The sequence below is a fragment of the Micromonospora sp. NBC_00858 genome, from assembly GCF_045207365.1.
In the GTDB taxonomy this organism is placed as follows: domain Bacteria; phylum Actinomycetota; class Actinomycetes; order Mycobacteriales; family Micromonosporaceae; genus Micromonospora.
Map to the genome: position 1 here is coordinate 6,062,419 of NZ_CP108828.1, position 228,043 is coordinate 6,290,461.

The 228,043-nt window shown below is 71.8% G+C and carries 217 protein-coding genes, 5 tRNA genes, 1 pseudogene and 1 riboswitch (2 of these 224 running past the window's edge); of the genes and pseudogenes, 102 read left to right on the forward strand and 121 right to left on the reverse strand.

Annotated elements, in window-relative coordinates:
* The 5 genes in view from OG990_RS28315 to OG990_RS28335 are tightly spaced (at most 14 nt apart) and all read left to right on the forward strand, a layout consistent with a single transcriptional unit that may run on beyond the window.
* Positions 1-193, forward strand: partial view of a hypothetical protein gene (locus OG990_RS28315; RefSeq protein WP_386985877.1) — the 3' portion only. Its footprint begins 11 nt before the window's first position; 193 of the gene's 204 nt are visible here — the last part of the coding sequence; its start codon lies off the left edge, out of view; it ends in the stop codon at positions 191-193.
* Positions 194-198: 5 nt separating this feature from the next.
* Entirely contained in the window at positions 199-642 is a 444-nt protein-coding gene (locus tag OG990_RS28320) for a TadE/TadG family type IV pilus assembly protein (RefSeq protein WP_386985879.1), read from the forward strand.
* Positions 639-1,106: a TadE/TadG family type IV pilus assembly protein gene (locus OG990_RS28325; protein ID WP_406077711.1), complete on the forward strand. Its 468-nt coding sequence runs from the start codon at positions 639-641 to the stop codon at positions 1,104-1,106. Before OG990_RS28320 ends, OG990_RS28325 begins: the two co-directional genes overlap by 4 nt.
* Positions 1,103-1,552, forward strand: a complete 450-nt coding sequence (locus OG990_RS28330; protein ID WP_406077713.1) for a pilus assembly protein TadG-related protein — start codon at positions 1,103-1,105, stop codon at positions 1,550-1,552. The genes OG990_RS28325 and OG990_RS28330 overlap by 4 nt, the downstream gene beginning before the upstream one ends.
* A 14-nt stretch (positions 1,553-1,566) precedes the next feature.
* Positions 1,567-2,988 carry a LysM peptidoglycan-binding domain-containing protein gene (locus tag OG990_RS28335; RefSeq protein WP_406077714.1) on the forward strand — a complete coding sequence of 474 codons (1,422 nt, stop codon included), beginning with the start codon at positions 1,567-1,569 and terminating at the stop codon, positions 2,986-2,988.
* 344 nt (positions 2,989-3,332) lie between these two features.
* Here OG990_RS28335 and OG990_RS28340 read toward each other — a convergent pair whose 3' ends face one another.
* The gene (locus OG990_RS28340) at positions 3,333-4,184 is read right to left on the reverse strand and encodes a Rieske 2Fe-2S domain-containing protein (protein WP_328422426.1); all 852 of its coding nucleotides are present in this window, start codon (positions 4,182-4,184) and stop codon (positions 3,333-3,335) included.
* 118 nt (positions 4,185-4,302) lie between these two features.
* Between OG990_RS28340 and OG990_RS28345 the strand changes: the two genes are divergently transcribed.
* Positions 4,303-5,118 carry a crotonase/enoyl-CoA hydratase family protein gene (locus tag OG990_RS28345; protein ID WP_406077715.1) on the forward strand — a complete coding sequence of 272 codons (816 nt, stop codon included), beginning with the start codon at positions 4,303-4,305 and terminating at the stop codon, positions 5,116-5,118.
* On the opposite strand, the gene OG990_RS28350 is transcribed toward OG990_RS28345, so the two are convergent.
* From OG990_RS28350 to OG990_RS28385, 8 genes are all read right to left on the reverse strand, one after another.
* Entirely contained in the window at positions 5,105-8,803 is a 3,699-nt protein-coding gene (locus OG990_RS28350) for a discoidin domain-containing protein (protein WP_406077716.1), read from the reverse strand. The genes OG990_RS28345 and OG990_RS28350 overlap by 14 nt on opposite strands.
* 196 nt (positions 8,804-8,999) lie before the next feature.
* A complete protein-coding gene (locus tag OG990_RS28355) occupies positions 9,000-9,902 on the reverse strand; it encodes a hypothetical protein (RefSeq protein ID WP_406077717.1) in 903 nt (300 codons plus the stop codon).
* 166 nt (positions 9,903-10,068) lie between these two features.
* Positions 10,069-11,703, reverse strand: coding sequence for a glycoside hydrolase family 13 protein (locus OG990_RS28360; protein ID WP_406077718.1), 1,635 nt, complete (start codon positions 11,701-11,703; stop codon positions 10,069-10,071).
* 99 nt (positions 11,704-11,802) lie between these two features.
* Positions 11,803-12,690 carry a carbohydrate ABC transporter permease gene (locus tag OG990_RS28365; protein ID WP_328422416.1) on the reverse strand — a complete coding sequence of 296 codons (888 nt, stop codon included), beginning with the start codon at positions 12,688-12,690 and terminating at the stop codon, positions 11,803-11,805.
* A 13-nt stretch (positions 12,691-12,703) separates the two neighbouring features.
* Positions 12,704-13,654 (reverse strand): sugar ABC transporter permease, encoded by a 951-nt coding sequence (locus OG990_RS28370; RefSeq protein WP_355600830.1) that lies wholly within the window; start codon positions 13,652-13,654, stop codon positions 12,704-12,706.
* An 82-nt stretch (positions 13,655-13,736) separates the two neighbouring features.
* On the reverse strand, positions 13,737-15,116 hold the full coding sequence (locus OG990_RS28375) for an ABC transporter substrate-binding protein (RefSeq protein WP_386985899.1): 1,380 nt from the start codon (positions 15,114-15,116) through the stop codon (positions 13,737-13,739).
* Positions 15,117-15,499: 383 nt separating this feature from the next.
* Complete coding sequence (locus OG990_RS28380; protein WP_355600834.1) at positions 15,500-16,501, reverse strand: LacI family DNA-binding transcriptional regulator; 1,002 nt, start codon at positions 16,499-16,501, stop codon at positions 15,500-15,502.
* Positions 16,502-16,619: 118 nt separating this feature from the next.
* The gene (locus tag OG990_RS28385; protein WP_406077719.1) at positions 16,620-18,095 is read right to left on the reverse strand and encodes a dihydrolipoyl dehydrogenase family protein; all 1,476 of its coding nucleotides are present in this window, start codon (positions 18,093-18,095) and stop codon (positions 16,620-16,622) included.
* Between the two features lie 91 nt (positions 18,096-18,186).
* Between OG990_RS28385 and OG990_RS28390 the strand changes: the two genes are divergently transcribed.
* The gene (locus OG990_RS28390; protein WP_406077720.1) at positions 18,187-19,275 is read left to right on the forward strand and encodes a serine hydrolase domain-containing protein; all 1,089 of its coding nucleotides are present in this window, start codon (positions 18,187-18,189) and stop codon (positions 19,273-19,275) included.
* A 19-nt stretch (positions 19,276-19,294) separates the two neighbouring features.
* Here OG990_RS28390 and OG990_RS28395 read toward each other — a convergent pair whose 3' ends face one another.
* The gene (locus OG990_RS28395) at positions 19,295-20,218 is read right to left on the reverse strand and encodes a phytoene/squalene synthase family protein (protein ID WP_406077721.1); all 924 of its coding nucleotides are present in this window, start codon (positions 20,216-20,218) and stop codon (positions 19,295-19,297) included.
* A 64-nt stretch (positions 20,219-20,282) separates the two neighbouring features.
* On the opposite strand from OG990_RS28395, the gene OG990_RS28400 reads away from it, so the two are divergent.
* From OG990_RS28400 to OG990_RS28440, 9 genes are all read left to right on the forward strand, one after another.
* Entirely contained in the window at positions 20,283-21,425 is a 1,143-nt protein-coding gene (locus tag OG990_RS28400; RefSeq protein ID WP_406077722.1) for a polyprenyl synthetase family protein, read from the forward strand.
* A gap of 28 nt (positions 21,426-21,453) precedes the next feature.
* The gene (gene crtI / locus OG990_RS28405; RefSeq protein WP_406077723.1) at positions 21,454-22,935 is read left to right on the forward strand and encodes a phytoene desaturase family protein; all 1,482 of its coding nucleotides are present in this window, start codon (positions 21,454-21,456) and stop codon (positions 22,933-22,935) included.
* Positions 22,932-23,552 (forward strand): isopentenyl-diphosphate Delta-isomerase, encoded by a 621-nt coding sequence (gene idi, locus OG990_RS28410; protein ID WP_406077724.1) that lies wholly within the window; start codon positions 22,932-22,934, stop codon positions 23,550-23,552. The genes crtI and idi overlap by 4 nt, the downstream gene beginning before the upstream one ends.
* On the forward strand, positions 23,542-24,522 hold the full coding sequence (locus tag OG990_RS28415; RefSeq protein WP_406077725.1) for a MerR family transcriptional regulator: 981 nt from the start codon (positions 23,542-23,544) through the stop codon (positions 24,520-24,522). The genes idi and OG990_RS28415 overlap by 11 nt, the downstream gene beginning before the upstream one ends.
* 42 nt (positions 24,523-24,564) lie before the next feature.
* On the forward strand, positions 24,565-25,353 hold the full coding sequence (locus tag OG990_RS28420) for a polysaccharide deacetylase family protein (RefSeq protein WP_406077726.1): 789 nt from the start codon (positions 24,565-24,567) through the stop codon (positions 25,351-25,353).
* A 154-nt stretch (positions 25,354-25,507) separates the two neighbouring features.
* Positions 25,508-25,580: transfer RNA gene (locus OG990_RS28425), tRNA-Glu, on the forward strand.
* Between the two features lie 31 nt (positions 25,581-25,611).
* Positions 25,612-25,685, forward strand: a tRNA-Asp gene (locus OG990_RS28430).
* Positions 25,686-25,784: 99 nt separating this feature from the next.
* Positions 25,785-25,858: transfer RNA gene (locus OG990_RS28435), tRNA-Phe, on the forward strand.
* Positions 25,859-26,325: 467 nt separating this feature from the next.
* The gene (locus tag OG990_RS28440; protein WP_406077727.1) at positions 26,326-26,634 is read left to right on the forward strand and encodes a thioredoxin family protein; all 309 of its coding nucleotides are present in this window, start codon (positions 26,326-26,328) and stop codon (positions 26,632-26,634) included.
* Between the two features lies 1 nt (position 26,635).
* Here OG990_RS28440 and OG990_RS28445 read toward each other — a convergent pair whose 3' ends face one another.
* Together OG990_RS28445 and OG990_RS28450 are read right to left on the reverse strand one after the other, a co-directional pair.
* The gene (locus OG990_RS28445) at positions 26,636-26,794 is read right to left on the reverse strand and encodes a hypothetical protein (protein WP_406077728.1); all 159 of its coding nucleotides are present in this window, start codon (positions 26,792-26,794) and stop codon (positions 26,636-26,638) included.
* 533 nt (positions 26,795-27,327) lie between these two features.
* Positions 27,328-28,212: a hypothetical protein gene (locus OG990_RS28450; RefSeq protein WP_406077729.1), complete on the reverse strand. Its 885-nt coding sequence runs from the start codon at positions 28,210-28,212 to the stop codon at positions 27,328-27,330.
* Positions 28,213-28,377: 165 nt separating this feature from the next.
* Here OG990_RS28450 and OG990_RS28455 point away from each other — a divergent pair, with 165 nt between their 5' ends.
* The gene (locus OG990_RS28455; RefSeq protein ID WP_355600859.1) at positions 28,378-28,899 is read left to right on the forward strand and encodes an SRPBCC family protein; all 522 of its coding nucleotides are present in this window, start codon (positions 28,378-28,380) and stop codon (positions 28,897-28,899) included.
* 115 nt (positions 28,900-29,014) lie between these two features.
* On the opposite strand, the gene OG990_RS28460 is transcribed toward OG990_RS28455, so the two are convergent.
* Together OG990_RS28460 and OG990_RS28465 are read right to left on the reverse strand one after the other, a co-directional pair.
* The gene (locus OG990_RS28460; RefSeq protein ID WP_406077730.1) at positions 29,015-29,722 is read right to left on the reverse strand and encodes a DUF2786 domain-containing protein; all 708 of its coding nucleotides are present in this window, start codon (positions 29,720-29,722) and stop codon (positions 29,015-29,017) included.
* Between the two features lie 201 nt (positions 29,723-29,923).
* Complete coding sequence (locus OG990_RS28465) at positions 29,924-30,313, reverse strand: hypothetical protein (protein WP_328422382.1); 390 nt, start codon at positions 30,311-30,313, stop codon at positions 29,924-29,926.
* Between the two features lie 155 nt (positions 30,314-30,468).
* On the opposite strand from OG990_RS28465, the gene OG990_RS28470 reads away from it, so the two are divergent.
* Positions 30,469-31,812: an ABC transporter substrate-binding protein gene (locus OG990_RS28470; RefSeq protein ID WP_386985926.1), complete on the forward strand. Its 1,344-nt coding sequence runs from the start codon at positions 30,469-30,471 to the stop codon at positions 31,810-31,812.
* Positions 31,813-31,877: 65 nt separating this feature from the next.
* Here OG990_RS28470 and OG990_RS28475 read toward each other — a convergent pair whose 3' ends face one another.
* Together OG990_RS28475 and OG990_RS28480 are read right to left on the reverse strand one after the other, a co-directional pair.
* Positions 31,878-32,621, reverse strand: coding sequence for an enoyl-CoA hydratase/isomerase family protein (locus OG990_RS28475; protein WP_406077731.1), 744 nt, complete (start codon positions 32,619-32,621; stop codon positions 31,878-31,880).
* On the reverse strand, positions 32,618-33,475 hold the full coding sequence (locus OG990_RS28480; RefSeq protein ID WP_386985929.1) for a 3-hydroxyacyl-CoA dehydrogenase family protein: 858 nt from the start codon (positions 33,473-33,475) through the stop codon (positions 32,618-32,620). The genes OG990_RS28475 and OG990_RS28480 overlap by 4 nt, the downstream gene beginning before the upstream one ends.
* Before the next feature lie 176 nt (positions 33,476-33,651).
* On the opposite strand from OG990_RS28480, the gene OG990_RS28485 reads away from it, so the two are divergent.
* Entirely contained in the window at positions 33,652-33,954 is a 303-nt protein-coding gene (locus tag OG990_RS28485) for a hypothetical protein (protein WP_406077732.1), read from the forward strand.
* A 51-nt stretch (positions 33,955-34,005) separates the two neighbouring features.
* Here OG990_RS28485 and OG990_RS28490 read toward each other — a convergent pair whose 3' ends face one another.
* Complete coding sequence (locus tag OG990_RS28490; RefSeq protein WP_328422373.1) at positions 34,006-34,785, reverse strand: class I SAM-dependent methyltransferase; 780 nt, start codon at positions 34,783-34,785, stop codon at positions 34,006-34,008.
* Positions 34,786-34,839: 54 nt separating this feature from the next.
* On the opposite strand from OG990_RS28490, the gene OG990_RS28495 reads away from it, so the two are divergent.
* Positions 34,840-35,229, forward strand: a complete 390-nt coding sequence (locus OG990_RS28495; protein ID WP_406077734.1) for a PPOX class F420-dependent oxidoreductase — start codon at positions 34,840-34,842, stop codon at positions 35,227-35,229.
* Between the two features lie 78 nt (positions 35,230-35,307).
* Here OG990_RS28495 and OG990_RS28500 read toward each other — a convergent pair whose 3' ends face one another.
* Positions 35,308-35,517, reverse strand: coding sequence for a BldC family transcriptional regulator (locus tag OG990_RS28500; RefSeq protein ID WP_007073996.1), 210 nt, complete (start codon positions 35,515-35,517; stop codon positions 35,308-35,310).
* 250 nt (positions 35,518-35,767) lie between these two features.
* The gene (locus OG990_RS28505; protein WP_355600871.1) at positions 35,768-36,607 is read right to left on the reverse strand and encodes a hypothetical protein; all 840 of its coding nucleotides are present in this window, start codon (positions 36,605-36,607) and stop codon (positions 35,768-35,770) included.
* Positions 36,608-36,799: 192 nt separating this feature from the next.
* On the opposite strand from OG990_RS28505, the gene OG990_RS28510 reads away from it, so the two are divergent.
* Together OG990_RS28510 and OG990_RS28515 are read left to right on the forward strand one after the other, a co-directional pair.
* Complete coding sequence (locus OG990_RS28510; RefSeq protein ID WP_328422367.1) at positions 36,800-37,882, forward strand: Glu/Leu/Phe/Val dehydrogenase dimerization domain-containing protein; 1,083 nt, start codon at positions 36,800-36,802, stop codon at positions 37,880-37,882.
* 299 nt (positions 37,883-38,181) lie between these two features.
* Positions 38,182-38,397 carry a DUF3073 domain-containing protein gene (locus tag OG990_RS28515; RefSeq protein ID WP_328422365.1) on the forward strand — a complete coding sequence of 72 codons (216 nt, stop codon included), beginning with the start codon at positions 38,182-38,184 and terminating at the stop codon, positions 38,395-38,397.
* A 143-nt stretch (positions 38,398-38,540) separates the two neighbouring features.
* On the opposite strand, the gene amcA is transcribed toward OG990_RS28515, so the two are convergent.
* From amcA to OG990_RS28540, 5 genes are all read right to left on the reverse strand, one after another.
* Positions 38,541-38,777 carry a multiple cyclophane-containing RiPP AmcA gene (gene amcA, locus OG990_RS28520; protein ID WP_355600875.1) on the reverse strand — a complete coding sequence of 79 codons (237 nt, stop codon included), beginning with the start codon at positions 38,775-38,777 and terminating at the stop codon, positions 38,541-38,543.
* The gene (amcB, locus tag OG990_RS28525; protein WP_406081920.1) at positions 38,746-39,849 is read right to left on the reverse strand and encodes a cyclophane-forming radical SAM peptide maturase AmcB; all 1,104 of its coding nucleotides are present in this window, start codon (positions 39,847-39,849) and stop codon (positions 38,746-38,748) included. The genes amcA and amcB overlap by 32 nt, the downstream gene beginning before the upstream one ends.
* A gap of 130 nt (positions 39,850-39,979) precedes the next feature.
* Complete coding sequence (purM, locus tag OG990_RS28530) at positions 39,980-41,134, reverse strand: phosphoribosylformylglycinamidine cyclo-ligase (protein ID WP_406077735.1); 1,155 nt, start codon at positions 41,132-41,134, stop codon at positions 39,980-39,982.
* A 61-nt stretch (positions 41,135-41,195) separates the two neighbouring features.
* A complete protein-coding gene (purF, locus tag OG990_RS28535; protein WP_328422359.1) occupies positions 41,196-42,734 on the reverse strand; it encodes an amidophosphoribosyltransferase in 1,539 nt (512 codons plus the stop codon).
* 168 nt (positions 42,735-42,902) lie between these two features.
* Positions 42,903-43,256, reverse strand: coding sequence for a sterol carrier family protein (locus tag OG990_RS28540; RefSeq protein ID WP_406077736.1), 354 nt, complete (start codon positions 43,254-43,256; stop codon positions 42,903-42,905).
* A gap of 160 nt (positions 43,257-43,416) precedes the next feature.
* Between OG990_RS28540 and OG990_RS28545 the strand changes: the two genes are divergently transcribed.
* Complete coding sequence (locus tag OG990_RS28545; protein WP_406077738.1) at positions 43,417-45,456, forward strand: carboxypeptidase regulatory-like domain-containing protein; 2,040 nt, start codon at positions 43,417-43,419, stop codon at positions 45,454-45,456.
* Between the two features lie 92 nt (positions 45,457-45,548).
* Here OG990_RS28545 and OG990_RS28550 read toward each other — a convergent pair whose 3' ends face one another.
* The 4 genes from OG990_RS28550 to purS all read right to left on the reverse strand — a co-directional run bounded on the left by OG990_RS28550 (position 45,549) and on the right by purS (position 50,046).
* Positions 45,549-46,304, reverse strand: a complete 756-nt coding sequence (locus OG990_RS28550) for a 2-phosphosulfolactate phosphatase (RefSeq protein WP_386986758.1) — start codon at positions 46,302-46,304, stop codon at positions 45,549-45,551.
* A gap of 4 nt (positions 46,305-46,308) precedes the next feature.
* The gene (gene purL / locus OG990_RS28555; RefSeq protein WP_406077739.1) at positions 46,309-49,035 is read right to left on the reverse strand and encodes a phosphoribosylformylglycinamidine synthase subunit PurL; all 2,727 of its coding nucleotides are present in this window, start codon (positions 49,033-49,035) and stop codon (positions 46,309-46,311) included.
* Positions 49,036-49,102: 67 nt separating this feature from the next.
* Entirely contained in the window at positions 49,103-49,786 is a 684-nt protein-coding gene (gene purQ, locus OG990_RS28560; RefSeq protein ID WP_328422353.1) for a phosphoribosylformylglycinamidine synthase subunit PurQ, read from the reverse strand.
* A complete protein-coding gene (gene purS, locus OG990_RS28565) occupies positions 49,783-50,046 on the reverse strand; it encodes a phosphoribosylformylglycinamidine synthase subunit PurS (RefSeq protein ID WP_328422351.1) in 264 nt (87 codons plus the stop codon). The genes purQ and purS overlap by 4 nt, the downstream gene beginning before the upstream one ends.
* Positions 50,047-50,400: 354 nt before the next feature.
* Between purS and OG990_RS28570 the strand changes: the two are divergent.
* Positions 50,401-51,085 (forward strand): annotated as a pseudogene (locus tag OG990_RS28570) (S1 family peptidase).
* 24 nt (positions 51,086-51,109) lie between these two features.
* Positions 51,110-51,673 carry a YbjQ family protein gene (locus OG990_RS28575; protein ID WP_328426218.1) on the forward strand — a complete coding sequence of 188 codons (564 nt, stop codon included), beginning with the start codon at positions 51,110-51,112 and terminating at the stop codon, positions 51,671-51,673.
* 107 nt (positions 51,674-51,780) lie between these two features.
* Here the strand turns inward: OG990_RS28575 and purB are convergent, their stop codons facing one another.
* From purB to OG990_RS28590, 3 genes are all read right to left on the reverse strand, one after another.
* On the reverse strand, positions 51,781-53,202 hold the full coding sequence (gene purB, locus OG990_RS28580; protein ID WP_406077740.1) for an adenylosuccinate lyase: 1,422 nt from the start codon (positions 53,200-53,202) through the stop codon (positions 51,781-51,783).
* A 197-nt stretch (positions 53,203-53,399) separates the two neighbouring features.
* Entirely contained in the window at positions 53,400-55,106 is a 1,707-nt protein-coding gene (locus OG990_RS28585) for a sugar ABC transporter permease (protein ID WP_406077741.1), read from the reverse strand.
* A 148-nt stretch (positions 55,107-55,254) separates the two neighbouring features.
* Entirely contained in the window at positions 55,255-56,547 is a 1,293-nt protein-coding gene (locus OG990_RS28590; RefSeq protein ID WP_406077742.1) for an acetyl-CoA C-acetyltransferase, read from the reverse strand.
* A 55-nt stretch (positions 56,548-56,602) separates the two neighbouring features.
* On the opposite strand from OG990_RS28590, the gene OG990_RS28595 reads away from it, so the two are divergent.
* From OG990_RS28595 to OG990_RS28625, 7 genes are all read left to right on the forward strand, one after another.
* Positions 56,603-58,021 (forward strand): 3-oxoacyl-ACP reductase, encoded by a 1,419-nt coding sequence (locus OG990_RS28595; protein WP_406077743.1) that lies wholly within the window; start codon positions 56,603-56,605, stop codon positions 58,019-58,021.
* A gap of 152 nt (positions 58,022-58,173) precedes the next feature.
* Positions 58,174-58,998: a MaoC/PaaZ C-terminal domain-containing protein gene (locus OG990_RS28600; RefSeq protein WP_386986765.1), complete on the forward strand. Its 825-nt coding sequence runs from the start codon at positions 58,174-58,176 to the stop codon at positions 58,996-58,998.
* 92 nt (positions 58,999-59,090) lie between these two features.
* Complete coding sequence (locus tag OG990_RS28605; protein WP_406077744.1) at positions 59,091-59,846, forward strand: NUDIX hydrolase; 756 nt, start codon at positions 59,091-59,093, stop codon at positions 59,844-59,846.
* Positions 59,843-60,814 carry a serine/threonine protein kinase gene (locus tag OG990_RS28610; RefSeq protein ID WP_328422337.1) on the forward strand — a complete coding sequence of 324 codons (972 nt, stop codon included), beginning with the start codon at positions 59,843-59,845 and terminating at the stop codon, positions 60,812-60,814. The genes OG990_RS28605 and OG990_RS28610 overlap by 4 nt, the downstream gene beginning before the upstream one ends.
* 9 nt (positions 60,815-60,823) lie before the next feature.
* Entirely contained in the window at positions 60,824-61,783 is a 960-nt protein-coding gene (locus tag OG990_RS28615; protein ID WP_406077746.1) for a hypothetical protein, read from the forward strand.
* Positions 61,780-63,042 (forward strand): adenylosuccinate synthetase, encoded by a 1,263-nt coding sequence (locus OG990_RS28620; protein ID WP_406077747.1) that lies wholly within the window; start codon positions 61,780-61,782, stop codon positions 63,040-63,042. The genes OG990_RS28615 and OG990_RS28620 overlap by 4 nt, the downstream gene beginning before the upstream one ends.
* 71 nt (positions 63,043-63,113) lie before the next feature.
* Positions 63,114-63,734, forward strand: coding sequence for a DedA family protein (locus tag OG990_RS28625; RefSeq protein ID WP_386985955.1), 621 nt, complete (start codon positions 63,114-63,116; stop codon positions 63,732-63,734).
* A gap of 19 nt (positions 63,735-63,753) precedes the next feature.
* Here the strand turns inward: OG990_RS28625 and OG990_RS28630 are convergent, their stop codons facing one another.
* The gene (locus tag OG990_RS28630; protein WP_328422329.1) at positions 63,754-64,395 is read right to left on the reverse strand and encodes a response regulator transcription factor; all 642 of its coding nucleotides are present in this window, start codon (positions 64,393-64,395) and stop codon (positions 63,754-63,756) included.
* A complete protein-coding gene (locus OG990_RS28635) occupies positions 64,392-65,543 on the reverse strand; it encodes a sensor histidine kinase (RefSeq protein WP_406077748.1) in 1,152 nt (383 codons plus the stop codon). Before OG990_RS28635 ends, OG990_RS28630 begins: the two co-directional genes overlap by 4 nt.
* 167 nt (positions 65,544-65,710) lie before the next feature.
* Between OG990_RS28635 and OG990_RS28640 the strand changes: the two genes are divergently transcribed.
* Positions 65,711-66,358: a DedA family protein gene (locus OG990_RS28640; protein WP_406081922.1), complete on the forward strand. Its 648-nt coding sequence runs from the start codon at positions 65,711-65,713 to the stop codon at positions 66,356-66,358.
* Positions 66,359-66,374: 16 nt separating this feature from the next.
* Here OG990_RS28640 and OG990_RS28645 read toward each other — a convergent pair whose 3' ends face one another.
* Entirely contained in the window at positions 66,375-67,013 is a 639-nt protein-coding gene (locus OG990_RS28645) for a TetR/AcrR family transcriptional regulator (RefSeq protein WP_328422326.1), read from the reverse strand.
* 76 nt (positions 67,014-67,089) lie between these two features.
* Between OG990_RS28645 and OG990_RS28650 the strand changes: the two genes are divergently transcribed.
* The 3 genes from OG990_RS28650 (at position 67,090) to OG990_RS28660 (ending at position 70,537) form a co-directional block, all read left to right on the forward strand.
* The gene (locus OG990_RS28650; RefSeq protein ID WP_328422324.1) at positions 67,090-67,542 is read left to right on the forward strand and encodes an SCP2 sterol-binding domain-containing protein; all 453 of its coding nucleotides are present in this window, start codon (positions 67,090-67,092) and stop codon (positions 67,540-67,542) included.
* Between the two features lies 1 nt (position 67,543).
* Positions 67,544-68,758, forward strand: a complete 1,215-nt coding sequence (locus tag OG990_RS28655; RefSeq protein WP_406077749.1) for an acyl-CoA dehydrogenase family protein — start codon at positions 67,544-67,546, stop codon at positions 68,756-68,758.
* 216 nt (positions 68,759-68,974) lie between these two features.
* Positions 68,975-70,537, forward strand: coding sequence for an AMP-binding protein (locus OG990_RS28660; RefSeq protein ID WP_406077750.1), 1,563 nt, complete (start codon positions 68,975-68,977; stop codon positions 70,535-70,537).
* A gap of 58 nt (positions 70,538-70,595) precedes the next feature.
* Here the strand turns inward: OG990_RS28660 and OG990_RS28665 are convergent, their stop codons facing one another.
* Positions 70,596-71,450 (reverse strand): helix-turn-helix domain-containing protein, encoded by an 855-nt coding sequence (locus tag OG990_RS28665; RefSeq protein WP_406077751.1) that lies wholly within the window; start codon positions 71,448-71,450, stop codon positions 70,596-70,598.
* Between the two features lie 102 nt (positions 71,451-71,552).
* Here OG990_RS28665 and OG990_RS28670 point away from each other — a divergent pair, with 102 nt between their 5' ends.
* From OG990_RS28670 to OG990_RS28690, 5 genes are read left to right on the forward strand one after another with little or no spacing between them, the layout of a single operon-like run.
* Positions 71,553-72,560 carry an ABC transporter substrate-binding protein gene (locus tag OG990_RS28670; protein WP_406077752.1) on the forward strand — a complete coding sequence of 336 codons (1,008 nt, stop codon included), beginning with the start codon at positions 71,553-71,555 and terminating at the stop codon, positions 72,558-72,560.
* Positions 72,557-73,372, forward strand: coding sequence for a siderophore-interacting protein (locus OG990_RS28675; RefSeq protein WP_406077753.1), 816 nt, complete (start codon positions 72,557-72,559; stop codon positions 73,370-73,372). Before OG990_RS28670 ends, OG990_RS28675 begins: the two co-directional genes overlap by 4 nt.
* Complete coding sequence (locus OG990_RS28680; protein WP_406077754.1) at positions 73,362-74,351, forward strand: FecCD family ABC transporter permease; 990 nt, start codon at positions 73,362-73,364, stop codon at positions 74,349-74,351. The genes OG990_RS28675 and OG990_RS28680 overlap by 11 nt, the downstream gene beginning before the upstream one ends.
* Positions 74,348-75,367 carry a FecCD family ABC transporter permease gene (locus OG990_RS28685; protein ID WP_406077755.1) on the forward strand — a complete coding sequence of 340 codons (1,020 nt, stop codon included), beginning with the start codon at positions 74,348-74,350 and terminating at the stop codon, positions 75,365-75,367. The genes OG990_RS28680 and OG990_RS28685 overlap by 4 nt, the downstream gene beginning before the upstream one ends.
* Entirely contained in the window at positions 75,364-76,140 is a 777-nt protein-coding gene (locus OG990_RS28690; RefSeq protein WP_406077756.1) for an ABC transporter ATP-binding protein, read from the forward strand. The genes OG990_RS28685 and OG990_RS28690 overlap by 4 nt, the downstream gene beginning before the upstream one ends.
* Before the next feature lie 62 nt (positions 76,141-76,202).
* Here the strand turns inward: OG990_RS28690 and purD are convergent, their stop codons facing one another.
* The 3 genes from purD to OG990_RS28705 all read right to left on the reverse strand — a co-directional run bounded on the left by purD (position 76,203) and on the right by OG990_RS28705 (position 79,929).
* Positions 76,203-77,453 carry a phosphoribosylamine--glycine ligase gene (purD, locus tag OG990_RS28695; protein ID WP_406077757.1) on the reverse strand — a complete coding sequence of 417 codons (1,251 nt, stop codon included), beginning with the start codon at positions 77,451-77,453 and terminating at the stop codon, positions 76,203-76,205.
* A 95-nt stretch (positions 77,454-77,548) separates the two neighbouring features.
* The gene (locus OG990_RS28700) at positions 77,549-78,484 is read right to left on the reverse strand and encodes a hypothetical protein (protein WP_406077758.1); all 936 of its coding nucleotides are present in this window, start codon (positions 78,482-78,484) and stop codon (positions 77,549-77,551) included.
* Positions 78,485-78,639: 155 nt separating this feature from the next.
* Entirely contained in the window at positions 78,640-79,929 is a 1,290-nt protein-coding gene (locus OG990_RS28705) for an adenylosuccinate synthase (protein WP_355600920.1), read from the reverse strand.
* Between the two features lie 124 nt (positions 79,930-80,053).
* On the opposite strand from OG990_RS28705, the gene OG990_RS28710 reads away from it, so the two are divergent.
* Positions 80,054-81,109: a hypothetical protein gene (locus tag OG990_RS28710; protein WP_406077759.1), complete on the forward strand. Its 1,056-nt coding sequence runs from the start codon at positions 80,054-80,056 to the stop codon at positions 81,107-81,109.
* 338 nt (positions 81,110-81,447) lie between these two features.
* Here OG990_RS28710 and OG990_RS28715 read toward each other — a convergent pair whose 3' ends face one another.
* Positions 81,448-81,879 (reverse strand): hypothetical protein, encoded by a 432-nt coding sequence (locus OG990_RS28715; RefSeq protein ID WP_406077761.1) that lies wholly within the window; start codon positions 81,877-81,879, stop codon positions 81,448-81,450.
* A 28-nt stretch (positions 81,880-81,907) separates the two neighbouring features.
* On the opposite strand from OG990_RS28715, the gene OG990_RS28720 reads away from it, so the two are divergent.
* Positions 81,908-83,617, forward strand: coding sequence for a chromosome partitioning protein (locus OG990_RS28720; protein ID WP_406077762.1), 1,710 nt, complete (start codon positions 81,908-81,910; stop codon positions 83,615-83,617).
* A 51-nt stretch (positions 83,618-83,668) separates the two neighbouring features.
* On the opposite strand, the gene OG990_RS28725 is transcribed toward OG990_RS28720, so the two are convergent.
* Complete coding sequence (locus tag OG990_RS28725) at positions 83,669-84,097, reverse strand: DUF3151 domain-containing protein (protein WP_406077763.1); 429 nt, start codon at positions 84,095-84,097, stop codon at positions 83,669-83,671.
* Positions 84,098-84,346: 249 nt separating this feature from the next.
* On the opposite strand from OG990_RS28725, the gene OG990_RS28730 reads away from it, so the two are divergent.
* On the forward strand, positions 84,347-85,546 hold the full coding sequence (locus OG990_RS28730) for an LOG family protein (protein WP_406077764.1): 1,200 nt from the start codon (positions 84,347-84,349) through the stop codon (positions 85,544-85,546).
* A 53-nt stretch (positions 85,547-85,599) separates the two neighbouring features.
* Here OG990_RS28730 and fbaA read toward each other — a convergent pair whose 3' ends face one another.
* The gene (gene fbaA, locus OG990_RS28735; protein ID WP_328422303.1) at positions 85,600-86,625 is read right to left on the reverse strand and encodes a class II fructose-bisphosphate aldolase; all 1,026 of its coding nucleotides are present in this window, start codon (positions 86,623-86,625) and stop codon (positions 85,600-85,602) included.
* A 143-nt stretch (positions 86,626-86,768) separates the two neighbouring features.
* The gene (locus OG990_RS28740; protein ID WP_328426210.1) at positions 86,769-87,152 is read right to left on the reverse strand and encodes a phage holin family protein; all 384 of its coding nucleotides are present in this window, start codon (positions 87,150-87,152) and stop codon (positions 86,769-86,771) included.
* A gap of 124 nt (positions 87,153-87,276) precedes the next feature.
* Here OG990_RS28740 and OG990_RS28745 point away from each other — a divergent pair, with 124 nt between their 5' ends.
* Positions 87,277-87,489 carry a hypothetical protein gene (locus OG990_RS28745; RefSeq protein ID WP_328422301.1) on the forward strand — a complete coding sequence of 71 codons (213 nt, stop codon included), beginning with the start codon at positions 87,277-87,279 and terminating at the stop codon, positions 87,487-87,489.
* Between the two features lie 18 nt (positions 87,490-87,507).
* Here OG990_RS28745 and OG990_RS28750 read toward each other — a convergent pair whose 3' ends face one another.
* Together OG990_RS28750 and OG990_RS28755 are read right to left on the reverse strand one after the other, a co-directional pair.
* Positions 87,508-88,566, reverse strand: a complete 1,059-nt coding sequence (locus OG990_RS28750) for an LCP family protein (RefSeq protein ID WP_406077766.1) — start codon at positions 88,564-88,566, stop codon at positions 87,508-87,510.
* Complete coding sequence (locus OG990_RS28755) at positions 88,563-89,048, reverse strand: SigE family RNA polymerase sigma factor (RefSeq protein WP_328422297.1); 486 nt, start codon at positions 89,046-89,048, stop codon at positions 88,563-88,565. Before OG990_RS28755 ends, OG990_RS28750 begins: the two co-directional genes overlap by 4 nt.
* A gap of 177 nt (positions 89,049-89,225) precedes the next feature.
* Between OG990_RS28755 and OG990_RS28760 the strand changes: the two genes are divergently transcribed.
* Positions 89,226-90,821: an LPXTG cell wall anchor domain-containing protein gene (locus tag OG990_RS28760; protein ID WP_406077767.1), complete on the forward strand. Its 1,596-nt coding sequence runs from the start codon at positions 89,226-89,228 to the stop codon at positions 90,819-90,821.
* 130 nt (positions 90,822-90,951) lie between these two features.
* Positions 90,952-91,773 (forward strand): DedA family protein, encoded by an 822-nt coding sequence (locus OG990_RS28765; protein ID WP_328422293.1) that lies wholly within the window; start codon positions 90,952-90,954, stop codon positions 91,771-91,773.
* A gap of 169 nt (positions 91,774-91,942) precedes the next feature.
* Here the strand turns inward: OG990_RS28765 and OG990_RS28770 are convergent, their stop codons facing one another.
* The 9 genes from OG990_RS28770 to OG990_RS28810 all read right to left on the reverse strand — a co-directional run bounded on the left by OG990_RS28770 (position 91,943) and on the right by OG990_RS28810 (position 100,140).
* Positions 91,943-92,320 carry a helix-turn-helix transcriptional regulator gene (locus OG990_RS28770; protein ID WP_007454255.1) on the reverse strand — a complete coding sequence of 126 codons (378 nt, stop codon included), beginning with the start codon at positions 92,318-92,320 and terminating at the stop codon, positions 91,943-91,945.
* A gap of 57 nt (positions 92,321-92,377) precedes the next feature.
* A complete protein-coding gene (gene pyrE, locus OG990_RS28775; protein WP_328422292.1) occupies positions 92,378-92,917 on the reverse strand; it encodes an orotate phosphoribosyltransferase in 540 nt (179 codons plus the stop codon).
* Between the two features lie 169 nt (positions 92,918-93,086).
* A complete protein-coding gene (locus OG990_RS28780; protein WP_406077768.1) occupies positions 93,087-93,896 on the reverse strand; it encodes an SDR family NAD(P)-dependent oxidoreductase in 810 nt (269 codons plus the stop codon).
* Positions 93,897-93,906: 10 nt separating this feature from the next.
* Positions 93,907-94,572: a hypothetical protein gene (locus tag OG990_RS28785; RefSeq protein ID WP_386985988.1), complete on the reverse strand. Its 666-nt coding sequence runs from the start codon at positions 94,570-94,572 to the stop codon at positions 93,907-93,909.
* A 71-nt stretch (positions 94,573-94,643) separates the two neighbouring features.
* On the reverse strand, positions 94,644-95,468 hold the full coding sequence (locus tag OG990_RS28790) for a hypothetical protein (protein WP_406077769.1): 825 nt from the start codon (positions 95,466-95,468) through the stop codon (positions 94,644-94,646).
* Positions 95,469-95,560: 92 nt separating this feature from the next.
* Entirely contained in the window at positions 95,561-96,181 is a 621-nt protein-coding gene (locus OG990_RS28795) for a DUF4178 domain-containing protein (RefSeq protein ID WP_406077770.1), read from the reverse strand.
* A gap of 142 nt (positions 96,182-96,323) precedes the next feature.
* On the reverse strand, positions 96,324-96,704 hold the full coding sequence (locus tag OG990_RS28800; RefSeq protein WP_386985994.1) for a hypothetical protein: 381 nt from the start codon (positions 96,702-96,704) through the stop codon (positions 96,324-96,326).
* Between the two features lie 104 nt (positions 96,705-96,808).
* A complete protein-coding gene (gene clpB / locus OG990_RS28805; protein ID WP_328422281.1) occupies positions 96,809-99,400 on the reverse strand; it encodes an ATP-dependent chaperone ClpB in 2,592 nt (863 codons plus the stop codon).
* 86 nt (positions 99,401-99,486) lie between these two features.
* Positions 99,487-100,140 (reverse strand): TetR/AcrR family transcriptional regulator, encoded by a 654-nt coding sequence (locus OG990_RS28810; RefSeq protein ID WP_406077771.1) that lies wholly within the window; start codon positions 100,138-100,140, stop codon positions 99,487-99,489.
* 85 nt (positions 100,141-100,225) lie between these two features.
* Here OG990_RS28810 and OG990_RS28815 point away from each other — a divergent pair, with 85 nt between their 5' ends.
* On the forward strand, positions 100,226-101,362 hold the full coding sequence (locus tag OG990_RS28815) for an epoxide hydrolase family protein (RefSeq protein WP_406077772.1): 1,137 nt from the start codon (positions 100,226-100,228) through the stop codon (positions 101,360-101,362).
* A gap of 74 nt (positions 101,363-101,436) precedes the next feature.
* On the opposite strand, the gene OG990_RS28820 is transcribed toward OG990_RS28815, so the two are convergent.
* A complete protein-coding gene (locus tag OG990_RS28820) occupies positions 101,437-101,700 on the reverse strand; it encodes a hypothetical protein (RefSeq protein WP_406077773.1) in 264 nt (87 codons plus the stop codon).
* 241 nt (positions 101,701-101,941) lie between these two features.
* On the opposite strand from OG990_RS28820, the gene OG990_RS28825 reads away from it, so the two are divergent.
* From OG990_RS28825 to OG990_RS28840, 4 genes are all read left to right on the forward strand, one after another.
* Positions 101,942-102,160 (forward strand): winged helix-turn-helix domain-containing protein, encoded by a 219-nt coding sequence (locus OG990_RS28825; RefSeq protein WP_406077774.1) that lies wholly within the window; start codon positions 101,942-101,944, stop codon positions 102,158-102,160.
* 80 nt (positions 102,161-102,240) lie between these two features.
* A complete protein-coding gene (locus OG990_RS28830) occupies positions 102,241-102,741 on the forward strand; it encodes a cation:proton antiporter regulatory subunit (protein WP_328422271.1) in 501 nt (166 codons plus the stop codon).
* A gap of 5 nt (positions 102,742-102,746) precedes the next feature.
* Positions 102,747-103,952, forward strand: coding sequence for a cation:proton antiporter (locus OG990_RS28835; protein WP_355600950.1), 1,206 nt, complete (start codon positions 102,747-102,749; stop codon positions 103,950-103,952).
* A gap of 210 nt (positions 103,953-104,162) precedes the next feature.
* Entirely contained in the window at positions 104,163-104,594 is a 432-nt protein-coding gene (locus OG990_RS28840; RefSeq protein WP_328422267.1) for a hypothetical protein, read from the forward strand.
* Between the two features lie 53 nt (positions 104,595-104,647).
* Here OG990_RS28840 and OG990_RS28845 read toward each other — a convergent pair whose 3' ends face one another.
* The 5 genes from OG990_RS28845 to dnaK form a co-directional block, all read right to left on the reverse strand.
* Positions 104,648-104,842, reverse strand: coding sequence for a hypothetical protein (locus OG990_RS28845; protein WP_328422265.1), 195 nt, complete (start codon positions 104,840-104,842; stop codon positions 104,648-104,650).
* A gap of 132 nt (positions 104,843-104,974) precedes the next feature.
* Complete coding sequence (locus tag OG990_RS28850; protein WP_328426208.1) at positions 104,975-105,415, reverse strand: heat shock protein transcriptional repressor HspR; 441 nt, start codon at positions 105,413-105,415, stop codon at positions 104,975-104,977.
* Between the two features lie 30 nt (positions 105,416-105,445).
* Positions 105,446-106,627 (reverse strand): molecular chaperone DnaJ, encoded by a 1,182-nt coding sequence (dnaJ, locus tag OG990_RS28855; RefSeq protein ID WP_328422263.1) that lies wholly within the window; start codon positions 106,625-106,627, stop codon positions 105,446-105,448.
* Between the two features lie 85 nt (positions 106,628-106,712).
* Positions 106,713-107,471 (reverse strand): nucleotide exchange factor GrpE, encoded by a 759-nt coding sequence (locus OG990_RS28860; RefSeq protein ID WP_406077775.1) that lies wholly within the window; start codon positions 107,469-107,471, stop codon positions 106,713-106,715.
* 48 nt (positions 107,472-107,519) lie between these two features.
* On the reverse strand, positions 107,520-109,400 hold the full coding sequence (gene dnaK, locus OG990_RS28865) for a molecular chaperone DnaK (RefSeq protein WP_355600957.1): 1,881 nt from the start codon (positions 109,398-109,400) through the stop codon (positions 107,520-107,522).
* A 220-nt stretch (positions 109,401-109,620) separates the two neighbouring features.
* On the opposite strand from dnaK, the gene OG990_RS28870 reads away from it, so the two are divergent.
* The 3 genes from OG990_RS28870 to OG990_RS28880 are packed head-to-tail and all read left to right on the forward strand — an operon-like array spanning position 109,621 to position 114,428.
* The gene (locus OG990_RS28870; protein ID WP_406077776.1) at positions 109,621-111,465 is read left to right on the forward strand and encodes an ABC transporter; all 1,845 of its coding nucleotides are present in this window, start codon (positions 109,621-109,623) and stop codon (positions 111,463-111,465) included.
* On the forward strand, positions 111,462-113,147 hold the full coding sequence (locus OG990_RS28875; RefSeq protein WP_406077777.1) for a GTPase: 1,686 nt from the start codon (positions 111,462-111,464) through the stop codon (positions 113,145-113,147). Before OG990_RS28870 ends, OG990_RS28875 begins: the two co-directional genes overlap by 4 nt.
* A gap of 57 nt (positions 113,148-113,204) precedes the next feature.
* Complete coding sequence (locus OG990_RS28880; protein WP_406077778.1) at positions 113,205-114,428, forward strand: hypothetical protein; 1,224 nt, start codon at positions 113,205-113,207, stop codon at positions 114,426-114,428.
* A 93-nt stretch (positions 114,429-114,521) separates the two neighbouring features.
* Here OG990_RS28880 and OG990_RS28885 read toward each other — a convergent pair whose 3' ends face one another.
* Positions 114,522-115,145, reverse strand: coding sequence for a phosphatase PAP2 family protein (locus OG990_RS28885; RefSeq protein WP_328422251.1), 624 nt, complete (start codon positions 115,143-115,145; stop codon positions 114,522-114,524).
* An 87-nt stretch (positions 115,146-115,232) separates the two neighbouring features.
* Between OG990_RS28885 and OG990_RS28890 the strand changes: the two genes are divergently transcribed.
* The 8 genes from OG990_RS28890 (at position 115,233) to OG990_RS28925 (ending at position 125,567) form a co-directional block, all read left to right on the forward strand.
* Positions 115,233-115,559, forward strand: a complete 327-nt coding sequence (locus OG990_RS28890) for a hypothetical protein (RefSeq protein WP_386986015.1) — start codon at positions 115,233-115,235, stop codon at positions 115,557-115,559.
* A gap of 84 nt (positions 115,560-115,643) precedes the next feature.
* Entirely contained in the window at positions 115,644-115,862 is a 219-nt protein-coding gene (locus OG990_RS28895) for a hypothetical protein (protein ID WP_328422247.1), read from the forward strand.
* Between the two features lie 643 nt (positions 115,863-116,505).
* On the forward strand, positions 116,506-117,681 hold the full coding sequence (gene pdhA, locus OG990_RS28900; protein WP_355600969.1) for a pyruvate dehydrogenase (acetyl-transferring) E1 component subunit alpha: 1,176 nt from the start codon (positions 116,506-116,508) through the stop codon (positions 117,679-117,681).
* Positions 117,681-118,670 (forward strand): alpha-ketoacid dehydrogenase subunit beta, encoded by a 990-nt coding sequence (locus OG990_RS28905; protein WP_328422243.1) that lies wholly within the window; start codon positions 117,681-117,683, stop codon positions 118,668-118,670. Before pdhA ends, OG990_RS28905 begins: the two co-directional genes overlap by 1 nt.
* 5 nt (positions 118,671-118,675) lie before the next feature.
* On the forward strand, positions 118,676-120,151 hold the full coding sequence (locus OG990_RS28910; RefSeq protein ID WP_406081925.1) for a dihydrolipoamide acetyltransferase family protein: 1,476 nt from the start codon (positions 118,676-118,678) through the stop codon (positions 120,149-120,151).
* A 219-nt stretch (positions 120,152-120,370) separates the two neighbouring features.
* Positions 120,371-120,508: a hypothetical protein gene (locus OG990_RS28915; protein ID WP_328422241.1), complete on the forward strand. Its 138-nt coding sequence runs from the start codon at positions 120,371-120,373 to the stop codon at positions 120,506-120,508.
* 343 nt (positions 120,509-120,851) lie between these two features.
* On the forward strand, positions 120,852-123,611 hold the full coding sequence (locus OG990_RS28920; RefSeq protein WP_406077779.1) for a hypothetical protein: 2,760 nt from the start codon (positions 120,852-120,854) through the stop codon (positions 123,609-123,611).
* Positions 123,612-123,734: 123 nt separating this feature from the next.
* A complete protein-coding gene (locus OG990_RS28925) occupies positions 123,735-125,567 on the forward strand; it encodes an NHL domain-containing thioredoxin family protein (RefSeq protein ID WP_406077780.1) in 1,833 nt (610 codons plus the stop codon).
* Positions 125,568-125,622: 55 nt separating this feature from the next.
* Here OG990_RS28925 and OG990_RS28930 read toward each other — a convergent pair whose 3' ends face one another.
* Genes OG990_RS28930 through OG990_RS28940 form a run of 3 tightly spaced genes read right to left on the reverse strand, consistent with a single transcriptional unit; the run spans position 125,623 to position 127,902 of the window.
* A complete protein-coding gene (locus OG990_RS28930; RefSeq protein ID WP_386986022.1) occupies positions 125,623-126,372 on the reverse strand; it encodes a LamB/YcsF family protein in 750 nt (249 codons plus the stop codon).
* Positions 126,356-127,219 (reverse strand): biotin-dependent carboxyltransferase family protein, encoded by an 864-nt coding sequence (locus tag OG990_RS28935; protein ID WP_406077782.1) that lies wholly within the window; start codon positions 127,217-127,219, stop codon positions 126,356-126,358. Before OG990_RS28935 ends, OG990_RS28930 begins: the two co-directional genes overlap by 17 nt.
* Complete coding sequence (locus OG990_RS28940; RefSeq protein WP_406077783.1) at positions 127,216-127,902, reverse strand: allophanate hydrolase subunit 1; 687 nt, start codon at positions 127,900-127,902, stop codon at positions 127,216-127,218. Before OG990_RS28940 ends, OG990_RS28935 begins: the two co-directional genes overlap by 4 nt.
* Positions 127,903-128,009: 107 nt before the next feature.
* Here OG990_RS28940 and OG990_RS28945 point away from each other — a divergent pair, with 107 nt between their 5' ends.
* Positions 128,010-128,687: a hemolysin III family protein gene (locus tag OG990_RS28945; RefSeq protein ID WP_355600983.1), complete on the forward strand. Its 678-nt coding sequence runs from the start codon at positions 128,010-128,012 to the stop codon at positions 128,685-128,687.
* A gap of 106 nt (positions 128,688-128,793) precedes the next feature.
* On the opposite strand, the gene OG990_RS28950 is transcribed toward OG990_RS28945, so the two are convergent.
* Positions 128,794-129,081 carry a DUF6458 family protein gene (locus tag OG990_RS28950; RefSeq protein ID WP_355600985.1) on the reverse strand — a complete coding sequence of 96 codons (288 nt, stop codon included), beginning with the start codon at positions 129,079-129,081 and terminating at the stop codon, positions 128,794-128,796.
* Between the two features lie 112 nt (positions 129,082-129,193).
* On the opposite strand from OG990_RS28950, the gene OG990_RS28955 reads away from it, so the two are divergent.
* Entirely contained in the window at positions 129,194-129,733 is a 540-nt protein-coding gene (locus OG990_RS28955) for a SixA phosphatase family protein (protein ID WP_386986028.1), read from the forward strand.
* 42 nt (positions 129,734-129,775) lie between these two features.
* Here the strand turns inward: OG990_RS28955 and OG990_RS28960 are convergent, their stop codons facing one another.
* The 4 genes from OG990_RS28960 to OG990_RS28975 form a co-directional block, all read right to left on the reverse strand.
* Positions 129,776-130,045 (reverse strand): DUF6458 family protein, encoded by a 270-nt coding sequence (locus OG990_RS28960; protein ID WP_074315731.1) that lies wholly within the window; start codon positions 130,043-130,045, stop codon positions 129,776-129,778.
* 316 nt (positions 130,046-130,361) lie between these two features.
* The gene (locus OG990_RS28965; RefSeq protein ID WP_386986030.1) at positions 130,362-132,218 is read right to left on the reverse strand and encodes an acyl-CoA dehydrogenase; all 1,857 of its coding nucleotides are present in this window, start codon (positions 132,216-132,218) and stop codon (positions 130,362-130,364) included.
* A 140-nt stretch (positions 132,219-132,358) separates the two neighbouring features.
* Complete coding sequence (locus OG990_RS28970; RefSeq protein ID WP_355600989.1) at positions 132,359-133,486, reverse strand: PP2C family protein-serine/threonine phosphatase; 1,128 nt, start codon at positions 133,484-133,486, stop codon at positions 132,359-132,361.
* Between the two features lie 101 nt (positions 133,487-133,587).
* On the reverse strand, positions 133,588-134,220 hold the full coding sequence (locus OG990_RS28975) for a septal ring lytic transglycosylase RlpA family protein (protein ID WP_406077784.1): 633 nt from the start codon (positions 134,218-134,220) through the stop codon (positions 133,588-133,590).
* A 187-nt stretch (positions 134,221-134,407) separates the two neighbouring features.
* Between OG990_RS28975 and OG990_RS28980 the strand changes: the two genes are divergently transcribed.
* The 3 genes from OG990_RS28980 to OG990_RS28990 are packed head-to-tail and all read left to right on the forward strand — an operon-like array spanning position 134,408 to position 136,529.
* The gene (locus OG990_RS28980; protein WP_406077785.1) at positions 134,408-134,959 is read left to right on the forward strand and encodes a phosphoribosyltransferase family protein; all 552 of its coding nucleotides are present in this window, start codon (positions 134,408-134,410) and stop codon (positions 134,957-134,959) included.
* Positions 134,960-134,992: 33 nt separating this feature from the next.
* Positions 134,993-136,045, forward strand: coding sequence for a questin oxidase family protein (locus OG990_RS28985; protein ID WP_406077786.1), 1,053 nt, complete (start codon positions 134,993-134,995; stop codon positions 136,043-136,045).
* A 55-nt stretch (positions 136,046-136,100) separates the two neighbouring features.
* Positions 136,101-136,529, forward strand: coding sequence for an ASCH domain-containing protein (locus tag OG990_RS28990; RefSeq protein ID WP_406077787.1), 429 nt, complete (start codon positions 136,101-136,103; stop codon positions 136,527-136,529).
* Positions 136,530-136,596: 67 nt separating this feature from the next.
* On the opposite strand, the gene OG990_RS28995 is transcribed toward OG990_RS28990, so the two are convergent.
* Both OG990_RS28995 and OG990_RS29000 read right to left on the reverse strand, forming a co-directional pair.
* Positions 136,597-137,475, reverse strand: a complete 879-nt coding sequence (locus tag OG990_RS28995) for an LLM class flavin-dependent oxidoreductase (protein ID WP_406077788.1) — start codon at positions 137,473-137,475, stop codon at positions 136,597-136,599.
* Between the two features lie 95 nt (positions 137,476-137,570).
* Positions 137,571-137,924 (reverse strand): hypothetical protein, encoded by a 354-nt coding sequence (locus OG990_RS29000; RefSeq protein ID WP_406077789.1) that lies wholly within the window; start codon positions 137,922-137,924, stop codon positions 137,571-137,573.
* A 156-nt stretch (positions 137,925-138,080) separates the two neighbouring features.
* Here OG990_RS29000 and OG990_RS29005 point away from each other — a divergent pair, with 156 nt between their 5' ends.
* From OG990_RS29005 to OG990_RS29015, 3 genes are all read left to right on the forward strand, one after another.
* Positions 138,081-138,275, forward strand: a complete 195-nt coding sequence (locus tag OG990_RS29005) for a hypothetical protein (protein WP_355601001.1) — start codon at positions 138,081-138,083, stop codon at positions 138,273-138,275.
* A 35-nt stretch (positions 138,276-138,310) separates the two neighbouring features.
* Positions 138,311-138,742: a hypothetical protein gene (locus OG990_RS29010; protein ID WP_406077790.1), complete on the forward strand. Its 432-nt coding sequence runs from the start codon at positions 138,311-138,313 to the stop codon at positions 138,740-138,742.
* A gap of 241 nt (positions 138,743-138,983) precedes the next feature.
* Positions 138,984-139,685 carry a dihydrofolate reductase family protein gene (locus OG990_RS29015; protein ID WP_406077791.1) on the forward strand — a complete coding sequence of 234 codons (702 nt, stop codon included), beginning with the start codon at positions 138,984-138,986 and terminating at the stop codon, positions 139,683-139,685.
* Between the two features lie 17 nt (positions 139,686-139,702).
* On the opposite strand, the gene OG990_RS29020 is transcribed toward OG990_RS29015, so the two are convergent.
* Both OG990_RS29020 and OG990_RS29025 read right to left on the reverse strand, forming a co-directional pair.
* Positions 139,703-140,044 carry a VOC family protein gene (locus tag OG990_RS29020; protein WP_406077792.1) on the reverse strand — a complete coding sequence of 114 codons (342 nt, stop codon included), beginning with the start codon at positions 140,042-140,044 and terminating at the stop codon, positions 139,703-139,705.
* A 119-nt stretch (positions 140,045-140,163) separates the two neighbouring features.
* Positions 140,164-140,346, reverse strand: coding sequence for a hypothetical protein (locus tag OG990_RS29025; RefSeq protein WP_406077793.1), 183 nt, complete (start codon positions 140,344-140,346; stop codon positions 140,164-140,166).
* 110 nt (positions 140,347-140,456) lie between these two features.
* Here OG990_RS29025 and OG990_RS29030 point away from each other — a divergent pair, with 110 nt between their 5' ends.
* Both OG990_RS29030 and OG990_RS29035 read left to right on the forward strand, forming a co-directional pair.
* Positions 140,457-140,597: a hypothetical protein gene (locus OG990_RS29030; protein ID WP_406077794.1), complete on the forward strand. Its 141-nt coding sequence runs from the start codon at positions 140,457-140,459 to the stop codon at positions 140,595-140,597.
* A gap of 94 nt (positions 140,598-140,691) precedes the next feature.
* Entirely contained in the window at positions 140,692-141,183 is a 492-nt protein-coding gene (locus OG990_RS29035; protein ID WP_406077795.1) for a hypothetical protein, read from the forward strand.
* A 913-nt stretch (positions 141,184-142,096) separates the two neighbouring features.
* Here the strand turns inward: OG990_RS29035 and OG990_RS29040 are convergent.
* The gene (locus OG990_RS29040) at positions 142,097-142,651 is read right to left on the reverse strand and encodes a DUF3592 domain-containing protein (protein WP_406077797.1); all 555 of its coding nucleotides are present in this window, start codon (positions 142,649-142,651) and stop codon (positions 142,097-142,099) included.
* A 773-nt stretch (positions 142,652-143,424) separates the two neighbouring features.
* Between OG990_RS29040 and OG990_RS29045 the strand changes: the two genes are divergently transcribed.
* Together OG990_RS29045 and OG990_RS29050 are read left to right on the forward strand one after the other, a co-directional pair.
* Positions 143,425-145,503: a multicopper oxidase family protein gene (locus OG990_RS29045; protein ID WP_406081927.1), complete on the forward strand. Its 2,079-nt coding sequence runs from the start codon at positions 143,425-143,427 to the stop codon at positions 145,501-145,503.
* A gap of 662 nt (positions 145,504-146,165) precedes the next feature.
* Positions 146,166-146,918 (forward strand): tyrosine-type recombinase/integrase, encoded by a 753-nt coding sequence (locus OG990_RS29050; RefSeq protein ID WP_406077798.1) that lies wholly within the window; start codon positions 146,166-146,168, stop codon positions 146,916-146,918.
* 53 nt (positions 146,919-146,971) lie between these two features.
* Here OG990_RS29050 and OG990_RS29055 read toward each other — a convergent pair.
* Positions 146,972-147,045 (reverse strand) — tRNA-Gly (locus tag OG990_RS29055).
* Between the two features lie 213 nt (positions 147,046-147,258).
* The gene (locus OG990_RS29060) at positions 147,259-147,816 is read right to left on the reverse strand and encodes a pyridoxamine 5'-phosphate oxidase family protein (RefSeq protein ID WP_406077799.1); all 558 of its coding nucleotides are present in this window, start codon (positions 147,814-147,816) and stop codon (positions 147,259-147,261) included.
* 99 nt (positions 147,817-147,915) lie between these two features.
* Here OG990_RS29060 and dcd point away from each other — a divergent pair, with 99 nt between their 5' ends.
* Entirely contained in the window at positions 147,916-148,494 is a 579-nt protein-coding gene (gene dcd / locus OG990_RS29065; RefSeq protein ID WP_328422181.1) for a dCTP deaminase, read from the forward strand.
* A 73-nt stretch (positions 148,495-148,567) separates the two neighbouring features.
* Here the strand turns inward: dcd and OG990_RS29070 are convergent, their stop codons facing one another.
* Positions 148,568-149,608, reverse strand: a complete 1,041-nt coding sequence (locus tag OG990_RS29070) for an NlpC/P60 family protein (RefSeq protein WP_355601018.1) — start codon at positions 149,606-149,608, stop codon at positions 148,568-148,570.
* A 12-nt stretch (positions 149,609-149,620) separates the two neighbouring features.
* A riboswitch (cyclic di-AMP (ydaO/yuaA leader) is annotated at positions 149,621-149,757 on the reverse strand.
* Between the two features lie 1,022 nt (positions 149,758-150,779).
* Between OG990_RS29070 and OG990_RS29075 the strand changes: the two genes are divergently transcribed.
* Complete coding sequence (locus OG990_RS29075) at positions 150,780-151,970, forward strand: N-acetylmuramoyl-L-alanine amidase (protein WP_406077800.1); 1,191 nt, start codon at positions 150,780-150,782, stop codon at positions 151,968-151,970.
* Positions 151,971-152,025: 55 nt separating this feature from the next.
* Here the strand turns inward: OG990_RS29075 and OG990_RS29080 are convergent, their stop codons facing one another.
* The 5 genes from OG990_RS29080 to OG990_RS29100 all read right to left on the reverse strand — a co-directional run bounded on the left by OG990_RS29080 (position 152,026) and on the right by OG990_RS29100 (position 158,383).
* Positions 152,026-153,036 (reverse strand): NlpC/P60 family protein, encoded by a 1,011-nt coding sequence (locus OG990_RS29080; protein ID WP_386986060.1) that lies wholly within the window; start codon positions 153,034-153,036, stop codon positions 152,026-152,028.
* Between the two features lie 168 nt (positions 153,037-153,204).
* On the reverse strand, positions 153,205-154,206 hold the full coding sequence (locus OG990_RS29085; RefSeq protein WP_406077801.1) for a hemolysin family protein: 1,002 nt from the start codon (positions 154,204-154,206) through the stop codon (positions 153,205-153,207).
* Positions 154,199-155,524 (reverse strand): hemolysin family protein, encoded by a 1,326-nt coding sequence (locus OG990_RS29090; protein WP_406077802.1) that lies wholly within the window; start codon positions 155,522-155,524, stop codon positions 154,199-154,201. The genes OG990_RS29085 and OG990_RS29090 overlap by 8 nt, the downstream gene beginning before the upstream one ends.
* A gap of 108 nt (positions 155,525-155,632) precedes the next feature.
* On the reverse strand, positions 155,633-157,831 hold the full coding sequence (locus OG990_RS29095; RefSeq protein WP_328422167.1) for a (Fe-S)-binding protein: 2,199 nt from the start codon (positions 157,829-157,831) through the stop codon (positions 155,633-155,635).
* Positions 157,832-158,119: 288 nt separating this feature from the next.
* Positions 158,120-158,383 (reverse strand): cell division protein CrgA, encoded by a 264-nt coding sequence (locus tag OG990_RS29100; protein WP_355601029.1) that lies wholly within the window; start codon positions 158,381-158,383, stop codon positions 158,120-158,122.
* 221 nt (positions 158,384-158,604) lie between these two features.
* On the opposite strand from OG990_RS29100, the gene OG990_RS29105 reads away from it, so the two are divergent.
* The 4 genes from OG990_RS29105 to OG990_RS29120 are packed head-to-tail and all read left to right on the forward strand — an operon-like array spanning position 158,605 to position 161,971.
* The gene (locus tag OG990_RS29105) at positions 158,605-159,408 is read left to right on the forward strand and encodes a DUF881 domain-containing protein (protein WP_355601031.1); all 804 of its coding nucleotides are present in this window, start codon (positions 158,605-158,607) and stop codon (positions 159,406-159,408) included.
* Positions 159,405-161,021, forward strand: a complete 1,617-nt coding sequence (locus OG990_RS29110; RefSeq protein ID WP_386986071.1) for a class E sortase — start codon at positions 159,405-159,407, stop codon at positions 161,019-161,021. The genes OG990_RS29105 and OG990_RS29110 overlap by 4 nt, the downstream gene beginning before the upstream one ends.
* A 3-nt stretch (positions 161,022-161,024) precedes the next feature.
* Positions 161,025-161,318: a hypothetical protein gene (locus tag OG990_RS29115; RefSeq protein ID WP_355601035.1), complete on the forward strand. Its 294-nt coding sequence runs from the start codon at positions 161,025-161,027 to the stop codon at positions 161,316-161,318.
* A gap of 2 nt (positions 161,319-161,320) precedes the next feature.
* Entirely contained in the window at positions 161,321-161,971 is a 651-nt protein-coding gene (locus OG990_RS29120) for an aminodeoxychorismate/anthranilate synthase component II (protein WP_406081929.1), read from the forward strand.
* A gap of 39 nt (positions 161,972-162,010) precedes the next feature.
* Here the strand turns inward: OG990_RS29120 and OG990_RS29125 are convergent, their stop codons facing one another.
* Genes OG990_RS29125 through OG990_RS29160 form a run of 8 tightly spaced genes read right to left on the reverse strand, consistent with a single transcriptional unit; the run spans position 162,011 to position 171,724 of the window.
* Positions 162,011-162,706, reverse strand: coding sequence for a vancomycin high temperature exclusion protein (locus OG990_RS29125; protein WP_406077803.1), 696 nt, complete (start codon positions 162,704-162,706; stop codon positions 162,011-162,013).
* A 25-nt stretch (positions 162,707-162,731) separates the two neighbouring features.
* A complete protein-coding gene (gene pknB / locus OG990_RS29130; protein ID WP_406077804.1) occupies positions 162,732-164,546 on the reverse strand; it encodes a Stk1 family PASTA domain-containing Ser/Thr kinase in 1,815 nt (604 codons plus the stop codon).
* Entirely contained in the window at positions 164,543-165,949 is a 1,407-nt protein-coding gene (locus OG990_RS29135) for a protein kinase domain-containing protein (protein WP_406077805.1), read from the reverse strand. The genes pknB and OG990_RS29135 overlap by 4 nt, the downstream gene beginning before the upstream one ends.
* A gap of 1 nt (position 165,950) precedes the next feature.
* On the reverse strand, positions 165,951-167,456 hold the full coding sequence (locus tag OG990_RS29140) for a peptidoglycan D,D-transpeptidase FtsI family protein (protein ID WP_386986084.1): 1,506 nt from the start codon (positions 167,454-167,456) through the stop codon (positions 165,951-165,953).
* Positions 167,453-168,943: an FtsW/RodA/SpoVE family cell cycle protein gene (locus tag OG990_RS29145; protein WP_355601045.1), complete on the reverse strand. Its 1,491-nt coding sequence runs from the start codon at positions 168,941-168,943 to the stop codon at positions 167,453-167,455. The genes OG990_RS29140 and OG990_RS29145 overlap by 4 nt, the downstream gene beginning before the upstream one ends.
* 31 nt (positions 168,944-168,974) lie before the next feature.
* Positions 168,975-170,447 carry a protein phosphatase 2C domain-containing protein gene (locus OG990_RS29150; RefSeq protein WP_386986087.1) on the reverse strand — a complete coding sequence of 491 codons (1,473 nt, stop codon included), beginning with the start codon at positions 170,445-170,447 and terminating at the stop codon, positions 168,975-168,977.
* Positions 170,444-170,929 (reverse strand): FHA domain-containing protein, encoded by a 486-nt coding sequence (locus OG990_RS29155; protein WP_074315675.1) that lies wholly within the window; start codon positions 170,927-170,929, stop codon positions 170,444-170,446. The genes OG990_RS29150 and OG990_RS29155 overlap by 4 nt, the downstream gene beginning before the upstream one ends.
* A gap of 6 nt (positions 170,930-170,935) precedes the next feature.
* A complete protein-coding gene (locus OG990_RS29160; RefSeq protein WP_328422143.1) occupies positions 170,936-171,724 on the reverse strand; it encodes a DUF3662 and FHA domain-containing protein in 789 nt (262 codons plus the stop codon).
* 207 nt (positions 171,725-171,931) lie between these two features.
* On the opposite strand from OG990_RS29160, the gene OG990_RS29165 reads away from it, so the two are divergent.
* The 3 genes from OG990_RS29165 (at position 171,932) to OG990_RS29175 (ending at position 174,000) form a co-directional block, all read left to right on the forward strand.
* Positions 171,932-172,017 (forward strand) — tRNA-Leu (locus OG990_RS29165).
* 64 nt (positions 172,018-172,081) lie between these two features.
* Positions 172,082-173,197 (forward strand): NAD-dependent epimerase/dehydratase family protein, encoded by a 1,116-nt coding sequence (locus OG990_RS29170; protein ID WP_355601049.1) that lies wholly within the window; start codon positions 172,082-172,084, stop codon positions 173,195-173,197.
* A complete protein-coding gene (locus tag OG990_RS29175) occupies positions 173,194-174,000 on the forward strand; it encodes a WecB/TagA/CpsF family glycosyltransferase (RefSeq protein WP_355601051.1) in 807 nt (268 codons plus the stop codon). The genes OG990_RS29170 and OG990_RS29175 overlap by 4 nt, the downstream gene beginning before the upstream one ends.
* A 66-nt stretch (positions 174,001-174,066) precedes the next feature.
* Here OG990_RS29175 and OG990_RS29180 read toward each other — a convergent pair whose 3' ends face one another.
* A complete protein-coding gene (locus tag OG990_RS29180) occupies positions 174,067-175,935 on the reverse strand; it encodes a S8 family peptidase (RefSeq protein WP_406077806.1) in 1,869 nt (622 codons plus the stop codon).
* A gap of 214 nt (positions 175,936-176,149) precedes the next feature.
* Here OG990_RS29180 and OG990_RS29185 point away from each other — a divergent pair, with 214 nt between their 5' ends.
* Complete coding sequence (locus OG990_RS29185; RefSeq protein WP_406077808.1) at positions 176,150-176,749, forward strand: hypothetical protein; 600 nt, start codon at positions 176,150-176,152, stop codon at positions 176,747-176,749.
* On the opposite strand, the gene OG990_RS29190 is transcribed toward OG990_RS29185, so the two are convergent.
* The 3 genes from OG990_RS29190 to OG990_RS29200 all read right to left on the reverse strand — a co-directional run bounded on the left by OG990_RS29190 (position 176,717) and on the right by OG990_RS29200 (position 178,406).
* Complete coding sequence (locus OG990_RS29190) at positions 176,717-177,118, reverse strand: hypothetical protein (protein WP_328422133.1); 402 nt, start codon at positions 177,116-177,118, stop codon at positions 176,717-176,719. The two genes, OG990_RS29185 and OG990_RS29190, sit on opposite strands and share 33 nt — an antisense overlap.
* Positions 177,119-177,333: 215 nt before the next feature.
* The gene (locus OG990_RS29195) at positions 177,334-177,555 is read right to left on the reverse strand and encodes a DUF397 domain-containing protein (protein WP_355601059.1); all 222 of its coding nucleotides are present in this window, start codon (positions 177,553-177,555) and stop codon (positions 177,334-177,336) included.
* Entirely contained in the window at positions 177,525-178,406 is an 882-nt protein-coding gene (locus OG990_RS29200; protein WP_030487606.1) for a helix-turn-helix transcriptional regulator, read from the reverse strand. Before OG990_RS29200 ends, OG990_RS29195 begins: the two co-directional genes overlap by 31 nt.
* Before the next feature lie 628 nt (positions 178,407-179,034).
* Here OG990_RS29200 and OG990_RS29205 point away from each other — a divergent pair.
* Complete coding sequence (locus OG990_RS29205) at positions 179,035-179,319, forward strand: hypothetical protein (protein ID WP_406077809.1); 285 nt, start codon at positions 179,035-179,037, stop codon at positions 179,317-179,319.
* Positions 179,320-179,417: 98 nt separating this feature from the next.
* Positions 179,418-179,849 carry a hypothetical protein gene (locus tag OG990_RS29210; RefSeq protein WP_406077810.1) on the forward strand — a complete coding sequence of 144 codons (432 nt, stop codon included), beginning with the start codon at positions 179,418-179,420 and terminating at the stop codon, positions 179,847-179,849.
* A gap of 7 nt (positions 179,850-179,856) precedes the next feature.
* Here the strand turns inward: OG990_RS29210 and OG990_RS29215 are convergent, their stop codons facing one another.
* Together OG990_RS29215 and OG990_RS29220 are read right to left on the reverse strand one after the other, a co-directional pair.
* Positions 179,857-180,846 carry a PASTA domain-containing protein gene (locus OG990_RS29215; protein WP_406077811.1) on the reverse strand — a complete coding sequence of 330 codons (990 nt, stop codon included), beginning with the start codon at positions 180,844-180,846 and terminating at the stop codon, positions 179,857-179,859.
* A 186-nt stretch (positions 180,847-181,032) separates the two neighbouring features.
* Positions 181,033-181,734, reverse strand: a complete 702-nt coding sequence (locus tag OG990_RS29220) for a PASTA domain-containing protein (RefSeq protein ID WP_406077813.1) — start codon at positions 181,732-181,734, stop codon at positions 181,033-181,035.
* Positions 181,735-181,856: 122 nt separating this feature from the next.
* Here OG990_RS29220 and OG990_RS29225 point away from each other — a divergent pair, with 122 nt between their 5' ends.
* A complete protein-coding gene (locus OG990_RS29225; protein ID WP_406077814.1) occupies positions 181,857-183,272 on the forward strand; it encodes a hypothetical protein in 1,416 nt (471 codons plus the stop codon).
* A 54-nt stretch (positions 183,273-183,326) separates the two neighbouring features.
* Here the strand turns inward: OG990_RS29225 and OG990_RS29230 are convergent, their stop codons facing one another.
* Both OG990_RS29230 and OG990_RS29235 read right to left on the reverse strand, forming a co-directional pair.
* Complete coding sequence (locus OG990_RS29230) at positions 183,327-184,805, reverse strand: glutamate--cysteine ligase (protein WP_328422115.1); 1,479 nt, start codon at positions 184,803-184,805, stop codon at positions 183,327-183,329.
* Positions 184,806-185,091: 286 nt separating this feature from the next.
* Complete coding sequence (locus OG990_RS29235; RefSeq protein WP_328422113.1) at positions 185,092-185,673, reverse strand: YceI family protein; 582 nt, start codon at positions 185,671-185,673, stop codon at positions 185,092-185,094.
* Between the two features lie 98 nt (positions 185,674-185,771).
* Between OG990_RS29235 and OG990_RS29240 the strand changes: the two genes are divergently transcribed.
* Positions 185,772-186,275 (forward strand): MarR family transcriptional regulator, encoded by a 504-nt coding sequence (locus tag OG990_RS29240; RefSeq protein ID WP_328422112.1) that lies wholly within the window; start codon positions 185,772-185,774, stop codon positions 186,273-186,275.
* 252 nt (positions 186,276-186,527) lie between these two features.
* Here OG990_RS29240 and OG990_RS29245 read toward each other — a convergent pair whose 3' ends face one another.
* From OG990_RS29245 to OG990_RS29255, 3 genes are all read right to left on the reverse strand, one after another.
* Positions 186,528-189,218, reverse strand: a complete 2,691-nt coding sequence (locus tag OG990_RS29245) for an ATP-binding protein (protein ID WP_406077815.1) — start codon at positions 189,216-189,218, stop codon at positions 186,528-186,530.
* Positions 189,219-189,362: 144 nt separating this feature from the next.
* A complete protein-coding gene (locus OG990_RS29250) occupies positions 189,363-190,511 on the reverse strand; it encodes an acyl-CoA dehydrogenase family protein (RefSeq protein WP_406077816.1) in 1,149 nt (382 codons plus the stop codon).
* An 81-nt stretch (positions 190,512-190,592) separates the two neighbouring features.
* Positions 190,593-192,125 carry an acyl-CoA carboxylase subunit beta gene (locus OG990_RS29255; protein ID WP_328422107.1) on the reverse strand — a complete coding sequence of 511 codons (1,533 nt, stop codon included), beginning with the start codon at positions 192,123-192,125 and terminating at the stop codon, positions 190,593-190,595.
* Between the two features lie 187 nt (positions 192,126-192,312).
* On the opposite strand from OG990_RS29255, the gene OG990_RS29260 reads away from it, so the two are divergent.
* On the forward strand, positions 192,313-192,885 hold the full coding sequence (locus OG990_RS29260) for a snapalysin family zinc-dependent metalloprotease (protein WP_386986122.1): 573 nt from the start codon (positions 192,313-192,315) through the stop codon (positions 192,883-192,885).
* Between the two features lie 60 nt (positions 192,886-192,945).
* Here the strand turns inward: OG990_RS29260 and OG990_RS29265 are convergent, their stop codons facing one another.
* From OG990_RS29265 to OG990_RS29285, 5 genes are all read right to left on the reverse strand, one after another.
* Entirely contained in the window at positions 192,946-193,866 is a 921-nt protein-coding gene (locus OG990_RS29265) for a hydroxymethylglutaryl-CoA lyase (protein WP_386986125.1), read from the reverse strand.
* A gap of 142 nt (positions 193,867-194,008) precedes the next feature.
* Positions 194,009-195,376 carry an acetyl/propionyl/methylcrotonyl-CoA carboxylase subunit alpha gene (locus OG990_RS29270; protein ID WP_406077817.1) on the reverse strand — a complete coding sequence of 456 codons (1,368 nt, stop codon included), beginning with the start codon at positions 195,374-195,376 and terminating at the stop codon, positions 194,009-194,011.
* A gap of 72 nt (positions 195,377-195,448) precedes the next feature.
* A complete protein-coding gene (locus OG990_RS29275; protein WP_328422099.1) occupies positions 195,449-196,048 on the reverse strand; it encodes a TetR/AcrR family transcriptional regulator in 600 nt (199 codons plus the stop codon).
* Positions 196,049-196,168: 120 nt separating this feature from the next.
* Positions 196,169-199,081, reverse strand: coding sequence for a hypothetical protein (locus tag OG990_RS29280; RefSeq protein ID WP_406077818.1), 2,913 nt, complete (start codon positions 199,079-199,081; stop codon positions 196,169-196,171).
* 2 nt (positions 199,082-199,083) lie between these two features.
* The gene (locus OG990_RS29285; protein WP_406081931.1) at positions 199,084-200,871 is read right to left on the reverse strand and encodes an HSP90 family protein; all 1,788 of its coding nucleotides are present in this window, start codon (positions 200,869-200,871) and stop codon (positions 199,084-199,086) included.
* A gap of 120 nt (positions 200,872-200,991) precedes the next feature.
* Between OG990_RS29285 and OG990_RS29290 the strand changes: the two genes are divergently transcribed.
* Complete coding sequence (locus OG990_RS29290; RefSeq protein WP_406077819.1) at positions 200,992-202,251, forward strand: MFS transporter; 1,260 nt, start codon at positions 200,992-200,994, stop codon at positions 202,249-202,251.
* Here the strand turns inward: OG990_RS29290 and OG990_RS29295 are convergent.
* Together OG990_RS29295 and OG990_RS29300 are read right to left on the reverse strand one after the other, a co-directional pair.
* The gene (locus tag OG990_RS29295; protein WP_406077820.1) at positions 202,151-202,708 is read right to left on the reverse strand and encodes a VanZ family protein; all 558 of its coding nucleotides are present in this window, start codon (positions 202,706-202,708) and stop codon (positions 202,151-202,153) included. The genes OG990_RS29290 and OG990_RS29295 overlap by 101 nt on opposite strands.
* A 9-nt stretch (positions 202,709-202,717) precedes the next feature.
* Complete coding sequence (locus tag OG990_RS29300; RefSeq protein ID WP_406077821.1) at positions 202,718-203,902, reverse strand: FAD-dependent oxidoreductase; 1,185 nt, start codon at positions 203,900-203,902, stop codon at positions 202,718-202,720.
* Positions 203,903-203,982: 80 nt separating this feature from the next.
* Between OG990_RS29300 and OG990_RS29305 the strand changes: the two genes are divergently transcribed.
* The 3 genes from OG990_RS29305 to OG990_RS29315 all read left to right on the forward strand — a co-directional run bounded on the left by OG990_RS29305 (position 203,983) and on the right by OG990_RS29315 (position 206,372).
* Positions 203,983-204,564: a TetR family transcriptional regulator gene (locus tag OG990_RS29305; RefSeq protein ID WP_406077823.1), complete on the forward strand. Its 582-nt coding sequence runs from the start codon at positions 203,983-203,985 to the stop codon at positions 204,562-204,564.
* 69 nt (positions 204,565-204,633) lie between these two features.
* Positions 204,634-205,191 (forward strand): SigE family RNA polymerase sigma factor, encoded by a 558-nt coding sequence (locus OG990_RS29310; protein ID WP_328422086.1) that lies wholly within the window; start codon positions 204,634-204,636, stop codon positions 205,189-205,191.
* Positions 205,188-206,372 (forward strand): hypothetical protein, encoded by a 1,185-nt coding sequence (locus OG990_RS29315; RefSeq protein WP_406077824.1) that lies wholly within the window; start codon positions 205,188-205,190, stop codon positions 206,370-206,372. Before OG990_RS29310 ends, OG990_RS29315 begins: the two co-directional genes overlap by 4 nt.
* Positions 206,373-206,439: 67 nt before the next feature.
* Here OG990_RS29315 and OG990_RS29320 read toward each other — a convergent pair whose 3' ends face one another.
* The 3 genes from OG990_RS29320 to OG990_RS29330 form a co-directional block, all read right to left on the reverse strand.
* Entirely contained in the window at positions 206,440-207,342 is a 903-nt protein-coding gene (locus tag OG990_RS29320; RefSeq protein WP_406077825.1) for a sulfurtransferase, read from the reverse strand.
* An 87-nt stretch (positions 207,343-207,429) separates the two neighbouring features.
* Complete coding sequence (locus tag OG990_RS29325) at positions 207,430-207,876, reverse strand: hypothetical protein (RefSeq protein WP_406077826.1); 447 nt, start codon at positions 207,874-207,876, stop codon at positions 207,430-207,432.
* 2 nt (positions 207,877-207,878) lie between these two features.
* Positions 207,879-208,646, reverse strand: coding sequence for an SGNH/GDSL hydrolase family protein (locus tag OG990_RS29330; protein WP_328422078.1), 768 nt, complete (start codon positions 208,644-208,646; stop codon positions 207,879-207,881).
* 288 nt (positions 208,647-208,934) lie between these two features.
* Between OG990_RS29330 and OG990_RS29335 the strand changes: the two genes are divergently transcribed.
* The 4 genes from OG990_RS29335 (at position 208,935) to OG990_RS29350 (ending at position 212,352) form a co-directional block, all read left to right on the forward strand.
* On the forward strand, positions 208,935-210,704 hold the full coding sequence (locus OG990_RS29335; protein ID WP_406077827.1) for a proline--tRNA ligase: 1,770 nt from the start codon (positions 208,935-208,937) through the stop codon (positions 210,702-210,704).
* Positions 210,705-210,760: 56 nt separating this feature from the next.
* Complete coding sequence (locus OG990_RS29340; RefSeq protein WP_328422074.1) at positions 210,761-211,186, forward strand: CBS domain-containing protein; 426 nt, start codon at positions 210,761-210,763, stop codon at positions 211,184-211,186.
* 75 nt (positions 211,187-211,261) lie between these two features.
* A complete protein-coding gene (locus OG990_RS29345) occupies positions 211,262-211,690 on the forward strand; it encodes a SufE family protein (RefSeq protein WP_355601099.1) in 429 nt (142 codons plus the stop codon).
* A 20-nt stretch (positions 211,691-211,710) separates the two neighbouring features.
* The gene (locus OG990_RS29350; protein WP_406077828.1) at positions 211,711-212,352 is read left to right on the forward strand and encodes a DsbA family protein; all 642 of its coding nucleotides are present in this window, start codon (positions 211,711-211,713) and stop codon (positions 212,350-212,352) included.
* 80 nt (positions 212,353-212,432) lie between these two features.
* On the opposite strand, the gene OG990_RS29355 is transcribed toward OG990_RS29350, so the two are convergent.
* The 5 genes from OG990_RS29355 to OG990_RS29375 form a co-directional block, all read right to left on the reverse strand.
* On the reverse strand, positions 212,433-212,981 hold the full coding sequence (locus OG990_RS29355; protein WP_328426197.1) for a YbaK/EbsC family protein: 549 nt from the start codon (positions 212,979-212,981) through the stop codon (positions 212,433-212,435).
* A gap of 95 nt (positions 212,982-213,076) precedes the next feature.
* Complete coding sequence (locus OG990_RS29360) at positions 213,077-213,271, reverse strand: hypothetical protein (protein ID WP_328422068.1); 195 nt, start codon at positions 213,269-213,271, stop codon at positions 213,077-213,079.
* Between the two features lie 37 nt (positions 213,272-213,308).
* Positions 213,309-214,091 (reverse strand): SDR family oxidoreductase, encoded by a 783-nt coding sequence (locus tag OG990_RS29365; protein ID WP_406077829.1) that lies wholly within the window; start codon positions 214,089-214,091, stop codon positions 213,309-213,311.
* Positions 214,092-214,226: 135 nt separating this feature from the next.
* Positions 214,227-214,880, reverse strand: a complete 654-nt coding sequence (locus OG990_RS29370; RefSeq protein WP_406077830.1) for a GAP family protein — start codon at positions 214,878-214,880, stop codon at positions 214,227-214,229.
* 51 nt (positions 214,881-214,931) lie between these two features.
* Positions 214,932-216,320, reverse strand: coding sequence for an MFS transporter (locus tag OG990_RS29375; protein WP_406077831.1), 1,389 nt, complete (start codon positions 216,318-216,320; stop codon positions 214,932-214,934).
* 249 nt (positions 216,321-216,569) lie between these two features.
* Between OG990_RS29375 and OG990_RS29380 the strand changes: the two genes are divergently transcribed.
* On the forward strand, positions 216,570-221,057 hold the full coding sequence (locus tag OG990_RS29380) for an HAD-IC family P-type ATPase (protein ID WP_406077832.1): 4,488 nt from the start codon (positions 216,570-216,572) through the stop codon (positions 221,055-221,057).
* Positions 221,058-221,136: 79 nt separating this feature from the next.
* On the opposite strand, the gene OG990_RS29385 is transcribed toward OG990_RS29380, so the two are convergent.
* Positions 221,137-222,534, reverse strand: a complete 1,398-nt coding sequence (locus tag OG990_RS29385; protein ID WP_406077293.1) for an IS30 family transposase — start codon at positions 222,532-222,534, stop codon at positions 221,137-221,139.
* 82 nt (positions 222,535-222,616) lie between these two features.
* Positions 222,617-222,949, reverse strand: a complete 333-nt coding sequence (locus OG990_RS29390; RefSeq protein ID WP_406077833.1) for a hypothetical protein — start codon at positions 222,947-222,949, stop codon at positions 222,617-222,619.
* A gap of 178 nt (positions 222,950-223,127) precedes the next feature.
* Here OG990_RS29390 and OG990_RS29395 point away from each other — a divergent pair, with 178 nt between their 5' ends.
* Together OG990_RS29395 and OG990_RS29400 are read left to right on the forward strand one after the other, a co-directional pair.
* Positions 223,128-224,120, forward strand: coding sequence for an IS481 family transposase (locus tag OG990_RS29395; RefSeq protein ID WP_406077834.1), 993 nt, complete (start codon positions 223,128-223,130; stop codon positions 224,118-224,120).
* Between the two features lie 10 nt (positions 224,121-224,130).
* Positions 224,131-224,775, forward strand: a complete 645-nt coding sequence (locus OG990_RS29400; RefSeq protein ID WP_406077835.1) for a class I SAM-dependent DNA methyltransferase — start codon at positions 224,131-224,133, stop codon at positions 224,773-224,775.
* A 58-nt stretch (positions 224,776-224,833) separates the two neighbouring features.
* On the opposite strand, the gene OG990_RS29405 is transcribed toward OG990_RS29400, so the two are convergent.
* On the reverse strand, positions 224,834-225,628 hold the full coding sequence (locus OG990_RS29405; RefSeq protein ID WP_406077836.1) for an SDR family NAD(P)-dependent oxidoreductase: 795 nt from the start codon (positions 225,626-225,628) through the stop codon (positions 224,834-224,836).
* Positions 225,629-225,704: 76 nt separating this feature from the next.
* Between OG990_RS29405 and OG990_RS29410 the strand changes: the two genes are divergently transcribed.
* On the forward strand, positions 225,705-226,109 hold the full coding sequence (locus OG990_RS29410; protein WP_328422054.1) for a helix-turn-helix domain-containing protein: 405 nt from the start codon (positions 225,705-225,707) through the stop codon (positions 226,107-226,109).
* Positions 226,110-226,257: 148 nt separating this feature from the next.
* Here OG990_RS29410 and OG990_RS29415 read toward each other — a convergent pair whose 3' ends face one another.
* From OG990_RS29415 to OG990_RS29425, 3 genes are all read right to left on the reverse strand, one after another.
* A complete protein-coding gene (locus OG990_RS29415; protein ID WP_406077837.1) occupies positions 226,258-226,803 on the reverse strand; it encodes a hypothetical protein in 546 nt (181 codons plus the stop codon).
* A gap of 192 nt (positions 226,804-226,995) precedes the next feature.
* Positions 226,996-227,463: a nuclear transport factor 2 family protein gene (locus tag OG990_RS29420; RefSeq protein ID WP_406077838.1), complete on the reverse strand. Its 468-nt coding sequence runs from the start codon at positions 227,461-227,463 to the stop codon at positions 226,996-226,998.
* A 282-nt stretch (positions 227,464-227,745) separates the two neighbouring features.
* Positions 227,746-228,043, reverse strand: the 3' end of a protein-coding gene (locus OG990_RS29425; protein WP_406077839.1) for a hypothetical protein. 554 nt of this gene lie beyond the right edge of the window; only the last 298 of its 852 coding nucleotides appear in the window; its start codon lies off the right edge, out of view — the gene reads right to left on this strand; the stop codon is at positions 227,746-227,748.

Here is a 228,043-nt window from a genome sequence, read left to right on the forward strand (position 1 = left end):
CAGCTACCTGCACGTCGTGGTGACGACGCGGCTGGCCGAGCTGCGCCGTGACGGAGAGCGCGGTGACAGCCCGGTGCCGACCGCTGTGATCATCTTCGGTCTGGTCTTCGTGGCGACGATCGTCACCGGCCTGGCCCTGGGCAAGGCCAACGACTGGATGAAGGCCATCCCGGCCCACACCAACCCGAAGTAGCCGGCATGTGCCGAGCCGCGTTCCCGAGCTGGCGCCGGGCGGTCACCGCCGCCCGGCGCCGACTCGCGGCCGGCGACCGGGAGCGGGGAGCCAACCCGGTGGAGCTGGCCGTGGTGATGCCGCTGATCCTGGTGCTGCTCTTCGCGTCGCTCCAGGTCGCGGCCGTCTTCCTGGCCCGCTCCACAGCGTTGAACGCCGCCCAGAGCGGAGTCAACGCCGAGCGGCTGTACGAGGCCAGGGACGGTGCCGGGTCGGCCAGCGCCACGAGGTTCCTGAACGCCACCGGCGGCTGGCTGAAGGGCTGGGACAAGACCGGCCCGAGCTGCGTGACCACCGATACCGAGGTGACGTGCACGGTGCAGGGCCGGTCCCTGTCGGTCGTGCCCGGCGTGGACTTCCCGGTGCGGCAGACCGCCCACGGGACGGTGGAACGGGTGACCAACCCGTGAGCCGCAGCACCGAGCGGGGCTCGGTCTCCATCGAGGTGGCGGTGCTCGCACCCGCGTTCATCGCGCTGATGGTGCTCGCGGGCGTGGCCGGGCGCAGCGCGGTGGCGGCGGAGGCGATCGACGCCGCCGCGCACGACGCGGCCCGCGCCGCCTCGATCTCCCGGAACTCCGGCACCGCCCGGGCCGAGGCGCGGGCGGCCGCCCGCAAGCAACTGGACTGGCACGGCCTGGCCTGCACCAATGCCCTGAACCCGACGTTCTCCGGCTCGGTGGCCGGCAAGCCCACCAGCTTCGACGCAGCCTTCCGTAGCGCGGTCGGTCAGGACGCCACGGTCACCGTCGAGATCGCCTGTGTGGTGTCCTTCCGGGACATCTCGCTCGACGCGGTCCCCGGGATGCCGATCGAGAACCGGATAACGGCGCGCTTCACCTCCCCGCTCGACCGCTACCGGAGCCGGCAATGACCGCCAACGCACCGGCACCCCGACGGCCACCCACGGGCGAGCATGGCCGGGTCAGCATCTTCCTGGCCGTGGCGATGATCGGCGTCCTGGCCATCGTGGGCCTCTCCTTCGACGGCGCCGGGCAGCTGCGCACCCTGCAACGCGCCGACAATCTGGCCGCCGAGGCGGCCCGGGCCGGCGGGCAGGCCATCGACCGGGCCACCGCGATCGAGGGCGGACCGAAGCGGATCGACCAGCCGCAGGCCCGCATCGCTGTCCGCAACTACCTGGCCACCGCCGGCACCACGGGGCACGACGTGCGCTTCCCGCAGGTCGCCGGGCAAACCCTGATCCGGGTACGCGTCACGATCACCTACCGCCGCTCGATGCTCGGGCTGTTCGGCTTCACCGACCGGGTCACCGTCACCGGCGAGGCGACCGCCCGGGCCATCACGGCAGGACCGTAGGAAGGAAGGCAGCCATGCCCGTATCGGGTCGGTCCGTCGTACGGCGGACCGGACGCATCCTCACCGGCGTCGGCGCACTGATCGTGCTCTGCGCGCTGCTGGCCGGCGCACCCGTCGCGCTCATCGCCTTCGCCGGCAACCCCCTGCCCGACCACCTGCCCACCATCACCGAGGTGGGCACCGCGCTGACCAGCCGGGACGATGGTCAACTCTTCCTGCGGGCGCTGGCTGTGGCGGGCTGGTTCGGATGGGCCACGTTCGCCTTCTCCGTCCTGGTCGAACTGGGAGCGCAGAGCCTGCGCCGGCCTGCGCCGAAGCTGCCCGGGATGGGCCGCCAGCAGAAGGCGGCCGCCGCGCTGGTCGGCTCGGTCGCGCTGATCCTCGCCGCCAGCCCGGCCGCCGCCAGCGCCGCGGCGGTCTACGCCGCTCCGACGTACGCGCCGGCCGTCACCACCCAGGCCGGTCCCGCGTCGACATCGACGATGGGTACGGCCCATGCGGTGGCCGCCCCGCGCGTCGCAGGGCCGCTCGGGCTGGTCGCGCCCGCCGGGCCCGCTGCCAGCGATGAGGCGGCGCCGGTGTACCGGGTCGCACGCGGCGACTATCTCGGCGAGGTGGCCGAGCGTTACCTGGACGAGTTCGCCGACTACCGACGACTTGCCGAGCTGAACCGGTTGGACGACCCGGACCGGATCCACCCCGGCCAACTCCTCCGGCTGCCGGCCGAGGCCGCCGACCAGGGCGCCCGGCCGCACGCCACCGGCCGACTGGCCGGCAGGCCCGCCGCGCCCAAGCCGCCGCCGCCCCGGTCGGCGCCCGAACGGACCGCACCGGAGCGGGTGGCCCCGGCGCCCCCCAGCGGTACGGAGTCAGCCGGTCAACCGCCCGCCATGACCGTCGGCGCGGCCCGGGCCGGCACCAGTGACCGGGTGAACCGTCCGCTGGCGGTCTCCGCCGTGCTGGCCGTGGCAAGCATCGTCGGCGCCCAGATCGGCGCGGTGCTCGGGCTGCGTCGCCGGCCGGCCACCGCCGGTGCGGCTCCCCGGCTGGCCGCATCCACCCGCACGCCCCGCGGCGGTGCGGGCCGGAGCATCGACAGCACGAGCCGAACCACCGGCGACAGGACCCCGACCGGCGGCACCCCCACTCGGCAGCTCGGCGACGGCCCGGCCGGGAGCGGCGCCACCTGGCCCCCCGTCCGGACGGCACCGGCCATCGAAGCCACGGCACCGACCGCCGGTGGGACGGCACCTGCCGGCGCGCCGGCTTGGGGTGCCGACGAAGGTTGGGGTGGCGACGAGGGTTCGGGTGGCGACGAGGGTTGGGGCAGTGACGAGGGTTGGGGCACTGACGCAGGCGATGGCCTGCTGGCCGGCGGGCCTGGCCTGGATTCCGTGCCGGACGGACCTTCGGTCGGTCGGCACCGGCGCAGCTGACCCGGTGCCTGCCCGTCCCGACCCAGGTCGCACAACGGGCTAGCCGCGATGTGCGCGCCACCGCCGCTGCCGGGCCTTCCCCAGCCCGCACCGGAATCAGCGGCTCGATCGATCTCATCGTGTCGACGGCCGGCTCCCGACTCCCGGCTGCTGCTGTGGCAATGACGTCGCATTCGCCGGGCCTGCCGGCGGCGTCGCACTAAAGAGCGCGATACCTCAGAGGTATAAATATGCCTCTGAGGTATCAACGCCGGAAGCAACATGTCCTAGCGGCATAGAGCCTCAGCGACGCGGGCGTCGGTGGTGGGGCGCGCTCCAGCCAGGGCGACCGGGCGGACAGCCGTTCAGGGCAGTCGGGTCTGCAACACGCCGTTCTGGATCCGGGTGGGCAGGATCTGCTGGTCGCTGCCGGACGGCCCCTGCACGACCTCGCCGCCGTTGAGCCGGAACGCGCTGCCGTGCCACGGGCAGACCACGCAGGCGTGGCCGTCGATCTCCTGGACGTCGCCCTCGCCGAGCGGCCCGCTCTGGTGCGGGCAGCGCTCCAGCATCACGGTGACCTCCTCACCGTGCCGGTAGAGGATCACCGAGACGTCGTCCACCTCCCGGGTGACCAGCGTGCGTTGCGGCAGCGCCGCCATCTCGGTCAGCGAATGCCAGCCTTCGCTCATCCGATGCAGCTCGGAGATGCTCTGGTTGACCTGCGCCCCCTGCTTGTACGCCAGGTGACCGCCGACGTACGCGCCGAGGCTCACGGCGGAGAGCCCGAGATAGCCGAGGGCACGGCCGACGCCGTGCCGGCCGGCGAGCCGCGCGGCCAGCGAGCCGGCGTAGAGCGTCACGCCGACAGTGTTCGCCGCTGCATGCACCAGGCCGACCCGGCGCTGGTCCCGGGAGAGCGCCGCCCAGTCGTTCAGCCCGGCGACCGCAGCCGGCAACGCGCTGACGGTGCCCAGGCCGACGAGCATGGTGGCAGGCCGGTGCTGCCCGGGCATCAGGTCCAGCACCGCGGCGCTCGTCCAGGAACCCAGCGGCACCTGCACCATCGCCGGATGCAGCGGGTGCCCCAGCGTCACCCCGTGCAGCAGGTCCCGCAGCCGCCGCGGACGCAGCGTGCCGAGGACCACCCGCTGCAGGCGGTCACCTGCCCGGTCCAGCCGGGATGCCTGCTCAACTTTCGTCAATAGCGCTCGCACCTGTACCGACTTCCCGGCGAACGCGGTCGCAAACCGGTCGACGGTGACTAAACCCGTAGCGAAACGTGCAAGATCGACGAGGATTGTCCCGGCGGAGCGCGGCGGGCATGCTGGGCCGATGGGTGTACGGGTGGAGCGCGCCGGGCCGGTGACCACGGTGGTGCTGGATCGGCCGGCGGCCAGGAACGCGGTCGACGGGCCGACCGCTCGGGCGTTGGCCGACGCCTTTCGGGCCTTCGACGCCGACCCGGACGCGGCGGTGGCCGTGCTCTGGGGAGCCGGCGGCACGTTCTGCGCCGGTGCCGATCTCAAGGCGATCGGCACCCCGAGCGGCAACCGGGTCGAGCCGGAGGGGGACGGCCCGATGGGTCCGACCCGGATGACGTTGGGCAAGCCGGTGATCGCGGCGATCTCCGGGTACGCGGTGGCCGGCGGGCTGGAGTTGGCGCTCTGGTGCGACCTGCGGGTCGCCGAGTCCGACGCGACGCTCGGGGTGTTCTGCCGCCGCTGGGGGGTGCCGCTGATCGACGGTGGCACGGTCCGGCTGCCCCGACTGATCGGTGAGAGCCGCGCACTGGACCTGATCCTCACCGGCCGGCCGGTGCCGGCGGATGAGGCGTACACGATGGGGTTGGTCAACCGGCTGGTGCCGCCCAGCCAGGCGCGGGCCGCGGCCGAGGAACTGGCCGCGGAGATCGCCCGGCACCCACAGACCTGCCTGCGCAACGACCGGGCGGCGCTGCTGGCCGGCGCGGGCCGGCCCGAGCCGGAGGCCCTGGCGATCGAGTTGGCGTACGGGATGGACTCGCTGGCTGCCGACGCGGCCGCCGGTGCGGCCCGGTTCGCTGGCGGCGAGGGCCGGCACGGCGCGATGCCGCCGGGAGGGGTGAGCCTCCCGGCGGCATCGGCTACCGGCGAGATCAGTTGCGGTTGATGGTGAAGGTCGACGTGGTGTTGCGGATGTCCTGGTAGTTGTTGGTCAGTCGCAGGTTGTTGAAGGTGACCGAGCCGACCGCCGGGCCCTGACCGGGTTCCGGCATCTCGTTGGCCCAGATCGCGTAGCCCGACTTCGCGTCGAACGCGTCACCGCTCTTGCGGACGCCGCTGATCGAGACGTTGGTGAAGACCGTGTCCGTGATCGGGTTCTCCGGCTGCGACCCGTTGTACTTGGTCTGGAACATGATCCCGGTGTACGTCGGATCGACGATGTCCACGTCGGACACCCGGATACCGCGGAACTCCTTCGAGGCGGAGAAGACCCAGATCGCGGGGAACGTCTGCGATCCCCAGAAGTGCCCACCGGCCCGGATCAGCGAGATGTTCTGGAACTGGGTCGGCGGGCTGGCCCCGAACCCGATGAACGGGTAGCCGAAGTCCAGCGAGCTGATGGTGACCCCCGAGTACGTCAACATGTCCGCGATGTACAGGTTGCGGAAGATGTTGTTGTAGCCGCCGTAGACCGCCAGCCCGGCCGCCCGCCAGGTCAGCGTGGCCGAGAGGTTCTCGAACACGTTGCCGTTGTTGGAGGTCGACGCACCCTGGTCGGTGGCCGAGAAGAGGGCGAAGGCGTCATCGCCGTTCGACCGCCCCTCGGTGTTGGTGATCAGGTTGTTGGTGCTGCCGTTGGTCAGGTTCACACCATCGGCGAAGGTGTTGCGGAAGCGGCTGTTGCGGATGGTCAGCCCGCTGACGCTCACCCCCCAGTACGCACAGACGGTGTGCTCGACCCAGACGCTGTCCAGGGTCATGTTGTCGACGTCCTTCAACTCACCCCAGACCTTGCCCGGCCCGTCGATGCGGTTGGTGTAGTTGCCGAAGAAGGCCAGGTGCGAGAAGGACGACCCGCTGGCCGAGGATTCCACCCGGAAGCCCGCGTCGGTGTTCTGCTGGCCGGTCGGCGTCTGGAAGCGGGTGTACCACATGCCCGCGCCGACCACCGTGATCGGCTTGCCGTACACCTGGAGCTTCTGCGCGGTCTCGTAGGTGCCGGCCGGCAGGTAGACGCCGATCAGGTTGCCGGTGGTGTCCATCCGGACCGCGTCCAGCGCGTTCTGGACGTCCTGGTGGCTGAAGCCGGTCGGCGGCCGGTACCGGGCCGGGTCCGGGTTGGCCCGGGGTGCGACCAGCTCCAGGTTGATGAAGTCGATCGCGTACGTGGTGGTGTTGGCCGGGTCCTTCTGCAACCGGATCCTGCTGCCGGCCGGGATGGTCGAGTTCAACATGACGTTCGCTTCGTCGTACAGGTGCCGGGGCGGGCCGGCGCTCGGCGAGTCACTCGGGCTGGCCTCGGCTCCGTAGAGCCAGATGTGCTTGGAGGTCAGGTTGATCGGCTTGTGCAGGGTGCCGTTGACGTAGATGTTCAGCGTCGAGTCGATGCCTCCGCCGCCGGCCGAGTCCGGGATCGAGAAGCGCGTGACCAGGGTGTTGGTCGCCGCCCGGGTGGTCCACTCGACGTACGAGCCGGTGCTGTTCAGGGTCACCGCCCGCCGTCCGGACGCCTCACCGCCGAGGTTGCCGATGTCCCGGTTCGGCCCGACCTGCCCGGCCCCGCCGCCGGTCGTGCCGTCCTCGGCCTCGTACATGTCGTAGCCGAGGTTGGCGCCGCGCCCCACGAAGAGCGGGCGGTCACTGGTGTTGTTGGTCTGCTTGACCGGCAGTTCGTTGCCGTCGACGGCGAGCACCACCCGGACGGTGTACTTCCCGTTCGCGGCGGTCCAGGTGCCCAGGTTGATCGGGCCGACCGTCGCGCCGGCGTTGATCACGCCGGAGTGGGAGCCGGTCAGGGTACGGACCACGGTGCCGGATTCGTTGAGCACGGTCAGGGTGATGCCGTGCGCGCCGGACGCCGAGGCGACGTTGCCGGCGTTGCGGATCGATACGGAGAAGGTCACCGTGCTGCCGGGCGGCGGGTTGCCCGGCGACCAGTCGACCGCGGAGGCGACCAGGTCGGAGCTGGCGACCGCGCCGACCACCAGCGGGCTGGGGTTGGTGTAGCTGTTGTTGGTGTCGTCCTGCTCGACGACGGTGTTCGACTCGTCGACCTTCGCGCTGAGCGGGTAGCTGCCCGAGTCACGCGTGCCGATGTTGGCGTTGACGGTGGTCGAGGCGCCGGCCGCGAGGCCGCCGACCGACGCGGTGCCGATCCGGGTGGAGCCCAGGTAGAAGTTGACGTTGGTCGCACCGGAGGCCGCCGAGCCGGCGTTACGCACGGTCGCCGAGAGCGTGATGGTGCTCGTCTCGACCGGCGCGGACGGGCTGAACGACATGCCGGTGACGGTCAGGTCCGGGTTCGGCGCCGGGGTGCCGAAGACCTGGAACTCGGCCACCTGCCCGGCCGGGGCGCCGGTGTTCGAGGCGATCGAGAGCCGTACGTCGGCCGCCGCACCGGTGACCGGGATGGTCACCGTGTTGCCGCTGGCCGGGCTGAAGCTGTAGTTCGCGGCACCGACCAGCGTGGTGAAGGTCGAGGAGCCCTGGTCCCGGCCGAGCACGGTGATGTTCTGGGTACGCGCACCCCAGGCCGAGTCCGGGTTCAGCTTCAGCACGATCTGGCTGAGGCTGGCGTTCGCGCCGAGCTGCACGGTCAGCGTGCTCGGGTTGCCGTTGCCCTCCCAGTAGGTGGCCACGTTGTTGTCGTTGGCGTTGGTGGCCACGAACGTGTGCACGTACCCGGAGGCGGTGATCGGCTTGCCGATCGCCAGGTTGGTGCCGGTCGGCGGGTTGCCGGTGCCGGTCCGGGTCACGGTGTTGCTGTTCGCCGACTGGTTGCCGGCCGCGTCCTTGGCCCGGACGTAGTACGAGACGGTGGCGCTGTCCGGCTGGCTGTCGGTGTACGTCAGCGTCGAGCCGTTGACGCTGCCGCGCAGTCCGCCGTTGGCGTAGACGTCGTACCCGGTCACGCCGACGTTGTCGGTGGACGCGGACCAGGTGAGCCGGATCTGCCCGCTGGCGGGCTGGGTGTACGCCAGGTTGCCGGGGACGCTGGGGGCCTGGGTGTCGGGGCTGCCGACGGCGCCGTAGACCTCGACCTCGGAGAACTGGGCGGCCGGCCAGCCGGTGTTGCCGGTGACCTGCACCCGCACGTAGCGGGTGCTGGCCGCGGTGAAGCTGACGGTGGCGGTGTTGCCGGTGGCCGGGTTGAAGGTGTAGCCGGCGGACGCCTTCAGGGTGGTGAACGACGAGCCGTTGGTGGAGCCGAGCACGGACAGCGTTTGGGTGCGGGTCTGCCAGGCCGACGGCGGCGGCAGCTTGAGCACCACCCGGTCCACGCTGACCGTGGCGCCCAGGTCGGCCTGGATCCACTGCGGGAACGCGTTGTTGGCGCTCTCCCAGTAGGTGTCGGCGTTGCCGTCGTTGGCGTTGCTCGCCACGTAGTTCTGGTTGTGGCTGCTGGCGGTCATGGTGGCGGAGAGCCCGGCGAGCAGGGCGGCGCGGGCGGCGGACGCGGAGGGGTCCGCCGCCGGTGCGGCGGTCGCGGGGGTCACGGCCGGCACGGCGGTCAGGAGCAGCCCGGCGAGTACGCCGGCGAGGAGCCGCCGGTGGCCGGTACGGGTGGTTCGGCGAGTGGGATCGGGAGCGCCGGTCGGCGGGGTGCCTCGTCTGGTACCGAATCTGGACATGGCGTCGCTACACCTCTTTCGGGGGTGGGGTGTGGGTGCGTTGCCCGGCGACGGGTGCAGGGGTACGCCCGTCGTACCGCGACAGGTGGGGGACGGTGCGGTGGACAAGACGGGGGATCAGACCGGCCCGGGGCTGCGCTGCGCCGGGCCGCCCGACCGGGTGGCCCCCGCCGCGGACGGGCGGGGGCTGCCCGGCCTAGCTGGAATAGACCTCGAGCTCGCTGAGCTGACCGGCGGGCCAGCCGCTGTTGCCGGTGACGGTCAGCCGCAGGTACCGCTGGCTGGTCGCCGCGAACGTCACGGTGGCGGTCCAGACCACCCGGCCCTGGGCCTTACCGGCGTCGACCGCCGTCTGGAACTTCGCGGTCGAGTCGGTCGCGCCGCTCGGGTCGGCGCCGAAGTCGGTGACCACGTCGAGCGCACCGGCGGGCTTGTCGATCGGCCCGCCGACCAGCTCGAAGTCGGCCAGGTCGATGGTGAAGGTTGGCGACTGGGCGGTCGAGGAGACCTGCAACCGGACCTTCGTACCGGCCGGGTAGGTGCTGCCGAACATCGCCCGGGTCTCGTCGTAGAAGTGGTGCGGGTTGGTGTCGCCCGGGTTGTTGTTGAACGGGTAGCCGCCGTAGTACCAGCCGTACCTCGAGGTCACCGGGACCGACTTCAGCAGCGTTCCGTTGGCCCGCAGGTCGATGGTGGCGTCCCGGCCCGTGCCGGCCGGGCTGTCGGGCAGGCTGTGCCGGAAGGTGACCGCGTTGGCTGGGGCGGTGAGGGTGAACTCGACGTACTCGCCGACGGAGTCGAGGGTGACCGCCTCCCGGCCGGACGCCTCGGACGGCAGCGTGCCGTAGCGCCGGTCCGGACCGATCTTCGTGCCGTTGTGGGCGGCCTTCTCCGCCTCCTGCTCGACGAACGGGACGGTGGCGCCCCGGCCGGGAATGTCGAAGGGGGACAGCCCGGCCGCCGAGGCTGGGGTTGCGGTGCCGGTGACCGCGAGGGCGGTCACCGAGGTCGCGACGAGCAGGGTGGCGGCGATGGCGGCCAACCCTGCCCGGGTCGGGTGTCGGAGGTGGTGCGCGGTGCCGGTGGTGTGGTTGGCCATGAGCTGCGCTCTCCCTTTCGTCAGGCAGGCCAGATCCCCCCGTATCCGTGCGGCGTGGCGGGTCCCCCCTCTTTCCTCCTTCCTCCGACGGCCCACGCTGGGCCGGGGTGGGTGCTCGGTGCCGGCGACCGGGACGGGCCGCCGGCACCACGGCGATCAGGTCAGGTCAGGCCGCCGGCTCTGGGGTACGTAGCCAGACGGCGGTGTCCGGTGGCAGCAGACCGTCATCGAGCGGCCCGCTGGCCAGCAGCAACTCCCCCTCGGCGGGCAGCGGGACCGACGAGTCGGCGAGGTTGACGAGGCAGCGGAACCCACCGCCGCGGCTGAAGGCGAGCACCCCGTCCGGGGCGGGCAGCCAGCTCAGGTCGCCGTCGCCGAGCGCCGGTTCGGCCCGCCGGATCGCGATCGCCGCCCGGTACAGCTCCAGCATCGAGGCCGCGTCGCCGGTCTGCGCCCGGGCCGTCCGGTCCTTCCAGTCGGCCGGCTGGGGCAGCCAGGGCGCTGCGGCGCCGGCGGGGCTGAACCCGAACGGCGGCTCGTCACCGGCCCAGGGCAGCGGCACCCGGCAGCCGTCGCGACCGGGGTCGACCCGGCCGGAGCGTTCCCACATCGGGTCCTGGCGCAGCGCGAACGGAATGTCCTCGACCTCGTAGAGGCCCAGCTCCTCGCCCTGGTAGACGTAGGCGGCGCCGGGCAGTGACAGCGAGAGCAGCGCGGCGGCCCGGGCCCGGCGGGTGCCCAACTCCAGGTCGGTGGGGGTCCCCTCGCGCTTGGCGGCGAAGCTGAACGTGGTGTCCGCGCGGCCGTAGCGGGTGACGTGCCGGGTGACGTCGTGGTTGGAGAGCACCCAGGTGGCCGGCGCGCCGACCGGCGCGTGCGCGCTCAGCGTCCCGTCGATGCTCTCCCGCAGGGCGGAGGCGTCCCAGGCGCAGCCGAGGAAGTCGAAGTTGAACGCCGCGTGCAGTTCGTCCGGGCGCAGGTAGTTGGCGAACCGCTGCCGGTCCGGCATCCACACCTCGCCGATCAGTGCCCGGTCGCCGGGATACTCGTCGGCGACCCGCCGCCACGCACGGTAGATGTCGTGCACCCCGTCGAGGTCGCGGAACGGGTGCGGCCGGCCCGGCACGGTCTCGGGCAGCGTCCCGTCCTTGACCAGCAGCCCGGCCGAGTCGATCCGGATGCCGTCCACCCCCCGGTCGAACCAGAACCGCAGAATGTCCTCGAATTCGGCCCGCACCGTGGGGTGGTCCCAGTTGAAGTCCGGCTGTTCGGGGGCGAACAGGTGCAGGTACCAGTCGCCGGGCGTGCCGTCCGGGTTGGTGGTCCGGGTCCAGGTCTCGCCGCCGAACTCGCCGACCCAGTCGGTGGGCCGCTGGTCGCCGTTCGGGCCCCGGCCGGGCCGGAACCAGAACAGGTCCCGCTCGGGCGCGCCGGGCCCGCCGGCGAGTGCCGCCTGGAACCAGGGGTGCGCGTCGGAGCAGTGGTTCGGCACCACGTCGACGATGGTCCGGATGCCGAGCACGTGTGCCTCCGCGATCAACGCCTCCGCCTCGGCGAGAGTGCCGAAGACCGGGTCGATGTCGCGGTAGTCGGACACGTCGTAGCCAGCGTCGGCCATCGGCGAGGGGTACCAGGGGCTGAACCAGATCGCGTCGACGCCGAGCGCGGACAGGTGATTCAGCCGGGACCGGATGCCGGCGATGTCGCCGATGCCGTCGCCATTGCCGTCGGCGAAGCTACGTGGGTACACCTGGTAGATCACCGCTCCACGCCACCACGGACCGCTGTCTGCTGTGGACACGAGCACCTGCTTTCTGCGTCAGTACGTCGGCGGGTTCGCCGGACCTAGATATGTGTCGGGCGAACAGTCGTTGTTCGCCGCGGGAGGTTACGCTGCCGGCTATCCCTTGAGGCTGCCCGAGGTCAGACCGGACATGATGTTCCGCTGGAAGATCAGGAAGATGATGACGGTCGGGATCGCGGCGATGACCGACGCGGCGATCACCACGTTCATGGGCGTACCACCCGAGAAGGCGTAGATGCCGACGCTGACCGTCCGGGTCTCGGGCGACGGCATGACCAGCTTCGGCCAGAGGAAGTCCTTCCAGACCGCCGTCACGGCGAAGATCGAGACGACGCCGAGGATCGGACGCGACAGCGGCAGGATGATCGACCACAGCGTGCGCAGTGACGTCGCCCCGTCCATCAGGGCTGCGGCCATCAACTCCTCGGGAATCGAGTCGAAGAACCGTTTCAGCAGGAAGATGTTGAACGCATTCGCGACCAGCGGCAGCCAGATCGCAAACGGTGAGTCGAGCAGGTTGATGTGCAGGATCGGCAGGTCGATCACGGTCACGTACTGCGGGACGATGAGGACCATCGCCGGAATCATCAGCGTGCCCAGCATCAGGGCGAGGATCACGTTGCCGAACATCGGTCGAAGCTTGGACAGCGAGTACGCGGCAGCGGTGTCGAAGACGAGTTGGAACAGCACCGCGCCCGTCGCGTAGTAGAACGTGTTGAACAGCAGTTTGGCGAGGTCCAGGTTGTTCCACGCATCGATGTAGTTCTGCGGCTCGGGATCCTGCGGGAACAGCGAGGGTGGGGTCTGCGCGATCTCCTGGCCGGACTTGAGCGCGCCGGTGACCATCCAGTAGAGCGGCCCGAGGAAGACGAGTGTGAAGCCCGCGACGACGACGGCGAGCAGCGTCCAGTAGATGACCTTGCCGCGCCCGCGGCTGAGCTGGGCGTGCGAGATAAGGGTCCGGGTCCCGGAGTCCTGTGCCATTCCTCGTCCCGTCCTAGTCCTGTTTCGCGCTCAGGCGCAGGTAGGCGGCGGAGAAGCCGGCCAGCACCACGAGCATGATCACGCCGAGCGCCGCAGCGCCGTTGAGGTCGTTCTGGAAGAATCCGTGCTGGTAGATGAGGTACGCCACCGAGGTCGCGGAGTCCTCCGCGCCCGCACCATTGGCGAGGATCAGCGGTTCGATGAAGAGCTGCATCGTGGCGACGATCTGCAGCATCGCCAGGAGCGCGAGGATCAGCCGGGTCTGCGGGATCGTCACGTTGACGATCCGCCGCCAGATGCCGGCACCGTCGAGCTCGGCCGCCTCGTAGAGCTCGCCGGGGATGTTCTGCAGCGCCGCCAGGTAGATGAGCACGGCGCCGCCCATGTTCATCCAGGTCGACGCGATCACCATCGCCGGCATCGTCATCTCGGGGGACTGCATCCACTGCGAGGTGGGCAGGTGCAGTGCCTTGAGGATGGCGTTGAAGAGGCCCGCCTCGCTGGGGTCGTACGCGTAGAACTTGAAGAGGAAGAGCGCCGAGGCTGGTGGCAGCATCACCGGCAGGTAGACCAGGATTCGCAGGTACCCCTTGGCGTGCCGGAACTCGTTGAGCAGGATCGCCACGAAGAACGGCACCGCGTACCCGAGTACGAGTGCGAGCACCGTGAAGTAGAGCGTGTTCTGCCAGGCGGGCCAGAAGCTGGGGTCGGCGATGATGCGGGAGTAGTTGTCCCAGCCCACCCAGGTGGTCTCGCCCCGTCGGGTGCGCTGGAAGCTCATCACGATGCCGCGGATCATCGGATACCAGGAGAAGACAACGAAGCAGAGCACCGCCCCGATCAGGAACGCGTGACCGGTGAGGTTGTCCCGTACCTTGCGGCCGAGGCTCGTACGCTGCGGCCCCGGGTACGAGGACGTGGGGCGCCCCGGTTTTCTGGCGGCCGGGACGGTGGTGATCGCCAAGGCAACTCCTGGGTGATTCAGTGACCGGACGATGCGGCGCGAATGGTGTGGGGGCCGGCGCACCGGCCCCCACAGCATCGGATCAGCTCTCGGCAGCGAGGAGCTGGTTGACCTTCTCTTCGGCCGTCTTGAGCAGCGCGTCGATGTTCGCGTTCGGGTTCGTCAGCACACCGGACATCGCGGCGTCGAGCACCGCGTAGACCGCCTGCGCGTTGCGCGGCTCACCCTTGATCGTTACCGGGGTCGCCTCGAAGAGCGCGAAGTTCGCGGTGTCGACGTTCGCGTTCGCCTTACGCAGCTCGAGCTCCTGCTTCTGCGCCGCACTGCCGTTGGCGAAGAGCAGCGGCTGGGGCAGACCGACCGGGTAGTTCTGCGGCTTGGCCCGGACGTAGTCGAACTGACCCTTGCCCGGCGTCAGCTTCTGGTACGCGATCCACTTCAGACCAGCCTTGACCTGCTCGGGAGAGAGGTCCTTCTTGAAGAAGTAACCCTCGCCACCACCGAGCGTGCCCTTCGCCGCGCCGTCCTGGCCGGGCAGCGGGCTCATCGCCCAGTCCTGGAACTTGCCCTGGAACTGGCTGACGATCGCCTGGGTGGAGTCGGGCGCGCCGATGAACATGCCGACCTTGCCCGCACCCGCGTTGGTCAGCAGGTCGCCCCACTGCAGCAGTTGCCGGGCACCCATGCTGTTGTCGCCGTACCGCATGTCCTTGAGGTTCTGCAGGACCTGCTTGCCCGCCGCGTTGTTGAAGTCGGCCTTCTTGCCGTCGGGGGTCAGCACCTGGCCGCCCTGCGAGTAGAGCAGGGAGGTGAAGTGCCAGCCGCCGGTGTTGCCGGCGCTGTACTCGGAGTAGCCGGCGATGCCGTTGCCGAGCGCGGAGATCTTCTTGGCGGCGGCCCGGACCTCGGCCCAGGTCTTGGGCGGGTTGTTCACGTCGAGCCCGGCCTGCTGGAACAGGACCTTGTTGTAGACCAGGCCCATCGAGTAGTTCTTCACCGGGACGGCGTAGAGCTTGCCGCCGTCGGTGAAGACCTCCTTGAGCGCCGGGTCGACGCTGTCCCAGGTGGGGATCGTGTCCTTGTTGACGAACGAGGAGATGTCCATCGCCTGACCGGAGTCGAGCACCTGCTGGAGATCGGTCATGTACCCGTAGAACACGTCGGTCACGGTGCCGCCGGCGAGGCGGGCGGTGAAGTCCGGCGGGTTGTTGCACTGCTCGCCGACGCTCACGCTCTTGACGACGATGTCGGGGTTCTGCCGCTGGAACTCGGCGACGTCGTCGTTCCAGTTCTTCAACAGCTCTTTCTGAGCGCCGACCGGCTGGCAGTCCACTGTGATGGTGACCTTGCCGCCTGCGTTGGTGTCCTTGTCGTCGCTCTTCGTGGAGCACGCCGTGAGGCTGAACCCCAGGCCGGCCACGAGCGCTAACGCCGCAGCCTTTCGGTATTGCGGTACGGACATCTGTCCATCCCTTCGGGAACGGGTGTCTCCATGACGTTCGTGATCTGCGGTGATACGACCTGACGCCCAGTAGCTGCGTCGGAGCCAGGTGTGAGTGGAGTCACTGTAACGAGGTCGACTCATTTCGGCAAGGTATCGATGCTGTTGTGAAAGGACACGACTTCCTAACGGCAAATGACGACAAGATCGTGAAACAGGCCCGGGATGTTGGCTTTTCAGCCCTTATGGACCGACGGCGGATCAGGCCGGCGTTGCGCGGTTCCGGCAACGACGAAAAGGCCGCCGACCGCGCGAGGCGGTCGACGGCCGAAGCGTCGTTTCAGCGGAACCTACGGAGGCGATCCTCCGGGGCCAGGACGGTCAGTCGGTGTCCAGCTCGCTGGTCAGCGGCCGGGGGCGGGCGCGGTGGAACCACGCACCACCAGCTCGGGCTCGAACAGCAACTCGTCGTGCAGCACGCCGGCCCCCTCGATCTGAGTGACCAGCAGGTCCACCGCGGCCTGCCCCATCGTCTCGATCGGCTGCCGCACGGTGGTCAACGGCGGGTCGGTGCAGGTCATGAACGCGGAGTCGTCGAAGCCCACCACGGACACATCGGTCGGCACCGCACGACCCAGCCGCCGGGCGGCCCGGATGGTGCCCAGGGCCAGCACATCGCTGGCGCAGATGATGCCGGTGACGCCCCGCTCGACCAACTTGGTCGCGGCGACCCGCGCCCCTTCCATGGAGAAGCTGGAGCGCTCGACGTACTCCGTGTCGTCGCCCCAGCCCGCGGCCTGGACCATCGCGTCCAGCTTGCGCCGGGACGGCACGTGCCCCTCCGGGCCGAGCACCATCCCGATCCGGTCGTGCCCGAGCGAGCGCAGGTGCCCGTACGCCTGCTCCACCGCCACCGCGTCGTCCGTGGAGACCCGGGGGAAGCCCAACTCGTCCACACCCGCGTTGACCAGCACCACCGGCAGGCCCCGGTCGGTCAGCCGGCGGTAGTGGTCGTGCCGGGCGTCGGCCAGCGCGTACGAGCCACCGGCGAAGATGACCCCGGAGACCCGGTGGTCGAGGAGCATCTCCACGTAATCCATCTCGGAGACGCCACCGATGGTGCGGGCGCAGAGCGCCGGGGTGAACCCACGTTGGGCGAGGGAGCCGGTGACCACCTCGGCGAGCGCCGGGAAGATCGGGTTCTGCAACTCGGGCAGCACCAGCCCGACCAGCCGGGCACGCTCGCCGCGCAGCTTGGTCGGTCGCTCGTAGCCGAGCACGTCCAGCGCGGTCAGCACGGCCGTCCGGGTCGCCTCGGAGACTCCGTCCCGACCGTTGAGCACCCGGCTGACGGTGGCCTCGCTGACGCCCGCCTTCTTGGCAACTTCAGTCAACCGCTTGGTCACGGCCGCAATCGTACGTCATCAGAATGAAAGAAATGAACAGCCACCTGCCGACCGTTTGCTTCATCCTTGCCGTGCGCTGTCCGCCGCCGGCCGCCCCGACGACGGTCGACCGGCACCGTCAGGACAGGTCGCGCAGCGCGTCCTCGATGGCCCGGTGGAAGGTCGGATAGGCGTAGATCATGTGCCGGAGCTGGCTCAGTGGCACGGCGGCGTGCACCGCCACCACCAGCGCGGAGAGCACCTCGCCGCCGGCCGGGCCGACCGACGTCGCGCCGATCAGCACACCCTGGTCGGCGTCCGCGATCAGCTTGATGAACCCCTCGTCGCCGACCCGGTGGATCCAGCCCCGCGTCGAGCTGCCGAGCTTGGTGAAACCGACCTGCACGTTGATGCCGCGCTCCCGGGCCTGCCCCTCGGTCAGCCCGACCGCGCCGACCTCGGGGTCGGTGAAGGTCACCCGGGGCAGCGCGCGGTAGTCGGCGCGCGGGACGCTGCCGGCCGATCCGCTAGACCCGCTGGCACCCAACGAGCTGGCCGCGCCCATCGCGCCGCCGACCACGCTCGCGGTCCCGCTGGCGTCCGGCCCCGCCTTCGCCTGCCGGGCGTTGGCGAGCACGTCGGCGATCACGATGCCCGCCTGGTACATGGCGATGTGGGTGAAGGCGCCTTCGCCGGTCACGTCACCGACCGCCCAGATGCCATCGGAGACATGCAACCGGTCGTCCACCGGCAGGTAGCGCTGGGCGGCGTCCAGGCCCACCGTGTCCAGCCCCAGCTCGTCGAGGTGGGCCCGCCGCCCGGTCACCACCAGCAGCCGGTCGGCGGTGAACTCCGCCCCACCGGCGCCGTGCAGGGTGAACCGGCTGCCGTCGTGCTCGACCCGCTCAGCGCGTACCCCGGTGTGGATCTCCACGCCGTCGGCGCGCAGCGCCGCGGCGGCCACCTCGGACGCCTCCGGCTCTTCGAGGGCCAGCACCCGGTCCAGCGCCTCCACCACGGTGATCCGGACCCCGAACCGGGCGAAGACCTGGGCCAGCTCCAACCCGATCGCGCCGCCGCCGAGCACCAGCAGCGACTCCGGCAGCTGCTCGACCTCGATCGCCTGGTGGTTCGTCCAGTACGGAGTGTCGGCCAGCCCGGCGATCGGCGGCGCCGAGGGCCGGGTGCCGGTGCCCAGGACGATCCCGTGTCGGGCCTGGAACACCTGGTCGCCGACCCGGACCCGACCCGGACCGTCGAGCCGGCCGCTGCCCCGGACGAACCGGCCGCCCCGGTCGGTGAACCGGCGCACCGCGACCGTGTCGTCCCAGGTGTCGGTGGCCTCCTCGCGGATCCGCTTCGCGACCGGCGCCCAGTCCGGCTGGACCTGTGCCGTCCCGGCCAGCCCGTCGACCCGACGCGCCTCGGCGAGCGCGTTGGCCGCCCTGATCATCATCTTGCTCGGAATGCAGCCCCAGTACGGGCACTCCCCGCCGACCAGGTCCCGCTCAATGCCGACGACGCTCAGGCCGGCCTCGGCGAGCCGCCCGGCCACCTCCTCGCCGCCAACGCCGAGCCCGACCACGACCACATCCACCAGCTCCGGCTCCGCCACCTGGACAGCATCCCCCAGCAGCCCCGCACCGACCACCGGGGTCCGGCGAAAAGTCGACGCGCTCCCGGACCGTTCCACCTACGGTGACCGGATGCACGCACGCTTCGCCCCGGTCCGGGACTGCTTCCACGACCTGCTCGCCACCGGCCGGGAGACCGGTGCCAGCCTGACCATCTGGTACGACGGACACCCGGTGGTCGACCTGATCGGCGGCTCGCGCACCAACGCCGGATCCGGCGCACCGACCGGCGACGGCGCGTGGCGGCCGGACACGCTGGTCAACGTCTACTCGGTCGGCAAGCCGGTGGCGGCACTCTGCCTGCTCATGCTGGTGGACCGGGGTCGGGTCGACCTCGACGCGCCGGTCACCCGGTACTGGCCGGAGTTCCAGACCCCGGCCACCGTGCGGCAGGTGTTGTCGCACACCGCCGGGCTGCCGGCCTTCCCGGTGCCCCGGCCGGCCACCGCGATCGCCGACTGGGCGCTGCTCACCGGTGACCTGGCCGCCGCCGATCCCGAGTGGGTGCCGGGTTCGGTGGCCGGGGAGCACGCCTGGACGTACGGGCATCTGGTGGGCGAGCTGGTCCGCCGGGTGGACGGCCGGTCGGTGGGCCGGTTCCTGGCCGAGGAGATCGCCGGCCGGTGGCGGCTCGACCTCGGCTTCGGGCTGTCGGAGGCGGACCAACGGCGCTGCGCGGACCTGCGGTACGGCGACCCGCAGTGGCCCACCCGCGTACTCGGCGAGCCGGGCTCACTCCGGGCCCGGGCCATGGGCAACCCGGCCGGCGGACAGGACCTGGCCGTACTGAACAGTCCGCTCTGGCGAGGCGCCGAAATGCCGGCGGTCAACCTGCACGCCACCGCGTCCGGCCTGGCCCGGCTCTACGCCGGCCTGCTGGCCGGTGGTGTCCTGGACGGCGTCCGGCTGTTCAGCCAGGAGTTGGTGGCGGAGGCGACCCGGGTCCAGTACGACGGGCCGGATCTGTTGCTGGACCGTCAGACCCGGTGGACGCTGGGCATGCAGTGGGAGCCGGACGGCAGCTGGGGCATGGGCGGCCTCGGCGGCAGCAGCGCGTGGGCCGACCCGGAGCGGGGCTACACCTTCGCGTACGCGACCGGCCGGCTGGCCGAGCACGACCGGGTGGACGAGCTGGTGGAGGCGCTGCACTCGGTGCTCTGACCCGCCGCGGTGCTCGCGGTCACCGGGCCGCGGCGTGGAGCCTCGGTCCGGGGATGGTGACCGGGGTACCGGTCGAGGTGAGCAGGGCGCGGGCGGCCACCGCCATCCGTCGCCGCTGCGGCACCAGGGCCCGCCGGGCGAAGACGTCGTAGTCCTGCGCCGCCACCTCGTCCAGGATGCCGCCGTAGAGCGCGTACGCCGTGCGCATGCAGGCCTGTGAGGCTGGCGCGAGCATGGTGATGCCCGGCGCGGCGGCGGCGTAGTGCGCCTGTGCCCGGGTCACCTCGTACTCGATCAGCTCGCGGGTCCCGGGCGTGCCACGCCCCCGGGCACGGGCCTTGGCCAGCTCGTCGCGGGTGACGCCGAACTTCGCCAGGTCCTCGTCCGGCAGGTAGGTGCGGCCCCGGTCGAGATCCTCGGCGACGTCCCGGATGAAGTTGGTGAGCTGGAAGGCGAAGCCGAGCTGCCGGGCGGGTTCCCGGGCCGCCGCCGGGTCGGAGCTGCCCAGGATCGGCAGCATCATGGTGCCGATGACCGCCGCCGAGCCCTCCATGTAGTCGAGCAGGTGGTCGTACGTCGGGTAGGCCGTGACGGTCAGGTCCATCGCCATGCTCTTCAGAAACGACGCAAAGTCGTCCCGGTCGAGATCGAAGATGGCAATCGTGTGCAGCACGGCCGGCAGCAGCGGGTCGTCGACCGGCGCGCCGTGCAGACCGGCCATGAACCGGCTGGCCCAGTCGTCGAGCCGGGCGGCCCGCTCGGCCGGCGGCAGGGCCTCGGTGCGATCGACGATCTCGTCGGCGTACCGGGTGAACCCGTAGAGGGCGTGTACGTGTCGCCGTTTCCACGCGGGGAGCAGCCTGGTGGCGAGATAGTAGGTGCGGCCGTGACGTCTGTGTACCTCACGGCACCGGTCATAGGCGGCTGTGAGATCAGTGTCCACCGGGCCTCCTCAGTTATCGACGCACCAATCGACGCAACTCGTAGCCTAGGGTACGCTCGGCCGCATGGCCAACGACGCAGTTGCGGGGAACGCGATCCGCCTGGCGCCGACCCGGCCGGGCGACAGGGACGATCCGGTCCGCGCCGTGCTGGCCGCGTACACCCAGGAACTGACCATTGCGGTGAACGACACCCTGACCACCTTCCTCGCCGCCGAGGTCGACTCGCTCGCCGAGATCGACGCAGCGATGGGCGGCTTCGCGGCCGCCGCGCGGGAGGCCGTCCTGGCCGGCGGCAAGCGGATCCGGCCCACCTTCGCCTACTGGGGCTGGCGCGGGGCGGTCGGCGGCACCGAACCGCTGCCACCGGTGCTGCCCGCGTTGGCCGCGCTGGAGTTGCTGCACACCTTCGCGCTCGTGCACGACGACGTGATGGACGCCTCCACCACCCGCCGCGGCCGGCCCACCGTGCACGTCGCGGTGGCCGCGCAGCACGTCGCCGCCGGCCACCGGGGTGACCCCGACCGGTTCGGTGAGGCCGTCGCCATCCTCATCGGCGACCTCTGCCTGGTCTGGGCCGACCGGCTGCTGGCACAGGCCGCCGTGCCGCCGACCCGGCTGTTCGAGGTCCGCCGCTGCTACGACCAGATGCGGGTGGAGACGGTCGCCGGGCAGTACCTCGACGTGCTCGGCGAGAACGACGCCGCCAACTGGTCGGTCGACCGGGCGCTGCGGGTGGCCCGCTACAAGACGGCGAGCTACACCGTCCAGCGACCGCTGCTCTTCGGCGCCTGTCTGGCCGGCGTTCCCGCCGACGCCCCGCTGATCGCCGCGTACACCCGCTACGGCCTGGCCGTCGGCGAGGCGTTCCAGCTCCGCGACGACCTGCTCGGCGTCTACGGCGATCCGGCCGCCACCGGCAAGCCGGCCGGTGACGACCTGCGCGCCGGCAAGCCGACCACGCTGCTCATGCTGGCCCGGCAGTTGGCCACGCCGGCCCAGCTCAACGCGCTGGAGCGGGCCGGTGCGGAGCCGGTCGACCGACTCGCCGAACTGGTCGCCGACACCGGCGCCGTGGCCCGGGTGGAGCGGATGATCGCCGAACGGGTGGGCGACGCGCTGGCCGCGCTCGACGCCGCACCCGTGGACCGGACGGCGCGGACGGCGCTGACCGGTCTGGCCGTCGCCGCCACCGACCGGCGGGCCTGATGAGCAACTTTTTCGAGGAGGTGGTCACGTGCGGACGGTGACGGGACGGACTGACCGGGTGGTGGTCGTCGGCGCCGGGCTGGGTGGGCTGGCCTGCGCGCTGCACCTGGCCGGCAGCGGTCGGCAGGTGACCGTGCTGGAACGCGAGCCGGTGCCCGGCGGGCGGGCCGGCCGGCTCGCCGTGGACGGCTACGAGTTCGACACCGGCCCGACCGTGCTCACCATGCCCGACCTGATCGCCGAGGCACTCGGCGCGGTCGGCGAGGAGTTGCGCGACTGGCTCGACCTGACGCCACTCGACCCGGCGTACCGGGCGTACTACCCGGACGGCTCGACCCTCGACGTGCTCACCGACACCACCCGGATGGCGGCCGAGATCTCCCGCGTGTGCGGGCCGCGTGAGGCCGACGGCTACCTGCGCTTCGTCGACTACGCGCGGGAGCTGTGGCGGCTGGAGCGGACCGACTTCATCGAGCGCAACCTGGACGCGCCGACCGACCTGATCACCGGCAACCTGCTCAAGCTGCTCACCGGCGGAGCCTTCCGCCGCCTCCAGACGAAGATCAACCAGTTCTTTCGGGACCCGCGCACCCAGCGGATCTTCTCCTTCCAGGCGATGTACGCCGGGCTCGCCCCGCACGACGCGCTGGCGATCTACGCGGTCATCGCGTACCTGGACTCGGTGGCGGGGGTCTACTTCCCGCGCGGCGGAATCCACGCGGTCTCCCGGGCGATGGCCGGCGCCGCCGAGAAGCACGGCGTGCAGATCCGGTACGACACCACGGTGACCCGGGTGGAGACCGCGAACGGCCGGGCCACCGGCGTGCTGACCGCCGACGGCGAGCTGGTGCCAGCGGACGTGGTGGTGCTCAACCCCGACCTGCCGGTCGCCTACCGGGACCTGCTCCCGGCGGCTCCCAAACGCCGGCTCACCTACTCGCCGTCCTGCGTCGTCCTGCACGTCGGCTCCCGCCAGGGATATGCGAAGATCGCCCACCACAACATCCACTTCGGACGCGCGTGGAAGGGCACCTTCGATGAGGTCATCCGCCGGGGTGAGCTGATGACCGACCCGTCGCTGCTGGTGACCAACCCGAGCCGGACCGACCCGTCGGTCGCCCCACCGGGCCGGCACACCTACTACGTGCTCGCGCCGGTGCCCAACCTCGACCGGGCGCCGTTCGAGTGGCGCGGCGACCTGACCCGCCGCTACGGCGACCAGCTGATCGGCACCCTGGAGGAGCGCGGCTACGTCGGCTTCGGCGCCGGAGTGGAGGTGCTGCAGGCCATCACCCCCGCCGAGTGGGCGGAGCAGGGGATGGCCGCCGGCACCCCGTTCGCCGCCGCGCACACCCTCTTCCAGACCGGCCCGTTCCGCCCGTCGAACCTGCACCGCGACCTGTCGAACGTGGTCTTCGTCGGCTCCGGTACCCAGCCCGGGGTCGGTGTGCCGATGGTGCTGATATCCGGCAAGCTGGCCGCCGGCCGGATCACCGGGGAGGGTCGGTGAGCAGCCGCGAGGAGCACCTCGTCGAGCTGGTCGACGACGCCGGCCGAGCCCTCGGCCAGACCACCGTCGCGGCCGCCCACCAGCCGCCGGGGCGGCTGCACCGGGCCTTCTCGGTGCTGCTCGTGGACCCGGACGGCCAGGTGCTGCTCCAGCGGCGGGCCGCGGTCAAGACCCGGTTCCCGCTGCGCTGGGCCAACTCCTGCTGCGGCCACCCCCGGCCGGGCGAACCGCTCGCCGACGCGGCCAACCAGCGGCTACGCGAGGAGTTGGGCACTGGCCCGGTCGAGCTGACCGAGGTGGGCGTCTACGTCTACTACGCCGAGGACCCGGCCACCGGACGGGTCGAGTTCGAGTACGACCATGTGCTGAAGGGCGAGTTCCGCCCCGGCGCCCCGCTGCTGCCCGACCCGGACGAGGTGGCCGAGCTGCGTTGGGCCGAGCCCGCCGCACTGGAGGCCGACCTCGACCTGGACCCCCGGTCGTACGCACCCTGGCTGGGCGGGGTGGTGAACCGGCTGCTGCGCCCCTCGGGGCCGACTTCCGACGCACCCGGCCAGGCCGTGACCCCGTCCGGATCGTCGGCGGATGATGCGGCGGAGCGGTCAGGTGGCCGATGAGCCGCTGAGCGCGGGCGCCGTGGCGCGCAGGCTGGGGGTCGCGGTCACCACCCTGCGCACCTGGCACCAGCGCTACGGACTCGGGCCCAGCGAACACGTCCCAGGCCACCATCGCCGGTACACGCCGGCCGACCTGGCGCGCCTCGAGATCATGCGACGGCTCACCGCCGACGGCGTGAGCCCCGCCGACGCGGCCCGCTGGGCCCGCCAGGCACCGGATTCGACACCCACCGATGTCGTCATCCGCAGTCGCATCGGCACGCCCGGCCGGGACGGCGGCGGCGGAACCATCCCGGTGGGCCGCGCCGGCCCCGCCGCCCGCGGGCTGGCCCGGGCCGCCATGCGGCTGGACGGTGCGGCGATCAGCGAGACGATCGCGCACGCTCTGGCCGCCAGCGGGGTCGTCGCCACCTGGGACGGCCTGCTACGCCCGGTGCTCGTTGGCATCGGCGACCGGCACGCCGCCACCGGCGCCCTGATCGAGGTGGAACACCTGATCTCCCGCTGCGTGTCCGAGGCGTTCGCGGCGGCCAGCCGGGCCACCGTGCCCACCGGGCCGGCCCGGATCCTGCTCTCCTGCGCCGACGAGGAGCAGCACAGCCTGCCACTGGAGGCGATGGCCGCCGCGCTCGCCGAGACCGGGGTCAGCTACCGGATGCTCGGCGCCCGGGTGCCGGTGGCCGCCCTCGTCGAGGCGGTCAACCGAACCGGGCCGGCCGCCGTGGTGCTCTGGTCACATACCCCGGCCACCGCCGACCCCGCCCAGCTCAGCGCGCTGCTCGCCGCGCCACGCCGCCCGCTGCTGGTACTCGCTGCCGGCCCCGGCTGGCGGGCCGACACGCTGCCCGCCGGGGTGGTGCGGCCGGTCGGCCTGGCCGAGGCGGTCTCGCTCGCCGTCGCGGTCCGTGACTCACTGGACCAGTCGAAGGAGGGCCTCACCGGACTGTCGGCCCTCGGCGACGTCCGTTAGCGTCGGGGAGTCCGCCTACCCCGACCCCCCCGGGAGCGACAGATGCAAGCCCGCGCCGCCCTGGCGTCCGTCCTCGCCATGGTGCTGGCCCTGTCCGGCTGCGCCCAACCGGACGGCACCATCGCACCCGCCGGCGCGCCGCAGCCGGCGGAGTCGACCACGCCGCCGAAACCCACCACGTCGCCGCGCCCGACCCGCACCAAGCCCCCGAAGCCTCCGCTGCGGCCGCTGCCGGCCAAGCTCCCGGACGGCCTGCGCCGCAACACCGGCGTCGGCCCGGTGGCGCTGACCTTCGACGACGGGCCCAGTCCGGCCTGGACGCCCAAGGTGCTCGACCAACTGCGGGCGGCCCGGGTGACCGCCACCTTCTGCCTGGTTGGCCATGAGGTGCAACGCCACCCGGAGCTGGTGCGGCGGATCGTCCGGGAGGGGCACCAGCTCTGCAACCACAGCTGGCGGCACGATCTCGACCTCGCCCGGCGGCCGATCGCCGAGATCCGGGCCGACCTGGCCCGGACCAACAAGGCCATCCAGGCGGCGACCCCGGGCGCGCCGGTGCCCTTCTACCGGCAACCGGGCGGTCGCTGGACGAAGGAAGTACTCGCGGTGGCGAAGGAACTCGGCATGCGTCCGCTGCACTGGAACGTCGACCCGCAGGACTGGGGCAAGCCGACCGCCGCCACGATCGCTCACCGGATCCACTCCGCCGCCCGGCCCGGGGCCATCGTTCTGCTGCACGACGGCGGCGGCGACCGGGCCGCGACGCTCGCCGCCTGCCCGCGCCTGATCGCCGACCTGAAGCGCCGCTACGGCATCGCCCGACTCCGCTAGACCGGGCCTGACCTGCGGTTATGCGCTGATCCAAGACTTCGGCCATACCGGTTTTGTCGACCGACCGAGCATCACGTATGCTTTCCAAGCCTCCGGCGGGGCCGGATGGGAGCAAGTCCGCTAGAAGTTGCGAATGTGCAATGATGGCGGGGCCGCCCTCATCGTCTAGCGGCCCAGGACGCCGCCCTTTCAAGGCGGTAGCACGGGTTCGAATCCCGTTGGGGGCACGACCGGCGCAAGCCGGAGCAACACAAGCTAGGTCCTGTGGAGCAGTTGGAGTGCTCGCCGCCCTGTCAAGGCGGAGGTCGCGGGTTCAAGTCCCGTCAGGACCGCAGCGCCGACGCCGCGCCCAGCGCGGCGTTCTGCGTATCGGAGCGTGTGACCCTGCCAGCGGTTCATCCGGTTGGCGGGTAGCATGAGCCGAGCGACACGGCCAGGTAGCTCAGTTGGTACGAGCGTCCGACTGAAAATCGGAAGGTCGGCGGTTCGACCCCGCCCCTGGCCACATAGCCTTTCGCCGGGCTACAGGAGCGCCGACCAGCGGAAACGCCGGTCGGCGTTCTGCTTTGCGCCCCGCCAGCCCCTCTATCCGGTCTGACCCTCGTTGACCCCGGATTCCCCTGGTGGCCGCACCCTATCGCACGTGGATCGCACGGACCGAGCTTCCTCCACCTGAAGAATTCGGCGTGGTCGGCCTCACACCGCGGCTGTGGGATTGGGTGAGCGCATAGCCGCCAGACTGGAGATCGCACAGGCTACCTAGCACATCCGGTACGGCGTGCGTCAACCTTCCTGGTCTACCCTCCATAGATGAAGCGCAGCGTCCTGGCTCGGCTGCGCAATCCACACGGCTACCCGTGTGCCTGTCTGTCCTCGTGCTGGTGCCAGCGCACGCGGCTGGGCTCGGCGTTTCGCTGGTACGTGCCGGCGCGGTTCCACCGACTTCCTCCTCACCCCTGAGATGGGCGGCGCGTGATGATCGAGGTTCTCTACTTCGACGGCTGCCCCAACCATGAGGGCCTTGAAGAGCACCTCCGCTCGTTGCTGGCTGCCGCCGGCAAGGAGGAAATGCCGATCGTGTCGCGGCGCATCGAATCCGATGACCAGGCCGAGGCCGAGCGGTTCCTGGGCTCGCCCACCGTCAGGATCAACCGGGTAGACGTCGATCCCAGCGCCGACGACCGACACGACTATGGGCTCATGTGCCGGGTGTACGCCACCGAGGAAGGACTACGTGGCACCCCGCCCGACGCCTGGATCCTCGCCACCCTCAACTCCTGAGCTAGCGACGGAGCAGCGAAAACGCTCCCGCCGCCGCCGTCAGCAGCAACAGCAGTGACACCGCGAACAGGGTGCGTCCAAGCGGAAGGGGCATGGAGATGAAGAACGGTGCCTGCTGGACCAGCAAGCTCGTACCGATCACGGCCTGGGCGATGCCCACCGCACGGGCTGGGACCGATCTCCCGGCTTCAGGCGTGCAAGCCGAACCCAGGCTGCGGGAAACCGTCGTGACACGGCCACACGCACCCCGAGTACAACCGAGCCCAGGCTGAGGACCACGACCCCCACCCGCAATGCGAACGTGACTGGGTCCTCGTCATACAGGCTCATGCGCCCATCATCGAAGGGGCGTCAAGGTCGCAATCGCATGACAGATCGCACGGCGGCCTCCGCCGACTCCCTGACTGCGGGAATGCGGGTGCCTGAAAATCGGAAGGTCGACGGCTCGACCCCGCCCCTGGCCACATAGCCTTTCGCCGGGCTACAGGAGCGCCGATCAGCGGAAACGCCGATCGGCGTTCTGCTTTTCCGCTCCCCGGCCTCGTCCGGCGACTTGATCAACTCGGTTTCCCGGACGTCGGCGCATCCGGAGGATCGGGATACCGCGACATCACGAACACCGAGTGGATCACCACGCGCCTCGACGTCGGGGCCAGCCGCCCACGTCGCGTCCAGTCGTCGGCTCCGCCGCCGTCACTGGTCCCGACGCCCCTGCTGGCGGTGCTGCGCCACGCCGCCCTGGATCGCCTCCCACACGCTGCGCCCGGCCTGCCGGAGGGTCTCCCCCGCCTGCTCGGCGAGCTGAGCCGCGCTCTGGGCTGCGGCGTGGGCCCCACCTGACACGCCACCGCCGTCCTGGCCGCCGTCAGGCTGACGCTGACTCTCGGGTCCCTGCGCCTCCGGCCGCCGACCTTCCGTAGCGGCGGGCTTCGGTCGTTCCTGCTCGCCGGCCCCCGGGCCACCGGCCCCCTGGCCGGGACCACCAACATCCGGCCCACCAACACCCGGGCCAGGACCACCGACACGCGGCCCAGGACCGCCAGCACCGGGCCCGGGGCCACCAGCACCCGGCCGGAGCCGATCGGCGACCGGGCTGGCCGTGCCCACCCGCCGGCCCAGTTCGCCGGGTACGCCGCCGGGGCGTTGCGCCGAGCCGGTGGCCTCCACGGCTCCCGCGGCCAACTTCTGGGCGCTGCGGTTGACGTCGTTGATCGCGATGCCGGCCGTCCGGCCAAGGGTCTCGATGATCTGCGGGTTGCTGTCGATCGTGTCCAGCGCCCGGCCCAGGATGGTCGCCAACTGCTCCAGCCGCACCCGCAGCTGCGCCTCGGCCTGCACGCCGTTGATGTCCAGCTCGACGCTGTGCAGATGCACCCGTACGCCGGCGTCGATCTCCAGCAGGTTGGCCAGTCGAGCCCGCAGCGAGAGGTCGGCGTCCAGCCCGTCCACCGCCAGCCTGATCGACTCGACGGTGACCCTCGGAATGTCGAGCAGGATGTCCGGATCCCCACCGTCGTCGACCCGGCCCGGCCGGTCGAGGTCCTGGTCCGGCTCCCGCTGCTGCGCGCTCTCGCTCATGCTCTCCCGCTCCGCCGTACACCCGCCCGGTCGTCCGGGTTGTCCGGCGCGGTTACCCGCTTTCCGGCGGGGCATCCCGTCCGTGACGGTCCGACAACCCACTGTCCGGAACCGGGCACCCATCGAAGCTGCGCACCCGGGCATCAGCCGGTATGGTCCGGGCCTATGGGACAGGGGATGACTGATCCGGCCGACATCCGGCAGGACCTGGAACGGTTCTCCTTACGGTGCAGCCTCCTCGTCCCGGGCGCCGCCGAGCACGCGTTCGCGGTTTTCACCGACGATCTGACTGACTGGTGGGTCACCGAGTACACCTGGTCCGGCCCCGAGGCCCTCGCCGAGCTGGGCATGGAGCCGCGGGCCGGCGGGATGCTCTACGAGATCGGCCCGTACGGCTTCCGCGCCGACTGGGGCCGGGTGCTCACCTGGGACCCGCCGCGGCGGCTGGTCTTCGCCTGGCAGCTCGGTCCCGACCGGGTGCCGGTGCCGGACCCGGCCCGGGCCAGCGAGGTCGAGGTGCTGTTCCTCCCCGACGGCCCCGAACGCACCCGCGTCGAGTTGGAGCACCGGCACTTCGACCGGCACGGTGAGGCGGCCGAGGGGTACCGCAAGGCGCTCACCGCCGGCTGGCACGACCTGCTCACCCGCTACCTCGCCACGGTCTCGCGCCGCCGCCCCATCACGTGACCAACGCCGCCACCGGCGGCCCGTGACCAACGCCGCCACCGGCGACCCGTGGACCGACGCCGCCACCGGCGACCCGTGGACCGACGCCGCCACCGGCGGCCCCGCAGCCATTGGCTCAGCCGTCGAGCTGTCGTTCCCTGGCTGCGCCGCCGCCGAGGTCCCGGCCGCCCAGGTCCGCGCGGCGGCCGGCCTCCGCCCCGGAGCCGAATCCGGTGCCGGCCAGCCGGCGCGGCGGTGCGGTGCGCAGCCGCGGGTACTGCTCGGCCAGCCGGCGCTGCACCCGGTCGGAGCGGTCGGCCAGCACCAGCGCCACCGACGGCGTACCCGGTTCGCTGGCCGCCGCGGTCTCAGCCGCCCAGAGCCGGCCCCCGATCACCTGCGCGAAGCCGGCGAGCCAGGACCGACGGAAGGCGGCCGGATGCTCGCCGGCCGGCACCGCCGTGCCGGCCAGGCCGTGCGCCGCCTGCACGAGCAGTGAGGTGAAGAGCAGATCGACCCGCTCCAGGTCGCTGGCGAAGCCGAACAGGTGCAGCGCGAACCCGCTGCCCTGCCGGCGCCGTACGCAGCGGCAGCGCAGTGGTTCGGCGACCGCGGCGAGCAGGCCGACCTTGTCGCGGGCGTACGGAGCGACGATGTCGACCACCCGATCGCCGACCGGGTCGGTGGCCGGGTCCCGGGCCGCGAGCAGCGCCCGATCCACGCCGTAACGGGCGATCAACTCGGTGGCCTTGGCGGTGAACGCGGCCGCCTCGGCAGGCGTGCAGGCCGGATCCTCGGCCTGGGCCAGCAGCTTGCGCACCTTGCTGAGCATGGCCTCGGACATGCCCCCAGAGCTATCACATCCACCGGCCGGCGCGGGGCCGAGCCTGCACTGATCAACCGGTGTCGGCGTCCTGACCGGTCTCACCGTCCTATGCGGACGGTCAGGTCGACAAGCTGCGTGACGAGCACGACGGTCGCGGGTAACGCGTCCTGAGCAACCCACCCGGGCGCGGCGGCCGCCCCCGACGGGCGCCCGGCATCATCAGCCCGACCGACTGCGTAGGGTGGCGATCGTCGAGCCGGCGAGGGTGAGCAGGCAGTCGGGGAGCAGCCCGTCGGCCACCGCCGCACCGAAGAGCGCCTCCCCGGTCGGTACGTCCCGGTTGGCGTACGCGCTGACGAACCGGGCCACCCAGCGGGTATCGTAGTCAGCCTGGTCGATCCCCGGGAAGTCGAGGGCACACCCGCTGCCCGACGGTGCGTCACCGACCATCGTCGCGGCCAGGCACCAGGCGACCCCGTACGCGCCGTTCAGGCCGGCACGGTCGACGACCGCGTCGAACGTCCCCACCACCGCGTCTCCATCCCCGGCCAGCGCCGAGCGGAGCACGGAAGCCGCGTCGTCGATCGTTTGCTGTGGTAGGTCCGTCACCCAGCGCACAGTAGGACGGCCGGTCAAGGCCCACCCCGACCGTCACTATCCGTGTTCGAGGCGAGCGACCTGCGCATTAGGCCACCTCCACGGTCCCGCCGCTGGCCCCGGCACGCTAATGTGCGCAGCGGACCTTCGCCGGAGGAAGGACGACCATGTTCGTATCACGCCGCTCGCGGGCAGCCTCATTGGCCGCCTGCGCGACGATCCTGCTCGCCACAAGCGCTTGCGGGGATGACAAGGCCGAGGAGGGAAGCGCTCAACAAGTGCGCCTCTACGGCACGGACGGCAACATGCTCAACTCCTATCCTGCGGAGTTGAAGGAACGTGCCAATCTCGTGGACGGGATGAAGGGAACCACGCCGCTCACCCCGCTGCCGGATGACTTCAAGAGCCGGCTACGGTCCGTCGACCCGGCGCTGACGGACTACCTCTACGCCGCCGAGACGTACGACGCGGTGGTGATCGGAGTGCTCGCCGCCCAACTGGCCGGGAGCACGGACCCGGCGGCCATCGCCAAGCAGATCGTCGGCGTGACCAACGGCGGCCAGCGCTGCGAGGACCCGGCGACCTGCCTGACGCTGGCCCGCGCCGGGCAGGACATCGAGTACCGCAGCGTGTCGCTGACCCGGGCGGGCTTCACCGACAAGGGCGAGCCGGCCACCGCGAGCTACGCCACGCTGACGTTCGACGGCCAGCAGATCAACGACGGCAAGACCGAGTTCGTCGGGGCGGGCACCGAGTCGGCGGCGAGCACCAAGGCGCCGCCGAAGCCGAGGAAGCAGCCCGCCGGCGGAGACGCCGACCAGGAGCCGCTGATCCTGGGCGGCCTGCTGCCGAAGACCGGTGACCTGGCGATCGCCTACCCGCCGATGGCCGCTGGCGCGGCGCTGGCGATCCGGGAGATCAACGCCGGTGGCGGCGCGCTGGGCAAGCCGGTGACCTGGGTGGACGGCGACGACGGCACCAGCCCGGCGGTGGCCAAGGCGACCGTGGCCAAGCACGTGGCGGACGGCGTCAGCCTGATCATCGGCGCTGGCGGCTCGGGTATCTCCCGCGAGGTGCTGCCGGACGTGGTGGCGGCCGGGAAGATCCTCTTCTCGCCGTCCAACACCGACAGCGGCCTGACTGACGTGGAGGACAAGGGCCTCTACTTCCGCACCGCGCCGCCGGACAGCCTGCAGGGCCGGGCGCTGGCCGACGTGATCCTCCGCGACGGGTCGCAGAAGATCGTCATCGTCGCCCGCAAGGACTCCTACGGCGAGGGCCTTCAGGCCACCGTCCGTGACGAGCTGGAGAAGGCCGGGATCACCGGCGACCGGCTCAAGCTGCTCACCTACGAGCCGCCGGCCGACGCCAAGGCCCCGCCGGTGGACTTCACCGACGGCGCCAAGGAGATCAAGGACTTCGGCGCGGACGCCGTGCTGGTCATCGGCTTCGGCGAGTCCGCACAGGTGATCCGGGCGCTCGCCGACAGCGGGGTGCAGATCCGGCACTGAGCACCGACCACGGACCACGACGGCCGCACCGGCATTCCGCCGGTGCGGCCGTTTCCGTCCCCGCGTCAACGGGTCCGGCGGCGCTCCAGGAACTCGGTCATCCGCCGGTGCTTCTCCTCGTCCTCGAAGAGCACCGCCTGGCTGACCAGGTCGAGCTGCGGGTGCGCGGCGGCCGGTGCGTCCACCGCCAACTTGGTGAGCCGCAGCGCCAGCGGCGAGCCCTGGGCCATCTCGTCCAGCAGCCCGTGCGCCACCGTCAGCAGCTCACCGGGCTCGTCCACGACCCGGTTCACCAGGCCGATCCGCAGCGCCTCCGCGGCGTCCACCCGCCGGCCGGTGAAGAGCAGCTCCTTGGCCCGGGCCTCACCGATCAATGCGGGCAGCCGGTGGGTCGCGCCGGCGCCGGCCAGGATGCCCAACCGCACCTCCGGCTGGCCGAAGAACGCCCGCGCCGTACACACCCGCAGATCGCAGGCGTACGCCAGCTCCGCGCCACCGCCCAACGCCGGGCCGTCGACGGCGGCCACACTCGGCATCGGCAGCGCCCGGATCCGGGCGAAGGCGGCCGAGTTGATCGCGGCCAGGGCGTCCGTGCGGCCCCGCTCGCGGAGCTGGCCGATGTCAGCGCCACCGGCGAAGATGCCCTCCGCGCCACCGGTGAGCAGCAGCAGCCGGGGGCGCGCCTCCAGCTCGGCGCAGACCTCGTGCAGCTCGGCGATCAGGTCGGCGTCGATGGCGTTGCGCTTCTCCGGCCGGTCCAGGGTGACCACCACCCGGTCCGGTCGTTCCTCGATCCGCAGCCCGCTCACCGCTTCACCCCGCCGTCCCACCGGTAGAAGCCGTGCCCGGACTTCTTGCCCAGCCGCCCGGCGGCCACCATCTCCACCAGCAACGGCGGCGGCGCGAAGCGGTCCCCGTACGCGGCCTGGAGGGTACGGGCGATGTCCAGCCGCACGTCCAGGCCGACCAGATCGGTCAGCTCCAGCGGCCCGATCGGGTGCCGGTAGCCCAGCACCATTGCCTTGTCGATGTCGGCCGGGCTGGCCACCTCGTCGGCGACCATCCGGATCGCCTCCAGGCCGAGGGTGACCCCGAGCCGAGAGGTGGCGAAGCCGGGCAGGTCGCGTACCACGACGGGGTCCTTGCCCAGCCGGCCGGCGAGCGCGACAGCCGCGGCGGTGGTCTCCTCGGCGGTGGCCGGGCCGACCACGACCTCCAGCAGCGCCATCGCCCAGACCGGGTTGAAGAAGTGCAGGCCGAGGAAGCCCTCGGGCCGGTCCAGACCGGCGGCCAGCTCGCCGATGGCGATGCTGGAGGTGTTGCTGCCCAGCAGCGCCGGGTGCAGCGCGGCGGCGTCACGTAGCACCGCCCGCTTCAGGTCGAGCCGCTCCGGCACCGCCTCCACGATCACCTCCGGGGCGGGGGCGACCTCGGCGAGGGTCGGGCGCAGCGTCACCCGCAGCCGGTTGGTGGCGGCCTCGTCGGCGCTCAGCTTTCCGCGCTGCACCGCCCGCTCCCACAGGTCGGCGAGCCGGTTCAGTGCGGTCGCGCCCCGGCCGGAGTCCACCTCGACCAACTCGACGGCGTACCCGGCCCCAGCCGCCACGTACGCGATGCCGAGCCCCATCGTGCCGGCTCCGACGACCACGAAACGATCGCTCATCACGCCTCCCTGTCCCGCCCGGCGGCGCGCGGGGTCCCCGCCACGCCGGCTCGGGTGTTCCGCCCACTCCGCTCGCTCATGGTGCGACCCTATGCAGCACGGCGACCCGGCCCATGCGTGGGGGAGCGCGGGATCGGGTACAGACGGCCCGTCAACCGAGGGAAGGACCAGTCGAGATGAGCCAGGCACCGGAGAGCGTCACCGACCCGGGTAGCATTGACGGGGAGATCGTGGAGACCCGAGGGGACGAGCGGGTCGACCTGCTGCGCGCCGACACCAACAACGACGGCCGCACCGACGTGTGGGTGGTGGACACCGACGGCGACGGCAAGGCCGACCTGTTCCAGTTCGACACCAACGGTGACGGCAAGGTGGACATCACCATGGTCGACATCGACGAGGACGGCACCCCGGACGAGGTGGTCGACGGCGACGGCGGGCTTCCGCCCGAGCAACTCCCCCCGACCGTCCAGGTCTGAGAGGTAGGGAAGGGCCCCGCCTTGTCGCGGGGCCCTTCCCTACCCGGGTGCTCAGTCGGCGAGGCGCAGGGTAGCCAGGTAGTACGGGGCGTCGCGGTCGTCCACATCGGTCAGCCGCCAGCCGCTGCCGTGCACCAGGCTGGCGAACTCGTCCGCCGAACAGACCAGGTAGTCGAACCACTCGGTGCCCAACTCCCGGTAGCGCAGCCGGAGCCGTAGCTGGCCGCCCAGCCGACCCCGGCTGCGGTTGCGCTCGTGGTAGCCGGTGTGCAGCGGGTCACGGGTGCCGTACGGGTCGGTGCCGTGCGCGATGATCTGCGCCCCCGGCCGGGCCAGCGCGGCGAGCGCGGCCAGGAACCCGGGTGCCCGCTCCCGCCCCTCGAACAGCCCCAGGTTGTTGCCGAGCAGCAGGAACGTGTCGTACCGCTGGCCGTCGGCGACGTGCGTGTCCACGGTGCCGTGGACCAGCCGCCGGACCCCGCGCCGCCGGCTCACCGCCAGCGCGCCCGCCGAGGTGTCCAGCCCGGTGACCGGTACGCCGCGCTCCTGGAGCAGCAGCGCGATGCGGCCGGCACCGGTGCCGATGTCCAGCGTCTCGCCCTCGGCCCGGTCCACGGCCCGGTGGTCGTACGGCTGCCAGTCCGCCGGCGCGTCCAGGTAGTGCGCGGCCGGCGCGCCGTTGATCAATCCGTCGTCCCGCTCGATGATCTCGATGACCGGCCGGGGCAGTCGCCCGCCGACCAGCGGTCGGGGACCCACCCCGGAGGCCACGGCGAGCGTGTCCCTGAGCAGTTCGCCGACAACGTCACCGATTAGAGGATCCCCCGTCACGACGTTCACGCTATCCCGCCACTCAGCGGCCCGCAGCGGCCGTATCCTGGCGGCGTGACCACGCTGGACAGGCTGTCGGCCGAGAAGTACATCCTGCTCACGACCTTCCGCAAGGACGGTCGGGCGGTGCCGACGCCGGTCTGGGCGGTACGCGACGGCGAGGCGTTGGCGGTCTGGACCCGGGCCGACTCGGGCAAGGTGAAGCGGATCCGCCGCAACGGCGAGGTGACCGTGGCGCCGTGCGACGTGCGAGGCCGGCCGCACGGTGCGGAGGTGCCCGCCCACGCGACGATCTACGGTGGCGGCGACACGGGTCGGGTACGCGACCTGCTCAAGCACAAGTACCGGCTGCTCGGTCGACTGAGCCTGCTCGGCGGCCGGCTGCGCCGTGGCGAGGGCGGCACGGTCAGCATCCGGGTGACGCTGGCCGACGGGCGCGACTGAGGCCGGGCGCGCCTGCGGGCGGACATGGAAAGGGGCGGCGGATCGAGATCCACCGCCCCTGACCGGAAAAACTGGCGCTCAGTCACCCTGCCGCTGCTGCGGGATCTGGCCCTGCAACAGCGCCCTGACCTCCGACTCGCGGTAGCGACGGTGGCCACCCAGGGTGCGGATGGCGCTGAGCTTGCCCGCCTTGGCCCACCGGGTCACCGTCTTCGGGTCGACACGGAACATCGACGCCACCTCGGCCGGCGTGAGTAGCGGCTCTGGTTCATGCGTTCGCGATGCCATCGGTCACTCCTCCACATGTATAGACATCGGCCGGGGTCCCGCCGGCCGACGCGTCTCCCATGGTCCGGCTAGTCCCCGATGTCCGACATGGGCCGAACGGATGAAGGTCCCTAGACGGACGGATGAACCATGCCCGATTTTTACTACTTTTACATGTCAGAAAGTGCCTTATTCGGACTCATGATCACGGTTCGTGATGCGTCAACTACGAGCACACCTCACCTTGAGAGCGCTCCTTGGGCGATTTGCCTTAGTTGCACCGCTCCAGCAACTGCACGGCGCGCCACCGGGCCACCAGCTTGTCGTACGCGGCTGACGCTTCCTCGGCCTCACCGCGGGACAGCCCGGCGAGACCGCCGGCGACCAACTCGGGCGAGTCGTCCGCGGCCAGCGTCTCGTCGGAGAGCAGATCGACCAGGCCGCCGTAGTCCAACTCCACCACCGAGCGCGGGTGGAACTCCTCCAGCCAGCGGGCCGCCTCCTCCACCGCGTCGGTGATCGGCGCCTCGCCCACCGACTTACGCAGCACCGACAGCGCCCGTGACGAGCGGCGGCGGGCCTTGGAGATCTCGGTCCGGTAGCGCAGCGCCCGTCTGCCCGGCTGGGCGACCAGGTCCCGCTCGGAGGGGTCGAAGAGCACGAACCACCGCAGCGGCACACCCCACGTGGCGATCTGCTCGTGCACCCGGGGCACCCCGTGCTCCAGCACCCGGGCTCCACTGCGCCAGTCGTCCACCACCGCCCGGGCCTGCCCGGCGAGCACCGGCGGCACGAAGGCGTCGGCGAGCACCGAGGGCACCCCGTCCCGGGCGCTGAGGGCCGCCTCAGCGACTCGGATCCGCAGGTTCCAGGGGCAGACCAGCAGGCTGTCGTCCGTCTCCAGGACGTACGCCTCCTCCGGCAGGTCCGGTAGCCGGGTCCAGCCCGCGCCCAGCGCCTCGATCACCGCCGTCCGCTGCCGGCCAGGCCCCTCCACCGGGGCCACGGCCCGCCCCTCCGACACGTAGCGGCGCCAGTAGCTCTGGCGGTCCCGGTCGAAGGCGGTCAGCGGTTCGTACACGCGCAGGTAAGAAGCGAAGAGCGACGGCACGGCGCGATCCTCCCACGAACCGCACCCGGACGCGGTCAGCGGCCGGACCACGCGCGCCGCAACGTGGGACGCCGGCAGCGCGTCGGGCACCCCCACGGCGGCCGATACTAGGCTCGACGGCACCGGCAGCATCCCCGCCGGGGTCCACCAGGTCCGCGTCCCACAAGGACGCCACCATTCCAGGAGCCAGTCATGGGCGTATTCGCGAGCACCGACGACCCGGTATCGACCGGACACGAACAGGTCGTGTTCTGCCAGGACAAGCAGAGCGGCCTGAAGGCGATCATCGGGATCTACTCCACCGCGCTGGGGCCCGCGCTGGGCGGCACCCGCTTCTACCCGTACGCCAGCGAGGATGACGCGCTCGCCGACGTGCTCGACCTGTCCCGCGGCATGGCGTACAAGAACGCGCTCGCCGGGCTGGACCTGGGCGGTGGCAAGGCGGTCATCTGGGGCGACCCGGAGCAGATCAAGAGCGAGGCGCTGCTGCGCGCGTACGGCCGCTTCGTGGAGTCGCTGGCCGGCCGCTACTACACCGCCTGCGACGTCGGCACCTACGTGGCGGACATGGACGTCATCGCCCGGGAGACCCGCTACGTGACCGGCCGCAGCGTCGAGCACGGCGGCGCCGGTGATTCCTCGATCCTGACCGCCTGGGGCGTCTTCCAGGGCATGCGGGCCTCCGCCGAGCATGTCTGGGGCACCCCGAGCCTGCGCGGCCGCCGGGTCGGCGTGGTCGGCCTCGGCAAGGTCGGCAAGTACCTGACCGGGCACCTGCTGGAGGACGGCGCCGAGGTGGTGGCCACCGACGTCAACCCGAAGGCGCTGACCTGGGTGCGCACCAACCACCCGGAGGTCACCCTGGTGGACGACCCCACCGCGCTGGTCGCCGCGGACATCGACGTGTACGCCCCGTGCGCGCTGGGCGGCGCGTTGAACGACGACACCGTGCCGGTGCTGCGGGCCAAGGTGGTGACCGGGGCGGCGAACAACCAGCTCGCCCACCCGGGCATCGAGAAGCTGCTGGCCGATCGGGGCATCCTGTACGCCCCGGACTACGTGGTCAACGCCGGCGGTGTGATCCAGGTGGCGGACGAGATCGAGGGCTTCAACTTCGACCGGGCGAAGCTGCGGGCCACCCGGATCTACGACACCACCCGGGAGATCCTGCACCTGGCGGACGCCGAGGGCGTTCCTCCGGCGGTGGCCGCGGACCGTCTGGCCGAGCGGCGGATGGCCGACGTCGGCCGGCTGCGCACGATCCACCTGCGCTGAGCGACCCCGGAGGCGGATCGACCGGATCCGCCTCCGGGCCCCGCCGCCGGCCCGGCTCGGTAAGCTGAGGCCGAGTCAAGTTTGGTGCGTTTTGCCCGGTGTCACGGGTGCTCTCCGTTCCGCTCCTTACCGGGTACACTGGGTTACGGCCGGATCGACGCGACGCGCAGAGCCGGTTGACGGTAACCCGAGGTGCCGAACGATGGCATCCCCATGTACCGTAAGAGCCACGAGAGATGCCTGACGTCATCGGGGCCCGCCTTCGGGCTGCCCCGCATTCTGTGCGAGGGGGTCGAGCCATGGGGCGCGGCCGTGCTAAGGCCAAGCAGACAAAGGTGGCCCGGGAGTTGAAGTACCACTCCCCGAACACCGACCTCACCGCCTTGCAGCGCGAACTGGCGGGTGCTGGTAAGTCTGAGCACCACTTCGACGACGACTCAAAAGAGTTCGTCGACGACGATGATGAGGATCACGCGGACGACGACCCGGATCCCTGGGTTCGTCCGACCCACTGACCTCTCGACGTAGCTGAGCACGCGGTGACCCCCGCATGCTCACGCATGTGCCCGTCGAGAGCGCTACCGGCACCGACGATCAGGGGCCTGGCCCGGCGGGAGACCTCTCCGGCCGTTCGACAGGCCCCTGACCGCGGTCCCCGTCAGCGTGGCCGGTTGTTCCAGTTGTAGAAGGTCGGGATGTTCTCGAAGTGGTTCCAGGCGCAGACCGCGCTGGCGCCGTCCCCGCCCGATACCTCCGCCCGCAGCCGCCGTGCGTCCTCGGCCTCCTGAAGCAGCTCGACGAGCCCCGGGGCCACCTCCCGCACCCGCTCGGTGACTCCGTCCGGGGCGTCATCCGCCTCGCGCTCAGGCAACCGGTGACTCGTGGTCTCGGGCATGCTCCAACACTCCCTCCAATAGGCGGATCTTGCTGTTGCGGCAGTGCTCGGTCTCCGTACCGTCGAAACGCCCCAGCTCGAAGTAGCGGTTGGCCGCATGGCCACCGCCACAGAAGCCGAAGTACGGGCAGGACGTCCGGCATGACTCCACCCCGGCCAGGAACTCGCCCACCCAGGGCGTCGCGGCAGCGCCCGTGAGGATCTCGGCCAGTGGGGTGGTCAGCACGTTGCCGCTGCTGAAGTCGCCGTAGTGGGGGTCGGTGAAGCCGGCCAGCTCCGGGGAGAGCACGGTCACCGAGCCGTCGTGCCCGATCGTCGGGATCGGGTCCAGCCGGCGGGGCAGCACGCTGTCCGCCGAGTTGTCGAGCACCGCCGCGGCGTAGCGCAGCGACCACTCGATCTCGCGCAGGTGGATCCGGGGCTCCCGGCGCCAGGCCGCCACCAGCTCCGCCCAGAAGGCGGTCACCGCCACCGCGTCGTGACGGTTGTCGCGGGTGTTGACCCCCTCGGTCTCCTCGATGTTGATGCCCAACACGTCGCAGCCCAGCCCGAGGAAGTAGTCGTACAGCTCGGCGGCGAGCCCCGACTCCGGCCTGGACACCACGGCGAGCGCGGAGAACGGCAGCCCGTGCCGACGCAGCGCGGCGACCCCGCGCAGGATCCGGTCGTACGCCGGCTGGCCGCCCCGGTTGACCCGGTCGCCGTTGCGCTCCCGGGGCCCGTCCACGCTCACGCTCACCCGCACCTCGTGCCGGGCGAAGAAGTCGCACCAGTCGTCGTCGATCAGCGTGGCGTTGGTCTGCACGTGGTGCTCGACCTGGGGCCCGAACGGCGCGATCAGGTCGGCCAGGTGCTCCCGGCCGGCCGCCAGCGGCTCACCGCCGTGCCACACCACCGAGAATCGGCCGGCCGCCGCCCACGGGTTGACCGCCGCCGCCACCGCCTCGGCCACCGACACCGGCATTCGCCGGTCGGCGGCCCGGAACGGCAGGTAGCAGTACGCGCAGTCGAGGTTGCAGAGGGTGGTGGGCTGCATGACGACGTACGACGGGACGGCGGCCAGACCGCGCATCCCGCTGAACGACTGTCCCCGAGCAGCCATCGCCCTCCTCCGCCTAGCCTGAGGGTGCCCTTCAGGCTAGGCGGCATTGGCCACTCGGGTGAAGCCCTGATCAGGTGCCCGTACGATCACCAGAACGTGATCATCCGCGGGTGTGCTGGCCAACCATCTGCACGTTGCCGGTGCCCTCGATGATCTCGCCGGCCTGCCACGCCTCGACCCCACGGCCGGTCAGCGTGGCCAGCGCGCGGTCGGCGTCCTCGGCCGAGACGATCGCGAACATGCCGACGCCCATGTTGAAGGTCGACTCCATGTCCTGGTCGTCGATCCGACCCTTCGACTGGATCAGGTCGAAGACCGGCTGCGGCTTCCAGGTGGACCGGTTGACCACCGCGTCGACGTGCTCGGGCAGCACCCGGACCAGGTTGCCGGGGATGCCGCCGCCGGTGACGTGGGCCAGCACCCGCACGTCGGCCTCGGCGATCAGCTTCAGGCAGTCCTTGGCGTAGATCTTGGTCGGGGTGAGCAGCTCCTCACCCAGGGTCCGCTGCCGGCCGAAGTCGTCGATCACGATGTCCAGCCGCATCCGGGCCGCGCCGAGCAGCACGTGCCGGACCAGCGAGTAGCCGTTGGAGTGCAGGCCAGAGGAGCGCATGGCAATCACCACGTCGCCCACCTCGACCCGATCCGGGCTGAGGATGTCGCTCTCCTCAACCACGCCGACGCCGGTCGCGGAGATGTCGTACTCGTCCGGGCGGAGCACGCCGGGGTGCTCGGCGGTCTCCCCGCCCAGCAGCGCGCAGCCGGCGTAGCGGCAACCGTCGGCGATGCCCGCGCCAATCTCGGCGACCTTGTCCGGAACCACCTCGCCGGTGGCGATGTAGTCGAGAAGGAACAGCGGCTCGGCCCCACAGGCCACCAGGTCGTCGACGACCATCGCGACCAGGTCGATGCCGACCGTGTCGTGGATGTCCATCTGCTGGGCGATCACCAGCTTGGTGCCCACCCCGTCGGTGGAGGAAGCCAGGATCGGGTTCTTGTACTTGGTCGTGTCCAGCCGGAACAGGCCGGCGAAGCCGCCGAGATCACCCAGCACCTCGGGGCGACGGGTCTGACGCACCTTCGACTTGAGCAGCTCCACCGCGCGGTCACCCGCGTCGATCGAGACGCCCGCGTCGGCGTACGAGACCGAGCGTTTGCGGGCCTGACGGCCGGCGCCGGCCGTCCAGAGCTGGCGGTCGCCGCCGGCGCCGGTCGGGCTGCTTCCTGCGCCGCTGCGCTCGGACACGTGCGTCACGGTTCTCCCCTTTGTGGTTCTCGGTGCCGCACCGGCGGTGGCCGGGCCGCGCCGGTTGGTGCTACGGGCGGTTTGCGGTCACGCCACCCGGAGTGGCGACGAGCGAGCCGTTGGTGTGTGGGGCTTCCGGTGCCGAGTTGGCGACCCGTCGGCCCACCCCTTCGAGCACGTGCTTGCCGATCAGGTTGCCGGCCGGCAGCTCGATCGGGTACTCCCCATCGAAACACGCCCGACACAGCCGGGTCTTCGGCTGCTCGGTCGCGGCGATCAGGCCAGGAAGCGAAACGTAACCCAGCGTGTCGGCTCCGATGGAACGCCGGATGCCGTCGTTGTCCAACCCGTTGGCCAGCAGCTCCGCCCGAGTGGCGAAGTCGATGCCGTAGAAGCACGGCCAGCTGACCGGCGGGGAGGAGATCCGGACGTGCACCTCCAGTGCCCCCGCCTCGCGCAGCATCCGCACGATGGCCCGCTGCGTGTTGCCGCGGACGATCGAGTCGTCCACCACCACCAGCCGCTTGCCCCGGACGTTCTCCCGCAGCGGGTTGAGCTTGAGCCGGATGCCGAGCTGGCGCAGGGTCTGCGACGGCTGGATGAAGGTGCGCCCCACGTACGGGTTCTTCATCAGACCGGCACCGTAGGTGATGCCGGACGCCTCCGCGTAGCCGATCGCGGCCGGGGTGCCGGACTCGGGCACGGGGATCACCAGGTCGGCCTCGACCGGGTGCTCCTTGGCCAACTGCCGGCCGATCTGCACCCGTGCCGCGTGCACGTTGCGCCCCGCGATGGTTGCGTCCGGGCGCGCGATGTAGACGTACTCGAAGAGACAGCCCTTGGGCTCCGGCGCGGCGAACCTGGTGGAGCGCAGCCCGTCCTCGTCGATCGCGATCAGCTCGCCCGGCTCGACCTCGCGCACCACGCTGGCACCGACGATGTCCAGCGCGGCGGTCTCACTGGCGACCACCCAGCCGCGCTCCAACCGGCCGAGCACCAGCGGGCGTACGCCGTGCGCGTCGCGAGCCGCGTAGAGGGTCGACTCGTCCATGAAGACGAAGCTGAACGCGCCCCGCAGCTGCGGCAGCACCTCCATCGCGGCCGCCTCGACCGACAGGTCCGGTCGGCTGGCCAGCAGCATGGTCACCAGGGAGGTGTCGTTGGTCGAGCCGTCCGCGACGAGGCCGCGCTCGGCGACCTCCTTCTCCAACTCGGCGGTGTTGACCAGGTTGCCGTTGTGGGCCAACGCGATGGTCGTGCCGGAGCTGGTCGACCGGATGGTCGGCTGGGCATTTTCCCAGTTCGAGGCGCCGGTCGTGGAATAGCGGGCGTGCCCGATAGCCAGGTGGCCGCGCAGGCTGGCCAGGGTGGGCTCGTCGAAGACCTGGGCCACCAGGCCGAGATCCTTGTAGACCACCACACCGGAGCCATCGCTCACCGCGATGCCCGCCGCCTCCTGGCCGCGATGCTGGAGGGCATAAAGGCCGAAATAGGTCAGATTGGCGACCTCTTCGCCCGGAGCCCAGACGCCGAAGACGCCGCAGGCATCCTGCGGGCCAGGTCGTTGGGGATCAAGGTCGTGGCTCAGCCGGCCGTCGCCTCGGGGCACTACCGCTCCCTCATGCTGGTCTGGACCGGCCTGGCGGGGATCACGGGGCGGATCCACACTCCTCGGCCGGGACCACTGTCGTCGCCTGACAGTGTACGCGAATCGCCATGAATACAGATAGTCGCCATTTCCCTGCTGAGCGTGACGATCACCCGGACATTGGGGCAACTAGAGGGGCAGATATGCGGAGAGGTCCGCACGGACGCCGCTGACCTGGACTCGACCGTCGGTAACCGCCTCGGTCCAACCGATTCGTCCGGTGGCCAGCGCCAGCCAGGTGTCCGGGGCCATCTCGACCACGTTTGGCGGGTTTCCCCTGGTGTGTCGAGGACCCGGAACGCACTGGACAGCCCCGTATGGTGGGACGCGTACCTCCACCGATCGGCCGGGGGCGCGCTCCGCGAGGACGGCCAACAAGGACCGGACCGCCTCCCGGAGCACCGGCCGTTCGGGCGTACGCCCCTCGTCGAGCGCCGACAATGCCGCCGCAACGGCGGTGGACTTACTGTACGGAGAGGACACGACGGGACGATACGACCCGCAGGCAGAGCACCCGACGCTGGCCCTGGGTCGCGCCGATCCAGTAAGACAAGGCATAGTTGCCGACGGCGTATTCGTACCGTGATAATCCCCGGCCCGGCGCCCCGCCGGTTGAGGGAAGTCAGTCCGGAAGGCGGTGGACGTGTCAACACACCGACGTGCCTGGAAGCAGCGGGCCGGTGTGGTCGTAGCGCTGGTTGCTGGCGCTCTGCTCGCCGTCCCCGCGACACCGGCCCTGGCCGCCGATCCCGGTGTACAGATAACCGGCCTATCGTCGGGCACCCTGACCTCCGGGCAGCGGGCGACCCTCTCGTTCAGAGTGACGAACAACAACGTCAAGCTGCCACCGTTGAACTCCGACTCCGTAACCATCAAGGTCAGCACCAGCTTCGGCGAACTCAGCTGCGACGGTCGCTGCGACTTCACGGAAGAGATCAACCGCGGCGAGTCCGGCACCTACACCGTTAACCTGGTTGCGGGCAACGTAGCTCCGGGCGACACCAAATCCGGCAAGGTTCAGATCAGTGCAAGCGTTGGCGGCGACTCTGACAGCGCTGAACGCGACATCACTGTTCGCGGACCGCAGCAGCAGCAGACGCAGACTGTTCGGTCGGTCTCCGGCAAGGTGGTCGTGCAGGCCGACGGCAAGGCCGTGCCGAACGCGGTCGTCATGCTGCAGGACAGCACCGGCCGGCGCTACGACACCACCAGCGACGGCAGCGGCAACTTCCGCTTCACCGGCACCACCGAGAAGCCGATCGCGCCGGGCCGGATCGACCTGGGCGCGAGCTTCGACAACGTGTTGGCGACCAAGACGCTCAACGCCAGCGCCAACCAGTCGATCACCGGGCAGCGGATCAGCCTCGCGATCAAGGTGGAGGTGACGCCGAGCCCCACTCCGTCGGCCTCCGCCGAGGCGACCCCCACCGAGGAGGCGACCGAGGAGGGCGCCGAGGATCAGGCCTCCGAGGAGGCCAGCCCGGGCGCGGCGGCGAACGCCGCCAACGAGGACGACGGTGGCGGCTTCGGCTCGTACCTGATCATCCTGCTCGGCGGCCTGCTGGTGGCTGCGGGCGTCGGCACGATCGTGCTGCTCTGGATGAAGCGCAAGGAGAACGGCGACGACGAGGACGCCCCGGCGGGTGCCGGCGCGGTCCCGGCGGCGCGCGGCGGCTTCCGTGGCGCCGACGACCAGACCCGGGTGGTCGGCCGGCCCGGAGGCGGACCAGACCCGACGATGGTCGGTGGCGCGGCGCTGAGCGAGGCGCCGACGATGATGCACCGCCCCGTGGTCGACGACGTTCCGCCGGACCCGTACGGCGCGCCCGCGCAGCCGTACGGCGCGGCTGGCCAGCAGGGCTGGGGCGGCGCCGGCTACGGCGAGGAGCCAGCGCCCGCTGGGTACGGCGGCTACGGCAACGCTCCCGCCTCGGGCGGCGGCTACGGCACGGCGGCGAACCCCGAGGGTGGCTACGGTGCCGGCGCGGCCGGAGACGCCTACGGCGCCGCACCCGGTTCCGGCGCGGGCTACGGTGGCGCACCGGCCTCCGGTGGCGGCTATGGCGGTGCACCGGCCTCCGGTGGCGGCTACGGCGGCGCACCGGCCTCCGGCGGCGGCTACGGCAGCCGCGACTACACGGCCCCCGCTGGCGCCGCTGGCGGCGCGGCCTATGGCGAGCGCTTCGACGAGCCCACCGGCCGGTACACCGGCGACAGCACCCAGTACCCGGCCCCGGCCGACCCGTACGCCACCGGCGTCTACCAGCCGGAGCAGGGCCAGGGCTACGGCCAGCCTGACCCGACGACCCCGTACAGCGGTCGGACGGCCGAACCGACCGGCGGATACGGCCAGCAGGCCGGCGGGTACGACCAGGGCGGCTACGGGCAGCAGGCCGGTGGCTACGACCAGGGCGGCGGCTACGGTCAGGAGCCCCCGCAGCAACGCGGCGGCTACGACGACCGGGGCGGCTACGACCAGAGCGGCGGCTACGGCCAGCAGGCCGGCGGGTACGACCAGGGCGGCGGCTACGGCCAGGAGCCCCCGCAGCAACGCGGCGGCTACGACGACCGGGGCGGCTACGACCAGAGCGGCGGCTACGGCCAGCAGACCGGCCGGACCCGGCCGGACACCCCGCCGCCGACCGAGCGGGGCGGCCGACGCCTCGACTGGCTGGACGACTGACCGACCACAACGCAAGGAAACGGCTACCCGGATCTCCGGGTAGCCGTTTCGCTATTGCTGGATCCTCGTGGTCAGTGAAGGTCGACGCGGGGTCAGGCGGCGGAGAACACGCCGTGGCGGAGCACCGGGACGACGTCCGACACGCCGACCCGGACGGCGATCTCCACGTCCTCGGCGAAACCACTCTCAGTCAGCTCGCGCCCGGAGACGCTGCCGCGCACCGCGGCGGGCACGTCCGGGGTGCTGGCCAGCGCGGCGAGCGCCATGGCCGCCTCCACCGACAACCCGCCGGGGACGCCGGAGAGCGCATCGAGCACGGACGCCGCCCCAAGCTGATCCTCCACGCACGGGCGCATCGAGCCGTCCGGCCAGCGTTCCCCGGAGGCGATCACACCGATCGGGGCGTCCGCCGTGCCGTACCCCTGGTGGCGCAGCCAACGCCCGACGGCGCGGGCGTTGCGCAGGCACGCCGCGACCACCGGTAGCCCGGTGGCGCTCGCGGCGGCGCTGATCGCCGAGCCGTTCGGGGAGGGCAGCACCAGGTCCGCCACAACCGGCGCGGTGCTCAGCGCGGCGGGCGAGAGCGACCACGGATGGTCCGCTGTCGTCCGCCGACGGCCCACCGCGGCCACCGCGCCGACCCGCAGCGCGTAATCGGCGGCCTGCTCACCCCAGGGGAACGGGTGCACCCGCATGCCGCGGCCGACCGCCACCTCCACCGAGGTGGTGAACGAGAGCACGTCCACCACCACCAACGCCGCGCAGACCCGACCGAGCTCGGCCGCCCCGGTCAGCCCCCAGTCGAACCGGGCACCGGAGCCGGGTTGGCCGTAGACGGCCGCGGCCAACGCCTCAGCGCTCGTCAGGCGACGGTTCGGCGACACCGGAGTCAGACTCGGACGACCCGCCGGGCCCGGCGGGCTCGGCGGTGGTCGGCTGCTCCGGCTCGGCGGACTCGACCGGCGCCTCGGCGATCGGCTCGGCGGCCCCGGTCTGCGGGGCCGGCCCGGCCGAAGCGATCGGCTCGCTGGCAACCGCCGCCGGGTCCACCGGTGCGACCTCCGCGTCCGATGCGACCGGCAGCGGCACGGCCTCGACCGCGCCCGCCACACCAGCCGCCGGAGCGGGCACCTCGACGGCCGCCGCGCCGCCGAAGAGGCGGGGCAGCGTCTCGGTGTGCGCGGCCCGCAGCTCGTCCAGGCCGATCCGGAACTGGCCGTGCACCTCCAGCGCGCCGCCGGCCGGGTCGGTGACGCCGATCAGCTCGAACGGCACCCCCCGCTCGGCGCAGAGCGCCGCGAACGCCTTGTCGTGACCGCGCGGCACCGACACCAGCGCCCGCGCGGCGGATTCGCTGAACAGGTAGACGAACGGCATCGAGCCGCCGGCGAAGTGCTCCGGCACGGCGATCCGGGCGCCGACGCCGCGACGCAGGCAGGACTCGACCAGGCTCTGGGCGAGGCCACCGTCGGAGAGGTCGTGCGCGGAGGTCAGGTGACCGACCCGGGCCGCCTCGGCCAACAGGTCGGCGAGCGCCTTCTCCCGGGCAAGGTCGACCTGCGGCGGGATGCCGCCGAGGTGCTCGTGCGTCACCCAGGCCCACTCCGAGCCGGAGAGCTCCACGTTCGTCTCGCCGAGCAGGTAGAGCTGGTCGTGGTCGCCACCGGCGCGCGGGACGAAGCCCATCGGCACCCGGTCGGCGACGTTGTCCAGCACACCCAGCACGCCGACCACCGGGGTCGGGTGGATGGCCGCCGCGCCGGTCTGGTTGTAGAAGCTGACGTTGCCGCCGGTGACCGGGATGCCCAGCTCCAGGCAGCCGTCCGCCAGGCCGCGCACGGCCTCGGCGAACTGCCACATCACGCCCGGGTCCTCCGGGGAGCCGAAGTTGAGGCAGTTGGTGACGGCGATCGGCTTCGCGCCGGTCACCGCCACGTTCCGGTACGCCTCAGCCAGCGCGAGCTTGGTGCCGTTGTACGGGTCGAGCCGGGTGTACCGGCCGTTGCCGTCCACGGACAGCGCCACGCCGAGCCCGGTCCGCTCGTCGATCCGGATCACGCCGCCGTCCTCCGGCTGGGCGAGCACGGTGTTGCCCAGCACGTAGCGGTCGTACTGCTCGGTGACCCAGGTCTTGTCGGCCAGGTTCGGCGACGCGATCATGCGCAGCACGGTCTCCCGCAGCGCCTCCGGGTCGGCCGGGCGGGGCAGCGTCTCGGCGCGGTCGGCCTGGAGCAGGATCAGGTCGGCCGGCTCGCGCATCGGCCGGGCGTAGACCGGGCCGTCGTCGACCAGCGAGCCCGGCGGTACGTCGACCACCAGGTGGTCCTGCCAGGTGATCAGCAGTCGGCCCGGACGGCCGTCCGGCTCCGGCGCGGTGACCTCGCCGATCGCGGTAGCCAGCACGCCCCACTTCTCGGCGGTCTTGAGCACCGCGTCGAGCTTGTCCGGCTCGACGACCAGCAGCATCCGCTCCTGGGACTCGCTGGCCAAGATCTCGTGCGGGTCCATCGAGGGCTCGCGCAGCGGCACGCGCTCCAGCCAGACCCGCATGCCGGTGCCAGCCGCGGCTGCCGTCTCGGTGAGCGCGCAGGTCAGACCGGCGCCGCCGAGGTCCTGGATGCCGACCACCAGTTGGCCGTCGTACAGCTCCAGGCACGCCTCGATGAGCAGCTTCTCGGTGAACGGGTCACCGACCTGCACGGCAGGGCGGCGCTGCTCGCTGCCCTCGTCGAAGGTGGCGCTGGCCAGCACCGAAACGCCGCCGATGCCGTCCCGGCCGGTCTTGGCGCCCATCAGGACGACCACGTTGCCGGGGCCGGCGGCGGCCTTGTTCTGCAGCCGGTTGACCGGCAGCACGCCCAGGCAGAGCGCGTTGAGCAGCGGGTTGCCCTGGTAGGAGGGGTCGAAGACCAGCTCACCACCGATGTTGGGCAGGCCGAGGCAGTTGCCGTAGCCGCCGACGCCGGCGACCACGCCGGTCAACACCCGGGCGGTGTCGGGGTGGTCCGCGGCACCGAAGCGCAGCGGGTCCATCACGGCGATCGGGCGGGCGCCCATGGCGAGGATGTCCCGGACGATGCCGCCGACGCCGGTCGCCGCGCCCTGGTACGGCTCGACGAAGCTCGGGTGGTTGTGCGACTCGACCTTGAAGGTCACGGCCAGCTCGTCGGAGACCTGCACCACGCCGGCGTTCTCACCGATGCCGGCGAGCAGCCGGTCGCTGTGCGGGGCCTTCTCACCGAACTGACGCAGGTGCACCTTGCTCGACTTGTAGGAGCAGTGCTCGCTCCACATGATCGAGTACATCGCCAGCTCGGACTGGGTGGGCCGGCGGCCGAGGATCTGCCGGATCCGGTCGTACTCGTCGTCGCGAAGGCCCAGCTCGGTGTACGGCTGCAGCTCGCCCGGGGTCCCACCGGCGCGCGGCACGGTGTCCACGCCGTCGGTCCAGTCGGCGGTGACCGGCTGGACGGGGGCGGTCGCCGGGGCGGCGGGCTGCGCCGGGCGCGGCTCGGTCGGCTGCGCCGGGGCGGAGTACGCCTCCGGAGTGTCCCGTACCGGGTCCGGATGGGTGGTCATGACCTCTCCTCGCTGCGCTCGTGCCCGCCCGACCGGCGGTTGAGCTGACCGATGATCGTGTCGCCGGTCACGCCGGCGCCCCCACCAGGTGCTTGAGGACCGAGGTGAAGAAGCCGAGGCCGTCCAGCGAGGGGCCGGTGAGCGACTCCACCGCGTGCTCGGGGTGCGGCATGATGCCGACCACGTTGCCGGCAGGGTTGGTGATCGCGGCGATGTCGCGCTGCGACCCGTTCGGGTTGCCGCCGACGTAGCGGGCGACCACTCGGCCCTCGGCTTCGAGCTGGTCCAGCGTCGCGGTGTCGGCGACGTAGCAGCCCTCGCCGTTCTTGACCGGGATGAGCACCTCCTGGCCGGGCTGGAACGCGTTGGTCCACGCGGTGCCGGCCGACTCGACGCGCAGGATCTGGTCCCGGTTGCGGAAGTGCAGGTGCTGGTTGCGGGTGAGCGCGCCGGGCAGCAGGTGCGCCTCGCAGAGGATCTGGAAGCCGTTGCAGATGCCGAGCACCGGCAGGCCACCCTGGGCGGCGTCCACGATCGTCTCCATCACCGGAGCGAACCGGGCGATGGCGCCGCAGCGCAGGTAGTCACCGTAGGAGAAGCCGCCGGGCAGCACGACCGCGTCGACCCCGTAAAGCCCCGGGTCACCGTGCCAGAGCCGAACCGGCTCGGCACCGGCGATCCGGACGGCACGGGCCGCGTCCCCGTCGTCGAGCGAGCCGGGGAAGGTGACCACACCGACCCGGGCGGTCACGAGCGGGCGTCCGCGGTCTCGTCGGTCTCGACCAGGCGGACGGTGAAGTCCTCGATGACCGGGTTGGCGAGCAGCTTGTCGGCGATCTCCCGGGCCCGGTCCAGGTCCGGTTCACCGGTGAACTCGATCTCGATCCGCCTGCCGATCCGAACCGAGGCGACGTCGCTGACGCCGAGCCGGGGCAGCGCGTTTGCGACGGCCTGGCCCTGCGGATCGAGGATCTCGGGCTTGAGCATGACGTCGACGACGACGCGAGGCACTGGGCACTCCTGACTGTGTACGCAGTTGGGTGCCGACCCACAACGGGCGAGCGCAGCCAGCCTACCTGGCAGATTCCGCCGCAGACGCACCGGCCGGCCGCAGTTCAGGCAGTGATCAACATAACCGGCGGCCGGAACGGGCCAGTACGCGTGACACGCGGCCTCACCAGGCGATATACGGCACTGCGGGTAGCCAAATCGTTACATTGATCAATCTCGATCAGATCCTTGAAAACGGCCACCGCGCGCCCTAATCTACATCGACACGATTCGATGTCAGCGGCAGCGGGGATCCCCGCTGTCGTCCTCCCGCGCCCGGCGACCCCGGGCCCGCCCCGTCCAAGGAGTCCCCCGATGCGCATCCGCCCCCTGCTCGCCCTGCTCGGCACCGCGCTGATCGGCGTCCTCGGCGCCTCCTCCGGCGCCGTCGCCGCCCCCGCCGGCCCGCAACCCATCATCGGCGGCGGCACCGTCTCGTCCGCACCCTGGGCCGCCGCGGTGCTCAGCAACGGCTCGTTCACCTGCTCCGGCAGCGTGATCGCCTCCCAGTGGGTGCTCACCGCCCGACACTGCATCAGCGGCACCATGTCCGTCCGGATCGGCAGCGTGAACCGCACCTCCGGCGGGGTCACCCGCACGATCAGCGCCACCTACACCCGTAGCGACCTCGCCCTCATGCGGCTCTCCAGTGCCGTCAGCACCTCGACGGTGACGCTGGCCAACAGCAACCCGCCGATCAACTCGACGAACTCGATCTACGGCTGGGGGCATGACCTGCTACAGCGGCTGCTCCGCGTCCACCCAGCTGAAGACCGCCACCGTCCGGGTGACCAGCAACAGCGCCACCGACGCGTACGGCGGCCAGGCCATCCGCAGCACCAGGATCAACGGCAACGCCTGGCGCGGCGACTCCGGTGGCCCGCAGTTCTACAACGGCCAGCAGGTCGGCGTCGCCTCCACCGCCAACGGGACGACCATCCAGAACTACGGCAGCGTTGCGTACAACCGGGCCTGGATCACCTCGGTGGCGGGTGTCTGACGGTTAGCGCCCGGCGCGGTGCGGATGGTCGGCGTCGTTCCGGCCGTCCGCGCCGCGTCGTTTTGCAGCATCCGATCAGGTGAACAATGCACACGATCGGGTCGCGCTGCTCCTGACAGCATCGGAAACGTGCTGGTCGTCACGACGGAGCAACTGCCCGGCTACGAGATCCGCCAGATTCTCGGTGAGGTGGTGTCATCGATGGCCAGGACGCGCAACCCGTACCGCGAGGGAGTCAAGAACCTGCGCGGTGGCGCGTACGACCCGATGGCGCCGGACAACCTGACCCGGTGGCGCACCGACTCGGTGGCCCGGCTCGGCGAGGAGGCCCTGCGGCTGGGTGCGAACGCGGTGATCGGCATGCGGTTCGACAGCCGGGACTGCGGCGAGATGTGGATGGAGATCTGCGCCTACGGCACGGCGGTGATCGTCGTACCCGTCATGCCGGACATCATGCCCGCCGACCAGCCCGCGATCGCGGCGGAGACCGCGCAGCAGCCAACAGTCGTGGAGGCACCGGGCGGCATCGCCGAACCAGCCAGCGCCCCCAACCTCCGCAGCGCAGCAGAAACCCCCACCGGCGACTAACCACCCACCCCCACCCCACCCCGACCCGGTGATCATGAAGTTATTGCCCTCCGCTTCGGCGTGTCGGGGCAACAACTTCATGATCAACCAGTGGGGCGGGCGCGGGGTTAGAGGATGGGGGGTGGGGAGTAGGTGGCGGCTTCGGGGTGGGCTGTCACGACGTCGGTGATGCGGCGGGTGACCGCTGCGACCTGGGCGGAGGCGGCGCCGACGAAGGCGGTGCGGTCGGCGACCAGGGTGTCGATGTCGGCGCGGGACAGACCGAGCCGGCCGTCTGCGGCCAGCCGGTCGAAGAGATCGTTCTCCGGGGCGCCCTTCTCGCGCATGGCCAGCGCCACGGCGACCGCGTGCTCCTTGATCACCTCGTGCGCGACCTCCCGGCCGACGCCACGCCGAACCGCCGCCACCAGGATCTTCGTGGTGGCCAGGAAGGGCAGGAACCGCTCCAACTCCCGGTTGATCACCGCCGGGTACGCGCCGAACTCGTCGAGCACGGTGAGGAAGGTCTGGAACAGCCCGTCGGCGGCGAAGAACGCGTCCGGCAGGGCCACCCGGCGAACCACCGAGCAGGAGACGTCCCCCTCGTTCCACTGGTCACCGGCCAGCTCGCCGACCATCGACAGGTAACCCCGGATGATCACCGCGAAGCCGTTCACCCGCTCCGACGAGCGGGTGTTCATCTTGTGCGGCATGGCGCTGGAGCCGACCTGGCCCGGCTTGAAGCCCTCGGTGACCAACTCCTGGCCGACCATCAGCCGGATCGTGGTGGCCAGGCTGCTCGGTGCCGCCGCGACCTGGGAGAGCGCGGCGAGCACGGCCATGTCGATCGAGCGCGGGTAAACCTGCCCGACGCTGTCCAGCACCCGGGTGAAGCCCAGGTGCTCGGCCACCCGGCGCTCCAGCTCGGCCACCTTGTCGGCGTCGCCGTCGAAGAGGTCGAGCTGGTCGGCGGCGGTGCCGACCGGCCCCTTGATCCCGCGCAGCGGGTACCAGTTGATCAGGTCTTCCAGCCGCTCGTACGCGATCAGCAGCTCCTCCGCCGCCGACGCGAAGCGCTTGCCGAGCGTGGTGGCCTGCGCGGCCACGTTGTGCGAACGGCCGGTCATCACCAGCTCGGAGTGCTCATGGGCGAGCCAGGCCAGGCGGGCCAGGGTGGCCACCACCCGGTCCCGAATCAACTCCAGCGACGCGCGCACCTGGAGCTGCTCGACGTTCTCGGTGAGATCCCTGGAGGTCATCCCCTTGTGTACGTGCTCGTGCCCGGCGAGCGCGCTGAACTCCTCGATCCGGGCCTTCACGTCGTGCCGGGTGACCCGCTCCCGCTCCGCGATCGAGGCGAGGTCGACCTGGTCGAGCACCCGCTCGTACGCCTCGACCACGCCGTCTGGCACGGGCACGCCGAGGTCGCGCTGTACGCGGAGCACGGCGAGCCAGAGCCGCCGCTCCATCCGGACCTTCTCCTCCGGGGACCAGAGGGCAACCAACTCGGGCGAGGCGTACCGGTTGGCGAGCACGTTCGGGATCGTCACGTACCTCAGTCTTTCATGCCCGCGGACGCGGTCCCGTTGTGGACGTCCGGCTGCTCACCAGCGGCGACAGCCGGGGGGGTCGCCGGCCGGCGGCGCGCACACCACCAGCCGGCGACCTCCCGCCGACGTCCTACCGCCCGGCCAGGGCGACCGCCGGATCGAACGCGACGGCCTGCTGCTGTGCGGCGGTCACGCGGTCAGTCGCGCCGCTCCTCCGTCGACCCCGCCCGGACGACGAGCCGGTCCAGGTAGCCCACCTGCAACGCCACGAACGCGACGAGGAACAGCGCCAGCATCGGCAGCGGCAGCACCTGGGCCACCATCCCCTGCGCCGCGTCCTCGGCGCCGAAGGACTGGGCGATCCGCATGACGAGCAGGTTGGTCGCCGGCGCATTTTCGGGGTCCTGGACCACCAGTTGCGGCCAGAGCCAGCTCTGCGCGCCGACCAGCCAGTCGAGCAGCCCGACGCCCGCCAGCAGGGGGAGGGCGGGCAGCAGCATGGTCGCGCCGAACCGGCCGCCGGCCGCCCAGCGTTCCCGCTGGCCCCGGAAGAAGAGGGTGAACGCCACCAGCGCGGGGATGCAGAGCCAGCCCGGCGGGATCGACCCGACGAAGGTGTTGAGCTGGTCGGCCTCACGGGCCCGCAGGAAGTTGGCGATGGCCAGCGGGCCGTCGCCGACGAAGAGCCAGGGCGCGAACGGCAGCAGGAGCAGCTCGCTGGCGCGGCCAAGCGGGCGCAGGCCACCGATGGCGAAGCCGGCCAGGGCGGCGAGGCCCACCCCGACCACCGTGGAGATCAGTGGCGGAAGCCAGGTGTTGGCCTGAATTTCGCTGGCGGAGAGGCTGGCGGGCAACTCTCCGGCGTCCGAGGTGAGCGCCCGCAGCCATGGCGTCAGCACATAGCCGAGCACCCCGAGGAACGCGAGCAGTCCCACCGCCAGCAGCCCGAGCGCAACCGGATTGTGGGTGCCGACCGCGCGGACGGCCGGGTCGTCGGCCGGGCGGTCGCGCCACCCGGTGAAGGCGATCCTCGTCCGGGTGACCAGGAGCAGGACGACGGCGAGGATGCCGAGCACCGCCAGCAGCGCCATCAGCAGCACGCTGCCGGCGGCGCCGACGCCGAACTGGAAGTGGACCAGGCTCTCGCGGACGATCCGCACCACCGGCCCGATCTGGTCGCCCTGCCCCAAGAGAACGGGCGACTGGAGGGACCAGGACTGCACGGCCACCGCGACGACGGTCAGCCCGAGGACGCCGCCGACGGCCAGGGCAGCCGGGCCGGAACGGCCGCCGCCGGGGCTGCGGCGCAGCGCGGCGAGGAAGACGGTGGCACCGACCGCGACCACCAGCCCGGCCGTCAGCAGCGCCACGGTGCGTACGGCGGTCAGCGTGGGCGCCTGCGCCCAGGCGTCCCCCTCGGCCTCGAACCGGTCCATCGTCCACACCGCCCCCACAGCGAGCGGGGCGTAGGCGGCCAGCGGCAAGGTCAGCAGCGCCCGGGTAACCAGCCGGGGCACCCGGCCGGCCCGCGCCGCGGCGAGCGCGAGCAGCGGGGCGGCGAGCAGTGCGAGCAGCAGCGGCACGAGGGCGAGGAGCAGCGCGTAGCCCAGGTCGCCGAGGAACCCGCGCTCGAACACCTGCGCGTAGTTGTCGCCGTCGGCGGCCTCGGCCGGGCCGCCCAGCGCGTCGCCGCGGCTGAAGCTCTCCGACAGCGTGCGGACCGACGGCAGCACGTAAGACCAGAGCAGAGCGGCAGCCGCCGGCACGATCAGCAGCAGGCCGGCGACGACCTGGGCGCTCCGGCCGATCCCGACGCCCCCGGACGACCTTGGACCGGGCGGGCTCGTCGGCGGCGGCGCGAGAGGAGCCTTGGGGTCGGACATGGGCATGGGGGTGGCAGACACCGGAGCCATCCTTCGGTCGACTGTAGACAGAGGAACGACTCAGGCTAGGACAACGGCCTTCGCCAGCATCCGGGGCACCGGAACGCGATCACCGGAAAAGGTCCCGCGTCCGCCCTGCGCAGTACGACAGCTGCGAACGCCCCGGCCGTCAGCGTTCCAGGATCGCCGTCACGCCCTGGCCACCGGCCGCGCAGATCGAGATCAGCCCTCGCCCGCTGCCCTTCTCGGCCAGCAGCTTCGCCAGGGTCGCCACGATCCGGCCGCCGGTGGCGGCGAACGGGTGACCGGCCGCCAACGACGAGCCGTTGACGTTCAGCTTCTCCCGGTCGATCGCACCGAGCGGCGCGTCCAGGCCCAACCGCTCCTTGCAGAACTCCGGCGACTCCCAGGCCGCCAGGGTGGCCAGCACCTGCGAGGCGAACGCTTCGTGGATCTCGTAGTAGTCGAAGTCCTGCAACGTCAGCCCGGCTCGGGACAGCATCCTCGGCACCGCGTACGTGGGGGCCATCAGCAGCCCTTCGTCGCCGTGCACGAAGTCCACCGCCGCCGTCTCCGACCAGCTGAACCAGGCCAGCACCGGCAGGTTGTGCGCACTCGCCCACTCCTCGCTGCCCAGTAGCACGGTCGACGCGCCGTCGGTGAGCGGCGAGGAGTTGCCGGCGGTCATGGTGGCCTGCTCGGCGTCCGGGCCCCGGGTGCCGAAGACCGGCTTGAGCGAGCCGAGCTTCTCCAGGCTGGTGTCGGGGCGCAGGTTCTGGTCGCGGGTCAGCCCCAGGTACGGCGTCATCAGGTCGTCGAAGAAGCCCCGGTCGTACGCGGCTGCCAGCCGCTGGTGCGAGCGCAGCGCCAGCTCGTCCTGGGACCGCCGGTCGATCTGCCAGTGCAGCGCGGTGCGGGCGGCGTGGTCCCCCATCGACAGGCCGGTACGCGGCTCGGCGTTGCGCGGGATCTCCGGCTTGAACGGCTGGAGCGGGCGCAGCTTCGCGGTGATCTTGAGCCGCTCGCCCAGCGTCCGGGCGGAGTTGAGCTTGAGCAGCGTGCGCCGCATCTCCTCGTTGACCGCGAGCGGTGCGTCGGAGGTGCTGTCGACGCCGCCGGCGATGCCCACGTCGAGTTGCCCGAGGGCGATCTTGTTGGCGACGAGGATCGCCGCCTCCAGGCCCGTGCCGCAGGCCTGCTGGATGTCGTACGCAGGGGTGTGCGGGTCGAGCCGGGAGCCGAGCACCACCTCGCGGGCGAGGTTGAAGTCACGGGAGTGCTTGAGGACCGCCCCGGCCACCACCTCGCCGACCCGCTGGCCGGCCAGCCCGTACCGGGCGATCAGACCGTCCAGCGCCGCGCCGAGCAGGTCCGAGTTGGATGCGTCCGCATAGCGGGAGTTGGAACGGGCGAAGGGGACGCGGTTGCCGCCGATGACCGCGACCCGTCGGATGCTCTGCACGATCCGCCTCCTTGAGATGTGTTGCTCGAACCCTACTCGCCAGTAGGCTACGCGCATGACCGACAGGTACGCGAGCTTCGTCCAATCGGCCGCCGGCCGCGCGCTGGTCAAGCGCCTCGGGCTGCCCGACCCGCCGCGACTGCGCCGACACCACCCCGGCGACCCGCTGCTGCCCGGGCCGGCCCTGCTCGGCGCGGCCACCGGCGGCCGGCTCGCCGAGCCGATCACCAAGATCCTGACCGCCGCCGGGGTCGAGCTGGCCGACCCGGCCGCCGCCCCCGCCAGTGACTCCTCGCAGCGGTACGGCGCACTGCTCTTCGACGCCACCGGGATCACCGATTCGACCGGCCTGCGCCAGCTCTACGACTTCTTCCACCCGCAGGCGCGGGCCGTGCTGCCGAGCGGTCGGGTGATCGTGCTGGGGACCCCGCCGGAGGAGTGCCCGACGCCGCGCGAGGCGACCGCCCAGCGTGCCCTGGAGGGGCTGGTCCGCAGCATCGGCAAGGAGTTCGGCCGCGGCAGCACCGCACAACTCGTCTACGTGACCCGCACCGGCACCGCCGCCCAGGCCCGCCCGGACCACTCAAGCCTTCCGGACGGCCCGGACCTCTCAGCCGGCACGCTCACGAGCCTCGAATCGACCCTCCGATTCCTTCTTTCCGGGCGTTCCGCGTACGTCTCGGGGCAGGTCATTCGGGTCGGTGCCGGCGACGCGAGCGCACCGGCCGACTGGGACCGCCCGCTGGACGGGCAGATCGTGCTGGTCACCGGCGCCGCCCGGGGCATCGGTGCCGCGCTGGCCCGGGTGCTGGCCCGCGACGGCGCCCAGGTGGTGGCGCTGGACATCCCGGCCGCCGGGGACGCGCTGGCAGCGGTGGCGAACGACATCGGCGGGACCGCCGTCCAGCTCGACCTGACCGCACCGGACGCGCCGACCCGGCTCGCCGACCACCTGGCCAGCCGGCACGGCCGGGTCGACGTGGTGGTGCACAACGCCGGTATCACCCGGGACAAGACGCTCGGCCGGATGGACGCCGACCGGTGGGACCAGGTCATCGACGTCAACCTCTCCAGTCAGGAGCGGATCAACGACGTGCTGCTGGAGCGGGAGCTGATTCCGGCCGGCGGGCGGATCGTCGCGGTCTCCTCGATCGCCGGGGTCGCCGGCAACCGGGGGCAGACCAACTACGCCACCAGCAAGGCCGGCGTGATCGGGCTGGTCGGCTCGCTCGCCCCGGCCCTGCGCGACCAGGGGATCAGCGTCAACGCGGTGGCCCCCGGCTTCATCGAGACCCGACTGACCGCACGTATCCCGCTGGTGGTCCGCGAGGCGGGCCGGCGGATGAACAGCCTGGCCCAGGGCGGGCTGCCGGTGGACGTGGCCGAGACGATCGGCTGGCTGGCCTGGCCCGCCAGCGGCGCGGTCAGCGGCAACGTGGTCCGGGTCTGCGGCCAGAGCCTGCTGGGGGCGTGATGGGCGGCGCGCGGCGGGAGCCGGCGGACGGGCCGGACGACGTCTCCCTGCACGACCTGATCGACGGCCCGACGGAGAGGCTGTCGGCGGAGACCCGGGCCGCGGCACGCTTGCCGGACGCGGGCGGCCGTACCCCGGTCGAGCTGCCCCGGATGCCGGCGGCCGGGGCGCTCTACCGGCGGGCGTTGCTCGGTGCGCTGCCGGGCCTCGGCGGAGGGCGGCGCGGGCCCGGCCTGCCGGCGGTCGAGTTGGCCGCGCGCGGGGTGACCGTCGACCGGGCGCACCTGGCCGACTACGACCGGGTCTGCGGGTTCCGGCTCACCGACCGGCTGCCCGCTACGTTCCCGCACGTCATGGGCTTCCCGCTGACCCTGCGACTGATGACCGCGCCGGAGTTCCCCATCCCGCTGACCGGCGTGGTGCACGTCGGTAACCGGATCACCGTGCGTCGCCCGATCACCGCCGACGAGACCCTCGACTTCACGACGTACGCGGAGAACCTGCGCCCGCACGACCGGGGGCGGCAGGTGGACGTGGTGCTGGTCGGCTCGGTCGACGGGGAGGAGGTCTGGCGCGGCGTCTCGACGTACCTCGGTCGGGAGCGCAAGCCCGGCGGCGGTGAGCGGCGCGACGGGAGCGGACGCCCCGAGGCGCCGGCCGCCACAGCCCGCTGGCGGGTGGAACCCCGCGTCGGCACGCAGTATGCGCGGGTGTCCGGGGACCACAATCCGATCCACACGTCCCGACTCGGGGCGCGGCTGTTCGGCTTCCGGCGGCCGATCGCGCACGGCATGTGGAGCAAGGCGCGCTGCCTGGCCGCGCTGGAGAGCCGGCTGCCGGACGCCTACACCGTCGAGGTCGCCTTCAAGCTGCCCGTACCGCTGCCGAGCACGGTGAGCTTCGCCCTCCTGCCGGACGGTGGGTTCGCCCTGCACGACTCGCGCGGCCGGCCGCACCTGGCGGGTCTCTTGCACTGAGACACCCCTGCCGACCCGGATTCGGGATTGGCAGGGTTGCTCTCATGCGCTAAGTTCTTCTCAGATCGAGATGTTCTCAGATTGAGAGAGACATGGTTAACGAGCAGGACTTCCTGGCCGCGTACGACCCCGGGGCCTACCCGTCGGTCGCCGTGACCGTTGACGTGGTGGCGCTGACCATTCGCGACGACGCACTGCACCTGCTGCTGATCCGGCGCGGCCAGCCACCCTTCGAGGGGCACTGGGCGCTGCCCGGCGGCTTCGTCCGCCCCAACGAGGACCTGACCGCCGGCGCCCGACGGGAGCTGGCCGAGGAGACCGGGCTCGGCGGCGAAGGGTTGCGCCGCGTACACCTGGAGCAGTTGGGCAGCTACGGCACCCCCGACCGCGACCCGCGGATGCGCGTCGTCTCGATCGCCCACCTCGCGTTCGCCCCCGACCTGCCGGACCCGGCCGCCGGCACCGACGCCGACGACGCGATCTGGCTGCCGGTGACCGCGCTGACCAGTCGGCAGCTCGCCTTCGACCACGGCCGGATCATCGACGACGCGCTGGAGCGAGCCCGGTCCAAGCTGGAATACACCCCGCTCGCCACCCGCTTCCTCGCCGGCGAGTTCACGATCAGCGAGCTGCGCGCCGTCTACGAGACGGTCTGGGGTCACCCGCTGCACGCCGGCAACTTCCACCGCAAGGTGCTCTCCGTGCCGGGCTTCGTGGAGAGCACGGGCGCCAGCACCGAGCGCGGCGGCGCCCGGGGCGGCCCCCGCGCCCGGCTCTACCGCGCTGGCGACGCCCGGCTGCTGCACCCGGCGCTGCTACGCCCCGCCCGCGAGGAGACGGTGCGATGAGGACCGCGGCGGCCATCCGCCTGGTCACGGCGGCCCGCACCGACGCCGACCTGTTCGGCGCGGACCAGCCGGCCCGGCGTTACCGGGAACTGGTCGCGGCCCTGCATCCCGACCGTCTGCCGACCGACCCGGCGGTACGCGCCGAGGCCACCGAGGCGTTCATCCACGTCACCACGCGGTGGCAGGCCCGGCAGGTCACCGTCCTCGGTGACTATCGCCTCGGCCCGCCGGTCCACTCGGGCGACCTGGCCGATCTCTACGACGTCGGCGACGACCGGCTGCTCAAGCTCCCCCGACGGCCCACCGACAACGACCTGATGGCCCGCGAGGCGCACGCCCTGCGCACCATCGCGGAGCGCGGCGACCCGCGCTACCTGCCGTACGTGCCCCGGCTGGTCGACGACTTCCGGCACCGGGACGTGGCGACCGGCGCCGAGCGGCGGATCAACGTGCTCGCCACCGCGCCCGGCCTGCACGACCTCGACGAGGTGCGGCGCGCGTACCCCGACGGGTTGGACGCCCGGGACGTGGCCTGGATGTGGCGGCGGCTGCTGGTGGTGCTCGGCCTGGCCCACCGGGCGGGCGTGGTGCACGGTGCGGTCCTGCCGCGACACGTGCTGATCGAGCCGGACGCCCACGGCGTGGTGCTGATCGACTGGTGCTTCTCCGCCCCCGTCGGGAGCACGATCCCGGCGCTGGTGCCCGGCCAGGAGGACTGGTACCCGCCCGAGGTCCTCAAGAAGCTGCCCTGCGGGCCGGGCACCGACATTGCGATGGCCAGCCGCTGCATGACCTCGCTGATGAACCGCCAGGCGCCGCGCGAGCTGCTCAACTTCGCCCATGGCTGCCGGCAACGGTCCCTGGACGCCCGGCCCGACGACGCCTGGCGCCTGCTGCGCGAACTCGACCAGGTGCTGGACCGGCTCTACGGGCCACGCACCTTCCGACCCTTCACCCTCACCCCGTAAGGAGCTGTCATGGGCAGTGGAATCTGGTCCACCGACGTGTACGACGCCGCCGACCGCTACCGGCGCTCCACCGGCCGCAGCGCGTTCTCCTACAGCGACAGTGGGGCGCGCACCGTGCACCCCACGCTCGACCCCCGGGACGCGACGCGCGAGAGCCGCGACTCCGACGAGCACCCCCGGTCGACGCCCATCGCGGTGCTGTTCGACGTGACCGGCTCGATGCGCAAGGTGCCGCGCGTCCTGCAGACCAAGCTGCCGCAGCTGCTCGGGCTGCTGCAACGGCAGGGCTACGCCAGCGACCCGCAGATCATGTTCGGTGCGATCGGCGACGCCACCTGCGACCGGGTGCCGTTGCAGGTCGGCCAGTTCGAGTCGGACAACCGGATGGACGACGACCTCGGGCGGATCGTCCTGGAGGGCGGTGGCGGCGGGCAGATGAGCGAGTCGTACGAGCTGGCCATGTACTTCATGGCCCGGCACACCGTCACCGACAGCTGGGAGAAGCGCGGCCGGCGCGGCTACCTGTTCATCATCGGCGACGAGCTGGCGTACCCGCAGGCGAAGGCCCGGGAAGTGGCCGGCCTGATCGGCGACGACCTGACCGAGGACGTACCGCTGCGGCAGGTCGTCGACGAGGTGACCCGCCGCTGGGACACCTACTACCTGCTCCCCGCCGGCAGCCACTACGCCGGCAACGCGAAGGTGCTCGACTTCTGGCGGGACCTGCTCGGGCAGAACGCCGTCGTGCTCGACGACCTCGACGCGGTCTGCGAGACCATCGCGCTCACCATCGGCCTCGGTGAGCAGGCCATCGACCTGGACGAGGGCCTGCGCCACCTGGACCGCACCGGCTCTGGCACCACCGGCACCGTGTCGAAGGCGCTGGCCCGCCTCGGCCGGGGGCGGCGGGCCGAGGTGTCGACGCTGCCGGCCTTCCGCGCCACCGGCGGTGAGGTGACCAGGCTGTGAGGCACGTGGCGGTGGTCGACCTCGGCTACGGCGACGCCGGCAAGGGCACAGTGGTGGACTGGCTCTGCGCCACCCGCCAAGTGCACACGGTGGTCCGCTTCAACGGGGGCGCGCAGGCGGCGCACAACGTCGTGCTGCGCGATGGGCGGCACCACACGTTCGCGCAGTTCGGCGCCGGCACGTTCCATCCCGGGGTCCGTACGCACCTGTCGCGGCACGTGGTGGTGGACCCGCTGGCGCTGGCCGCCGAGGCCGACCATCTCGCCACGGTCGGGGTGCCCGACGCGCTCGACCGGCTGACCGTCGACGGACAGGCGCTGCTCGCCACCCCGTACCACCGGGCCGCCAACCGGGCCCGGGAGATCGCCCGGGGAGCCGACCGGCACGGCTCCTGCGGGCTGGGGGTGGGCGAGGCCGTCGCGTACGGTCTCGCCCACCCCGACGACGCACCCCGGGTCGTCGACTGCCGCAGCCCGGCGCTGCTGCGCCGCAGGCTGACCGCCCTGCGGGACCGACTGACCGCCGAGCTCGGCCCGCTGGACGCGCCACCGGTCGAGGATTGCCTGCCCGCGTTCACCGGGTTCGCCGGGCGGGTCGCGATCGTCGAGCGGAGCTGGCTCGCCGGGGCGCTGCGCGCCGGGACCTGCGTCTTCGAGGGCGCGCAGGGCGTGCTGCTCGACGAGTGGCACGGCTTCCACCCGTACACCACCTGGAGCACCACCACGTTCGCCAACGCCGACAGCCTGCTCGCCGAGGCGGGTCTGCCCGACGGCGCGACCCGGATCGGGGTGCTGCGGCTGGTCACCACCCGGCACGGGGCCGGTCCGCTGGTGACCGAGGACCCGGACCTGCCACTGACCGATCCGCACAACCCGACGAACCCTTGGCAGGGCCGGTTCCGGTTCGGCCACTTCGACGCGGTCGCCCACCGGTACGCCCTCGCCGCGGCCGGCGGGGTCGACGGCCTGGCGCTGACCCACCTCGACCTCGCCGGCCCCGGGCTGCGGATCTGCCGCCGCTACGACACCACCGACCGGCTCACCCCGGGCCCGCCCGGCGACCTGGACCGGCAGGCCGCGCTCACCGCCCGCCTGCTGCGCTCCCGCCCGCTGTACGACGACCCGCCGCCCGACTGGGCGGAGGCGGTGTGCGCGGAGCTGAACACGCCGGTGGTGCTGACCTCGCACGGCCCCACCGCCAGCGACAAGACCCCGCACGGCCCGCTGCTCGCCCCGCCGGCCCTGGTCCGCTCGGCCTGACGCCCGTGGCCGTAGCGGGTGATCCGGCGACTCGGCCACCGGGCAGGTCGCGCCCCGCGAGCATGGGGGGCATGGAAGCCCTGCTCGACCTGCTCCGGGACACGGTCACCTCACCGTGGGTGTACCTGGTGATCTTCGGGCTCACGGCGGTCGACGCGTTCTTCCCCGCGGTACCGGGCGAGGCTGCGGTGATCACCGCAGCGGTGTTCGCCGCCGATGGAGCCCATCCCAACCTGGTCGCGGTGATCGCCACCGCCGCGCTCGGCGCGCTGATCGGCGACCACATCTCGTACGCCATCGGGCGCGGCGGCGGCGCGAACCGGCTCGCCCGATTTCCCGAGTACAGCCGCCGGCGGGCCAGCTCCGAGTGGGCCCGACGCGCGGTGGACCGGCGCGGCGGGCTGATCCTGACCACCTCCCGGTACCTGCCGGGCGGCCGGACGGCGGTCACCCTCACCATGGGCGCGGTGCGCTACCCACGCCGGTCCTTCCTGCTCTACGACGGCATCGCGACGACCACCTGGGCGCTCTACTGCGGGTTGCTCGGCTACTTCGGTGGGCTGGCCTTCGAGCGCCACCCCATCAAGGGCATCCTCGCCGGGATCGGCCTCTCGGTGATCGTCACCCTGGGCATCGAGGGCGTCCGTTGGCTGCGCCGCCGGGCGCACCGCCGCGCCGCCGCCCGCTACTGACTGGGCTGGGCTGCCACCCTCACAGCAGGTCAGCGTCGTGCACCAGGATCGCCAACTGCACCCGGTTGCCCGCCTGGAGCTTCGCCAGTGCCCGACTGACGTGTGCCTTCACGGTGGCCTCGCTCATCGTCAGCCGCCTGGCGATCTCCGCGTTGCCATGCCCGCGCGCCACCTCCCGGACGATCTCCAGCTCGCGCGCGGTGAGCGGGGCGAGTCGCTGGCGCGCCGCGTCCCGACGGGCCGGACCACGCTCGGCGAACGAGCTGATCAGGCGCCGGGTCACCGTCGGGGCGAGCATCGCGTTCCCGGCGGCCACCGTGCGGACCGCAGCGGCGAGCTCGCGGGGCGGGGTGTCCTTGAGCAGGAAACCCACCGCTCCGGCCCGCAGCGCGCGGTGCACGTACTCGTCGAGGTCGAAGGTGGTCAGCATGATCACCTTCGGTCCGGCGGCGACCACCTCGGGCGCGACGGTCAGCCCGTCGATGCCCGGCATCCGCACGTCGAGTAGCACGACGTCGGGGCGTAACCGGTGGGCCTGCTCCAGCGCGCCGGCGCCGTCCGCGGCCTCGCCCACCACCGTGATGTCCTCCGCCGCCTCCAGGATGAGTCGCAGCCCGGCGCGGACGAGTTGCTCGTCGTCAACCACCACCACCCGGATCACGCCGCATCCACCACCGGGATCAGTGCCCGGACCAGGAACCCGGCGTCCACGGGCGCCGCCTCCAGCCGACCGCCGAGCAGTTCCACCCGCTCGCGCAGCCCGAGCAACCCCTGCCCGGCACCGGGCAGGGGTTGCCCGCCCTCGGACGGGCCGTTGCGGACCACCACCTCCAGCCCGTCGGGCAGGTAGCGAAGGCAGACCGTCGTCTCGGCCTCGGCGGCGTGCTTGCGCACGTTGGTCAGCGCCTCCCGAACCACCCGGTACGCGGTGCGTCCCACGGTCGCCGGCAGCGCCGACGGCACGCCCTCGTCCCGTCGCCGCACCCGGAGCCCGGCGGAGCGGGACTCCCCGATCAGCTCATCGATGGCGTCTAGCCCACGCTCCGGCACCGTGGCCGGACCGGCCTGCCGCAGCACGCCCAGCACCTCGCGCAGGTCGGTGAGCGCCTGCCGGCCGGTCTCGCGGATCAGCGCGGCGGCCTCGACGGTCGCCGGGTCGGCGGCGGTCACCTCCAGTGCGCCGGCATGTACCACCATCAGCGACACCTGGTGCGCCACCACGTCGTGCATCTCCCGGGCGATCCGGGTCCGTTCCTCGGCCCGAACCCGGTCGGCACGGGCCTCCTGCTCGCGTTCCAGGCGTTCGGCCCGGTCCCGTAGCGCGGCGAGCGTGTCCCGGCGCGCCCGCACCCAGAGGCCGACGACCAGGGGAAATCCGACCAGACAGGCGGCGAGCAGCAGCACGTTGCCGAAGGTGGCGGTGGTGAGCCGGCGCACGCCGCCCACCGCCAGCCCGACCAGCACCCCACCGGCCAGCACCAGGGCGGTCCCGACGAGGAACCCGGTGAGCCGCCGGCCGCGCAGCCGCAGGCCCGCCTGGTACGAGGCGACCACCCCGGGCGCCGCGGCAGCGAGCACCAACCAGCCGATCGCGGCGGCCAGGAACAGCGGCCAACGGCGGGCCCGGACCAGGCCAGCGGCCCAACCGGAGGCCACGGCGACGAGCAGCACGACGACGGGCGGCAGCGGCGAGCGGACCCCGATCGCGCCGGTCGCACTGGCCCAGACAGCGGCGGCGACCACGACGGCGAGCAGCAGCGGGGCGTACCGGTCGACGACCCGCCGGAGCACGACGGCGCTGGAGGCCACGCAGCGAGCGTAGGGCTCCACCGGCGGGTCGGGCCGCCCGCGCCCGACAGACCCGGGTGCGGTGGGGGAAGACCCCTACCCGCCGTCCGGGCCGGACGCTACCTAAGTGATGTCGCCCGGCTGACCACTGGCCGATGGCGGGAGCCGTCGCCGGCACCAGCATCGGGATCATGGATCTGCTCGACCTGCTGCATCAGACGATGTCCTCACCGTGGGTGTACCTGGCGATCTTCACGATCGCGGTGCTCGACGGTTTCTTCCCGGTGGTGCCGAGCGAGACAGCGGTGATCACCGCGGGGGTGTTCGCGGCCTCCGGCGCGCCGTACCTGCCCGCGGTGATCCTGGTGGCCGCCGTCGGCGCGCTGTTCGGGGACCACATCTCGTACGCCATCGGCCGGGGTGGTGGCACCCGGCTGCTCGACCGGCTTCCGCCCGACGGCCGGCGCCGGGCCGCCGTCGAGCGTGCCCGCCGGGGAATCGCCGCCCGGGGCGGTCTGATCCTCACCGTTGCCCGCTACGTGCCGGGCGGCCGGACCGCGGTCACCCTCACCATGGGGGCGATCCACTATCCCCGTCGACGCTTCCTGGCCTTCGACGCGCTCGCCGCCGGCTCGTGGGGGCTCTACTCGGCGCTGGTCGGCTACCTCGGCGGGATGGCCTTCGAGCAGGATCCGCTGCGCGGCCTGCTGCTCGGTCTGGGTCTCGCGCTGACGGTGACCCTGGTCGTCGAGGTGGTCCGCTGGCTCGGCCGGCACCGCCGTTCTGGGCCGTCGGTGCCGACGACCGCGCCGGTGAGCCGGACACCGGCGCGGTGACGGCAGGTCGGGTCGGTCATTCGGCGGGCGGGCGCCAGGTGACACCGTGCAGGAGTTGGCCGGCGCCGAGCCAGGCCACGTTCATCATCCGGGTGGCGGTCTTCTCCGGGTCGGCGTCCGGGTGGTCCGCGAGCCAGTCGGCCAGCGACTCGGTCGCGCCGACCAGCGCGTACGCGACGACCTCCAGGTCGACGGCGGCGATCTCGCGGCCCTCGGCGCGCAGCGCGTGGTCGAGCATCCCGGCGACCACCTCGACCAGCCGGGCCCGCATGGTGGCCAGCTCGGTGGCAAACGGCTGCTCGCCCCGGGCCTGCCGGTAGAGCACGGCCCAACCGTCGCGGTGCGCGCCGACAAAGCCGAAGAACGCCCTCAGCCCTCGCCAGAGTCGTTCGTCGGCCGGCAGGTCGGGGGCGGCCGCACCGGCGATGGCCTGCATCATCCGAGTGCCCTCCCGGTGCAGGCAGGCGACGAAGAGCTCCTCCTTGGTGCCGAGGTACGCGTAGACCATGGGCTTGGAGATGCCGGCATCCTCCGCGATCTCGTCCATGCTGGCGGCGTGAAAGCCCCGCCGGGAGAAGACCTTGACGGCCGCGTCGAGCATCTGCTGCTCACGGACGGCCCGTGGCAGGCGCTTGAAGGCGGGAGGGGTGGACACCTTGCGAGCATACCTACTCGTGCGTAGGGTTACGCCAGAGTAACCAAGTCCGGACGGCCCGAGAGGTGTTTCCCCCATGACTGACTTCGACCCGGCTACCTTCGCCAACGTCGGCCCCAAGGAGTTCGCCCAGCTGGTCAAGTCCACCCCGGACGACAAGATCGCCCAGGTGATGTCCGGTGACCTGCGCGGCAAGATCCTGGGCGAGGTGTTCGGCCGGATGCCGTCGCTGTTCCGCGCGGACCGGGCCGGCTCCACCAACGCGGTCATCCACTGGGTCGTCACCGGCCGCCCGGACGGCGGCAGCGACACCTACGAGGTGGTCATCGCCGACGGCAAGTGCGACGTGAACGAGACCCCGCAGCACGACCCGAAGCTGAGCCTGACCATGGGCCCGGTGGAGTTCCTGAAGATCGTCTCCGGTGGCGCCAACCCCGTGATGATGTTCATGACCGGCAAGCTGAAGGCGAAGGGCGACCTCGGCCTCGCCGCCAACATCGCCAACCTGTTCGACATCCCCAAGGCCTGAGATGGCCGAGTTCTCGCTCGACCTGACCGAGGAACAGCGGGATCTGCGCGACTGGGTGCACGGCTTCGCCGCCGAGGTCGTGCGCCCGGCCGCCGCCGAGTGGGACGAGCGCGAGGACACCCCGTGGCCGGTGATCCAGGAGGCCGCCAAGGTCGGCCTCTACGGCTTCGAGTTCCTCGCCACCTGCTGGGCAGACCCGACCGGGCTCTCCCTTCCCATCGCCAGCGAGGAACTCTTCTGGGGTGACGCCGGCATCGGGCTGAGCATCTTCGGCACCTCTCTCGCCGTCGCCGCCATCTACGGCGCGGGCACTCCGGACCAGATGGTCGAGTGGGTGCCGCAGTGCTTCGGCGACATCGACTCGCCGGCCGTCGCCGCGTTCTGCACCAGCGAGCCGGAGGCCGGCTCCGACGTCGGTGCGATGCGCACCCGGGCGGTCTACGACGAGGCCACCGACGAGTGGGTGCTGACCGGGCAGAAGGCGTATGCCACCAACGGCGGCATCGCCGGGGTGCACGTGGTCACCGCCTCGGTCGACCCCACGCTCGGTTCCCGGGGCCAGGCGGCGTTCGTCGTACCGCCGGGCACCCCCGGCCTGGCCGCCACCCGCAAGCTGCACAAGCTGGGCCTGCGGGCGTCGCACACCGCCGACGTCTTCCTCGACGGGGTACGCGTGCCAGGCCGCTGCCTGCTCGGCGGCCGGGACGCACTGCTGGAACGCCTGGACCGGGCCCGCTCCGGGCAGCGCGCCAGCGGGCAGGCCGCGATGCGCACCTTCGAGCTGTCCCGACCCACGGTGGGCGCGCAGGCGCTCGGCGTGGCCCGGGCCGCCTACGAGTACGCGCTGGAGTACGCCAAGGACCGGGTCCAGTTCGGACGGCCGATCATCGAGAACCAGGCGGTCGCGTTCGCGCTGGCCGACATGCGGATGGAGATCGACGCGGCGCGGCTGCTGGTCTGGCGGGCCTCCTGGATGGGCCGCAACAACCGCCCGTTCACCGCTGGCGAGGGTTCGATGTCCAAGCTCAAGGCCGGTGAGGTGGCGGTGTCGGTCACCGAGAAGGCGGTGCAGCTGCTCGGCGGCGCCGGCTTCCTCCGCGACCACCCGGTGGAGCGCTGGTACCGGGACGCGAAGATCTACACCATCTTCGAGGGCACCTCCGAGATCCAGCGGCTGGTGATCTCCCGGGCGATCTCCGGAATGCAGATCCGCTGACCAGCCCTGGCCGGTCCCGTCTCGCCGGGGCCGGCCAGGGGCTTGCCGCCGTACTCCCTGCCCGCCGTCCCTGATCCCACGATCCGTGCCGTCTTCGTCACCCCGCGCCGTCGCCGGCTGGGCAGGGTGCCGAGCCCAGTGCATGATCAAGGAAGACGCCCTGACGGACGGGGGGTCCCTTGCCCCGTCCGCGCACCCCCCAAGGAGGTCTGCGGCATGGACCTGCCGTTCGTCATTGCCACGCTGACCCGTCGAGGGCTGCTCACCCCCGGCCGGCCGATCCGGGTCGCCTCGCAGCTCAACGCTTTGCGCACGTGGGGATGGAGCCTGGCCGGCGAGCTACGCCAGGCAGCCGCCCGGGACCCCGGCCGACCGGCGATCATCGACGAGGACGGCGTCGAGCTGACCTATCAGGACCTGCTCGACCGGGCCGAACGGATGGCCCGGTCGATGCGGGCGGGCCTCGGCGTACAGGCCGGCGACCGGATCGGCGTGCTCTGCCGCAACCACCACGGGCTGATCGAGACGATCGTCGCGGCCACCCTGCTCGGCGTCGACTCGGTCCTGGTCAACACCGGGCTCTCCGCGGCTCAACTGGCCACCGTCGCCGAAGAGCAGCAGCTCCGACTGCTGGTGCACGACGACGAGTTCGCCGAGCGGGTCATCGGCCTCCCCCCCGAGCTGTCCCGCCTCGACGAACGCGCCCGCGAGGAGATGGTGGCCGGGGCACTGCCGGGCGAGCTGCGCCCGCCGGAGCGGGACGGCCGCATCATCGTGCTCACCTCGGGCACCACCGGTGCGCCGAAGGGGGCCCGCCGCCCCACGCCGAGCGGCTTCGGCCCGCTGGTGTCCATCATCGACCGGATCCCGCTGCACACCCGCGACCGGGTGATGATCGCGGCACCGATGTTTCACACCTGGGGGTTCGCCGCCCTCCAGGTCTGCTTCGCCCTGCGGGCCACCATCGTGCTGCACCGCCGCTTCGACCCGGCCGCCACGCTCGCCGCCCTGGTGGCACACCAGTGCGACGCACTGTTCGCCGTACCGGTGATGGTGCAGCGGCTGCTGGAAGTGCCCCCACCAGACCCGCGCCCCCCACTCAAGGTCGTCGCGATCAGCGGATCGGCCCTACCCGGCGGGCTGGCACCGAAGTTCATGGACGTCTACGGGGACGTCCTGTACAACCTCTACGGCTCCACCGAGGTCTCCTGGGCCTCCATCGCCGGTCCGGAGGACCTGCGCCAGGCGCCCACCACGGCCGGCCGGCCGCCGCACGGCACCCGGCTGCAGATGCTCGACGACGCTGGCAAGCCCGTTCCCGACGGCCGGGTCGGGCGGATCTTCGTCGGCAACGAGATGCTCTTCGAGGGCTACACCTCCGGTAGCAGCCGGGAAATCCGGGACGGACTGCTCGACACCGGCGACCTCGGGCGGCTCAACGCCGACGGGCTGCTCTTCGTCGACGGCCGGGCCGACGACATGATCGTCTCCGGCGGCGAGAACGTCTTCCCGTCCGAAGTGGAGGACCTGCTCGCCCGACTGCCGCAGGTACGCGAGGCGGCCGTGATCGGCGTACCCGACCCCGAGTACGGCCAGCGGCTGGCCGCGTTCCTCGCCCTGCACCCCGGCGAGACGCTCGATCCCGAGGCGGTCCGCGAGTACGTCCGGCACTACCTGGCCCGCTTCTCCGTCCCCCGGGACGTGGTCTTCGTGAAGTTCCTGCCCCGCAACGCCACCGGCAAGGTGCTCAGCCGCGAACTGCGCCGCTACTACAGCTGACCGACCACTCGGAGGTAGCGGGTCAGGACCGACGCCCGCGCCAGCTCTACCCCTGGTGTCACCGCCCTGAGCGTGGCGAGGGAGCGGGGACGTCGGCGTGGGTCCTCGCGGCGGCGCGACCCGGCGTGTAGCCGTACTCGCGGGCAAAGGCGGCGATGAAGGCGGACGGGCTCGCGTAACCGATGCGGTGGGCGACCTCGCCGACCGACAGGGTCTCCAGCAGCGCCAACGCCGCACGCAGGCGCAGCCTGGTCCGCCATCGGGTGTACGACATGCCGAACTCGCGGACGAAGTCGCGTTGCAGCGTCTTGACGCTGACGTGCAGGCGTTCGGCCCATTCGTCGAGGCGGGTGGGATCGCCGGGGTCGTGGGCCAGTGCCATGCCAACCGTCACCGCGACGCCCGAACCGCCGGACTGCCGGTCGTTGTCGGATTGGGCCCGGGGCGTGAGCCCGGCCATGATGCGGCTGCGGCTCGCTGGCGCGTCGCACTCGTCGTAATCCCGGTCGGTGAGGGCCAGGACGAGCCGTGCGGCGTCGGCGTCGATGGCGGCGGCCCCGGCCCGCAGCCCGTCGAGGGCGGCGGGCACCTCGCGCAGGCAGATCCGGTAGATGGTCTGCCGGTCCGCTGCGTGGACCTCGTGGGTCACCGCGCGGTGGATCCAGAAGACCTCGTCCGGGCCGATGAAGCTGGTGTGCCGGTCGTGCCGGGCGGAGAGCAGGCCGTCGGGCGACCAGTAGAGCTGGTGCAGGAAGTCGTCCCGGTTCTCGCCGAACGCCAGGCGGGTCATCGAACGGTACTTCAGGACGAGGATGCCGTCGGGCCGGCCGAGGCCGTAGCCGAATTCCTCGCAGCTGACGGGATCAGCCGCGCGGAGGCTCGCGAGGGCCGCGCTCTGACCTCTCCGCGACATGGGATGACCTCTCGTCGACATTCTGGAATCACAAGTAAGGCTAGCCTAAGCTTCGCAGGCCACCGGGCTGCACCCCCTCTGAGCTCGTCAAAGGAACAGCCGATGTCCGTACGACAGCATTGGCGGCTGACCGTCGCCGCAGCCGTGGCGGTCGCCGCGGTAACCGGTTGCGGATCGGGCGACACCGAGACCGCCGCCCCGTCCAACGGTGACTCCACCGCCACCCGCGTCTTCTCCGCCGACAACGGCGACATCACCATTCCGGTCGGCCCCGAGCGCGTCGTCGCCACCGGCTACGCGGTGCCGGTCCTCATCGAGGCGGACGCCGCCCTGGTGGGGATCTCGACGTGGAAGCGCGGCCTGGCGATGATGACCGAGCAGGACCGCGCCACCTACGACCGGCTGCCCAAGGTCGCCGGCGAGGCGGCTGCCGAGACCAACTACGAGGCCATCGCCGCCGCCAAGCCGGACCTCATCGTGATCGGTGTGCCGAAGCCCGTCCTCGGCGACATCGACATGAAGCGGCTCGAGAGCATCGCGCCCGTCGTGGCGATCGGCCCGACGGTTCCGGACGCCTGGCGCGAGCTGTCCCGCCGCCAGTCCGACGCCGCCGGCCGCACCGAGCACTTCCAGGCGGCCAAGGACGCGTACGAGAAGAGGTCCGGGGAGCTGAAGGCCAAGTACGGCACGGCGCTCGCCAGCCTGAAGTTCGGGCACGTGGGCGCCTACGGCGACATCTCCAAGGGCACGTTCCAGCGCGAGTTCGCCAAGGCGTGGGGCACGAACATCGCCCAGGACGCGGGCGTGACCTACTACGGCGAGGTCAAGGAGAAGGCCGGCGGTGGGCGCGACGTCAGCGAGTACCCGGCGCTTGAGGAGTTGCCGGAGAGCCTCGGCGAGGCGGACGCCATCACGTACACGGTCCAGCCCGACGGCACCCCCGCAGAGGCGGTGAAGCAGGTGCTCGACTCCGCGCTGTGGAAGAACCTGCCCGCGGTCAAGGCCGGCCGGGTGTTCCCACTCCAGTACACGGAGGCGGCGACGTACGAGTCGGCCATCAAGACCCTCGACTCCATCGACAAGGCCCTCGCGCCGCTGCTCACCCGATGACCGTCGACCGGCACGACCCGGCGGCGCGGGTCGCCGCCCACCACCGCGCCGGCAGCGGTACGGCCCGGATCGGCTACCCGATCGGGGTGCGGCGCGTACGGATCCTCGCCCGGCAGCAGTTGACCCCGCGCATGCTTCGGCTGACCCTCGGCGGTCCGGCCCTCGCCGGGTTCCACACCTATCAGGCCGACGACCACGTCAAGATCGTCTTTCCGGATCCGGACGGCACCCGACGCGACCCCGTGGCGAACGCGCAGGAGATGCTCGACTGGCCGCGGCCGCTGCCCACCACCCGCAAGTACACCATCCGTCGGTACGACGCCGCCGCCCACAAGCTCGACCTCGACTTCGTGCTGCACGACGGCGGCGTTGCCTCGACCTGGGCGGCCTCGGCGGCGATGGGCGACGAGGTGACGATCGCCGGCCCGCCCGGGGCGAAGGCGTTCCCGCACACCTACGACCACTACGTCTTCGCTATCGACGGCACCGCTCTGCCAGCGGTCGGCCGGTGGCTGGAGGACTCCCCGGCCGACGTGTCGGCCCACGTGGTGGTCGAGGTCGACGCCGACGCCGAACGGGGCTACCCGCTGACGCGGCGTGCCGGGGTGGCGGTGACCTGGCTGGTACGCGACGGCGACCACTCGGCGCTGGCGGAGACGGTGCGGTCGCTGCGCCTGCCGGCCGGGCGGACGTTCCTCTTCGCGGCCGGCGAGGCGACCGACATCAGGCCGCTGCGTGCCTGGAGCCAGGACCACGTCGACTCGCTGATCACCGGTTACTGGAAACGTGGGATCGCCGGGCTTGAAGACTGACCTGTCTCGCCGAGCACCCCTCCTGCTCGTGTCCGCCGCGCTGCTCGTCGTCGCGGCGGGCGCGAGCATGGCGGTGGGTGCCCGCGCCGTCTCGGTGGTCGAGGTCTGGCGGGCCCTCACCGACTTCGCCGGCACCGCCGACCACCTCGTCGTACGCGACATCCGACTGCCCCGCACGATCCTCGGCGTCTGCGTCGGCGCTGCCCTCGGCGCGGCCGGCGTGCTGATCCAGACGCTGACCCGCAACCCGCTGGCCGAGCCCGGCATCCTCGGCGTAACCGCCGGGGCCGGCTTCGCGATCAACCTGGGTGTCCTGGCGGGCGTCGCCGGATCGCAGGCCGGTCAGCTCGGGCTCGCGGTGGCCGGTGCCGCCCTCGCCGCGGTCGTGGTCTACGCCGTCGGGCGGGTCTCGCCCCTGCGGCTGGTCCTGGCCGGCGTCGCGCTGGGCTGGGTCCTGATGGGCATCTCGCTCGGCCTGCGGCTGACCTTCCCCGACGTCTTCGACCGGTTCCGGTTCTGGTCGGTGGGCGCGCTCGCCGGCACCGAGCAGACGCCGTTGCTGCTGCCCGTGCTGGTGACCGTGGTCGCCCTGGTCGCCGCGATGGCCGCGACCGGGCCACTGAACGCGCTGGCCCTCGGCGAGGACGTCGCCCACGCGCTCGGCGCCCACGTGACGCGGATCCGGATCACCGTCCTGGTGCTCGTCACCGTGCTCACCGGCCTCGCCACCGCCGTCGCCGGGCCGATCGCGTTCGTCGGCCTCATGGTGCCGCACCTGGCGCGACGGCTGGCGGTCGACTCCATTCCGTGGATCATGGCGTACTCGATGCTGCTCGGGCCGGTCCTGCTGCTCGTCGCCGACATCGGCTCGCGGATCCTGCTGCCCACCGGCGAGGTCCCGGTGTCGATCGTCACGGCGTTCCTGGGCGGCCCGGTGCTGATCTGGGCCGTCCGCCGCTACGGTGCGGCGGCACTGTGAGCACGCTGACGCTCCGGGCGGGACCGGCCGTGGTCGTGGTCGAACGGCGTACGGCCGTCGTGTCGTCGGTGCTCGTCGCGGTCGCAGCGTGCCTCGCCCTGCTGGCCCTCTGCCACGGGCAGGACTGGGCCACCCCGGCGGAGGTGTTCACGGCCCTGACCAGGGGCGGCGAGTCGGCCTTCGTGATCAGGGAGTGGCGGTTGCCCCGGGTGGCGGCCGCACTGGTCTTCGGCGCCTCCCTGGGGCTCGCCGGGGCGATCTTCCAGAACCTGACCCGCAACGCGCTGGGCAGCCCGGACGTCATCGGCCTCGACGCGGGCGCGTACACGGGTGCGCTGGTGGCGATCACGCTGCTCAACGGCACCGCCGGGCAGCTCGCTGCGGGCTCGGTGGCGGGCGGGCTGCTGGCCGCCGCGGTCATCTACCTGCTGTCGCTGGACTCCGGGCTCAGCGGCCTACGGCTGGTCATCGTCGGGATCGCCGTCAACGCGATGCTCACCGCGCTCAACTCCTGGATCGTGCTGCGGGCCGAGATCGACGTGGCGCTCGCCGCCACCGGATGGAGTGCCGGCTCGCTCAACGGGGTCGACTGGGCCGAGATCCGGTTGCCGTTCGCCGTCATCGGCCTGTTCGTGCTGCTGCTCCTCGTGATCTCCCACGCCGTGCACCAGGCGGCACTGGGCGACGAGATCGCCCGCACCAGCGGCCTACGGCTGGGTCGGCTACGGCTGCTGATGGTCCTGGCCGGTGTGGGCTGCACCGCCACCGTGACCGCGGTCGCCGGGCCGGTCGTGTTCATCGCCCTCGCCGCGCCCCAGATCGGCCGGCGGCTGGCGCGGGCCGCGGGCGTACCCCTCGTGCCGGCGGCCCTGACGGGCGCGGTGCTGCTGCTTGCGGCCGATCTCATCGCGCAGTTGCTGCTGGCGCCGGTCGCTCTGCCGGTCGGTGTGGTCACCACGGCGATCGGCGGCTGCTATCTCATCTGGTTGTTGAGCATGGAGGTGAAACGACGGTGAGCAGCCGCCTGACCGCAGAGGACGTCACGCTCGGCTACGGCGAGCGGGTGGTGTCGACGCGGGTGAGCCTGGCCGTGCCGGACGGTTCGTTCACGGCCATCGTCGGGCCCAACGCGTGCGGGAAGTCGACGTTGCTGAAGGCGTTCGTCCGACTGCTCACGCCGTCGTCGGGAGCGGCGCGCCTCGACGGCCGGGACGTCGCCGACCACCGGCCGAAGCGGTTCGCCCGCCAGGTCGGGTTCCTGCCGCAGGGCCTGGTCGCCCCGGAGAACATCGTCGTCCGACGGCTCGTCGCCCGGGGCCGCTACCCGCACCAGTCCCTGCTCGGCACGGGATCGGCCGCCGACGAGGAGGCAGTCCGCTCGGCCATGGCGGTGGCCGGCGTCGCGGACCTGGCCGAGCGGCCCGTCGAGGAGCTGTCCGGGGGGCAGCGGCAACGGGTCTGGATCGCGATGGTGCTGGCGCAGGAGACGCCCTACCTGCTGCTCGACGAGCCCACCACGTTCCTCGACATCACCCACCAGTACGAGCTGCTGGCGCTCTTCGCGCGGCTGCGCGACGAGGGCCGCACGATCGTCGCGGTCCTGCACGACATCAACCAGGCGTGCCGCTTCGCCGATCACATCGTGGCGATGAAGGACGGCCGAGTCGTCACGCAGGGGCCGCCGGCCGACGTGGTGGACGCGGCCCTCATGCAGGAGGTCTTCGGCCTGCCGAGCATGGTGATGCCGAACCCGGCCACCGGCACCCCCATGGTGGTGCCGACCGTCTGAGGCTGCACACGCCCTCCTCTCACCGGTCAAACGGCGGCGAGGGGGGCGGGGGTTGCCCGGGTTCAGCCGGGAATCGTGATCCGGCCGTCGACCGCGGCGGCGGCGATGTCGGTGCGGTGCTGCGAGCCGGCCAGCTCCACCCCGTCCACCAGCGCGTACGCGGCGGTCCGGGCGGCTGCCAGGTCGGCGCCGGTGGCCGTACCGCAGAGCACCCGGCCGCCGGCGGAGAGCAACGCGCCGTCGTCGGCCCGGCGGGCGGTGCCGGCGTGGATGATGCCCGGCCGGTCCGCGCCGGTGATCACGTCGCCGGTGCGCGGCGCGGCTGGATAGTCCTGCGCGGCGAGCACCACGGTGACCGCCGCGCCGGGCTGCCAGCGCAGCGGCGGATGCCCCGCCAGCGTGCCGGTGGCCGCCGCGTGCAGCAGCCCGCCCAGCGGGGTCTCCAGCAGTGCGAGCACCACCTGGGTCTCCGGATCACCGAAGCGGGCGTTGAACTCGATCACTCGGGGGCCGGCGGCGGTCATCGCGAGCCCGACGTAGAGCAGGCCGGCGAACGGCGTGCCCCGGCGGCGCATCTCGGCCAGGGTGGGGTGGACCACGTCGCGCATGACCTCGTCGACCAGGCCGGGCGGGGCCCAGGGCAGCGGTGCGTACGCGCCCATCCCGCCGGTGTTCGGGCCGGTGTCGCCATCACCGATCCGCTTGAAGTCCTGTGCGGGCAGCAGTGGCAGCGCCGCCTCGCCGTCGGTGACCACGAACAGGCTGACCTCCGGGCCGTCGAGGAACTCCTCGACCACGACCCGGCCACACTCCCGCGCGTGCGCCAACGCGGCGGACCGGTCGTCGGTGACCACCACGCCCTTACCGGCGGCGAGGCCGTCGTCCTTCACCACGTACGGCGCGCCGAACTCATCCAGCGCCCGCGCGGCGCTCTCCTCGTCCGTGCAGGCGTACGCCCGGGCGGTCGGCACGTTGGCGGCGGTCATCACGTCCTTGGCGAACGCCTTGGACCCCTCCAGCCGGGCGGCCTCGGCCGAGGGGCCGAACACGGCGATGCCCTTGGCGCGTACGGCGTCGGCGACGCCAGCGACCAGCGGCGCCTCCGGCCCGATCACCACCAGGTCGGCCGCGGTCTCCACGGCCAGCGCGGCCACGGCGGCCGGGTCGGTCGGAGTGACCGCCCGCACCTCGGCCACGCTGGCGATCCCCGGATTACCAGGCGCCGCGATCAGCGCCGTGACAGCCGGATCCGCCGCCAACCCGAGCGCGAGCGCATGCTCCCGCCCCCCACCACCCACCAGAAGAACCCGCACGACCCGAAATCCTACTGCCCCCACCCCCGCCCGCCGGCGACAGCCGGTGATCATGAAGTTAGCGGGCCAATGGATCACCGAAAGCCCTGCAAACCTCATGATCGACGGGATCGGGCGGCGGCGAGGGCCTGCCGGACGGTTTGCGGGATGTAGTCGGGTTGGAGGGTGTCCGACCAGGTGAAGCGGAGGACGGTCCAGCCGGCGTTGACCAGGCGGTTCTGGCGGCGGCGGTCGGCGAAGACCGCCGCTGGCGAGGCGTGTGCGTCCCGACCGTCCGCTTCCGCGATCACCCTCGGGCCCCGCCAGCCCAAATCGCCGATGCCGAGCAGGTATCCGTCGCCGTCACGTACCTCCAACTGGAGGGCATCCGGCGGCACACGCCCGTCGACGCACCGCAGCCTGGCTCGGGTCTCAAGCGGCGACTGGGCCCGACCGTCCGCTTCAGCCAGGTAGCCCCGTGCCGCCACCGCACCCCGCCTGCCTCTGATCAGCGTCGGAATGGTCGCCAGACACTCGGTGGTGAGCAACCCCAGGCTGAGTGCGGAGTCGAGCACCGAGACCGCTGGGTACCGGCGCTCCCGCAGAATCAACTCGGTGACGGTCACCCGCGACGTCGTCGCCGCGATCCCGTTCACCCGCAGCACCGTGCCGGACGGATGTTCGAGTTGGTGCAGCACGATCGCGGGATCGGAGACCCGCGCCAGCTTCGCTGCCCTACCCGGCAGCGCCACATGGATCTCGTCACGACGCGGAAGACCGGCGATGCCGTGCAACTCGGCTGCGGTATCGAACACCGCGTGCGCCTGTGGGCCCAGCGACAGGACAGCGGCGCGGATACGACACCGCCGGGCGGGCGGTTCGTCGAATCGACCGTGCGTGAGATAGACCGCTCGCGCGAGTGGGCGCCATCGACCGACGGCCACCAGGTGATCGATGTCGTGCCGGCTGAACCCCGCACGCAGCGCCTGCGCCCGGGTGATCAGGTCATCCTGAACGGCGGCGATGGAGCGGAACAGGTCTGCGCGATCCACGAGGACCACGCTGACTGCTCACCCGACCCACCCACCACCCCTGTGGATAACCCTGTGGACAGGACCGCCTTCAGCCCTGCTGATCATGAGGTTGGCGGGACTTTTGTAGATCGAATCCCCCGCCAACCTCATGATCAACCAGATGGTGCCCGGGGTTAGGGGAGGAGGGGGTGGAGGAGGACGTTTTCGTCGCGGCCGGGGCCTACGCCTACGACGCTCACCTTGGTGTTGCAGAGTTCCTCTACGCGGGCGATGTAGCGGCGGGCGTTCTCCGGCAGCTCGTCAGCGGTGCGGGCCTTGGTGATGTCCTCCCACCAGCCGTCGAGCTCCTCGTAGACGGGCTTGGCGTGGTGGAAGTCGGTCTGGCTCATCGGCATGTCGTCGACCCGCTCGCCGTTGATCTCGTAGCCGACACAGATCGGCACCTTGGGCAGCCCGGTGAGCACGTCCAGCTTGGTGATGACCAGGTCGGTGACGCCGTTGAGGCGGCAGGCGTACCGGGCGACGACCGCGTCGAACCACCCGCACCGGCGCTCCCGCCCGGTCGTGGTGCCGTACTCCGCGCCGATCTTGCGCAGGTGATCGCCGTTGGCGTCGAACAGCTCGGTCGGGAACGGGCCCGCGCCGACCCGCGTGGTGTACGCCTTGCTCACCGCGATCACCTTGCTGATCGCGGTCGGCGGGATGCCGGCGCCCACGCAGGCGCCGCCGGCCGTCGGGTTGGACGAGGTCACGAAGGGATACGTGCCGTGGTCCATGTCCAGCATGGTGGCCTGGGCACCCTCCAGCAGCACCGTCTCGTCCCGGTCCAGGGCGTCCCAGAGCATCGCCCGAGTCTCCGCGATGTACGGCTTGAGCCGCTCCGCGTACTCCAGGTACTCCTCGACGGTCGCCTCAAGGTCGATCGCCTTGCGGTTGTAGACCTTGAACAGGATCTGGTTCTTCTCGCGCAGTGCGAGTTCCAGCTTCTTGCGCAGGATGCCCGGGTCGAGCAGATCCTGGAGCCGGATGCCGATCCGGGCGACCTTGTCGCCGTACGCCGGGCCGATGCCCCGGCCGGTGGTGCCGATCCGGGACGAGCCGAGGTAGCGCTCGATCACCCGGTCCAGCGCCCGGTGGTGCGGCATGATCAGGTGCGCGTCACCGGAGATCCGCAGCCGGGACACGTCGACGCCACGCTCGGCCAGGCCGTCGATCTCGGCGAGCAGCACCTTCGGATCGACCACCACACCGTTGCCGATGACGATCATCGCGTTGGGCGAGAGCGCGCCGGATGGCATCAGGTGAAGCGCGTACTTCTGGCCATCCGGGGTGATCACCGTGTGGCCCGCGTTGTTGCCACCGGAGTAGCGCACGACGTAGTCGACCCGCTCACCCAGCAGGTCGGTAACCTTGCCCTTGCCCTCGTCGCCCCACTGAGCGCCGATGAGCACGATCGCTGGCATCTTTTCCGCCTCCAGAAGGCTCGGGTGCCAGGTGGCGACCGGTTGGCGAGCCCGGGGTGTCAGGTTAACAAGTAGTGACGGCGTGGCCGGCAGCGGTCGCGGCGAGAGGCAGGAGGCTCCTTCCGTGTACGACGTGGTGCTGCTCACCCTCGGTTCGGAGCGGGACGCTCCCGGGGGCTGCGGCAGCGGCGGGGCCTGCTGCGGCGGCGCGACCGAAGCTGACCCGACGACAGGGGCCGACACCGGCACGACCGGGGGCACCGGTCCCGGCGAAAGCACCCAGGGCGACGCCGACCGGTGCGTCACCGAGCGACCCCGCGTACCGGTGCTGGCCTGCGCCGACGCGCTGAACGCCCGAGGCGCGCGGGTGCAGACCGTCACCGCCCGCTCGGACGCGGAGATCGACGAGGTGTTGGCGGGGCTCGACGGCCCGCCCCGCCCGGACGGCCTCACCTGGCCGGACCCGGACGGCAAGACCCGACTGGTCGTCGCCACGGCGAGCGACGCGCAGTTGCGCGCCGTGCTGCGCCGGCTGGTCCGGCGGTACGCACCAGCGCCGAGCCGCCGACCGGCGGACCTGCCCGGTGACCGGACCCTGCCCGACCTGCCGCCGGTGGCCGTACTCCCGCTCGACCCGGCGCGTGGCGGCACCCACCGGGACCTGGCCGCGCAGCTCGGGCTGCCCCGCGACCCGGCGGCGGTGGCCGCCGCGGTGCTGGACGGCACGCCACGCCGGCTGGACCTGCTGCGTAACGACGGCGGCTCGGTGACCCTGGACGGGGCCCTGCTCGGTGCCGCCGACGACGCCGGTCGGCCGCTGCACTGGCGGGCCCGCGTGGAGGTGGACGACGCGATTCTCACCAACGGCGACGAACCGCTGCTGGCCTGCGCGATCGGCAACGCCGGCGGGTACGCGACGCTCGACGACGTGACGCTCCTGGCCGCGCCGGATCCGGCCGACGGCCAGGTCGAGGTCGCGGTGGCCGTGCCGGTGGTCGTCCGCTCGGCGTTGGGCAGGAAACGGGTACGCCTGGAGGTGCGGCGGGCTCGCGGGCGGGCCGTGTCGGTGCTGCCCAGGGAGGGAAAGGTGCCCTACCTCGACGACGGCGTCGAGGGCGAGCTGACCCGGAAGCGGTCCTGGTGGGTCGAGCCGGGCGCCTGGGCGGTCTGGTCGATCTGACCCCGGCTGCGCCGGCCGGCCCTCCTCGGCCGGTGGGCCTATCCTCGCAGGAGGACTGGGGAGGCCGTAATGGACGAGAAAGCCGACCGGGCGCAGGTGCCCGGCCAGCATCCGGTGCCGGAGCGGGACATCGAACCACTCTGGCCACCTGATCCAGCCGACTCCGGCGCGGGCAACGTGGCACCGCCATGGGCCTCGGTCGCCAACCAGCGGGGTACCCCGTCGTCGGCCGCGGAATCGTCGACCGTGCTGCCGCCGGTGGCCGCACCGTCGACGGGTGGTCCGCCGGTCCCCTGGCAATCCCCGGCCCCGGCCGCGACCCCGCCGTCGCCGTCCGACTACCCGTCGCTCACCGGTGCCGTGCCGCCGCCCGGCGGCTGGGGAGTCACCGGCCCGTCCGGCACCGCGCCGGGCTGGGCCCCGCCGCAGCCAAGTTGGACGCCGCCGGCCGACCCGCCGACACCCGACGCTCCCGGCCCGACGGCCGGCGACACCTCGCCCTCGCCGTCGACCACCGATGCCCTGCCCAGCCCGCCGGCTACCAGCCCCGCCTCGAACGGCGCAGTGGTCGGCACCGCCGGCCCGGCGGCCGGTTCAGCGTCCGAGCCCGCGAGCAGCACCACCGAGACCCCGGGCGGCACCGCAACGCCGGGCAGCACCGCAACGCCGGGCAGCACCGCAACGCCGGGCAGCCCGGCGGGCACCGCCTCCGCGCCGACGAACAGCGCGCCCGAGGCAGCGAGTACCGCGTCCGGGGCGGCCGGCGCCATGCCGTGGGCAGCCGCACCGGCGGCCGGGGTGGCAGCGACGCAGGCCGGTGATCCTCCAGCCGTCCCGGCCCCGCCGATCGTGCCGGGCGGCGTCGACCTGGACCAGCCGTTCTCCCTGGACCGTCCGGCGGCAGCCGCCGTGCCCGTCGAGAGCAGGACGCCTGCCGACCCCGCGACCGCCGACCCCGCGGCGGCCGGTCCGGCGGCGACCTCGGATGGCGGCACCGGCACCGGCACCGGCACCGGCACCGGCACCGGCACCGGCACCGGCACCGGCACCGGCACCGGCACCGGGGAGGATGGACCCTCCGTGGCGCCGGCGCGGCCGACCACCGAATCGCCCTGGGCGCTTCCGCCGCAGCGGCCGGCCGGCGCGTCCGGACCGGCCCACGCCGAGGCCGCCACCGCGTTGCCGCCGATCCCCGCTCCGCCCGGTCCGCAGCAATCGAATCCCGGCGGACCTGCCGCCCCGCAGGCTGGCCCCGGAAAGACGTACCCCGGGCAGACCTACTCGGGGCAGACGTACGCCGCTGGGGTTCCCGGCCAGGCCGGACCGGCGCCGATCCCGCCACCACCGGACGTGACCCAGTTCGGCGGTCCGCCGCAGAGCAACCCGGCGCCGCAGCAGGGTGCGCCGGCGGCCCCGCCGCCGGGGCCGTTCCCGCCGTCACCGGGCTGGTACCCGCCGCCCTGGCAGCAGGGCACGCCCGGGGCCACGCCGGGGCCGCCGCAGCAGTACCAGGAGGCCGAGGGGGTGACCCGGGTGCCGTCCACCGGCTATCCGGACGCCACCTGGACACCGGAGACCACCGCAGCACCGACCGCCGAGGATTTCGCCCGGCGTCGGCAGGTACGGCCCGCCGACCCGGTGGCCACCATGGGTGTGCGCGCGGTGGTCAACAAGATGGGGCTGCTTCGACTCGCTCCCGGGCGGCAGGAGCAGGAGCTCAAGCGGGACATTGAGATGGTGCGCCGCAACTTCGGCGGGCTGCGGCAGGTGACCGTGGTCAACCCGAAGGGCGGCGCCGGCAAGACGGTGGCCATCCTGCTGCTCGCGATGACGTTCGGCCAGAAGCGCGGTGGCTACGTGCTGGCCTGGGACAACAACGAGACCCAGGGCACCCTCGGGATGCGTGCCCAGCAGGACTTCCACTCGCGCACGGTGCGGGACATGCTGCGCGACCTCGGTCAGTTCCAGGGCGCGCACGGTCGGGTCGGCGACCTGTCGCAGTACGTCCGCTCGCAGGGCGAGGGGATGTTCGACGTGCTCGCCTCGGACGAGTCGGCCACCGGTGGCGAGATGCTCACCGCTGCCGCGTTCGCCGAGATCCGTGAGGTGGTCAGCCGGTTCTATAAGTTGATCTTCGTGGACACCGGCAACAACGTCCGCGCGCAGAACTGGCAGGCCTCGATGGATGCCACCGACCAACTGGTCGTCACCATGTCGGCCCGGAACGACTCGGCGGAGACCGCCGCGCGGATGCTCGACCATCTGGAGCAGAGCGGCCGGCAACGGCTGGTCCGGCAGGCGGTGACGGTGGTGTCGATGCCGCCGTCCCGCAAGGAGATCGACCTGCCGGCCATCCAGGAGCATTTCGCCGCTCGGACCCGGGCGGTGCTGCTGGCCCCGTACGAGCGGCTCATCGACAGCGGCGAGCCGATCCGGTACGGCGGGCTCTCCTCGGCCACCCGCGACGCCTGGCTGAAGATCGCCGCTGCGGTCGCCGAGGGGTTGTAACCCGCCGACGGCCGGCCCGGGCGTGACCCGGACCGGCCGTCGGGACGGGTGTCAGTTGCTGGCCAGCGCGTCCGCCGCCGCCGGGTCGCAGTCGCGAAGGAACTGGGCGCAGCGAGCCGCCTCGTCGGCCTCGCCGATCTCGTCCGCGGCCCGGGAGAGCACGTACAGGCAGCGGAGGAAGCCCCGGTTCGGCTCGTGCGACCACGGCACGGGGCCGTGGCCCTTCCAGCCGCTGCGGCGCAACTGGTCCAGGCCACGGTGGTAGCCGGTACGCGCGTAGGCGTACGCCGTCACCACCTGGCCCTGCGCGAACGCCCGCGCCGCGAGCTCCGCCCAGGCCGCACTGTAGGTCGGGAAGCGGGCCGCCACCTCGGCGTACGCCTCATCGGTGCCGACCGCCTCGGCGCCGGCCAGGGCGGCGTCAGCCTCGTCGTTCGCGGGGAGGAGCGTGGCCGGTGGCTCTGGCAAAAGGTTCTGCATCGCCCCATTCAACCCGCTGGGTGGGGCGGCACGCGAGCGGGTCGGCCAACGCGTTCGGCTGAACGGCTGAGGAGTTGGTCACGCCTGCGGCCTATGCCGGCGCCAGGTGTTTTCCACTACAACTAATGGTCCGGAGCCTCCCCAGGACCCGGTTAAGCAGGAGCCCGGTGGCCACGACCACCGGGCTCCTGTCGTTTCCGCCTCCGGCCCGGGGTTTGGCCGCCCCCGCCGGAGGGGCAGGATGGCCCGGTGCCGACCCCACCTCCCGCGGACGTCATCGAGCCGCACCTGCACGCCAACGAGATCCAGACCCGCGACGAGCTCGACCAGCGCCTGGCCACCGGCCGCCTGACCGGGCTGACCGTGCAGGGGCTCCGCCTCGACCTCGCCCCGGCCCCCGACCTGACCGGCGTCGAGGTCACCGGCACCCTCTTCGTCGGCTGCCGGTTCGCCTCCCGGGAGGTCGGCGCCGACCTGGTCCGGCGCGGCGCGAACGTGGTGCCCCCGTTCTCCGGGCTGCCCTACCCGACCCAGCCGACGCACCTCTACACCCCGGAGGAGCTGGCCGCTGGGTTCGCCGAGGGCGGGTTCACCGGGATGTACGACACCCGGGTGTACGAGCACTACCGGGCGCACGGCGGCGCGCTGCCGGAAGTCAAGGAGGCGCTCGGTCAGCGACTGCACGACCACGGCGTGGACAACGCGCTGGCCGACGCCACCCGCGCCTGGCTGGCCGGGCACGGGCCGCAGTCGGTGGCGGGAATCATGGGCGGGCACGCGGTGCGGCGCGGCAGCCCGGCGTACCGGATGGCGGCCGTGCTGGGTTGGGAGCTGGCGCGGGCCGACCGGCTGGTGGTGACCGGCGGCGGCCCCGGGGTGATGGAGGCGGCGAACCTCGGCGCCTACCTGGCGGACCAGCCGGCGGCGGAGTTGACCGCGGCGATCGATCTGCTGGCCACCGCGCCCGATTTCACCGACCACCACCGGTACACCGCCACGGCGCTGGAGATCCGGCAGCGGTACGCGGGCGTGCCCCGGCAGCGCGGCGCCGACGCGGGTTGGGCGCGGGCCGGCGGGCTGGCCATCCCGACCTGGCTGTACGGGCACGAGCCGGCGAACCTGTTCGCGGGGCGGATCGCCAAGTACTTCTCGAACGCGATCCGGGAGGACACCATCCTGCGGCTCGCCCGGGGTGGCATCGTGTTCGCTCCGGGACGGGCGGGCACGGTGCAGGAGGTGTTCCAGGCCGCCACCAAGACCTACTACGGCACCGACGGGGCGAGCGGGGCGTACATCTTCCTGGACCGCGCGTACTGGACCCAGGAGCTGCCGGTGGAGGCGTTGTTGCGTCCGCTGTTGGCCGCCTCCCCGTTCGGCGACCTGTCGTCGACGATCCACCTGACCGACGACGTGCGTGAGGCCGTCCGCCTGCTCACCGCGCCGGCCTGACGAAACGACGACGGCCGGCCCCTGAGGGGAGCCGGCCGTCGTCGGGAACGTCGTTACTTGGACATCGTGGTGCCGGTGGAGCGCAGGTGCTCGCACGCCTCGACGACCCGGGTGGCCAGGCCGGCCTCGGCGGCCTTGCCCCAGGTACGCGGGTCGTACTGCTTCTTGTTGCCGACCTCGCCGTCGATCTTCAGCACGCCGTCGTAGTTGCGCAGCATGTGGTCGGCGACGGGCCGGGTGAAGGCGTACTGGGTGTCGGTGTCGATGTTCATCTTCACCACGCCGTAGTCCAGCGCCTCGCGGATCTCGCTCAGCAGGGAGCCCGAGCCGCCGTGGAAGACCAGGCTGAGCGGCTTGTCCTTGCCGTACTTCGCGCCGACCGCGTCCTGGATCTGCTTGAGGATCTCCGGGCGGAGCTTGACGTTGCCCGGCTTGTAGACGCCGTGCACGTTGCCGAAGGTCAGCGCCGCCATGTAGCGGCCCTTCTCGCCGAGGCCGAGCGCCTCGACCATGGCCAGGCCGTCCTCGACGGTGGTGTAGAGCTTGTCGTTGATGGCGTTCTCGACGCCGTCCTCCTCGCCACCGACGACGCCGACCTCGATCTCAAGGACGATCTTGCCCTTGGCGGCCTCGTCGAGGAGTTGGGAGGCGATCTGCAGGTTCTCCGCCACCGGCACGGCCGAGCCGTCCCACATGTGCGACTGGAACAGCGGCTGCTCGCCGCGCTTCACCCGCTCCTGCGAGATGCCCATCAGCGGCCGGACGAAGCCGTCCAGCTTGTCCTTCGGGCAGTGGTCGGTGTGCAGCGCGATGTTGACCGGGTACTTCTTGGCCACCTCGTGCGCGTACGCGGCGAACGCCACCGCACCGGTGACCATGTCCTTGATCGAGGGGCCGGACAGGTACTCGGCGCCACCGGTGGAGACCTGGATGATGCCGTCGCTCTCCGCGTCGGCGAAGCCCTTGAGCGCCGCGTTCAGCGTCTGGGAGGAGGTCACGTTGATCGCGGGGTACGCGTACCGGCCAGCCTTGGCGCGGTCCAGCATCTCCGCGTAAGCCTCGGGGGAAGCGATGGGCATGTCGAACGCTCCTTACTTACCACTCTCGGCCGTGCTGGCCGCTGTTGTTCATTTGTGCGCCGGACCGCGCTGTCCTCCGCCCGGAAGTATCCCGTAGGTGAGGTGCGCCGGAACAACCGACCCGGGTTCCGGCCGGGATCCGCTCACCGGTTGTCCAGGTTGTCGGGCACGATGACGCTGATCAGCCAGGTGACCACAGTCATCACGATCGCTCCCCAGAACGCCGCCCAGAAACCGTCCACCTGGAACGGCAGGTCCAGCCCGCGGGCGATCCGGTCGGTGAGCAGGAAGAGCAGCGCGTTGACCACCAGCGCGAACAGGCCCAGGGTCAGCAGATAGAAGACGCAGCCGACCACCTTGATGATCGGCTTGAGCACCGCGTTGATCACGCCGAAGATCAGCGCCACCACGATCAGCGTGAGCACGGTGTTGCCACCCGAGCGGCCGTGCACGTCGACCCCGGGCACGATCAGCGTGGTGATCCACAACGCGACCGCCGTGATCGCCAGCCGGATGAGGAAGCCCACCGCCCCATCCTGGCACCGGGTCGTGTCGCCCAGGGGAGATTCCGCCGACTCGGCTTCCAGGCGCGGCACCGGCACACCCCGTACGGTGGGTGGGAACCGTGCACCGAGCCCCCCGGGAGGGACGATGGGTCAGCCCGATGAGGACTTCACCCCCGGCGATCACCTCGACGCGGACGAACGCGACCCCGAGGCGGAGCCGGCCGACGCGGTCGAGCAGGCCGCAGTGGTCGGCCCGGACGACACCGACGCCGAGCCGCACCGCGGCCTGGAGGTCGGCGACTGGGACGCCATGGAGCAGGCCCGGGTGGTCAGCGGAGACGAGGACGACTACCGCTGACGCCGCACGCGGCGAGCTTCAGCGGTCGACCCGCTCCGGGTGGCGCGCCGCCCAGTCGCCGAGCCGATCCTCACGGAGCGCGGTCAGGAACTCCGGGGCGAGCTTCGGGTCGGCGATCAGGTGATAAGGCGGCCCGGCGGGCTCCGTGACCGGCAGGCTGAGCCCGATCGGTTCGACCGATCGCAGCGTGGGCACGAGCCGCATCAAGTCCAGCACCGCGGCTCGGTCGGGTGACACCAGGAGCTCCGGGCCGACGGTTCCCAACAGCGTGGAGAGTCGTACCGGGTTGGTGAGCACGCCCTGGTCGGTGGCCTGTCGGACCAGCCCGGCGGCGAAGAGCCGGGCGTTACGGTCCCGGTCCAGGCTGCCCTCGGGTAGCCCACGCCGCTGGCGAAGCAGGTCGACCGACGCGGCACCGTCGAGACGCTGACAGCCGACCGGAAAGATCCGCCGGGTGTGGACGGAGCGCACCTGCTGGGGCAGACAGACCGGCACGCCCTCTACCGCTTCGGTGAGCTTGCGCAGCCCGGGGTAGGTCAGCACCACGCCGGCATCCACGTGGACTCCGGTCAGCTCGGCGACCGTACGTCGAGTCAGCTCGTAGCCCTTGGACATGTCCGGCCGGGTGAACCCGGCACCGAACGCGAACGCGGCGTTCAGCTTGTCGGTCCCGTGGCCCGGGATCGGCACGCCCAGGTCACGCGGCAACGAGACCATGTACGGGCGGCTCTGGTCGGACGGAATGTGCACCAACAGCACCGAATCTGCTCGCGATACCTCCCGCCCGTCGCCGTCGATGCCGAGCAGCAGGATGTTCAACGCACCCGTCACCACCGGCCGGCTCGATTCGCCGAGCAGGTCGGCGGTTGGCGGCGGCCCGGAGCGCTCCGGGGTGAACAGGGGCACCCCGATCCCCAGTACGCCGAGCAGGGCCAGCGCTGTACCACCGGTCTGCCACCGTCGGCGGCGGCGCCGCCGGCCGTTCGCCAGCCGGTCGATCGTGGCCCGCAGCGGGCCGGTCGGCGGGGTCAGCGGCTCGTGCCGGGCGAAGGCGGCACGCAGGTCGTCCTCGATCATGAACAGGCCTCCACGTACTCGGCCCGAAGCGTGGCCAGGGCCCGGGAGATGGACGAACGTACGGTCCCGACGGCGCAGCCGAGGATGTCGGCGATCTCGGCGTCGGGCAGGTCCTCGTAATAGCGCAGCACCAGGGTGGCCCGCTGCCGGCGCGGCAGCCGGGACAGCCAGGACCAGATCTGGTCCCGGTCCACGGCGGACTGGGCATGGTCGGCGGGCTCCGGCACCGCCTCGTCGGGTTCCCCGCGCAGCAGCACCCGGCGCATCCACGAGCCACGCCGCCAGTCGACGTACTGGTTGGTGAGCATCCGGCGCACGTAGCGCTCGGGTGAGTCCGCCCGGGCGACCCGTCGCCAGTTGAGCTGGACCCGGACCATCGTCTCCTGCACCAGATCCTGCGCCTGATGCGGATCGCCGGTGAGCATCACCGCGTACCGCAACAGCGGGGCAAGTCGCGTGTCCGCGAACTCCTCGTACGTCACTGCACCTCCCGGGCTCCTGCTCAGATGACGGGAGCGGACGGCCCGAACATTGCGGTGATGCTGATCAGCCTTTCGGCTGGTCCTCCCGGATGAGCGGCGATCGGGGCGGCGGCCAACCTGTGGGTTTCCTTAAGATCCGCAGGCTGCACCTGAATCCCCCTCTGGAGGAACCCCTTCATGCTCACCCACTCCACCCGGCGCTGGCTCGCCGGGCTGGGCGTAGCAGGCGCGTTCGTCGCCGCCTCCGCCAGCCCGGCCGTCGCCGCTGAGGCCCCTTTCGAGATCTCAACGCACGACCTGCTCGTCGCACCCGGCCACCTGGACTACGGCTGGTTCTACGCTACGCACACCGACAGCGAGGCGGAGCCGAAGTTCGGTCGCACCTCCGTGGACATCGACCTCTCCGCGGTCGCGGACTTCGCCACTCTGGAGCCGGCGTGGGGCTGGACGTGCGACGTATCGCCGACCAAGCTGCACTGCGAAACCGACATCGAAGATGGCAACTCGCCCTATTTCGACTACATGGTCACGGGTAAGGACGACGCGAAGCCAGGGCAGAAGGGTCCCCTGGCGATCAGCATCACCTCCGGCGGCAAGACGGCCAAGGCGACGGCCGACATCACCATCGCCGAAGGCGTTGACCTGGTGAGCGACCCGACCGTCGAGACCAGCGGCGCTCCGGGTGGCAGCGCGGGCCTGCCGGGCGTGGTACGCAACGCTGGTGAGACCACCGTCGATGGCACCGTCCTGGTCGTGCAGGCCGAATACCTCGCCGCCTACGGCGGGGACTTCTCAAACTGCAAGTCGGACGAGTGGGGCATGACCGCCTTCTGCGCGTTCGACACGAAGATCGAGCCGGGCAAGTCGTACAAGCTCTCCGGGGACCTGCCCATCAAGGTGGCCCCGGAGGCACGTACGGGCGCCAAGTTCCCGGTCTATCTGGACTGGTGGACCACGGACGACTGGAACCTGGCGTTCAAGGACTGGTTCCTGGACGACGTCAAGCCCGGCGAGGGCAAGGAGCTTCGTCTCGTCGCGCAGTCGATGCAGGCGGCGCGTGTGCCTCAGACCGACGTGGACAAGATGAACAGCACCACCGTCGGGACCGTCCGGGTGACCGGCGACAACCAGGCGGACCTGGCGACCAAGGGCGTGACCGCGAGTGGCAAGAAGGGCGACGTGGTCACCGTCGCGCCGAGCTTCACCAACCTGGGGCCGGCTGTGCTCGAGTACCAGGGCCAGGGCACGCCGGGCATCCGGCTCGAGGACCTGCCCGTCCGGGTGTCTGTCCCGGCCGACACGACGGTGATCGAGGCTCCGTACGACTGCGTGCCGTTCGAGCCGGGCAAGGAGTGGGACCCGTGGAACGCAGGTTGGGGTGAGCCGGGTGCCAAGGAGTACGCCTGCCAGGTCACCGAAAGCCCGAAGGGCATGAACAACCCGTACGAGTTCCAGCTCCGCATCGACAAGGTGACACAGGATGCGAGCGGCAGCATCGTTACCAAGCTGGTCGGCGACCCGAACAGCAAGAACGACACCGCGAAGATCGTCATCAACCCGGCCTCTGCGGGCGGCGGTAACGGCGGTGGCGGTAACGGCGGTGGCGGTAACGGCGGTGGCGGTAACGGCGGTGGCGACAACGGTGACGGCGGCGGCCTTCCGGTCACCGGTGAGTCCACCGGCCTGATCGCCGGTATCGGCGCGCTGCTGCTCGCCGCCGGCGTCGGCGGCTACCTGGTGGCCAAGCGCCGCCGGACCCGCTTCGTCGCCTGATCCACCCCGCACCACCGGTGCCCCGCCGACCATTCGGTCGGCGGGGCACCGTCGTTGTGGCACGCAGGATTCGCCGTCGGGTGGTGGGGGCGGTCCGGCGCATTACGAGGCCCAGCCTTCGGTACCCTTTGTGGCCGTGGACACAGCTGAGAAGACCCGCGCGCTCGCGGAGAGCGTCGCCCTGAACCCGCTCGATCCCAAGGAGCTGTTGCAGACCTTCGGGCTGATCGGCGTATGGGTGATTCTCTTCGCCGAGACCGGCCTGCTGGTGGGCTTCTTCTTCCCCGGCGACTCGCTGCTGTTCCTGGCCGGGGTGGCCTCGTCGCCGGTCGCGGATGCCATCTTCGGCGACGGCACCCGGCTCTCCCTGGCCGGGCTGCTGATCGGTGGGCCGATCTGCGCGATCGTCGGCGCCCAGCTGGGGCACTGGCTCGGCGCGCGGTACGGCCGGCGGATGTTCGAGCGGCCGAACTCCCGGCTCTTCAAGAAGGAGTACGTGGAGAAGGCGGAGTACTACTTCCAGAAGTTCGGCCCGGCGAAGGCCGTGGTGCTGGCGCGCTTCATCCCGATCGTCCGGACCTTCCTCAACCCGGTCGCCGGCGCTCTGGGCATGCCGGCGCGGAAGTTCCTGCTCTGGAACATCGTCGGCGCGGTGCTCTGGGTGGACGGCATCCTGCTGATCGGCTACCTGCTGGCCGAGCAGATCTACCAGGCCATCGGCGACAAGATCGACCACTACATCCTGCCGGTGGTGGCCCTGATCATCGTGATCTCGGTGCTGCCGATCTTCTTCGAGTTCCTCCGCGACCGTCGGGCCCGCAAGCGCGGCGAGGCGGTCGCTGTGGTCGCGACGGCCAGCGCCGTTGGCGCGGTGGAAGCGGTCCGCGAGACGTTCGACCACGACGAGCACCCGCACGACCGTCGGCGTCCGGAGCACGGCCAGGAGCGCTGACCCGAGGTACGACGACGGCCGGCCCCCTGGTGAGGGGGTCGGCCGTCGGCATGTCGGACCCGGCCTCCGGCGGTGCGGCCGAGGACGAGCAGGTGTCACTCACCGATGGCGCCACCCCTGGCTCGCCACCGGACACCATCCCGGCGCGGGACGGTGTGCAGTGCCTACTTCAGCGGGCCTTCTTGGTGGCCCGCTTACGCGGCGGGGTCAGCAGGTCGGCGATCGTCGCGATCGCACTCGGGACCAGCCGGTAGTACGCCCAGACACCGCGCTTCTCCCGCTCCAGCAAGCCGGCCTCGGTGAGGATACGCAGGTGGTGACTGACCGTCGGCTGAGAGAGGCCGAGCGGCGCCGTCAGGTCACAGACGCACGCCTCGCCCTCTGGGGCCGACTGGATCAGGCTGAGCAGCCGCAACCGGGCGGGATCGGCAAGGGCCTTGAGGACCCCCGCGAGACGCTCGGCATCGGCACGTTCGATCGGCTCGCCGGCAAGCGGCGAGATCTGAGGCATAGTCATTTCGGCCAACGCAGTTCCCACGTATTCCATCCTTCCACCAGCAGCATCGATCCGCCTGCATATCAGCAGATCCGAATCGGCAAACTTTTACGCCACAAGGCCGAGGTCAGCCAACGTATAGGCCGCCCGGTACGGCAATCCGGCGGCTCGCACCGCGTCGCCGGCGCCTCGATCAACAATAACCGCCACACCCACGACTTCGGCTCCGGCCTCACGAAGCGCCTCGACCGCCGTCAACACACTTCCACCCGTCGTGGACGTATCCTCCACCGCCAACACGCGACGGCCGGCCACTTCCGGTCCCTCGATCCGCCGCTGTAGACCGTGGGCCTTGCCCGCCTTGCGCACCACAAAGGCGTCCAGTGCCCGACCGGTTGGAGCGGCGGCGTGCATCATCGAGAGCGCGACGGGGTCCGCGCCCAGGGTGAGCCCGCCGACGGCGTCGAACTCCCAATCGGCGGTGAGGTCAAGCAACACCCGACCGACCAACGGGGCGGCCTGGTGATGGAGCGTTACACGCCGCAGATCGACGTACCAGTCTGCCTCGCGCCCCGAGGAGAGCACGACCCGTCCGTGGACCACAGCCAGGTCGGTAATGAATTTACGCAGGTCGTCGTGGTCCCCCATGGCGATAGAGATTACTGCGCAAGTCTGAACGCCGTATGTGGGGTCCACCCTGATCAGCCCGCCGGGGGACCGACGGTTGGCGATGTTCGACTACGCTCAGCGACCGTGCCAGTTGCGGCGCGCCAACCTCCCGGCGACAGTGCCCGCGGACCGGCCGGCCCGTGGAGGCTCAGCTCTCGTCGCGACCTATCCGGCCACGGGTGTCCCGGGCGACCGCCTGGAGCAGCCGGCGCGGCGCGAGGCGCAGACCGGCGACGGCCACTTTGTACTTCCACGCCGGGATGCTGACCAACTTGCCTTTGCCCAGGTCACGCAAGGCTTCGTCGACCACATCCTCGGCCCGCAGCCACATCCACTCCGGCGTCTTCGACATGTTGATGCCGGCACGCTCGTGGAACTCGGTGCGGGTGTAGCCAGGGCAGAGGGCCATCACCCGGACGCCGAACGGGCGCGTCGACTGGCCGACGGACTCGCTGAAATTGGTGACCCACGCCTTGCTGGCCGAGTAGGTCGACCCGGGCATCACCGTGCCGAATCCGGCAACCGAAGAGACATTTATCACTGCCCCATCCCGCCGTTCGGTCATCGGGCGAAGCGCCGCCAGGGTCAGCCGCATGACCGCGTGGACGTTGAGCCGCAGCAGGCGTGCCTCGTCCTCGGCGGAGGAGCGCAGGAACGGTTTGTTCAGGCTGATCCCGGCGTTGTTGACGAGCAGGTGCACCGGGCTTCCGTCGGTGAGGCGCCGTTCCACGATCGCGCAGCCGTCGTCCGTGGACAGGTCCGCCGAAATCGTCTCCACCTCGCGGCCATACCGGGAGCCCAACTCGGCAGCCAACTCGGTCAGCCGGCCCGCGTCCCGGGCGACCAGCACCAGGTGCCAGCCGTCGGCGGCCAATCGGCGGGTGAACGCCGCGCCGATGCCGGCGGTGGCGCCGGTGATCAGGGCCCGTCGCTCAGCGGTCGTCGGGTCGAGCGTCACGGGCGGGTCCTCACCTGGGCGGGTACGGGGGCGTGGGCGGCACCGGCAGCGGCTGGTGCGGGGCGGGTGGGAACCGGGGTGGAACGGTCGGCGCGGTCGGCGTCGTCGGGCGGTGCCGACGGAACCAGGCGTTCGCCGCTGGCAGGGTCAGCAGCGTAGCTACCACAAGGTAACCGAGGCACTGTCCGACCGAAAGCCCCGCGTTCAACGGGATCCACCACGACGGGTACGCGTCACCGATCAGGCCCAGTAGCTCGGCGGTCGCCCGCTCGCCGTCGCCCAACCGCAGTGGTGCGGCCCGTTCACCGATGACCACCGCCACGCTGCAACAGCCGGCGAGCAGACCGAGCCCGCAGACCACCCAGGTGGCCACCCGGACGCCGGATCGACCGGCCAGCAGCCCGAGGGCCAGGCCGGCGAGCACTGGCGCGGAGAGCGCGGCCACCACCGCCGACAGTGCCGCGGAGGCCCGCAGCAGGGTCACCACGTCGTCGATCTGCTGCGCGCTCGCCGAGGTGTCCCGGGCGGCGGAGCGGAAGGCGTCGACCGTCCGACCCAGCACCGCCAGGTCGACGACGGTGTACGCGAGTGCGGCGACCGCCATCACCAGCAGCACAGCCGTTGCCAGCAGGACCACGGCGGGCCGGCGGACCGGTGCCGATTCCGGGTACGACACGACGAATCCCTCCGGTAGGCGTCGGGTTGCAACCTATCGGAGGGATCGTCGGTGTCGTGGCTATCGAGCGGTCAACTCGTCGACGGCGGGTTCTGTCCGGGGCGGTCGGCCGGCGGCGTGTCGTCCGGCCGGTCCGTGCCGGCCGTGCCCGTCGAGGGCGGCGGCGGGTAGCCCGGCTGATCCGACCCGGGCGCCTGACCCGGCGTCGACGGGTAACCCGGCGTCGACGGATAGCCCGGCTCGGCGGGGGCCTGCGGGTAGCCGGGCTGACCCGGCGCCTGCGGGTAGCCCGGGTAGCTGGCGCCCGGAGTCGGCGGCTCCCAGCCCACGGCGGGCTTGCGGAAGAACTCGTTGGCCTTCGGCAGCGCCAGCAGGATCAGCGCCGCGAGCAGTGCGAGCAGGCTGATCACGCCGAGCAGGATGCTGACCGGGGTGAGCCAGGAGGGCAGGGCCTCGTCCAGCCGACGCTGGATCTCCTCGGCGCTCGGCATGTCACCGCTGGTGTCCCCACCGGTGGTGAGGCTGCCGGCCGCGCCGCTGAGCAGGCTGCCACCCACGCAGCAGACCATGATGCCGCCGACGATCCAGGTGGTGATCCGGGCGCCGTTGCGACCCTGGTTGTTGAACAGGGCCAGCACGCCCAGCACGACCGCGAGCAGGAGCAGCAGGATGCTGCTGCCGAGACCGATGGCGTAGAAGACGTCCGCCACCTGGTCGGCGCCATCGGCGGTACTGCCCTCGTACGCCTCACGGAGCGCGTCACGGGTCTTGCCGGCGGTGGCGAGGGTGAGGACAAGACTGATCACCTGGCACGCCAGGAACAGAAAAAGCAGGTAGCTGGAAATCGTCACGATGGATGGCCGCTGGCGGGCCGGCGTGCTCTGGGAATCGACCACGATTCTCCTTCCCTAGATCGCGCCCACACCGTATCGACAACCGGCCACTCTGGCATGCCGTGACGACCCCGGCGCGCCCGTCGGGGTCGCGCTCAGCGGTCGTCGATAGCGGGCTGGATCGTCAGGTCGGCGGGGTCGAGCAGGTCGCCGCGGGCCACCCGCCAGCCCTCTTCGCCGTACGCCTCGAAGGAGAGCCGCGCGTCGCCGCCGGACTGGTAGTCGTGGTAACGCATGGTCCCGGCCGGCAGCAGCCCGGTCTCTCCGATGGCGGTGTAGCGCGCCTGCCCGGACTCGGCCCAGGTGTAGCGCCGGCCGCCGAGGTCGATGGTCGGGGCGCCGGGGGTGACGGTCGCGCCAGGCTCGGCGGTCCAGAGCACCAACTCCAGGTCGGGGCCGTCCTCCACGGAGAGACGGTGCCGGGTGCCGGAGGCGTCGTCGAGCAGGTGCTGCACCCAACTCCAGTCCCCCTCGACCAGGCGGATCGTGCCGCTCACGGCGTACTCCTGGTCGTGGATCCGCACGCGGTCGCCCGGGGCCAGGCGGTGCGGGCCGCCGCGCGGCGACTCCGCCACCCGGCCGCGCTCGGGCCGTCTGCGGGGTGGCGCACCGCCGGGCCGGGCCGTCGCCCGCCGCCGGGCCCGCACGACGATCACGATCACGACCACCGCGAGTACGACCGCCGCCGCCACCAGGTACATCACCGGTGCGTCCACCCGACCACCTCCCCAGGTACGTCGGCGCAGACGGTAACAACCCTCGGCACCCGGGAGGCTCGTGCTGTGGCCGATAGCTCAACGCGCGGTGGGCCGTCGGCGGTCGGCAGGGCCGATCGGGTAGCTCCGATCGGCGAACGGATCATGCTGCGGCGAGTCGTTGGGTGGCGTAGTCGCCGAGGGTGGTGCGACCCATCACGCAGCCGACGAAGGTGGTGAACTCGGTCGGGTCGTCCCGCAGCGACGTCCAGGTTGCCCGGGCCGTCGACGAGTCGATCCGCTCCAGCAGCGTGGCCGCGTACGCCCTACCGGCGGGTGAGCCCTCGGCCAGCAGCCGGTCGAGCTGCCGTCGTACCTCCTCGGGGTGGTCGTCGAGAGCGGCCCCGACCCGCTGGTAAGCCTCGGTCACGGGCAGCAATGTGCCCGCGATGCCAACCCCGCCAAAGGCGAGCGTGTCGGCCCCCACCAACTCGTCGACGGCGGCGTCCAGTTCCCGTTCCCATTTCTTCCCGATCCCGAACATGACCCCATCCTTTCCCCGCCCGCACCCACCTCACCCTGTTGATCAAGAGGTTTGCGTCATGAGAAGACGTCTCGACGACGCAAACCTCTTGATCACCGCGCTGGTCAGGCGGGGGTTACCGTGAGGGTGTTCGTGGGCGTGGTCAGGTCGACCTTTACCGTGTCGCCGTCGCGGATGGTGCCCGACAGGAGGGCCTTGGCCAGTTGGTCGCCGATCGCCGTCTGAACCAGGCGGCGTAGCGGGCGGGCGCCGTAGATCGGGTCGTAGCCGTGCTCGGCGAGCCACTGACGCGCGGACTCGGTGATGTCCAGGGCCAGTCGGCGGTCGGCCAGGCGCCGCCGCATCCGGTCCAGCTGGATGTCCACGATGGAGCGCAGATCGTCCCCGCGCAGCGCGGCGAACACCACGATGTCGTCCAACCGGTTGAGGAACTCCGGCTTGAAGTGCGAGCGGACCACCGCGAGGACCCCCTCCCGACGCTGCTCCTCGCCCAGCGTCAGATCGCCGATCACCGACGACCCGAGGTTGGAGGTGAGGATCAGGATCGCGTTGCGGAAGTCCACCGTGCGGCCCTGACCGTCGGTGAGCCGACCGTCGTCGAGCACCTGGAGCAGCACGTCGAAGACGTCCGGGTGGGCCTTCTCCACCTCGTCCAGCAGCACCACCGAGTACGGCCGGCGGCGCACCGCCTCGGTGAGCTGGCCACCCTCCTCGTAGCCGATGTAGCCGGGCGGGGCACCGACGAGGCGGGCCACGGAGTGCTTCTCGCCGTACTCGCTCATGTCGATGCGGACCATCGCCCGCTCGTCGTCGAAGAGGAACTCGGCGAGCGCCTTGGCCAGCTCCGTCTTGCCGACCCCGGTCGGGCCGAGGAAGAGGAAGCTGCCGGTCGGACGGTCCGGGTCGGCGACACCGGCCCGGGCCCGGCGCACCGCGTCGGAGACCGCGCCCACCGCCTCGACCTGGCCGACCACCCGGCCGCCCAACGACTCCTCCATCCGGAGCAGCTTCGCCGTCTCGCCCTCCAGCAGCCGGCCGGCCGGGATGCCGGTCCAGGAGGCGACCACCGCGGCGATGTCGTCCGCGCCGACCTCCTCCTTGAGCATCGCGCCGTCGGCCTGGAGCTGGGCCAGCTCCTCCTCGGCCTGCTTCAGCTCGACCTTGAGCGCGGGGATCCGGCCGTAGCGGAGCTCGGCGGCACGCTCCAACTCCCCGTCGCGCTCGGCCCGCTCGGCCTCGCCACCCAGGCGCTCCAACTCCTCCTTGGCGGTGGAGAGCTTGGTGATGTGGCTCTTCTCCGTCTGCCAACGCTCGGAGAGCACGGTGAGCTGCTCGCGCTTGTCGGCCAACTCCTGGCGCAGCCGCACCAACCGCTCCGCGGAGGCGGCGTCCGGCTCCTTGGCCAGCGCCATCTCCTCGATCTCCAGCCGGCGGACCGCCCGCTCGATCTCGTCCACCTCGACCGGCCGGGAGTCGATCTCCATCCGGAGCCGGGACGCGGACTCGTCGACCAGGTCGATCGCCTTGTCCGGCAGGAACCGGTCGGTGATGTAGCGGTTCGACAGCGACGCGGCGGCGACCAGTGCGGCGTCGGTGATCCGGACGCCGTGGTGCACCTCGTAGCGCTCCTTGAGCCCGCGCAGGATGCCGATGGTGTCCTCGATGGTCGGCTCGCCGACCAGCACCGGCTGGAAGCGGCGCTCCAGCGCCGGGTCCTTCTCGATGTGCTCGCGGTACTCGTCCAGCGTGGTGGCACCGACCATGCGCAGCTCACCGCGGGCGAGCATCGGCTTGAGCATGTTGCCGGCGTCCATCGAGCCCTCGCCCTTACCGGCGCCGACCACGGTGTGCAGCTCGTCGAGGAACGTGATGACCTGCCCGTTGGAGTTCTTGATCTCCTCCAGCACGGACTTCAGCCGCTCCTCGAACTGACCGCGGTACTGCGCGCCGGCGACCATGGCGCCGAGGTCCAACGAGATCAGCTTCTTGTCACGCAGCGACTCGGGCACGTCACCGGCCACGATCCGCTGGGCCAGGCCCTCGACGATCGCGGTCTTGCCGACGCCGGGCTCGCCGATCAGCACCGGGTTGTTCTTGGTACGCCGGGAGAGCACCTGGATGACGCGGCGGATCTCCGAGTCCCGGCCGATCACCGGGTCGATCTTGCCGTCCCGGGCGCTGGCGGTGAGGTCGACGCCGTACTTGGTCAATGCCTGGTAGGTCTGCTCCGGGTCGGCGGTGGTGACCCGCCGGTCCCCACCCCGGACGGTCGGGAACGCGGCGACCAGGGCCTCCTCGGTGGCGCCGGCTGACTTCAGCGCGCCGGACACCGCACCGCCCACCCGGGCCAGGCCGGCCAGCAGGTGCTCGGTGGAGGTGTACTCGTCGCCCAGCGGCCGGGCGATCTGCTCAGCGGCCCCGATGGCGTTGACGAACTCCCGGGCCAGGGTGGGCTCGGCGATGCTGGAGCCCCGCGCGGCGGGCAGTCCGTCGACCGCGCGCTGGGCGGCCCGGCGCAGCTCGGCGGGGTCGGCCCCGACGGCGCGCAGCAGGCCGGCGGCGGTCGAGCCGTCGGTGTCCAGCAGGGACAGCAGTAGGTGCCACGGCTCCACGGTGGCGTGGCCGCGCTGGTTGGCCAGTGCGACGGCACCCGTGATGGTCTCGCGGCTCTTGGTGGTGAGGCGTTCGGTGTTCATGGGCTCCCCCGGATCGGCGTTGTCCAATGGTTTGGACACAACCAGAGTTGAGCGTATTCCACTCAACCTTAGCGCTGTGACGCCCATCACTCCGGGCGGCGCCACCGCCAGGCGAACTCCCCGACTGCCGGGGGCGGGCCGGGCAGCGGATCCGTGTCCGGTGTCGTCGACAGGCCGGCCAGCAGCACTGCCAGCTGGCGTTGGCGCAACTGCCCGGTCCGCTCCGGATCGGGTACGCGCACCGCGGCGCACGCCTCCAGCACCAGCCCCAGGTCCTGGACGACCACGTCCGGGCGCAGCCGCCCGCTGGCGTGGGCCCGCTCGAACAGCACCGTGGCCAGCTCGTTGGCGCGCATCGCCGCCCTACCCATCTCCTCGGTCGGAGTGAAGGTGCCGGCCAGGTGGACGGTGAGCGAGTGCACATCGGCGTCGACCACCCGGGCCATGAAGCCGGCGAACGCGGCCCAGTCGTCCGACTCGGCGAGGGCCGCCTCGGCCACCGCGATGTACCGGCGCAGCCCGTCGTGGCAGAGCTGGCGCAGCAGGTCCTCCTTGCCCGCGTACCGCCGGTAGAGGGCGCTGATGCCGACGCCGGCGCGTTCAGCGACGGCGGCGATCGGGGCCTTCGGGTCGTCGAGGAAGACCGCGCGGGCGGCTTCCAGGATCACCTCGTCGTTGCGCGCGGCCTGGGCACGGCGGCCGGCCAGCGGCACGTCGTTCTTTCCGGGGGGAGTCGGCATGACTCCAGACTATCAGTGGAACGGATCATTCCGGTCTGCTACACTGATTGCAGAACGAAACATTCCGTTCCGAAGGAGTTCCGAGATGACCGGCACCGCGATCCGCCCGTTCCGCGTCGAGATCCCGCAGACCGCCCTCGACGACCTGGCTGACCGACTGGGCCGCACGATCTGGCCCGCCGACCTCCCCGGCGCAGGCGACGCTTACGGGATGAGCAACGACCGGGTCCGCGCCCTCGCCGACCGGTGGCGCGACGGGTTCGACTGGCGGGCCGTCGAGGCCCAACTGAACGCCCACCCGCAGTTCGTCACCGAGATCGACGGCGAGCAGATCCACTTCCTGCACGTCCGGTCGTCCCGCCCGGACGCCACCCCGCTGGTGCTCACCCACGGCTGGCCCGGCTCGGTGCTGGAGTACCTGGACGTGATCGCGCCACTCACCGAGCCGACCGCACCGGACGCGCCGGCCTTCCACCTGGTCATCCCGTCGCTGCCCGGCTTCGGATTCTCCGGCCCGACCCGCAGCGCCGGCTGGAACCGCTACCGCACCACCCGCGCCTGGGCCGAGCTGATGAACCGACTGGGGTACGACCGCTACGGCGCCATCGGCAACGACGCCGGCTCGATGATCGCGCCCGAGTTGGGCCGAACCGATTCGGAGCACGTGCTCGGCGTACACGTCACCCAGCTCTTCTCGTTCCCCTCGGGCGACCCGGCCGAGTTCGCCGGGCTCTCCGAGGCCGACCAGGCGGCGCTTGAGCACCTCCAGTGGTTCTACGAGAACAAGTTCTCCTTCAACCAGGTGCACAGCCAGCAGCCGCAGACCCTGGCGTTCGGGTTGGCCGACTCGCCGGTCGGGCTGCTGGCCTGGAACGCCCAACTCTTCGACGAGAGCCTGGAGGTCGACTTCATCCTGGCCAACGTGGCGGTCTACTGGTTCACCGGCACGGCCGCCTCGGCGGTCCGGTTCTACTGGGAGGACGCGCACGCCGGCCAGCCGCCGACCGACCCGACCACCGTGCCGACCGCGCTGGCCATGTTCCCCGGCGACTTCCAGTCCATCCGCCGCTTCGCCGACCGGGACCACGCGAACATCGTCCGGTGGACGGCGTACGAGACGGACGTCGACGGCCGCGGGGACGTCGGCGGCCACTACGCCGCCCACCAGGCCACCGATGTGCTGGTCGCTGATATCCGCGAGTTCTTCGCCAGCCTTCGCTGACCAGTCGCGCCCGGTGCCCGCTCCGCTCCGCCGGGGCGGGCACCGGCGCCTGTCGAGCTGGATCGGTTACGACATCACCGGCCGGTTCGACGTGGCAGGCGGGCGGTGCAGGGAGTCTCGTGGTCGGCGCGCAGCACGCAGCGGCGACCACCGTCCAGCCGCCGATCGCAGAAGACCCAGTGTCGTACCCCCTGGTCGTCCTCGGTCGAGACGGTGATCCCACCGAGGTCGATCCGGGCCAGGAAGGCCAGCGACCGGCCGGCGGTCCGACCCAGCATCTTGGCGCGAGCCAGGTCGGGCGCGGCCACCGGCAGGTGAATGACAAAACGCCCGGTCATCGCCGCTGAACCAGGTCGGGCATGAGCGGTGGTCCTCTCCTCGCGTGTGCGGTGGAAGGAACAGGGCCGGGACGAACCACGGGGGAAGCCCGCCCCGGCCTGCTGAGCGCCCCAGTGCCATCCGGAAGCGTTCGCATTGAACCTACAATCGGTAGCGGTTGTAGGTCAACGACTGACCTGCGATTGCTTGAGGTTGGAGGTGGTCGCGTGATCGAATGGGCGTGCCATCCGGGGAGTGTGCATGCCCAAGCAGCAATATCAGGTGCTCGCAGACGAGCTACGAAACAAGATCGAATCAGGCGAGTGGCCGCCCGGCACGAGACTGCCGAGCCGGTCACAGCTCTGCAAGGAGTACGGCGTGTCGGACACAGTGGTCGGCAAGGCCATGATGATTCTTCGAGCGACCGGGCTGACCGAGACGCTGGAAGGCGTCGGCGTTTTCGTGGCAGAGAAGTCTTAGATCCTGGAAGGAAACGGCCCCTGGACGGGCCGAGTTCGACCAAGATCTAAGCCCGGTTCACGAAGCGGTAGCCTTGGCGGGTGCGAGTACGTGTCGAGCAGACCGCCTTACCAGGCATCGGGGTACGCCACGATCTGGTGACGGAGTCCGGACGCCGTTTGGGCGTCGTCTCCCACCGCAATGGCCGCCGTGATCTTGTCCTCTATGACCCCGACGATCCCGACTCCTGCCAGGCGGACATCCCGCTGACCGACGACGAGGCGGAGGCGCTGGCCGACATCCTCGGCGCGTCGCTGATGCTCGGCCAGCTCTCCGGGCTGCGCGAACAGGCCGCCGGTCTGCTCACCGAGCAGTTCGCCATCCCGGCCGGGTCGCGGTACGTCAACCGGCAGCTCGGTGACACCAAGGCGCGTACCCGCACCAGCGCCTCCATCGTGGCGGTGCTGCGCGACGGCGAGGTTATCGTCTCGCCGCTTCCCACCTTCCGCTTCGCAGCCGGCGACGTGGTGGTCGTTGTCGGGACCCGCAAGGGTCTCGACGGCGTGTCCGCCATCCTCGCCGACAGTGACCCGGACGGCTGAGGCGGATGCACGAATCCACAACTCTGCTCGTCGAAGTCGGCGCGCTGCTGCTGCTGCTTGGGGTCCTCGGCCGGCTCAGCCGCCGGGTTGGCCTCTCACCCATTCCCCTCTACCTGCTCGCCGGGCTGGCGTTCGGGCACGGCGGGCTGCTCCCGCTCAACGCCAGCGAGGAGTTCTTCGCGGTCGGCGCCGAGATCGGCGTGATCCTGCTGCTGGTGATGCTCGGCCTGGAGTACTCGGCCAACGAACTGGTCGGCAACCTCCGTTCGGCAGCCCCGGCCGGGTTGATCGACGGCGTGTTCAACGCGCTGCCCGGCGCGGCGTTCGCCCTGCTGCTCGGCTGGGACTGGGTGGCCGCCCTGGTGCTCGGCGGCATCACCTGGGTCTCCTCCTCCGGGGTGATCGCCAAGGTCCTCGCCGACCTGGGCCGGCTCGGTAACCGGGAGACGCCGGTGATCCTCTCGGTCCTGGTGATCGAGGACCTGGCGATGGCGCTCTACCTGCCGCTGGTAACCGCCGTGCTGGCCGGCACTGGCCTGCTCGGCGGCGGCATCGCGCTCGCCGTCGCGGTGGGCACGGTGCTGCTCGTGCTGGTGGTCGCCATTCGGTACGGCCATCTGATCTCGTCCGCCCTGTCGGCGAAGGACCCGGAGGCGCTGCTGCTCGGCGTACTCGGTCTGACCCTGCTGATCGCCGGCCTCGCGGCGAAGCTCCAGGTCTCGGCGGCGGTCGGCGCGTTCCTGGTCGGCATCGCGCTCTCCGGCCCGGTGGCGCACCACGCGACCCAATTGCTCTCCCCGCTGCGGGACCTGTTCGCCGCGGTGTTCTTCGTCTTCTTCGGGCTGGTCACCGATCCACGGGACATCCCTCCGGTGCTGCTGCCGGCACTCGCGCTGGCCGTGGTCACCATGGCGACGAAGACGCTCACCGGCTACCTCGCGGCCCGTCGCGTCGGCATCGCCGAACCCGGTCGTTGGCGTGCCGGCCTGGCACTCGTACCCCGCGGTGAGTTCTCCATCGTCATCGCCGGGCTCGCGGTGGCCTCCGGCAGCGTCGAGCCACGGTTGGCCGCGCTGGCGACGGCGTACGTACTGATCACCGTCGTGACCGGGCCGATGCTGGCCCGGCTGCCCGACTTCCCGTGGTTCAAGCGGTGGCTGCGCACCCGCGCGGCGGCCCAGCGGCGGGAGCCGGTTCCGATTCACGACTGACGCGTCGCCGCCGCCGTTTCCCGCATTCTGAACGGCGGCGGCGGTGCTCGTGTCCGCTCGACCATCCAGTTCGCCCGGCCAGGCCAACGGTTGCTGAATTGCTCCCAACGAGGGCTACCGCAGCACCCGACGGCGGGTTACCGTTTCGCCCCAGCAGCCAGGGTTCGCGGACGGCCAGTGCCGACGCGGGCGAGAGCGGAAGGTTGGCCGGTGAGCGTGCAGGAGTCGACGTTCCACGGCTTCGCTAACCCCGTCGATCCGACTCCGGCGGAGTTACGAGCTTGGGCGTACCAGCCCGATTCGGTGCCGTTGGCTTCCATGCCACCCGACTGGGACCTCCTGGTCTCCGGTGACCGGCTGGTGTTGACGCTCTTCGAGCTTGCGATGGACTCGACCTGTCCGGCCCGCCGCTTCGCGCTGCACTGCCTCTACATCTACGCGGCCGACGGCATCCGGACGAACTTCCGCGCGCACCCGAAGCGCCGCTTCCGCAAGCTGGTCGAGCAGGCGGAGCGCGACGGCGACGAGCTGATGAAGATCTGGGCGCACAACGGCCGGGTGTTGCTGGCCCGACCGGACCTCTTCGCCTACCGGGACTGGTGCGAGGGCGGCCTGGTCCGCGAAAACCGCCGCCTCGGCTGACGGCGAACGGGCCGGGACCCCCCGTGGGTCCCGGCCCGCACGTCGGTTACCGGTCAGTCCTGCTTCCGCTGGGTCTCGGCCCGGCCCTGGTCGACGCCGTGGTCGACCTGGTCGGCGAACCGCCCTTCGGTGATCTGGTCCCGGAAGCTTCCCTCGGTCACCTTGTCGAACTTCTCGCGGATGGTGTCGGCCAGGTCTTCGAGCCGGTCCTCCGTCTGCTGGGCCATCTCCTTCGCCGGCTCCGCCATCGCTCCCCCTGCTATGCCGGTAGGTCCGAATTAAGCCGATAGAACCCGTGTCGACAGGCTAACCGGAACGGCCCAGCCCGCGCCGGAAAACCGGAGCGGGCCGGGCCGAGGAGAAGGGACCGGAAGAGCGGGTCAGCGATCGGGCAGGCGGCGGGGACGCCAGACCACCAGCGCGGTGGAGGTGCGGTTGGTCGGCACCAGATCCCGGCCCGGGAAGCGGGCGAGCGACTCCAGCTCGGCCACCCGGCGGTACGCGGCGTCCAACTCCGCCTCCAGCCGGGCCACCCGCTGCTGCGCCTGCTCCAGCAACTGCTCCAGCCCGATGATCCGCTTGACGCCGGCCAGGTTGATCCCGTCGTCCTGGCTGAGCCGCTGCACCTCGCGCAGCAGCACCACGTCGCGCACGCTGTACCGACGCCCGCCGCCGGCCGCCCGGCCGGGCTGCACGAGCCCCAGCCGGTCGTACTGGCGAAGGGTCTGTGGGTGCATCCCCGCCATCCGTGCCGCGACCGAGATCATCAGCACCTTGGCCTCGTAGGCAGGGTCACCCGAACCGAGGAACTCGCCCGACATCCCGCTCACCTCCGCGTCCATCCCACCGGACTAACTGATCCGACGCACCCGTGCGTCGAGATGTTCCCGTGCCGCTGGCGGGCTCTGCTCGGCGAACGCCTCCAGCGCCGTGCGCGCCTCGTCCGACAACCGGGCCGGCACCACCACGTCCAGCGTGACCAGCAGGTCGCCGGCCTGCCCGTCGCGGCGGACCACGCCCTTGCCCCGAGCCCGCAGCACCCGACCGCTCGGCGTACCCGGCGGGACCCGCAGGGTCACCGCGCCGTCGAGCGTGGGCACCCGGAGGTCCGTGCCGAGCACGGCCTCCGCGAAGGTGACCGGCACGGTCAGCGTCAGGTCGTCGCCGGTACGCCCGAACAGCTCGTCCGGCCGGACTTTGACGTGCACGAACAGGTCACCGGCCGGGCCGCCGCGCTCACCCGGCTCGCCCCGCCCGGCCAGCCGGATCCGTTGGCCGTCGGCCACCCCGGCGGGGAAGCGCACGTTCAGCGTGCGGGTCTTGGTGACCCCGCCGCTGCCGTGGCACTCGGGGCACTTCTCCTCGACCACCGTGCCGACGCCCTGGCAGGTGCGGCACGGCTCGGAGAAGCTGAACGACCCCTGGTTGCGGGTGGTCACTCCGGCGCCGTGGCAGGACGGGCAGGTGCGCGGCTGGGTGCCGGGCTTGGCCCCGTTGCCGTGGCAGGTGTCGCAGACGCCCGGGGCGCGGAGCGTCAGCGGCAGAGTCACCCCGCGCACCGCGTCGCCGAAGTCCAGCGCCACCTCGGTCTCCACGTCCCGACCGCGGGCCGGGCCGCGCGGCGCGGCCTGCCCACCGCCCTGGCCGCCGGAGAAGATCGAGCTGAACAGGTCCTGGAAGCCGGCCCCGCCGAAGCGACGGTCACCGCCCTCGGCCCCGCCGCCGAACAGGTCGGAGACGTCGAAGGGCACGCCGCCCGGCCCCGCACCCCGCGCATTGCGCCGGAACGCGCCCGAGCCGAACAGCGAACGCATCTCGTCGTACTCCCGGCGACGGCCGGTGTCCGACAGCACGTTGTACGCCTCGGACGCGGCCTTGAACCGCTCCTCGGCCTTCGGGTCGCCCGGGTTGTGGTCCGGGTGCGACTCCCGCGCCAACTTGCGGTACGCCTTCTTGATGTCATCCGCGGAGGCGGCCTTGTCCACGCCGAGCACGGCGTAGAAGTCCTTCTCGAGCCAGTCCTTCGAACTCACCGGTCCACCCCCTTCCTACCGTCGTGGTCGGGCCGTCCCGCCCACCGCATCGCGGCGGACGGGACGGCCCGGTCACTGTCTCGCACTATTCCGGATCCGCTACCGCGACCAGCGCGGGGCGCAGCAGCCGCTCACCGAGCTGGTAGCCGCGCCGCATGACCTGCACGCAGGTCGGCTCGCTGACCTCGGCCGAGGTCTGGTGCGCGACCGCCTCGTGCCGGGTCGGGTCGAACGGGTCGCCCTGCTCACCGAAGGCGGTCAGGCCGAACTTGCCCAGCGCGGTGGTGAGTTGCTCCGCCACCGTGCCGAACGGCCCGACCAGGTCGCCGTGTTCCCGGGCCCGGTCCAGGTCGTCCAGGATCGGCAGCAGCGCGGCCAGCACCGAGCCGGTCGCCTGCTCCTGCACCAGGCTGCGGTCCCGGTCCACCCGCTTGCGGTAGTTGGCGTACTCCGCCGACACCCGCTGCAGGTCCCGGGTCCGCTCGTCCAGCTCGGCCCGGAGCGCCTCCAGCTCGGCGCCCAGCACCGTGCCGGTGCCGCCGCCGCCCACCGGCTGCGCCGGGGCGTCCACCACCGGCGGACCGGCCGGCGTGGGGCCGTCGGCCGAGGTCGCCTCGATCTCGATCTCGTCGACCACGATCTCGGCGTCCTCGACCAGGCCGTCGGCGGGGACGTCGCTCCCCGCGTCGGCGGCGGTGCCCTCCGGCTCCGTCGTGTCGCTGAGCTTGCGGTTGTTGCGGATGACGTCCCGCTCCCCGTCGCCGGTGGCCGGCTCGGTGGGCGCGGAGCCACCCGGCGTCGACCCGGTCTCGCCCGGGTCGGCGGCTCGTGGCTTCTGCGTCATGCGGCTACCTCATCCCCTTCGGCGTGGATACGTGTCGGAGGCCGACGGTCACTTCTTGCCGTCCTCGTCCACGATCTCCGCGTCGACCACGTCGTCGGCGCCGCTCGCAGCGCCACCGGCGGCGCCGGCCTGCGGGCCGGTCGCACCGGTCGCACCCGGGCCGGCCTCGCCGCCGGGCTGCTGGCCCTCCTCGGCCTGCTGCGAGTAGAGCAGCGAACCGGCCTGCTGGGAGACCTGCGCGAGCCGCTCGTGCGCCGACTTGATCTTTTCGATGTCCTGACCGCCGAGGGCGCCACGCAGCTCACCGAGCGCCTCGTTGATCTGCTCCCGGTTCTCGCTGGGCAGCTTGTCGCCGCTCTCGGCGAGGAACTTCTCGGTCTGCCACTGGAGTGCCTCGGCCACGTTGCGGGTCTCGGCGTCGTCGCGGCGGCGCTTGTCCTCCTCCGCGTGCTCCTCGGCGTCCCGGCGCATCCGCTCGATGTCGTCCTTCGGCAGCGAGGAGCCGCCGGTGATCGTCATCTTCTGTTCCTTGCCGGTGCCGAGGTCCTTGGCGTGGACGTTGACGATGCCGTTGGCGTCGATGTCGAAGGCGACCTCGATCTGCGGCACGCCACGCGGCGCCGGCGGGAGGCCGGTCAGCTCGAAGGTGCCGAGCTTCTTGTTGTAGGCCGCGATCTCCCGCTCACCCTGGAAGACCTGGATCAGCACCGACGGCTGGTTGTCGTCCGCCGTGGTGAAGACCTCGGAGCGCTTGGTCGGGATCGTGGTGTTGCGCTCGATCAGCTTGGTGAAGATGCCGCCCTTGGTCTCGATGCCCAGGCTCAGCGGGGTCACATCGAGCAGCAGGACGTCCTTGACCTCACCCTTGAGCACGCCGGCCTGCAGGGCGGCACCGACGGCGACGACCTCGTCCGGGTTGACGCCCTTGTTCGGGTCGCGGCCGGTGAGCTGCTTGACCAGGTCGGTCACGGCGGGCATCCGGGTCGAACCGCCGACCAGGATCACGTGCTCGACGTCGGAGATCTTGATCCCGGCGTCCTTCACGGCCTGCTCGAACGGGCCCTTGCAGCGGTCCAGCAGATCCTGCGTCATCCGCTGGAACTCGGCGCGGCTGAGCGTCACGTCCAGGTGCAGCGGGCCGGCCGCGCCGGCGGTGATGTACGGCAGGTTGATGTTGGTGGTGGTGGCGGCGGACAGCTCGATCTTGGCCTTCTCGGCGGCCTCACGGAGCCGCTGCAGGGCCATCTTGTCCTGGCCCAGGTCGATGCCGTGCTCGCCGCGGAAGGTCTTCACCAGGTGGTCGATGATCCGCTGGTCCCAGTCGTCCCCGCCGAGGTGGTTGTCACCGCTGGTCGACTTGACCTCGATGACGCCCTCAGCCAGCTCCAGCAGCGACACGTCGAAGGTGCCGCCGCCGAGGTCGAAGACCAGGACGGTCTGCTCCTTGGAGCCCTTGTCCAGCCCGTACGCCAGGGCGGCCGCGGTCGGCTCGTTGACGATCCGCAGCACGTTGAAGCCGGCGATCTCACCGGCCTCCTTGGTGGCCTGGCGCTGGCTGTCGTTGAAGTAGGCCGGGACGGTGATCACCGCGTCGGTGATCTGCTCACCCAGGTACGCCTCAGCGTCCCGCTTGAGCTTCATCAGGGTCCGGGCCGAGATCTCCTGCGGGGTGTACTTCTTGCCGTCGATGTCGACGGACCAGTTCGTGCCGACCTCGCGCTTGACCGACCGGATCGTCCGGTCCGGGTTGGTCACCGCCTGGCGCTTGGCGACCTCACCGACGAGCACCTCGCCGTTGCGGGCGAACGCGACGATCGACGGGGTCGTCCGCGAGCCTTCAGCGTTGGCGATGACGGTGGGCTCACCGCCCTCGAGAACGCTGACGCAGGAGTTCGTCGTGCCGAGGTCGATACCGACCGCACGTGCCATCTTCGCTTCCTCGCTTCGTAAGGTTGTGCAGGTGACGGGCATCGCCCGTGGGCTGCTGGCGGGCACCGCCCGCAGCGGACCACACCACAAGTTGAGTGAACTTGACTCAATAGTGCCACGCCCCGGCGAATCGTCAAGTTGGGTTGAGCCGACCCGACGCAACCCAGCCGTTATTACCGTCCGGTTGTCTTCCCTTGCATCGGTCGGGCACGCTTTAGCGGTGACGACGCCCGGCGATTCCGCCACCCGTTCCGGAGCGCCCGCCGTCGCAGCCCGCACCGGCCCGCCGGACGCCGCGGAGGAGCCGCCCGCCACCACCGGGGACGACAGCCTCCCCGCTGCGCTGACGGGTCTCCGGGCCGCGATCGGCGCCACCCGGTACCCCCTTGCGCTGCCCTCCGCCGCCTCGGCCCGGCAGACTGCCACCACCCTCACCGACCAGCTCGACGACTATCTGCTGCCCCGACTCGCCCGGCTCGACGCGCCACTGCTCGTGGTCGTCGGCGGCTCCACCGGCGCGGGCAAGTCGACCCTGGTCAACAGCCTGGTCAAGGCCCGGGTCAGCGCCGCCGGCGTGCTCCGGCCGACCACCCGCTCGCCGGTGCTGGTCTGCAACCCGGCAGACGCGGCCTGGTTCCGGCAGGGTGAGCTGCTGCCCGGGCTGACCCGCACCACCGAGCCGAGCGAAGATCCCCGCGCCCTGCACCTGGTCACCGCCCCGGCCCTGCCCGCCGGGCTGGCCTTCCTCGACGCGCCGGACATCGACTCGGTGGTCGACGCCAACCGGGCACTCGCCGGCCAGTTGCTGGCCGCCGCCGACCTCTGGCTCTTCGTCACCACCGCCGCCCGGTACGCCGACGCGGTGCCCTGGGGGCTGCTGCGCAGCGCCCGGGCCCGGGGCGCGGTGATTGCCATGGTGCTGGACCGGGTGCCGGCAGAGGCCAGCGACGAGATCGCCGCGCATCTGGCCGAGATGCTCGCCGCGCAGGACCTCGGCCGGGCACCGCTGTTCGTGCTGCCAGAGACCTGGGTCGACGGCCAGGGGCTGCTGCCCGAGGGGGTCACCGCACCGCTGGCCGACTGGTTCGCCCGGCTGGCCGCCGACGCCGACGCCCGGGCGGCGGTCGTCCGGCAGACCCTGGACGGGGCGCTGGCCGCGCTGCACCCGGCCGTCGAGGAGTTGGCCGACGCCGCCGACGAACAGGTCGCCGCCGCCGACGGGCTGGACGAACGGGTCCGGGCCGCCTACCGGGGCGCCGAGCGGACCGTCGAGCAGGGCCTGCAGGACGGTCGGCTGCTCCGCGGTGAGGTGCTCGCCCGGTGGCAGGAGTTCGTCGGCACCGGAGAGTTCTTCCGCACCCTGGAGGCGCGGATCGGGCGGCTACGGGACCGCGTGGTGGCCGTCGTCACCGGCCGACCGGCGCCCGCCACCGAACTGCGCAACGCCATCGAGTCGCAGCTGGTCACGTTGCTGCGCGGGGTGGCCTCCGAGGCGGCCGAAGCCGCGCACACCGGGTGGAAGGCGCATCCGGCCGGGGCCGGGCTGCTCGAACCGGCGCTCGCCCACCCGAGCGACGACCTACCCGAACGTGCCGAGCGAATGGTCCGGGACTGGCAACGCGGCGTGCTGGAGCTGGTCCGGGTCGAGGGCGGCGACAAACGGTTCGTGGCCCGCACCGCCGCGTACGCGGTGAACGCCACGGGGCTGGCCGTGATGATCGCCGTGTTCGCCTCCACCGCGTTCATCCCGACCGGGTTGGAGGTGGCAACCGGGGCCGGCACCACGGTCGCCGCGCAGGCCGTACTCCAGGCGATCTTCGGCGACCAGGCGGTACGTACCCTCGCCGCCAAGGCCCGCGCCGACCTGCTGGACCGGGTGCGGACGCTGCTCGACACGGAGGCCGACCGCTTCCTGACCCGCACCGCCGACGCCCGCCCCGCCGCGGAGGCCGGCGACGGGTTGCGCCGGGCCGCCGGCCGGGTCGAGCTGGCCCGGCACCGCAGCGGCCTGGCCGCCGCCGGCGGCGACACACTGCCTGCCGCGAATGAGGAGGGCTCCCGGTGAGCAACATCGCCGGCCGCGTACGCGAGGCGTTCCGCGGCGACCGGCGGGTCGACCCCGACGCGCTGATCGCCCGCCTGGAGGGGGTACGCCGGTTCCTCACCGCGGCGGACGGCCTGCTGCCCGACGCCGAACTGGTGCCCGCGCACACACTGATCGAGCGGGCCGGCACCCGGCTCGCCCTGTCCCGGGACCACACCGTGGTCGCCCTGGCCGGTGCCACCGGCAGCGGCAAGTCCAGCCTCTTCAACGCGTTGGCCCAACTGGAGCTCTCGCCGGTCGGGGTCCGCCGGCCGACCACCGGTGTCGCGCACGCCTGCGTGTGGGGGCCGCTAGAGGGCGCCAACCGGCTCCTCGACTGGATCGGCGTACTGCCCCGGCACCGCTTCGTCCGCGAGAGCGCGCTGGACGCGGACGACGAGACCGCGCTGCACGGGCTGATCCTGCTCGACCTGCCCGACTTCGACTCGGTGCAGCGGTCCCACCGACTGGAGGTGGACCGGCTGCTCGGCCTGGTCGACCAGGTGGTCTGGGTGGTCGACCCACAGAAGTACGCCGACCGGGTGATCCACGACAGCTACCTGCGCGAGTTCCACCGACACCGCGACGTCACCCTGGTCGTGCTCAACCAGGCCGACCGGCTGCCCACGGCCCAACTGCCCCGAGTCCTGGACGACCTGCGCCGCCTGCTCGACGCCGACGGGCTGACCGGCGTGCCACTGTTGGCCACCACCGCCATCGACCCGGCCGGGATGGCCGGGCTGCGCACCGCGCTGGAGCAGACGGTCGCCGGGCGGCAGGCGGCGCTGCGCCGGCTCGCCGGTGACGTCGACACGGTGGTCGCCACGCTCGACGAGCTGGTCGGCTCGGCCCGGCCGGCTGGCGGACCGGACGATGCGGCCGTCGACGGTCTGAACCGGGCACTGGCCGGCGCGGCCGGCGTGCCTGCGGTCACCGAGGCGGTGGAGCAGGCGTACCGGCACCGGGCTGGCTCCGCCACCGGCTGGCCGGTTGTCCGGGGCTGGCGGCGGCTGCGGCCCGACCCGCTGCGCCGGCTGCACCTGCCCGGCCCGGCCGGCGACCGGGCCGACCCGGCGGAGAGCCTGGTCGCGGCGACCTCGGTACCGGACCCGACAGCCGCCCAACGCTCGGCGCTCGGCCTGGCCATCCGCGCGGTGGCCGACCGGGCCGCCGCCGACCTGCCCGCCGCCTGGCCGACCGCGGTCACCGCCGCCGCCCGGTCCCGCCTCGGCGACCTGCCAGACGCGCTGGACCGCAAGATCGCCAGCACCGACCTCGGCCTGGACCGTCGACCGCTCTGGTGGCGGCTGGTCGGCGGCGTGCAGTGGTTGGTCACGCTGGCTGCCGTGGTCGGGCTGGGCTGGCTGGTGCTCGGTTACGCGCTGCGGGTGCTCGGCCTGCCCGCGCTGGACAACCCGATGGTCGGGCAGGTGCCACTGCCCACCCTGCTGCTGCTCGGCGGGCTGCTGGCCGGGCTGCTGGTGGCAGCGCTGACCCGGCCTGTGGTGCGCTGGGCGGGCCGCCGGGCCCGAGCCCGCGCCGAGCAGCGGCTGACGGCCGAGGTCGCCCAGGTGGGCGAGGAGTACGTGCTCGCCCCGGTGCGGATCGTGCTCGCCTCGTACGCGCAAGCGCGCGACGCACTGCGGGACGCCGCCCGCCGCTGACGCTCCGCACGGCTCGCTAGCGCTCTGCGTACCCCTCGGGCGGCGTAGGGTCGGAGCATGGCCACGCCTCAGACCCCCTACGACGCGGTGCTGCACGCCGCACGCGACGTGACCAAGCTGGAGTCCGCGCTGGACGCCGAGATGCTGGGCAGCGCACTGCTGGGCAGCGTCTACGCGATCGCGGAGACCGACCGCGACACCGCCGTACGGGAGTTCGTCACCGGGTTCCTCGCCGCCACCGCCCGCCGCCGGATCGCTGCGGCAACCACCATCCGGCAGGTCTTCGCCGCGCTCGTCCCCAACGCCGAGGGCACCGAGCGGGTGCGCCCGGGCAGCCAGACACCGGCCTGGGCCGAGCAGCTCGGCCGGGTGCACCTGACCGGCAGTTGGGCGTACGGCGATGTGTACGGCGACCAGACCTCCTACCTCGCCACCTTCGCCTACGACGACGAGGCCGGCGGCCCCGAACACGCGCTGGTGGCCCTGGTGGACCACAACATCGGGATCACCAAGGACATCTTCGTCGGCGGGCCGGCGGAACGGATCCTGGACCAGGTCCGGCAGATGTGCGCGGACGACGAGCTGACCTGGTTCCGCACCGAGGATCCGGCCCGGCTGCGCGGCGAGGTGGCCCGGCATCTCGCGGTCACCGACGACCTGGGCGAGCTGCCCGGCGAGGGCTCGCTCTCCACCGACCGCGCGCTGGTCGGCCTCCGGCTGGCGGTGCTGCCCACCGCCGCCGACCCGACCGGCCCGGCGGAGGTCGAGCCGCTCTCCGCCGCTGAGCGCACCGACCTGGTCCGGCGGTTCCTGGCCGCGCCGGAGGCCACCCGGTTCGGGCTGGACACCGTCGACGGCCCGGAGCTGGCCTCGCTGCACTTCTGCCTGAGTCTGCTGCTGGACCACTCGGCGACCTTCCCGGACGCTGACCCGATGCGGTGGAGCCCCGCGGTGTCCGGGCTGTTCCTGCTCGACTGGGTGCACCGCCGCGCGGTGCTGGACATGGACGACGCGGCGATGCTGCCCAGGGTCCTGCGCGCCTGGGCCCGGTACGCGTCGCGCCAGCGCGGGTTGCCCGAGTCGGCCGCCGCGCGCACCGACGAGGCGATCGAGGAGATGGTGCCGGAGTTCGCCCGCCTCTACTCCACCGGTGAGCGGCGCAGCCCGGCCACCGCAGCCGTCGCCCAGCTGATGGCCGACGGGGTGGACCCGGACGACCCGGCCGCCCTCGACGCCTGGATCGAGGCGAACCGGCACCGCCTCGCCGACGACGGCGCCTGACGGCATGCCGGCCGGGCGGCATTTCTCGCCGCCCGGGCGGGTGCCAGGCCCGGTCTCCGCGCAGCCGGCCCGGTCTCCGCGCGGCAGGCGCGGTCAGCGCAGCAGGCCGAAGACCAGCCCGGCGATGAGTGCGCCGAGCACACCGCCAGCCAGCACCTGTGGCACGGTGTGGTCGCGCAGCCGCACTCGGGACCAGCCGACGACGGCCAGCAGCGGCGCGGCGAAGAGCAGCCGGGCACCGAAGGTCAGCGCAAGGATGACCAGCGTGCCGGCGGCCACCGCCGAGTGGATCGACATCTTCCACCAGTGGCTCACCGACACGGCGACCACCAGACCGACCAGCCCGGCCACCGCCAGCGCCAGCAGCGGGCGGGGCGCGCCGAGCACGGCGAGCAGGGCCAGCCCGGCGGCGACCGAGCCGAGGCCGACCAGTAGCGGTACCCGACGCTGCTCCCGACGGCCGATGTGGTGGTCGGTGAGCCGGCCGCGGCGTACCCCGCCGACGATGTAGGCGAACGGAATGCCGGTGACGAAGAGCGTGGCGAGCAGGCCCCACGCCAGGCCGTGACTCGCGCGCCGGGCGCTGTGCCAGCTCACGGCGACCATCAGCAGCGACACCAGCACGGCCGGGGCGGTCAGCTCGGTGACGAGCCGGGCGACCCGCAGCCCGGGGCCGGGCCGGGTGGTGACCGGGCGGAGTTCCGCACCGCCGCCCACGCCACCCCCTCCGGTACGCGCCTACCGCCGACCACCGCCGGCACCGGCTCGGTCGCGCCTGATCGTCACCGTACCGCCGGGGACACCGTGGGGTGCGTCGGTCCGGCCAGCGGCGACCGGCTCACCGTGGGCGTGGACGGGGCGGTCGGGCTGGGCCGGCTGCCCGATGCACCGGGGGTGGCGGTCGGCGTGGGCGTGCTGGCCGGTACGGACGGTGTGCTGGTCGGCGATGCGGTCGGGGTCGAGGAATCGGTCTCGGTCGGCGTCGCCGGCACGGTTGGCGTCGGACTCGGGGTCGGGTCCGGCGGGTCGGTCGGCGAACCGGTCGGCGACGGCACCGGCGACGGGCTGGGCGGGGACGGGGACGGCGGTCTGCTCCGGGTGGGCCTCGGTGCTGGCGGCGGTACCGCATGACGTGCGGGCTCCGCGTTGGCGGCAGCCGGCGCGGGCCCCGGCCGTTCCGGGACACGTCGGGGAGCGGCGGGCAGCCAGCCATCGGTGGCGGTCGGGCCGACGTTGGGCGTGGCGGGTGGCGGAAGCGCCGGCTGGCTGGTCATCGGCAGCGGGATCACCACCGGCCCGACCGACGGAGTGGGGATGAAGGGGGTGCTGCTGTCCGGTAGCGCGGTGCTGCCCGACGTTGCCGAGCCCGCGCTGATCGCGGCGAGGATGGGCATCGAGGCGGTGCCGGCCAGCAGCGCGACGGTGAGCAGGTAACCGCGGGAGGGGCTGCCGGCGCCGGGGGCGCGGTGCGCGCCGACCACCGGGCGGTAGCCGCCGGGCGACCGGTGCCGGCCGAGCGCCGGTGTGCCGGGACCGTCACCTGGCTCGTGCACCGCACACCCCTTGTCGTCGGCTTCGGAAGGACGCGGACGGACACCGTCGGCTGAAAAACACCGGCAAAGCACCCGATCAGCACGATCCTGCGGTAATCAGCCTCGCCTAGTTACCCTGCGTTAGCCAACCTCCACCGCGTGTCGACACGCGGAGATGACCGAACGATGACGAACCGTCGCCGGACCGCCTAGCGCCCACGTCGCGGCATCATGGCGACAAAGGACGTCAAAGGGTGGGCGGTCGGAATGCGGGGCGGGCGTACTGTGGGCGCGCTCACCTGCTCTGCGAATATGGAGCACGACGGCAACGCAGCCGTGACCTCCGCGCACCCTCGCGGCAGGCGCGGTTGAGCGCCGGCGCTCCCGAACCGGGTTCGGCCAGAATCCGGCTCACGCCGCGCGGCAACCCCCACCGGGGCTAGGCGCGGCCGCCAGGAACCGGTCCGGCAGCAGCCGGACAGGCGCACGAGTTGCGCGGCCGGGTGACCCCCCGGTGCCGACGCAGACATGACAGGGAGAGACGGATGGCAAAGGGCGACCCCGGGGGCACCACCCGCAGCAGGCGGGCGGCACCCCGCTCCAGGAAGAGCGCGGCTGGCAATCCCGAGCTGGTGCAGCTGCTCACCCCCGAAGGCGAGCGGATCGAGAGCGTCACAGGGCCGGACGGCATCGAGTACCGCGTCGACTTCACCGACGAGGAGTACCGCGGGCTCTACCGCGACCTGGTGCTGGTCCGCAAGCTCGACGCCGAGGCGACCGCGCTCCAGCGGCAGGGCGAGCTGGGCATCTGGGCCAGTCTGCTCGGCCAGGAGGCGGCCCAGGTCGGCTCCGGGCGCGCGCTGCGCACCCAGGACATGGCCTTCCCGACCTACCGGGAGCACGGCGTCCTCTACTGCCGGGGCATCGACCCGATCATGCCGCTCGGCCTGTTCCGCGGCGTCGACCAGGGCGGCTGGGACCCGAACGAGTTCAAGTTCAACATGTACACGATCGTGATCGGGGCGCAGACCCTGCACGCGACCGGCTACGCCATGGGCATCACCATGGACGGCAAGACCGGCACCGACGACGGCGAAGCGGTGATCGCCTACTTCGGCGACGGGGCCACCAGCCAGGGTGACGTCAACGAGGCATTTGTCTGGGCCGGCGTGTTCAACGCGCCAATGGTCTTCTTCTGCCAGAACAACCAGTACGCGATCTCCGAGCCTCTGGAGCGGCAGACCCGCATCCCGCTCTACCAGCGGGCCGCCGGCTTCGGCTTCCCCGGCATCCGGGTGGACGGCAACGACGTGCTGGCCACCTACGCGGTCACCCGTACCGCGCTGGACAACGCCCGGCACGGGCAGGGCCCGAGCCTGATCGAGGCGTACACCTACCGGATGGGCGCGCACACCACCTCCGACGACCCGACCCGTTACCGGATCGCCAGCGAGGTCGAGGCGTGGCAGGCCAAGGACCCGATCGCCCGGGTCAAGGCCTTCCTGGAGAAGCAGCAGATCGCCGACGCCGACTTCTTCGCCGAGGTCGACGAGCAGGCCCGCCGCGAGTCGGTGCACCTGCGCGAGCGGGTGCTCGCCATGCCCAACCCGGAGCCGGTGACGATGTTCGACCACGTCTACCCCAACGGGTCTCCGCTGCTCGACGAGCAGCGCACGCAGTTCAGCCGCTACATGGAGTCGTTCGAGGGGAGCGCCCACTGATGGCCACGGAGACGCTCACCCTCGGCAAGGCCCTCAACACCGGTCTGCGCCGCGCCCTTGAGAACGACCCCAAGGTCATCATCATGGGCGAGGACGTCGGCAAGCTCGGCGGCGTCTTCCGGATCACCGACGGGCTCCAGAAGGACTTCGGCGACGACCGGGTTATCGACACCCCGTTGGCCGAGTCCGGCATCATCGGCACCGCAGTCGGCCTGGCCATCCGCGGCTACCGCCCGGTCTGCGAGATCCAGTTCGACGGCTTCGTCTACCCCGCGTACGACCAGATCGTGTCGCAGGTGGCGAAGATGCACTACCGCTCGCGCGGCAAGCTCAACATCCCGATGGTGATCCGGATCCCGTTCGGCGGCGGCATCGGCGCGGTCGAGCACCACTCCGAGTCGCCGGAGGCGTACTTCGCGCACACCGCCGGCCTGAAGGTGGTGTCCTGCGCCAACCCGCAGGACGCGTACGTGATGATCCAGCAGGCCATCGCCTCGGACGACCCGATCGTCTTCCTGGAGCCCAAGCGCCGCTACTGGGAGAAGGGTCCGGTCGACCTGGACGCGCCGCTGGCCGACGCGTACCCGCTGCACTCGGCCCGGGTGGTGCGGCCCGGCACCGACGTCACCGTGCTGGCCTACGGGCCGATGGTGCGGACGTGCCTGGAGGCGGCGACCGCCGCCGCCGAGGACGGCCGGGAGTTGGAGGTCATCGACCTGCGCTCGCTCTCCCCGCTGGACCTGACCGCGGCGTACGAGTCGGTGAAGCGCACCGGCCGCGCCGTGGTGGTGCACGAGGCGCCGTCGAACATCGGCCTCGGCGCCGAGTTGGCCGCGCGGATCACCGAGGAGTGCTTCTACTCCCTGGAGTCACCGGTGCTGCGGGTGACCGGCTTCGACATCCCCTACCCGGCCGCCCGGGTGGAGGAGGAGTACCTGCCCGACCTGGACCGGGTGCTCGACGCCGTCGACCGCTCCTTCGGCTGGTGAGCGGCATGTCCCGGATCAAGGAATTCAACCTGCCCGACCTGGGCGAGGGGTTGACCGAGGGCGAGATCCTGTCCTGGCTGGTCAAGGTCGGCGACACCATCGAGCTGAACCAGCCGATCGTCGAGGTGGAGACGGCCAAGGCGGCCGTGGAGATCCCGGCGAAGTGGGCCGGGCAGGTGCACGCGATCTTCCACCCGGAGGGCACCACGGTCGAGGTCGGCACGCCGATCATCGCGATCGACACCGACCCGGGCGCCGGCCCGCTGGCCGAGCCGTCGACCACGGCCACGCCCGGCGGCTCCCTGCCCACCCCGTCGGCGGCCTCGCTGGCCGCGGTCGAGGTGGCACCGGCCGAGGGCATGGTGGAGCCTGGCCTGATCGGCGGTCCCGCCCCGGGTGGCCGGACCGCGGTGCTGGTCGGCTACGGCCCCCGCACCACCTCCGCGAAGCGCCGCCCGCGCAAGGGTGGCGTCCCCGCGCAGGCCGAGGCGACGCCGGTCGCGCCGGTCGCGCCGGTCGCGCCGGCTCCACAGCCGGCAGCCGTGCCGGCGCCTGGGCAGAACGGCCAGGGCGCTCCGCTGGCCGGCGGGCTGGTCCTGGCCAAGCCGCCGGTGCGCAAGCTCGCCAAGGACCTCGGCGTCGACCTGCGCACGCTGACCGGTTCGGGTCCGCTGGGCTCGATCACCCGGGAGGACGTGCAGCAGGCGGCGAGCGGGGCCGTGGCGGCGGCCGAGCCGATCGCGGTGACGTCGGCGGCCACGAGCGCCGCGAGCTTCGGCGCCGACCGCGAGCAGCGCATCCCGGTCAAGGGGGTACGCAAGCTCACCGCCGAGAACATGTCCCGCTCGGCGTTCACCGCCCCGCATGTGACGGAGTTCCTGACCGTCGACGTGACCCGGGCGATGAAGGCGCTCGACCGGCTGCGCGACCGGCGGGAGTGGCGCGACGTCCGGGTCTCGCCGCTGCTGCTGGTGGCGAAGGCCGTGCTGCTGGCGGTCAAGCGTCATCCGATGGTCAACTCGACCTGGGCCGGCGACGAGATCGTGGTCAAGGAGTACGTCAACCTCGGTATCGCGGCGGCCACCGAGCGCGGCCTGATCGTGCCGAACGTGAAGGACGCCGGCCGGCTCTCGCTGCGCGAGCTGGCGGACGCGCTGACCGATCTGGTGCAGACGGCGAAGTCCGGGCGCACCTCGCCGGCTGACATGTCCGGCGGCACCCTGACCATCACCAACGTCGGGGTGTTCGGGGTGGACACCGGCACGCCCATCCTGCCGCCGGGTGAGTCGGCGATCCTGGCCTTCGGCGCGGTGCGGGAGATGCCCTGGGTGCACAAGGGCAAGGTCAAGGTGCGTCAGGTCACCACGCTGGGGCTGAGCTTCGACCACCGGATCATCGATGGTGAACTGGGCTCGAAGTTCCTGCGCGACATCGGCGACTTCCTCGCCGACCCGGAGGCGGCGCTGCTCGCCTGGACCTGACCGTCCGAACACCAGGCCACGGCCGGTGTGCCACGGGTTAATCCCCGGCACACCGGCCGTGTCCGTTCAGCAAACGAAACCGTCGCCCACCAGGCCCTCTGACCTTTGATTGTTAGGCAGGTGTCCCAGCTCACCTAATAATCGATGGAAGTTGACCCGGTTCTGAGGTTAAATAGAGCCATCAAGGGCTGACAACCGAATAGCCAGGGGGACCCACCAATGAGCATGATCGAGCGCATCCGCAACCACCGCGACGCCACCCGCCGCGCCCGTGCCATCGAGCACGCGCTGCGGTCCGCGAGCTCGCCGGCGGTCCGCGACGAACTCCTCGTCATCGCCCAGCGTCACATGAGCTGACGCTCCACCACTTTCCTCACCTCCTCCAGATCGATGGCCCACCCGGCGAACCGGGTGGGCCATCGGCGTTTCACCGCGCCTCGGCACCGGGATTCCGCCCTGCCGCAGCGCCCGGTACGGTGGGCTTCGGTCACCGCCCGCTGGCCCGGCACATGCCGATCCGATAGAAGCTGCTCGACACCGACCGGCAACGCGGAGTGACGACCGGTGCTCCTTGGACGCGCTGTGCGGCTACCGGATACCGTGCGGGGAGCCGGCACGGCGGTACGCCGGTGAAGCCGGCAGCCATGCCGAGGAGACCGATCGGCACCGGCGGCCGACATGTGATGGAGGAGGCGCACCCATGACGTCCGAGGGCCCGCACCGCCCCGGCCAGGAGCCGGACGAGGTGTCACCGGGCGCCGGCGGACCGGCGCCGTACGGCGACCGCCCGGCGCAGCCGGACAACGGTTACAACGCCGCCGGCCCCGACCTTGGCTGGGCGCCCCCACCGCCGACCGGGCAGAACCCATCGGCACCGGCTTGGGCGGCCCAGTCGGAGCAGCCACCGAACCCCGCCTGGGGTTCCGGCGCCGCGCCGCAGCCCTCCGACCCGCCCCAGCCCGCCTGGGCCACCGGCGGTGGTGCGAACGACGCGCCGCAGCAGCCCGGCGCCTGGCCCGCCAGCGAACCGGACCACGCGCAGCCCGCCCCGTGGGCTGGGCAGCAGCAGGGCTGGACGCCAGCCGAGCAGAGTGCCCCCACCTGGGCCGCGGCTGCCGCCGAGCAGCCCGACTGGGCGCAGGCCCAGCCGGCCGCGCGGGGTGCCGCGCAGGTGCCGCCGGCCACCGCCGCCTGGCCGGCTCAGGAAGACCCAGCCCGCTCCGGCGGCTGGAGCACCGACTCCCCGCAGGACGACCAGGCCCGCTCCGGCGGCTGGGGCGGGGCGGCGCAGGCCAACCCACCCGCCGCTGACTGGCGCGGCGCCGAGTCACAGCAGCCCGAGTCCGCGCAGGCCGGCGGCTGGTCCGGCGGCAGCGGTCAGCAGGACGACCCGGCCGGCTCCGGCGGCTGGGCCACCGGCGCTGCCGCGCGCGACGACCAGCCGGTGTGGACGCCGGCCGAGCAGTCCCCCCAGACCTGGGGCCAGGCCGCCGAGCAGACCGAGCAGCCGGCCCCCGGCTGGGGGCAGGCCGAGCCGGCCGCGGCACGTGGCGCGGCCCAGGTGCCGGCACCGGCGGCAAACTGGCCCAGCCAGGACGACCCGGCCCGCTCCGGCGGCTGGGCCGCACAGCAGCAGCAGGCGCAGCCCGGTGGCTGGGGCGACGGCGCTGACGTGAAGCAGGACGAGGCCGCGCAGCCGGCCGCCTGGGGTGGCGCCGAGAGCCGCCCGCAGCAGCCGGACTGGGTGCTCTCGGCCCAGGACCAGCCGGCCGAACGGCCGGAGCAGGCGGGATGGACCCCGGAGCAGGCCGGCACCCCGGCGCGGGCCAGCGCCAGCGTGCCGGGCAACGACGGGACGCCCGCCTGGGCCGCCGCCCCGGACAATGCCGCCCAGGGCAGCGCCGCTGTGCCGGCCACCCAGCCGTGGGCACCCGGCGAGGTGTGGGGTCGCGCCGAGGCGGAGGCCTCCGCCCAGTCCCGCGGTGGCTGGGAGTCCGACCGGGGCGACGAGCCACCGGCCTACCAGCCCGGGCCCGCGCCGGGCATCTCGCCGGCCAACGCGGTGCCGCTTCCGCCACAGGAGCAGCGCGTACCGGGCGCCAGCCTGGCCGCCGCCCCGCCGGTCGACTACGCGCCACCCGCCCAGTTCGCCGCGATCCCCGAGCAGCCGGCGTACGCCGAGCGGGAGCAGTCGGACGCCCCCGCACAGTACGAGGCCGAGCCGGCCGGCTGGGGCCGGGCCGAGGATGCCTCGGCAGGCGCCGCGGTGGTGCCCGCCCCGCGTACCTCTCCGGAATCCGGAGCGGGCCGTGCGGTCGTACCGGTGCCGGAGGCCGAGTCGGCGGCCGGCGCGGTGGGCCGGGCCTCGGCGAGCGCCTCCGTGCCACTGGCCAGCCGGGTGATGCCCCCGACCGACCAGGCCATCCGGCCGGCCGGCGCGCCCGCGCCACAGCCCCGGGTGTACGGCCGTCCGGCGCAATCCGAGCCGGAGCAGGCAGCGCCGGAGGCGTTCCAGGCCGACCCGGGCATTGAGCGCCAGAGCGCACCGGACTGGCAGAACGGCCCGGCACGCCAGGAGGCACCCGACTGGCAGAACGGCTCCGACCGCCAGGCAGCACCCGACTGGCAGAACGGCCCTGACCGCCAGGCAGCACCTGACTGGCAGAACGGCCCTGACCGGCAGGCCAGCCCCGGTTGGGGCGGCGACTCCCCGGCCGAACCGCACTTCGACGACCGGCCGGCGACTCCGAACGGGTTCGGTGAGGCGGCGTCCGCGCCGCCGGCGTTCCCGCCCGGTGTGCCGTCCTTCGTCGACGCGCCCGGGAACAACCGGCCGGTGAACGGGGTCCGGCCGCAGTCCGGTGCCGAGCGTCCGGCCGACCGGTTCGGCCCCGCTTCTTCGGCCGCCGGCACCGCCGCGGTGAACGGCACGCCCGGCTTCGGCGGACCCGGCTTCGGCGGACCGGGCTTCGGCAGCGGGCCGGCCACCGAGCCGGCACCGGGCGCCAACTTCGCGGCGGCCTTCCCGGCGGCACAGCAGGCCGCGCCGGCCTGGGGTCAGCAGGCCAGCGAGTCCGACCAGGGCCGGTTCGACTCGTTCAAGCCGGACGCTGAGGAGCCGAAGGCAGAGCCACCGGTGCCGAAGGTGCGCAACGGTCGGGTGCTGGCCGCGGTGCTGATCGCGGCGGTGCTCATCCTGGCGGTGCCGCTCGGCCTGCTGATGCTGCTCGGCAAGTTCGGCGGCGGGAACGAGGCACCCAGCTTCGACCCGGCGGTCGGCACGTGCGTGAAGCAGTCCGGTCAGGGCGCCTCGGCGGCGGACTGCGGCGAGGCCGGTGCGTTCACGATCGTTTCCAAGGTGGACGCGAAGGACAAGTGCACCGACACGACGCAGCCGCACGTGGTGCTGCCCGGCGAGGGCACCAACCGGGTGCTCTGCCTCAAGCCGGCCACCAAGTAGATCGACCGACGGCAGGGCCACGGGAATCCGTGGCCCTGCCGTCGTCGTTCGCGGGGTGGCCTGGATCTCGGCGGCTCGCCCCCTCTGGCCGACCGTGAGCCGATGGTCAGGCACGATGGGGTCATGAGCGCACGAGTACGGGCCCCCGAGCTGCGCGGTCGGGGCTGGCTGAACACCGGTGGACGCGATCTCAAGCTCGCCGACCTGCGCGGCAAGATCGTCCTGGCGGATTTTTGGACCTTCTGCTGCATCAACTGCCTGCACGTGCTCGACGAGTTGCGCCCGCTGGAGGAGAAGTACGGCGACGTGCTCGTCGTGATCGGCGTGCACTCGCCGAAGTTCGAGCACGAGAAGGACGCCGACGCGTTGGCCGCCGCCGTGGAGCGGTACGGGGTGCACCACCCCGTGCTCGACGATCCCGAGCTGGACATGTGGCAGCAGTACGCGGCCCGGGCCTGGCCGACCCTGTCGGTGATCGACCCCGAGGGGTACGTGGTGGCCACCATGGCCGGAGAGGGGCACGCCGAAGGGCTGGCCCGGCTGATCGACGAGCTGATCGCCACCCACGAGGCCAAGGGCACCCTGCACCGGGGCGACGGCCCGTACGTCCCGCCACCCGCGCCGGAGACCACGCTGCGCTTCCCGGGCAAGGCGGTGCTGCTGCCGGACGGCAACCTGCTGGTCTCCGACTCGGCCCGGCAGTCCCTGGTCGAGGTGGCCCCCGACGGTGAGACGCCGGTGCGCCGGATCGGCTCGGGCGAGCGGGGCCGGGCCGATGGGCCGGCCGGCGCGGCGACCTTCTCCGAGCCGCAGGGGCTCTGCCTGCTGCCCACGCAGGTCGCCGAGGTGGCCGGCTACGACCTGGTGGTCGCCGACACGGTCAACCACCTGCTGCGCGGCGTACGCCTGGCGTCCGGCGAGGTGGTCACCGTCGCCGGTAGCGGCCGGCAGTGGCGGGCCACGGTCGACGACCACCCGCACGACGCGCTCGCCGTGGACCTCTCGTCCCCGTGGGACCTGGCCTGGTACGACGACAAGCTGATCATCGCGATGGCCGGCATCCACCAGCTCTGGTGGTTCGATCCGATCAAGCGGACCGCTGGCATGTACGCCGGCACCACGGTCGAGGCGCTGCGCGACGGCCCGCTGGCCGAGGCGTGGATGGCGCAGCCGTCGGGGCTCTCCGTCTCCGCCGACGGCGCCCGGCTCTGGATCGCCGACAGCGAGACCAGCGCCGTCCGGTACGTCGAGAACGGGGAGCTCGGCACCGCCGTCGGGCAGGGCCTGTTCGACTTCGGGCACGTGGACGGGCCGGCGGAGTCGGCGCTGCTCCAGCACCCGCTGGGCGTGTGTGCGCTGCCGGACGGCTCGGTGCTGATCGCGGACACCTACAACGGTTCGGTCCGCCGCTTCGATCCGGCCACCGGCCAGGTGTCCACGGTCGCCGACGGGCTGGCCGAGCCGAGCGATCTCGTGCTCACCCCCGCCGGCGAGGTGCTGGTGGTCGAGTCCGCCGCGCACCGGCTGACCCGGCTCGCCCCGGGTGCGCTGTCGGCGGCGGGCGCCAGCACGGTGGACGGCCCCCGGCACCGCACCGAGCGGAAGCCGACCGACATCGCGGCGGGCGAGGTCACCCTGGACATCGTCTTCACCCCCGCGCCCGGGCAGAAGCTGGACGAGACGTACGGGCCGTCGACCCGGCTGGTGGTCTCCGCGTCCCCGCCGGAACTGCTGGTGGAGGGCGCCGGCACGGGCACCGAGCTGTCCCGCCGGCTGGTGCTCAACGGCGAGGTCACCGGCGGGGTGCTCCAGGTGACCGCCCAGGCGGCGACCTGTGACGCGGATGTCGAGCACGCCGCCTGCCATCTGACCCGGCAGGACTGGGGCGTCCCGGTCCGAGTGGTCGACGGCGCCGCGGCCCGGCTCCCGCTCGTGTTGCGCGGCCTGGACACCTAGCTGTTGGGCAGGGCCCCTTGGACGACGGAATCCGATGTCCAAGGGGCCCTTCGTTTCACGCGAACGGGGCGAGTGGGATGCCGGCGTCGATCAGCGTGGCGCGGACGAGTTCGGTGGCGGAGACCGCGCCGGGGGTGTCCCCGTGCACGCAGATCGAGTCCACCGGGCAGGGGATGACGGTGCCGTCCACCGCCACCACGGTCCGTTCGGTGACCATCCGTTCCGCCCGGTTGGCCACCTGTTCCGCGTCGGTGATCAGCGCGCCGGGTGTGCCGCGCGGCACCAGTGCCCCGTTGGGCAGGTAGCCGCGGTCGGCGAAGCCCTCGGCGACGACCGGCAGGCCCGCACCGACGGCGAGCTGGGCGAGCACCGAGCCGGGCAGGCAGAGCACGGGCATCTCGGGGTCGTGGCCGGTGACCGCGGCGACCACCGCCGCCGCCTGCGCCTCGTCGGTGCTGGCCACGTTGTAGAGCGCCCCGTGCGGCTTGAGGTAGCGGACCCGGGTGCCGAACAGCTGGCAGAACGCGTCGAGCGCGCCCAGTTGGTAGGTAATCTCGTCGCGCAGCTCGGCGAAGTCGTACGCGATGCGCCGCCGGCCGAAGCCGGCCAGGTCCCGGTAGCCGACCTGCGCGCCCACCGCGACCCCGCGCCGCGCCGCGCCCTCGCAGACCCGCCGCATGGTGGACGGGTCGCCGGCGTGGAAGCCGCAGGCGACGTTGGCGGAGGTGACCAGGTCCAGCAGCGCCTCGTCGTCACCGAGCCGCCAGATGCCGAATCCCTCGCCCAGGTCAGCGTTGAGGTCCATGGAATCTGACGGTAGTACCTGGCCGGGCCTGCGCGAGCGGGGTCACGTCGGCGACCACCCCGATAACCGGGTATCCACCGGTTGTCGGGTGGTCGGCGAGGAAGATCAGGGGTTGTCCGTCCGCCGGCACCTGCACCGCGCCGAGCACGATGCCCTCGCTGGGCAACTCGCCGGCGACCGCGCGGGGCAGCGGCGCGCCGGCGAGCCGCGCGCCGACCCGGTTGCTCACGGGGCTGACGGTGTACGCGGTGCCGAGCAGCCGGTCGAGCGCGGTCGGAGTGAACCAGTCGTCGCGGGGACCGGGGCGCAGCGTCAGGTGCAGCTCCGGCAGGGGCGCGGGGCCGACGGTCAGGTCCACCGGCGCGGGGTCGCCGAGCGGTTCGCCGAGCGGCAGCCGGTCGCCGTCACGCAGCGGGGGCGGGCCGAGCCCGGAGAGGGTGTCGGTGGCCCGGCTGCCGAGCACCGGCGGCACGTCGATCCCGCCCGCCACGGCCAGCCAACTCCGTACGCCCCGGCGGGCCGGGCCGATCCGCAGCACCGTGCCCGCCGGCACGGTGAGCGGGCGTCCAGCGTCGCCGGGTCGGTCGCCGGCCCGGACCGGCACCTCGGCGCCGGTGACCGCCACCGTGGTGGCCCGGGTGAGCCGCAGCACACAGCCGGTCAGGGTGATCTCCAGGCCGGCGGCACGCTCCGGGTTGCCGACCAGCCGGTTGGCCAGCCGCAGGGCGGCCGGGTCGAGGGCGCCGGACCGGGGTACGCCCAGGTGCGCCCAGCCGGGCCGGCCCAGGTCCTGCACGGTGGTGAGCGGGCCGGCGCGGAGCACCTCGATCTCGGCGGGCCGGGTCATGCCGCCGCCAACCGGACCGGGGTCCCCGGGCCGAGCAGGGCCGGCGGGTCGGCGTGCACGTCGAAAAGAACCAGGTCGGTCCGGCCGACCAGCAGCCAGCCGCCCGGGGACGCGCCCGGATAGATGCCGGCGTACGGGCCGGCCAGGGCGACCGAGCCGGCGGGCACCCGGGCGCGGGGGGTGGCCAGTCGGGGCAGCGCCAGTTCGGCGGGCAGCCCGGTCAGGTACGGGAAGCCGGGGGCGAAGCCGCAGAAGGCGACCCGGAACGGGGTGCCGGTCAGCCGCCGCAGCACGGCCGGCACGTCGACCCCCCAGTGCTCGGCGACCGCCGGCAGGTCCGGCCCGTCGAAGTCGACCGGGACGACCACCTCTCCACCGTCGCCCGCCCGGCCCACGTCGCCGCAGCCGTCGCGAGCGCCACATGCGCGGTCGCTGGCGGCGACGGCCGTCGAGACCGTCGGCGCCCAGAGGGAGAGCAACTCGGCCGTAGCGGCCGGATCGGGTACGCCGTCGAGCAGGACGGTGCTGGCCGCCGGCACGATCTCGATGGCGATCAGTTCGCCCTGCTCGCGACGCCGCCACAGCTCGGCTCGCCACGCCTCGACCAGGGCAGCCTCGGGCACGCCGGTGGAGGCGGTGCAGTCGAGCAGCAGGGCGTGCGCCCCGACGGGTCGGATCCGCATCCGCTCATCCTCGCCGATGTCGTGCCGGCGAGGTGTTCACGGCGACGGTGCCTGGCGTCACCAGGCCGACTACTTGAAAGTAACCTACGGTGCCGTAACCTGGAGACGTGACCACCTCCGCTCCGCTCCGACTGAAGCCGGTCGACATCGGTAAGCCCAGGATGCGCGGCTGGCTGCACACGTACGCCTTCTTCGTCGCCCTGGCCAGCGGCATCGTGCTCTGCTCGATCGCCGCCACCCGCCCGGGGTGGGCACCCCTGGTGAGCTGCGTCATCTACAGCCTGACCGTCTGCGGGCTCTTCGGCACCAGCGCGCTGTACCACCGTCGGGTGTGGTCGGAGCGTGGCTACCAGGTGATGCGCCGGATGGACCACTCGATGATCTTCGTGTTCATCGCCGGCACGTACACGCCGTTGTGCGTACAGTTGCTCGCGCCGCGACAGGCCACCCTGATGCTGGCCCTGGTCTGGGGTGGCGCGCTGGCCGGCGTGGCGCTCAAGTTGGTGTGGCCGCACGCGCCGCGCTGGGTCTCCGCACCGCTCTACCTGGCGCTCGGCTGGGTGGCGGTGGCCATGCTGCCGGAGATCCTGCACAGTGGCGGCGTCGCGGCCCTGGTGCTGCTGATCGTCGGTGGCGCGATCTACAGCGTGGGCGCGGTCTTCTACGCGCTCCGCCGGCCCAACCCGTGGCCGACCGTCTTCGGTCACCACGAGTTCTTCCACGCCTGCACCCTGCTGGCCGCGCTCTGCCACCACATCGCGATCTACTTCGCACTGTTCGCCTGACCGCACGGCGACCCGGCGCGAGCCCGACCACGGCGCGAGCCGGGACCTGGCACATGCGAGCCGGGGCCCCGCGACGCTGCGGGACCCCGGAGTGTGCGTGCGGGACTCAGATCGGACGGCCCGGCCGGCGCACCTCGCGGTACTCCCGCATGACCTGGTCATCCTGGATCGGCGCCACCCGGTCGGCCACGACGCGGTCCCCACGGACCGGTGCGGCGACCACCGTGCGGCGGCGGCTGTTCCAGAAGTAGACGGTGGCGAGCAGGCCGGCGACACCGGCCAGCATCAGCACCCAGCCGACCACGGCCAGGTTCAGCCAGCCCAGGTCTGCCTCCACTGCGAATGCGAAGATCGCGCCCAGCGCGATCAGAAAGATGCTGCCACCAATGCCCATGTCTCGCTCCTCGGCTCTAACCTGGCGTACGGCCCGCCGCGGCCGTCGGTAGGGGTGCGGCACCCATCGACTTACCCCGGCACGGAGATCGCCAATCGGGCAAGCTGAGGGCATGACGGACACCCCAGCCGAGACACGGACACTGGTGCTGCTCCGGCACGCGAAAGCCGAGCAGGGCAGCGACAGTACGGACGACGCCGTGCGGCCGCTCACCGCACGGGGGAGCGCGGACGCGGCGGCGGCCGGCGCCTGGCTGGCTCACCACGGGCTGCTGCCCGACGTGGTGATCTGCTCGACGGTCCGACGCACGCGGCAGACCTGGCACGGGGTGGCGATGGGGATGACCGGTTCACCGCCGGAAGGCGGGCCGGCCGGTCCCCGCCCGACCGTCCACTACGAGCCGGGCGCGTACGACGCCCACCCCGAGGAGTTGTTGGCGCTGGTCCGCACCGTCGACCCGGCGGCCCGGACGGTGCTGCTGATCGCCCACAATCCGGGCATCTCGCTGCTCTCCGCGCTCCTCGACCCGGAGGGGACGGACGGGGAGGGGTTGCGTACCGCCGAGCTGGCGGTGCACCGCAGCACGCTCGGCTGGGCGGAGCTGGACCGGGCAGGGGCACCGATCACCGCTCGGCACACCGCACGCGACTGAGCCACCCGTCGATGGTCGGCGGGTGGCTCAGGCGTACGTGGCTCAGGAGGGTGGCGCGGTCGGCGGCGGCGGGTCGGGCGGCGGCGGCATCATCGCCGTCGGATGCGAGAGCCGGTTCTCCTCCACGATGAGGGTCCGGGCCCGCTTGCGCCGGTCCTGCCAGAACCAGAGCGTGGTCAGCAGCACGGCCAGCCCGGCCAGGATGAACACCCAGCCGACCGCCCGCAGGTCTATCCACCAGACGTTGGCTCTTATCGCGAACGTCAGGATGGCGCCGATCGCGATGAGAAAGATGCCGCTTCCTACACCCATGTGCGCTGCACTCCCCCGTGCGGTGGCTCTGGGCGTTCTCTGTCGTGGACACGCGACGATTACCCGCCACGCCGGCCACCTACCCGACCAGCGCTCGCCGAATACGGGACGGACGGCCCTCCGGCGAGCCCGGCATTCGCCGCTCCCGCCGGCCCGGGACGGGACCACGGCACGGAAGCGCAGACGGCTCCGGAGTGGTTCCCACGGACGGGCCCGACCCGGACATGCCGACGGCCGGCGGGACAATTGCCCCGCCGGCCGTTGGTGTCGATGCCGGGTGGTGCGACCCGGAACCTTCAGTCGTGCCGTGGCACGGTCAGAAGGCCTCCTCCGGGAGGTCCATGATGTCGAGGTCGGCGCCCTCGATGATCCGCCGGTCCGCGCCGATGCGCGGCAGCACCTCACGGGCGAAGAACCGGGCGGCAGCCACCTTGCCGGTGTAGAACGCCTTGTCGGTGGCGGAGACCTCGCCGGCCAGCGCCTTCAGCGCCACGTCGGCCTGCTTCTGCAGCAGCCACCCGACCACCAGGTCGCCGATGGCCAGCAGGAAGCGCCGGCTGCTCAGCCCGACCTTGTAGAGCGCGCGGGTGTCGCCAGCCTGCGCCTCGCCGAGCCAGCCGGTCATGACGCCGAGGATGTTCTGGACCTCGACGAGCGCCTTGCCGAGCGCCTGCCGCTCCTCCTTGAGCTGGCCGTTGCCCGCCTCAGAGGAGATGAACTCCTGGATCTCGCTGGCAACCGCCATGAGCGCCTTGCCGTTGTCCCGAACGATCTTGCGGAAGATCAGGTCGAGGCTCTGGATAGCGGTGGTGCCCTCATACAGGGTGTCGATCTTGGCGTCGCGGACGTACTGCTCCAGCGGGTAGTCCTGGAGGAAGCCGGAGCCGCCGAAGGTCTGCAGGGCCTCGTGCCCGAGCATCTCGTACGCGCGCTCCGAGCCGACGCCCTTGACCAGCGGCAGCAGCAGGTCGTTGACCCGCTTGGCCAGCTTGGTGGCCTTCTCGTCGCCGGCCGCCTCGGCGATGGCGACCTTGTCCTGCCAGGTGGCGGTGTAGAGGACCAGGGCACGCAGACCCTCGGCGTACGACTTCTGCAGCAGCAGCGAGCGGCGCACGTCCGGGTGGTGGGTGATGGTGACCCGCGGCGCGGTCTTGTCCGTCTGCTGGACCAGGTCGGCGCCCTGCACCCGGTTCTTCGCGTACTCCAGGGCGTTGAGGTAGCCGGTGGAGAGGGTGGCGATCGCCTTGGTGCCGACCAACATCCGGGCGTACTCGATGATCATGAACATCTGCCGGATGCCGTCGTGCTTGTCGCCCAGCAGCCAGCCCTTGGCCGGTACGCCGTGCTCGCCGAAGGTCAACTCGCAGGTGTTGGAGACCTTCAGGCCCATCTTGTGCTCGACGTTGGTGGTGTAGACGCCGTTGCGCTCACCCAGCTCGCCGGTGTTCTCGTCGAAGTGGTACTTCGGCACCACGAAGAGCGACAGGCCCTTGGTGCCAGGGCCACCGACGCCCTCCACGCCCACCGGGCGGGCCAGCACGTAGTGCACGATGTTGTCGCTCAGGTCGTGCTCGCCCGAGGTGATGAAGCGCTTCACGCCCTCGATGTGCCACGTGCCGTCCGGCTGCTGGATGGCACGGGTGCGGCCGGCACCCACGTCCGAGCCGGCGTCCGGCTCGGTGAGCACCATGGTGGAGCCCCACTGCTTGTCGATGAAGAGCTTGGCCCACCGCTTCTGCTGCTCGGTGCCCTCGACCTCCAGCACGTGCGCGAAGGACGGACCGGAGGCGTACATCCAGATGGGGGCGTTCGAGCCGAGCACCAGCTCGGCGAGGGCCCACCAGAGGGCGCGCGGAGCGTTGGTGCCACCCAGGTGCGGCGGCAGGTCCAGGCGCCAGAACTCGGAGTCCATGAATGCCTGGTAGGACTTCTTGAACGACGCCGGCAGCGGCGCGGTGTGCGTGACCGGGTCGAAGACCGGCGGGTTGCGGTCGCTGTCCGTGTAGCTGGCGGCCAGGTCCTCCCGGGCGAGGCGGTCAAGCTCGGAGAGGAAACTGCGGGCGGTGTCGGCGTCGAGTTCCGAGTACGGCTCCTGGCCGAACGCCTGGTCCGCCCCGAAGACCTCGAACAGGTTGAACTCAAGGTCCCGCAGGTTGCTCTTGTAGTGGGTCATGCTCGCTGGCCCCGCTTCCGGACAGGTGTTACCGATCAGTAACCCCGACTGTATTACTCGCGGGTAGGCAGCGACAAGCGGATCACGTAAGTGACGGCCATTACACACTCGCCCCGAACCGGGGGCGGACGCGTCGGCGGTCAGCTCTCGGTGGCGCCGACCTCCCAGCTCGGCACAGCCGCCGCCACACCGGTCCGCGCGCCTACGTACTCCATCAGGACCAGCGCGATGTCATCGTCGAGCCGGCCGTGCACCCACTCGACCAGGGCAGCCTCCAGCGAGGCCAGGCCATCGGCGACAGTGCCGTGGCCGAGCAGCCGCCAGGCCCGGTCGGCGGTGGGGAAGAACTCGCCATCCCGTCGAGCCTCGCCGAGACCGTCGGTGAACAGCAGCAGCCGGTCACCGGGCTCCAGGCGTTCCACCCGGGGGCGGACCACCGGCATGAACCCGAGCGGGGGCGCCGGCGCCGGCGGCTCCAGCGGGATCACCGCGCCCCGACGCAGCAGCAGCGGCGGCGGATGCCCACAGTTGACGATGGTGAGCGTGCCGCCGCGCTCTTCCACCAGCGCCGCGGTCACGAAGTCCTCGTCGCCGACGTTGCGGGCCACCGCGCGGTCCAGATCGGCGACAACGGCGCGCAGGTCGGCCCGCTCGTAGGCCACGTGCCGGTAGGAACCGAGGACGATACTGGCCAGCCGGACGGCGTCCAGGCCCTTGCCGCGCACGTCGCCGATGATCATGCGTACCCCGTACGGCGTGTCGATCGCCTCGTACAGGTCGCCGCCGATCTGAGCGGTCGCGGTGGAGGAGATGTAGCGGCCGGCCACCGAGAGCGTGCCGACCTGCGGGCCGAGCGGACGCAGCACCGCCTGCTGGGCCACCGAGGCGAGCTTGGACAGCTCACCGATCTGCTCCGTCTGCCGCTGCCGCACCGACGCCACCGCCACGGCCAGCCCGGTGGCGAGCGCGACCGCGAGCACGTTGACCGAGGTGACCAGGAACATCTTCGGCTCGACCACGGCGAAGCCGGCCCCGATCAGGGTCGCTGCGGTGCCGACTCCCAGCACCACCGGCCAGGATGCCAGGGCGGCGGCGAGGAACGGGGCGCCCACCAGCAACGCGATGTAGTGCGCCGGGCGACCGTCCGCCAACTCCACGGCCGAGACGATCGCGAGCAGAACGAGGGCCGCGCCGAGGCCGGCGCGGGATCCGGGGCTCAGCGGGCGACGGCCCGACTGGAGGAGTCGCGTGGGTACGAGGGACAGCATGCCTGATCCGCGTGAACGGTTGAATGAACCTGGCCCCTCGTCCGAGGAGGTTCTGTCCACCCGGCTCGGCTGTTCGGCCAGATCGGCGTCAGCCACGCCGGTCAGCCGAGTACCTCGTACCTGACGGTGAGCGCGCCCACGTCGACCGAGGCGATGGTGGCGAACGCGGCCCGGGAGAGGTCCAGGCAGCGGCCGTCGATGAACGGGCCGCGGTCGTTGATCCGCACCACGACCGACTTGCCGCTGTTCGGGTTGGTCACCCGGACCTTGGTGTTGAACGGCAGGGTCTTGTGCGCCGCGGTCAGCTCGTTCGGGTTGAACGACTCGCCGTTGGCGGTGAGCTGCCCCTCCGAGTAGAAGGAGGCACCGCACGAGCCGCTGTCCAGCACCTTCGGCGCCGCCGTGGTCTTCTTCGCGGTCGGGCTCGGCTTCGGCGCGGCGGTGCGGGCCTTGTTCCGGGAGGCGGCCTGCGGCGACCGGTTGGCCGACGGGCTGGCCGTCACGCTCGGCGAGGCGCTGGCGCTCGGGGAGGCCGCCGGCGAGCTGGGGGCGAGACTGCTGGCGGCGACGGTCGGGGCGAACTCGATGGCGGCCGGCCCCGGCTGCGCGGAGCCCGAGGTCAGCTGCACGGCACCGACGGTGCCCCCGACGGCGAGGGCGACGCCGACCGCCGCGGTGGCCGCGATGCCCGCCGGAGAGGAGAAGATGCGGGTACGGGAGTGCCTACCAGCCACCGGCCCGGTCCTTTCGTCGACTGAACAAACCGGGTCGGACCGTAACGAGAGAAGCACTTCCGAAGTCAACGTGATCATTGGGATATGCCCGCATTTGCACTGGTACGTGTAGCCGATCATCCGAGTCGGGATGGGCCGGCCGGCCCGGGTGCCGACCCGCCGGGCACGCGTACCGCAGGATGGACGAATGCCCGCTGACCTGACCGAACGCCTCACCACCCTGTTCCGGTGGATCGACCCCGGGCCGGGCACCAGCCACCTGGTCAGCGACATCTCCGGTTGGTGGCGGGACCCGGGGGTGCTGGCCGAACTGGGACCGGCCCTCGTGGCGCCGTACCGGACCGCCCGGCCGACCGTGGTGCTCGCCCCGGCGGTCACCGGGCTGCTGCTCGGACCACTGGCCGCCACCGCCCTCGGTGTCGGCTTCGTGGCCGCGCACAAGCCCGGCGACGGGCGGCTCCCCGCCGGGCCACTGACCTGGGCGCAGAGCCCGCCGGACTACCGGGGCCGGCAGGTCGACCTGGCCGTGCGGGACCGACACCTCGGCCCCGGCGACCGGGTCCTGGTGGTGGACGACTGGGTGCGCACCGGAGCGCAGATCCACGCCCTCTACGACATCTGCGCGGCGCGCGGCGCAGAGGTGCTGGGCGCCTCCGTGGTGGCCGTCGACTGCCCGCCCGAGGTCGCCACCGAACTGCGGATCACCGGCCTGATCGCCGGTGCGGATCTGCCGGCTTGACCTGAACCTCGGTTCAGGTCAGACGATCGACGCATGAGTAATGGGATTCTCGACGAGGCGTACGAACGGCTGCACCGCACCGGCCCCGAATACGAGGGCTGGCTGTCTAACCACGGGCCGATGGCGGTCGAGGCACTGGCCCGGCACGGGCACGAGCAGCGGGTGCACCGCTGGCTCGACGACTACCTCGGTCGCCTCGACGAACTGCCTCGGGGACTGCGCCCCCTCGACGACTGGCGGGCGGCGCTGGGAGACCCGAAGCGGGCTGGCGACTGGCTGGCCTACTTCGACCGGGAACTGCGCGAGCACCCGTGGCGGGAGGTGCTCGGCACCTGGTGGCCCCGGCTGCTGCCCGGCATCGCCGCCGGTGCCACCCACGGCGTGATCCGGGTCGGGCACGCCGTACGCGCGCTCGACTCGGCCGAGGAGAACCCGCAGCGGGTCACCGAGCTGGGCCAGGCCCTCGGCTACTGGGCGGCCCGCTGGCAGCCGGTCCCCGGCACCGACCGGCTCCTCGACCCGGCGCGTGTCCCCACCGGGCCGGACGTTGAGGGCCTGGACGTGGCCACCGCGCTGGCCGCGCTGCCCCGGATCGAGGACCGCTCCGGGGGCATCCGGGACCGGCTGGGCCGGCTGTCGGGCGTACCCCGATGGGAGCCAGCGCTGGCGGCGCTGCGCCCCGCGCGGACCCCGGCCGAGGCGGAACGGGAGCTGGCCACGCTGGTGCACCGGGCCGGCCTGGACTACCTGCGCTTCGGGCACGCCGCGCCGGTCATGCTGGTGCACGCGGTCACCGCGCCGACCGCGGTGCTGCGTACCCTGCCGGCACTGGATCGGGCGCTGTGGGCGCCGAGCCTCGCCGCGGCCTGGGCCGCGACGGCGGCCGTGACCTCGGTGTACGCCCCAGCGGACGGGATCACGGCGCCGACCGTGCCGGCCGCGACCCCGGCGGAGGTCTTCGCCCGCGCGGCCCGGCACGGTGACGCGCACGTGGTCAAGCTGGCCGATGCGGTGCTCGACGCGCACGCCGCCACCGGAGACGACCGGCTGCTCGCCGCCGCCGGCTATGCCGGGCAGCTGATCTGACAGGGCGGGCGTAATGCGGCGGCGGCGCGGGCCGCGCTGGCCTAGCCTCGGCAGGATGTGGCCTCGGATCGGTGAACTGCGCGCGCTCGCCCTCGGCACCCCCGGCGAGCTGCGGGCGACCCTGAACACCCTGGTGCTGGCCGGCGTGAAGACCGCCACGGCCGGTCGGCTCGCCGAGTACGCCGAAGAGGGCGAGGAACTGGAGCAGGTCGGCGAACGGCTGGCCCTGGTCGACGACGACGCACTGGCCGGCGTCGTGGAGATCACCGGCGTCGACGTGGTCCGCTTCGCCGACGTGCCGTGGGACTTCGCCCGCTCCGAGGGCGAGGGTGACCGCTCGATCGAGGAGTGGCGGGCCGGCCACTCGGCCTACTGGGCGCGGCTCGGCACCCCGGTCGACGACGACACCCCGATCGTCTGTCTCCGGCTGCGGCTGGTCTCCGGCGGCGAGGGCGGCGTGGCCAGCGGCGACCTCGGCACCTGATCCCTACGCCTCTGACGGCCTGGCAGGGCCGCTGGCGCTACCGGCTCAGCCGCTGGCTGCTACCGGCTCAGCGGCGCAGCTCCGGGAGCAGCCGGGTCGCCACGTCCGCCAGGACGGCCTCGTCACCGGCGTACCAACTGCTGGCCCGCGGCCAGTGCGTCACGACGTCGGTGAAGCCAAGGTCGGCGGCCCGGCCGACCTGGTCGGCGAAGAACTGCGCGCTGCTGAGCGAGAAGACCGGCGCCGCGTCCAGCGACAGGTAGCGGTCCAGTGTGGCCGGGTCGCGGCCGGCCTCATCCAGCGTCCGGTCCATCCGCGCGGACAGCGCCGACACGGTGTCCCACCAGCCGTCCACGTCGTCGGCCTCGGTGCCGGTGGTCACCCAACCCTGGCCGAACCGGGCCACCAGCCGCATCGACCGCGGCCCGTTGGCTGCCACCACGAACGGCACCCGGGGCTGCTGCACACTGCCGGGGTTGTTGCGCGCGTCCACCGCGGCGAACCAGTCGCCACGCCAGGTGGTGCCGTCCTCTCGCAGGATCAGGTCCAGCAGCTCGGTGAACTCGGCGAACCGGTCGACCCGCTGGCGCGGCGGCAGCGTCTCGCCGCCCAGCACGGCCGAGTCGAACCCGATGCCGCCCGCGCCCAGCCCCAGCAGCAGCCGACCGTCGGACACGTCGTCCACCGTGGTGATCTGCCGGGCGAACGCGGCCGGGTGCCGGAAGTTCGGCGACGCCACCAGGGTGCCCAGCCGGATCCGGGAGGTAACGGTCGCAGCGGCCGTCAGCGTGGTCATCGAGTCGAACCACGGCCCGTCCACCAGGTCCCGCCAGCCCAGATGGTCGTACGTCCAGGCGTGGTCGAAGCCCCACTCGTCGGCCTGCCGCCAGCGACGCTGCGACTCCGCCCAGCGCTGGTCCGGAAGGATCACGATGCCAATCCGCATGATCGCCAGCCTAGCCGCGCCAGCCTGCGGCCACGCACGTCACACCAGGGCTCCAGAGGCGTCAGCCGAACTTGCGGCCGCAGGTGGTCGGGGCGCTACCGAAACTCGCGCACGACCTCGATGAGGCCGACGATGTGGGCGTTGAACTCGGCCAACTCCTCCGCCGGCACCCACAACTCCAGGATCGTCCTGCCACCCGCCTGTCGTACCGGGTAGCGGCGCAGGAACTCGGACTCGACGTTGAAGCGGGTCACATAGCCGACGCCCGAGCTGGGGACGTTCCAGTCCCGGGCGATCATCACCGCGTACTCCTCGTTGAGCACCGGATAGAAGATCGGCTGGTCCGGCAGGCGCGGCGGCCACGCACGCCACCCCGACCCGCGTACGAGCTCCAACTCGGCCGGCCCCGTCGGGCGCCACAGCACCGTCGTACCGCCACCGCTGCTCATCTCGCCTCTTCCGTTCGGGTTCGTGGGAGCACGGACGGTACTGGCGGGCCGGGGACACGCACCACCTGATTCGAGGCCCTGCCCTTGGATCATCACGAGTGGCCGCCCGGCCCCGGCGGGGCGCCGGCGGCGCCGGTTCTTCGCTACCGTTCCGCTGTGGATCTACGGTCGCAACGGGTCGACACGGTACGAGCGTTCGGCACCGTGTCGCTGGTGGCCGGCTTCATGACGTCGCTGCTCACCATGTCGTCCGGCTACGACGGGCTCAAGCCCCACATCCTTGCTGCCTTCCTCATCCTGACCGGCATCGGTCTGCGGATAGAGGCGGCGATCACGGACCGGAAGTCGTAGTTCCACCGTTCCCGCTGGCCCGTAACCTCCCAACCATGTCCGTCGATCCTGCCGCTGCCCGTGCGCCCCTGGGCCGACGGCCGCGTGCCGTCTGCGCGGCAGCGATCGTGCTCGCGGTGATCGTGCCGTCCCTGGTCATTCGCGACCTGGCCGAGGCCCGATTCGGCGACGGGCCGATGGCCGACTTCAGCATGATCGCGCTGCCGGTTGCGGTGACCGCCTGGCTCGCGCCACGCGCCTCCTACCGGCGACGCGATGCCCTGCTGTGGCTGGTCGGCCCGGGTATCTACATCTTCGCGGTGATCGCCTGGCGGCTGGCCTTCGCGCCCTACCGCGACTGGACGCCTCGCCCGGATGAGGTGTCCCGCATGCGCTGGCGGCGCGGCCCCGATCACGCCGGGCTGTGGTACCTGCCGAGGGATGGCCGCCACCCTGGCCGGCCATCCGAGAATGGTCCCGCGCTCTAGCCTGGCCGGTGGCGACCCTGGAGCAGCTTGAGCGGGACGTGTGGCCGGATCCCGGCTCCGACGCCAGCTTTCTCGCCAGTTGATCAACTGGCATCGGTTGGGACAGTTGGGTCGTCACCCCGCTCCACATGATGTGACCGCCGTCACGTTGACGCCCTGTAGGCATTCTTCGGTTGGTACCGACCCATCGGTGAGCAGGCACCCGGCCGGGTGTCGCCCAACGGGAGAGGAACCAGACGAGATGACGAAGGTGACCGCTCAACTGTCGGTGTCGGTGGACGGGTTCTACGCCGGCCCCCGCTTCAGCGGCGACGGCAACTGGATGGATTCGGCCGAGAGCGCCGGATTCTTCCGGGTCACCCGCTGGGCGACCAACGCGATGGCATGGCGCGAACGGCAAGGTTTTGCCGGCGGAGAACAGGACACCAACTCCGACGTGGTCGCCGAGTCCTTCGGGGCGGCCGGCGCATACGTCATGGGGCGGCGGATGGCCGACGGCGGTGAGGTCCCCTGGGGCGAGGTGCCGCCGTTCCGCGCACCGGTCTTCGTCGTCACGCACCGCCCACGCCAGCCCCTGCTGCGCGGAGGCGGGACCAGCTTCACCTACGTCACCGATGGTGTGGCCAGCGCCGTCGAACAGGCGCGCGCCGCGGCCGGCGGCAAGGATGTCGCCGTGGCCGGAGGCGGCAGCATGGTGCGGCAGGTACTCAAGGCCGGCCTGCTCGACGAGTTGGAGCTGCACGTCGTACCGGTCGTGCTCGGCACCGGTCTACGGCTCTTTGACGCGGACCTCGACCTCGACGAGAAGGAGGCGATCGAGCTGATGCCGACCCGCGTCCTCCACACGCCGCAGGTCACCCACATCCGGTACACGGTGGGTGGTCGCGCTCCGCTCGTGCTCGACGATCGTGGCAGCGGCGGCGGCCCGACGGTGACCGAATGATCGTCAGTGGCCGGCGCCTACAGGCGTGACAGCACCAGCAACCTGTTGCCATCGGGGTCCGTAACCCGGGCGGACCGCTCACCCCACGGCTGGTCGACCGGCTCCTCGGTAACTGTTGCGCCGCCCGCACGCAGCACGGCCACGGCTGAGTCGCAGTCGTCGGCGTAAACGCACAGTTCCCAGCGGTGCGCGAGGGGAGGGCCGCCGGCCTTCGGGTCGGCGGCCAGGCCCAGCTCGCTGTTGCCCAGTCGCAGTGCGACGAACTCAGGAGCGCCGTCCTCCGGGAACCGGTAGGTCAGCTCGAAGCCGACGACATCGCGATAGAACGCGATCAGCCTTGGTAGGTCGGTCGTAGTCACGATCGGAAAAGCCTCGGTGAACACGGAACCACCTCCAAGCCGGACATTAGCCGGTGTCGGTGCCCAGCGGGAACAACCACGATCGCTCTCAGCAGTGTCATCGTCTGGTCAGAGCAGACTCAACCGGTCGAGTGCTCGTCTCGCCCCTCCACCAGGCCGCCCACGTGTTGTCCGACGCCCCGGTAACGGGCCACCGCCCGCGGCAGACCGTCGTCGTGGACCGCTTGACCAACCTCATGGTCGACGGCCTGCATCCCGGTTTCGGCGAAGACGATGCGGGCGAGCGCGTACGCCCTCGCCATGGCGGAATGAGCGCTGGCTGCGGTCGCCGTGTGCTGGTACGGACTTCGATAGAAGCGGAACTACCGGCGTACCACAGTTGCAGGGCGGGGTCTTTGAGCCACAACTCAAGGTGCGTCGGGTACCGATCTTCCTCAGCTGGGCCGATCTCCTGCTGCGCCCGCGTGACGATCCGTCGCCAGGCAGCTTCCTGCTCATCCGTGAGGTGAAGTGGTCGCAGTTCGTCGCCCTGGCCGTCATCGTCTCGACCTGACGGGAGGAAGCCGATGTCGTATCCCATGCAGGGACAGTAGGGCGGAAGCCCTAACCTGCGGACCTACCTCTACAGCACATGCCAAGATCCCCCCGTGCTCCGATCCATTGAAGTCAAGACCGTCCTGGCCCTCCCGGCTCCGCCCTTCCACAACCTCCACTGGCGCGGCAGGCTTGCGCTGAGCCTCGACTGCTTCGTCTGCCAGCGCGTCGACCGCACCACGATCTTCGAGCTGGGAGCGGAGCGGGCCGTCTGCTCGGGCGACAAGGAGACCGCTCAGCACTACACCGCCGGACGCATCGCCGCCTTCGACCACACGATCGAAGGTGAGCAAACCCGCCTGCGAGCGGTGGTGGACTACTGGTGGGCCCCCTTCCACGACGCGAAGAGAGATCAACCCGCCGCCGCCATCACCCGAACCCCCTGGGTCCGGCACTACCTTGGCTACTACTGCCCAGAGCAGCAGGAGTCAGGGGAACTCTCCACCCAGACGAACCTCGTCCGACCAGCCGCCGGATCCTGCGAACACTGTTCCGCGCCCATCATCGAGAGCCACGAGGCACCGCATATCCGGCTCCTGACCTAGCGCCTTTCTCAAAGAATCGAGCAGGTAGCGGGCACGACAGCTGCACGACCGGCATCGGTCACCCGGTCAGGGGACGGGATCAGCGGTCGTGTGCCAGTTCCTCAACCTCAGCGAGGCTGGTGACGCGATCACACTCATCTTCTGTCAACTTGTTGATCAGGGCCTTGGCGGCCTGAGCCTGCCTCGTGGTGGGCAGCGTGCCGGCAACGAGATCGGGTAGCAGGAGTTCGTAGCCGACGCGGGCCCTTGGCGAGTAGCGGCCACAAGTGCGAGCTACAGCAGCCGCGACCCTCAGCGCGTGTTCGTTTCCAGGCGGGACGTGTGGTCGGTCCACCTCTCGCGCTCCAAACCGCATTCCCTGGTAAAAGCCGCACGTTTCGCACGCGGCCGGTCCCTTGGTCAGCCTGGACCTGCAGTCGGGACAGACCAAGCGATCAAGTGCAGCGTCCACGGTCCGCCACTCTTGATCCGCCGGGTTGTTCGCCACGAGCCAAGCCAGCTCGGCTTCGTCCAGGGAGGCAGGGTCGATGTCGAGATCGTGCAGCTAGCTTTCCCATGCTCGGTCCAGCTCGGCTTCGATCTTTGTAATGACCTCGGCCAGGAGAACACTCCGCCATCTCGGGACAGGATCAGCCACAGCAGCAATCGTGGCAGCACGGTGTTCACGGTGCGAGTGCATGGGTTGGGAGGAGCGCAAGAAGGCCACGAAGCCGGCGGTGGCTTCCTCAGACAAGGCCAAGGGCAAGGCAAGAAGCGTGGCTAGTGGCCGGTGGATGACCCGCCGGGCTCTGCTGGCCGCAGCAACGTCAAAGGCCCTGGCTGGGACTCACGTCCTGACCAGGGCCCTTCGGTTGGAGCGGGTGACGGGAATCGAACCATCAACCTCGGTGACGTCCCGGGTGCCCGGCACTACTCAGCGTCGACCGACCCGCTTGTGCTTGGAACGGCCCGTGAACCCGCCGCCCCTGCTCGGAAAGCCGGACCGCCGCGGCTGCTCACGCGGAGGAAACCATTTCCGGAACGGGATGCGGGAGAGCAGCAGCGGAACCGCCACGACCAGGATCACGAACCCGGCCGCGCCCACCACGCCCTGGGTGCGGCCCCGGTGTCCGCTGAGCGCATCAAAGTCGGTGACGAAATCGTTCGGATCGCCGGGGTTCACCCAGATCAGCACCTCATCGCCGGCCGAACGGCACACCTCGAAGCAGCCGACCTCCCGCTCGTACGTCCTGCCCGCCATCTCGTACCGGAGATACATGGTGGTGGAGGTGCCACCGCGCTTCGTCACCCGGTCATAGATGACCGCCTGCGCTGGCACACCTCTGACCCGGAGTTCGGTCTTCCAGTCGTCAAGCGCGGACTGGGTGCGTATCGGCAGCCAGAGCAGCGCACCGCCGGCCACCGCCAGCAGCACACAGCCGATGGTCACCCAGACCGGGCGCCTCAGCAACATGATCACGCGGCTCACCGGCTCATCGTGCCACTCGGACGCAACCCTGGCCGAGTTCCCCGACGCCGTCGACGGGTCCGGGGCTTCGATGGGGACGCACCGAGGACGTGACACAGGGGCCTCTGGCAGGCCAGTGGCGGGTGGCATGATCGTTGACCTTGGAACGTCGAAGGCCCCGGCTGGGACTCACGTCCTGACCAGGGCCTATCGCTTGGAGCGGGTGACGGGAATCGAACCCGCACTGTCAGCTTGGGAATCGGTTTGATCTACACCGTGCGTAGCCGTATTGCCTCCCGAGCGAGAACAGAGCGTTCAGCTTGTAGCCGCCGAGGTGCCGTTGCGGACCGGTATTGACCGCTGCATCGGGCATGCATCGGGCACGCGAGCGGTCCCGGTGGCATCCCTGTGCTCTTGTGACAGCTGGGCGGCAGTGCCCTCGGGTCAGTCTTCGTCGTCTAGGAGTCCGGCCCTGGTCGGCACGCCGGCCACACCCCGCCTTGGGCCGTGGATCTCCCGCCTGAAAGCACGAGGCTGCGGACTTCGGGCTTCGGCAGGAACTAGTGACGACGTGTGCCGGGGTCCAACTGATGACCCTCGTTCGTTCCGCGAGGCATGTAGCTAAGGCCGCTGCCCTGTGCGACGGCTCAACGTTGGTCAAACGAACAAGGATCCCAAACTCACCTTCGGGTGATGAGGCGGGCGATTATCTGCTTCCTCGCCTGACGACTCCGGTTCTGGTACTAAATTCGCCTTCATGCCCACCCCGGATAGCACGGCATGAAGGAGACATAGTGATCTCGCGAAGGCAGTTGCTGATCGCAGGTGCCAGCAGTGCAGCCCTGCTGGTCGCTCCGCGTGGGGCATGGGCGGCGCCCATTCGGCTGGCGCAGCCGCTACTCGATCCCACGACCATCCAGAAGTACGTGACGGACTTGCTGATCCCGCCAGCCATGCCACCGGCGCGGAAGCACGGCAAGCACAAGATCGAGGAATATCTGATCGGGGTGCGGCAGTTCTCGCAACAGGTCCTGCCGCCGGGTCTGCCCAGCACGACGGTCTGGGGCTACGGCTCGGCCGTGCACAAGGGGATTTTCAGCTTCCCGTCGTTCACGATCAACGCTCGGGTGGACCACCCAGTGCGGGTGACTTGGATCAACCAGCTGGTCGACAAGCGGGGGAAGTTCCTGCCGCACCTGCTGCCGGTCGACCCAACCCTGCACTGGGCCAACCCCCCGGGCGGGATCGCCGGACGGGACTCCACGCCCACGTTCACCGAGACGCCCGGCCCGTACACCGGTCCCGTGCCGATGGTCGTCCACCTGCACGGCGGGCACAGCCGAGAAGAGAGCGACGGGTACCCGGAGGCGTGGTTCCTGCCGAGTGCGAAGAACATCCCCGCCGGCTTCGCGACGGTGGGCAGCTTCTATGACGAGTTCCGGCAGAAGTTTGAGCGGCGACACGGGATCAAGTGGAAGCCGGGGACCGCCACCTTCCACTACGACAACGACCAGCGGGCGACCACCGAGTGGTTCCACGATCACACCCTGGGCATGACCCGGCAGAACGTGTACGCCGGCCCGGCCGGCTTCTACCTCCTCCGGGGCGGCAAGTCGGACCTGCCCCCCGGCGTCCTGCCCGGTCCCGCCCCCGCGATCGGTGACAAGCCCGGCACCCGCTACTACGAGATCCCGCTGGCCATCCAGGACCGGTCGTTCAACCCGGACGGCTCGCTCTTCTACCCGAGCACGCGGGCGTTCTTCGGCGACTGCACCAATCCGGCCGACTACATCCCGAATGGCGACGTGCCGCCGATCTGGAACCCCGAATTCTTCGCGAACACGACGGTGGTCAACGGGCGGACGTGGCCGAAGCTCAAGGTCGAGAAGCGACGGTACCGGCTGCGCCTGCTCAACGGCTGCAACTCGCGTTTCCTCGTCCTGAAGATCGCGGCGAACCCGACAGCCCCGCGACCTGCCGCCGTGGCCCTGCCGATGTGGCTGATTGGCACCGACGGCGGCTTCCTGCCCAAGCCGGTGCGGCTCGATCAGATCCTGCTCGGCAATGCCCAGCGGGCGGATGTGATCGTGGACTTCACCGACGTGCCGGCAGGCACTGAGCTGTTCCTCATCAACGAGGGGCCGGACGGGCCGTTCACCGGCGTGCCTGCCGACGACGGGTTCGCGGACGTCAACACAACCGGACAGGTGATGAAGTTCGTCGTCGGGCCCCGGATCGGTGCGGACAAGAGCGTCCCGCCGGATCAACTCCGCCTGCCCAAGTTCACACCCCTGGGCACGGCGACCAACACCCGCCGGCTCTCGCTCAACGAGCAGGTTTCCTCAACCGATTGCGGCCCGATCGCGGCCCTGCTCGGCACCGTCACGGCCGGCGGCACGGCCGTACCGCTGCGGTGGGACGATCCGATCACCGAGAACCCGGCACTCAATTCCACAGAGATCTGGGAGCTCGACAACCGGACGATGGACGCGCACCCTATCCACATCCACGAGATCCAGTTCCAAGTGGTCGGCCGCGGGGCCGACGGCAACCAGCCGCCGAGCGCGCAGGAAAGCGGCTTCCTCGACACCGTGATCGCCCTGCCGGGTGAGATCACCCGGATCAAGGCTCTCTTCGATCTGCCCGGCCGTTACGTGTGGCACTGCCACATCCTGGAGCACGAGGACAACGAGATGATGCGGCCGTACTTCGTCGGGCGACCGAAGGGCGGGCCGGCAACTGGTGACGGTGGTCGCGCCAGTGGCCCGAACGTGGCGGGCGCCATCGCCGGAGCGGCGGGGCTGTCCGCCGCCATCGGCGCTGCCGCGCTGGCGGCCACCTCACGGAAACCGGACACAGCCACCCCGATCTAGTCGCCAACCAACTGAAAGTAGTGATGGAAGGCCCTGGCTGAGAATCATTCCAGCCAGGGCCTTCCCGCCTAACTCAGCGCCCGGCCATCCCGTCTGCCATCGACCCGCCCTCCTGGGGAGCGGGCCGGCGCCCGGCCCGCCATGTCAAGCGGACCTTGTCGGCTCGTGCGGGCGCTGGCGGGTCGGGCGGTGGTCTGCTCCGCTTGCCCGGGTCGATGGCAGACGGGATGGCCTACCGCAACCACCCACGGACCCGGCGGCGGCCGACGGTCTTCAGCCATCCTGGAGCCGGAGCGCCCCCGCCGGAGGCGCAGTAGCCGCAACCCTGCGGCTGCTTCCAGGTCGCCGACGCGGCCGGCGTGCCCTCCCGTACGCCGCGCGGGATGTTGGCCGCGCGGCCCGGCCGGCTGCCGGCCCTCACGCCACCAGTTAACGGTCTGTCGTTCTGCGGCGGCCCTCCTGGCTTCCCGCTGTCCGCGCCAGCCGCCGGGCATCAGGCGTGACGGCCGCAGAGCGCCAGCGGCAGCGGCCGGCGCGCGCCCTGGCGGCGGCGCGTGCGGCCCGTTGCGGGCCGCCTTGGTGCCCACTTCCTCAACGACCTGACCCCCGGTGCTATTCGGGCCTGGCGTGCTGACCTCCTCGCCGATGGAGTGAGCGCCACCATGACGGCCAAGGCGTACCGCCTTCTTCGCGCCGTGCTGAACACCGCCGTCGACGACGAACTCATCCGGCGCAACCCCTGCCGCATTCAGGGCGCCGGCATTGAACGGCCGACCGAACGGCCGACCGCCACCGTCGCCCAGGTCTTCCAGCTCGCCGACATCGTGCCCCGACGCCTTCGCGTCCTCATCTTGCTGGCCGCCTTCGCCAGCCTCCGCTACGGAGAGCTGGCGGCCCTGCGCCGTCGCGACTTCGACCCGCGCTGTCGGACCCTGACGGTCCGCGCGACTCTGGTCGAGCGCCAGGACGGCACCCTGACTTTCGGCCCGCCCAAGACTGATGCCGGCCTGCGAACCATCACCATCCCTGCGGCGATACGTCGCGATGTGCTCGCACACCTGAACGCCTTCGTTGACGAGGACCAGGACGAGCTCGTCTTCACTGGCGCAACCGGCGCGGTCCTGCGCCGCTCCAACTTCCAACGCACCAGCAACTGGCGGGTGTCAGTGGCAGCGGCCGGCCTACCCGGCTTCCACTTCCACGATCTGCGGCACACCGGTAACACCCTCGCCTCGCGGACCGGGGCAAGCCTCGCCGACCTGATGGCGCGCATGGGCCACGCCTCGACCCGCGCCGCGATGATCTACCAGCACACCGCCCGCGAGCAGGACGAGCAGATCGCCGACGCGCTCAGTTCGCAGATCAAGAAGAGTCAGGATCGGGCACGTAGCGGGCACGGCAAGCGCAAGAAGTGATAGCAACGAATGAGGCCCCAGTCAGGAAACATGTCCTGACTGGGGCCTCACGGTGGAGCGGGTGACGGGAATCGAACCCGCACTGTCAGCTTGGGAAGCTGATGTTCTGCCATTGAACTACACCCGCAAGCGGCACCACTGTACCCGAGTCACCGAGCCCGTGCACCCAGGCACCCCCGCGCGCCGGTCCACCGCACCGGCCTCGCCGCACGGGTCACGGACGATCACCCCTTGGCCGTGTACCGCGCGGCGTAGCTCTCCCGCGTACCACCGGTGCCGGCTCCGTCACGACGGAGCCGGCACCGGCGTCTTTCCCTAGGACCGGGTCGGTGGGCCGCGGTCAGGCGGCCGATCGCTGGACGTCACGGCTGCGACGGACCGGGCGGCTCTGCGGTAAGGCGGTCTGCTCGGACGCCGCGGGCGGGGCGTGCGGGTCGAGCCAGACCTGAACGGCCGGCCCACCCGGAGCGCCACCCGGGACACCGGCGCTGTGCTGCTCGCGACGGGCCAGCATCGCCACGTCGACGGTGAACTCGAACAGCCGCCAGTCGACCTGCGGGGCCGCCCGGGCACTGCGCGCCAACTGGGCCACCCGGGCCGGGTCGGTCACCGGCCAGGCGCGCCCCGCCACGTACGCCTCGTCGTCGCTCTCCTCCGGGGGGAACGAGTGCAGCGCGTAGCGGCCGTCCCGTTCGAGGTCGCGACGCTTGGGCGAGTCGACGATGAAGCAGAACAGCCCTTCGTCGGTGATGACCGGGGAGACCGGATGGACCCGGGGCCCGCCGTCGGCGCGGACCGTGGCCAGGTAGCCGAAGCCCGGCCCGTACTGCTGGAGGAGAACGCGGATCCCGTCGGCGAGTCGGGGCTCGTCGGCGGCGAAATCGGACCAGGAAGCCATGCAGGCATTCTATCGAACAAATGTACGAGTAGCGACCTCGACGCGCTGGTCACCGGCACCGGATCCGGCCGTTGCCGCCAACGCCGCTATGGTGGTCCGATGCTGCTCTCCGACCGCGACCTGGTCTCCGAGATCAAGGCCGGCACGCTGGGCCTGGAGCCGTTCGAGCCCACCCTGGTCCAACCGTCCAGCATCGACGTACGACTCGACCGGCTGTTCCGGGTCTTCAACAACCATCTCTACACGCACATCGACCCCGCCATGCAGCAGGACGACCTGACCTCGGCGGTGGAGGTGCCGGACGGCGAGCCGTTCGTGCTGCACCCGGGGGAGTTCGTGCTCGCCTCGACGCTGGAGGTCATCTCGCTCGGCGACCAGCTCGCCGGCCGGCTGGAGGGCAAGTCGAGCCTGGGCCGGCTCGGCCTGCTCACGCACTCCACCGCTGGGTTCATCGACCCGGGCTTCTCCGGTCACGTGACGTTGGAGCTGTCGAACGTGGCGAACCTGCCGATCACCCTCTGGCCGGGCATGAAGATCGGGCAGCTCTGCATCTTCCGGCTCTCCTCGCCGGCCGAGCACCCGTACGGCTCGGTGGTCTACGGCTCGCGCTACCAGGGTCAGCGCGGGCCGACGCCGAGCCGCGCCTGGCAGAACTGGCGCGCCTGGCCCACCCGCTGACTCGGTAGGGCACGACGGACAGACGACGAGGGCCCGCCGCGACAGATCGCGACGGGCCCCCGATCATCCGGGATCAGCCCGGGCGGCCGTAGCTGTGGATCGGGCCGTCGTCGACCTTCTTCATCTTGACGGGTTGGCCGGCCTGCGAGGCGTGCACAACCCAGCCATTGCCCACGTACATCCCGACGTGGTGGATGTCGCTGTAGTAGAAGACCAGGTCACCGGCGCGCAGGTCGGCCCTGCTGACGTCCTTGGTCACCCGGCTCTGCTGGGCGGCGTTGTGCGGCAGCGACACCCCGGCCTTGGCCCAGGCGGCCAGCATCAGCCCGGAGCAGTCGTACGAGTTCGGGCCCTCGGCGCCCCAGACGTAGGGCTTGCCGATCTGGGCGCAGGCGAACTTCACGGCCACGCCGGCACCGCCGCCGGGGTAGCTGGCCGGGCAGGGCGCCGGACGCAGCGGACCGCCGCCGCCGTTGCCGTACACCTTGAGGCGCAGCTTCTGCAGCCGGTCGATCTCCTCGTTGATCTGCTTCTTCTTCGCGGCCAGCTGGGCCTCGGTCCGGGTCAGCTGGGTCACCATCTCGTCCAGCGGCGCCTTCTGCCGGGCCAACTCGTCGCGCAGGTCGGCGACCTGCCGGACGTCCTGCTGCTGGTTGTGCGCGAACCGGTCGAGCATCTCAAGCTGACCGACGACCTCGCTGGGCGATCGGCTGCCCAGCACCGCGTTGACGGTGGAGACGTTCTCGCCCTTGTACGCGCGGACGGCGAGGGCACTGACCTTGTCCATGGCAGCGTCGACCTGGCGCTCCAGTGGGGCGATCCGGGCGGCCAGCGCGTCGGCCTGCTTGCGCTTGACGGCCAGGTCGGCCCGGGTGGCGTTGTGTCGTTCGATGATCGGTTCGAGCTTGTTCCAGTCGGCGTCGATCTGGCGCTCGATCTCGGCGACGGACGGGTCCGCGTGGGCCGCCGTGGCGCTGCCGGTCAGGACGACGGCGACGCCGACCAGTGCGGCGAGAGCGGTGGTGAAGCGGGACCAGCGTGAGCGCGGCACGATCGACGTCGGGCCGGCTGACGCCGACCGCTCGGACGACGGCCGCGGGGCATGGAGTGCCACCGGGTTCCGTACTCCTTCTTCCTGACCGCCTACCGGGTTAGCTGACGGGTTCGGGCGGGAAGTTGGCGCCCTACCGCGATGGCCGCGGATTCACCCCGGGAAAACCTGGGTCCCCGGTTCGCTCGGAAGCGACTCGGCGGTGTCGGTCCGTCACCACCCGGGTTGGGCGGAACTGCTATCGGGCCGACGAATGACCAGAGTAGAGACGGCTGTTACCGATCCGCAACCCGTGGGGCCGTGACACTCCGTACCGGTTGGAAGGGGTCACGGACCGTACGCGAAGATTTCTTTCCGAACGCTTCGATAGATGGAAAGGTATTGACGCGAGCTCCCGGACGGCGCGAAGGTGACCTCACCTGCACCCGCGATATCTAGGGGGTTCGATGCACCATTCAGCCCTGTCGACCGGCCGGCGCGCACTGCTCGCCGCCGCCGTGGTCGCCGCCGCGACCGCGGTGCCGCTACCTTCGGGCCCGGCCGCCGCCGCGCCCACCGCCGATCGCCAGCAGCAGTACGCCGCCGCGGCGACCGAGTACGGCGTGCCGACCGTCGTGCTGCTCGGCGTCTCCTATCTGGAGTCCCGCTGGGACAGCAACGCCGGCACACCGAGCACCAGCGGCGGCTACGGCCCGATGCACCTGACCGACGCCCGGCACGTGGCCGCCCTACCCGGCGGCCACCACGACGCCGGCACCGAGGACCCGCGGGGCGACGACTCCCGCCCCGCGAGGGTGCAAGCGCCCCGGCCGGCCGAGGACCCCGCGCCGCCCGCCGCCGCGTTGCAGACCGTGGACGCCGCCGCCGCGCTGACCGGCGCCGCCCCCGAGGCACTGCGCACCGATGCGGGCGTCAACATCCGGGGTGGGGCCGCGCTGCTGGGGGCGTACCAGCGGGAGCTTGGCGCGCCCGTCGGTGCCGACACCGACCCGGCGGCCTGGTACGGCGCGGTGGCCCGCTACGCCGGCGCGGACAGCGCCGACGCCGCGGCGGCCTTCGCCGACGAGGTCTTCACCACCATCGGCGCCGGAGAGTCGCGGGTGACCGACGACGGCCAGCGGATCACACTGCCGGCCCGCGCGGTGCAGCCCGAGCGTTCCTGGCTGGACCGGCTGGGCCTGCGCCGGCTGGCCCGCCCGGACGGGCTGGAATGCCCCCGCACCATTTCCTGCGAGTGGATCCGGCGCCCTACGAGGCCTTCGGCGCCGGGGACTACGGCAACCACGACCTCTCCGACCGGCCCGCACGGCAGAAGATCGAGTACATCGTCATCCACGACACCGAGGCGAGCTGGGCGACCACCCTGAAACTCGTCCAGGACCCGACCTACGTGAGCTGGCACTACTCGCTGCGCTCGGTCGACGGGCACATCGCCCAGCACGTGAAGACCAAGGACGTCGGCTGGCACGCCGGCAACTGGTTCGTGAACGCCAAGTCGATCGGTCTGGAACACGAGGGCTTCGCGGCGCAGGGCACCTGGTACACCGAGGCGATGTACCGGACCTCGGCGAAGCTGGTCCGGCACCTCGCGCTGCGACTGGGCATCCCGCTGGACCGCCAGCACATCATCGGCCACGACAACGTGCCCGGCACCGTCGCCTCGACCGTGCGTGGAATGCACTGGGACCCGGGCCCGTACTGGGACTGGACGCACTACTTCGACCTGCTGCACGCGCCTCGGCTGGACACCGACACCCCGGCCTCCGGGCTGGTCCGGATCGACCCGGACTACGCCACCAACCAGCCGGCGTTCACCGGCTGCGTCACCGCGGGCGTGCCGTGCGCGCCGCGCGGCTCCTCGTCGGTGGTGCTGCGCACCGCACCGTCCGCGGACGCGACGCTGGTCAACGACGTCGCGCTCCGCCCGGACGGCACCCCGAACACGATGGCCGTGTCGGACCACGGCGCCCGGGCATCCGCCGGGCAGACGTACGCGCTCGCGGGGCGGCAGGGCGACTGGACGGCGATCTGGTACCTCGGGCAGCGGGCCTGGTTCCACAACCCGGCGTCCGCGCCGACCGCCAGCTGGACCGTCGGCGTGGTGGCCACGCCGAAGCCCGGACGGGCCACCATCCCGGTGTACGGGCGGGCGTACCCGGAGCAGGCGGCGTACCCGGCCGGGGTGCCCTACCAGGCGATCTCGCCACTCCAGTACACCCTGGCCGCCGGGCAGCGGTACGCCGTCGGCGCGGTGCTGGCCGGCGAGTACTACCGGGCCACCACGTTCGACGGCTCCTCGCCCGGTGACTGGACGGTGATCCGCGGCGAGAACCGCTACGCGCAGATCCAGTTCGGTCACCGGATCATGTACGTCGATCTCGCCGACGTGCAGTTGCTGCCGTCCCCGGTGGGCGCGCCCCGCTGAGAACCACGACGGCCCCCGGTCGCTGACCGGGGGCCGTCGTCGTGCGCGATCTGGATCAGGGTCTGCGGAACCCGGCGACCGGCATGTTGTTGATGCTGGCCACCTGCACCGGTTTACCGGCGCGTGGCGCGTGCACCATCTGGTCGTTGCCCAAATAAAGGCCGACATGGTGCAGGTCGCTGAAGAAGAAGACCAGGTCACCCGGACGGGCGTCGGCCCGTGAGATGGCCTTGCCCTCGTGCCACTGGTCACCGGTGTGGTGGGTGAGGCTGATCCCGGCCGCCTTGTAGGCGTACTGGGTCAGACCCGAGCAGTCGAACGAGTTCGGGCCGGTGGCGCCCCAGACGTACGGCTTGCCGATCTTGCCGCAGGCGGTCCTGATCGCGGTGCGGGCCTTGTCGCTGACCACACCGTTGATGGTCGGGCAGCCCGCGGTCTTGACCGTGGTCTTCGGCAGGGACGCCTCGAGCCGCTTGATCTCGACGTCGATCTGCTTCTTCTTGGCCGCCAGGTCGTTCTGCTGCTTGGTCTGGGTGACGATCAGCGCGTCGAGCTTCTGCTTCTCGCCGTCGTACTTGGCCCGCACGGCCAGCACGCCCTCGACCTCCTTGCGCTCCTGCGAGGCCAGCCGATCGAGGACGGTGAGCTGCTCGGTGAGCGTGTCCGGCTTGGCGCTGACCAACAGGGCGCCGATGTCGTGCGACGGGCCCGAAATGTAGTACCGGGAAGCGAGGTCACCGACCCGGTTCAGCGCCAACTCACTCTGCAGCGCCAACGGCTCGATCTTCTTCTGCAGGTCCCCCGACTTCTTCCGGTTGACCTTCAGCTGCGCTCGCACCTTGTTGTACTGCTCGATGGTGGGCTCCAACTGCTCCCACTGCTTGTCGATCTGCGCCTCGATCTCGTCGACCGAGGGTGCGGCCTGCACCGGCGCGGTGAGGAGACCGGCACCGACGGCTGCGGCGGCGACCAGGACGAGTAGACGGTGGGCGACCCGGCGCAGACCGCCCGGCCGAGCGGACAGTCCAGGGGCCTGACGATGAGGGGGCATGATTGCCACCGGCACCGACTCCTTTGCAACCGACCGCCGGGCGCCTCGCGTGAGGGAAGGGCCGAGGCAGACGACCCACAGCGGTCGGTGCCCCACATTAGGGGAACTGTCGGGCCGCAATCAAGGCGAACGGTGTCACCGTCACTGTCGCGCAACCGCTTGCACACAAAGGGTATTGGCCGATTAGCCAACGATTGCGGTCAATACGTCGTCGAGCGTGACCACGCCAAGCGGGCGCCGGCCGTCGCTGACGAGCACCATGTGCCGCCGCTCGCGGCGCATGGCCAGCAGCAGGTCAGCCAGCGTACGCTCCGGCGGCACCACCGCCAGCGGCCGGTACACCTGCGCCGGAACCGGCGCCCGGCGACCCTGCCCGGCGTACCCGAGCACGTCCTTGACGTGGACGAAACCGAGCACCCGGCGGGTGGACCGCTGCACCACCGGGAACCGCGACCGGCCGGTCCGGGTCGCCAGCACCTCCAGCGACGCCGGTGAGACGTCCTCGGCCACCGTCACGACCGTCGACCACGGCTGCAACGCATCCGCCGCGGTCCGGCTGTGCAGGGCCAGCGCACCGGTGATCCGGGCGTGCTGCTCGGCGTCGAGCAACCCCTCGGTACGCGCCTGGGAGACCAGCCCGGCCAACTCCTCGGCGGTGAACACCGTCTTCACCGCCTCGGACGCCTCGATCCGCCAGAGGGCGAGGACCCGGCGGGCCGCCCATTTCATCGCCAGCAGCAGCGGCTTGGTGGCCACGCAGAACGCCAGCATGGCCGGGCCGAGCCAGAGCGCCGAGAGCTCCGGACCGGCCAGCGTGATGTTCTTCGGCACCATCTCGCCGACCACCGTGTGCAGGAAGACCACCACGCCCAGCGCCAGCACGAACGCCACCGGGTGCACCGCCCGCTCGGGCAGACCGGCCGCGTGGAACGGCGTCTCCAGCAGGTGGGCCAACGCCGGCTCGGCGATCGCGCCGAGGCCCAGTGAGCAGACCGTGATGCCGAGCTGCGCGCCAGCGATCATCAACGGGATCTGGTTCATCGCCGACAGCGCCCAGCGGGCCCGCTTCGAGTCGGCGGCCAACGGCTCGATCACCGTCCGCCGGGACGCGATGAGCGCGAACTCGCTGCCCACGAAGAACCCGTTGCCGAGCAACAGCACCACGGTCACCAGCAGCTCAGTCATCGCTGTCCGGCTCCGCCGGGCGCAGCACCCGTACCTGCTCGATCCGGTGCCGCTCCACCTCCACCACCGTGAACTCCCAGCCATCCGCCTCGGCCGTCTCACCGGCCAGCGGGATGTGCCCGAGGCGGGCCATCAGGAACCCGGCCAGCGTCTCGTACGGCCCCTCGGGCAGCCGGAAACCGGTCTGCTCGGCCAGCTCGTCGGAGCGCAGCACCCCGTCGACCAGCACGGTGCGCTCCCCGCCCGGCACGGTCAGCTCGGCCGGACCGGTGTCGTCCACGCTGGCCGGGTCGAACTCGTCGGCGATCTCCCCGACCAACTCCTCGACCAGGTCCTCCACGGTCACCACGCCGTCCGTGCCGCCGTACTCGTCGACCACGATGGCCAGGTCCGCACCGGCCGCCTTCAACGCGGCCAGCACACCGTCCAGGTCGAGGCTCTCCGGCACGTACACCGGCTCGCGGGCCACCGAGCCGACCATGGTCGACGCCCGCTTGCCCAGCGGCACACCCAGCGCGTCCGGCACCCCCGCCACGCCGGTGACCAGGTCCAGGGTCTCCTCGTACACCGGGAACCGGGTCCGCCCGGTCTGCCGGGACAGGTCAAGCAGCTCGGCCACGGTGGCCGTGGCGCGCAGCGCCACCACGTCCACCCGGGGGGTCATCGCCTCGGCCGCCCGCTTGTCACCGAAGCGGATGGTGCGGCGCAGCAGCATCGCAGTGTCCGTCGGCAACGCGCCGGCCCGGGCCGAGATGGCTGCCAGCAGGCCCAACTCCTCCGGCGAGCGGGCGCTGGCCAGTTCCTCCTGCGGTTCCACGCCGAGCGCCCGAACCAGCCGGTTCGCGGAGCCGTTCAACCCCCGGATCACCCAGCCGAACGTGCGGGAGAAGGTGTGCATCGGGCCGGCGGTGGCCAGGGCGGCCGGCATCGGCCGGGCCAGCGCCGCGTTCTTGGGCACCAGCTCGCCGAAGAGCATGGAGATCAGAGTGGCCAGGGCCAATGCCAGGAACGGGGTGTAACGCTCGCTGTCGTCGCCGGCCACCGGGCGCAGCAGCGGGGTGAAGATGCGGGCGAGGGCCGGCTCGGCCAGGTAGCCGGTGAGCAGCGCGGTGATGGTGATGCCGAGCTGCGCCCCGGAGAGCTGGAAGGACAGCCCGCGCAGTGCGGTGCGTACTCTCCGGGCGGCCTCGTCGCCGGCTGCGGCCCGCCGGTCGATCTCCGAGCGATCGACCGTCACCAGGGCGAACTCGGCCGCGACGAAGAACGCGTTGCCGGCGGTCAGCGCAACGAAACCGACCAGGGGCAGCAGCGTGGTCAAGAGTAGGCCGTCGATGTTCGCCTCACCTCGGCGAGATTCTTACACGACGGCGGCGGCACCCGTGGGTGCCGCCGCCGTCGACCATCTCGACCCAGGGGGGTACGGGCCTCAGCCGGCGACCGGCGTGGCCTCCTTCTCGCCCTGCGGCTGCTCCGGCTTGACCGAGCGGAGCAGCACGGTGGCCACGTCGATGACCTCGACCTGTTCCCCGGCGCCCTTGCCGTTCACCCCGTCGCTGAGCATGGTCGAGCAGAACGGGCAACCGACGGCGACCGTCTTCGCCCCGGTGGCCATGGCCTCCTCGACCCGGTCCACGTTGATCCGCTTGCCGATCTTCTCCTCCATCCACATCCGGGCACCGCCGGCGCCGCAGCAGAAGGAGCGCTCACTGTTACGCGGCATCTCGGTGAGCTCGCCCTCGATGGCGTCCCCCAGCACCTCTCGGGGAGCCGCGAAGACCCGGTTGTGCCGGCCCAGGTAGCAGGGGTCGTGGTAGGTGACCCCGCCGTCGACCGGCTGCACCGGGGTGAGCTTGCCGGTGGACACCAGGTGGGCCAGGAGCTGGGTGTGGTGGACCACCTCGAACTCGCCGCCGAGCTGGCCGTACTCGTTGCCCAGGGTGTTGAAGCAGTGCGGGCAGGTGGCCACGATCTTGCGCTTGGCCTTCTCCCGGCCCTCGAACGCCTCGTTCAGCGTCTCCACGTTCTGCTGGGCGAGCATCTGGAAGACGAATTCGTTGCCGATCCGGCGCGCCGGATCGCCGGAGCAGGTCTCGCCCTCGCCCAGGATCGCGAACTTCACGCCCGCCTCGTTGAGCAGGGTGGCCACGGCGCGGGTGGTCTTCTTGGCCCGGTCCTCGAACGCACCGGCACAGCCGACCCAGAACAGGTACTCGAAGTCGTCCACCTCGCCGACCCGGGGCACCTCGAAGTCGAGCCCCTTGGTCCAGTCCTCGCGGGTGTTCTGCGGGGCGCCCCACGGGTTGCCCTTGTTCTCCAGGTTGCGCAGCATGACGCCAGCCTCGGAGGGGAAGCTCGACTCGATCAGCACCTGGTAGCGACGCATGTCGACGATGTGGTCCACGTGCTCGATGTCCACCGGGCACTGCTCGACGCAGGCGCCACAGGTGGTGCAGGACCAGAGCACGTCCGGGTCGATGACGCCGCCCTCCTCGGCGGTGCCGATCAGCGGGCGGTCGGCCTCGGCCAGCGCCAGCACGTCGACGTGCGCGAGCTGCGCCGCGGTGGCCTTCTCCTCGCCGGTCAGGTCCTTGCCGCCGCCGGCCAGCAGGTAGGGCGCCTTGGCGTACGCGTGGTCCCGGAGGCTCAGCACGAGCAGCTTGGGTGACAGCGGCTTACCCGTGTTCCAGGCCGGGCACTGCGACTGGCAGCGACCGCACTCGGTGCAGGTGCTGAAGTCCAGCAGACCCTTCCAGCTGAACTGCTCGACCTGGGCGACGCCGAACTGGTCCTTCTCCGGGTCGGCCTCCTCGAAGTCGAGCGGCTTACCCTGGCTCGTCATCGGGCGCAGCGCGCCGAGGCCGGAGCCGGCCGGCCGGGCCGGCTCCCGCTTGAAGAAGATGTTGGGGAACGCCAGGAAGCGGTGCCAGGCAACACCCATGGTGACGTTCAGCGAGATGACGATGAGCCAGGTCATCGAAATGATGATCTTGATGGCAGCCGCGACGCTGACCCCGTCCGCCCAGTCGGGCAGCACCGCGCCGACCGCGTGGCTGAACGGGGTGGCCCAGAACGGGAACTCGAAGTGGTCGGTGGCGACCTTGAAGCCCCGGATCACGAACCCGAAGATCAGGACCAGCAGCACGATCCACTCGACGAAGTAGCCCTGCCACATCGTCGATCCGGTGAACCGGGACCGTCCGCCCGGCCGGTTCGGCCGGTTGCGCAGCCGAATCGCCATCAGCACCAGGATCCCGACCAGGCCCAGCACGCCGATGATCTCGGTGACCAGACCGAAGATGGTCCAGTGCCCGATGATCGGCAACCCGCCATCCGTGGTTGCCACCTCGAAGTACGCCTCGAGCACCAGCAGCGACAGCACGATGAAGCCGACCATCACGAACCAGTGCGCCGCACCCACCACGCCCCACTTGAGCATCCGGGTGTGGCCGGCGGTCTCCACCAGCATGGTCTTCGCACGGGCGGCCTTGTCGGCGAACCGCTCCGGCGCGGGCTGCCCGAGCCGGATGACTGCCACCATCTTCATGACCGCACGTACCGCAAGCCACACCGCCACGGCGGTGATGGCGGCCGCGAGGATCGTGGTGACGATCTGGACGCTGCCCATCGAGTTGGCCTCCCGGTCTGCTGCCTGTCCAGCGGTTCAGCGACCGGGGCCGGGTCAGGACGGGGTCGGCGTCGCGCCGCTGCCGCACCTGCGACCGGACCGGTCGATGACCTCGCTCCGCTCGGTCATGCAGTGCAGCCTACGCGCAAGGTTACCCATCGGTAACGTGAGTCATCTCGCAGTAGGCCACGCCGCCCTGCGGACACCATAGGGTGCCCCGCCCGGTCTTGCCGGGCAGGGGTTCGACGGGGTGACGTGGATCCGCCGACGCGGCGGCGCCGAGCCGGCTCAGCGCCAGCGGGAGAGCAGCGCCAGCGAGGCGACCATCGCGCCGAAGCCCACCGCGAGGTTCCAGTAATTCCAGGACGCGACCGGGTACTGCTGCTCGGAGAGGTAGTAGACCACCAGCCAACCGATGCCGACGACGATCAAGGCGACCGCCGTGACCGGCAGCCACACCGGGCTAGGCTTGCGCGTCGACGCCGCCGTCGTCGGACGAACGTCCGTCGGCGGGGTGTACACCTTCTTCTTGCGGACCTGAGACTTGGGCACGACGCTCTCCAGAGGGGGTGACGACCTCGTCCGGCCTGACAACCGGGCGCAGGGGCGACGGTCCATGGCCAATAATGTTCGAAAGCTAGCGTAGTCCCGAACGCCCGCCTCGACCACGAATGGGGTCAGGCCGGTGCACGGAGTGACCGAAAAAGGCGGGACTGTTCGGATCACCGGCCCTGCCGGGGCGGACGATCCCCGACACGCGGAAGGAACGCTCGGTGGAGTACACATCCGGCGCAGCCTCCTGGCAGAAGGTCCTCCGACGGGCTGGCGCCGGGCTGCTGCCCCGGCGGCCGCGTCAACGCCGACCGGGCTGGTCGATCGGGGTGCCCCTGATCGCCGCCGCGGCGGGACTGCTCTTCACCACCACCGCGACCACCGCCGGCGGCACCGCGCTGCGTGAGGACCGGCGGCCCCAGCTCAACCAACTCATCGAGGACCGCCGCGAGCAGGTGGCGGCGAGCGAGCGACGTGCCGCCACACTGCGCGGCGAGGTCGAGCAACGGACCGACGCGCTGGCCGACTCGGACGGCCCGATCAAGGCCCAGCAGGAGCGCGGCGTGGGCAGTCTCCAGGCCGCCGGGTTCACCGCGCTGACCGGCACCGGAGTGACGGTGGAGCTGGACGACGCTCCGCGCCGCAGCGACAAGACGCCCTCGGACGCCAGCAACGACGACCTCGTGGTGCACCAGGGTGACGTACAGGCCGTGGTCAACGCGCTCTGGGCAGGCGGAGCGGAGGCCATGTCAATCATGAACGTCCGCGTGCTCGCCACCAGCGCGGTACGCTGCGTCGGTAACACCCTGCTGCTACATGGTCGGGTGTACTCCCCCCCGTTCAAGATCGTAGCAATCGGCGATCCCGCTGCCCTCCAGCAGGCCCTCGCCAGCTCTGAGGGAGTCCGGTTGTTCAAGGACGCAGTCGACGACTACCAGCTCGGCTACAAGGAGTTCGCCTCCACGGTGACAGTCCCGGCGTTCGAGGACTCGACCGCCCTGCGCTCGGCGACGGTGCCCGAATGAGCGGCCCGGACGAGCGGCGCGACGGGCGACACCGGGACCAGGCCGACGAGCCGACGGCGTTCCTGCCCAAGGTCGACCGGCCCGAGCCGACACCGGGCCGGCCTGAGCCGACGCCCGACCAGCCTGAGCCGACACCGGGCCGGCCTGGCGCCACCGGCAACTGGCCCGATCCCGTGCTGCCCACCCGATCCCGCGCGACCCGCCCGCCGGCCGCCCCCGAGCCGCCGGCTGCCGCCGGTCCTTCCTCCCGGGACGACCGGTCGGCCCCGCCGCCGGCCAGCCGCACCGAGCGCCCTCCGCGCAGCGAGCGCCCGGCCCAGCCGAGCGCGACCCGACCCGACCCGCAGCGCGCCCCGGGCCACCCGGGCGCCGAAGCCCCGCCGCCCTGGCCCGGTGCCGCAGCCGCTGGGCTCGGCTCGCCCGTCGGCGGGTCCAGCCATCCTCCCGCCGTCCCCGGTCGACCGACCACACCCAGCCAGGGACCGGTCCGGCCGGCTGCCCCCGGCAACGCCCCGACCCGGCCGCCGACCCCCGCTACCCCCACCCCGCCGGTGGCTCCCCGCAGCCCGGCCCCGTCGGGTGGCGACGCGCCGACCGCGTTCATTCCCAAGATCGGCCCCGGTCCCGCGCGGGCGACCGGCTCCCCGGCAGCCCCGGTCTCTCCGGCCGCACCGGATCGCGCCGCTGACCCGGCCGCCACCCAGCTGATCCCGGCGGTGCCCGCCAGGCCCTCGACCCGCCCGCCGGCCATGGACTCCACCGCGCTGATGGGTGCCGTCCCCCGCACGGCGACCCCCGACGAGCCGGCCGGTGCCGAGGACAGCGCCGCCGAGCCGCCCCGGCCTCGACGTGGCGAGCGGGTGGTCCAACTCCGGCCGCACCAGACCGGCGAGGGCTACAAGAGCGTCTACTCGGAGCTCACCCGGCCGTCGCTCGGCTCCCGACTGCGCTCCGGCATCCGGGTCACCGGCGAGGTCCTGATCACCTTCGGCCTGGTGGTGCTGCTCTTCGCCGGCTACGAGGTCTGGGGCAAGTCGGCCATCGTCGACGCCCACCAGAACGACCTCAGCCAGGAGCTCGCCCAGGCGTGGGGCCCCACCGACGACCCGACGGTCGTCCCGTCAGCCGCCGCCCCCAGCGTCAAACCGTCACCACCGGTGCGCGGCAAACCGATCGCGGGGCTCTACATCCCCAAGCTCGACAAGAACTGGGTGGTCGTCGAGGGCGTCACCCAGGCCGACATCCGGTACGCCCCGGGTCACTACCCGACCAGCGCGCTGCCCGGCCAGGTCGGCAACTTCTCCGTCGCCGGCCACCGCAACCGGGCGACCTTCTGGCGGCTGGACGAGTTGAACGACGGCGACGCCATCGTGGTCGAGGGCAAGACCGACTGGTACGTCTACCGGGTGTCGCAGTCCCGGATCGTCAAGCCGACCCAGGTCGAGGTGGTGGCCCCGGTACCCGGCGAACCGGACAAGAAGCCGACCAAGCGGATGCTCACCCTGACCACCTGCAACCCGAAGTTCGACAACTACCAGCGCCTGATCATCCACGCTGAGCTGGACCGGACCCAACCAAAGTCGGCGGGCCGCCCGGCGGAGCTGGGGGGCTGACCGATGTACGCGTTCATCTGGCGCAAACTGCCGTTCGGCCTGGCCGGCAAGCTGACCGGCTCGGTGCTGCTCGCCGCCGCCGCGGTGGCCCTGCTCTGGTATGTGGCCTTCCCGTGGGCCGAGCCACTGCTGCCCTTCGACGATGTGCAGGTCACCCAGGACTCCGGCGTCCCGGGAGACCCGGGCGGCGGTGACGCGGTGACCGGGGAGACCGGGGAGACCCCGGCCGGCGACGAGCACGAGCTGCCCTACGACACCGACCAGAACAACCCCGCGCCATCCTCCCCGAACAGGTGACCATGCGCGTCCTGGTGATCGACAACTACGACTCGTTCGTCTTCAACCTGGTGCAGTACCTGGGCCAGCTCGGGGTGGACTGCGAGGTCCGCCGCAACGACGAGATCGACGTCGCCGAGGTGGGCAGAATGGGCGCGGCCGGCATCCTGCTCTCACCCGGGCCGGGCAGCCCCGACCGGGCCGGCATCTGCCTGGACGTCATCCGGGAGTACGCGGGCGAGCTGCCGATCTTCGGCGTCTGCCTCGGCCACCAGGCGATCGGCGAGGCGTTCGGGGCAACCGTGACCCGCGCCCCCGAGCTGCTGCACGGCAAGACCTCCGAGGTACGGCACCACTCCGTCGGCGTACTCGCCGGGCTGCCCGACCCGTTCACCGCCACCCGCTACCACTCGCTGGCCGTGCTGCCCGAGACGCTCCCCGGCGAGCTGGAGGTCACCGGCTGGACCGGCTCCGGCGTGGTGATGGCGATGCGGCACCGGACGCTGCCGATCGAGGGCGTGCAGTTCCACCCGGAGTCGGTGCTCACCGAGGGCGGTCACCTGATGCTGGCCAACTGGCTCGCCGCCTGCGGCTACCGGGAGGCGCTGGAACGCGCCCCGGAACTCGCCGCCGAGGTCGACGCCCGCCGCCGCGCCGCCTTCGCCACCACCTGAGGCCTCCCCGGACCGTATGTGCGGTCTCTCAGCGCTCGCTCAGACCTTCAGCGCGTCCTGCACGGCCGGATTGACGGGTGAATGGACCGCGGGCGGCCTGCGCCGGACAGCGTCCCACGCCGCCTTGCCACTGGCGAAGTAGTCCCGGACCGACTTCTCGACGAGCAGGGCCGGCCCGCAGCCGGTGCAGCGAGCGGTCACTCCGTCGGCATCGAGGCCGAGATGTCGGCACAGCGTCACGGCCCGCGACAGGTGGTAGGACTGGGTCACGATCAGGGCCCGCTCGACGCCGTACACCTCACGCGCCCGGGCACAGCTGTCGTAGGTGTCCAGGCCGAACGGGTCGGCCACCACGCGACGCGGATCGACACCGAGCTCCGTCAGGTACGACGTCATCACCGCCGGCTCGTCACCTGACGTACCGCCCCCGTCGCCCGACACGAGGACCACCCGGGCCCGTCCGCTGGTCACCAACTCGGCGGCGGTCTCCAGGCGGCCGGCCAACCGGCCCCCCGGTCGACGTCGATCGGGCGCCACGGCGGTGCCGAGGACGATCACGACGTCGACGGCCGGCGCGTCGGCCTCGTCGTACACATGGCCGCGTGCGGCAATCGTCGTCCACAGCCACGGAAGACTGGCGAGCAACAGCGCGGCCGAGCCCAGGACGGCCGCGCGCCTGAGGCGTCGAGGCCACCGGCTGGCCCGGGCGGCACCGGGAGAGCCGGCGACACTCATACCGATGGACCCGGGAACACCCGGCCTATTCCTCGGGAAGCCGGCTCGGCGGGATGAACGGCAGACCGGAGCCGCCCCCGTTGCCGGTCGGCGTGCCGGTCGGCGTCGGCGTCGGCGTCACCGGCGTGGTTGGCGTCGGGTCGACCGGCTCCGGCTGAGAGACCACGATCGTGACGGTCTTCCCCTGGGCCAACTGCTTGCCCGGCTCGGGGCTCTGGTCGGTCACCTTGCCCGCCTCCGCCGCCGGTACAAGTTCGCCCAGGTCGACCTCGACCTTGTAGCCCGCGCGCTTCAACTCCTCCTCGGCCGCCTTCTGCGTCGATCCACGAACGTCCGGGACCCCGCGGACGTTGCCCTTCGAGTAGGTGACGGTCACCTCCGCGCCTTCGGGAACCCGGGTCCCCGAGGTGGGCGACACGTCCAGGACGATGCCCTCGCTCTCGTCACTGTCGACCGGCTTGGGCTTGACCTTGAAGCCCTCCTTCTTCAGCCGGCTCTCCACCGATTCGAACTTCGAGCCAACAAGGTCGTTGGGGATCGCCTTCTCGGGCTTGCCGCCGCAGACCTCGATGGTCACCGTGCTGGCCTCCTTCAGCCGGGTGGCCGGCTGCGGGCTCTGGTTGACCACAAGGCCTTCCGTGCAGGTGCTGCTCAGGACCGACTCGCCCACCTGCGGCTGGAAGCCGGCGTTGCGGATCTCGGTGATCGCGGCGTCCTGGGTCTTGCCGGTGAGGGTGGGGACCGACTTCAGGTCCTTGCCCTGCTGCTGGCTCCAGAGCAGGGCCGCGACCAGGGCGATCACCGCGAGCACTCCGACCGCGCTGAACATGGCGATCAGCCAGGAGGACGCCTTGCGCTGGCGCGGGTCGCCTACCCGGGCCGGGATCTGCCGGGTCTGCTGCGCACCGCCACCCGGCGGATAGCCGCCCCCGCCGCCGGCGGGTGCCATGGCCACGGTCTCCGCCTCGCGCAGCACGGGGGTGGCCAGCACGGGCCGGCCAGCGGCGGCGCGGAGCAGGTCGGCGCGCATCTCGCCGGCGCTCTGGTAGCGGTTGAGCGGGTTCTTCGACAGCGCCTTGAGCACGATGGCGTCGACCGCCGGGGTGACGTCCGGGTTGATGTCGCTCGGCGTCGGCGGCGTCTCCCGCACATGCTGGTACGCGACGCTGACCGGGCTGTCCCCGACGAACGGCGGGTGCCCACAGACCAGCTCGAAGAGCACGCAGCCGGCCGCGTACACGTCGGAACGCGCGTCCACGGCCTCGCCACGTGCCTGCTCCGGGGAGAGGTACTGCGCCGTGCCGATCACCGCGCTGGTCTGCGTCATGGTGGTCGCGCCGCTGGCCAGCGCCCGGGCGATGCCGAAGTCCATCACCTTGACCTGGCCGGTCTGGGTGAGCATGACGTTGCCCGGCTTGATGTCCCGGTGGATGATGCCGTGCCGGTGGCTGAACTCCAGCGCCGCGCACATGTCGGCGCAGATCTCCAGCGCCCGGCGGGGCTGCAACCGGCCCTCGGCGCCGAGCACCTCCTTCAGGGTCCGTCCGTTGACGAACTCCATGACGATGAACGGCAGCGTCTCACCGGTGGGCGCGGTCTCCTCGCCGGTGTCGTAGACCGCCACGATCGCCGGGTGGTTGAGCGAGGCGGCGTTCTGCGCCTCCCGACGGAACCGCATCTGGAACGTCGCGTCCCGGGCGAGGTCGGTGCGGAGCATCTTGATCGCGACGTCCCGACCGAGCCGGAGGTCGCGACCGCGGTGCACCTCGGCCATGCCGCCGTAGCCGAGCAGCTCGCCGACCTGGTACCTGCCACCGAGCAGGCGGGCCTGCGCTGTCATCGCGTCTGTCGTCCTTCGCTCGTCGTCGTCCCGCCGTCGCCCGGCTGGAGCCGTACCTCAAGACGGTACGACGTCCGGGTCGCATCGTCGCGTCCGTGCCGCAGTGCGCCGGACGTCGCGGTGTGCGGAGCCAGCGCACCGGCTTCGCCGGCCTGCGTCTGCTTCCGTAGGTTGTAGGAAATCACGCCGGAGCAGACCAGGACCAGTACGGCCAGCAGGATGGCGAGAAGCACCATCCCGGGCCGGGACCGGCGGGAATCGGGTGACAGCGCCGGGCCGGCCTGCCGGGCGTACGCCGGCGGGTGCTCCTGCCGGGTCTGCGCTGGCGGCACCGCCGCGGCGCCGCGCGGGTAACCGGTCGGTGCGACCGGCGGCCGGGCGTGCGGGACGGCCGGCGCGACGGCGGTGGGGCGGGGCTGCTGGGCCGGCGCGATCGCGGTCGGTCGCTGCCCGGCCGGCGGACGGTGCGGAGCGCCCGGCGGGCGAAGGTGCTGCGACTGCGGCACCTGGGCCCGGCCTGGCGCGGCGGGCGAGGACGGCGCCCCGGAGACCGGCCCGGGGTGGCCGCCGGCCCTGGCCTGCTGGGAGAGCGAGGCCTTGAGCTGACGGGCGACCCCGGCGAGGGCGGCGGCGCTGGGCCAGCGGGCGGCCGGATCCTTGGCGAGCGCCCGTTCCACCACCGACCGGACCTGCGGCGGGATGTCGGCGGGCAGCGGCCGGGGCGTCTCCCGGACGTGCCGCATGGCGATGTCGAGCGCGTTGTCGCCCTCGAACGGTCGCCGCCCGGCGAGGCACTGGTAGGCGACCACGCCGAGCGCGTACACGTCGGACGCCGGGGTGGCCACCCCACCGGTGGCCTGCTCCGGTGAGATGTAGGAGGCGGTGCCGAGCACCGAACCCGCAGCGGTGAGCTGGCCGACCAGGTCGGAACGGGCGATGCCGAAGTCGGTGAGCACGAGCGTGCCGTTCGGCCGGACCAGCAGGTTGCCCGGCTTCACGTCGCGGTGCACGATGCCCTTCTCGTGCGCGGCGTGCAAGGCGTCCGCAGCCTGCGCGACGAGTGCCATCGTCCGGGCCGGCGTGAGCCGGCCGACCCGGCTCAGCGTGGATGACAGGGCGTCACCCTCGACGTACTCCATGACCAGGAAGGCGATCTGCTGGTCGTTGCCGAAGTCGTAGACGTCCACGACGCCGGGGTGGTTGATGGTGGCCATGGTCCGGGCCTCGCCGCGGAACCGCTCGGCGAAGTCCGGGTCGTCGAGCAGCGCGGGGAGCAGGCTCTTCACCGCGACCGTGCGGCCGAGCACCTGGTCCGTGCCGCGCCAGACGTCGCCCATGCCGCCGCTGGCGATCCGCTCGTCGAGACGGTAGCGGTTGCCGAGCTGGACGCCGGGGCTGAGCATGTCAGCGACCCCCGGGGTCGGCGATGGCGGCCCGCATGATCTGGCCGCCGATCCGGGCCGCCTCGGCGCTGCCGCCGCTGCCGGCCTGCTCCAGAACCACGCACACCGCGGAGACCGGGGTGCCGTTCTTGTCCAACGCGAAGCCGATGAACCAGCCGTGGTCGGGCCGGTCCGGGGCCGACTGCGCGGTGCCGGTCTTGCCGCCGACCGTGTAGCCGCTGATCGCCGCCTTCTGGCCGGTGCCCTTCTGGACCACGCTGACCATCATCTCGCGCAGATCGCCGGCGACCTGCGGGCTGACCGGTTGGCGCAGCTCCCGCGACTTGGCCGTGTAGTAGCTGGTGGTGCGGTCCGGAGCGAGCAGCTGCCGCACCAGGTACGGCCGCATCTGCTTGCCTTCGTAAGCGACCGCGCCGGCGATCATGGCGCCTTCGAGGGGGGTCATCCGGACGTCCCGCTGGCCGATCGAGGACTGGGCGAGCGCGGCCGGGTCATCCCCGCCGTCGGCGTTCTGGATGCTGCCGGTCCGGCTGGCCGCCGTCGGCAGACCGCCCTCGCCGAGCTGGCCGACGGTGAGGTCGTCCTGCTCGAAGCCGAACTGCCGGGCCTTCTCCTTGATGGTGTTGGCGCCGAGCCGTACGCCGAGCTGGGCGAAGCCGGTGTTGCACGATTCGGTGACCGCTTCCAGCAGGGTGACCTGCGGTTCCGGGCAGATCGACGGGGCAGCGTTGCGGATCGGTTCGCCGGAGGTGGGCGGGGTGTAGCTGGAGCCGGCCGCGATCGGCGTGCTCTTGCTGATCCCGTTCTCCAGCGCGGCCGCGGCCACCACGATCTTGAAGGTGGAGCCCGGCGGCAGCGTCTCGCCGAGCGCGCGGTTCTTCAGCGGGCCGTCCGGGTCCTGCTCCAGCTTGTTGTACGCCGCGGCCGCCTCGTTGGTGTTGTGGCTGGCCAGCGGGTTCGGGTCGAAGCTGGGCATGGAGACCAGCGCCTGCACCGCCCCGGTGCGCGGGTCGATGGCGATCGCCGCGCCCCTCTTCACCCCCTGCTGGTTGTTGCGCATCTGGTCGTACGCCACGTCCTGGGCCCGCTTGGAGAGGGTCAGCAGCACGTTGCCGCCAGCGGTCTGGTCGCCGGTGAACATGTCCTTGAACCGGTCGCCGAACAACTGGTCGCTGGTGCCGGCCAGGAAGTCGTTCTCCACCCGCTCGATGCCGGTGTCGGCCAGGTTGACCGGCTTGTAGCCGAGCACCTGCGCGTACTTGGCACCGCCCGGGTAGGTGCGCAGGAACTTCAGCTTGCCGGTGGTCTCCTTGCTGGTGGCCAGCGCCGTGCCGCCGGCCTCGATGTTGCCGCGCTTACGGTCATACTCGGCGACCTGGACCCGGCCGTTGTAGTCGCTGGTGCGGTACTCGTCGGCCTTGTAGGCCTGAACCCAGTTGAGGTTCGCGAAGAGCAGGCCGAACAGGACCATGACGACGACGCCGACGCGGCGCAGGGGTGCGTTCACGGTTTGATCACCTCCGTGGGGGCACCGTGCAGCTGCTCGGGCGGGCCGCCGGCGGGCCGGGCGGCTTTGCCGCCAGCCCCGGTGACCGGCCGACGGGCTCCGTCGGAGACCCGCAGCAGAACCGCGATGAGCAGCCAGTTCGCCATGAGTGACGAACCACCGGCGGACAGGAACGGGGTGGTCTGACCGGTGAGCGGGATGAGCCCGCTGATCCCGCCGACGATCACGAAGACCTGCAGGCCGAGGGTGAACGCGAGACCGCCGGCGAGGAGCTTGCCGAACGAGTCCCGCACCGCGAGCGCGGCACGCAGCCCCCGCTCCACGATCAGCAGGTAGACGACCAGCAGCGCGGAGAGCCCGAAGAGGCCGACCTCCTCGCCGATGCCGGCGAAGATGAAGTCGTTCTGCACCTCGGGCAGGATCTCCGGCTGACCACCGCCCGGCCCGGCACCGAAGAGCCCGCCGGTGCCCAGGGCGAGCAGGCCCTGGACGAGCTGGTAGCCCTTGTCGGTGGGGTCGGCGAACGGATCCAGCCAGATCTCCGCGCGGACGTAGAAGTTAGCGAAAGGTCCGCCGACCATCTCGCCGAGAACGTAGGCGAGGTAGGCACCGCCGAAGAAGAGGACCAGGCCGATCAGCAGCCAGCTGACCCGTTCGGTGGCGATGTACAGCGTCACCACGAACATGCCGAAGTAGAGCAGCGAGGTGCCCAGGTCCTTCTCGAAGATGAGCACCAGGAGGCTGATCAGCCAGACCACGACCACCGGGCCGAGGTCGCGCCCGCGCGGGAAGTCGATGCCGAGGAAACGCCGGCTGGCCAGCGACAGCACCTCGCGCTTGCGCACCAGGTAGTAGGCGAAGAAGACCAGCAGCGCCAGCTTGGCGAACTCACCCGGCTGGATGGAGAAGCCACCGATCCGGATCCACAGCTTGGCGCCGTTGATCTCGGAGATGCTGCTCGGCAGCACCGCCGGGAGCATCACCAGCACGATGCCGGCCAACCCCAGGGTGTACGCGTACCGGGAGACCGAACGGTGGTCACGCATGATGGCGAGCAGGCCGGCGGCGAGGATCACCGAGGCGAGCGTCCAGGCCAGCTGCCGTCCGCCGATGCCGGCGAAGATCGCCAGAGTCTCCCGGTCGACCGGGGCGGCCTCGCCCAGGTCGATCCGGCGCAGGAAGCCCACCCCGAGGCCGTTGAGCAGGGCCACCGCCGGCAGCAGCGCCGGGTCGGCGAACGGGGCGAGGAACCGGATGACCAGATGCAGGCCGAGGAAGACCGCGCCGAGCGCGGCGGCGGGCATCCAGAAGTCCGGGGTGACCGTGTCCAGCAGGTTCGCCTCGACGGTCGCCCCGTAAGCGGCCACCAGCACCATGGCTAGCAGCAGCAGGGACAGCTCAGCGTTGCGTCGGGACCGGGCCAGGCGTACGCCGGACTGCCCGCCCGTGGTGGCGGGCGAGGGTGCCGGTGTGGCCGCTACGGTCACGGGTGGGATTCCTCGGGATCTCAGCCGACGCTCACTCGGGAGACCGGCAACCGGCCGGGTCGAGCGCCGGCGGGGCCGAGTCGGAGGGCGTGGCGTCGGGTGTGGTGGTCGGACCGGTCACACCGACAGCAGCGGTGGCACCGGTTGTCGGGCTCGCGCTGACGACCCCGCTGGGGGTCGCCGACGCGCCGGCGCTGGGGCTGCCGTTCGGTGCCGGGGTCGCCCCGACCGGGCTCGGGGTCGGCGTCGGCGTGCCGCCCACCGCAGTCGGGTCGGCCGGGCAGAGCGGCTTGAGGTTGGGGTTGCTCGGCGTGTCGCTGGTCAGCTCGGCGAGCTGGCGCTCGGCGTCCGGCTCACTCTTGGCCCGGATGCCCACCTTGACGGTGTCCTGCGCCGCCACGGTGAGGTCGTCCAGCCGCGTGCCGCTGGTGCGGTGCACGCTGGAGAGGTCCATCCCGGCGATCTGACCCTGGATGCCCCGGAAGACGGCGACCTGGCCCTCCTCGGTGGCACCCACGTAGTACTGCCGCTGGGTGTAGGTCCAGCCCGCGAAGACCCCGCCACCGATGATCACCAGCAGGGCCAGCGCCATGGCGGTGGTCCGCACCGGTCGGCGCTTCGGCCGCTCCGGCTCGTCGTCCGTGGCCGCCGGCTCCTCGGGCACGGACGGGCGCGGCGCGGAGAGCGCCGAGGCCCGGGCGGCCGGGGTCGAGTCGTCGGCGGAGGTGGCCATGCCCCGGTCGCGGGCGGCGGCGCCGCCAACGATCGGGGTCGCCTCGACGATGTCGTGATCGGTGGCGTCGGCGATGATCACCGTGATGTTGTCCGGACCGCCGCCGCGCAGCGCGAGCTGCACCAGCCGCTCGACGCACTGCTGCGGGTCGGTGTACTCGCGCATGGTCTCGCCGATGGTGTCGGCACTGACCACGCCCGAGAGGCCGTCGCTGCAGATCAGGTACCGGTCGCCGGGCAGCACCTGGCGCACCGAGTACTCAGGGTCGATGTCCCGGCCGTCCAGTGCCCGGGTCAGCAGCGACCGCTGCGGGTGGCTGCTCGCCTCCTCGGCGCTGATCCGGCCTTCGTCGACGAGCATCTGGACGTACGTGTCGTCCTTGGTGACCTGCGCGAACTCGCCGTTACGCAGCAGATAGGCCCGCGAGTCGCCGATGTGGACCATCCCCAGCTTGCTGCCGGAGAAGAGGGTCGCCGTCAGCGTGGTGCCCATCCCCTCCAACTGCGGGTTGGCCTCCACCGTGTCGCGGAGTTGTTGGTTGGCGGTGCCCACGGCCGAACGCAACGCGTCGACGAGAGCGTCCCCTGGGACGTCCTCGTCGAGCGGCGCCATGGCACCGATGACGATGTTGCTGGCGACGTCACCGGCGGCCATGCCGCCCATGCCGTCGGCAACGGCGAGTAGCCGCGGCCCGGCGTAGACGGAGTCTTGATTGCCGTCTCGGATCAGACCGCGGTCGCTGTGGGCCGCATAGCGCAGGGTCAGAGTCATGGCCGTAATTCGAGGGAAGTGCGGCCGATCCGGATCGGCACGCCGAGGGGGACGGGGGTTGGTCCGGTGACCTTAGCGCGATCGAGGTACGTGCCGTTAGTCGAGCCGAGGTCCTCGACGAACCACTGCCCGTCGCGCGGCACGAGCCGGGCGTGCCGCGCGGAGGCGTAGTCGTCGGTGATGACCAGGGTGGAATCCTCGGCACGACCGATGGTGATCTGCGCTTCACCGAGAGTGATCCGAGTGCCGGCCAGCTGACCGGCGGTCACGACCAGCTGGTGAGCCGCCCGGCCCCGCTTCACCTTCGCCGGCTTGGCCGCCTGCCCCGTCGAGGCGCCCACCGCGCGCGGCGCGGCCACCAGACGACCGGACCGGGCACCCGCGAAGAGGTCCCGGCGGATCACCCCGACCACCGTGAACACGAAGATCCACAGCAGGATCAGGAACCCGAACCGGGCAACGGTGATGACCAGTTCCGGCAAGGCGGGTCAGCCGTCCACGCGGAAGGTCAGCGTCGTGGTGCCGAGCTGGACCATGTCGCCGGGGTTGAGGGCGACGGCGGAGACCCGCTGGCCGTTGACCATGGTGCCGTTGGTCGACCCCAGATCGGTCAGCACGACCTGTCCGCCATCGAAATCCAGCCGGGCGTGTCGCCGGGAGATGCCGACGTCGGGCAGGCGCAGGTTGGCCTGGTCGCCGCGACCGATCACCGTCGACCCCATCTGGAGGGGATAGGTGCGCCCGTCGCCCGAGACCAGCCGGACGTTGCGGGTGCCACCGTGCCCGGGCGGCGGGCCGTAGCCACCACCCTGGTCGTACGCGGGGTAGGCGGGCGGGCCGGCGTCGTAGCCGGGCGCCGACACCGGGGCGACCTCGCCGCCGGTGTAGACCTCGGCGGTGACGCGGAACATGCCCGTGTCCAGGCCCTCGCCCCGCTCGATCTCGACGATCACGTCGCCGTAGACCGTCCAGGCCTGCTCGCCGATGAACTCCGCCTGCGACTGGGCCAACTCCTGGGCCAGCGCGGCGGCGTACGGCGCCAGCCGACTGTGGTCGAACGGCGAGAGATCGATCACGTAGCGGTTGGGCACCAACGTGCGCCCACCGGCCAGGATCGCCTTGTGCGCCTCGGCCTCCCGCTGCATGGCGTTGAGGATCTCCACGGGGTGGACCACCCCTTTGAAGACCTTGGCGAAAGCCCCTTCGACCAGGCCTTCCAGACGCTTCTCGAAGCGTTGCAGCACGCTCACCGGCTCCTCCTCGGGTCCCGAGGACATGATGGTATCCGGCCGGCGCGCGCGCAGCTCACACGCCGCTCGGCCGCCTGCTACCGGCCCGTTCGGATGGGCCGGAACTACCGTGCTACTCTTTCGTCCGCCACGAACGGTAACCGCTCGTGGCGAACACCTGGAACAGCGTAGTATCTCCGGGGCCTGCTGGAGACAGCGGGTCCGGGGCAGCTAGTGTGTTCCGGGTCGTGCCACGGGGATGTGGCGGAATGGCAGACGCGCACGGTTCAGGTCCGTGTGCCCGAAAGGGCGTGGGGGTTCAACTCCCCCCATCCCCACCACCGACGAGGGCTCCGCAGAATGCGGGGCCCTTCCGTCATATCGGGGCGTGCCGGGCGTCAAGCTATGCTCCGAAGGATTCTGCCTCCGATGGACCAGGAGTGGCGTGTGAGTGTCGCGTTGGTGACCGGGTCGGGTGGTCTGATCGGCTCCGAGGCGGTCCGGCACTTCGCCGGCCTCGGTCTGGACGTCGTCGGCATCGACAACGACATGCGCCGGTACTTCTTCGGCGAGGACGGCTCCACCTCCTGGAGTCTGGAGCGACTGAGCCGGGATCTGGGCAGCGCGTACACCCACTTCGCGGTGGACATCCGGGACCGGGACGGCCTGGAGCAGGTGTTCAAGAAGTACGGCTCGGACATCGCCGTGGTGATCCACAGCGCCGCGCAGCCGAGCCACGACTGGGCGGCCAAGGAGCCGTACACGGACTTCGACGTGAACGCCGGCGGCACGCTCAACATCCTGGAGAACACCCGGCGGCACGCGATCGACGCGCCGTTCATCCACTGCTCGACCAACAAGGTCTACGGCGACCGGCCCAACAGCCTGCCGCTGATCGAGCTGGAGACCCGGTACGAGCTGCCCGAGGATCACCGCTGGTACCAGGGCATCACCGAGGACATGTCGATCGACAACTCGCTGCACTCGGTCTTCGGCGCATCCAAGGTCGCGGCGGACGTGATGGTCCAGGAGTACGGGCGCTACTTCGACATGAAGACCGCCTGCTTCCGGGGCGGCACGCTGACCGGCCCGGCGCACTCGGCGGCCGAGCTGCACGGGTTCCTGGCGTACCTGATGCGCTGCGTCATGGAGGGCCGGACATACAACCTGTACGGCTACAAGGGCAAGATGGTCCGCGACGCGATCCACTCGCGTGACGTGCTGACCGCGTTCGAGGCGTTCTTCCGGGCGCCACGCTCGGCGGAGGTCTACAACCTCGGGGGCGGTCGGCACTCCAACACCTCGCACATCGAGGCGTTCCGGATCGCCGAGGAGATCGCCGGCCGCGAGGCGCAGATCAACTACGTCGAGCAGGCCCGCACCGGCGACCACCAGTGGTATGTCAGCAGCATGGCCCGGTTCGAGGAGCAGTACCCGGACTGGAAGATCACCTACGACGTACCGATGATCCTGCGGGAGATCTACGAGGCCAACGTGGACAAGTGGGTGCCCCAGGCATGACGACTCAGACGAAGCGCAACGTGCTCGGCGTCCTGGTCGACGCCACCGACTACGCCACGGCGACCGAGGCGGTGGTCAGCGCGGCGCAGGAGCGGCGTCCGTTCGCGCTGACCGCGCTGGCCGTGCACGGCGTGATGACCGGTGTGCTGGACCGGGCGCACAACGCACGGCTCAACTCCTTCGACGTCGTGACCCCGGACGGGCAGCCGGTGCGCTGGGCGCTCAACCTGCTGCACCACGCCGGGCTCACCGACCGGGTCTACGGGCCGACGCTGACCCTGCACGTGCTCTCCCGCTTCGCCGACGAGGGCCTGCCGGTTTACCTGTACGGCTCCACCGAGGAGACGCTGGCCAGGCTGATCCCCGCGTTGGAGCGGATGTTCCCGGCGCTGAAGATCGCCGGGGTGGAGCCATCCAAGTTCCGCCCGGTCCAGCCCGGTGAGGACGCCGAGATCGCCGATCGGATCCGGTCCAGCGGCGCCCGGCTGGTCCTGGTCGGGCTCGGCTGCCCGCGCCAGGAGGTCTTCGCGTACGCCATGCGGCCGTTGCTCGACATGCCGCTGATGGCGGTCGGCGCGGCCTTCGACTACCACGCCGGTCTGCTGCGCCAGCCGCCGCCGTGGATGCAGCGCGCCGGCCTGGAGTGGTTCTGGCGGCTCGGTCTGGAGCCGAAGCGGCTCTGGCGCCGCTACGTGATCCTCAACCCGGCCTACCTGGCCCGGCTCGCCGCGCAGAAGACCGGCCTGTGGAAGGCCCGCCCGCCGGCCCCGGCCACCGAGCGGCCGGCCACCTTCGCGGTCTGAGCCCGATCCGTACGGCACGAGGCCCCACCCGGTGTTCCAGGTGGGGCCTCGGCCGTGGGAACAAGGTCAGAGGGTCAGGGTCCAGGTGTTGATGTAGCCGGTGTCGATCGCGTACACGTCGCGCACCTGAAGCCGCCAGGTGCCGTTGGCGGCCTCACCGGACAGGTTGGTCGTGTACGTGGCGATCACGTTGTCGGCGCTGTCGAAACCGCTGTTCTTGAGCCGGTACGCGCTGCCGTCCGGAGCGAGCAGGTCGATGACCAGATCACCGCGGTAGGTGTGCACGATGTTCACCGCCACCGTGGAGGCCGACGAGGCGTTCCGGCCGCAGCCGGCGATGGTGATCGAGCTGGTCACCGCCGCACCAGCATCCGGAATCGCCACGTCGCTGCCGTTGGTGCCGGAGCAGCCGCCGCCACCGGAACCGGTCACGGTCAACGTGTAGGTGGCCGTGCGGGTGCCCGCCGCGCCGCTGCCGGTGATCGTGACCGGGTAGCTGCCGGCGGGGGTGCTCGCCGAGGTGGCGATGGTGAGGGTGGACGAGCCGCCCGAGGTCACCGTCGACGGGCTGAACGACGCGGTCGTGCCGGCCGGCAGGCCGCTGGCGGAGAGGCTGACCGACTGGGCGGAGCCGGCGGTGGTGGCCGTGCCGACGGTGGCCGTCACCGAGCCGCCCTGCGCGGTGGAGCCGGAGGTCGGCGACACCGATACCGAGAAGTCGTTGGCCGGCGGGGTGCCGTTGACCACGTAGAGCAGCTGGTTCGGCGTGCCGGTGCCGACGTTGGTCACCACGTTCGGCGTGGAGTTGTTGACCAGGTTGTCCCGGACCTGCTGCGGGCTCCACGACGGGTTCGCCGAGAGCACGAGCGCCGCGGCCCCGGCGACGTGCGGCGATGCCATTGAGGTGCCGCTGATGGTGTTCGTGGCGCTGCTGCTGGTGTACCAGGCCGAGGTGATGTTGACACCCGGGGCCAGGATGTCGACGCAGGTGCCGAAGTTGGAGAAGCTCGCTGCGGCGTCGTTGTTCTGCGTCGCACCCACGGTGATCGCGGAGGCGACCCGGGCCGGGGAGTAGTTGCAGGCGTTCTGCCGGACGCCGAGGGCGTTGCCGTTGCCGGCGGCGACCGCGTACGTGACGCCGGAGTTGACCGAGTTGGTAACGGCCGTGTCGATCGAACTGTTCGCGCCACCACCGAGGCTCATGTTCGCCACCGCCGGCTTGACCGCGTTCGCGGTCACCCAATCGATACCGGCCACCACCTGGGCGTTGGTGCCGCTGCCCTGGCAGTTGAGCACTCGGACGCCGACGATCTGGACGCCCTTGGCCACCCCGTACGCCGAGCCACCGACCGTGCCCGCCACGTGCGTGCCGTGGCCGTGGCAGTCGTCGGCGGAGCCGCCGTCCACCGCGTCGAAGCCGGAGACGGCCCGCCCGCCGAAGTCGTTGTGCCCGTACAACACGCCCGTGTCGATGACGTAGGCGCGGACGTTCGACGCCGTGTTCGGGTAGGTGTACGAGCTGTTCAGGGGCAGGTTCCGCTGGTCGATCCGGTCCAGGCCCCAGGATGGCGGGTTGGTCTGGGTGCCGGCGATCGAGACGGTGTGGTTCTGCTCGACGTACGCCACCGCCGGATCGGCGGCGATCCGTGCGGCGGCCTTCGCGCCGACCCGGATCTCGAAGCCGCGCAGCGCCGCGCCGTAGGTGCGGGCCACCGTGCCGCCGTGCCGGCCGACCAGGCGTTCCGCGTTGTCGCCGACCGTGCCCCGGCTGACGGCGGTGTCCTTGAAGACGACGATGTAGCTGTCCGCGACGGCCGTGTCCCCACCCGCCGCCCGGATGGCTCCGGTCGGTTCGGCGGCTAGGGCGGGTGTGGCAGCGGCCAACACGGTCAGTGTGGCCACCCCAACGAGTACGGACCTGTGGGCAAGACGCATCTCTTACCTCCCTATGACCGGCAGCCGCCCGACGCGGGTTCCGCTCAGATCCATGACGGCCGATCTTTCCGAGAGTAGACCAGCGCAGTGATGAAGATAAACATGTCGCATCGTTCATAACGCGGAGAGGATGCCCCCTACGGGGACGGCATCCGGGACGAACGCGGGCTGCGCCCGGATTCGCGGACGGCCGCGATCGGAAAGGCTGACCAGCATGGAGAGCCCCCTCGCCGCCCTGCTGCCGATCGCGATCCTGTGGCTGGCCGCTGGCGTGGTCGCGGACGGCCTGCCCCGGCTGGACCGCGCCCGCTCGCTGCGCCGACGCGCAGGACACCTGCTCATCCTGACCCTCGTGGGCCTGACGCTCACGGTGACCGTGCTTGCGGCCGGGTTGTTCAGTGCCGGAAACACTTCGGCCGACCAGGCCGCCGCCGCCCTCGATATCGCCGGGATTCCCGCCCTCGTGGTGGCGGTCTGCACCGTACGCCGGGTGCGCCGGCTCTGGGCCGGCGCGGGAGCGTTCGCCACCGCGCCGGAGACGCCCGCGCCGTACGGCCTTCGGGCCGCCGCTGCGCACCCGCTGATCGGGTTACCGTTGCAGGTCACCGGTGTGTTGACGGTGCCCGCATTGGTCGCGGCGAGCGGCACCGGCCTCTTCGCCACACCGGGCGTCACCGGGCCGGCGATCACCGTGGGCGCACTCGTGGTGATCGCCATCGGCGTCCGGCACGCGCTACGGCACAGCCGGCTCGCCGAACGCGCCCGGCCGGACGCAGAACGGTCAGCGCGAGCGGCCGGGCCCCTGCACGTATAGCAACTCCAGGATTGCCCGGGTCGCCTCGAACCAGCGGTCCAGCCAGCCCGGGGGCGGCACGCTGCCCTTCGGCGGCAACTCCATCAGCAGGCCACGCAGCAACGGGTGGTCAGCCAACGATCCGGTGGGCTCCATCGGCCAGCCGGTCGGCGGGAAGGACGGCTCGACCAGCGGGTTCGGGTCCAGCGACGGCAGGGAGAGCGGCGGGTCGGCCGCCTCGGTCGCCGACGCCTCCCGCCCGCTCATCTCCTGGTCGGTCGAGACCACCTCGGTCAGCACGGTGTCCCGACGCGCCCCGCGGTACTTGCCACCGAACCGCTCCGGCTTGCCCGGACCGTTGGTGAGGTTGTCAGACCCGATCGTCGTCATCCGTCTCGCCTACCTCGCTCGGTTGCGGAGCGGTGCGGCGGGTCGTCGACCAGCGCCGTACCGACCGGTTCAACGAGACGGACCCGCTGTGGCGACGGGAATCCCGACGGAACCTCGCCGACCCTGCCGGCAGCGCGGCCACCCGAGCCCGGCGCGCGGACACGGGAAGGTCCCCGTCCGGTCTCGACCGGACAGGGACCCCGTTGACCACGCGGTCAGGCCGAGCCGAACGCACCACCCCTGGTGCCGGCGACGAAGGCGTGCCAGTCACCCGGGGCGAAGATCAGGGCCGGGCCGGCCTTGTCCTTCGAGTCCCGTACTCCGACCGCCCCGGTCACGTACGCCACCTCCACGCAGTTGTCACAGTTCGGCCCGCTCTTCGAGCTCTTGAACCACGTTGCCTGCGTCAGGTCCACGGGGAACCCCTTGGTCGCCATTTCCACAACGGCTCCTCTGCCAGTTTTGCGATGTGTGCGACGGACTCCTCCGGACGAATGGCCGCAGCTCGGATGTGATCGAAGATGAAGCTGTACTTCTGTAGTTCGTCGCTCTTCTCCAGGAAGAGCCCACCCGTGGCGTTCTCCGCGTACACGACATCCGGATCACCGGGCTCGGGGAAGCTGAGGATCGTGAAGGTCCCGTCCATGCCAGCGTGCGCCCCCACCTCGAAGGGCAGGATCTGCAACGTCACGTTCGGCAGCTCGGCAACCTCGACCAGCCGTTTGAGCTGGCCGCGCATCACCTCGTCCCCGCCCACCGGCCTGCTTACCACCGCCTCATCGAGCACCACCCACAGATCGACCGGATCGTCCTGCGTCAACAACGACTGACGGCCCAGACGGACACGCACCCGTTGATGTACCTGATCGGCCGTGAAGTCCGGCCGGGCGGCGCGGATCATCGCCCCGGCGTACTCCTCGGTCTCCAAAAGGCCGGGCACCACCTGCTGTTCGTACGCCCGGATCGAACTCGCCGCGGCCTCCAGCCCGACGTACGCCCCGACCAGCACCGTGCTGTACGGGTGCCACCAGCCCTTCTGCCGGGCCTCCCGGGCGATCTGCACGAGCTCGTCGCTCTCGGCACCCACCACGCCGTAGATCCGCAGCATGTCGCGCACATCGCGCGGGGTGGCCGTGGTGTGCCCGGTCTCGATCCGCGAGACCTTCGACGCCGAACACTCCAACTGCTCGGCGACCACCTCGATGGTGATCCCGGCAGATTCCCGCTGACGGCGCAGCTCGGCACCGAGCCGCCGCCGCCGGATGGTCGGACTGCGCCGCTCACTCATGGCGCAACCACTGCGTCACTGATCCTCGCCGCTGGCTGCTCGACCCCACCCGGGCTACCTCCGGTCGACGCGCCACTGGCTGCCACCCGCCGGGGGCGCGACCGTCGACCGGCGAGCGTTCGCGGCAAGGGGGTGGTGCCGGTCATCGGCCGGCCGCGACGGGCGAAACCGGCCCTCAGTGTGCCGTCCGGACGCGGATGGCTTCAAGCGCCGCTTTACATGAGCAACTCACGTATCGGCAAAAGTCGACGTGCAACTTGCATGTAGCACGTCCCTGATGCACTCTGTCCGTATGGCACGGATCACTCAGCGTCTCCGTCCGGTCCCCCGGTGTGGTGATCCCACCGATCCGGGGAGAGCCGACGCGACGTGGGCCCGGCCAGCGACACCGAGACCTGCTCCGGGTAATGACCCCGCCGCTGCACGCCGGCAAGCTGCGGCGGCGGGCGCGGTTCCCGGAAGCAGCCGGGTGATGGTCGGGTGGCGGCACGCCACCAGCGGAGTACGGCCCGACCACCACCATAAGCAACACCGGTCCACGAGGCGAGACCCCGTCACCGGCGGGCCGTGACGTTCCCCCGATCAGTCACCGCCGGCACACCGCCGGCCGACCTCCCCAGGAGCCCATGTGCTTCCCCGCTCCGGTGACGTACTGCACGTGACTCGCGCGGCGAGTGTCCAGTTCCTCAGGCCCATCAAGTACCGGGTGATCCGGGTGCTCGACTGGCCGACGTACGACGGTTGGCTCTGGCTCGACGGCTACGAATTGAACAGCGCGGGCGACGCGGTCACCCGACGGTCGATCTTCGTCCAGCGGGAAGGGCTGCAACAGGTGCAGTCCGCACCGGAGACCCGTCCGCACACCGTACGGACCCGGCGACCCGTCGTCCGTACTCCGGTCCGGGTGGCCTGACCACCGCGATCCGCCGCCGGTGGGCGTGCCGTCGCCATAGAATTGGTACGCCCACCCCGGCACCGTTTTACCCGCGCGTCCAGGGCCCTGAGCCTGGGATGGTCATGGTCAATCAGCCCGCCCTGCGGCAGCATCACCGCTCCCGTATCGCCTACGCCGTTGGACTGCTCGCCCTGCTCGGGGCGGTGACCGCACTCGTGGTCCTGGTCCGCGACCCAGCGTTGTCGTCGACCCGGCTGACCACTCCGGTGCCGGCACCGGAGATCACCGTGGTCGACGCCGATCCACCCGTGGACGAACCCGGTTGGATCGGTGCCGACGCCCTCGAAGACGGCCCCGAGCCGACCGGCCTTGCGGCTGGCGCCGGTGCCGGCGGTCAGTCCGACGGCCGGCAGGCGATCACCGAGGCGGCTCCCGCCCAGGACACCGCCGCGGACGTCCGCCGCTCACTGTTCTGGTCCGGGATCTTCGGCCTCACCATCTCTCTGGCCGGCCTCGGCATGGTCGGCACGCGCCGCCGAAGGTGGTGAGCACCCGTCACGGCGTGTTCGTCACCGTCGGGCTCGGCGCGGTCGGGCTGGCCCCGGTCGAGGGCCGGGCCTGGGAGACGACCAGCAGCACCTCCTCGTCGGTCGGCACCGTCGTGCCGGCCTCCGGCTCGGTGCCCACCACCGTCCCCGGCGGCAACTCGGACGCGCGGTACACCACCCGGTAGGTCAGACCGAGCCGGTCCAGCAGCCGTTCGGCGGTTGCCTGCGGCAGTCCGGTGAGCGGGGGCACCGGTACCTCGGCCGGCGCGGTGGTCGCCGGGCTGCTCGGCGACTCGCTGGTCGGCGCCGCAGAGGTGGGGGCCGCGCTGGTCGGGGCGGCAGTGGTGGCACTGGCCGGCGGAACTGACGGCGTGGTCCGCGGGTCGTCCGGGTCGTCGTCCTGCGCGGCGAGCACCACCCAGAGGGCGGCTCCGAGCAGGCCCGCGAACAACAGCGCGAGCACGCCCCAGAGGATCGGCAGCCACCAGCGGCGGCCACCCTGCTCCTCGGCGTACCACTCGCCGGCGGGCTCGGCCGGTCTCGGCGCCCGCACCTCCGCCCGCCCGGACCACGGCGGCGGGGTCGACCGCTCCGGGAGCATCCGCGCGGTGCGGTCGGCCGGCGTGCCCGGCTGCGGCAGCGCGGAGCGGTCGATCGGCATGGTCTGGTCGGCGGCGGGGCCGGCCGGCGCGGTGCGGTCGATCGGCGCGGTCTCGTCCGGCTGCGCGGTGCGGTCCTGCGGCGCGGTCTCGTCCGGCTGCGCGGTGCGGTCCTGCGGCGCGGTCTCGTCCGGCTGCGCGGTGCGGTCGATCGGCGCGGTCTCGTCCGGCTGCGCGGTGCGGTCGATCGGCGCGGTCTCGTCCGGCGCCGCGGCGCGGGGTGGGGTGGCGGGCTCGGCTGGTTGTGGCGGCTCCGGCCGGTCGGCGGCGGGCGGCAGGGGTCGGGTCCGGTCGTCGTCGTGGTCCCCGGTGGGCGGCCCCTGGCGGTCGTCGCTCATCGCACCGTCCTTTCCCGAACCGGGCGGGCGCCATGGCCCTCGACCGTCAACCTAACCGCCCGCACCGTCATCGGCGGGTATCAGCGGCCCGAACCGCCCGGCCCGAACCGGTGTCGGCGGTCGGACGCCCCGATCTCTGGCACCCACAAGGCGGTCGGTGGTGATGGTCGATCGCTAGGCCGGGGATCAGGGGGTTGGTTCCGGGCTCGCCTGGGTGGGTGGCGCTGCTGCCCCGCACCAGATGCTGACCTCGTCGTTCCAGCGGGCCGGGCCGTCCTCGGCCGGTTCCTGCCGGCTGACCTTTCCGCTGCGTCCGCTGCGGTAGCTCGGGTAGAGCCCCTCGTCGACCAGGTCGTCGGCGGCATCGGAGCAGTTGTCGCCGACCACATCGGGCACCTCGGCGGCCGGCGCGGGACCGGCCACGCGGAGTTGCACCGTGGCGCCCCGGGCAACCTCGGTACCCACGGCGGGCGAGCTGCTCTCGACCGTACGACCGGTGCCCGTGCCGAAGACCAACCGCCAGCCCAGCCGCTGCTTGCGCAACATGTCCCGGGCCTGCACGAAGTCGGTGCCCACGACCGGTGGCACGGTCAGCCCGGTCCCCTTCGTCGCAGTGCCGGAGGTCCGGGGGGTGGAGGGCGTGGTCCGGCCGGCGCTGGGCCGGGGTGCGGTGGCCTGGTCGGTCGGCGCACCGGTCGCGGTCGCCACCGCCAGCGGATCCGACGGAGATCCGTCGTCCCCGCCGGCCAGCAGCCAGCCGCCGGTCGCACCAACGGCGGCGAGGAGCACGGCGACCAGCCCGCCACCCAGCAGCACGCTGGTCCGTCCAGGACCGCCGTCGTCCCGGTCGCCAGCGGAATCCTGCCGACCCGTGTTCGCGTCCGTCATACCGCCCACCGCCTCATCACCGGCGACCGTACCCGTCGCCGCCCAACACGCTGCGCCGCCGGCCAACCCCGGCGGGTCGTCGCGACTCGCCGCGCCGACGACGGGACGCTACGCTGCCCGGCATGGCCAGACGGGGCTGGGGAGTATCGATCGCGACGGCGATCGGGGTCGCTGCCGGCGCTGGCGCCGCGCAACTGGGCTTCGGCTACGGACTCGGCGTCATCACCTGGACGCCAACCGATGCCGGAGCCACAGAGACGGCATGGCCGGACGGCCTCGCCTGGGCCACCTGGCTCGCCGCCAGCTCGACCGTGCTGGGTGCGGTCTGTGCGCAGCGGCTGCACCAGCGGGCCGTGCCGCCGGTGGCCGATCCGAGGGTGACCGACACGGAGCCGACGCCTCCCGCCGTGCCCGAGCCGGGACCGGCGGACAGGTCGGACCAGGCGGCCCGGCCAGACCGGGCGACGCTCGCGACCGGACTTCCGGCTGTGGTCGACGGTGACGGCCCCACGACGGCGGACCGACCGGCCGAGACGGGCGACCAGTCGGCGCAGGCGTCCGAGGCCCTGCCCAACGAGGACGAGGGCCTGCTGCGACGGATCGCCCTGGCGCTCGGTGCCGGGATCGGCGGGCTGGTCACCGTGCTGCTGGTCTCCGTACCCGCGCGGGTCGCGATGGGCGCCGACACCGGGGCCCCGCAACGGGTGGCCGCCGTACACGCGGGACTGGGCATCCTGATCGGCGTGCTCGTCGCGGTCTGGGCGCTGCGCTCCCGTACCGCCGCGCTGAACGTGACCGCGACGGCCGCGTGGCTCTGGCTGCTCGCGGTGGTCTCGGTGATCGACGGGGTACGCGTCGGACGCGGGCTGACCGGCGCCCAGCTCGGCACCTGGCAGCTCGACCCGGATCACCCTCGATACTGGATCGGGGACCAGCTCTACTGGCCGGGTGCGCTGCTGGCGCTCGTTCCCGCACTGGTGATCGGCGCGCTGGCCGCCCGACGGGCCGCGAGGTCGCCCGGGCACCGGGTCGGCGCGGCGGCCTCCGGCGCGGCCGGTCCACTGCTCGTCGCGCTCGCCTACCTGACCACCGTGCCGCGCTGGTCGGCACTGGGTCCGGCACAGCTGTCCACCCAACTGATCGCCCCGTACGCGGTGATCGCCGGCATCGGCGGCTCGGTGCTGATCGCCGTCTTCGCCGAGCGGGCCGACCGGAACCGGAACGCGGCCGCAGGCCCGCACACGGTCGTCGAGCCCGGCTCGTCCCGGGCCGGAGACCCCGAGCCGGCGGCGGTCAGCCCTTCGGGAGAGGTCACCACCGGGCGCGGAAAGGTCCCTGCCGGCGCCGTATCCCCGGTGACCGAGGCCGCTCCGCGGAAGCGGGGCACCGCCGGCGTACCCCGGGTGCCGGCGCCGCGCACGGACCCGGACCTCGCCGAGCCGACCGATTCCGCGGACGGTGACTCGGCGGAGGGTGCGGCGACGGGCGGCCGACGGAGCAGGTCGCCGCGACGGGCCGGGCGACCCGCCACCGACTGAGCCCCGGCGACGGCGGCGAGCCGCCAACGCGGTGGGCGAGCTGGGCGCGCGGAGTCAGTCGACCGGCCAGGTGTGCACCGGCTCGTTGCCGCGTTGGAGTTCCGCGTAGCGCTGGACCATGTGGTGCAGCGCGGCGGGCCGGTCCATGCCCCGGTGCCGCTCCGCCGCCCAGACCGCCTCGGTCTGCCAGACGGCACCGTTGCGGCCGGTCCGGCAGCGCTGCTCGATGATGCCGAGCAGCCGGTCCCGCTGCGCCGGGGCGACACCGAACCCGTCCAGGCCGGCTGCGGCGGTGGGCAGCAACTGCTCCAGCACCAGCTTGGTGACCGGCACATCGCCGACCCGGGGCCAGTGCAGCACGGCGTCCAGGCCGCGCCGGGCGGCGGCGTGGAAGTTCTCCTCGGCGGAGCTGAAGGTGAGCTGGCTCCAGATCGGCCGTTCCGCCTCGGCCAGGCCACGGGCGAGCCCGAAGTAGAAGGCCGCGTTGGCCAGCATGTCCACCACCGTGGGGCCGGCCGGCAGCACCCGGTTCTCCACCCGCAGGTGCGGGCGGCCGTTCATGATGTCGTAGACCGGGCGGTTCCAGCGGTAGACCGTGCCGTTGTGCAGCCGCAGCTCGCCGAGCTGGGGCACACCGCCGGCGTGCAGCACCTCCACCGGGTCCTCGTCCTCGCAGATCGGCAGCAGCGGCGGGAAGTAACGGACGTTCTCCTCGAACAGGTCGAAGATCGAGGTGATCCATCGCTCTCCGAACCACACCCGGGGGCGTACGCCCTGTGCCTTGAGCTCGTCCGGACGGGTGTCGGTGGCCTGCTCGAAAAGGGCGATCCGGGTCTCGGCCCAGAGCTGCCGGCCGTACAGGAAGGGAGAGTTCGCCCCGATCGCCACCTGCACCCCGGCGATGGCCTGCGACGCGTTCCAGTAGTCGGCGAAGCTGTCCGGCGCCACCTGGAGGTGGAACTGGAGACTGGTACAGGCGGCCTCGGGGGCGATCGAGTCGGTGTGCGTCCGCAACTGCTCGACGCCGCGGATGTCGAGCTCGATGTCCTCGCCCCGGGCACCGACGATCTGGTCGTTGAGCACCCGGTAGCGCTCATTGGTGGAGAGGTTGTCCTCGACCAGGTGCCCCTCGGTGAGGGTGGGCAGGATGCCGACCAGGACGATCTTCGCGTCGGACTTGGCCGCCCGCTCGTCGGCCCGGGAGAGGCTGCCGCGCAGGTCGTGTTCGTAGTCGGCGAAGCCGGTGCCCTCGATCAGCCGGGGCTCGGCGTTGAGTTCCAGGTTGAACTGCCCCAGCTCGGTCTGGAAGAGCGGGTCGGCGATGTCGGCGAGGATCTCCTCGTTGCGCATCGCCGGTTCGGCCGCCGAGTCGACCAGGTTGAGTTCGATCTCCAGCCCGGTCATCGGCCGGTCGGCGTCGAAGCCGAAGTCGTCCAGCATCAGCGCGAAGACGTCCAGGCAGCGCCGGACCTTCTGCCGGTAGCGGACGCGGTCCTCCCGGGAGAAGGCGCCCTGCGAGACGTCCCTGCCCATGTGTCCTCCCGACGCCGGCGCGGTCGGGATCCTGCCGTCCCGGAAAGCGCAGTGTGAACCATCCACGTTAAGAGCGCTTGCCTGGCCGGGGCCAGAGGCCGGCGCCGGGTGATCCGTCACCAACCGGAGCCAGACGCGCTCGTGGCGCCATCTGTACCCCGTCGGCGCCTGGCCGGACCCGGTAGCCGTGCGAACAACTCGTGACAATTCCCACGAGGTCGGCGGAGACGACGCCGGGCCCGCGCCGACGTACGGCGCGGGCCCGGCGTACCGGCGATCCGAAGGATCAGGCCTGGCGGATGGCCTCGCCCTCAATCTCGATCTTGATCTTCTTGCTGACCAGCACGCCGCCGGTCTCCAGCGCGACGTTCCAGGTCAGGCCGAACTCCTCGCGGTCGATCTCGGTGCTCGCGGAGAAGCCGAAGATGTCCTGGCCGAACGGGCTGCGGCCGACACCCTCGAACTCGACCTCAAGCTCGACCGGGCGGGTGACACCCTTGATGGTCAGCTCACCGGAGAGCACGAACTCGTTGCCACGACGGGACTTGACCCCGGTGCTGCGGTACTCCAGGGTCGGGAAGTTCTCGACATCCAGGAACTCGGGGCTGCGCAGGTGCGCGTCCCGGTCGGCCTGGGTGGTGTCGATGCTGGCACCCTGAATGGTGGCAGCGACCGAGGACTGCAGCGGGTCCTCGGCGACGGTGATGGTGGCGGTCGCCTCGTTGAACTCGCCACGGACCTTGCTGACCATCATGTGCCGAGCGACGAAGCCCACCCGCTTGTGCGCGACGTCCAGCGCGTAGGTGCCGGGGGTCGGGATGGTGAGGCCGTCCCAGTCGCGGGTAACCGCATCGATGCTGCTGGTCATGCTGATGTCCTCCAGAGAATGTTTAGTAGCCCAACGACTGCTTGAGCAAATATAACCGCAACAATATTCCCCCTGTCAAGTACTGGTACGATGAACGAGTGACCAACGTCTTCGACGACCCCCGGATCACCGCCGTCGGCCTGCTCTACGAGGTGCATGCCGGTCTGTCGGCCCGGTTCGCTGCCCAACTCGACGAGCAGGGCCTCTCCGTGGTCGAGTTCGAGGTGCTCACCCGACTGGCCCGCTCGCCGGGCAACCAACTGCGGATGTCGGACCTCGCCGCGCAGACCTCCCTGTCCACCAGCGGGGTGACTCGTGTGGTGGACCGGATGGAACGCGACGGTTTGCTCACCCGCCGGGCCTGCCCGTCCGACCGCCGCAGCTCATTCGCCGTGGTTACCGCCGCTGGCATGCGGCGGCTGGATGAGACGCTGCCCGGGCACCTACGGATCATCGAGCAGTGGTTCACCGGGCAACTCGACCCCGAGGCTCTGGCGGCCCTGCTCGACGGCCTGCGCCGGGTCCGTGACGCCGTGCATCCGGGAGCCACCGCTGGCAGCACCGAGCAGGAGATCGCCGCCGTCGACGGCGCTGCCCACTGACCGTCGCCCGGCCGCCCGTTTGGCAGTCGGCGACCGACCGGGAGCGGTGTCGGCGCTACCGGCAGAAAGACCGGCAGAACTGACCTTGCCACCCCGACATGCCGCCCGAAACAGGCTTTCCGCCTCGATCGCGGTGGCAGGCTTTCGTCCACCGGGGATTCACCGGGGGGTGACGGCGCGGGCGAACAGCGAGGGGTAGCAACAAAGGGGGCTTTTCGCCCGCGCCACTCTCCACCCGGCAACCCGCCGCGACTACCGCTCGGCGGGCCCGCCCCGGGTGGCGGTCAGCGCGTAGAGCAGTTCCGACTCCTGCGGCAGCAGGCGGATGCCACTTACCTGGCAGACCCGGTCGAGCTGATCGAGGATCGCCGCGTCGGCAGTGCTCGCGGCCAGCCCGACCAGCGCCTCCACCGCGTCCCGCCGGTCCTGACCAACCTCGGCGGCGGCGGCGAACCACTCGGCCGCCAGCTCCCGGTCACCCCGGTGCAGCGCCAGGTTTCCCTCGATCAACGCACAGATCGCCGCCTTCGGGCCCCCAGCCGGCACCGCACCGTGCAGACGCGGTCGCGGCGGTCCGGCCCGCTCCGCTGGTGGCCGCGACCGTACGCCTACTCCCAGCTCGGCGGCGTCGGCGCGCAACTCGGTGAGCACCTCGGCCGCCTCGTCACCGCGACCGTCCTGGGCGAGCGCCAACCCGATCGTGCCGAGCACCCGTCGGCGGTGCCGCGGATCACCCAGCTCGGACAACGCCGCCACCGCCCGTCGGCCCTGGTCCACCGCGTCGGCGTACCGACCCTCGAGGCGGACGACCTCGGCACGGTTGGCCCAGGAGAGCGCCCGCAGCCGCTGTTCCCCGCACTCGGCGGCGAGCCGGTCCACCGCGGCTAGCCTGCGGTGCGCCGCGGCCAGGTCGGCGACCCGGATCTCGTGCCAGGCGAGGCTGTTCTGGGCCACCGCCATGTCCCGGATCCGGCCGTTGCGGCCGGCCAGCCGGAGCACCGTCTCGGCCTGCTCGCGGGCCTCGTCGCGCCGGCCAACGCCGATCAACAGCGCGCCCAGCACGATCCGCGACTCCAACTCCCCGCTGACGTCGCCGGCCTGCCGGAACGCGTCCAACGCGGCCCGCGCCGTCGGCAGCTCGTCGGCGCCCGCGCCGTGCTCGGCGGCGAGCCGGGCCACCCCGAGGGCGGCCCAGCCTCGCAGAACGGGATCGGCGTCGACGGTCCGTGGATCGGCCAACAACCGGCGCAGCCACTGCCGGCCGGCGACATCCCGGCCACGGAACCGCCACCAGCGGGTCAGGGAGGCCGCCAGACGGAGCGCGGTCACCGGATCGTCGGTTGCGGCGTGGGCCAGCGCCGAACTGATGTCGCTGGTCACCTCGTCCAGCCGGTGCAACGCCTCGGGCAGCCGCGGACCGACCAGATCGGTGGCGGTCCGCGCCACCAGTCGGGCGACCACCACCGCGTGCCGACGCCGGATGGAGGGCAGCTCGCCGCCGCCGGCCGCCTGCTCGGCGGCGAAGTCGCGTACCGCGTCAAGCAGCCGAAACCGGTACGGCCCGGTGCCGCGCACGCTCAGCAGGCCGAGTTCGACGAGCCGGTCCAACAGCGAAACGGGATCGATCGCCGTCGCACCATCCCGGTCGGTCTCGTCGACGAGCATCTCCTCGGCCAACTCCACCGACCAGCGGTTGCCGAACACGGCGAGCCTGCGCAGCGCGGCCCGCTCGTCCGACGCGAGCAGCCGGTAGCTGGTCTCCACCGCGTCCCGCAGGGTCACCGCCACGACTGCCCCGGTGTCGTCCGCGCCGACCGAGCGGCGGACGGTCGCGTCGGGCCCGTCCCAGCCGGGGTGGACCGCCGGGTCGGCGGGGGTCGCCAGGTCGAGCACCCGGTCGCCGTACCGGTCGAGCAGCTCGGTGAGGTCGAGGATCCTGCCCCGGGCGGCCATCAGCTCGATGGCCAGCGGCAGCCCGCCCAGCCGGCGGACCAGTGCGGCCAGAGCAGGCAGTTCGTCCGCGGTGGGAGGCTCCCGACGGACCTGGGCCAGACGGGCGGTGAACAGCGCGACCGCCGGCCACGACCCGAGCGTGGCCGGCCCACGCCGCTCGGCGCCCGGCGGCGGCACGTCGAGTGGCGCGACCGGCCAGACCCGCTCGCCGGGCAGCCCGACCGGATGCCGCCCGGCGACCAGCACCCGCAGCGAGGGCAGCACGCCGGTCAGCCGGTGCAGCGTCTCGGCCACCGGGCCCGGTGCGCGCTCCACCGCGTCCATCACCAACAGCGCCGGCCGGCCGGCGAGCCGGGCGACGAGTTCCGGCAGCCGGGCCGCGCCGAGCACGGCCATCGAGGCGGCGAGCACATCCGGTCCGTCCGAGCCCTCGCCGACCAGCACCCCGGCCACGCCGCCTGAGTGGGCACCGGCTGCCGCGTGCGCCACGGATAGCGCGAGCGCGGTCTTGCCGACCCCGGCCAGCCCGACCAGGCTCACCAGCCGGGGACCACGCTCCGCGGTCAGCATCCCGGCCAACTCCGTGACATCGCGGTCGCGGCCGATCAGCGCGACCGGCGGTGGAAGGGCGACCTGCGGGCCGGATCCGGCGGGCTCGGCTGTCGACGCGGTGCTGCCGGTGATCGCGAGCGCCGCCGGGGTGACATCCGGCTGAGGTGGCTCACCGCTGGCGGTGCTGCGGGCGGCAGTCAGGAACGTCGCCCGGGTGGCGCCGGTCAGGTCCAACGCTGCGGCGAGCAGCTCAACCGTGGTGCGCTGCGGCCGGACCGACCGACCACGCTCCAGGTCACGCACCGTCCGCACGCCCACGCCGGCCCGGTACGCCAGCTCGGCCTGGGTCAGGCCGGCGGTACGCCGGTGCCCACGGAGCAGGTCCGGCAGCCCGGTACGGCCCGCCGGGCTCCGCGACCGATCATGATCGGGAGTCATGGGCACGAAGAGTACGGATCGACTCCCACCATCGGCAGTCGAACGTCGGGCTGCCGACGCCCACTCGCCGATATCCGACAGCCGACTGGGCACCCCTACCCGAAGCGACCGGCCGATCGGGCGCCGGCCGGCTCGGGGGACCGGTCAGAGACCCAGATCGCGCGCGATGATCATGCGCTGCACCTCGCTGGTGCCCTCGCCGATCTCCAGGATCTTGGAGTCCCGCCAGAACCGGGCCACCGGGTACTCGTTCATGAAGCCGTAGCCGCCGTGAATCTGGGTCGCCTCCCGGGCGTTGTCCACCGCGATCGTGCTGGCGTGCAGCTTGGCGATGGCGGCCTGCCGCTTGAACGGCTCGCCGGCCAGCATCCGGGCGGCGGCGTCGTAGTAGGCCAGCCGGGCGGTGTGCGCCTTCAACTCCATGTCGGCGATCTTGAACTGGATCGCCTGGTTGGCGCCGATCGGCCGGCCGAAGGCGTGCCGCTCCTTGGCGTATTTGATCGACTCGTCGACGCAGCCCTGGGCGAGGCCGACGGCCAGCGCGGCGATGGCGATCCGGCCCTCGTCGAGAATCTGCAGGAACTGGGCGAAGCCCCGGCCCCGCTCGCCGAGCAGGTTGGCGACCGGCACCCGGCAGTCGTCGAAGGTCAGCTCGTGGGTGTCCGAGGCGGTCCAGCCCACCTTGGAGTAACCCGGCGCCACGGTGAAGCCCGGCGTACCGGTGGGCACGATGATGGTCGACAGCTCCTTCGAGCCGTCCGGGTTCGTGCCGGTCACCGCCGTGACGGTGACCAGGGCCGTGATGTCGGTGCCCGAGTTGGTGATGAACGCCTTCGAGCCGTTGATCACCCAGTGGTCACCGTCCAGCACCGCCCGCGTCTGGGTGCCGGCGGCGTCCGACCCGGTGCCCGGCTCGGTCAGCCCGAAACCGGCCAGCGCCTCGCCGCTGAGCAGCTTCGGCAGCCAGGTCGCGCGCTGCTCGTCGGTGCCGAACCGGTAGATCGGCATCACGCCGAGCGAGACCGCCGCCTCCAGCGTGATCGCCACGCTGGAGTCGACCCGGGCCAACTCCTCCAGGGCGAGGCAGAGCGCGAAGTAGTCGCCGCCCATGCCGCCGTGCTCCTCGCCGAAGGGCAGGCCGAACAGGCCCATCTTGCCCATCTGCCGGATCACCTCGTACGGGAAGGTGTGCTGCTCGTAGTGCTCGGCGATGACCGGTGCGACCACCTCGCGGGCGAAGTCCCGCACGCTTTCCCGCAGCGCCGTTTGTTCGTCGGTGAGCCGGAAGTCCATCTCATCCTCCTGTGTGGACGGGGCCGCCGGGCGCTCGTGACGCCGGGACGGTTCGCTGTGGCCGTTCGGTCGGTCGTCGGGTCAGACCGGGGTGACGCCGTGCCGGCGCCGGGAGAACTGCCGATCCTTGGTACGCGCCGCGGCGAACCGGCGGACCAGCTCGGTACGCAGGTCCTGCGGCTCGACGATGGCGTCCACCACCAGCTCGCTGGCGAGCCGGACGACGTCGATGTCCTGCTCGTACTCGGCGCGCTTCGCGGCCACGAAGGCGGCCCGCTCGTCCGCGTCCGGGATGGCGGCGATCTTGTTGGCGTAGACCGCGTTCACCGCGGCCTCGGCCCCCATCACCGCGATCTTCGCGCTGGGCAGCGCGATGGTGGCGTCCGGCTCGAACCCGGGCCCGGCCATCGCGTAGAGGCCGGCGCCGTACGCCTTACGGACCACCACGCAGATCTTCGGCACGGTCGCCTCGGAGATCGCGGTGATCATCTTCGCGCCGTGCCGGATGATGCCCTGCTTCTCCACGGCGCTGCCCACCATGAAGCCGGGCACGTCGCTGAGGAAGAGCAGCGGCACGTTGAACGCGTCGCAGAGCTGCACGAACCGGGTCGCCTTGTCGGCCGAGTCGACGAAGAGCACGCCGCCCTTGAACATCGAGTTGTTGCCGACCACGCCGACGACCTCGCCGTTCAGCCGGCCGAAGCCGATGGTCAGCTCCTTGGCCCAGAGCGCCTGAATCTCGAAGAAGGAACCCTCGTCGAGCAGGCCCTTGACGTACCGCCGCATGTCGAACGCCTGCCGCTCGCTGGCCGGCACCAGCGCGGCTAGGTCGGCCTTCGCGGGCGCGGCCACCGCCTCGGCGGCCGGCGGCGCCTGGGTCCAGTTGGCTGGCAGGTACGACAGGTAGCGGCGCACCACGTCGAGCGCGTCGGCCTCGGTCTGGCAGAGGAAGTGCCCCACGCCGGACTCGGCGGTGTGCACCTTGGCCCCGCCCATCGCCTCCAGGGTGGTCTTCTCGCCGGTGACCATCTCGACCATCCGGTCGGAGCCGAGGTACATGCTGGCGTTGCCCTCGACCATGGCCACCACGTCGCAGAACGCCGGGATGTACGCCCCACCGGCGGCGCTCGGGCCGAAAAGCGCGCACACCTGCGGGATCGAGCCCGAAGCGCGAACCTGGTTCCAGAAGATCTTGCCGGCGCCGCGCCGACCGGGGAAGAGGTCGACCTGGTCGGTGATCCGGGCGCCAGCCGAGTCGACCAGGTAGACCATCGGCACGCTGGCGCCGTACGCCCGCTCGATGATCCGGATGATCTTCTCGACCGTGCGGGCGCCCCAACTGCCGGCCTTGACGGTGGAGTCGTTGGCCATCAGGCAGACCTGCCGGCCGTCGATGGTGGCGGTGCCGGTGACCACGCCGTCGGCGGGCAGCCCGTCGGCAAGTGCGTTGGCGTAGAGGCCGTCCTCGACGAAGGAGCCCTCGTCGACCAGGAGCGCGACCCGCTCCCGGGCGAAGAGCTTGCCCTTGGCGGCGTTCGCCGCGTGGTACTTCTCCGCGCCGCCGGCCCGCACGCGCTTGCGGAGCTGCTCCAGCGCCTCACCGTCGAGCGTCACGCTGACTCCCTCGCCGCATTGAACTGAACGATCGTTAGGCTATCGCATCCGTGCGACGCTCGGCGACCCGCTGGGCGGATCGGACGGCGAGGCCACCTCCCGGCCGCGCCTTCAAAAGAATCATTGAAGTACATGGATGTATGTCGCTAGGCTCCTGACACCCCCTCCTCCCGGATTGGAGTCAGCGATGACCTCACGACTCAATCGGCTCGCGGTCGCGTTGCTCGCGACGGCACTCACCACCCTCGGCGTCACGGTCGCCAACCCGTCGCCCGCGTCCGCCGCCATGACCATCTGCTACAACACCAGCCAGGCGGGAAGCTACGCCAGCACCGCCAACCAGGCCGCCTCGATCTGGAACAACGCCACGTCGAACCTGACGCTCTCGGCGAACTGCGGCTCCAACCTCCGGATCTACCGGATCACCGGCGGCGGCTCGTACGCCGTCCGGACCAGCCTCGGCAACGGCCGGGTCTACATCGACACCCAGCAGGCCGCGCAGTACAGCGTGCTGCGGATCATGACCCACGAGATCGGGCACATCCTCGGCCTGCCGGACAACTACAACGGGAACTGCTCGCTCCTGATGTCCGGCGGCAGCGCCGGCACCAGCTGCACCAACCCGTACCCGAGCACCGCCGAGGCGAACCGGGTGACCAACCTCTTCGCCGGCACCTTCGCCACCGAGCGCAGCACGGACCGCGCCGGAGCGGACATCTTCCGCGACAGCTGGCCGAGCGTGCTCACCCCGGTGGGCTGATCGACCGGACACGACGGAGGGGCCGGCACGATGCCGGCCCCTCCCCGCGTTCCTGAACGGTCAGCTCGGCATCGGCGTCAGTCGGGTACGGGGGCCGGCGCGCAGCACCCCGGACGGGAGCTTCTTGCCCAGCAGGTGCTCGGCCAACTCGGCCGCCTCGATCAGGGCGGCCAGGTCGATGCCGGTGTCGATGCCCATGTCGTGCAGCATGTGCACGGCCTCCTCGGTGGCCAGGTTGCCGCTGGCCCCCGGGGCGTACGGGCAGCCGCCCAGGCCGCCCACGCTGGCGTCGAACTCGGTCACCCCCAACTCCAGCGCGGTGAGCAGGTTGGCCAACGCGGTACCCCTGGTGTTGTGGAAGTGCAGCAGCACCGGCACGTGCGCGTTGCGGTCGCGTACCGCGGTCAGCAGCTCGCGGACCCGGCGCGGAGTGCCCATGCCGGTGGTGTCACCGAACGCCACCCGGTCCGCGCCGTCGCGGACCACCCGGTCCACGATGCCGGCCACCCGCTCCGGGTCGATGTCTCCCTCGTACGGGCAGCCGAAGCTGGTCGCCACGATCACCTCGACCCGCGCGGAGGCTCCGTGCAGCAGGTCGATCAACTCGGCGATGTCGTCCAGTGACTCGTCCGTGGTCCGGTTGACGTTGCGTCGGTTGTGCGTGTCGCTGGCCGAGACCACCACCTCGATCTCGGTGAACCCGGCGGCGAGTGCCCGCTGGGCGCCCCGGGTGTTCGGCACCAGAGCCGAGTAGCGCACCCCGTCGGCCCGCACCGCCCGCTGCCACACCTCGTCGGCGTCGGCCATTTGTGGGATCGCCTTCGGGTGCACGAACGACACCGCCTCGATCCGGCGTACGCCGGTGCCGGAGAGCGCGTCGAGCAGGCGCACCTTGGCGTCGGTCGGGATCGGGTCCTCGTTCTGCAGCCCGTCCCGTGGCCCAACCTCGCGAATGGAGACGAAATCCGGCAGGTCCGCCATAAGGGGTCACCTCACTGTGACGTCGTGCTGTGCTGAAGTTCCCCCAGCATGCCACTCCCGCCACCACCGGCGTTGATCAAGAGGTTTGCGTCATCCGTGGCCGGGATCCTGACGCAAACCTCTTGATCAACAGGATCGGGGGTCAGCGCATGCGGGAGACGATGCCGGTGTCGTAGGCGCCGGAGAGGAACTCCTCGTTCTCCAGGAGCTCTTTGAAGAAGGGGAGGTTGTTCTTCGGGCCCTCGATCTGGAAGGCGGCCACGGCCGTGCGGGCGCGGGCGATCGCCTGCTCGCGGGTGTCGCCGCTGACGATCAACTTGGCCATCAGGCTGTCGTAGAACGGGGTGACCGTGTTGCCTTCGGTGTAGCCGGAGTCCACCCGGACCCCTTCACCGGCGGGTTCCACCCAGGTCCGGACCACACCCGGCCCGGGCAGGAAGCGCTTCGGGTCCTCGGCGTTGATCCGCATCTCGATGGCGTGCCCGCGCGGGGTCAGCGCGTCCGGGTCGAAGGTCGGCGCCAGCCCCGACGCCACCCGCAACTGCTCCTCGACCAGGTCGACGCCGTAGACGTACTCGGTCACCGGGTGCTCCACCTGCAGCCGCGTGTTCATCTCCAGGAAGAAAAACTCATCGGAATCGGGCACAGCGCCAGCAGCGTCCCGCTGGTGCGGGACCAACAGGCATTCCACCGTGCCGGCGTTGCGGTAGCCGACCGCCTCACCGGCGCGCACCGCGGCCGCCAGGAAACGCTCACGCAGCTCCGGCGAGACCGCCGGGGACGGAGACTCCTCGACCAGCTTCTGGTTGCGCCGCTGCACCGAGCACTCCCGCTCGCCGAGCGCCACCACCCGGCCGTCGGCCAGGCCGAGGATCTGCACCTCGACGTGGCGCACCCGGGGGAAGTACCGCTCGATCAGCACCGAACCATCGCCGAACATCCGCTCGGCGAACGCACGCACCTTGTCGTACTCGGTGCGCAGCGCGGCCTCGTCGACGGCCACACCCATGCCCATGCCGCCGCCACCGGCGGCGGCCTTGACCATCACCGGGTAACCGATCTCGCTGGCGGCGGCCACCGCCGTGTCCAGGTCGGCGGCCGGGTCGGTGGTGCCAGGCGCGACCGGAACGCCGGCCGCCGCCATCAGGTTCCGAGCGTTGATCTTGTCGCCCATCGCGGTGATCGCGTCCGCGCCGGGACCGACCCAGATCAGACCGCTCGACTCGACGGTACGGGCGAACTCGGCGTTCTCCGACAGGAAGCCGTAGCCGGGGTGGATGGCCTGCGCACCGGTCGCCTTCGCGGCGGCGAGGATCGCCTCGGTGTTGCGGTAGCTCTGCGCCGGGTTCGGCGGACCGATGAGGACCGCCTCGTCCGCCTCGGCGACGAACGGCAGGTGGGCATCGGCCTCCGAGTACACCGCGATCGCGCGAATACCGAGCCGCTTGGCGGTCCGGATGATCCGGCGGGCGATCTCGCCCCGATTGGCGACCAGCAGTGACTCGATCATGTTTCCTCCCAGCGTCCAGGGGTTGGGACGGTAGTCAGGGAACCACGACCGGTGCCTTACTGACGAGTCGGCTCAGGCGAGCAGCGCGGCCAGGGTGGCGTCGCGCAGCAGCTCGGCGCGGCGTCGGCGGTCCACCTCGCCACCGAGGAACGGCGTCGAGTTCATCAGGCCGAACGCGGCGTGCGCCAGCACCCGCGCCTCCCCGTCGGGCATGCCGGGGTGCAGCGCGGTGAGCACCGTCACCCACTCCTCGACGTAGAGCCGTTGCAGCCGGCGGATCCGTCGCCGCGGCTCGTCGGGCAGGCGGTCCAGCTCGTGTAGATGCAACGCGATCACCGCCGGGTTGGCCAGCGCGAACTCGACGTGAAAGTCGATCAGCGACTCCAGCGCAGCTCGCGGGTCATCCGGGTGCCCGGCGGCGCGCTCCCGCCCACCGGCCAGCAGCCCGTCGCTGACCGGGATCAACGCGGCGGCCAGCATCGCCTCCTTGCCGGCGAAGTGGTGGTAGAGCGCCGGACCGGTGACCCCCGCCGCCGCGCCGATGTCGTCCATCGACACACCGTGATAGCCGCGGGCGGCGAACAGGCCGACCGCGATCTCCAGGATCTCGTCCTTGCGGGACCGACGCCGGCCCGCACCCGCCGCACCCCGTGCCTGCTGCTCCACCGTCACCGGGCAAGCCTAGACCGCGATCTGCCTCCGGTGGAGCGGTGGTTACCGCTCGGTTACTCACACCTCCGGTGCGGTTGCCCCCTCCCCGACCTGCTCGCAAGGGGCGGCCCGCCGGCGGGGTCAGTCGTCCGGGTCGACGTTGTGCTCCGTCCGCAGCGCCGTGGCCTCCTCAGGCCGACCGATCAGGTCCAGCGCACGGGCCAGCAGCCAGGCCGTCTGGCGGACCGGCCGGGAGTCGGCCGGAAGCCCGCCGAGCACCCGGCGCAGCAGCGGCTCCGCCTCGGCCGGACGGTCCAGACGCAGCAACAGCTCACCGACGAGGATCTCCACCTGCGTGGCCTCCCCGAACGCCTCGATCGACCGCAACCGGTCGGGCACCCCGGTGAGCCGGTCCAGCGCGTCGTCCAGTCGATCATCCTCGGTCAGCACCCGCGCCCCGGCCTCGGCCGCCATCGCCAGCTCGTACGTCACCGGTGGCGACTGCTCCGGCTGCCCGGCCAACGTCGCCGCCAACCCGTCCACCACCTCGATGGCGCGTACCGCCTCCGGAATGTCATAGGACCAGAACCAGGCGTACGCCTCCCGCCGGCGCGCCCGCAGCTCGTCAAGCGGCAGGTCGGCCAGTCCGTACGCCGTCGCGGCGGTGGCGAACCGCTCGGCGGCCACCGCGTCCTGGTTGGCGTCGTAGAGGATCCCGCCCGCCTCCTCCAGCACCTGCGCGCGGAGCGGGAGGTTGTCCGGGCCGTCCAGGTTGCCGGCCAACTGCTCCAGCAGGGCCAGCGCCGGATCGATCTCGCCGAGCCCGGCGTAGACACCGGCCAGCATGTGCCGGCAGCGGTCCGCCTGCGCCTGGGCGCCGAGCCGGTCCAGACCGAGAACAGCCTCCTCGGCGACCTCGGCCGCCTCGCCGAGCCGGCCCACCATCCGGTACGCGTTCGCCAACTCCCAGCGCAGGAAGGCGTCCCCCTCCGCACCCCGCTCCACGCAGAGCGTCACCGCCTCGACGAAGTCGTCCACCGCGTCGGCGGCCCGACCGGTGGCGAGCAGCGCGCGCGCCCGGGCGACCCGGACCGGCAGCTCCGCGTCCGCCGGCGCCACCCGCAGCGCCTCGTCGCAGGCGGTCACCGCCTCGGCCGGGTCGTCCACCGTCCTGGCGTACGTCAGGCAGCCTGCCGTGACCAGCTCGCCGACGCCCAGCTCACGGCCGATCCGGCGGGCCTCGTCGGCGGCCGCGCCTGCCTCCGTCAAGCGATCGAGCTGCTCCAACAGGTGTGCCCGGTGCAACGCGATCCGGGCCGCCAGGTGCCGGTCGCCACCCGCATCGGCTGGCGCCCGGTCGAGCGCGGCGAGCGCGTCCGCCCACCGTTCCCGATGCAGCAGCGCCAGCGCCACCCGGTCGTGCCCGGCGGCCCGCTGCCGGGCGTCGCCGAGCTGGTCCAACGCCTCGGCGGCCGCAAGCACCAGCGTCAGCCCTTCCTCGGCGCCCTCGTCGGCCCGGGTCAACAGCACGCCGAGCCGCCCGGCAACCACCTGGGCGGGCAACTCCTCGGCCGCTTCCCGGTACAGGTCCAGTGCCGCCCGGTTCATCTCGATCGCACCGTCGATGTCGTCCTGGTCGCCACGCTCGGCCGCCCGCAACGCCATCCGGTGGGCGACCGTGCGCGGTGCCAGGTCGGCGGCGCTGAACCCGTCGTCGTAGGCCACCAGCGCCGCCCGGAACGTGGCCCGATCGTGCCGGCCCCAGCTCTCCTCGGCGAGGTCCAGCAGTTCGTCCGCTCCGGCATCGGCGGGCAGGGTCACCGTCGGCTCGCTGGCACCGGCCCGTGGCCGGCCGCCACGGTCGGCCACGGTCGGTGCGGCACCCTGGTCGAGCGGGACCGCCGGCTCGGCCCCAGCCGGGCGGGTCGGGCGGTCGGGGCGACGACGGACGCTCGCGGAGAGCGGCAGGTGCTCGCCCTCCGGCCGCACGGCGATCCGCCGGGCGATCCACTCCGACTGGTGGGTGGTGCCGTTGCGGGCGTCGAAGCGGGCGGCCAGCCCGGTCGCGGTCTCCGCCAACTCGTCGGCGAGCGCCGACACCGGCACCTCCCCGGCCGGCTGGCCCTCGGCGGCCCGTCGGTACACGGTCGACGCGCCGACCCGACCGGCCTGGCGCAGGGCGGCGGCAGCGGTCGCCGCGAAGTGCATCGCGGCGGCCGGCGACGGTGGCCGGTCCAACCAGTCCAGGTGCCGCTCGACCAGCTCCACCGCCCGCGCCTCGTTGCCGGTCAGCGTGCAGAACTCGATGTGGTCGCCGATGTCCCACAGGTCGGCGAGGTTGCTGCGCAGCCGTCGGTACGCCTCCCGGTGCGCGTCCCGCGCCGACTCACCCCGCCCGATACGCACGTACGGCAGGAGCAGCGCGGTGAGGATCGCCTGCGGCTGCTCGCTGCAGGTGAGCCGACCGGCGAGCACCGGCTCGGCGAGCGCCACCGCCTCGGCGTCCCGCCCGGCGTCGGCGAGGTAGGCCACCTGGCTCGTCGGGTCACAGCCGGCACAGTCGGAGAGCTCGTCGCGTGGGGTGGTCTGCCAGAGCCGGTACCAGTGCGCGGCAGCCTCGGCGTCGCCCACGTGGGAGGCGACCCGGAACCGGTGCTTGTGGACGGCCTGCAGGCTGTGCCCACCAGCCCGATAGCGCCGTTCCATGTCGTCCAGCACCGCGTACGTGCGGTCCAGCGGCACCTCCGGGAACTTCAGCAGACCGGACACCATTGACTTGAAGTGCCAGAGCAGCTGGTGCATGTGGCGCTGGTGATAGGGCTGCGGGTCCCGGTCGAACTCGGCCAGACACCAGGAGAAGGTCACGAAGGACTTCGCCGATTCGCCGCCGTAGATGTACCCGGTGGTGGCCTCCATTCGGGTGGCGAAGGCGAGGTGCCGGTCGTCGGAGGCGTCCGCCCGACGCAGCAGCTGCTCCAGCGCGGCGATCTGCCCCGCCCCGTGCGGCATGTCGCCGATGCCGCGCAGCACCCGCCACAGATCCTCGTCGCCCATGCTCACACCTGTCCCGGCACGGCCCGGCCGAGCAGGCCGAGGAAGGAATCGTTCAGCAGCGCGGCGTCGGCCGCACGGATCGGATGGTGGCCGAGCAGCAACGCCTGCCCGTACAGCGCCTCGACGGCGAGCCCGACCAGCTCCGGGTCGGTCAGCGTGGTGACGCGGCGGACCAGCGGGTTGCGGTGGTTGAGCACCAACTGCGGGCGGTCCGGCGGGGCGGTGGCGGCGAGCGCGTCGAGCACCCCGCCCCACAGCTCGTCGGCCCGGTCCCGGCTGGCCGCGAGCTGGTCGTTGAACGCCGCGGACCGGCTGACCAGGTAGAGCGCCGGCAGCGAGACCGGGTCGTACGCCCGGATGACCACCTCGCAGCCGGAACGCTCGACGGCCCGCTGCGCGGCGGTGAGGAACGGCCGTAGCGCCAGCTCCACCTGCGGGTCGAGGCCTTCGAAGCGGGTGGTGAGGTCGCTCGGCTCCAGCCGCTCGATCAGCACCGCGCGGTCCACCACCGGCAGCCGCTCGATCAGCTCGGTGTCGTACGTGTAGCCGGCGTTGACCACCGCCAGGTCCTGAGCGGCGGCAACGGCGGCGAGCTGGCGGAACTCGTCGAGGCTCGCCGCGTAGCGGAGCACCCCGTAGCGCTCCCGGAACTCGGCGAGGGTGAGCGTGCCGACGTTGCTGTCCATCGGCCACCACCGGTCGACCAGCCGGAGCATCTCGTCGTCGTGCAACGCCAGCGCCTTCACGCCGAGGTGGTGCACCTGGAGGAACTCGGCCAACCGGTGCGGGTCGTGCCGCGCCAGCCGGACCAGCCAGCCGCGTACCTGGTCGCCGAGCGCCTCCCGGGTCTCGGTCAGCAGGGTGTCCTCGTAGAGGGCCTCCCGGCTGGCGGTGGGGCGCAGCTCGCTGGCGTCCACCACGCAGTGCGCGAAGAACGCCCAGTCCGGCAGCAGCCCGTCGGCGTTCTCGGTGAGCAGCATCCGCTTGAGGTACACCCGGTGCCCGGCTCGGGCCGCCGGGTTCACCGGGGTGGGCAGGATGACAGCGACACCGGTCAACCCGGCCTCCGGTACGGCCAGCGGCAGCACGTCGAACGGGTCGACGCCGAGCGTCTCCCGGGCGTACCTGATCAGCGCCGCGCGGTCGACCGGTGCTCCCGGCGTGGTCGGCCACGGCGGTTCGCCGGTGGTGGTGACCACGTCGCCGACCCGGACGGTGACCGGCAGCAGCGACCCGAAGAGCCGCGCCAGGTCGGTGACGGTCGGCGTGGTGAGCCACTGGTCGGCGTCGCGGCGGGGCACCAGCGTGACGGTGGTGCCCGGCTCGGCGCGGGCGGCCTCCGGTGGCGCCACCGTCACTGCGTAGCGACCGTCGGCGTACCCGGTCCAGCGGACCGTGGGGTGCTCGCCGTGCCGGGTGAGCACCTGGATCTCGTCGGCCACCAGGAAGCAGGAGAGCAGGCCGATGCCGAACTGCCCGAGGAACTCGTGCCGGGAGAAGCCCAGCTCGTCCCGCTTGGAGCTGCGGCCGATGGTGGCCAGCAGCTCGTGCACCTGCGCCTCGGTCAGGCCGATGCCGGTGTCGTGCACCCGCAGCGTGCCGTCGCCGGTGATGTCCGGCGGCTCGATGCGGACCAGCGCGGGCGCGTCCGGCTCGGCGGCACGCCGGGCGGTGATCGCGTCCACCGCGTTCTGCAGCAGCTCGCGGACGTAGACCCGCGGGCTGCCGTAGAGGTGATGACTGAGCAGATCGACCACGCCACGGAGGTCGACCTGGAAGGTGTGGTCCACGCCTGAGTTCTCCCCGGTCCGGATGCCGGCGCCCACCGTACCGATGATCACCGACGAGCGCGTCCCCCTTTCGCCCGGCGGCTTGACTCTCGACCCGGTCGAACCCGCACGGTCACCGGCATGACCTCCTCCGCTCTCGGTCGGGACTTCCGGCTGCTCTGGTCCGCCGCCGTCTCCTCCCGGCTCGGCGACGCGCTGCGGACGCCGGCGCTGGCGCTGCTGGCCGCGACGCTCACCCGCGACCCCCGGATCATCGCGGCGGTCACCGTGGCCGGGCAGCTACCGCCGCTGCTCTTCGGCCTGCTCGGCGGCGTGTACGCGGACCGCTGGGACCGGCGGCGGACGATGGCCCTGGTGGACGGGGTACGCGCGGCCGTGGTGGGGGTGCTGGCCGTGGCGGTCGCCCTCGACCGGGCCGGCATCCTGGTGCTGCTGGTGGCCGCGTTCCTCCTCGCCGCGCTGGGCACCCTCTTCGACTCCGCCTCGTTCGCGCTGCTCCCCGCACTGGTGCCTCCGGCGGCGCTACCCCGGGCGAACGGCCGGCTCCAGGCGGGTACCGCGGTGGCCGGCGGTTTCCTCGGCGCGCCCGCCGCCGGCGTGCTCTTCGCCGTCGCCCCCGCCCTCCCGTTCACCATCGACGCCGTCACCTTCGCCGTGGCCGCCCTGCTCGTGCTGGCCCTCACCCCAACATCCGCTCCCCGCTTGGCGACGGGAGCGCGTCGCGGGTCGGTGTGGGGCGAGATCGTCGAGGGGCTGCGGTGGCTTCGCGCGCACCGGACACTGTGGCGGGTCACCCTGTTGGCGGCGGCGTGCAACCTGGCGATCAGCGGCGTGCTGGCGGTGCTGGTGCTCTACGCGCTGGACGTGTTGCGGGTGCCGCCGTCCGGGTACGGGCTGTTCGCCGCCAGTGCGATTCTCGGCGGCGTGGCAGGGGCGCTCGGGGCGGGTCGGCTCGCCGCCCGGTTCGGCACGGTGCCCGCGCTGTGCGCGGTGCTCGCCGCGCAGACCGTCGCGTTGACCGGGTTCGCGCTGGCTCGGCATCCGGTGCCGGGCGCGTTCGCGTTGGCCGTCTTCGCCGCCGGCACCGTGGTGTGGAACAGCCTGTGCGCGTCGTACGGGCAGCGGCACGTGCCGGCCGGGCTGCTCGGTCGAGTGGGTGCCGCCCAGCGGATGGTCGGGCTGCTCACCGCACCGGTCGGCGCGGCGCTCGCCGGGCTGGTCGCCGCGGCGTACGGAACGGTGCCGGTGGCGGGTGCGGCGGCCGGTACGTTCGCGCTGGTCACACTCGCGGCGTGGTGGACACTGCGGCCGGTGCCGCCGGCTGACGCACCCACCAGCGGCGGGACAGCAGCCCGCCCAGCGCCGCACCCGTCGCGTTGAGCAGCACGTCGTCCACCGAGGAGACGCGGCCGAGGTCCAGCGCGTACTGGAGGGACTCGACCAGCAGCGAACCGGCCGCGCCGAGCAGAAAGAGCCGACCGACGCTGGTCAGCGCGGCGAGGCGTACCGGGGCGAAGAAGCCCAGGGCGGCGAAGACCAGCAGGTTGCCGACCACCTGCACCACCGCAGTCGTCGGCGGTCCGGTCAGCAGGTCGGCCAGGTCGCGCAGCGGCACCGGGTTGACCTGCCGTGGCGTGTCGCGCGGGGTGAGGATCATCCACACCCAGGGCAGGGTGCCGGCGACCGCGCCCACCTCGGCGATGCTGCGTCGCCACGCCTGACCGGCCGGCGCGGCCCGGCGCAGCCGGGCGAGGGCGGCGGTGACCAGGACCAACAGCGGCAGCCCGGCCAGCACGGCGCGCAGGACATCGCCCCAGTCCCGCCAGACCTGACCCACGGGCGCAGCCTAGCCCGGCGTCCGTTCCCGGTGGGACAGCCCGGACAGGCGCAGCGCGATCCGCCGACGGGCCGGCGGCACGACACCGAGAAGCCGGAGCAGCACGTCACGGACCGGCCGGCGGGCCGGGGAGAGGGTGGCCAGCCGGGTCAGCCCGGCGGCGAAGCTCAGCACGTCCTCCGCCATCGGGCGCTGCCGGGCGGTGTAGTCGTCGAGCAGCGTCTCCGGGCCGCCGTCCAGCACGTCGGCCAGCGCGGTGCCGAGGGCCACCGCGTCGCAGATGCCGAGGTTCATGCCCTGCCCGCCGGCAGGGCTGTGCACGTGTCCGGCGTCGCCGGCCAGCAGCACCGGCCCGGACCGGAAGGTGTCGGCGATCCGGTGGTGCACCCGGAACCGGGAACCCCAGAGCACCTCGGTGACCCGGTCGGGTCGCCGCGCCGGGCCGCGCTCGTCGAGCAGTGCCTGGAGGTAGGCCGGATCCGGCTCGGCCGGGGCCGTCGGCACGGCGGCGACCAGCCGGACCACCCCGTCCGGGAGCGGCGCCCAGATCAGCGGCCCGGAGCGGGCGAGGAAGAGCGCCGCCTCGTCGCGAGGCAGGCTGCTGTGCACCCGGATGTCGGCGAGCACAAAGGACTCCTCGTCGCTCGGGCCGGTGAAGCCGATACCGGCCAACCGCCGGACCGTGCTGTGCAGGCCGTCCGCGCCGACCACGAACCGGGCGCGCAGCGCCTCCCCGTCGATCTGCGCGAGCACCCCGTGGCCGTTCCGGCTCAGGCCGGTCAGCCGGCACGGCCGTCGCACCCGGACGCCGAGGTCGGCCAACTGCTCGGTGAGCACCGCCTCGGTGACCGCCTGGGAGACCATCAGCGCGTAGGGAAAACGGGACGGCAATTGGTGGAACGGCACCGACAGCAGCACCCGGTCCCGGTCCCGGACGGTGAAGCGCGGCGCTCGCACCCCCTGGGCCACCAACGGCGCCGCGGCGCCGATCCGGTCCAGCACCTCCAGGGTGTACGCGTGCACGACGGCCGCGCGGGAGGTCGACGGAGGCTCGGCCAGCTGGTCCAGCACGGTCACCTCGACCCCGCGTCGGGCCAGCGTCAGCGCGGTGGCGAGACCGGTGGGGCCGGCGCCCACCACCAGAACGTCCGTACTCGTGGGCAGCATGGCCACCTCCGGAACGATCGTTGCCAACAGATGTTGGCAAACACTTGTTGGCAACGTTAGGTCGCCGCTCATTGTGAGTCAACAGTCGTTGGCATACGGTCGTTGACATGACAGCGCCCGCCCGCCCGACCCCTCCCCGCCGCTCGGACGCCACCCGGGCGGCGATCCTGCGGGCCGCTCGCGAACGGTTCGCCGCCGATGGGTACGAACGCGCCACGATCCGGGCCATCGCCGCCGACGCCCGGATCGACCCGTCGATGGTGATGCGCTACTACGGCAACAAGGAGGGGCTGTTCGCGGCGGCGGCCGAGTTCGACCTACGCCTGCCCGACCTGACCGCCGTGCCGCTCGGGCAACTGGGCGAGACGTTGATCCGGCATTTCCTCACCCGGTGGGAGGGCGACGAGACGCTGACGGCTCTACTCCGTACCGCCAGCACCAATCCGGGCGCGGCCGAGCGCATGCGCGACATCTTCGCCAGCCAGCTCATCGCGACCGTGGCCACCTTCGGCACCGACCCGGCAACCACCGCGCGCCGGGCCGGCCTGGTGGCCAGCCAGATCCTCGGCCTCGCCTTCACCCGCTACATCGTCCGCCTGCCGCCCATGGTGGACATGGATCCGGATGAGCTGGTTTCCTGGATCGCACCGACCCTCCAGCGCTACCTGACCGGGCTGCCGGAGAACTGACCCAACCTTTTCCCCCTCCCCGTGCGTCTGGCAGGTGACGCGGGAACGCGACGGCCGGGAGGTGGGCGGATGGGACCGGCGGCGGACGACGGACGCGAGGGTTACCTCGCCTTCGTGGAGAGCCACCAGCACCGGCTGCTGCGTGCGGCCTACCTGATCTGCGGCAACCAGCACCAGGCCGAGGACCTCCTCCAGGACGCGCTGCTGAAGCTGGCACTGCGCTGGACCTCGGTACGCGACGGCGACCCCGCCGCGTACGTGCGAACAATCCTCTACCGGGACGCGGTGTCGTGGTGGCGTCGCAGGCGTCGGGAATGGCTCAGCGCCGCACCGCCGGAGCAGGTGGCGCCCGACCGCGACGGCACGCTGCGGCTGACGATGCACCACGCGCTGGGCCAGTTGCCACCCCGGCAGCGGGCCGTGCTGGTACTGCGTTACTACGAGGACCTGACCGAGGTCGCCACCGCCGAAGCGCTCGGGGTGACCGTCGGCACCGTGAAGAGCCAGTGCCACGCGGCGCTGCGCCGGCTCCGCGAGGTGGCCCCGGACCTGGCTCGGGACGCCCGCTCGGGCGAGGTCCCGGCTGCTCCCGGAGACCTGGCCACCGGCCTGGAGGTGAACCCGTGAACGAGCAGGACCTACGTCAACTGCTGACCGTCAGCGTCGAGGACGTCCGGCCCAGCCACCCCGCGGTGGCCGGCTGGGAGCGGGCCCGGCGTACCCGGCGTACCCGACGGTCCGTCGGCGCGGCGGCCCTGGCCGTGGCGCTGATCGGTGGCGGCACGGTGGCCGCGATGCGACCGCCCGCCGATTCGCCGCCGGACCACTCGGTGGCGCCGACCGTCGTGCCCAGCCACGCCGGGCCGGTGGTGCGCGCCCCCGCCGAGCTGACCTTTCCGCGTGATCCGCTGTCCCGGCTCGGTGACCCGGCGACCGTGCCGCTCTCCGCCCGGCCGGTCCAACGGGCACTGGCGCTGTTCCAGCCGATCGACTTCGAGGAGTACCGCGCGGACGGCCCCGTCCGGGTGCTCGGGGACGACGGCGTGGTGCGCAGTCTCGACGTGGTGACTCCGGCGCCCACCCGGGACGAGGGCGGCAACCAGGCGCCCGCCCTGAAGTCGGGAGTGCTGTCGCCGGACGGCCGGTCAGCCGCATTCGCGCAGACCAACGAGCTGATCATGGTCGACCTCACCACGGCGACCGTGCGCCGCATCCCGCTTCAGGGCTACCTGGAACTGGTGGTCTGGGCGAACGACCGGGTGTTGGTCGGCGGCGACGACCGGACGTACGCGGTGGACCGGGTCTCCGGCGCGGCCAGCGAGCTCGACGTCTCGCTCTGGGACCTGGTCGCGCCCGACCCGGCGGCCGGCCGCGAGGCGGCGCTGGTCGAGGTGAGCGGCATGCGGGACAACCTGATCCTGCGCAGCCGGACCGCCCGCGAGGGCACGATCCGCTCCGAACAGAAGGTAACCGGTGCCGCGCTGCCGGCGCCGTACCAGGTCAACGAGTTCTACGGCCGGGGTTGGCTGCACGGCGAACGTCTGGCCCGCTCGGCGTGGATCACCAGCAGCGAGATCGACGGTGCCGAGGGGGTGGCCGTACTGGACGCTCGGACCGGTGCGGTGGCCCACGTGCTCGACCTGGGCCGGGACCGGTGGAAGGGCTGCTGCGAGGTGCTGGGCTGGGACAACCGCGGTGCCGTCCTGCTCCGCCTGCAACCGGGCGGCCTGGTGCGCTGGCACCCGGAGACCGGCGAGGTCACCGGCGTGGTCCGCGACCTGACCGGCATGGTGGCGCTGGCCGGCTGAACCCCGTCCCCGCGCAACCGGATGGTCGCGCGGGGACAGGTGCTCAGGGGTCAGGCGGCAGTGCCGGTCAGGCGGCGAGGCCGCCGGGCTGGTCGCCCTTTGCGACGGGAGCCCGGACCAGGTTGCCCCACTCGGTCCACGAGCCGTCGTAGTTGCGCACCTGCGGGTAGCCCAGCAGGTGCCGCAGCACGAACCAGGTGTGGCTGGACCGCTCGCCGATCCGGCAGTACGCGATCACGTCGTCGTCCGGGCTGAGCCCGAGCTGGTCGGCGTAGATCGCGCGCAGCTCGTCGGAGGACTTGAACGTGCCGTCCTCGTTGGCGGCGGACTTCCACGGCTTGTTGACCGCACCCGGGATGTGCCCGCCGCGCAGCGCGCCCTCCTGCGGGTAGTCCGGCATGTGCAGCATCTCGCCGGTGTACTCGCCCGGGGACCGGACGTCGACCAGCGGCCGACCCACGGCGATGTGCGCCATCACCTGCTCGCGGAACGCCCGCAGCGGCGTGTCGTCGCGCAGCGGCACCGGGTAGTCGGCGCGGGGGCGGGCCGGCTTGTCACGGGTCACCTCGCGCCCCTCGGCGATCCACTTCTGCCGGCCGCCGTCGAGCAGCCGCACGTCGGCGTGGCCGAAGAGGGAGAACACCCAGAGGGCGTACGCGCCCCACCAGTTGAAGTTGTCTCCGTAGAAGACCACCGTGTCGCCCCGGCCGATGCCCTTGGCGGCGCACATCTCAGCGAAGCTCGTGGCTTCCAGGTAGTCCCGGGTCACCTGGTCGTTCAGGTCCAGGTGCCAGTCGACCTTGACGGCACCGGGGATGTGACCCGATTCGTAGAGCAGTACGTCCTCGTCGGACTCGACCACCACGAGGCCCTCGTCGCCCAGGTGCTCGGCCAGCCACTCGGTGGTGACCAGCCGCTGCGGGTCCGCGTACGACTGGAGGCGGGGATCAGGATCGCTCGGCACAGACATGATCCCCAAGTTACGCCGCGATTCGACCTGGCGGCCGGCCATCGGGGATCGGGAGCTGCGGATGTGGCGGGGGGCACGTCACGGTGGTCAGGCGCGACGGTGGGCGATCCGACCGGCGACCACAGTGACCAGGCAGGCACCGTCGGCGTCATGGACCGCCAGGTCGGCGCGCCGGCCCGGGTTCAGCGCCGACGGGACGGGAGCGGGCAGCACCGCCAGGTCGCTCCGGTCGACGGCCGCCCGTAGCGCCGGGTCGGCGAGATGCTCGGCCAGCACCGCCGTCACTCCTCGCCGCAGCAACGCGTACACCCGCTCGCGCGGGGTGGGCGCCGCCGGCAGCGGGCCATCGTGCAGCAGCCCCGGGCCCAGCGTGCCGGGCCAGCGGCGGACCCGCGCCCCGGCGTACGCCCCGCTCAACTCGGAGAGCGGACCGACGGCCTCGACGCGGTCGCCGCTGACCACCACGGCGTGGTCCGGCACCGGCTCGCCGTCGGGGGTGAGCCGCAGCAGCGGCGCGGTGTGCAGGGTGAGCACGCTCAGTCGACGATCGGCCCGAGCAGCGGGCGCTTGGCGGTGACGGTGTCGCCGGAGGAGCGGCCGGTCAGCCGCCGCTTGATCCACGGGGCCAGGTGCTGACCGGCCCAGCGCAGGTCGGCCGCACGGGCGGCGAGCCACGGCGACGGCGCCGGGTGCGGCGGGACCAGGAGCCACTCCTCGTCGCAGCCCACCCCGAGTGCGTTCAGCACCTGCCCGGCGACCCGCCGGTGCCCGGCAGCGGAGAGGTGCAGCCGGTCGGTGCTCCAGAGCATCGGGTTGAGGAAGGTGTCGTCGGCGTACAGGTCGACCAGGATGGCGCCGTGCCGCTCGGCGGTCTCACCGACTGCCTGGTTGAGCAGCTCCACCCGGGGGGCCACGAGGCGTTGCCCGGGCAGCCGGGCCATCACGTCGGCGAACCGGAAGAGCAGCACGTCCGCGCCGCCCGAGCGCAGCTGCCGGACCACGTCGTCGAAGCGGGCGACCAGTGCGTCCGGGTCGAAGGTGCGGCGCAGCACGTCGTTGCCACCGGCCGCGAAGCTGATCAGGTCGGGTTTCATCGCCACGGCGGCGGGCACCTGCTCGGCGACCACACCGGGGAAGAGCCGACCCCGGATGGCCAGGTTGGCGTAGCGGAAGTCGGGACCCGCCTCGGCGGCGAGCCGGGTCGCCACCAGATCCGCCCAACCCCGGTAGGTGCCGTCCGGGTAGGCGTCGTCCATACCCTCGGTGAAGCTGTCCCCGACCGCGACATAACTGCGCCAGCGCACCCGCGCCTCCCTCACGCCACCCGTTGCCTGCGGCGACCAGTCTGTCACCGGGGGCGCGGCGGGCGGTGCCCCGATTTGGACGACGTGGCGGAGGTCATTGGTCACACACGGGGTGGCCCGTCCCCGTGGTACGGGCCACCCCACGCAACCCGGCGGTCAGTCGAGCGCGTTGATGATCTGCATGTCCCGGGGGCTCGCCGGCTCCGGCCGCTCGCCGACCCGACAGTCGTGCCGCGCACGGGACCGAATTGGATCGCCGACCCGGCGCGACGGCTCTAGGCTGCGCGAATGCTGCTACGCATGTCGACCCTGCTGCTGCGAACCCTGCGCGAGGACCCGGCCGACGCGGAGGTGCCGAGCCACCGGCTGCTGCTGCGCGCCGGCTACATCCGTCGCGCCGCACCGGGCGGGTACACGTGGCTGCCGCTGGGCAAGCTGGTGCTGGACCGGATCACCGAGGTGGTACGCGGCGAGCTGATCGCGATCGGCGACCAGGAGGTGCACTTCCCGGCGCTGCTGCCGGCGGAGCCGTACCGGACCAGTGGCCGGTGGGCGGAGTACGGCGACGACATCTTCACCCTCGCCGACCGGCGCGGCGCCGAGCATCTGTTGGCGCCCACCCACGAGGAGATGGCGGCGCTGCTGGTCAAGGACCTGTTCACCTCGTACCGGGATTTCCCGGTGACGCTGTTCCAGGTGCAGACGAAGTTCCGGGACGAGGCGCGGCCGCGGGCCGGTCTGCTGCGCGGCCGGGAGTTCCTGATGAAGGACGCGTACTCCTTCGACCTGGACGAGGAGGGGCTGCGGGACGCGTACGGACGGCACCGGGCGGCGTACCGGCGGATCTTCGACCGGCTGGGGCTGGACTACACGGTGGTGCACGCGATGTCCGGGGCGATGGGCGGCTCGGCGTCGGAGGAGTTCCTGGCCGCGACGCCGGTCGGCGAGGACACCTTCGTCGGCTGCACCGCCTGCGACTATGCGGCGAACACCGAGGCGGTCATCACCCGGGCGCCCGCCGCCGGCGATCCGGCCGCGCAGCCGTCCGTCGAGGTGCACGACACGCCCGAAACCCCGACGATCGCCAGCCTGGTGGAGCTGGCCAACGCCCGCCGACTGGGCGGCCGGGACGGCTGGACCGCCGCCGACACCCTGAAGAACGTCGTGCTGAGCGTGCGCCAGCCGGGCGCGGAGCGGGCCGAGCCGCTGGTGGTGGGGCTGCCGGGTGACCGGGAGGTCGACCTGAAGCGGGTCGGCGCCGCGCTGCACCCGGCCCAGGTGGCCGTCTTCGAGGAGTGGGCCGAGCATCCGGAGCTGGTTCGCGGGTACATCGGGCCGCAGTTGCTCGACAAGCTGGGCATCCGCTACCTGGTCGATCCGCGGGTGGTGCCCGGCTCTGCCTGGTTGACCGGGGCGAACGAGCCCGGCCGGCACGCGACGGACGTGGTCTGCGGACGGGACTTCACGCCCGACGGCACGATCGAGGCGGCCGACGTACGGGCCGGCGACCCCTGCCCCGACTGCGACCGCGGCGAGCTGACCATCCGGCGAGGCATCGAGATCGGGCACATCTTCCAGCTCGGCCGCCGATTCACCAACGCGTTCGCGGTCGACGTGCTCGGCCCGGCGGGCAAGCCGGTCCGGCCGACCATGGGCTGCTACGGCATCGGGGTGTCCCGGGCGGTCGCGGCGATCGCCGAGCAGCACCACGACGACCGGGGGCTGGTCTGGCCGGCGGCGGTCGCGCCGTGCGACGTACACCTGATCGTGGCGGGCAAGGGACCGCAACTCGACGCGGCGCTGGAGCTCGGCGGGCGGCTCGACGCCGCCGGCCTGCGGGTGCTGGTCGACGATCGGACGCACGTCTCGGCCGGGGTCAAGTTCACCGACGCCGAGCTGATCGGCATCCCGCGCGCCGTCGTGGTCGGACGCCGACTGGCCGACGGGTACGTCGAGTTGCGCGAGCGGTCCGGCGACGGGCGCACCGAGATGCACGTGGACGGTCTGGTGGAACGACTGGTCCACGAGGTACGCCGCGAACGTGGGAACCTGGTGTAGCGACCGCGTCACGGGGTACCGCAGTTCGATCGGTGAAAACGTCTTCGGAGGCTCTCATGACCAGTTACCGGGTCAGCGACGTGATGACCAAGCAGGTCGTGTACCTGTCGGCGGAGACCACCCTGGACGAGGCGGCCAGGGTGATGAAGGAGGCGGACATCGGCGACGTGGTGGTCACCGACGGCGCCAGCCTCGCCGGCATGCTCACCGACCGGGACATCGTGGTCCGGGCGGTGGCCGAGAACCGCTCGCCGACTGCCACCACCATCGGCTCGATCGTCACCCGCGAGGTGGTCATGATCGAGCAGCACTGCACGGCCGGCGAGGCGGCGACGCTGATGCGCGACCGGGGCATCCGGCGAGTGCTGGTCTGCGACACCGACCGCAAGCTGGTCGGGATCGTCTCGCTCGGCGACCTGGCCATGCAGCTCGACCCCACCAGCGCCCTCAGCGAGATCAGCGAGCAGTCTCCCACCGTCTGAACCGCAAACAAGGGTCCCTTCTGATCGCCTCGGGTAGCGGGAAGGGGCCCTTACCAACGGCGGTAGCCTCGACACATGGCTGACATGCCGGCCCGACTGGCCGAGATCGTCGACGAATTCGCCGCCGCGCCGCGCGACCTGGTGCTGGAGATGCTGCTCGAGTACGCCGACGTCATCCCGCCGCTCCCGGTCGACGCCGTCGAGCGCGAGGGCATGGAGCAGGTGCCGGAGTGCCAGACGGCGTTCTTCCTGCGTGCCCGGGTGACGCCGGAAAAGACCGTCGAGACGCTGTTCGACTGCCCGCCAGAGGCGCCGACCACCCGGGCGTTCGCCGGGATTCTCGCCGAAGGGCTGGCCGGCGCGAGCGCCGAGGAGGTGCTGGCCGTGCCGGACGACCTCTACCAGCGGATGGGGCTGGCACAGGCGATCAGCCCGCTGCGGATACGCGGTGGCACCGCGATCCTGGGCCGGCTCAAGCGGCAGGTCCGGGAACAACTCGGCTGAGCTGGGAGTTGGCACCGATCATGGAGATCGAGATCTACGCGGACGTCGTCTGCCCGTGGTGCTACATCGGCAAGCGCCGGCTGGAGGAGGCCCTCGCCAGCTACGACGGCGAGGTGACCGTCCGCTACCGGCCGTTCCAGCTCGATCCGTCGCCGGTGTCCGGGCCTCGTCCGCTGCTGGAGGCCATGGCCGCCAGGTTCGGCGGTGCGGAGCGGGCGCGGCAGATGTTCGCCCACGTGACCGAGGTCGCGGCGGGTGACGGGCTGCGGCTGGACTTCGACCGTGCGGTGACCGCGAACACCTTCGAGGCGCACCGGCTGGTCTCCTACGCCACCGACCACGGCCTGGCGGCCGAGATGGTCGAGGCGCTCTACCAGGCGTACTTCACCCAGGGCGTCGACGTCGGCTCCCGGGACGCGCTGGCCACGGTGGCCGGCGGAATCGGCCTGGACGTCGCCGACGTGCGCCGGTTCCTCGACTCCGACCAGCGGACCGCAGACGTCACCGCCGCGTTGGCCGCCGCCCGGGACCTGGGCATCACCAGCGTGCCGACCTTCGTGCTGGCCGGAAAGTACGCGGTCAGCGGCGCCCAGGAGACGCAGACGCTGCTCGCTGCGCTCGCCGAGGTCGAGCAGCGCGAATCGGCGGCGCACTCGCACTGATCAGGCCGCGACCGACCACGGCACCCCGGCATCGACCGACGTGATGTTTCACGTGCAACAGCATCGATGTCGATGCCCGGTCAGGCCGGCCTGGCCAGGCCCTCCACCACCTGCGCTCCGGGCAGCGCACCCAGCGCCGGCCCGGGCAGCGCGATCTTGCTGTGCCGTACGCCGGAACCGATGATCACGTGCGGTGTGGCGATCACCCGCGCGTCAACCAGGATCGGCCACTGCGCCGGCAGCCCGATCGGGGTTATTCCGCCGTACTCCATGCCGGTCAACTCGACCGCGTCGTCCATCGGGGCGAAGCTCGCCTTGCGAACATCCAACGCCCGGCGGGCCACCCCGTTCACGTCGGCCCGGGTGGTGGCCAGGACGATGCAGGCCGCGTAGCGGACCACACCCTCGCGCTTGCCGGCCACCACGACGCAGTTTGCCGACACGTCCAACCCCACCTCGTACGCCGCGCAGAAGGCGGCGGTGTCGGCGAGGTCGGCGTCGATCGGCGCGACCAGCACGTCGTCGACGTCCACCGGCGCGTCGGCCGGCCACTCGGAGATGGCCGTCGCCACCGGCGGGGCGAGCAGGTCGAGGCGGGCACGGGCCGGTTCGGTCTTCAGCGTTCCCATCACGGGTGCGATCCTCGCACCCGCCACGCCCGAACCGCTTGGCGACTCCCGAGCCGGCACGCGGACCACCCGTCCGTGCCGAACCGACCGGCGGCTCAGCTACCGGCGAGGAACGCGTTCTCGCGCAGGAAGGTGCGGTCACGGGAAGCGGCCAGTTCCTCGGCCCGCAGGGCCTTGGCCCGCTGCAACTCCAGGTCCTCCAGCGCATGCCGGACGCCCAGCCGGATCACGCCGTAGAGGAAGACGAAACCGGCGACGTAGAGAATGACGGTGATAACGACAGCGAACATGGCGTCACCGTAAGGCGAATGTGAACCCGGTTTCCTCTCATCTCTGCCGGGGTCCCCCGTACGTGTCAGCGAGGTGGTCGGCCCAGGTGCGAACGCCCCGGGGCAGCGCCTCGGTGACCAGGCCACCCGCGCGCAGCTCGCGGCCGAGGCGGCCGGGGATTCGCACCGGTAGCAACGGTCGGCGTGCACTCCGGGCCTGCCGCCAGGCGTGGACCGCCTCGTCAAAGCGGAGCACCTGCGGCCCGCCGTACTCCTCGATCGAGCCCAGCGGGCCGGCGACCAGCCGGGCCGCCAACCGGGCCGCCACCTCGGCCGGGTCGACCGGCTGGGCGAGCACCGCCCGGTCCCCGATCACCGGCCCCAGCCGCGCGCTGGCGGTCAGCATGTCGTCCAGGAACTGCGGGAACTGGGTGGCCCGCAGCACCGACCAGGGCACCTGGCCGGCCGCGATCACCTGCTCGGCGGCGAGTTTGTGCCGGTAGTACGGGATCGGCACCCGGTCCACTCCGACGATCGAGGTGTAGACCAGGTGCTGGACGCCCGCCGCGCCGGCCGCGACCACCAGCCGACGGGTGCCGAGCACGTCCACCTGGTAGGTCTGCCGGCCCCGGGGCGAGGAGGCCAGGTGCAGCACCGCATCCATCCCGGCGACCGCCTCGGTCAGCCCGTCCCCGGTGGCCAGGTCGGTCACCACCCATTCCACCGCGGAGCCGGTACGCGGCCGCCTGCTGGTGGCCCGGACGCTGACCCCGTCGTCGCGTAGCCGGGCCAGCACCGCGTGGCCCAGGTGGCCGCCCGCCCCGGTGACCAGAACCCTCATCCCGTCCTCCCGTCCCGCCGCGAACCGCGGCATACGCCGGCCCACCGATCCGTCCGACGCCCGGTCCGCGCCGCCTCTGGGCCCACCCGGTGATGACGGCACCCCGGGCAGACCCGTGACCGGTTGTGCGGCGGCTCACCCCGAGCGAGCCAGGTCCAGCACGGTCAGTAGCGCGAAGAACCCGATCAGCACCTCGTTGACCACCCAGGCGTGCCCCTCGGCCCACTCACGCATCCGGGCCAGCACCCTCGCGGCGCGATGCCCGAGCACCAGCAACGCCAGTAGCGGCAGGGCCAGCAAGGTCACCGTGAGCAGCACGAACGGCAGTAGATGCCACCACGGCAGGTTGTGCCGGGCCACGCTCGCCCCGACGGCGGCCATGGTCAGGTCGTCGGTGGGCGTCACCACGAAGAGCAGCGCGCCCAGCCGCAGCGCCCGGCCCGGGTCGGCGTGCCCGATCCTCCCCAGCCACCGCGGCGGCCCGGACCGGTGCCGACGCAGCCAGACCACCATGGCCAGGATGAGCAGCAGGGCGAGCACCACCAGGTCGACGGCCGGGCCGTGATCGACCCGGCCGGCGACGGCGCTGGCGTCGGTGGCCACGCCGCCCACCAACCGGGTGAGCAACCAGCTCACGGTCACCCCGACGGCAACCACCAGCCCGGCACCGGCGAGGAAGCCCAGCGACGCCGCGCGGGGCCGGTCGGACGAGGCGAGAAAGACCGCTACGACCAACTGGGTCCCGGCGACCATCACCACGGCCAGTGGCAGGACGGCAAGGAAACTCATCGCCCGCCATCCTCCCGGCCGACCGGGGCCAGGCGCCGCCGAACCTGCGGATCACCCGCCCAGCCGCGCGCTCCCGCCCACCACCACCCGGCCGGCCAGCAGCGCACCGAGCAGCGCCAGGCCGGCGGCGACCACCAGCGTCGCCGCATAGCTGGCCGGGCCCGGCGCGCTACCGGCCGCCAGCACCGCCCCGGTGAGCGCCAGTACGGTCGCCGCGAAGAGTGAGTCGCCCAGTTGCAGCGAGGAGCTGTTGCGGCCCTGCTCGCCGGGGGCGGACAACTCCAGGGTGAGCACCGACAACGACGGGTAGAGCAGCCCCATGCCGAGGCCGGCGACCGCCCAGCCCAGCACGGCGACGGCCACCGGCAGTTCGGGCCAGACGGCCAGCGCCACCGTGGCGGTACCGACCGTGATGCAGCTCAACCCGGCTCGGGGCAGGCTGGCGCGGGAGGCCGGCAACGGGATCCGGCCCTGTACCCAGGAGCCCACCGACCAGGCCAGTGCGCCGACGGTGAGGACCAGCCCGGCGGCGGTCGGCGACAGACCTCGCTCCCGGGAGAGCATCAACGGGATGACGACCTCGGCGCCGACGAACGCCGCCGAGGCCAGACCCCGCAGCCCGATCACGGTGGGCAGCCCTCGGGCCGCCCGGAGGAACCCGGCCGGCAGCAGGCGCGGGGCGCAGACCAGCAGGCCGGTCACGGCGAGCGCGATCAGTGCCAGGGCGGCCGCGCCGCGCTGCTGTCCCCCGATGTGCAGCAGTGCGGCGCTCGCCCCCGCCCCGCACGCCCAGCCGATCCGGGCCACGGCGCCGGCCGGCGGCCGGGTCGGCGCACTCCGTTCGAGTGAGCGCAGGCCGGGGTGGACCAGCAGCACCGCCGGCACCGCCACCGCCGGCACCGCCAGGAAGACCCACCGCCAGCCCAGGTGCTCCACGATCAGGCCGGCCAGCGCCGGCCCGACCAACGACGGGACGACCCACGCCGCCGCGAACGCGGCGAAGATCCGCCGGTGCAGTTCCTCCGGGTACGCGTGCGCGACGATCACGTAGAGCGCCACCGAGAGCAGCCCGGAGCCGAACCCCTGCACCACGCGGCCGACGACCAGCGCCTCCATCACCGGGGCGGTCCCGGCGATCAGCAGCCCGACCACGAACCAGGCGACGCCGTGCCACATCGCCGCCCGGGGTCCTCGTGCGTCGCACCAGATTCCAGAGATCACCATGGCCAGCACGCCCGCGGCGAACGAGCCGCCGAACGCGATCCCGTACAGCGCCAGCCCGTCCAGGCTGCGAGCGACGGTCGGCATCGCCGTGCCGACCGCCAGCGCCTCGAACGCGAGCAGCGAGATCAGCGCGACGCTGCCCACCGTCATCGCCCGCAGTCGGGGTGCGAACAACCCCGGAGGGGCCGATACGACGGTGGCGGATGGGCTCAGCATGGACCGAGCCTGCGACCTCAACCCGGATTCATGTCAATCATGGGTGACGCGGCTCTCGTCGGGGATCCCACCGCCCACCCCCGTCCATCCGACGGCGACGACGGAAAGTTCCCCTGCTCCGAGGGCATAACGGATGCCAGGTCGGGAAGCCAGGCCGCCGGACGCGAGGCGGTGGGAGGACGAGATGGCCAAGGGCAGGACCTGTATCAGCGGGGAGTCGGGCCGGCGTCCGTCCAGCCGTACGCCTCAATGACGGCGGCGGGTCGCGCGGTCGGCCGCCTCCTGCCGTCCATCGGCGTGCCGCACCTGGTCAGCGAGGCGTCCCGGACCGTGGGCTCGGCTGCGACCCGGCTGGCCCGGACGGCCGGGCTGACCCGGCGTCGGATCTGGTCCCGACCTGGGCGCCACCACATCGAGGTGCACGGCGTCTGCCAGGACGGCGGCGACCAGCTGGCCCGGCAGGTGGAGGGCGCGCTGGAGCAGGTGCCCGGGGTGGCCTGGGCCCGGGTGAACGCCCCGTCCGGCCGGGTGGTGGTCGCTGTGCAGGATCCCGAGCCGAAGCTGCGCGACCTGATCGCCACTATCGCCCGGGTCGAGCAGACCTGCGACCACGAGCCTGACCCGGAGATCCCGCCGCCACACCCACCGGAGGACGGGCCCCGGACGCCACGCACCCTCGGAGGGCTCGCCTCGGACGCGCTGGGCCTGACCATCTCGGCGGCCACCCGGATCCTGCCGTTCGCGCCGGTGCCCGGAGAGGTTGTCGGGCTGCTCGGCGCGGTGGACCTGCAACCGAAGCTGCACGCGTTCGCCAGCCGAGGGCTGCGCGCCGACCCTCGCGCCGACATTCTCTTTCCGCTCGCCGAAGCGGTGGTGCAGGGTCTGGCGGGCGGCTGGGCGGGGATAGTCGTGGACGGCGCCCAACGGATCGTGCAGTGGGGCGAGGCGCGGGCCCAGCTCTCCGCGTGGGAGCGGGCCGAGCCACAGCTGACCGGTGAGCCGGAGCGCGCCACCGCGCGCTGGCTGGGGAACGACCGCCCCCGGCCGAAGCCGGACGGCCCGGTCGAGCGGTACATCAACCGCTCGCTGGCCGCCGGCGCGGCAGCCGCTGCGGCGGCGGTGCCGTTCGCCGGGCACAAGCGGGCCGCCGCGCTGGGCCTGTCCGCGTTGCCCAAGGCCCCAGGCAGCGGACGCGAGGGGTACGCCGCCCAACTCGGCCAGATCCTGGCCAGACGCGGGGTTATCGCCATGGACCGCAGCGTGCTGCGGGAACTGGACCGGATCGACACGCTGGTGCTGGACGCCGCGGTGCTCGGCTCGGACCGGGGCGTGCTGGCCGACCTCGCCCCGGTGCCCGGAGCGGATGTCGACCAGGTGGCGGAGCGGGCGTTCGCGCTGTTCGACGCGGCTGATCCGGCCGGCTCGCGGGCGGTGGACGGCTGGCGGCTCGGACCGCTGGACCAGTTGCCCGCCGGCGACCCGGGTGACATCCCGGACCGGGAACGGTTGCGAGCCGCAGGTGGCCAACTACTCGGTCTGGTCCACGACGAACGGCTCGTCGCGTTGTTGCGCGTCGAGCCGGAGCCCGCGCCGGGCGTCAACGGCCTGCCGGCCGCCGCCCGACACGCCGGCCTGCGGCTGGTCGTGGCCGGCGGTGACGAGCAGCGGTACGGCTTCGCCGAAGCGATGCTGCCCGGCGGGGAGCAGCTGACTGAGTCGGTCCGCGCGTTGCAGCGCGACGGTGCCGTGGTGATGCTGGTGTCCTCCGACCGACCGGCGCTCGGTGCGTCCGACTGCGGCCTCGGGATGTTCAGACCGGAGGAGCTGCCTCCATGGGGAGCGCACCTGCTGGTCGGCGCGGATTTGCGGGTGGCTGCTTTGATGGTCGAGGCGACCGGAGTGGCCCGGCGAATGACCGGGCAGAACATCCGGCTGGGCCTGGCCGGCACCGGTCTCGGTGCGCTGGGCGCGTTCACCGCCGCACCAACCCAGTTGCCCGTCCGAACGCTGGTAGCGGTGAACGGCGCGGCCGGGCTGGCCTTCGCACACGGCGTGTGGCGGGCCCGGCGGCTGCCCGACCAGTCGGACACTCCGGCACCGGTGGCGACCGCCTGGCACCTGATGCCGGTCGGCGCCGTGTTCGACCGGCTCAGCACCGGGCCGGACGGCCTGGACAACGCGGAGGCGCAGCGTCGCCGCGACGGGCACGGCGCGAGCGGCGGCGAGGCACCCGGAAACGGTGGCCTGCTGCGCGCCTTCGTCGACGAGCTGGCCAACCCACTCACCCCGGTGCTGGCCGCCGGGGCGGTGCTCTCCGCGTCGTTCGGCTCGCTGGTCGACGCCGCGCTGGTGGGCGGCGTGGTCGGCGGGTCCGCCATGATCGGGGCGGTGCACGAGCGCAACACCGAACGGTCGCTGGCGGAGCTGCTGTCCCGTTCGGCGGTGACCGCCCGGGTCCGCCGGGACGGCGCTGAGCGGGTGGTCGCCGCCGAGGACCTGGTCCTCGGGGACGTCATCGCCGTCGAGCCGGGTGACTCGGTGCCCGCCGACTGTCGGGTGCTGGAATCGGTGGGGCTGGAGGCGGACGAGTCATCGCTGACCGGCGAGTCTCTGCCGGTCGCCAAGACCGACCGACCGGTGGTCGCCGCCGCCGTCGCCGACCGGCGCTCGATGTTGTACGAGGGCACCACCGTCGCCGCCGGGCACGGCACGGCCGTGGTGGTGGCCACCGGCTCCGACACCGAGGCCGGGCGCAGCCTGGCGCTGGTCCGGCAGGCGCCTCCGAGCAGTGGGGTGGAGGCCCGACTTGGTTCGTTGACCAGCCTTGCCATCCCGTTGGCCGCCGGTTCGGCGGTGGCGGTGGCCGGCGCGGGTCTGCTCCGGGGCGTACCCCTGGTCGAGACGGCGGCGACCGCCGCGAACCTCGCCGTTGCGTCGGTGCCGGAGGGGTTGCCGTTCCTGGTCAGCGCGGCACAGCTGGCCGCCGCCCGGCGGCTGGCCGAGCACGGCGCGTTGGTCCGGAACCCGCGCACCATCGAGGCGCTCGGTCGGGTGGATGTGCTCTGCTTCGACAAGACCGGCACCCTCACCGAGGGCCAGTTGCTGCTCGCCGGGGTCGGCGACGGCGTGGCCGACCGGTACGCCCCGGTGGACCGGCTCGACGATCGGCTCCGGATGACGCTGGCCGCGGCGTTGCGGGCCACCCCTGCCGCAGCCAACCCGGAGGAGCTGGCGCTGCATACCGACCGCGCGGTCCGGAAGGGTGCCGCGGCGGCGGGGGTGGTGGAGCAGACCGGTGCCCATGGCTGGCAGGCTGCCGGCGGGCTGCCGTTCGAGCCGTCCCGCGGGTACCACGCGAGCGTCGGGGAGACCGACGGTCACCTGCTGCTGAGCGTGAAGGGCGCCCCGGAGTCGGTGCTGCCGCGCTGTTCGGCCCGGCGCACCGACGGCCGCCAGGAGCCGCTGGACGACGCCGGCCGCGCGGAGCTGCACCGGGTGCTCGCCGACCGGGCCGGGGCGGGGCACCGGATCCTGGCCGTCGCCGAGTGCCAGGTGGACGACCCGAAGGTGACCGACGGGGACGTCCGAGGGCTGACCTTCGTGGGTTTCCTGGCCCTCGCGGACGGGGTCCGGGAGAGCGCCGCCCCGGCGGTACGCCGGATCCGGCAGGCCGGCGTGCACACCATCATGATCACCGGGGATCACCCGGCGACCGCCGAGGCGATCGCCGCCACCATCAGCGAGCACGACGAGCAGCGGGTGGTCACGGCCGGTGAGCTCGACCAGTTGGACGACGAGGCACTCGCCGAGCGGTTGGTCCGCACGGACGTGGTGGCCCGTTGCACCCCGACGCACAAGGTTCGGATCATCCAGGCGTTGCAGAAGTGCGGGCGGACCGTGGCGATGACCGGCGACGGCGCCAACGACGCCCCGGCGATCCGGCTGGCCGACGTGGGCATTGCCCTCGGTCAACGAGGCACCCCGGCCGCGCGGGCCGCCGCCGACCTGGTGGTCACCGACGACCGGCTGGAGACCATCATCGCCACCCTGGTCGAGGGTCGGGCGATGTGGTCGTCGGTGCGGCACGCGCTCAGCATCCTGGTTGGCGGCAACCTCGGCGAGATCGCATTCAGCGTGCTCACCGCCGCGGCGACCGGCCGCTCCGCGCTCACCGGACGGCAGCTACTCCTGGTCAACCTGCTCACCGACCTGGCTCCGGCGCTGGCCATCGCGATCCGCCCGCCCGCCTCGGACCGCACCGACAGCCTGCTCCGGGAAGGCCCGGACGCGTCGCTCGGCGAGACCCTCACCAAGGAGATCGGGCTGCGCGCGGCTGCCACCACGCTGGGCGCCACCGCCGGCTGGACGCTGGCCCGGTACACCGGCCGCCGTCGGCGGGCGGGCACGGTCGCGCTGGTCTCCCTGGTCGGCACCCAGCTGGGCCAGACGGTCCTGGCTGGCGGCACCAGCCCGGCGGTGCTGGCGTCCACGGCGGCGTCGCTGGGGGCGCTGGTCGTGGTAGTGCAGACACCGGGGTTGAGCCAGTTCTTCGGTTGCACGCCGATCGGACCGGTCGGTTGGACCATCGGGGCCGGATCAGCGCTCGGCGCCACCTTCGCCAACGGCGCACTCACCAAGCTGGTGGAGCACCTGCCGCAGGCCCGGCCCGACACCGCGGCGCGGCCGGCGGCGGACGACGGCGGGGCGGGCGGGTCCACGGGCGCCCCGCCCGCCTGACCGTCGCACCGCCCTCCTGGCCGCCGGCGGACGGTCCAGGCTACGGCGACACATCCACACTCGGAAGCGCGACTTAGGTTCAAGGAGTCGTTGCAACACCGGCTTGTTGGATAGATCTTAGGTGATCGTCGAGGGCTTCTGCGGGGGTCTTCCAGCCCAGGGCCTTTCGTGGCCGGCTGTTGAGGGCGGCGGCGACGGCGTCGAGGTCGGTGATGCTGTGTCGGGATAGGTCGGTTCCCTTGGGGAAGTACTGCCGTAGCAGACCGTTGGTGTTCTCGTTGGTTCCGCGTTGCCATGGACTGTGGGGGTCGCAGAAGTAGACCTCGATCCCGGTGTCCAGGCGCAGCCGCGCGTGCTGGGTCATCTCCGATCCCTGATCCCAGGTCAGCGATCGGCGTAGTTGCTCGGGCAGGGTGGTGATCTGGCCGGCGATCGCGTCGCGGACCGCCTCAGCACCGTGTCCGGCCAACGGCGGGCCGTTCTTCACGACCGGTTGCTGGCCGTGTCCTTCCATGCGGGGTAGGTGCAGCAGCATCGTGAAGCGGGTGGTGCGCTCGACCAGCGTGCCGATCGCGGACCGTTGCAGGCCGATGATCAGGTCGCCTTCCCAGTGCCCCGGGACAGCGCGGTCGTCGGCTTCGGCCGGCCGTTGACTGATCATGACTTCGGGGCTGAGGAAGTGCTGGCCCCGCCTGCGGGTCCGGGCCTGCGGCACCCGCAAAGCTCGTCCGGTGCGCAGGCACGCCGTCAGCTCCCGGCGCAGCGTGCCGCGGCCTTGAACGTAGAGCGACTGGTAGATCGCCTCGTGCGAGATCCGCATCGACTCATCATCGGGGAAGTCCAGCCGCAGCCGGCGGCTGATCTGCTCCGGGCTCCACGCGGTGCCCCAGCGACGGTCGGCGCGACGTCCGTGGCGGCGTCCCTTCCACGGCACGTTCGGACCTGGAATCGGCCGGCCCTCGCCGTCAGTGACCGCCCCGGCAAGCCGTTCCTGAACATAGTCGCGCAGCCGCTGGTTAGCGGCGAGCTTGGCGACCTTCGGCCGACGGCCGCGGCGTTCGGCATGCCACTGCGCGACCGAGGCCCGATACTCCAGCCGACCGCAACGGGTGGCCGCGTTGCGGCGCAGCTCCCGCGAGATCGTCGACGCATCACGGCCGATGAGCCGGGCAATCTCACGCACGCCCTTGTCCTGGGCCTTGAGCAGCGCAATCTCCTCCCGCTCGGCGATCGACAGGTACCGGCCTGACGGCGGCTTGAGACACAGCGGCGGCATGCCGCCACCGTGACGGAACCACCGTCCGCCCACCGGCTGCGACACACCGCAGGCCAGCGCGGCTTCCTCGCTCGACAAGCCTTCGGCGATCCGCCGCCAGAACTGTCGCTGGACATCCCTGGCGTTCAGGTCCGGCCGTCCTGGTGACCGCATCGCCGGTCGACCCGTCATCGCGGTCACCCAGCCCGGTGGTCTCCCCATTCGCACACCCCTTGATCGAGGTGTTGCGACGACCACTGGAATCCGCCCGATACCCCAGAGTCATATTGATACCTCAGAGTCATCACGCTTGACGGGAGACATCACCCCCATCCCCACGCTCGTGGAAAGCGTCGCGGGGCGGGCCGTGCTCCGCCCAGCAGAGGCCGCCCCGGAACTCCACGCCGGGGACGCCGTCGCCGAGCCGACCGATGTCCACCACGCTCGCCAGAGAGCCGGCGAGGTCGGTCTGCAACTCGCCGACCGCGGTGTCGAGGTCATCCTCCTCGGTGGACCAGTCGATGTCGGCCGCGCGCAGCTCGGCGACCGCGTGACCGATCACGGCTGCGGGGTCGGTGACGATCACATCGACCCGGCAGTACAGGTGCAGGGTGACGCGGGCTGGCTGTTCATCCATTCAAGGATGATGACCAGCGCATTACGGGTCACGGCTACCGGCCCGTGGATCACCCGTCTGGTCCCTGATCTAGGTGTACTGACCACAGACGTTGGTGACGGGTAGATCTTGAAAAAGGTGAGGGCCTTCGGGTTCGGTGTGGATTGCGACGTCCTACCCCGAACCTGCGGAGGCCCTCATGCCCCACCGTAATGCACCGTTGTCCGAGACTGGCAGGCTGCGCCTGGCCCGCTGCGTGGTCGAGGAACGGTGGCCACTACGCCGGGCCGCGGAACGTTTCCAGGTCTCACCCACCACCGCGAAACGCTGGGCCGATCGATATCGCACCGACGGGCCGGCGGGTATGACCGACCGTTCCTCACGCCCGCACCACAGCCCGGCCCGGACCTCGCAACGCACCGAACGGCGTGTCGTCAAGGTCCGGACCCTGCGCCGGTGGGGTCCGGCCCGCATCGCGTTCCTGCTCGGGCTGAACCCGGCCACCGTGCACCGGGTCCTGACCCGCTACCGCCTCGCCCGGCTCACCCACCTCGACCGGGCCACCGGCCGGATGATCCGCCGCTACGAGCACGAACACCCCGGTGACCTGGTGCACGTCGACATCAAGAAACTGGGCAACATCCCTGACGGCGGCGGCCACCGCGTGCTCGGACGCCATGCCGGCACCCGCAACCGCTCGGCCATGCCCGGCGTCACCCGCGTGCGACGTGGCGAGCCCCGGCTCGGCTACCACTACCTGCACAACGCCGTGGACGACCACTCCCGCCTGGCCTATACCGAAATCCTGCCCGACGAGACCAAGGAAACCGCCACCGCCTTCTGGTCACGCCCCCACACCTGGTTCACCGCCCAGGGCATCACCGTCACACGAGTGCTGACCGACAACGGCTCCTGTTACCGATCCCAGCTCTGGCGCGACACCCTCACCACAGCCGGGATCAGCCACAAACGCACACGGCCCTACCGGCCCCAGACCAACGGGAAAGTCGAACGCTACAACCGCACCATGCTCGACGAATGGGCCTACGCACGCCCCTACCGCACCGAAACCGAACGCCGTGAAGCCCTGCCCGCCTGGCTGCACACCTACAATCACCACCGCGGACACACCGCACTCGGCGGCCTACCACCCACCAGCCGCGTCCCCAACCTCTCGGGTCAGTACATCTAGCGTCGCCATCATGAACGATGACGGCTGGTTAGCAGACACTCGCATCTCCTACGACACAGTCGCCGCCAGTTATGCAGACCTGCTGCGCAACCTCCTGGCCGAAACGCCCTACGAACGAGCCACCCTGGCTTTGTTCGCCGACCTCGTTCACGCCGCCGGTGGCGGGCCCGTCGCGGACGTGGGCTGTGGACCAGGGCGCATCACCGCCCACCTGCATGAGCTCGGCGTTGAGGCGTTCGGCATTGACCTATCGCCAGGAATGATCGATGTGGCTCGGCATGATCATCCAGGTCTACGGTTCGAGGTGGGCTCCATGACCGACCTCGATCTGGCTGAGGGTTCGGTCGCCGGCTTGATCGCCTGGTACTCGCTGATCCACATCCCCGACAGCCAGGTCGGCTCGGTCTTCGCGCACTTCCGGCGAGTGTTGCGTCCCGGTAGCCCGCTGCTGCTCAGCTTCCACGTCGGCGACGAATCACGGCTCAAGACGCAGGGCTACGGCGGGCACCCGATGAAGGTTCACGTGCACCGTCGCCAGCCCGACCAAGTGGCGGCATGGCTGCGCGAAGGCGGATTCACGGTCGAGGCACAGATGACTCTCACCTCGGCAGAAAGCTCGCTCGGCGGGATCATCTTTGGGCGCCGTCAGTCCTAATCGGATCTCCTCGTCGGGAGCCGCGGGGCCGGAGACGTGCGGACGGGAGAGGTGAGCTTCAGGTGAGCAGCGTTTCTGTGAGGTCCATCAACCGCTCGGCGTTCCCGGCGTCGAGGGTGGGGAAACTGAGTGGGAGTCGCTTGTCCCGGTCAATGGCGGTCAGCGGCGCGGCTGGTGGCGTGTCCAGGAACCGATGGATCGGCGCTACGGCGTCCGCGATGGGTTGGGCCGCCACCGACGCCGCCGCCAGCAGCCCACGGAGTACGAGCGGAAGCGGGCTACGGTCGCCGCTTTTGGTGAAACCGGGATGGTAGAGCACGTATCGGGCACGGCTGCCGGACCGCTGGGCGAAGCCCACGCCGAGCAGGTCGTTGGCTCGACCGGCCTGCAACTGTGCGGTGATCATGGAGTAGCCCGAGGCCAGTTGCGGATCGGTCCAACGCACGCCGCCCTTGGTGACCCCGACGCCAGCGACGTTCACGATCACCGGTGCGGCAGCTCGGTCCAGGGCCGGACGTAGGCCGAAGCTGAGCAGATAGCGACTGAGGTAGTAGAGCGCGAACGTGCGCTCCAGGCCTTCGCCGGTCACGATGCGACGCGGCGCTTGAGCATTGGCGAACAGCGCCAGCGCGTCCACGACCTGGTACTCGGTGAGGATGTGCTCGATGACCTGCCGAGTCTCGACCATGCTGGAGAGGTCGACGGGAAGGAAGTCGATAGCGCTGCCGGCGAGCGCCTCGCCGCGTTCGCGGTTGCGCCCGAGCACCAGGACGCGGTCGCCGCGTTCGGCCCGCCCGCGGGTCAACGCACGTCCCATTCCGTTCGTGCCCCCACTGACCACCACAACGCCCATGTCGCCCCCCGTTACCGTTCTTCACTGACGTGCTCATCCTGGGCAGACGGCCAGTGGAGCGAAAGAAGGCACTTTCATGACCACAAGGGACACCGGTGTGCGTGCCTCGCTGGACAACCACCGGTTGCCGAATCCCGTTCCGATCGGCGAGTACGAGCGCTGTCCGGTCACCGACGTGCTGCGGCGGGTGAGCGACAAGTGGACGCTGCTGCTGATCACCCTGCTCGGCCGGCGTCCGTACAGGTTCAACGAGTTGCATCGGGCGGTGGAGGGCATCAGCCCGCGCATGCTCACCCGGACGCTGCGCACGTTGGAGAGTGACGGCCTGGTCGAACGTGAAGTGTTTCCGACGGTGCCGCCGAGCGTCGAATACCGGCTTACGCCGCTCGGCGTCAGCCTTCTGGAGCCGCTCTCCGCGCTGGCCGACTGGGCGGTCGACCACCACGCCGAGATCGCTACGACACGTCAGCGGCCCACCTGAAACACCATGGGCGGACTCCGTCCTACGGTTCGCACACCGCCACGGACGGGAGACGAGTTCCTTCCACCCACCCGATAACCGCAAAAGCTCAGGTTGACCGCAAGATCAGGTTTTCGGCAGACCCTCCCGTGCGGGAGCAGGGTCGCGGTCAGCCGCCCCTCTTCTCGAAGGCCGCCTCACTGACGCCCCATAGGAACAGGCCGCCGAGGGGGCACTCGGGAAAGTCAGCCCGCAGCACCCGGACGAGGAACTCCACCATGCCGCAGTCGTAGCGGCTCCACAGCGAGCCGTTCCGCTTGTAGACCACGACCGGCCACTTGGCTGGATCGCCGTCCGAGGCATCCCAGCACAACATGTCGGCGGTGGCGTCGACACCCCAGTTGATCAATACCGGAGAGGTGCCTTCCAGTTCGGGCGCCTTGTCCTCGGTCTCCCAGTCAGCCTCGGCGTTCGCCGTCTCGATCACCATCCCGTCCCGCTGCGCCTCGGACAGCGGGACCTTGGCTTCCGGTTTGTTGATCGACAGGTAGTTCTGCACCGCACCAGCGCCGTAGACCTCCATGAAGCGCTGGTAGTCAGGCGGGAACGGCCTGCCCCAGGACGCGGCAAGAGCATCCCAGTCGACCCTCATACCACCGTCCGCCGGCGGCGACATGAGCCGTCGCAGGGCGTCCAGATCGGCCGACTCACTCATCGGCACCTCGCTTTCTGGTCCGTGTCAGGTCGATGGGCATGAACGCCTGGAACTCGCTCGAGAACGTCCTGACCTGGCGGCCACCCTGGCCGACCGGGTCCTGGCCGCTGTGGTCTGCGACGTCGTCCGCCAACTGGTCAGCGACGTCCGCGCGGATCGCGGCAGATGAGTGCGCAGGGCGTCGGGCGTGAATCAGGGTCGGGCTGCGCCCTCGATGGTGGTGCTTTCTTGCGGACGGAGTGCGGTCAAAAGGCTGTCGAGTTGACCCCAAGCCCGCGCGCTGGCGACGTGGTCAATGTAGTCTCGGGACTCAATGATGAGCCCATTGCGGATACGCATCACGAAGACGCATGGCACCGTGAATGCCTCACCTGTCTCGGCGACCCGCCCCTGATAGGCAAACTCGGCGACAATCACCTCTGGGTCCGCGGTTTCATGAATCGTCACGTCGACCGGCTTACGGTTCAGCGTCCGGGCGACCGGAGGCGGCGCGGTGAAGTGCTCGTGCAGTTCGCTGCGGCTACGCAGCGGCGGCGGGTTGAGCGGATGGAACGGATGCGTGACATGGGTTTGTTCGGCGTATAGGTCGGCCAAGTCTTCGTACGGACCGTCGCAGACACCGTTCACCAGTCGGAGGAAAGTTTCGCGTGGGCTGCTCATGCCGGACTTCCTTCGAATCGGTAGATGTCACTTGGGTCACGCCGAGGACTACATCCGGGGATGGCCGGCACCCCATCGACGGCACCCTACCGACCTCAGCCCCGATTTGACTGCCCCGAAGCGCTTTCGTCGGCCGTCTCGAGTGCATTGTCATCGGCACGTCCGGACGGCAACCGGGCCACCTCGGCGTGACGCTGCATAGCGCGGATCGCGGCATGAGCGTGCACCGTGTGCTGAGCGCGAACGGCCGCTGAGCGAAGCGGCACCTACGACGAAGCATCGTCACGCATGAGTGAGCGTGGCGAGCCACTTTTTCGGGTATGGCTTTTGAATCGACAGGTTCCGGATCAACGTCGCCCGGGTTTCGGGGCGTCGGCCGTGGGCCACCAAGGCGACGGCCTCCGCCAAGGCATATCGAACGCGGCTGTCGCGTCGGATTCCGACCTCCTCGCGAAGGCTCGGACCGAAGCTCGCTGTCAGCTTCTCCTGCCGCTCCGCCAGATAGGAATATACCGACGGATCCATCGATACGTTGCTGACCGCGCCGGACGGCAAGTCCGCGGTCCAGCCTGCGTGCTGC

Coding starts and splice junctions, on each gene's coding strand:
- OG990_RS28320 (WP_386985879.1), top strand. CDS start 199: ATGTGCCGAGCCGCGTTCCCGAGCTGGCGCCGGGCGGTCACCGCCGCC.
- OG990_RS28330 (WP_406077713.1), top strand. CDS start 1,103: ATGACCGCCAACGCACCGGCACCCCGACGGCCACCCACGGGCGAGCAT.
- OG990_RS28335 (WP_406077714.1), top strand. CDS start 1,567: ATGCCCGTATCGGGTCGGTCCGTCGTACGGCGGACCGGACGCATCCTC.
- OG990_RS28345 (WP_406077715.1), top strand. CDS start 4,303: ATGGGTGTACGGGTGGAGCGCGCCGGGCCGGTGACCACGGTGGTGCTG.
- OG990_RS28350 (WP_406077716.1), bottom strand. CDS start 8,803: ATGTCCAGATTCGGTACCAGACGAGGCACCCCGCCGACCGGCGCTCCC.
- OG990_RS28355 (WP_406077717.1), bottom strand. CDS start 9,902: ATGGCCAACCACACCACCGGCACCGCGCACCACCTCCGACACCCGACC.
- OG990_RS28365 (WP_328422416.1), bottom strand. CDS start 12,690: ATGGCACAGGACTCCGGGACCCGGACCCTTATCTCGCACGCCCAGCTC.
- OG990_RS28375 (WP_386985899.1), bottom strand. CDS start 15,116: ATGTCCGTACCGCAATACCGAAAGGCTGCGGCGTTAGCGCTCGTGGCC.
- OG990_RS28390 (WP_406077720.1), top strand. CDS start 18,187: ATGCACGCACGCTTCGCCCCGGTCCGGGACTGCTTCCACGACCTGCTC.
- OG990_RS28400 (WP_406077722.1), top strand. CDS start 20,283: ATGGCCAACGACGCAGTTGCGGGGAACGCGATCCGCCTGGCGCCGACC.
- OG990_RS28420 (WP_406077726.1), top strand. CDS start 24,565: ATGCAAGCCCGCGCCGCCCTGGCGTCCGTCCTCGCCATGGTGCTGGCC.
- OG990_RS28450 (WP_406077729.1), bottom strand. CDS start 28,212: ATGAGCGAGAGCGCGCAGCAGCGGGAGCCGGACCAGGACCTCGACCGG.
- OG990_RS28455 (WP_355600859.1), top strand. CDS start 28,378: ATGGGACAGGGGATGACTGATCCGGCCGACATCCGGCAGGACCTGGAA.
- OG990_RS28460 (WP_406077730.1), bottom strand. CDS start 29,722: ATGTCCGAGGCCATGCTCAGCAAGGTGCGCAAGCTGCTGGCCCAGGCC.
- OG990_RS28470 (WP_386985926.1), top strand. CDS start 30,469: ATGTTCGTATCACGCCGCTCGCGGGCAGCCTCATTGGCCGCCTGCGCG.
- OG990_RS28480 (WP_386985929.1), bottom strand. CDS start 33,475: ATGAGCGATCGTTTCGTGGTCGTCGGAGCCGGCACGATGGGGCTCGGC.
- OG990_RS28485 (WP_406077732.1), top strand. CDS start 33,652: ATGAGCCAGGCACCGGAGAGCGTCACCGACCCGGGTAGCATTGACGGG.
- OG990_RS28500 (WP_007073996.1), bottom strand. CDS start 35,517: ATGGCATCGCGAACGCATGAACCAGAGCCGCTACTCACGCCGGCCGAG.
- OG990_RS28510 (WP_328422367.1), top strand. CDS start 36,800: ATGGGCGTATTCGCGAGCACCGACGACCCGGTATCGACCGGACACGAA.
- OG990_RS28515 (WP_328422365.1), top strand. CDS start 38,182: ATGGGGCGCGGCCGTGCTAAGGCCAAGCAGACAAAGGTGGCCCGGGAG.
- amcA (WP_355600875.1), bottom strand. CDS start 38,777: ATGCCCGAGACCACGAGTCACCGGTTGCCTGAGCGCGAGGCGGATGAC.
- amcB (WP_406081920.1), bottom strand. CDS start 39,849: ATGCGCGGTCTGGCCGCCGTCCCGTCGTACGTCGTCATGCAGCCCACC.
- purL (WP_406077739.1), bottom strand. CDS start 49,035: ATGACCACCCATCCGGACCCGGTACGGGACACTCCGGAGGCGTACTCC.
- OG990_RS28575 (WP_328426218.1), top strand. CDS start 51,110: ATGGTCGGCGTCGTTCCGGCCGTCCGCGCCGCGTCGTTTTGCAGCATC.
- OG990_RS28595 (WP_406077743.1), top strand. CDS start 56,603: ATGACCGACAGGTACGCGAGCTTCGTCCAATCGGCCGCCGGCCGCGCG.
- OG990_RS28600 (WP_386986765.1), top strand. CDS start 58,174: ATGCCGGCGGCCGGGGCGCTCTACCGGCGGGCGTTGCTCGGTGCGCTG.
- OG990_RS28605 (WP_406077744.1), top strand. CDS start 59,091: ATGGTTAACGAGCAGGACTTCCTGGCCGCGTACGACCCCGGGGCCTAC.
- OG990_RS28610 (WP_328422337.1), top strand. CDS start 59,843: ATGAGGACCGCGGCGGCCATCCGCCTGGTCACGGCGGCCCGCACCGAC.
- OG990_RS28615 (WP_406077746.1), top strand. CDS start 60,824: ATGGGCAGTGGAATCTGGTCCACCGACGTGTACGACGCCGCCGACCGC.
- OG990_RS28625 (WP_386985955.1), top strand. CDS start 63,114: ATGGAAGCCCTGCTCGACCTGCTCCGGGACACGGTCACCTCACCGTGG.
- OG990_RS28650 (WP_328422324.1), top strand. CDS start 67,090: ATGACTGACTTCGACCCGGCTACCTTCGCCAACGTCGGCCCCAAGGAG.
- OG990_RS28655 (WP_406077749.1), top strand. CDS start 67,544: ATGGCCGAGTTCTCGCTCGACCTGACCGAGGAACAGCGGGATCTGCGC.
- OG990_RS28660 (WP_406077750.1), top strand. CDS start 68,975: ATGGACCTGCCGTTCGTCATTGCCACGCTGACCCGTCGAGGGCTGCTC.
- OG990_RS28665 (WP_406077751.1), bottom strand. CDS start 71,450: ATGTCGCGGAGAGGTCAGAGCGCGGCCCTCGCGAGCCTCCGCGCGGCT.
- OG990_RS28670 (WP_406077752.1), top strand. CDS start 71,553: ATGTCCGTACGACAGCATTGGCGGCTGACCGTCGCCGCAGCCGTGGCG.
- OG990_RS28675 (WP_406077753.1), top strand. CDS start 72,557: ATGACCGTCGACCGGCACGACCCGGCGGCGCGGGTCGCCGCCCACCAC.
- OG990_RS28705 (WP_355600920.1), bottom strand. CDS start 79,929: ATGCCAGCGATCGTGCTCATCGGCGCTCAGTGGGGCGACGAGGGCAAG.
- OG990_RS28715 (WP_406077761.1), bottom strand. CDS start 81,879: ATGGCGCCGGCCGCCCCGGACGCGGTACTCGCTGCCTCGGGCGCGCTG.
- OG990_RS28725 (WP_406077763.1), bottom strand. CDS start 84,097: ATGCAGAACCTTTTGCCAGAGCCACCGGCCACGCTCCTCCCCGCGAAC.
- fbaA (WP_328422303.1), bottom strand. CDS start 86,625: ATGCCCATCGCTTCCCCCGAGGCTTACGCGGAGATGCTGGACCGCGCC.
- OG990_RS28745 (WP_328422301.1), top strand. CDS start 87,277: ATGGGTCAGCCCGATGAGGACTTCACCCCCGGCGATCACCTCGACGCG.
- OG990_RS28750 (WP_406077766.1), bottom strand. CDS start 88,566: ATGATCGAGGACGACCTGCGTGCCGCCTTCGCCCGGCACGAGCCGCTG.
- OG990_RS28760 (WP_406077767.1), top strand. CDS start 89,226: ATGCTCACCCACTCCACCCGGCGCTGGCTCGCCGGGCTGGGCGTAGCA.
- OG990_RS28770 (WP_007454255.1), bottom strand. CDS start 92,320: ATGGAATACGTGGGAACTGCGTTGGCCGAAATGACTATGCCTCAGATC.
- pyrE (WP_328422292.1), bottom strand. CDS start 92,917: ATGGGGGACCACGACGACCTGCGTAAATTCATTACCGACCTGGCTGTG.
- OG990_RS28800 (WP_386985994.1), bottom strand. CDS start 96,704: ATGTTCGGGATCGGGAAGAAATGGGAACGGGAACTGGACGCCGCCGTC.
- clpB (WP_328422281.1), bottom strand. CDS start 99,400: ATGAACACCGAACGCCTCACCACCAAGAGCCGCGAGACCATCACGGGT.
- OG990_RS28810 (WP_406077771.1), bottom strand. CDS start 100,140: ATGCCGACTCCCCCCGGAAAGAACGACGTGCCGCTGGCCGGCCGCCGT.
- OG990_RS28815 (WP_406077772.1), top strand. CDS start 100,226: ATGACCGGCACCGCGATCCGCCCGTTCCGCGTCGAGATCCCGCAGACC.
- OG990_RS28820 (WP_406077773.1), bottom strand. CDS start 101,700: ATGACCGGGCGTTTTGTCATTCACCTGCCGGTGGCCGCGCCCGACCTG.
- OG990_RS28825 (WP_406077774.1), top strand. CDS start 101,942: ATGCCCAAGCAGCAATATCAGGTGCTCGCAGACGAGCTACGAAACAAG.
- OG990_RS28835 (WP_355600950.1), top strand. CDS start 102,747: ATGCACGAATCCACAACTCTGCTCGTCGAAGTCGGCGCGCTGCTGCTG.
- OG990_RS28845 (WP_328422265.1), bottom strand. CDS start 104,842: ATGGCGGAGCCGGCGAAGGAGATGGCCCAGCAGACGGAGGACCGGCTC.
- OG990_RS28850 (WP_328426208.1), bottom strand. CDS start 105,415: ATGTCGGGCGAGTTCCTCGGTTCGGGTGACCCTGCCTACGAGGCCAAG.
- OG990_RS28860 (WP_406077775.1), bottom strand. CDS start 107,471: ATGACGCAGAAGCCACGAGCCGCCGACCCGGGCGAGACCGGGTCGACG.
- dnaK (WP_355600957.1), bottom strand. CDS start 109,400: ATGGCACGTGCGGTCGGTATCGACCTCGGCACGACGAACTCCTGCGTC.
- OG990_RS28880 (WP_406077778.1), top strand. CDS start 113,205: ATGGCCACGCCTCAGACCCCCTACGACGCGGTGCTGCACGCCGCACGC.
- pdhA (WP_355600969.1), top strand. CDS start 116,506: ATGGCAAAGGGCGACCCCGGGGGCACCACCCGCAGCAGGCGGGCGGCA.
- OG990_RS28905 (WP_328422243.1), top strand. CDS start 117,681: ATGGCCACGGAGACGCTCACCCTCGGCAAGGCCCTCAACACCGGTCTG.
- OG990_RS28910 (WP_406081925.1), top strand. CDS start 118,676: ATGTCCCGGATCAAGGAATTCAACCTGCCCGACCTGGGCGAGGGGTTG.
- OG990_RS28915 (WP_328422241.1), top strand. CDS start 120,371: ATGAGCATGATCGAGCGCATCCGCAACCACCGCGACGCCACCCGCCGC.
- OG990_RS28920 (WP_406077779.1), top strand. CDS start 120,852: ATGACGTCCGAGGGCCCGCACCGCCCCGGCCAGGAGCCGGACGAGGTG.
- OG990_RS28925 (WP_406077780.1), top strand. CDS start 123,735: ATGAGCGCACGAGTACGGGCCCCCGAGCTGCGCGGTCGGGGCTGGCTG.
- OG990_RS28930 (WP_386986022.1), bottom strand. CDS start 126,372: ATGGACCTCAACGCTGACCTGGGCGAGGGATTCGGCATCTGGCGGCTC.
- OG990_RS28935 (WP_406077782.1), bottom strand. CDS start 127,219: ATGACCCGGCCCGCCGAGATCGAGGTGCTCCGCGCCGGCCCGCTCACC.
- OG990_RS28940 (WP_406077783.1), bottom strand. CDS start 127,902: ATGCGGATCCGACCCGTCGGGGCGCACGCCCTGCTGCTCGACTGCACC.
- OG990_RS28950 (WP_355600985.1), bottom strand. CDS start 129,081: ATGGGCATTGGTGGCAGCATCTTTCTGATCGCGCTGGGCGCGATCTTC.
- OG990_RS28955 (WP_386986028.1), top strand. CDS start 129,194: ATGACGGACACCCCAGCCGAGACACGGACACTGGTGCTGCTCCGGCAC.
- OG990_RS28960 (WP_074315731.1), bottom strand. CDS start 130,045: ATGGGTGTAGGAAGCGGCATCTTTCTCATCGCGATCGGCGCCATCCTG.
- OG990_RS28965 (WP_386986030.1), bottom strand. CDS start 132,218: ATGACCCACTACAAGAGCAACCTGCGGGACCTTGAGTTCAACCTGTTC.
- OG990_RS28970 (WP_355600989.1), bottom strand. CDS start 133,486: ATGCTGTCCCTCGTACCCACGCGACTCCTCCAGTCGGGCCGTCGCCCG.
- OG990_RS28980 (WP_406077785.1), top strand. CDS start 134,408: ATGCCCGCTGACCTGACCGAACGCCTCACCACCCTGTTCCGGTGGATC.
- OG990_RS28985 (WP_406077786.1), top strand. CDS start 134,993: ATGAGTAATGGGATTCTCGACGAGGCGTACGAACGGCTGCACCGCACC.
- OG990_RS28990 (WP_406077787.1), top strand. CDS start 136,101: ATGTGGCCTCGGATCGGTGAACTGCGCGCGCTCGCCCTCGGCACCCCC.
- OG990_RS28995 (WP_406077788.1), bottom strand. CDS start 137,475: ATGCGGATTGGCATCGTGATCCTTCCGGACCAGCGCTGGGCGGAGTCG.
- OG990_RS29000 (WP_406077789.1), bottom strand. CDS start 137,924: ATGAGCAGCGGTGGCGGTACGACGGTGCTGTGGCGCCCGACGGGGCCG.
- OG990_RS29010 (WP_406077790.1), top strand. CDS start 138,311: ATGTCCGTCGATCCTGCCGCTGCCCGTGCGCCCCTGGGCCGACGGCCG.
- OG990_RS29015 (WP_406077791.1), top strand. CDS start 138,984: ATGACGAAGGTGACCGCTCAACTGTCGGTGTCGGTGGACGGGTTCTAC.
- OG990_RS29025 (WP_406077793.1), bottom strand. CDS start 140,346: ATGGCGAGGGCGTACGCGCTCGCCCGCATCGTCTTCGCCGAAACCGGG.
- OG990_RS29050 (WP_406077798.1), top strand. CDS start 146,166: ATGACGGCCAAGGCGTACCGCCTTCTTCGCGCCGTGCTGAACACCGCC.
- OG990_RS29060 (WP_406077799.1), bottom strand. CDS start 147,816: ATGGCTTCCTGGTCCGATTTCGCCGCCGACGAGCCCCGACTCGCCGAC.
- dcd (WP_328422181.1), top strand. CDS start 147,916: ATGCTGCTCTCCGACCGCGACCTGGTCTCCGAGATCAAGGCCGGCACG.
- OG990_RS29085 (WP_406077801.1), bottom strand. CDS start 154,206: ATGACTGAGCTGCTGGTGACCGTGGTGCTGTTGCTCGGCAACGGGTTC.
- OG990_RS29095 (WP_328422167.1), bottom strand. CDS start 157,831: ATGGGCAGCGTCCAGATCGTCACCACGATCCTCGCGGCCGCCATCACC.
- OG990_RS29110 (WP_386986071.1), top strand. CDS start 159,405: ATGAGCGGCCCGGACGAGCGGCGCGACGGGCGACACCGGGACCAGGCC.
- OG990_RS29115 (WP_355601035.1), top strand. CDS start 161,025: ATGTACGCGTTCATCTGGCGCAAACTGCCGTTCGGCCTGGCCGGCAAG.
- OG990_RS29120 (WP_406081929.1), top strand. CDS start 161,321: ATGCGCGTCCTGGTGATCGACAACTACGACTCGTTCGTCTTCAACCTG.
- OG990_RS29125 (WP_406077803.1), bottom strand. CDS start 162,706: ATGAGTGTCGCCGGCTCTCCCGGTGCCGCCCGGGCCAGCCGGTGGCCT.
- pknB (WP_406077804.1), bottom strand. CDS start 164,546: ATGACAGCGCAGGCCCGCCTGCTCGGTGGCAGGTACCAGGTCGGCGAG.
- OG990_RS29135 (WP_406077805.1), bottom strand. CDS start 165,949: ATGCTCAGCCCCGGCGTCCAGCTCGGCAACCGCTACCGTCTCGACGAG.
- OG990_RS29150 (WP_386986087.1), bottom strand. CDS start 170,447: ATGACTCTGACCCTGCGCTATGCGGCCCACAGCGACCGCGGTCTGATC.
- OG990_RS29160 (WP_328422143.1), bottom strand. CDS start 171,724: ATGTCCTCGGGACCCGAGGAGGAGCCGGTGAGCGTGCTGCAACGCTTC.
- OG990_RS29170 (WP_355601049.1), top strand. CDS start 172,082: ATGCTCCGAAGGATTCTGCCTCCGATGGACCAGGAGTGGCGTGTGAGT.
- OG990_RS29175 (WP_355601051.1), top strand. CDS start 173,194: ATGACGACTCAGACGAAGCGCAACGTGCTCGGCGTCCTGGTCGACGCC.
- OG990_RS29180 (WP_406077806.1), bottom strand. CDS start 175,935: ATGCGTCTTGCCCACAGGTCCGTACTCGTTGGGGTGGCCACACTGACC.
- OG990_RS29185 (WP_406077808.1), top strand. CDS start 176,150: ATGGAGAGCCCCCTCGCCGCCCTGCTGCCGATCGCGATCCTGTGGCTG.
- OG990_RS29190 (WP_328422133.1), bottom strand. CDS start 177,118: ATGACGACGATCGGGTCTGACAACCTCACCAACGGTCCGGGCAAGCCG.
- OG990_RS29195 (WP_355601059.1), bottom strand. CDS start 177,555: ATGGCGACCAAGGGGTTCCCCGTGGACCTGACGCAGGCAACGTGGTTC.
- OG990_RS29200 (WP_030487606.1), bottom strand. CDS start 178,406: ATGAGTGAGCGGCGCAGTCCGACCATCCGGCGGCGGCGGCTCGGTGCC.
- OG990_RS29210 (WP_406077810.1), top strand. CDS start 179,418: ATGGTCATGGTCAATCAGCCCGCCCTGCGGCAGCATCACCGCTCCCGT.
- OG990_RS29215 (WP_406077811.1), bottom strand. CDS start 180,846: ATGAGCGACGACCGCCAGGGGCCGCCCACCGGGGACCACGACGACGAC.
- OG990_RS29220 (WP_406077813.1), bottom strand. CDS start 181,734: ATGACGGACGCGAACACGGGTCGGCAGGATTCCGCTGGCGACCGGGAC.
- OG990_RS29225 (WP_406077814.1), top strand. CDS start 181,857: ATGGCCAGACGGGGCTGGGGAGTATCGATCGCGACGGCGATCGGGGTC.
- OG990_RS29230 (WP_328422115.1), bottom strand. CDS start 184,805: ATGGGCAGGGACGTCTCGCAGGGCGCCTTCTCCCGGGAGGACCGCGTC.
- OG990_RS29235 (WP_328422113.1), bottom strand. CDS start 185,673: ATGACCAGCAGCATCGATGCGGTTACCCGCGACTGGGACGGCCTCACC.
- OG990_RS29245 (WP_406077815.1), bottom strand. CDS start 189,218: ATGACTCCCGATCATGATCGGTCGCGGAGCCCGGCGGGCCGTACCGGG.
- OG990_RS29250 (WP_406077816.1), bottom strand. CDS start 190,511: ATGGACTTCCGGCTCACCGACGAACAAACGGCGCTGCGGGAAAGCGTG.
- OG990_RS29260 (WP_386986122.1), top strand. CDS start 192,313: ATGACCTCACGACTCAATCGGCTCGCGGTCGCGTTGCTCGCGACGGCA.
- OG990_RS29265 (WP_386986125.1), bottom strand. CDS start 193,866: ATGGCGGACCTGCCGGATTTCGTCTCCATTCGCGAGGTTGGGCCACGG.
- OG990_RS29270 (WP_406077817.1), bottom strand. CDS start 195,376: ATGATCGAGTCACTGCTGGTCGCCAATCGGGGCGAGATCGCCCGCCGG.
- OG990_RS29280 (WP_406077818.1), bottom strand. CDS start 199,081: ATGGGCGACGAGGATCTGTGGCGGGTGCTGCGCGGCATCGGCGACATG.
- OG990_RS29290 (WP_406077819.1), top strand. CDS start 200,992: ATGACCTCCTCCGCTCTCGGTCGGGACTTCCGGCTGCTCTGGTCCGCC.
- OG990_RS29305 (WP_406077823.1), top strand. CDS start 203,983: ATGACAGCGCCCGCCCGCCCGACCCCTCCCCGCCGCTCGGACGCCACC.
- OG990_RS29310 (WP_328422086.1), top strand. CDS start 204,634: ATGGGACCGGCGGCGGACGACGGACGCGAGGGTTACCTCGCCTTCGTG.
- OG990_RS29320 (WP_406077825.1), bottom strand. CDS start 207,342: ATGTCTGTGCCGAGCGATCCTGATCCCCGCCTCCAGTCGTACGCGGAC.
- OG990_RS29335 (WP_406077827.1), top strand. CDS start 208,935: ATGCTGCTACGCATGTCGACCCTGCTGCTGCGAACCCTGCGCGAGGAC.
- OG990_RS29340 (WP_328422074.1), top strand. CDS start 210,761: ATGACCAGTTACCGGGTCAGCGACGTGATGACCAAGCAGGTCGTGTAC.
- OG990_RS29345 (WP_355601099.1), top strand. CDS start 211,262: ATGGCTGACATGCCGGCCCGACTGGCCGAGATCGTCGACGAATTCGCC.
- OG990_RS29350 (WP_406077828.1), top strand. CDS start 211,711: ATGGAGATCGAGATCTACGCGGACGTCGTCTGCCCGTGGTGCTACATC.
- OG990_RS29355 (WP_328426197.1), bottom strand. CDS start 212,981: ATGGGAACGCTGAAGACCGAACCGGCCCGTGCCCGCCTCGACCTGCTC.
- OG990_RS29360 (WP_328422068.1), bottom strand. CDS start 213,271: ATGTTCGCTGTCGTTATCACCGTCATTCTCTACGTCGCCGGTTTCGTC.
- OG990_RS29365 (WP_406077829.1), bottom strand. CDS start 214,091: ATGAGGGTTCTGGTCACCGGGGCGGGCGGCCACCTGGGCCACGCGGTG.
- OG990_RS29370 (WP_406077830.1), bottom strand. CDS start 214,880: ATGAGTTTCCTTGCCGTCCTGCCACTGGCCGTGGTGATGGTCGCCGGG.
- OG990_RS29375 (WP_406077831.1), bottom strand. CDS start 216,320: ATGCTGAGCCCATCCGCCACCGTCGTATCGGCCCCTCCGGGGTTGTTC.
- OG990_RS29380 (WP_406077832.1), top strand. CDS start 216,570: ATGACGGCGGCGGGTCGCGCGGTCGGCCGCCTCCTGCCGTCCATCGGC.
- OG990_RS29385 (WP_406077293.1), bottom strand. CDS start 222,534: ATGGGGAGACCACCGGGCTGGGTGACCGCGATGACGGGTCGACCGGCG.
- OG990_RS29390 (WP_406077833.1), bottom strand. CDS start 222,949: ATGGATGAACAGCCAGCCCGCGTCACCCTGCACCTGTACTGCCGGGTC.
- OG990_RS29395 (WP_406077834.1), top strand. CDS start 223,128: ATGCCCCACCGTAATGCACCGTTGTCCGAGACTGGCAGGCTGCGCCTG.
- OG990_RS29400 (WP_406077835.1), top strand. CDS start 224,131: ATGAACGATGACGGCTGGTTAGCAGACACTCGCATCTCCTACGACACA.
- OG990_RS29405 (WP_406077836.1), bottom strand. CDS start 225,628: ATGGGCGTTGTGGTGGTCAGTGGGGGCACGAACGGAATGGGACGTGCG.
- OG990_RS29410 (WP_328422054.1), top strand. CDS start 225,705: ATGACCACAAGGGACACCGGTGTGCGTGCCTCGCTGGACAACCACCGG.
- OG990_RS29415 (WP_406077837.1), bottom strand. CDS start 226,803: ATGAGTGAGTCGGCCGATCTGGACGCCCTGCGACGGCTCATGTCGCCG.
- OG990_RS29420 (WP_406077838.1), bottom strand. CDS start 227,463: ATGAGCAGCCCACGCGAAACTTTCCTCCGACTGGTGAACGGTGTCTGC.